Genomic DNA, 223,154 nt, shown 5'->3' on the forward strand with positions numbered 1-223,154 from the left:
CTGCCGCAGGAGAAGCCGCGCTACCTGATGGGCGTCGGCACGCCGGACGACATCGTCGAGGCGGTCAGGCGCGGCGTCGACATGTTCGACTGCGTGATGCCGACCCGAGCCGGCCGCCACGGCCAGATCTTCACCCGCTTCGGCCGGATGAACCTGAAGAACGCCAAGCATGCCGACGATGTCAGGCCGATCGATCCGCAATCCTCCTGCCCGGCGGCGAACACCTATTCGCGCGCCTATCTGCATCATCTGGTCAAGGCCGAGGAGATGCTCGGCAAGATGCTGCTGACCTGGGTCAACCTTGCCTATTATCAGGACCTGATGGCCGGCCTGCGCGCCGCCATCGCCGCCGGCCGCCTCGAGGATTTCATCGCTGAGACCAAGGAAGGCTGGGCTAGAGGCGAGCCGGCGTGATCGACCCCTGGCTCGGCCTGCTGCTGCTCAAGATGGCGGTCGCAGCCGCCATCGTCGTAAGCTGTTCGCTGCTGGCCGAGCGAAGCGGGCCGCTGCTCGCGGCGATGATCGCGACGCTGCCGATCTCCGCCGGGCCGGTCTATGTCTTTCTGGCGCTCGATCATGACGCCGCCTTCATCTCGGCGAGCGCGCTCGGCAGCATGAGCTCCAACCTCTCCAATGCGGGGCTGTCGCTGGTCTATGTGCTGTTGGCGCAGCGCTTCGGCACGGTGGCCTGCCTCGCCGCCGCGCTGCTGACCTTTTTCCTGATCGTTTCCGGTCTGCACACGCTGGCCTTGCCCTTCGCTGTTCTGCTGGTAGCGACGCCGGTCGTCTTCCTGATCCTGCACCGCATCGTCCGCCCCTACCTCGCGGCGCGTCCAGCGATCACGCCGCGGCGGCCCTGGTATGCGATCCCGTTGCGGGCCGCGGCGGTCGCAGCCCTGGCCGGAACGGTCACCACCGTCAGCGCGCGCGTCGGACCGGCCTGGTCGGGCGTGCTGGCGACCTTCCCGATCGTGCTGTCGAGCCTGATCGCGATCTTGCAGCCGCGTATCGGCGGGCCGGCCAGCGCCGCGGTCATCGCCAATGGCTTGCTCGGGCTGCTCGGCTTCGGCTTGGCGATCGCGCTGGTCCATGTGACGGCCGTGCCGCTCGGCTCCTGGCCGGCGCTGGGCCTCGGCCTGCTGGTCTGTATCGTCTGGAATCTGGGGCTGATGGCGCTAGCGCGTATTTCGTTCGGCCGGAATCGGCCGAACGAAAAGAATTCGCGCAAACTCTAGGTTGAGCATGTCCTGATCGCAAAAGTGGTTTCCACTTTTGCGGAACATGCTCAGCGCGCCGTCGCCGGGCGGCGCCATGAGGCGGCGAACAGCCCGGCGATGATCAGCGCGATGCCGCCGATCTGGAGCCCGCTCGGGATCTCGCCAAGCACGGGGATGGCGAGCAGCGTGCCGACCACCGGGATCATCGGCGGAAAGCGCCCGGCGACGGAAGGGCCGAGCACCGGTGTCGACCAGCTCCAGATCCACAGGCCGACGATCACGTTGAGCACGCCCTGATTGACTGCGTGCGCCAACAGCACCCACCAGGGCGCGACGTCGAAACCGCGGAAATAGAAAGCGAAGTAGATCGGCAGATAGGCCATCGACAGCACCGAAACCACGGCTGTGGCTTTGAGCGCATTGACCCGCCAGAGCTGGATCAGCAGCGGATAGCCGCCCCAGACCAGTCCGACGCCGAGGAAGCAGAGATCACCGAAGACGATGCTCGGATTGGAATACGTCGTGCCGGCGATGCCGAGGCAGGCGAGGCCGATCAGCACCGCCCCGACGCCGAGCACGAGCTGCCGCGTCATCAGCGCGCCGAACAGGACGACGCTGCCGACGATCCCGATCACCGTGACGGTGCCGGGTCCGATAACCGCGCCATGCGCCGCTGGTGCGTAGGTCAGCCCGGTCATGAGCAGGAAGCTCATCGGGAAGCCGCTCATCACCGCCAGGATCAGGCCGCGCTTCCAGCCGAGGCCGGCGCAATCGCGCAAGCCGCCCGCCATCATGAAGCTGGGCAGGAGCAGGAAGCCGGCGGTGATGAAGCGCAGCGCCAGCATGTCATGCGAGGAGAGGCCGTTCAGCACCGCATGACGGCTGACGACGAAGTTCGCCCCGAAGATCACCATGGCGAGCGCCATGCCGGCAAAGGCGAGTTGCCTGCGCCGGCGCAGCTTCTCGTCGGAAAGCGGAACGGCTTGATGCATGCTCCGGCTTAACGCGATGCCGGAGCTGCCGTTAGGGGCCAAACCGCATGGCGCTGCCTATTGCAGCGCAGCATGCTGCGTCAGGCCAGCGCCTTCAGCGCCGAGCGGCCGGCATAGATCGCCTGGGCGCCGAGCTCCTCTTCGATGCGCAGCAGCTGGTTGTACTTCGCAGTCCTGTCGGAGCGGGCGAGCGAGCCGGTCTTGATCTGCCCGCAATTGGTCGCGACGGCGAGGTCGGCGATGGTCGCGTCCTCGGTCTCGCCCGAGCGGTGCGACATCACCGCGGTGTAGCCGGCGCGCTGCGCCATCTCGACGGCGGCGAGCGTCTCGGTCAGCGTGCCGATCTGGTTGACCTTGACCAGGATCGAGTTGGCGGTCTTCGTCTTGATGCCCTGCGACAGGCGCGTGACATTGGTGACGAAGAGGTCGTCGCCGACCAGCTGGCACTTGTTGCCGACGAGATCGGTCAGCGCCTTCCAGCCCTCCCAGTCGTCCTCGGCCATGCCGTCCTCGATCGAGACGATCGGATAGCCGGCGACCAGCTTGGCGAGGTACTTGGCCTGCGCCTTCGGATCGCGGGTTTTACGTTCGCCTTCATAGACATAGGAGCCGTCCTTGAAGAACTCTGTCGCGGCGCAGTCGAGCGCCAGCGCGACATCCTCTCCGGGCTTGTAGCCGGCCTTCTCGATCGCCTGCATGACGAAATCGAGCGCAGCTTCGGCCGACTTGATGTTGGGTGCGAAGCCGCCTTCGTCGCCGACATTGGTGTTGTGCCCGGCGTCGTGCAGGGCCTTCTTCAGCGTGTGGAAGATTTCCGCGCCCATGCGCAGCCCTTCGGCGAAGGAGGGCGCGCCGATCGGCATCACCATGAATTCCTGGAAGTCGATCGGGTTGTCGGCATGGGCGCCGCCATTGACGATGTTCATCATCGGCACCGGCAGGACGCGGGCCGAGGTGCCGCCGACATAGCGATAGAGCGGCAGGCCCGAGGCTTCGGCGGCGGCCTTGGCGACGGCGAGCGAGACGCCGAGGATGGCGTTGGCGCCGAGCTTGCTCTTGTTCGGCGTGCCGTCGAGCTCGATCATCGCCTCGTCGATCGCGGCCTGGTCCTCGGCATCCATCGCGACCAGCGCCTCGGCGATCGCCACGTTGACGGCCTCGACCGCCTTCAACACGCTCTTGCCGAGATAGCGGCTCTTGTCGCCGTCGCGCAGCTCGACCGCCTCATGGGCACCGGTCGAGGCGCCAGACGGGACAGCAGCGCGGCCCATCGAGCCGTCTTCGAGCACGACATCGACCTCGACCGTCGGATTGCCGCGGGAATCGAGGATCTGGCGGCCGATGATGTCGATGATCGCGGTCATGGCAGGCTCCGGAGCTGAGGTGGGCAAGGGATGCCGCGCTTCTAGACAAGAGCGGCCGCGACGGGAAGGGGGCCGTTTTGACGGTCTGTAATTTATAAGTTACGATCCCTGCTGGCGCCACCTGACAGACCACTATGCTTCAGCTCAGGCAGACCGACACTTTTCGCAAATGGCAGCGGCGGCTGACGGACCAGAAGGCGAGGGCAGCGATCGCTGCCCGCCTCTTTCGCTTGGCCAATGGCCTGGCCGGGGACGTGGCGTCGGTGGGAGAAGGCGTCAGCGAGCTGCGAATTCACTACGGCCCCGGCTATCGCATCTACTTCAAACGTCGAGGCCACGAGATCGTCATTCTGCTATCTGGAGGCGACAAGTCGACACAGGAGCGGGATATCGCGCTGGCGAAGAGGCTCGCCGAGCAATGGAACGAATGAGATGACAGAGAAGCTCTACGACTACGATCCCGCCGATGCACTAAAGACGGACGAGGCCATCGAAATCTTCCTCAGCGATGCCTTCGAGACCGGCGATGCGCGCTATATCGCAAAGGCACTGGGCGTCGTCGCCCGGGCCAAGGGCATGACTAAAATCGCGCGGGAAACCGGTCTTGCCCGCGAACAGCTCTATAAATCGCTGAGCGAGCACGGTAATCCGACACTCGAAACCACCCTGGCGGTCATGAAGGCGATGGGCTTCGAGCTCACGGGCAAGCGCCACGCCGCCTGATCGCGATTATTTGGACGAAACGACATGACCCTCGACGCCTCGACCCTCCAGCTCGGCAAGGCGAGCGACCTGCCGCGCTCGCCGGAGGAAGCCCGCCTCGACCGCGTGCCGAACCCGCATGCCGGCACTGACTATCTTGCCCGCTTCACCTGTCCGGAATTCACTTCGATCTGCCCGGTCACCGGCCAGCCCGATTTCGGCATCCTGGTGATCGACTACCTGCCGGGCGACTGGCTGGTCGAATCGAAGTCGCTCAAGCTCTATCTCAGTGCCTTCCGCAACCACGGCGCCTTCCATGAGGACTGCACGGTCGGCATCGGCAAGACGCTGGTCGAGCTGCTCGAGCCGAAATGGTTCCGCATCGGCGGCTACTGGTATCCGCGCGGCGGCATCCCGATCGACGTGTTCTTCCAGACCGGCGAGGCCCCGAAGGGCCTGTGGCTGCCCGATCAGGGCGTCGCGCCTTATCGCGGGCGCTAAGCCTCAGCGCAAAAGCTCAGGTCCGGCTGCCCGCCAGCGGCAGGACGCGCGGCGTTGCAAAGCCGAGCAGGGTAATTCCGGCGGCGAAGACGAGGATCGCGCCGCTGGTGCCGAACAGGTGCAGAGCGGCGCCCATCAGCACCGGCCCGAGCGCATGGCCGCAGAACAGCGCGCAGGCAAAGAGCGCCACCGCCGAACCGCGGGCGGTCGGCGCAAGCTCGGTCGCCTGCNTCCACCAGGGCAGGAAGCTGAGCGAGAAAAGAGCGAAGGCCAGGCCCATCACAATGCCGCCCAAGGTCGTCATCCGCGTCGGGCCGAGCCGTTCGACCAGGATACGGGTCAGCACGCCATAGACGATGCCGCCGAGGCCGGTGCCGGCGATAACCAAGCCGGCCTGCGACGGACCGACGCCGGCGCGCTCCTGCAGGATGGCCGCGATATAGGGTGGCATGCCGAAGATCAGGCTACCCTCGACGATGACGAGCCCATAGAGCAGCTTCGAGCGCGGATTGGCGAAGACGGCGGCATAGTTCGCGAGCGCGCCGGCGAAGCTGAGCGGCGCGCGCCGTGCATCCGGCCGCGGCTTCAGCACCAGCACGACCAAAGCACCGGCGATCGCCGCGAGGCCGGCCGCCATCACGAAGACGTAGCGCCAACCCAGATGCTCGGCGATCAGCCCCGAGCAGGCGGCGCCGACCATCTGCCCGACGATCATCAACACCAGGAAGCGGCCGAGCATGACCTGTCGCTCGGCCATGGGTGCCCGGTCGCCGATCGCTGCCATCGCGACCGGGATGATGCCTCCGGCGGCGATACCGGCGACCATGCGCACGACCGTCAGCATTTCGAACGAGCCGGCGAAGGTCACGGCGAGCGATAGGAGCGCGAGCGCCCCGAGGCAGGTCGCGATCGTCCTGAGCTTGCCCAGCGAATCTGCGATCGGCCCAAGGAAGGGCTGGCCGATCGCATAGGCGAAGGAGAATGCAGTCGCGACGGTAGCGACCTGCGCGATGCTGCGCCCGAACTCGGCCGCCAGCGTCGGCACCAGCGGGTCAAGCAGGCGCATTGTGAAGGTCGAGGCGAAGCCGCACGCCCCGAGAACGAGGATAAGCGAATTCAGCGAACCTTGCGGTGGCGAGGCATCGGGCGAGGCGTCGGGCTTGTCAGACATACGCCAGCGTAGAATGCGCCTTGCGCTTGGCAAGCCGGTCGAACTCTTGCAGCTCTGCGATCAGCGCATGGAAGTCGCGCAGCGGCACCATGTTGGGCCCATCCGACGGGGCGTTGTCTGGGTCCGGATGGGTCTCGATGAAGACGCCGGCGACGCCGACCGCGACCGCGGCGCGCGCCAGCACCGGGACGAATTCACGCTGGCCGCCGGTCGAGGCGCCCTTGCCACCGGGCTGCTGCACCGAATGGGTGGCGTCGAAGATCACCGGGGCGCCGATCTCCGCCATGATCGGCAGGCTGCGCATGTCGGTGACCAGCGTGTTGTAGCCGAAGGAAGCGCCGCGCTCGGTCAGCATCACGTTCGGATTGCCGCTCTCGGTCACCTTGGCGGCGACGTTGACCATATCCCACGGCGCCAGGAACTGGCCCTTTTTGACGTTGACGACGCGGCCGGTCTTGGCCGCAGCGACGAGCAAATCGGTCTGCCGGCAGAGGAAGGCCGGGATCTGCAGCACGTCGACCACCTCAGCCACCGGCGCGCATTGGCCGGCCTCGTGCACGTCGGTCAGCACCGGCATGCCCGTGCGCTCGCGAATCTCGGCGAAGACGGGCAGGGCGGCCTCGATGCCCATGCCGCGCTGGCCTTTCACACTGGTGCGGTTGGCCTTGTCGAAAGAGGCCTTGAACACCAGCCCGATGCCGAGCTTCTCGGCGGTCTCCTTCAGCGCCAGGGCGATCTCGAGCGCGTGGTCCCGGCTTTCCATCTGGCAGGGGCCGGCGATCAAAGCGAGCGGCAGGCCGTTGCCGAAGCGGACGGGCTTGGCGAGGTCGGCGCCCACGGTGACGATGGCGTTGGCGGTCATGGCGGGCTCCTGGCTGAGGCGGTCGGTTTAGAAGCGGCCCGCGGCCCTGACAAGCCGACGCTGCGTCACGTCACCTCGAACCAGCTCCACAGGCCGCGGTCGAAGCGCTCCAGCACGGTCGAGGAGATCAGCCAGCGCCCGGGATTGTCGGCGATGAAGGCGATGTGCAGGCGCTTGCCCTCCGGGATCTGCACCGTGTCGAGGAAATAGGGCTCCCAGCCGTCGTCGAGCGGGTGCAGCAGGCGGAAGGCGTGGCCGTGGACATGCAGCGGCTGCAGGAAGGCGGTCTTGTTGGTGATGGCGATCACGACAGGCGCGCCGCGCTTGACGCTGAACAGCGGCTTGCCCTTCGGATCGCCCTGACCTCCGTTCACGGTCCAGGGCCTGGCGAGATCGAGCCCGGCGAGGTCGAGCTTGTTCTCCGCCGTGACCCTCGCGCCGCCCTCGATGATCATCTCGCTGCGCCTGGCGTCCTGAAGCCGCACAGCCGCCGGCAGCGCCGGATTGAGCGGCATGCCCACCACCGGCGGGCGCGCCGGTTTCGCCGCGCCGTCGCTGACGAAGCGCACCAGCGGTACGCCGGGGCCGATCAGCGCGGTGACGCTGGCAGCGGCGCCGACCGTTTCCGGCATGTCGAAGATCACGTCGTAGCGCGTGCCCGGCGCGAAGGGCAGTTGCGCCCGGACCGGCTCGAAGGTGTCGGTCGGCTGGCCGTCGACCGCCGCGACGAAGGCCTTCATCTCGTCGAAGCGCAGCCGCATGATCCGCGCATTGCAGGCATTGGCAAGCCGCAAGCGCACGCGAGCGCCCGGCGGCAGCTTGATCGGCAGCGGCGGCGGCTTGCCGTTGACGGTGAGCCAGCTGCCGAGCCGGCCGGCGGCGCCGCCGTCCTGCCCGTCCGCGCCGAAGGGCAGGAGCTTCTGGTCGTCGCCGAGCAGCCAGTCGCCGATCAGGGCGGGCAGGTCGAGGTCGACGGCGGGTGGCTCCTTCTCCTCGACGATCAGCATGCCGGAGAGCCCGCGCCCGGCGGGCTCCGACGAGCCGCCGATCAGCATCGGCCGGTAGAGGAAGGTGCCGGAATCAGGCGGCGTCAGCCGATATTCGAACTGCCCGCCCGGTGGCACCGGCTCCTGGCTGAAGCCGCCGACGCCGTCCATGGCGTGGTCGGCGCGCAGGCCATGCCAGTGCAGCGAGAGTGGCTTGTCGGTCCGGTTCTGCAGGGTGAGACGCAAAGTCTCGCCCTGCTTCACCTTGAGCACCGGGCCGGGCAATGCGCCGCCGAAAGCCCAGATCTCGGTCTCGGGAGCGGGCGCTGGCCGCAGGCGCAGCTTGGCGGGGGCGGCGACGAGATTCTGTACGGCGTTTGCCGGCACGGCGTGCGGGGCCGTCGATGCCTGCTGGGCCAGTGCGGACAGCGGCGTGAGCAGGGTCGCGGCCCCGGCCGCCTGCGCGATGACCAGACGGCGGCTGGGATGAGGGCGCGAGGCCGGCGGCGAAGCGTCTTTGCTCATGCTCGCGACATAGCCGGGCCGCGCTGTTCTGGCGAGTGCAAAGCCGCTTGGGAGCGGCGTTCGCAGAACTGTCGCATTTTTTTGCTGCATGACGCGCCCGAAATGGTATAGCGGCGCGGCCTACGGTGCTGCTGTCGCGACGACTTCGGTGCGGTGCACCGGGTTGGCGGGCGTGGCGGAACTGGTAGACGCACTGGTTTTAGGTACCAGCGGCGAAAGTCGTGGGGGTTCGAGTCCCTCCGCCCGCACCATGATTCGGATTTCGCGAGCGCGGCGGCGGTCACACGGCGTCGCGCTTTGGACATTGAAGTTAAAGAGCTGTTGGCGGATCAGAACGATGAACGTGACGGAAACCCTGTCCCAGGGCCTCAAGCGCGAATTTCAGGTGGTGCTGAACGCCACCGACCTCAAGTCGAGGCTCGATGGCGAGCTGCAGAACCTGCAGGGTAAGGCCAAGATCAACGGCTTCCGGCCCGGCAAGGTCCCTGTCGGCCATCTGCGCCGGCTCTATGGTCGCTCGGTCATGGCCGACGTCGTTCAGAACGCCGTCAACGAGGCGAACCAGAAGATCATCGCCGACAACGCGTTGAAGCTCGCCTTCGAGCCGCAGATCAAATTCCCCGAGAACAAGGACGAGATCGAGGCCGCGATGGAGGCCAAGGGCGATCTCGCCTTCACCGTCGCGCTCGAGGTGCTGCCGAAGATCGAGGTCGTCGACGTCTCGGACGTCGCGCTCGAGAAGCCGGTCACCGAGGTCCCTGAGGCTGATGTCGATGCCGCGCTGGAGCGCATGGCCTCGCAGAACCGCAGCTTCGAGTCGAAGAAGGACGGCGCCAAGGCCGCCAAGGGCGACCGCGTGCTGATCTCCTTCACCGGCACGCTCGAGGGCAAGCCCTTCGACGGCGGCACCGGTTCGGAAATCCCGCTCGAGCTCGGCGCCGGTCAGTTCATCCCGGGCTTCGAGGAGCAGCTCGAAGGCGTCAAGAAGGGCGAGCAGCGCACCGTCTCGGTGACCTTCCCCGAGAACTATACGGCGACCCATCTCGCCGGTAAGCCGGCCGAGTTCGCCGTCACCGTCGACGACGTCCAGGCTCCCGGTGAGCTCAAGATCGACGACGAGCTCGCCAAGGGCTTCGGCATGGAGTCGCTGGACGCGCTCAAGACCGCGATCCGCGAGCAGATCGGCCGCGAGTTCGGCGAGCAGTCGCGCCGCAAGGTCAAGAAGGCCCTGCTCGACGCGCTCGACGGCAAGTACAGCTTCGAATTGCCGCCGACCCTGGTCGAGCAGGAGTTCGCCGCGGTCTGGAGCCAGGTCGAGGCGGACATGAAGAACGCCAACAAGACCTTCGCCGACGAGGACACCACCGAGGACGAGGCTCGCGCCGAGTACCGCAGGATCGCCGAGCGCCGCGTGCGCCTCGGCCTGGTGCTGGCCGAGATCGGCGAGCAGGCCAAGGTCCAGATTTCGGATGACGAGGTGACGCAGGCCCTGATCGCGCGCGCCCGCCAGTTCCCGGGCCAGGAGAAGGAAGTCTGGGAGTTCTACCGCAAGAACCCGCAGGCCCTCGCCGAGATCCGCGCCCCGATCTTCGAGGAGAAGGTCGTCGACCATCTGCTCGGCCAGGTGAAGGTCTCCGACAAGTCGGTCTCGCGCGAGGCGCTCTTCGCCGACGACGAGGAAGAGGCGACCGCCGAAGCCAAGCCGAAGGCCGCCAAGGCGAAGAAGACCAAGAAGGCTGCGACTGAGGCGGCGGACGAGGCTTCGGCCTGATCCTTCCCGCAGAATTACAATGTTCGCGCCGCCTGCATCCTGCCGGCGGCGCTTCCCTTTTCAGCCGCCGCAGGCATGCTTATGTGGGGGCTTCGCCGCTATCGGCTGATTCCCGCCCGCTTTGATCTCAAGGACCGACGATGATGCGTGACCCGATCGAGACCTATAACAATCTCGTCCCGATGGTGGTCGAGCAGTCGAGCCGCGGCGAGCGCGCCTTCGACATCTATTCGCGCCTGCTGCGCGAGCGCATCATCTTCCTGACCGGTCCGGTCGAGGACTACTCGGCGTCGCTGATCGTGGCGCAGCTCCTGTTCCTCGAGGCCGAGAACCCGAAGAAGGAAATCTCCTTCTACATCAACTCGCCCGGCGGCGTGGTCACCTCGGGCCTGTCGATCTACGACACCATGCAGTTCATCCGCTGCCCGGTGACGACGCTCTGTGTCGGCCAGGCCGCCTCGATGGGCTCGCTGCTGCTGACCGCCGGTGCCAAGGACATGCGCTTTGCCCTGCCGAACGCCCGGATCATGGTCCACCAGCCTTCCGGGGGTTTCCAGGGCCAGGTCACCGACATCCTGATCCATGCCCGCGAGGTCGAGAGCCTGAAGCGGCGCCTGAACGAGATCTATGTCAGGCACACCGGCCGTTCCTACGAGGAGATCGAGCAGGCACTGGAGCGCGACAACTTCATGACCTCCGAGCAGGCGCGCGATTTCGGGCTGATCGACAAGGTCATCGACAAGCGTGCTGAGGAAGCGGCGGCCTGAGCTGCACCGCAAAGACACGCCTGTGGGTTGGCGAGTGGCTTTCGAAGGGCCATATTGCCTTGAGACTAGGCCCCGTGTTTGCATGGGGCCTCTGAAGGGCGCGGCAAGGCGCTCGAGCGGTCCGGTTTTGGGTCAGTTTCGTCGCCGCCTGCGCCAGAGCGACGCGTTAACCTAAAAATCGTGATCTGAGCGCCTATTATGACGGGGAGACGACATCAGCCCGCCGTTTTTCGGTGGCGGATTTCGTCCTCCGAGATGGAGAATCACGATGACTAAGGCCAGCAGCGGCGATTCCAAGAGCACGCTCTACTGCTCCTTCTGTGGCAAGAGCCAGCATGAGGTCCGCAAGCTCATCGCGGGCCCGACCGTGTTCATCTGCGATGAATGCGTCGAGCTCTGCATGGACATCATCCGCGAGGAATCGAAGTCCGCGCTGGTGAAGTCCAAGGACGGCGTGCCGACCCCGAAGGAGATCCGCAAGGTCCTCGACGACTACGTCATCGGCCAGGACCACGCCAAGAAGGTGCTCTCCGTCGCGGTTCATAACCACTACAAGCGCCTCTCGCACGCCTCGAAGCACAACGACGTCGAGCTGGCCAAGTCGAACATCCTGCTGATCGGGCCGACCGGTTCGGGCAAGACGCTGCTGGCGCAGACGCTGGCGCGCATTCTCGACGTGCCGTTCACCATGGCCGATGCGACCACGCTGACCGAGGCCGGCTATGTCGGCGAGGACGTCGAGAACATCATCCTCAAGCTGCTCCAGGCCTCCGACTACAATGTCGAGCGGGCTCAGCGCGGCATCGTCTACATCGACGAGATCGACAAGATCAGCCGCAAGTCCGACAACCCCTCGATCACCCGCGACGTCTCGGGCGAGGGCGTGCAGCAGGCGCTGCTCAAGATCATGGAAGGCACCGTCGCCTCCGTGCCGCCGCAGGGCGGGCGCAAGCATCCGCAGCAGGAGTTCCTGCAGGTCGACACCACCAACATCCTGTTCATCTGCGGCGGCGCCTTCGCCGGGCTGGACAAGATCATCTCGAGCCGCGGCAAGGGCACCTCGATCGGTTTCGGCGCCAACGTGAAGGGGCCGGACGACCGGCGTACCGGCGCGATCTTCCGCGAGGTCGAGCCCGAGGATCTGCTCAAGTTCGGCCTGATCCCGGAGTTCGTCGGCCGCTTGCCGGTGCTGGCGACGCTGGAGGACCTCGACGAAGCCGCGCTCAAGACCATCCTCACCGAGCCGAAGAACGCCCTGGTCAAGCAGTATCAGCGCCTGTTCGAGATGGAGGACACCGCGCTGACCTTCACTGAAGAGGCGGTCAGCCTGATCGCCCGCAAGGCGATCGAGCGCAAGACCGGCGCGCGCGGCCTGCGTTCGATCATGGAGGGCATCCTGCTCGAGACCATGTACGAATTGCCGGGGCTGGAAGGCGTCGAGCAGGTCGTGATCGGCCCCGAGGCGGTCGAGACCAAGTCACGTCCGCTGTTCATCTATGCGGATCGCGAAGAAGAGGCCAAGTCGGCCTCGGCCTGAGCGAAGCTGGATTCTGGTTCAGTTCGGAACGCGCGCCTCTTGGCGCGCGTTTTGCGTTGTGAGCCTGGGTGGATACGTCTGCCCGGACACTGTTCTCGCCCTGCCGGGTCCCTCACGGGCTCGTGTGCCGGCAGCGGCGGAAGCTGTGGTGGACTTCGCGTCGCCGTCGCTTGAAAGCCGGCGTCGAAACATCCACCTTAGGATCACCTGCGAGACTCGCGTGCCTGTCGAGGGCGCGGTTCGCGGGGGCGCCTGGCGCGAATGGTCGCGCCGCGCGGTACGTCCGCTCGATTGCCTTTCCAGGGGTCGGCCGGGCGAAAACTTGAAGGACTAGACATGACTGGCTCGACGCCCCGCGCTCCGCTTGTCCCCGGCACGACCGATACCTATCCGGTCCTGCCGCTGCGCGACATCGTCGTTTTCCCGCACATGATCGTGCCGCTTTTCGTCGGTCGCGAGAAGTCCATTCGCGCGCTTGAGGAAGTCGTCAAGAACGATGGTCTGATCCTGCTCGCCACGCAGAAGAACGCCGGCGACGATGATCCGGAAACCGCCGACATCTATGAAATCGGCACGCTCGCCCGCGTGCTGCAGCTGCTCAAGCTGCCCGACTCGACCGTGAAGGTGCTCGTCGAGGGCATCGGCCGGGCCAAGGCGACGACCTATACCGCCACCGACAACTTCTATGAGGCGCAGGCTGAGGCCCTCGCCGAGGAGACCGGCAAGAAGGTCGAGGTCGAGGCGCTCGCCCGCTCGGTCGTCAGCGAGTTCGAGAATTATGTGAAGCTCAACAAGAAGATCTCGCCCGAGATCGTCGCGGCGGTCTCCCAGATCGACGAGCCGGCCAAGCTCGCCGATACGGTTGCGTCGCATCTTGCGGTCAAGATCGCCGACCGGCAGGCCGTGCTCGAGGTGATGAACGTCGCCCACCGGCTCGAGAAGGTGCTCTCCCTGATGGAGAGCGAGATGTCGGTGCTGCAGGTCGAGAAGCGCATCCGCTCGCGCGTCAAGCGCCAGATGGAGAAGACCCAGCGCGAGTACTATCTCAACGAGCAGATGAAGGCGATCCAGAAGGAGCTGGGCGACGGCGAGGAAGGCCGTGATGAGCTGGCCGAGCTGGAAGAGCGCATCGCCAAGACCAAGCTGACCAAGGAAGCGCGCGACAAGGCGATCGCCGAGGTCAAGAAACTGCGCCAGATGTCGCCGATGTCGGCCGAAGCCACCGTCGTGCGCAACTATCTCGACTGGCTGCTCGGCATCCCGTGGCAGAAGCGCTCGAAGATGAAGAAGGACCTTGCTGCCGCGCAGAAGGTGCTCGACGACGATCATTTCGGCCTCGACAAGGTCAAGGACCGGATCGTCGAGTACCTTGCCGTGCAGCAGCGCGCCAACCGGCTCGCCGGTCCGATCCTGTGCCTCGTCGGCCCTCCGGGCGTCGGNGGCGGCGTGCGTGACGAGGCCGAGATCCGCGGCCATCGCCGCACCTATATCGGCTCGATGCCCGGCAAGATCATCCAGTCGATGAAGAAGGCCAAGACCTCGAACCCGCTCATCCTGCTCGATGAGATCGACAAGATGGGTCAGGACTTCCGCGGCGACCCGTCGGCGGCCCTGCTCGAGGTGCTCGATCCCGAGCAGAACTCGACCTTCAACGACCATTACCTCGAGGTCGACTATGACCTGTCGAACGTGATGTTCGTGACCACGGCGAACACGCTGAACATCCCGCCGGCCCTCCTGGATCGGATGGAGGTGATCCGCATCGCCGGCTACACCGAGGACGAGAAGGCCGAGATCGCGCGTCGTCACCTGATCCCGGGGACGATCAAGAAGCACGGCCTGCAGTCCAAGGAATGGTCGATTGACGACGAGGCCTTGATGACGCTGGTCCGCCGCTATACCCGCGAGGCCGGCGTGCGTAACCTCGAGCGCGAACTCGCGAACACCGTCCGCAAGGCGGTGAAGGATATCGTGCTGACCAAGAAGAAGAAGGTCGCGGTCACGACTGCGGTTCTGGAAGAGTATCTCGGTCCGCCGCGCTATCGCTATGGCGAGGCTGAGACCGAGGACCAGGTGGGCGTCGTTACCGGCCTGGCCTGGACCGAGGTCGGCGGCGAGATGCTGACGATCGAAGGCGTGATGATGCCCGGCAAGGGCAAGATGACCGTCACCGGCAATCTGCGCGACGTGATGAAGGAATCGATCTCGGCGGCGGCCTCCTATGTCCGCTCCCGCGCCATCGATTTCGGCATCGAGCCGCCGCTGTTCGACCGGCGCGACATCCACGTCCATCTTCCCGAGGGGGCGACCCCGAAGGACGGCCCGTCGGCCGGCGTCGGCATGGCGACGGCTATCGTCTCGGTCCTGACCGGCATTCCGGTCCGTCGTGATGTCGCCATGACCGGCGAGATCACGTTGCGGGGCAGGGTGTTGCCGATCGGGGGCCTCAAGGAGAAGCTCTTGGCCGCCCTGCGCGGCGGCATCAAGAAGGTGCTGATCCCCGAGGACAACGCCAAGGATCTGGTCGATCTGCCGAAGTCCGTGAAGAACGGGCTCGAGATCGTCCCGGTCTCGCGGATGGAACAGGTGCTGCAGCATGCGCTGGTGCGCCAGCCCGTCCCGATCGTCTGGGAGGAGGACCTGAAGGCGGCAACGCCCAAGGCCACCGAGGATGATGCCGCCGCAGGCGTCATCGCCCACTGAGCCCAGCGCTCGCGCATAGAGAGAGGCCGCCGGTACTGCCGGCGGCCTTTTCTTGTTGGCCGGGCCCTTGAGCCGCACCCTGCGTCATAGCCTAGCGCTGAATCAGGAGGTGCCGACCAGCATGCCAAGCAAGGGTGAGATCTGGCTCGAAGCCAATGAGTGCGCCGCCCGGATCGGGCTGTCGAAGCGGGCACTGCGGCTCTACGAGGAGCACGGCCTGATCCGGCCGCGGCGAACCGAGAAGGGCTGGCGCCTCTACGGTGCCGACGAGATCGCCCGTCTGCACGAGATCCTGGCGCTGAAGCGGCTGGGCCTGAGCCTGCAACGAATCACCGCGCTGCTGCAGGGCAGGGCGACCGATCTCGCCGGGATACTCGCCATCCAGCACGACCTGCTCGCCGAACAGCGCGAGCGGGCCGAGCAGGGCCTTGCTCTCGTCCGCGCTGCTCGAGCCAAGCTCGCGACCGGCACCTCCCTCACGACAGATGAACTGATCAAGCTCGCGAAGGAGGCCAACATGACTGAGAACACCACCGACACCGTCGCCTGGCGGCGCTACGAGCAGGCGCGGCCGCGCACGCAGACCAAGATCGATCCACGCCGCTTCGAGCGGTGCACCGGCTTCTACCGGCATCCCGCCGGCCTCGTCATGACCGTCAGCCTCGAAGGCGATCGCTTCTTCCTTCAGCTTACGGGGCAGCCCAAGGTCGAGCTCTTCGCCGAGAGCGACAGCATTTTCTTCCTGAGGGTCGTGCCGGCGCAGCTCACCTTCACGCCCGGCGATGACGGTAGGGTCGATGTGCTGATCCTGCATCAGGGCGGGCACGACAGTGTCGCGCCCCGGATCGACGAGGCGGAGGCGAAGCGCCTGGGCAATGAGCTCGGAGAACGCGTCCGCAATCGGACCCCGGATCCGCGCAGCGAGGCGACATTGCGCGAGCTGCTCGAACAGCAGCAGCGCGGCAGCATGCCATTCGAGCTGTTGAGCGACGAACTGGCCGAGCTGGTGCGTGAGCAGCAGCCGATCGTCAGCGCGGAGCTCGAATCGAAGGGCGGGCTGCAATCGCTCGGCTTCCGCCGTGTCGGCGAAGACGGCGTCGACATCTACGAGGCGCAGTTCGCCGAAGGCTCCCTGCAATGCGGCATCGGCTTCGGGCAGGACGGCAGGGTCCACACGCTCTGGATGCTGCCGGCCTGAGCTGACCGAAGGGGAAGGCTGGTGGGCGGTGACGGGCTCGAACCGCCGACATCTTCGGTGTAAACGAAGCGCTCTACCGACTGAGCTAACCGCCCTTGTCCGCCGTTTAAGGCCATGGGGCCGGCTTCGCAAGCCACAGCACGCGGCGTGCGAAGCTTTTGCCCGGCGGCGAGCGCCCAGCGAGGAACGGCTCATGGCCTGAAAGACCCCAGCCCGCCACGCCGGAGCAGGCACGAAAGACGGCGGCCGAGATTCGCCGTCCCCAGGCGAGAGCAATGAGGGATCATCCTTGCATCGCCTCAGTCGGGAAACCGGGAAACCACCAGTTTCAGACCTCTTCCCCCGGACTTTGGAGACGATCGATATTTTGACGGCTTCGGTGCTTGACAGTCAGGGCCCGGGGCCATAATCCCAACCCCGCCGGGGACATGTTCCTCCGCCGCCCGCGCGGGCGTAGCTCAGTTGGTTAGAGTGCCGGCCTGTCACGCCGGAGGTCGCGGGTTCGAGCCCCGTCGCCCGCGCCATTTTCCGATAGATATTTCAATCTGTTACAAGCCTTTCCTCGTTCGAGGCCGATGCCGTTTGGCGTCTGACCGGCTCCTTCGTTATTACGAGCCGCTTGCGCTCGCGGCGCAAGCCCTTCGTCTCTGACGCGAACCGCGCCGACCTGGAAACCAGGCTTGTTTTCGGATGGGGCCCGCCGGTGCCATGCCTGTTCAAGGCAGGCTCTTCCCGTCAGCGCGAGTGGCGCGCGAGCCAGTCCGCGGCCAGGTCGCGGTCCTGCTCCCCGAGCGCGTGTCCGGCCCGGATGACATGCGTCTCGACGTCTGCGCCGGCTCGGCGCAGCGCGGTTTTGAGGGGCGCGGCCAGATCGCGATAGGGGTCCTCGGCGCCGGTGAGCATCAGCACCGAGGTGCCGGGCAGCGCCGCGGCCGGCGGCTCCTCCAGCACCGCCGCGGGGCGCAGGAGCACCGCCCGCTGCGCCAGCCCGGGATGGAGCAGCATGGCCGCCGCGAGCAGGTTGGCGCCGTTCGAATAGCCGAGGAAGACGAGACGCTCCGGCGCGAGGCCGTAAGCTGTCCGCGCCTCTTCCGTGAAGGCGGCGAGAGCCCCGGCCTCGAAGCGGATGTCGTCCTGATCGAAGGACAGTTCGGAATGGCGCCGGAACCAGCGCGCGGTTCCGTCCTCGGTGCTGCGGCCACGCAGGCCGAGCAGGATGGCATGGGGTGCGATCCGGTGCGCGAGCGGCATCAGGTCGGCTTCGTTGCCGCCGCTGCCATGGAGCAGCACGATCGCGCTGCCGTCGGTGTCTGCGGGCTGATGGAAACGATGGATGAAGGGCAGCTCGCGATAGATGACCCGCTCCTCACCGGGCAGGGCGAACTGCGGCAGCACGACCCGGATGGCGTCGCTTTCATCTTGCGCAGCTGGTGGAACGAAGAGCCTGTCGCCGAGGGTTTCGATCGGCTCGTCGACGGTGAAGCCGGGGCCGTCGGTCGCGAATTCAATCAGCGTGCCGCCTGGCTCGCGCACATAGAGCGAGGTGAAATACTGGCGGTCGTGCAGGGTGGTCGGGCTGGAGTTCAGCTTCGAGAGATCGCGCTCGACGTCTGAAAGCTGGGCCGTGTCCGAGACACGGACCGCGACATGGTCCGCGGTGCCGGTGCCGGGGATGCCCGGCCAGAAGCCGCCGGCATCGCGGACATCGAGACTGTCGCCGGTCTCGGAGCGCAGGCGCTCTGTGCTGCCTTCGCGGCCCTGGCGGGCAAATCCCGCATAGGTGGTGAGGAAATGCACGGTTTCCTCGTTCGTCGCGGAGAGCAGCGTCACGCCGCGCAGGCGGTGGATGCGGTGCTCCGGTGGAATGCCGGCGGATGTCCAGCCTTCGCCGTACAGCGTGCTGCCGACCAGCTTCACCACGAAGCCGTCCGGATCGCGCAGGCGCAAGACGGTTTCGCCGAACTCCTGCAGCGGCCCTTCGACCGCCACCCCGAAGCGCAGGGCGCGCTCGAGCCAGAAGCCGATCGCGGCCGGTGCAACGGCAAAGGCGATCTCGCTGACCTGGCCATGGCCGGCGCGCCCGGGCGAGCCGTCCTCCCAGACCAGGAACGTGACGAGCGAGCCGGGCGAGCCGCGCTCGTCGCCATAGAAGAGATGGAGCTGGCGGGCGTCCTCGTAGCCGCCGGTGCGCTTCACCAGGCGCAGGCCGAGGAAGCCGAGATAGAAATCGACATTGGCCTGCACCTTCCGGGTGATCAGGGTGACGTGGTGAACACCGCTCGTCATGACAGATTTCCCTCCGCCAGAACCTGGCCATCCCTTGTCGAGGCCTGCCGCAGGTCGAGCATGGGGCAGGGCATGCTCCGACCTGCTGCGAGCCGGCATCAGGTAGCCTTCGGGACGTCCGAAAGAAAGTCCAGCAGCGCCGGCGGGTCTTCAGAAGGCCGTTCTCAGCCGAGTCTGGCCACGGCGCGCAAATCCTCGGCCGTGGTCGAAGGCAGTCCGAAGAACTCCAGATAGGCCGGGATCTGCTCGAACAGCATGTCGGTGCCGACCTGCACGTCGCAGCCGCGCTGCCGGGCGGCGGCCAGGAAGGGCGTGATGGCCTGCGCCATCACCACCTCGCCGACGAAGGCGGTGGCCGGCAGGCGTTCGACGTCGAGCGGCAGGGGATCGTTCGGCTTCATTCCGAGCGGCGTCGCATTGATCACGATGTCGAAGCCGGCCGGGTCGTTCGAGCCGGTCGAAACCCTGAGCGCGGCATGGTAGTGCGCCAGCCGCTGCCCAAGCGCCTCGGCCGCCCCGTCATTCATGTCGAACAAGGCAAGCTCGGCGACGCCGGCCTTGGCGAGCGATGCTGCGATGGCCGAGCCAACGCCTCCGGCACCGACGACGAGCGCCCGCGCGCCTTTGAGCTTGCGGCCCTTGCGCAGCACGCCGCGCACGAAGCCTTCGCCGTCGAACATGTCGCCGGTCAGCCGGCCGTCGGCCTCGCGGCGGACCGCGTTGCAGGCGCCGGAGATCGCCGCCGTCGGCGTCAGCTCGTCGACGAGCCCGGTCGTCACCACCTTGTGCGGCATTGTGATGAGCGCGCCATGCGCATTCGAAAGCCGGAAGAACAGCTTGAGGAAATCGGGATAGTCCTCGCTGCGGCTGCCCATCGGCACGACCACCGCATCGATGCCCTCGCGTTCGAAATAGGGATTGTAGATCAGGGGCGCCTTGAAGCTCTCGGTCGGGTAGCCGAGATGGCCGATGAGTTTGGTCTTTCCGCTGATCATGCGACGCAGCTCCTGTTCGAGGTCAGGCTCGATATCCCCGGAAAGGCCTTGGACGAGCGGTACGGAAATCCGCCGCGCCGCCCTCCTTACGCCTTCAGCGGAATGCCGAGGATGTCCCGCGCCTGCTGCCAGGTCGCGACCGGGCGGCCGTATTGCCGGCAGAGCTCTGCAGCCCGCTCGACCAGGGCCGCGTTCGAGGGCGCGAGCCGCTCGCGATCCAGGCGCACATTGTCCTCGAGCCCGGTGCGGGCGTGGCCGCCGGCGGCGATCGCCCATTCGTTCAGGACGATCTGGTTCGAGCCGATGCCGGCGGCGCACCAGGGCGCGTTCACGCCGAACAGGCGCTTCACGGTATGGATGTAATAGTCGAACACGTCGCGATCGACCGGCATCGCGTTCTTCACGCCCATCACGAACTGGACGTAAGGACGGTCGACGATCTGCCCCCGTTTCCACATCTCGTGCGCCTTGAGGATGTGGGAGAGGTCGAAGGCCTCGATCTCCGGCTTGACGCCATGGGTCGCCATCTCGGCGGCGAGCCAGTCGACCAGATCCGGCGCGTTCTCGTAGACGCGGGTCGGGAAGTTGTTCGAGCCGACGGCGAGCGAAGCCATGTCGGGGCGCAGTGACAGCATGGCGCCGCGCGCCTGGCCGGCGCCCGAGCGGCCGCCGGTCGAGAGCTGGACGATCAGCCCGGGGCAGTGCTTTTCGAGCCCCTCCTTCAGGCGGCCATAGCGCTCGGGGTCCGAGGTCGGCTTGCCCTCGTCGTCGCGCACATGGCAGTGCGCGATGCTGGCGCCGGCCTCGAAGGCCTCCTGGGTGCTCTCGATCTGCTCGGCGACTGTGATCGGAACCGCCGGGTTGCTGGCCTTGGTCGGAAGCGAGCCGGTGATGGCGACACAGATGATGCAGGGCTGCGACATGGCTCAGACGTCCAGGAAGACGGTTTCGCCTTCGCCCTGAAGGCGGATGTCGAAACGGTAGGTTCCAGTGGCGGTGCGGCGGGCGATCAGCGTCCGGCGGCGGTCCTCCTGCTCGATCAGGTTCAGCACCGGGTCCGCGCCATTGTCCTCGTCCTCGAAATACATGCGGGTGTTGAGGCCGATATTGATGCCGCGGGAGACGAGCCACAGGTTGATGTGCGGCGCCATCATGCGCTTGTTCCGCCCCGGCACGGGACCGGGCTTGATCGTCTCGAAGCTCCACAGACCGGTATCGAAATCGGTGATGATGCGGCCCCAGCCGCGAAAGCCCGGCGCGACCTCGGCATGACGCGAATCTTCCGGATGCGGATAGATGCCGTTGGCATCGGCCTGCCAGGCCTCGATAAGGATGTCCTTCACCGGCGCGCCGGTGCCGTCATAGACGAGGCCCTCGATCCGGATTCGCTCACCCGGAACGCCCTGGGCAGCGATCTCCCAGCCCAGTTCGCGGCGATAGATGTCGAAGCCGGCAGCACCCGGCGCGAGGCCGATATGGACATAGGGGCCGGCGGTCTGGGAGGCGGTTTCCTTGAGATAGGGCAAGGGCTGGACCATGGTCAGTTCCCCTCCAGGCGGTTCTCGAACAGGGTCGAGCGGCGGCCGCGCAGCACGATGTCGAACTTGTAGGCGAGACAATCCAGCGGCACGGCGGCGTTCGTGTCCAGCGGCGCGATGAGCTGCTCGATGGCGCGCTGGTCCGGGATCGTTTCGATGATCGGACATTTCGCGATCAGCGGGTCGCCCTCGAAATACATCTGCGTGATCAGGCGCTGGACAAAGGCGGTGCCAAAGACCGAGACATGGATATGGGCCGGGCGCCAGCTGTTCACCCAGTTGCGCCAGGGATAGGCGCCGGGCTTGATCGTGCGGAAGAAGTAGTAGCCGTTCTCGTCCGTCAGCGTCCGCCCGCAGCCGCCGAAGTTCGGATCGATCGGCGCGAGGTAGCTGTCCTTCCTGTGGCGGTAGCGCCCGCCGGCATTGGCCTGCCAGATCTCGACCAGCGTGTTCGGTACGGCACGGCCGTTTTCGTCGAGGACGCGGCCATGGACGATGATGCGCTCGCCGATCGGATCGCCGGCCTTGGCGTAGTTCTTGATCAGATCGTTGTCGATCGGGTCGATGTCGCTGTGGCCGAAGGTCGGGCCGGTGATCTCCGACATCGAGCCTTGCAGCGAGAGCATGGCGAGCCGCGGGCTGCGCCCGACCGAGGTCTTGTAGTTCGGCGTCAGTGCAGGCGGCTGCAGGAGGCGGTCCCGCTGGTAGAACTCGGCTGGCTTCATGGCTTTTCCTCCCTCAGGCCTCTTGCTCTTGGGCCATGGCCGCGAAGATTTCCTTCGCGATCTTGATCGCATGGTTTGCGCGCGGGACGCCGGCATAGATCGCGACGTGCAGGAGAGCTTCCATCACGTCGTCCTCGCTCGCGCCGGTGTTGCGCGTGGCGCGCAGATGCAAAGCGAGCTCTTCGTAATTGCCGAGCCCGGCCAGCAGCGCGATCGTCATCATCGAGCGCTCGCGCAGCGGCAGCGTCTTGCGCGCCCAGATATGGCCCCAGGCGGCATCGGTGATCAGCGCCTGGAAAGGTGCGTCGAATGCGGATTTGTTGGCCTCGGCGCGGCCGACATGGGCCTCGCCGAGGACGCGGCGGCGGATGGACATGCCTTTCTCGGCAAGTTCAGTCATGGGCGTGGGCCCTCAGGAAGGGGGACAGGATGGCGGCATAGGCCGCAGGGTCCTCGACGCAGGGCAGGTGCCCTGTGCCGGGAATGACGTGGAAGGCCGCACCGGGGATCAGATCGGCCGTCGCCTTGACCAGCTCCGCCGGAGAGGCGCCGTCGGCATCGCCCGCGATCGCCAGGACCGGCAGGCGCAATGCCGCGGTCTCGGCCGTCCGGTCGGCCTGCGACAGCGCCTTGCAGGCGGCGATGTAGCCATCGGCCGGGGTGCGGACCAGCATGTTGCGCCAGATGGGCAGATCCGGCCCCGCACGGAAGGCGGGGGCGAACCAGCGTTCCATGATGCCGTCGGCGATGTGCTCCAGCCCCTGGCGGGCAACCGCGTCGATGCGCGCCTGCCAGCTTTCGGCCGTGCCGAGCCTCGCCGCCGTGTTCGAGAGCACCAAAGCGCGAACGAGATCGGGGCGCAGGCTTGCCACGGCCTGGGCGATCAGCCCGCCGATCGAGAGGCCGACGAAGACGACGGGCTTGCCCGCAACCGCCTCGATCAATGCGATGGCGTCGGCTGCCTGGCCGGCGATGTCGCTGCCGTCGCCCAGCGACGAGAGGCCATGGCCCTGCTTGTCGTAGCGGATATAGCGCAGATCCCCGGGCAGCAGCGGCAGAACTGCATCCCAAAGCCGCAAATCCGTGCCGAGCGAGTTGGCGAAGACCACGGCGGGGGCACCGACCGGGCCGTCCGCGCGATAGTGGAGGGGGCCATAGGGGCGGGTCAGGGCTTGCACGATCTCTCCTCCTGCCCATAACCTATCAGCGCAAAATTACGGCGAATAATGCAAAGATTGCTCGGAGTCATAATCAGGTGATTATGCATGCTGCGATCAAGCTGCGTCATATCCGGGCGTTCCTGGACATTGCCGCGGAAGGAAGCCTTTCAGCGGTCGCCAGACGCCATGGCATCACCCAGCCGGCCCTGAGCCGCACGCTCGCCGAGCTCGAGGAGTTGCTGGCGGTTCAATTGTTCCGGCGCGAGAAGCGACGCCTGGTGCTGACCGAGCACGGCGCTTTGTTTCGCCGCCATGCGAGCGTCGGCCTGCAGGCGCTCGAAGCCGGCGCGGCGGCGCTGCATCCGGGGGCGGCGGGCAGCACGATCCGGGTCGGGGTTCTGCCGACGGCGGCGACGCGGCTGTTTCCGCGCGTGGCGCTCCGCTTCCGCGAGATCGCGCCGGAGACCGTGCTGGCGATCGAGACCGGCCCGCATTCCTTTCTGATCGGCTTGCTGCGCGATGGCGCGATCGACCTGATGATCGGGCGCATGCCGGCCGCGAGCGAGATGGCCGGCCTGATCTTCGAGCATCTCTATGAGGAGGAGATCGCCCTCGTCGCCCGTCACGATCACCCGCTGCGCGACGAGCGCGCCGCGCAACTCCTGCCGCAGGTTCCGGTGGTCATGCCGCCCGGCACGGCGATCATCCGCCGGGCGGTCGACGAGTATCTGATGACGCTCAATCTCGCCGGGTTGCTGCCAGCCTTCGAGACGGTCGCCCTGCCGGTCGGGCGCGGCCTCCTGCTGGGCTCGGACGCGGTCTGGTTCATCTCGCGCGGCGTCGTGGCCGACGAACTGGACCGCGGCGAGTTCCGCGAGATTCCGACGGGGGTGCGCTTCCTGTCGGGAGCGGTCGGGCTGACCCGGCGCCAGGCGGGGCCATCCGTCCCGGGTCTGGAGCTGCTGGCCAGGTTGACCAGGGAGAGCATCGAGCGGCACGGCGAGGGCAGGTCCTCTTAGCTCCTGAAACTGCACGGTCTGCGGCGGGCCAAAGCGCGCCCCAGTCCAGTCATCGTCAGCGCGTCGGAAGAAGGCGCCTATCCGGCTCGCGGCCGGTCGTGCCAGCTCGCAGCACTGTGTCCGCGAGCGAATGGATTCTATCGCGCGCATCCATCACTTCATAAGTGCAGGGTTATGATCTCGCGCATGCTTTGCATTATTCGGCGCAGTTCTGTGCTGGTAAGTTATGGACATAAGGAGAGAGCAAGCGAGGCCTATCGTCCATCGCGGAGACATCGGCAGCGGGATTAAAGACTCGACGAAGATTCCGATGCCGTTTCGCTCCGCTCGTTCTTCGTCGACGCGCGCTGATACTCCACCGGCTGCTTGTGCCGCCCCGGTCGCGGGGCGAGCGACGGCATGAAGCGAAGGCAGATTTCGATCCGATCCCGACCACGCTGAGCGCGCGGCGGTGGTCTCCGGCATTGCGCGCACTCATCCTGCCGAAAATCTAAAAAAACAGATCATCCATCTAGGGAGAAGATAATGACGATTGCGCTCGAAGGTGAGCCCAAGGGCGGGCATCAGTCGAAGAAGGCGGCTGCCAGCGGCTGGATTGGCTCTGCCCTGGAATATTACGATTTCTTTATTTATGCGACGGCCGCGTCCCTGATCTTTCCGCAGATCTTCTTTCCGTCCAGCAACCCCACGGTCGCGATCGTCGCTTCGCTCGCAACCTATGGCGTCGGCTACGTCGCGCGTCCCATTGGCGCCTTTGTGCTGGGACACTGGGGCGACACGCATGGGCGCAAGAACGTGCTCATCCTCTGCATGTTCCTGATGGGCTTCTCGACGATCGCGGTCGGCCTGCTGCCGACCTATGAGCAGGTCGGCATCCTGGCTCCGATCCTGCTCGTCATCATGCGCCTGATCCAGGGCTTCGCCGTTGCCGGCGAGATCTCGGGTGCGAGCTCGATGATCCTCGAACATGCTCCCTTCGGTCGCCGCGGCTTCTTCGCCAGCTTCACGCTGCAGGGCGTGCAGGCGGGCCAGATCCTGGCCGCCGCGGTATTCCTGCCGCTGGCTCACTTCATGCCTGAAGCTGCCTTCAACAGCTGGGGCTGGCGCATTCCCTTCCTGCTGAGCTTCATCGTCATCATCGCCGGCTGGATCATCCGCCGCGAGGTCGACGAGACCCCGGCCTTCCGGGAAGAGGGAAGCCAGAACGCCAAGCCGCGCTCGCCGGTCGTCGAGGCGATCCAGACGACCTGGCCCGACATGATCCGCGTCGTCCTGATGGCGCTGATGAACGTGATCCCGGTCGTCGCCACCATCTTCGGCGCCGCCTATGCCGTGCAGGCCGCCTATGGCATCGGCTTCCACAAGGATGTCTATCTGTGGATCCCGGTGCTGGGGAACATCGTCGCCTGCATCGTCATCCCCTATGTCGGCAACCTCTCCGACAGGATCGGCCGCCGCCTGCCGATCATCGTCGGCGCCCTCGGCTCGGGCGTGCTCGCCTTCGGCTATCTCTACGCGATCTCGATCCACAGCGTGCCGCTGGCGATCCTGATGTCGGTGCTGATGTGGGGCGTCGTCTACCAGGGCTACAACGCGATCTTCCCGAGCTTCTATCCGGAACTGTTCCCGACCCGGACCCGCGTCTCCTCGATGGCGATTTCGCAGAACATCGGCACCGCCTTCACTGCACTGCTGCCCGCTTTGTTCGCGATCGTCGCGCCTCCTGGTTCGCAGAACGTGCCGCTGATCGTCGGTGCGATCGCCTTCGCCATCACCGGCATCGCGGCTGCCGCTGCCTGGTCGGCGCGCGAAACCTACCGCGTGCAGATGAAGGACCTCGGCAATCCCGATGCCGTGCCGGTCGACAAGGCAACCTATGACCGCCTGCGGGACGAGGCCATCTCCGCCTCGCGTGGCTGAGATCCCGACGATCGAGCTGAGAAGCCCCGGCGCGAGCCGGGGCTTCGTGCTACCCCGGCGTCCTGTCGCTGCGGACATAGCGCCACAGCACCTCGGCGACCTCGATCCGACGCCGCGCTTTCGCTTCGGGCGAGGACATGTCCCAGCGGAATTGCGCCTCGAACGTATGCCGGTTTGCCACCGAGAATATCGACAGGGCGTTCAGCGTGACATGGAGTTCATGGGCATCGACCTCCGGCCTGATCGCGCCGAGGCTCTTGCCCTTGGCCAGCACGCGCTCGACCTGGCCGATGATCGGCCGGGTCATCTGCTTGAGCTTCTCGCTGCTGCCGATGTGCCGGCCGCGATGGATGTTCTCGATCGCGACGAGCCGGACGAATTCCGGATTGGCCTGATGGAAATCGAAGGTGAATTCGGCGAGCCGGCGGATCGCCGCCTCCGGTTCGAGGGTCTCGAGATGCAGGCTCTCCTCCGCCTGGCGCATCCTGCCATAGGCCATCTCCAGCACGGCGACGAAGAGCTCTTCCTTCGAGTTGAAGTAGTAGAAGATCAGCCGCTTGGTGATCCCGGCCCGCGCGGCGATCGCGTCGGCATTGGCGCCGAGCAGCCCATTCTCGGCGAATTCCTCGAAGGCGATCTGCAGGATCTCGGCCTTCGTCTTCTCGCGATCCCGGCGGCGAACCTTGGTTGGTTCCGCGCTCGCCGGCGTCTGCGCACTGGCTGCTTTCATCCCGCGATCCCGGTCGTCCGTTCCGATATGGGCCTTGTCTGCTTAGACGATTTTGTGCTGCTTGACAGTAATTATCCATGAGGTTAATTGAGACATAATTATCCTGCAAGTTAATTGCAGGCGAGCCTATGGCGGTTACAGGGAGCCGTGAGAACATGACGACCATCGCAATCGGTGTGATCGGCGCAGGTCTGATCGGACGCAAGCACCTGGCCAAGATCGCCGCGCATCCCGATTTCGACCTCGCCGGGATCGCCGACGTCAATGCCGAGCAGGTCGCGGCCCAGAACCCCGACGCACGCGTCTTCGCCGACTATCGGACGATGCTCGACGAGACCCGGCCGGACGCCGTCATCATCGCCTCGCCCAATCAGCTGCATGCCGAGAACGGCATCGAATGCGCGCGTCGCGGTATCCACATCCTGATCGAGAAGCCGGTCACCGATATGCTGGATTCGGCGAACGCGCTGATCGGCGCGGTCAAGGCGGCCGGCATCCATTCGCTGGTCGGCCATCACCGCCGCCATCATCGTCAGGTCGCGACCCTGCGCTCGCTGCTGAGCGAGCGCCGGATCGGTGATCTCGTCGGCGTGTCCGCCATCTGGGCGGTGCACAAGCCGGCTTCCTATTACAACGCGGCGCCCTGGCGGACGCAGGCCGGTGGCGGCCCCGTCCTGATCAACCTGATCCATGAGGTCGATTTCCTGCGCTTCTCGGTCGGCGAGATCGTCTCGGTCGGCGCCGTCCTCTCCAACCGCCGGCGTGGTTTCGCCGTCGAGGACACGGCCGGCGTGCTGATCGAGTTCGAGAGCGGGGCGATCGGGACCTTCTTCGTCAGCGACAGTGCCGTCTCGCCCTGGACCACCGAGCAGGGCGTCGGCGAATCCCCGGAGTTCCCGTTCAGCGGCGAGAGCAGCTACCGCTTCATGGGCAGCCGTGGCGCGCTCGAATTCCCGAACCTGGTCGAGTGGGCGCAGGCCGGCGAGCCGAGCTGGAACCTGCCGATCAAGGCGCAGCGGATCCATGCGCCGACGCTCGACCCCTACATCGCCCAGCTCGACCATTTCCGCGACGTGATCCGCGGTACGGCGGCGTCGCTGCAGCCGGTCGAGGACGGGGCGCGCACGCTGATCGCGACGCTCGCCGTGGCCGAGGCTGCCGCGACCGGCCGGCGGGTCGACCTGCGCGATCGCTACACGACCCTGCTCTCGCCTGGCGCAGCGTAGCGAAGGACGCCGTGAGCGGACGGGGCTCCCGCCGTCAGCGCGACGTTCCGCCCGCGATTGGGAAGACGCTAGGTCGCAGCCGCTTGAATGGCAGGGTCTCGATCCGGCTGGTGCAGGGGCCGGGCGTCGCCACGGTGAAGCTGCCCTTGGCGATGTTGTCATAGGCGCGCCGATGCGCCACCGCCGCCTTGACGCCGATCGCCTTCAGCGTCTCCGGTTCGATGCCTTGTGAGCGCAACTGCCCGAGATCGAAGGGCGGCGTCTTGCGACTGCTCAGCAGAATGGTGACGCCGCCGGCCTGCACCACTACGCTCGGCCCCATGCTGAAGCGCGAGCCCTGCGATGCCGCCAGATGGCTGTTGAGGTCTTCGAGCGCGAACGCGCCATCGCTGGCGCTGACGAAGGCAGCCTCGATCTCGACCGGTCCTTCGGCGATCGCGCTGCCCTTGCCGCCGATCGAGAGACTGCGCACCTCGCCAGGCTGCGCTCCGGACATCGCCGCGACGGCTGCCGGATCGGCGATGGCGACCGCGCAGTTCTCGACGCCATGGCGCAGGAAGGCGCGCAGCACCGAAGTGCTGTCGCCGGGCGCACCACCGCCGATATTGTCGGCCGGCTCGACGACGATATACGGCCCGCCGGGCGAGCGCAGGATCTCGGTGACGGCCTGGTCGATGTCCCATTCCGCCGGCAGGCCGAGCTCGCGCAATTCCGTCGCAATCAGCACCAAGCGGTCGAGCGCTTCCCGGGCGGCAGCTTCCGGTCCGGTGAAGGCCAGCGCGAAGGCGACGCCGGCTTCCGGTACATCCGAGAACGAGTAGCCGCCGATGACGTTCGCGACCCAGATCGCCGGATTCTCCTGCTCGATCCGGCGCGCCAGCGCTTCGAGGTCCTGCATCGGCCGGTCGGCCGTACCGGTGCCGGTTGGCGGCCACATCACAGGCGCGTTGCAGGAGAGCATGCGCGGCAGCTCGCCCTCTTTCAGGGCACGCGCGAGCAGCCGGGCTGAGCGCACCGCCGATTCGCGCGCGTCGGTGTGCGGGTTCTCACGATAGGCAACCAGGGCGTTGGCATGCTCAGCCATGGCCGCGGTGAAGTTGGCGTGCAGGTCGAAGACGCCGAAGACCGGCAGTCTCTCGCAGCCCGGCACGGAGCGGATATGGGCGAGCAGCGCGCCTTCCGGGTCGGGGCTTTCGGTCGTGACCATGGCGCCGTGCAGCGCCAGCCAGATGCCGTCGAGACCGCCCGAGGCGAGCGCGGCCGCCAGCCCGACAGCGAAGTCCCGCAGGAAGCCCTGGAAGATGGCGTGATCGACGGTGCCGGCGGGCAGAGCCGTATAGTCGACCGTCGGCACGACCTCCCAGCCTTCCGCCGCCGCGACCTCGAGGAAGCCGTCCACGGTCGAGCCGTCGCCACGCCGCCGCAGCAGCTCCTCGCCCTGGCGGATGGTGAAATCGGCGAGCCCGGTGATCTCGTCGACGAAGCTGTGCGTCTCGTGGAAGAGCGCCCCGAGCAGGATGCGGCGGCGTTGCGACATGGTCTCGGCAGCTCCTGCGGACGAAGCAGGAGCATCTCGGCGGCTCGCCTGTTCCGAATCAAGCCTGCATTGTTCCACTCCAGGGAACGTAGGTCCTTTGACAGCGCAAGCCCGCTGCCGGTTTCATGGCCGCGCCGACGGCCGAAGGGGCGGGCGTCGGCGCTGCTCTGGAATGGATCCGCATGCGCGTCTTCACTGCGTCGCTGGCGACGGAAACCAACACGTTCGCGCCGCTCTATGTCGATCGCAGTGCCTTCGAGAGCGCCTTCTATTGCCCACCCGGCGCGCACCCGGATACGCCGACATTGTGCTCGGCCCCGATCGTCGCGGCGCGCCGCCGCGCTGCGAGCGAGGGCTACGATCTGGTCGAGGGCACGGCGACCTGGGCCGAGCCGGCCGGGCTGGTCTCTCGCGAGGGCTATGAGAGCCTGCGCGACGAGATTTTGGGCCAGCTCCGGGCGGCGCTGCCGGTCGACATCGTGCTGCTCGGACTGCACGGCGCCATGGTGGCGCAGGGTTACGATGATTGCGAAGGCGACCTGATCGCGCAGGCACGGGCGCTCGCCGGGCCCGATTGCGTCATCGGTGTCGAGCTCGACATGCACTGCCATCTTAGCGCCGGGATGATCGAGGGCGCCGACATCATCGTCGCCTTCAAGGAATTCCCCCATACCGACTTCCTGGCGCGGGCCGAGGATCTGCTGGAGCTCTGCCTCAGGACGGCGCGCGGGCAGGTGCAGCCGGTGAGCGCCGTCTTCGACTGCCGCGGGCTCGCCGCCTTCATGACCAGCCGCGAGCCCGGCCGCAGCTTCGTCGACCGGATCAAGGCGATGGAAGGCCGGGACGGCATCCTCAGCATCTCGGTCGCGCATGGCTTCCAGGCAGCCGATGTCGCCGATGTCGGCAGCAAGGTGCTGGTCATCGCCGATGGCGACCGTGACAAGGCCGCGGCGCTGGCGACGCGGCTCGGGCTGGAGATCCTCGGCTGGGGGCAGGGCGCTTCGCCCAGGCATTACAAGCCGGAGGAGGGCATCGCGGCTGCGATCGAGCAGGCCGAGCCGGGCAAGCCCGTCGTTCTCGCCGATCGCTGGGACAATCCGGGCGGCGGCGTCGCCGGCGATTCTTCCGTCATGGTCGAGGCGTTGCTGCGCCACCCCGAGATTCCGGCGGCGATCGGGGCGCTCTGGGATCCCGTCGCAGTGAGCCTTTGCCGCGCCGCCGGCATCGGGGCCGAAATCCCGCTGCGCTTCGCCGGCAAGGCGGCGCCGTCCTCCGGCCGGCCGATCGACGCGATGGTGGAGGTGGTCGGAACGACCGCCGATCTGCTGATCCCGTTCGAGCAGAGCTGGGTCTCGCTCGGACCGGCGGTTGCGATCAGGATCGGCCTTCTCCACATCGTCCTGGCCTCGACCCGCGCCCAGACCTTCAGCCCGCCGGTCTTCACCGATCTCGGCATCGATCTTTCGGCGAAGACGCTGGTCGTGGTCAAATCCTCGAACCATTTCCACGCCGCCTTCGCGCCGATCGCCGCCAGCGTGCTCTATCTCGACAGCGGCGGGCCCTATCCGCCCGACGCCAGCAAGATCCCCTATACCAAGGTCAAACGCCCCTTTTCCCCGCTGGATCCGAATCCATGGCTGTAGCTCAATCCGCCGCTGCGCTGCCGCGCCTGTCGCTCGCCGGGGTCGAGGACCAGATTCTCGACGGGACGATCAAGGGCGTCCCGTCCGCGGCCTCCCTGCGGCTCGGCGAGATCGGCCGGCAGGGCTGGAACGTCCTTGCCGGCGACATGCCGATGCCGCTCGCCGTCATTCGCGAGAGCGTGCTCAAGGCGAACAGCGCCTGGATGGCCGCCTTCACCGCCGCCAACGGCCTGCTGATCGCCCCGCACGGCAAGACGACGATGGCACCGCAGCTCTTCGACCTGCAGATCGCCGATGGCGCCTGGGCGATCACGGTCGCGACCATGCAGCAGCTCACCGTCTGCCAGCGTTACGGGGTCAAGCGCGTCATCCTCGCCAACCAGCCGGTGGGCAAACAGGAGATCGCCGCCTGCTTCGAGGCCCTGCGGGAGCCGGGCTTCGAGCTCTACTGCCTCGCGGACAGCCTCGCCGGCGTCGAACTGCTGGCGGAGGCTGCCGGAGGGCATCGCAACGCCAATCCGCTGCGTATCCTCGTCGAGATCGGCTTCATGGGCGGGCGTACCGGCGCGCGCAGCCGCGAGGAGGCAATGGCGGTGGCGCGCGCCGTCGCTGCCTCGCCGGGCTTGCGGCTCTCCGGGTTCGAGTGCTTCGAGGGCTTGCTGAGTGAGGCCAAGGCGGCTGATCGGTTGCTCGATGAAGTGGTCGCGACGGCTGCGGCGGCTGAAGCCGAAGGGCTGCTCGGCCACGAACCGATGGTGCTGAGCGCCGGTGGAACCTCGCTCTTCGACCGCGCCGGCGAGCGCTTCAACGCCGCGTCCTTCGCGCGGCCCATCCTCAAGCTGCTGCGTTCCGGCTGCTATCTCACCCATGACTCGACGACCTACACGGCCTCGTTTCGCCGGATCACGATGGAGACGAGCCTCGCCTTGCCGCCGGGCGGCTTGGAGCCGGCGCTGGAAGTCTGGGCCTATGTCCAGTCGCGGCCCGAGCGCGGGCGCAGCCTGCTCACCGTCGGCAAGCGCGACATCAGCTATGATTCCGGCTTTCCGGTGCCGTTGCGCTGGTATCGGCCGGGCGGCGCGATGGCGCGGCCGGAACCTATGCCTGCCGGACACACAGTGCTCGCGCTCAACGACCAGCACTGCCATCTCGGCACGCCGCTGAAGAGCCCGCTGGAGGTCGGCGACATGGTCGCCTTCGGTATCGGCCACCCCTGCACCACCTTCGACAAATGGGGGCTGCTGATGCTGGTCGACGACGCCTATCAGGTGACGGGGGCAATCCGGACCTTCTTCTGATCTGTTGTTTCTTGTCGTGAAACTCGCGATCCTTGACGCGAAATAACGGCGGCAACTACGCTTTCGGTCAGGTTGCGAACCTACCGTCTCGGCGAACGAGCCTTGCCACGGCGAGACTTGAGAGGTTGCGGGCCGCCGCATGCGATCGGTGGTCCAGCGGCGGTAGCCGATGTCCGGGAGGTCGATGTGCGTCTTGCCCTGATCCACATTGTCCAGGAGACCAACGACTTCAATCCGGTGCTGACGACGCTCGCCGACTTCCAGGCCTTCGGCCTTTATGAAGGCGAGGACATCGCCCGGCATTTCAGCGATATCGGCCAGATCGGTGGCCACTATGCCGCGATCAGGGAGTCGGGGCTCGAAGTCGAGACCGTCCCGATCATCCGCGCCTGGGCGGTGGCGGGCGGCCGGATTTCGCGCGAGGCCTTCGCTTTCTTCCAGGAGAAGATCCGCATCGGCCTCGAGGCGATCGGCCCGATCGACGGGCTCGTCCTGCATCTGCATGGCGCCTGCGCCGCCGAGGGCGTCGACGATGTCGAGGGCGAGCAGGCCGAGCTCTGCCGGCAGATCCTCGGTCCAGACATCCCGATCCTGCTCGGGCTCGATCACCACGCCAATGTCACCCACAAGATCATGGCCAATTGCACGGCCATCGTCGGGCACCGCACCCAGCCGCATGACGTCTTCGATACCGGCAAGGTCGGCACGCAAGTGCTGCTGCGGATTCTGACCGGCAAGCTCAAACCGGTCATGGCCTGGCGCAAGATCCCGCTGCTCTCGCATCAGGAGCAGTTCCTGACCTCGAAGGGCCCGATGAAAATCTGGTTCGACCAAGCGAGGGCGTTGGAGGCAGATCCGCGCGTGCTTCAGGCCTCGAACTATCCGATGCAGCCCTGGCTCGATGTCGCCGAGGGCGGCTGGTCGACCATCGTCGTCACCGATGGCGATCAGACCTTGGCCGAAAAACTTGCTGACGAGCTCGCCGATCTCGCCTGGTTAATGCGCGACGATTTCCAGGTTCGCGAAGCGGTCTCGGTCGACGACGCCGTACGAGCGGGCGATGCCGCCGAGCGTGGCATGATCGTGCTGAGCGATACCGGCGATACCGTCTTCGGCGGCGCGGCCGGCGACAGCAACCTGATCCTCGAGTCGATCCTGCGGCAGGGTACAAGGAGCCGCACCCTGATCCCCCTGATCTCGCCGCAGGCGGTCGCGACATTGGTCGCAGCGGGCGAGGGCGCCGAGGTGACCTTGCCGCTCGGCGGCGATGCGGCGACCGCATTCTTCAAGCCGCTCACGGTGACCGGGCGGGTCAGGCGGATCGGTGGCGGCCCGGTCCGACTGGATTACAATCACCAGCCCGAAGTCGACATGGGCCGGGTGGTGGTCTTCGATGTCGGGCCGGTGACCCTGCTGATCAGCGAACTCCGCGGCGTCGCCGGCAATGTGCCGGGTGTCTACGAGGCCTTCGGCATCGATCTTTCCGACTACAAGATGGCGGTGCTCAAGACGGCCTCGAACTTCCAGTATTTCGCCCCGATCACCTCGCAGGTGATCCGCGCCGACACGCGCGGACCGGGGCAGTCCGATGTCTTCACCCTGCCGTGGCAGCGCATTCCACGGCCTGTCTACCCACTGGAAACGATAAGCGACTGGCGGGCGCATTCGTCCCAGCCGGGAGCGGGAACGGGCTGATTGTCGACCTGAACAACAAGAGGGGAGAGCGATGACAAAGCTGTCGCGACGTCAATTCTGCATCACCGGTCTCACCCTGGCGGGAGCAGCGCCGCTGCTCGCGGCCGGCCCTGCCTTCGCCCAGCAGCTCAAGGGCGGCACGCTGCGTGTCGCGGTTCTCAGCGAGCTCGCCAATTTCGATCCCCAGCAGCTCTCGACGGTCAATTTCCACGTCATCAAGAACCTCTATGACAGCCTGATCGAGTACACGCCGGAGGGAAAGCCGCAGCCGAGCCTCGCGACCGAGTGGAAAATCTCGCCTGACAAGACCTCGGTCAGCCTGACGCTGCGCGATGGCGTCACCTTCCACAACGGCGCGCCCTTCAAGTCGGATTCCGTGCTGGCGACGCTGCAGAAGGGCGCCGACCCCAAGCGCGGCAAAAACGTCTTCTCGACCATGTCGATCGTCAAGGACTGGTCGGCGCCGGACGAGCGCACGGTGGTGATCAACTTCAAGGCGCCGGCGCCCGAGCGCCAGATCCTCGATCTCCTGCAGTTCCTCATCCCGATCGAGGCCAAGGGCATCGACACGGTCGAGACCGTGCCGGCCGGCACCGGGCCCTACACGCTGGTCAGCCGCGCCGTCGGCCAGGGGCTGACGCTCAAGGCCAATCCGAAATACTGGCGCGAGAAGCAGCCGATCGCGCAGGACCTCGTCTTCACCGTGTTCAGCGAGGACGCGGCCGCCACTGCCGCGCTGGAATCGGGCGCGGTCGACATCGTCTACAACGGCTCCTCGCGCAGCGCCGTGCGGCTGAAGGGCGCCGGCTATCAGGTCTTCGCCGGACCGGGCCCGCTGGTGCAGGTCTTCCGCATCAACTCGACGCGCGGCCCTTTCCGCAACAAATCGTTCCGGCAGGCCTTCAACCATCTGATGGATCGCGCCAGCATCCTGCGTGTCGGCTATGCCGGCATGGGCAAGGTCGTGGCGCTGCCCTGGGCGCCGGCGAGCCCGGCCTTCGACGACAACTACACCAACACTTACGCCTATGACCTTGAAAAGGCGAAGAAGCTGATCACCGCCTCCGGCCTGTCCGCCGACGAGATGAAGGGCTGGAAGCTGCTGGTCAACGGCAGCGACGAGGCCTCCGTATCGATCAGCCAGATCGTGCAGGGCTCGCTGCAGAAGATCGGCGTGCCGATCGACCTCGACATGCGCCAGGGCGCCGAATACGTCACCGCACTGCTCGGCGGCGACTTCGCCGCGACCTTCGGCGCGGTCGGCAATGTCCAGAAATTCCCGTCGCGGGTCACGACCAACTCGATCTACCGCACCTCCGGCAATCCGATCTTGAAGGACCCGCACCCGCATCCGGATTATGTCGCGGCGATCGCCAAGGTCGACGCCGCTGCCGGCGGCGAGGCGGAGGTCAAGGCGGCCTATGACAACCTCAACCGCGTCATGGTCGAGGAGGCCTTCGGCATTCCGACCAATTCCTACGATGTCGGCCTGATCGTCGCCTCTGAGAAAATCAGCGGCATCACGCTCGACATCGACAACCTCTTCATCGCCCGCACCATCGGGTTCAAGTGAGGCGGTGGAACGGGGCCAGCCCGGTGCCTGACGTATTGCGGTTCGGCGCTGGCCCATGAAGGAGGCGTTGGCATCCCTGCGCCACCTGCTGCGCCGGTTGCTCGCCCGGCGTGGCACTGCTCTGAGCTTGATCTTCCTTGCTCTGGTCGCGTTGACCGCGACCTTCGCCGGCCTGCTGCCGCTCGATCCACTGGCGCAAAGCATTGCGGATTCGCTGAAGCCGCCCTCGGCCGAGAGCTGGTTCGGCACCGACGAACTCGGCCGCGACATCCTGGCCCGCGTCGTCTACGGCGCGCGCACCTCCCTGGTCACGGCCTTCGGCGCCGTCCTGATCGCGGCGCTGATCGGCGTGCCGGTCGGGCTCGTCGCCGGCTTCTACGGTGATTGGCGCGACTCGCTGCTGATGCGCTGCATCGACGTGCTGCTTGCCCTGCCGAACATCCTCTTCGCCATGGCGCTGATCGCGGTGCTGGGCCGCAGCCAGGGCGCGGCGCTGATCGCCGTCGGCATCGCCGGCATTCCGGGTTTCGCCCGGATCGCGAGGGCGCAGGTGATGGCGCTGCGCCAGCTCGATTTCGTCATGGCGGTGCGCAGCTTCGGCGGCGGGCCCGGCTACATCATGCTGCGGACCCTCCTGCCGAACATCCTCAGCCCGCTCGTGGTCCAGGCGATCGTGCTGGCCTCGATCGCGATCCTGCTCGAGGCGGCGCTCGCCTTCCTCGGCGTCGGCGTGCCGCCGCCGACCCCGAGCTGGGGCGAGATGTTGCGGACCGGCAAATCCTATCTCTACGAGGCGCCGAGCTATGCCGTGCTGCCCGGCCTTGTGCTGACGCTGACGATCCTTTCCTTCGATACGATCGGGCGGGCTCTGACCGCGATCCTCGACCGCGACGAGACCGAGGCCTCCGGCGTGGCGATCGGAGGCCGGCGATGACGGCCTATGTCCTGCGCCGCCTCGCCCAGATGCTGCCCGTGCTGCTGATCGCCTCCTTCGCGATCTTCGCGATGATCTATGCCGTGCCGGGCGGGCCGGTCGCGGTCATCGCCGGCGAGAACGCCACGCCCGAGGAAATCGCCGAGGTGACCCGGCGCTTCGGCTTCGACCGGCCGATGGTGGTGCAATATGCCGACTGGCTCGGCCGGGCGGTCACCGGCGATTTTGGCCTGTCGCTGCACAGCCGCCAGCCGGTGCTGCAGTTGATCGGCGAGCGGCTGCCGGCAACGCTGCAGCTCGCGCTCTCGGCGATCATCGTGGCGCTCGTCATCGGCATCCCGGTCGCGATCGCCAGCGCGGTCAGGCCGAATTCCTGGCTCGATCGCGTGCTCAGCGGCTGGAGCGCGTTGGCCCTCGGCGTGCCGACCTTCTGGCTCGGCATCCTGCTGATCCTGCTCTTTGCCGTCGAACTGCGCTGGCTGCCCTCGGCCTCGCGCTATGTGCCGCTCTGGGAAGCGCCGCTCGATGCCCTGCGCAGCCTCGTCCTGCCGGCGCTGACGCTCGGCGTCTACGTTTCGGGCGTGCTCGGGCGCTTCCTGCGGGCGTCGCTGATCGGCGAAGCGCGAGCCGACTATGTCCGCACCGCCCGCGCCAAGGGCGTGCCGGAGAGGCGCGTCGTCGGCCTGCACATCATGCGTAACGCGCTTTTGCCCTTCGTCACCATCGTCGGGCTGATGATGGCGCACTTCATCGGCGGCGCCGTGGTGACCGAGGCGGTCTTCACCTATCCGGGCCTCGGGCGCCTCTTGATCCAGGCGATCACCACCCGCGACTACCCGCTGATCCAGGGCTGCATCCTGGTGATCCTGATCGCCTACATGCTGATCAACCTCGCGGTCGACATGCTCTACGCCTGGATCGACCCGCGGATCGAATACCGATGAGCCGGCCGTCAGCCCGCTGCTGCCGGCTGCGAGCCGAGCCGGGCCGAGATGCCGGCCGCGATCTCGCGCAGCCGCGCGCCGGCCTTGGCCGCCAGCGAATGCGGCATCCGCATCAGCGGCGCCGAGATCGAGAGCGCCGCGACCGGATAGCCGTTCTCGTCGAGGATCGGCGCGCCGATGCACATCGCGCCGTCCTCGTTCTCGCCCATCTCGGTGGCGTAGCCGGTCCGTGCCACCTGGCGCAGCTGGCGCTCGATCTCCTCGCGTTCGAGCAGCGTGCGGCCGGTGCGCTCGGTCAGCGGCAGGTCGAGCTGCCGCTGTCGTTCGGCCTCGGGCAGGAAGGCGAGGATCGCCTTGCCGAGCGCGGTCGAGTGCATCGGGTGGCTGTCGCCGATACGTGCCTGCATCCTGAGCGAGCGATTGGCCTCGATCAGGTCGATATAGACGATCGTGCCGTTGCCCTTCACGGCGAGGTTCACCGTCTCGTTGAACTCATGCATCAGCTCGGTCATCGCCGGCCGGGCGAGCGTGCGGATCTTGCTGACGCTGGCATCGGCGCGGGCGATCGCACGCATTTGCGGGCCGAGCGTGTAGCGATCCGTCGCCCGGTTGTGGTCGAGGAATTTGGCGGCCGTCAGCGTCTGCAGATAGCGGAAGGTCGTCGTCTTCGGAATCCGCAATTCCTTGCTGACGGCAGTGAGCGCGATCTCGTGGCCGTGGCGCGCGACCAGTTCCAGCACCTTCAGCGCCTTCATCACCGGCTGCACGACATAAGGGTTCTCGGTCGTCTTCGGCATGGCCGCTCCGGTCGTCCCCTGAACGATGAGCCGGCATAGCCAGCGCCATCGAATTCCGCAACACGAAACCCGTGTTCCTTTACGCGGATGGAGCGCTTTGGTCTGCTCGTGCGGATTGCAGCGGAGGCGGCGGACGTGGCAGCGAACGGCACCGAGCAGGCGGGAACACTGCGCTTCGAGGAATCGGCCCGGCAGATCGCCAAGAATGCGCGCTTCATCGCGGGTGGGGTGAACAGCAATTTCCGGCTCGGCATGGCGCCGGGACCGCTCGTCTTCGAGCGTGGCGAGGGCGCCTATCTCATCGACGTCGATGGCAACCGGATCATCGACTATTACTGCGGCATGGGCGCGACCGTGCTCGGCCACACCCCTGCGCCAGTGCTGGAGGCGGTCAGGACACAGGCGGAAAAAGGCATTCTCTTCGCCGGCCAGGCGCCGATCGAATACGAGGCGGCGAAGCTGATCTGCGAGCGCGTGCCCTCAGCCGAGCGGCTGCGCTTCGGCTCATCGGGTTCGGAGGTGGCGCAGGCGGCGATACGGCTCGCCCGCGCCGCCACCGGTCGGCGGACCATCGTGAAGTTCGAGGGGCACTATCACGGCTGGTTCGACAACATCCTCTGGTCCACCGCGCCGGGGCTGAATGCGGCCGGGCCGGAGGATGTGCCGACCCCGGTGATCGGCAGCAAGGGCCAGGACCCAGACGCGGGCGAGGGGCTCTCCATTCTCGGCTGGAACGATCTCGCCGCGCTGGAAGCGCGCCTCGCCAGGGGCGACGTCGCAGCGGTGCTGATGGAGCCGGCGATGTGCAACCAGGGCGCCATCGCCCCGGCGCCGGGCTATCTCGAAGGCGCGCTCGCCGCCTGCCGCCGGCATGGCGCGCTGCTGATCTTCGACGAGGTCATCACCGGCTTTCGCCTCGCTCGCGGCGGCGCGCAGGAGCGCTTCGGCGTCACGCCCGATCTCACTCTCATGGCCAAGGCGATCGCCAACGGCTTTCCGGTCGCGGCGATCGCCGGCCGGGCCGATCTCGTCGACCAGTTCGCCGACGGCGTGCTGCATGGCGGCACCTTCAACGCCCAGCCGATCGCGATGGCGGCGATGGTCGCGACGCAGAAGCTCCTGACGCCAGAGCATTACGAGCGCAGTTCCGCCCATGGCCAGCGCCTGCAGGACGGCATCCGCACGATCCTGGCTGAGGCGGGAATCAAGGCACAGGTCGCCGGCTTCCCACTGATGTTCCATGTCGCCTTCGGGCTCGACGCGCCGGCGCGGACCTATCGGGATGTCGCGCGTTCGGACAAGGTCGCCTACAGCCGCTTCGCCCATGCGCTGCTCAGGCGCGGCGTGCGTGTGCTGGAACGGGGCGCCTGGTTCGTCTCCTCGGAGCATGACGCGGCGGTCGTCGATGCCACGCTCGAGGCGGTTCGGGGAGCCGTCGCGGAGATCTGAGCCAGGCAGATAGATGCCCTGTGCCTGATCACCAGGGCCGGCGTGGGCCGGTGTCGATGTGGATCAGCCCGTTCCAGTAGAGCTTGTGGCCGCCGACCTCCGGCAGGGCACGGGCCCACTCCAGCACGGTGCGCGGCCTGACGCCGGGCACGCGGAAATCCATCGCCTCGCAGCGCTTGTGATAGGAGCCGCGCCGCGCCCGCCAGGGTGGCCGCCAGGTCGAGGTCACTTTCACCGCCCCGTACTTGTCCGAGATCTTGCCGAGGATGCTCTTGAGTAGCGGCGGCAGGCAGGCGATCGAGGTCCCAGGGTCGGTCGAGATGCCCGGCCTGTCGGGCTTCTCGTCGGGGTCGAAGGCGGGTTCCTCGGCGGTCTGCCCCGGCGTGCGCTGCGGCCATTCCGGCCCCTCGTCGTCATCGGGCTGGGCGAGGGTGGGCGCCGGGCCTGAGGCGACGCTGGCTTCGATTGGTGCAGCGGGGACGACGATGATCGGCGGCGCACCCGGCTTGATCTGCAGGTCGAGATCGAATGGGCGCTCCGGCGGCAGCGGCGCGAGCATCATCTGCGCTGCGGCCGCGCCGCCAAGCACCATCCCGGTGGCACAGGCACCGGCCAGTACGACTCGCCGCATTGCGCTCATGCAGCGCGGGACGCCGATGGCGGGACGACGGCCAGGGGCGCGCGATCACGATGCGTTGTTGGCCTCGGCATTCCCGCAGCGGTGCTCCTGACGCATCGGCAGTGCTTGCCGACGAATCGTGCCGGCGCCGAAGACTGACGTTACGTCCCGGTTTGCCATGCTTCGATGCGCCGCGACAACCGCCTTGCGCCGGGAGCGGCCGATCACGAAAATTGGAGCCGAAACGGCCGGGAATCGTGCCGCTTCCGCGGGCGGCACGAACATATGCGGCAAAGACATGGCGACAGCCGCGTTGTGCGGCGCGGCGAACCCTTGCGTGATTCTAAAGCAGGGTCTAATCGACTGGCGAGATTGAGGGCGCCGCCTCGGCGCCGGGTTGAAGCGGGGTGACAGATGCAAGCTCTTCCTGTGCAGTCCCTGCTGTCGGACTACCTGCCTTTGGTGATCTTCATCGGCCTGGCGCTGGTGATCGGCCTGGCGCTGCTGGTCGCCCCCTTCGCCGTCGCCTATTCCAAGCCGGACGCCGAGAAGCTCTCGGCCTATGAATGCGGCTTCAACGCCTTCGACGACGCGCGCATGAAGTTCGACGTGCGCTTCTACCTCGTCGCCATCCTCTTCATCATCTTCGACCTCGAAGTCGCCTTCCTCTTCCCCTGGGCGGTCGCCTTCGGCGGGCTCGGCTGGCTCGGATTCTGGTCGATGATGGTCTTCCTCGGCGTGCTGACGGTCGGCTTCGTCTACGAGTGGCGCAAGGGCGCGCTCGAGTGGGACTGATCGCTTTGTCGCTGAGACCTGATACGCTCCCGTCCATGTTCTTACATTCGACGAAACTCAAAGGTTCGAACTGATGGCCATGACAGCGATCGATCGTGGTGATCCGCTGGTCGCGTCCGCGCCGCGGGGCCTGCTCGGCCCGGACGGCAAGCCCATCGGCGCCCGCGATCCCTACTTCGTCGAGATCAACAATGAGCTCGCCGACAAGGGCTTCCTCGTCACGGCGAGCGATGACCTGATCAACTGGGCCCGCACCGGCTCGCTGATGTGGATGACCTTCGGCCTCGCCTGCTGCGCGGTCGAGATGATGCAGCTCTCCATGCCGCGTTACGATGTCGAGCGCTTTGGTTTCGCGCCGCGCGCCAGCCCACGCCAGTCGGACGTGATGATCGTCGCCGGCACGCTGACCAACAAGATGGCTCCGGCCCTGCGCAAGGTCTACGACCAGATGCCGGAGCCGCGCTACGTCATCTCGATGGGCTCCTGCGCCAATGGCGGCGGCTACTACCACTACAGCTATTCGGTGGTGCGCGGCTGCGACCGCATCGTGCCGATCGACGTCTATGTGCCGGGCTGCCCGCCGACCGCGGAAGCGCTGCTCTACGGCGTGCTGCTGCTGCAGAAGAAGATCCGGCGGACCGGGACGATCGAGCGCTGAAGCGCTCGTGGACCGGTGGCTTGCGAAGGTGATGCGATGAGCGAAGCGCTCGTGACATTGGGCGAAGAGATCAAGGCGGCGCTGCCCGGCGCGGTGACCGATATCGTCGTCGCCTATGACGAGCTGACCGTGCTCGCCGAGGCGGCCGATATCGTGCGGGTCCTGAAGATTCTCTACGACGATCCGCGCTTCCGCTTCGTCAATTTCACCGACATCGCCGGCGCCGACTATCCGCAGCGCGAGAAGCGCTTCGAGGTCGTCTATCACCTGCTCTCGCCGCGCCATAACCGGCGTGTGCGCGTCAAGATCCAGACCGACGAGGCGACCCCGGTTCCGTCCGTGATCGAGGTCTTTCCGGCGGCCAACTGGTACGAGCGCGAGGCCTACGATTTCTACGGCATCCTGTTCTCGAACCATCCGGACCTGCGCCGCATCCTCACTGATTACGGCTTCGAGGGTTATCCCCTGCGCAAGGACTTCCCGCTGACCGGATTCGTCGAGGTCCGCTACGACGACGAGCAGAAGCGCGTCGTCTACGAGCCGGTGAAGCTGAACCAGGAGTTCCGCAACTTCGACTTCCTCTCGCCCTGGGAAGGGACGGAATACGTCCTGCCGGGCGACGAGAAGGCCAAGGCGGGCTGAGCGGATGGGCGAAGGCCACAAACTCTCCGGCGGCTGTCTCTGCGGCTCGGTTCGCTTCACGGCGACCATGGCCAAGCCGGAGATGGACGTCTGCCATTGCGACATGTGTCGCAAATGGAGCGGCGGCGTGCTGATGACCGTGCCCTGCACCGACGTCGCGGTCGCCGACGAGACGAATCTTGCCGTCTATCCCTCGTCCGAATGGGGCGAGCGCGTCTTTTGCCGGAACTGCGGCACCAGCCTGTTCTGGCGTCAGCGCTCGGGCGAGGGCCATGTCGCGGTGGCGTTCCCGAGCCTCGACGATCCTTCCGATCTCGTCTTCGCCGAAGAGATCTTCATCGATGAGAAGCCTGACCTTTACGCCTTCGCGGGCGAGCGCCGGCGCAAGACCGGTGAGCAGGTGATCGCCGAATTCCATGCCGCCCAGGAAGGCCGGACATGACCGAACACAACATCCGCAATTTCTCGATCAATTTCGGGCCGCAGCATCCGGCGGCGCACGGCGTTCTGCGCCTGGTGCTGGAGCTCGACGGCGAGATCGTCGAGCGTGTCGACCCGCATATCGGCCTCTTACATCGCGGCACCGAGAAGCTGATCGAGCACAAGACCTATCTCCAGGCCGTGCCCTATTTCGATCGGCTCGACTATGTCGCGCCGATGAACCAGGAGCACGCCTTCGCGCTTGGCGTCGAGAAGCTGATGGGCGTCACCGTGCCGCGCCGCGGCCAGCTCATCCGCGTGCTCTATTCCGAGATCGGCCGCATCCTCTCGCATATCCTCAACGTCACCACGCAGGCGATGGACGTCGGCGCGCTCACCCCGCCGCTCTGGGGCTTCGAGGAGCGCGAGAAGCTGATGATCTTCTACGAACGGGCCTGCGGCGCGCGCATGCACGCGGCCTATGTCCGGCCGGGCGGCGTCCACCAGGACCTGCCGACCTCGCTGATCCACGACATCGCTGAATGGTGCGACCCGTTCCTCAAGGTCTGCGACGACCTCGAGACCTTGCTCACCGACAACCGGATCTTCAAGCAGCGCAATGTCGACATCGGCGTGGTCGATCTCGAGACCTGCTGGAAATGGGGCTTCTCGGGCGTGATGGTGCGTGGCTCCGGCGCGCCCTGGGACCTGCGCAAGTCGCAGCCCTACGAGTGCTACGAGGAGATGGAGTTCGACATCCCCGTCGGCAAGAACGGCGACTGCTACGACCGCTACTGCATCCGCATGGAAGAGATGCGCCAGTCGGTGCACATCATGAAGCAGTGCTGCGAGAAATTGCTCTCGGCCGATGGCGGCGGGCCGATCTCCTCGCTCGACGGCAAGATGGTGCCGCCCAAGCGCGGCGAGATGAAGCGCTCGATGGAAGCGCTGATCCACCACTTCAAGCTCTACACCGAGGGCTACAAGGTACCCGAGGGCGAGGTTTATGCAGCGGTCGAGGCGCCCAAGGGCGAGTTCGGCGTCTATCTCGTCTCCGACGGCACCAACAAGCCCTATCGCTGCAAGATCAAGGCGCCGGGCTTCGCCCATCTCCAGGCCATGGATTTCATGTGCCGCAAGCACATGCTCGCCGACGTCTCGGCGATCCTCGGCTCCCTCGATATCGTCTTTGGTGAGGTGGACCGCTGATGTCCGTCCGTCGTCTCGCGCCTGATCACGTTCAGCCGACCTCCTTCGCCTTCAACGCGGCGAACGAGAACTGGGCCGATCAGCAGATCGCCAAATACCCCGAAGGCCGGCAGGCCTCGGCCGTGATCCCGCTGCTCTGGAAAGCGCAGGAGCAGCATGATGGCTGGCTGCCGCGCGCCGCGATCGAAGCGGTCGCCCGCAAGCTCGGCATGGCGCCGATGCGGGTGCTGGAGGTCGCGACCTTCTACACCATGTTCGCCCTGCAGCCGGTGGGCGAGCACTTCATACAGCTCTGCGGCACGACGCCTTGCGCGCTGCGCGGCGCCGAGGCGCTGAAGAAGGTCTGCGAGGACGTCATCGGCCCGCAATCGACCGTCACGGCCGACGGCAAGCTCTCCTGGCTCGAAGTCGAATGCCTCGGGGCCTGCTGCAACGCCCCGATGGCGCAGATCAATTTCGACTATTACGAGGACTTGACGCCGGACAATTTCCGCAAGCTGCTCGGCGATCTGCGCGAGGGCCGTCCGACCAAGCCCGGCCCGCAGGTCGACCGCTCCTGCTCGGAGCCGCTCGGCGGCGGCGACACGCTGAAGGATCCGGCCCTGTTCGACGGCTCGGTGATCGGCGCCGGCGACTGGCAGAAGCGCATCACCAGGCAGCGCGAAGACGCGATCAAGATCGCCAGCGAAAAGGCTGCGGCCGAGGCCATGGCCAAGGCGGAAGCCGAGGCTGCTGCTACGATGGCCAAGACCGGGCCGACCGACGTCAAGACCGCGCCGGCCCCCGAGGCCGCTGCGCCCGCCCGCCCGAAGCCGTCCGAGCCGAACCAGCCGGCCAGCGCCGCGCAGGACACGCCTTCTGCGACGAGCAAGGCGATCAAGGACAATCCCGCCGAGGGCACAGCTGAGAAGGCGCCGGCAGCCAAGGCTGCGCCGGTCGCCGAGCCGGCTCCCGCCGTTGCCGAGTCCAAGCCGCAGCTGCTGACCGCGGCACGCGGCGGCAAGGGCGACGATCTCGAGCTGATCTGGGGCGTCGGTCCCAGGCTCGGCAAGATGCTGAACGAGATGGGCGTCTGGCACTTCGACCAGGTCGCCGCCTGGACCCCGGCGGAGCTCGCCTGGGTCGATGCAAGGCTGACCGGCTTCAAGGGCAGGGCGGTCCGTGACGACTGGATCTCGCAGGCGAAGAAGCTCGCTACCGGCTGGCGGCCGGAGAGCAAGCTCGGCGACAAGCCGGCGAACTGAGGCGACAACGATGCTGGCTGATCGCGACCGCATTTTCACCAATCTCTACGGACTGCATGACCTGTCGCTGAAGGGCGCCATGCAGCGTGGTGCCTGGGACGGCACCAAGTTCCTGCTCGAGCAGGGCCGCGACTGGATCATCGACGAGATGAAGAAGTCGGGCCTGCGCGGGCGCGGCGGCGCTGGCTTCCCGACCGGCCTGAAATGGTCGTTCATGCCCAAGCAGAGCGACGGGCGCCCGCACTACCTCGTCGTCAATGCCGACGAGTCGGAGCCGGGCACCTGCAAGGATCGCGAGATCATGCGCAACGACCCGCATACGCTGGTCGAGGGCTGCCTGATCGCCTCCTTCGCCATGGGCGCGCACGCGGCCTATATCTACATCCGCGGCGAATATGTCCGCGAGCGCGAGGCGCTGCAGCGCGCTGTCGACGAGGCCTATGAGGCAAACCTCATCGGCAAGAACAACAAGCACGGCTATCCCTTTGATCTCTATGTGCATCACGGCGCCGGCGCCTATATCTGCGGCGAAGAGACGGCGCTGCTCGAGAGCCTCGAGGGCAAGAAGGGCATGCCGCGGCTGAAGCCGCCTTTCCCGGCCAATGTCGGCCTTTATGGCTGCCCGACCACCGTCAACAACGTCGAGTCGATCGCGGTCGCGCCGACCATCCTGCGTCGTGGCGCCAGCTGGTTCTCCTCGATCGGCACGCCGAACAACGTCGGCACCAAGCTGTTCTGCATCTCCGGCCATGTGAACAAGCCCTGCAACGTCGAAGAGGCTATGGGCCTGACCTTCCGCGAGCTGATCGACCGCCATTGCGGCGGTATCCGCGGCGGCTGGGACAACCTCAAGGCGGTCATCCCCGGCGGCTCCTCGGTGCGCATGGTGCCGGCCGAGCAGATCATCGACACGCCGATGGATTTCGACTCGCTTTCGAAGCTGAAGTCGGGCCTCGGCACGGCGGCGGTGATCGTGATGGACAAGTCGACCGACATCATCCGCGCCATCGCCCGCATCAGCTATTTCTACAAGCATGAGAGCTGCGGCCAGTGCACGCCCTGCCGCGAGGGCACCGGCTGGATGTGGCGCGTCGTCAACCGCATGGCGGAAGGCCGCGCCCAGAAGCGCGAGATCGACATGCTGCTCGACGTCTCCAAGCAGATCGAGGGCCACACCATCTGCGCGCTCGGCGACGCTGCCGCCTGGCCGATCCAGGGTCTGATCAACCATTTCCGTCACGAAATCGAGCAGCGCATCGACGACTATGCCGCCAACCCGCATGGCGAGCCGGTCAGGCTCATGGCGGCGGAGTGAGACCATGACCAAGCTTCTGATCGACGGCATCGAGGTCGATGTCCCGCCGGAGTACACCGTGCTCCAGGCCTGCGAGGCGGCAGGCGCAGAGGTGCCGCGCTTCTGCTTCCACGAGCGGCTCTCGATCGCCGGCAATTGCCGCATGTGCCTGGTCGAGGTGAAGGGTGGCCCGCCGAAGCCCCAGGCCTCCTGCGCCATCGGCGTGCGCGACCTGCGTCCCGGCCCGAACGGTGAGCCGCCGGTCGTGCTGACCAGATCGCCCATGGTCAAGAAGGCGCGCGAAGGGGTGATGGAGTTCCTGCTCATCAACCACCCGCTCGACTGCCCGATCTGCGACCAGGGCGGCGAATGCGACCTGCAGGACCAGGCGATGGCCTACGGCGTCGACACCTCGCGCTATGCCGAGAACAAGCGCGCGGTCGAGGACAAGTATATCGGCCCGCTGGTCAAGACCTCGATGACGCGCTGCATCCAGTGCACGCGCTGCGTCCGCTTCACCACCGAGGTCGCCGGCGCCTCCGACCTCGGCGCGATCGGCCGCGGCGAGGACATGGAGATCACCACCTATCTCGAGCACGCGATGAGCTCGGAACTGCAGGGCAATGTCGTCGACCTCTGCCCGGTCGGCGCCCTGACCTCCAAGCCCTACCAGAACAAGGCCCGGCCCTGGGAGCTGACCAAGACCGAGTCCATCGACGTGATGGACGCGGTCGGCTCGGCGATCCGCGTCGACTCGCGCGGCCGTGAGGTGATGCGGGTTCTGCCGCGCATCAACGAGGCGGTGAACGAGGAGTGGATCTCCGACAAGACCCGCCACATCGCCGACGGGCTCAGGACCCAGCGTCTCGACCAGCCCTATATCCGTGAGAATGGCGCGCTGCGCCCGGCGAGCTGGAGCGAGGCGCTCACGCTGGTCGCGGGCAAGCTCAAGGCCGCCAAGCCCGAGCGCGTCGGCGCCATCGCCGGCGACCTCGCCGCGGTCGAGGAGATGTATGCCCTCAAGGCGCTGATCGCTGGTCTCGGTTCGAACAATCTCGACTGCCGCCAGGACGGGGCGAAGCTCGACCCGGCCTTCGGCCGCGCCAGCTACGTGCTCAACACCGGCATCGCCGGTATCGAGGATGCGACCTCGCTGCTGATCATCGGCTCGAACCCGCGCCGCGAGGCCCCGATCGTCAATGCCCGCATCCGCAAGCGCTGGCTGCGTGGCGACTTCAAGGTCTCGCTGATCGGCGAGAAGGTCGACCTGACCTACGCCTATGACTATCTCGGCGCCGGTCCCGAGACGCTGGCCGATCTGGTCAAGCGCGCCGGAGCTGCCGGCGAGCGGCCGATGGTCCTGGTCGGGCAGGGTGCTCTCATCCGCAAGGACGGCGCCGCCGTGCTCTCGCTCGCGGCCAAGGCTGCCGATCTCTTCGGCGCGGTCAAGGATGGCTGGAACGGCTTTGGCGTGCTGCACACCGCTGCCGCCCGCGTCGGCGGGCTCGATCTCGGCTTCGTTCCGGGTGAGGGCGGTCTCGATGTCTCCGGCATGATGGCGGCGGGCGCGCTCGATGTGCTCTTCCTGCTCGGCGCCGACGAGATCGAGGTGCCGGCCGGCGCCTTCGTGATCTACCAGGGCAGCCATGGCGACAAGGGCGCGCATCGCGCCGACGTGATCCTGCCGGGCGCCGCCTACACCGAGAAATCCGGCACCTACGTCAACACCGAGGGCCGAGTGCAGATGGCGGCTCGCGCCACCTTCCCACCTGGCGATGCCAAGGAGGACTGGGCGATCCTGCGGGCGCTCTCCGCCTCGCTCGGCAAGCCGCTGCCCTTCGACTCGCTGTCGGCGCTGCGCCGCGAGCTTTATGCCGCCCATCCTCATTTCGCTGCGGTCGACACGGTCGCCGAGAGCGATCGCTCCGGTCTGGCGAAGCTGGCCGGGCAGGGCGGCGCGACCGAGAAGGCGGGCTTCGCCCCGGCCGTCGCCGATTTCTACACCACGAACCCCATCGCCCGCGCTTCGGCGGTGATGGCGGAATGCTCGGCGCTGGCCTCGGGCCGCATGCGCCAGGCGGCGGAGTAAGCCTCGATGAACTGGGACCTCGTCCTCGATCTTGCGATCATCGCCGGCAAGAGCCTGCTGCTGCTGGTCTGCCTCCTGGTCTTCATCGCCTTCATCCTGCTCGCAGACCGCAAGATCTGGGCGGCGGTTCAGCTGCGGCGCGGCCCGAACGTGGTCGGCCCGTTCGGCCTGTTCCAGAGCTTCGCCGACCTGCTGAAGTTCGTCTTCAAGGAGCCGATCATCCCGTCGGGCTCCAACAAGGGCGTGTTCCTGCTGGCGCCGCTGATCTCTTGCCTGCTCTCGCTGGCGGCCTGGGCGGTGATCCCGGTGGCGGATGGCTGGGCGATCGCCGACATCAATGTCGGCATCCTCTACATCTTCGCGATCTCCTCGCTCGGCGTCTACGGCATCATCATGGGCGGCTGGGCTTCGAACTCGAAGTACCCGTTCCTCAGCGCGCTCCGCTCGGCGGCGCAGATGGTGTCCTACGAGGTCTCGATAGGCTTCGTGATCGTCACCGTGCTGCTCTGCGTCGGCTCGCTCAACCTGTCGGCGATCGTCGAGGCGCAGAACTCGAAGGCGGGCCTGTTCGGCTGGTACTGGCTGCCGCTCTTCCCGATGTTCATCGTTTTCTTCATCTCGGCGCTGGCCGAGACGAACCGGCCGCCCTTCGATCTGGCCGAGGCGGAATCGGAGCTCGTCGCGGGCTTCATGGTCGAGTACTCCTCGACCCCGTATCTGCTGTTCATGCTCGGCGAATACGTGGCGATCATGACCATGTGCTCGCTGACCACGATCCTGTTCCTCGGGGGGTGGCTGCCGCCGTTCCCGATCGCGCCTTTCACCTGGCTGCCGGGCGTGTTCTGGTTCGCGCTCAAGGTCTGCCTGGTCTTTTTCATGTTCGCGATGGTGAAGGCCTTCGTGCCGCGCTACCGCTATGACCAGCTGATGCGGCTGGGCTGGAAGGTCTTCCTGCCGCTGTCGCTGGCTTGCGTCGTGATCGTTGCGGCGGTGCTGCAGATCACCGGTTGGGGGCCCGCTCCCTGATGGCGGGGCAGGCCGGCCTGATCGGAGCCCTGATCGGCTTCGTCGTCGGCCTGATCGAGTATCGGCTCGTCACGGGCGTTGTGGTTGCGAGCTTACGCCGCACCGACAGCTCGCAGACGCAGGCCGAGAAGGATGATTACGAACGGCGCATCCGCCTGTTGAAGGCGGCGGTGCTGGTGGTTTCGGTGGGCGGTCTGCCCATCGTCGGGTACCTGGTCGGCCAGACGTTGTTTGGCTGAGGATAGAAGGACGAGAAGGATGTCACTCGCGCAAGCCGCCAAGGGACTGCTCCTCAAGGAGTTCGTCGGCGCGTTCGCCTTGTCGATGCGTTACTTCTTCAAGCCGAAGGCGACGCTGAACTACCCCTTCGAGAAGGGCGTGCTCTCGCCGCGCTTCCGGGGCGAGCATGCGCTGCGCCGCTATCCGAACGGCGAGGAGCGCTGCATCGCCTGCAAGCTCTGCGAGGCGATCTGCCCGGCGCAGGCGATCACGATCGAGGCCGGCCCGCGCCGCAACGACGGCACCCGCCGTACGACGCGCTACGACATCGACATGACCAAGTGCATCTATTGCGGCTTCTGCCAGGAGGCCTGCCCGGTCGACGCCATCGTCGAGGGCCCGAATTTCGAGTTCGCCACCGAGACGCGCGAGGAGCTGTTCTACGACAAGGACAAGCTGCTCGATAACGGCGCCCGCTGGGAACGCGAGATCGCGCGCAACATCGCGATGGATGCGCCGTATCGCTGAGGATGATGGCCCGTCGCGCGGTTGTCGCGTCCGGCGGGCCTGACTATAGACGCTCCAAACTGCGGCGGGTCGTTATCCGCCGTTTGACGAAACGAGGGCCGCCCGCAAGGGCGGAAAGGCTGGCGAAGATGAATGCCGCAGCGGCTTTCTTCTATCTCTTTTCAGGCGTCACCATCGCCTCGGCGCTGATGGTGATTTCGGCGCGCAACCCCGTGCATTCGGTGTTGTTCCTGATCCTCGCCTTCGTCAACGCGGCGGGCCTGTTCCTGCTGCTCGGGGCCGAGTTCCTGGCGATGCTGCTGGTCGTCGTCTATGTCGGCGCCGTCGCAGTGCTCTTCCTCTTCGTGGTGATGATGCTCGATGTCGACTTCGCCGAGCTGCGCCAGGGCTTCCTGCAATACCTGCCGATCGGCGGCCTGATCGGGCTGATCTTCGCGGTCGAATTGCTGCTGGTCGTCGGCGCCTGGGTGATCGATCCGCAGATCGCGCGCGCCCCGGTCGCGGCGATCCCCGCCGGCGTCACCAACACGGCCGCGCTCGGCCAGGTGCTCTATACGAAGTACATCTACTACTTCCAGGCCGCCGGCCTCGTCCTGCTGGTCGCGATGATCGGCGCGATCGTGCTGACGCTGCGCGACCGCAAGGGCATCAAGCGCCAGGATATCCCGACGCAGAACGCCCGGACCAAGGAAGCGGCGATGGATGTGAAGAAGGTGCCTTCGCGCGCCGGCGTTCCCGAGGAGATGGCGTGATGGTCGGGCTTGGTTCTTACCTCTCGGTCGCTGCGATCCTGTTCACGCTCGGCGTGCTCGGCATCTTCATCAACCGCAAGAACGTCATCGTCATCCTGATGTCGATCGAGCTGATCCTGCTCTCGGTCAACCTCAACTTCGTCGCCTTCTCGAGCTTCCTGAACGACATCGTCGGCCAGGTCTTCGCGATGCTGGTGCTGACCGTCGCCGCTGCCGAAGCGGCGATCGGGCTCGCCATTCTCGTCGTCTACTTCCGCAACCGCGGCACGATCGCGGTGGAAGACATCAACATGATGAAAGGCTGAGCGCGGAAACGCGCCCGTAACCTGCCATGTATCAAGCGATTGTCTTCCTCCCCCTGATCGGCTTCTTCATCGCCGGCATCTTCGGCCGGCTGATCGGCGCCCGCGCCTCGGAGATCGTCACCACCACGCTGCTGCTGGTTTCGGCAGTGCTGTCCTGGATCGCCCTCTTCCAGGTCGGCTTCGGTTCCGGCACCACCCGCGTCCAGGTCGCGACCTGGCTGGCCTCGGCCGATCTGCGTGTCGACTGGGCCTTCCGGATCGACACGCTGACCGCGGTCATGCTGGTCGTGGTCAACACCGTCTCGTCGCTCGTGCATGTCTATTCGATCGGGTACATGCACGAGGACCCGTCGCGGCCGCGCTTCTTCGCCTATCTGTCGCTGTTCACCTTCGCCATGCTGATGCTGGTGACGGCCGACAACCTCGTGCAGATGTTCTTCGGCTGGGAAGGCGTCGGCCTCGCCTCCTATCTCCTGATCGGCTTCTGGTACCAGAAGCCCTCGGCCAACGCCGCAGCGATCAAGGCCTTCGTCGTCAACCGCGTCGGCGATTTCGGCTTCCTGCTCGGCATCTTCCTGGTCTTCGTGCTGACCGGTTCGGTCGCATTCGACAGCATCTTCCCGCAGATCGTCGGGCTCACGGAGCGCAGCTTCCGTTTCCTCGGCTATGACTGGAACGCGCTGACGCTGACGGCTTTGCTGCTGTTCATGGGCGCCATGGGCAAGTCGGCGCAGTTCCTGCTGCACACCTGGCTGCCGGACGCGATGGAAGGGCCGACTCCTGTCTCGGCGCTGATCCATGCCGCGACCATGGTCACCGCCGGCGTCTTCATGGTGGCGCGCCTGTCGCCGATCTTCGAATACGCACCCGTAGCGCTGACCGTCGTCGTCGTCATCGGCGCCACCACCGCCTTCTTCGCCGCGACCGTCGGCCTGGTGCAGAACGACATCAAGCGCGTCATCGCCTATTCGACCTGCTCGCAGCTCGGCTACATGTTCGTGGCGATGGGTGTCGGCGCCTATTCGGCCGGCATCTTCCATTTGTTCACCCACGCCTTCTTCAAGGCGCTGCTCTTCCTGGGCGCCGGTTCGGTCATCCATGCGATGCACCACGAGCAGGACATGCGGAACATGGGCGGCCTGCGGAAGTACATCCCGTTCACCGCCGCGGCGATGACGATCGGCACGCTGGCGCTGACCGGCTTCCCGCTCTTCGCCGGCTACTTCTCCAAGGACGCGATCATCGAGAGCGCCTATGCCTCGGTGCCGCATGGCGGATTCGCCAGCTCCTATGCCTTCGTGCTGTTGGTCGTCGCCGCGCTGATGACCTCGTTCTACTCCTGGCGCCTCTATTTCATGACCTTCGAGGGCGCGCCGCGTTGGGGCGGTCACGGGCACGATGCGCACGGTCATGACGACCACGCGCATGGCCACGGGCATGACGATCATGCTCACGCCGCGCATGGTCATGACGATCACGGCCATGGTCACGACCACAAGCCGCATGAGAGCCCGCTCTCGATGCTGATCCCGCTAGCGGTGTTGTCGCTTGGCGCGATCGCGGCCGGCTACGCCTTCAAGGAGGCGTTCATCGGCCACGATTACGAGCATTTCTGGAAGGCGGCGCTGTTCACCGGCAAGGACAACCACATCCTGCACGCCATGCACGAAGTGCCGAAATGGGTGGTCTGGTCGCCTTTCGTCGCGATGCTGCTCGGCTTCCTGCTGGCGCTCTACATGTACGTTCTACGCCCGGACGTGCCCGGCAAGCTCGCCGCCGCCAACCCGGTGCTCTACAAGTTCCTGCTCAACAAGTGGTACTTCGACGAGATCTACGACTTCCTGTTCGTGCGTCCGGCGATGTGGCTCGGCCGCTTTCTCTGGAAGAAGGGCGACGGCGCCGTCATCGATGGCCTCGGCCCGGACGGGGTCTCGGCCCGCGTCGTCGACGTGACCAACCGGGTCGTGCGGCTGCAGACCGGCTATGTCTACCACTATGCCTTCGCCATGCTGATCGGCGTCGCCGGGCTGGTGACCTGGTACCTCATGGCCCGTGGGTGAGATGATGTTCGGCTTCGGTATTCTCACCGGTCTCCTGGTCCTGCCGCTGGTCGGCGCCGCCTTCATCCTGGCGCAGCGCGGCGACGAGGCTTCGGTCAATTCCAACGCCCGCTGGGCGGCGCTGATCGCGACCGTCGCGACCTTCATCCTGGCGCTGGTCGCCTGGGGTCGCTTCGACTCGGCCAATCCCGGCTTCCAGATGGTCGAGAGCCATGCCTGGGTCTCGGACATCATCAAGTTCAAGCTCGGCGTCGACGGCTTCTCCTTCCCCTTCGTGGTGCTGACCGCCTTCCTGATGCCGTTCTGCATCCTGGCGTCCTGGACCTCGGTCACGAAGCGGGTGCGCGAGTACATGGTCGCGTTCCTGATCCTCGAGACGCTGATGATCGGCGTCTTCGTCGCGCTCGACCTAGTGCTGTTCTACCTGCTGTTCGAAGCCGGCCTGATCCCGATGTTCCTGATCATCGGCATCTGGGGCGGCAAGCGCCGGGTCTACGCCTCGTACAAGTTCTTCCTCTACACGCTGCTCGGCTCGGTGCTGATGCTGCTCGCCATCATGGCGATGTACTGGAACGCCGGCACCACCGACATCCCGGCGCTGCTGACGCACAAGTTCCCGGTCCAGATGCAGCCCTGGCTCTGGCTCGCCTTCTTCGCCTCCTTCGCGGTGAAGATGCCGATGTGGCCGGTTCACACCTGGCTGCCCGATGCGCACGTCGAGGCGCCGACGGCGGGCTCGGTCATCCTGGCGGCGATCCTGCTGAAGATGGGTGGCTACGGCTTCATCCGCTTCTCGATCCCGATGTTCCCGGACGCCTCGGCGATGTTCGCGCCGCTGGTCTTCGCGCTCTCCGTCATCGCCATCGTCTACACCTCGCTGGTGGCGCTGATGCAGGAGGACATCAAGAAGCTGATCGCCTACTCCTCGGTGGCGCATATGGGCTTCGTCACCATGGGCCTGTTCACCTTGACGCCGCAGGGCATCCAGGGCGCGATGTTCCAGATGGTCAGCCACGGCCTGGTCTCGGGCGCGCTCTTCCTCTGCGTCGGCGTGATCTACGACCGCATGCACACCCGCGAGATCGCCGCCTATGGCGGCCTGGTCAACCGCATGCCGCTCTATGCGGTGGTGTTCATGATCTTCACCATGGCCAATGTCGGCCTGCCGGGCACGGCCGGATTCGTCGGCGAGTTCCTGACGCTGATGGGCGCCTTCAAGGCCAATCCCTGGGTGGCGTTCATCGCGACCTTCGGCGTGATCCTGTCGGCGGGCTATGCGCTCTGGCTCTATCGCCGCGTCGTCTTCGGCGAGCTGGTGAAGCCCGAGCTCAAGGACATCACCGACCTCAACGCCCGCGAGATCGCGATCTTCGTGCCGCTCGTCCTGCTGACCATCTGGTACGGCATCGCGCCCGGCACGATCCTCGACGCCTTCGCGGCGCCGACCGAAGCCCTCATCAAGAACTATCAGGCTGCCATCACCGCCGCGAAGACGGCGATGTTGGCTGTCCAGTAAGGCTGCTCCGATGAACACCTTGCCCGCTCTCGGTCCCGCGCTCCCGGAAATCATCCTGGCACTCGGCGCCATCGCCATGGTGCTCTACGGTGCCATCCAGGGCGAGCGCTCGACGCGCACGCTCGAGATCGCGGCGCTTGCGCTCTTTGCGCTGGCGCTGGTGCTCGTCCTGCGCGGCGAGGGCAAGGTCGTCACCTTCAACGGCGCCTTCATCGCCGACGGTTTCGCCCGCTTCATGAAAGTGCTGACGCTGATCGGCGCCGCCGCAGCGATCGTGCTCTCGGCCGATTTCCTGCGCCGCGACGGCGCCATGCGCTTCGAGTTTCCGATCCTCGTCGTCCTCGCCACCGTCGGCATGATGATGATGATCTCGGCCAACGACCTGATCGGGCTCTATGTCGGCCTGGAGCTGCAGTCGCTCGCGCTGTACGTCGTCGCGGCCTTCGATCGCGATAATCCGCGCTCGACCGAGGCCGGCTTGAAATATTTCGTCCTCGGCGCGCTCTCCTCGGGCATGCTGCTCTATGGCTCGTCCATGGTCTACGGCTTCACCGGCACGGTCGGCTATGCCGGCATCGCCGAAGCGGTGAAGGGCGGGCATCCCGGCATCGGCCTGATCATCGGCCTCGTCTTCGTCGCCGCCGGCGTCGCCTTCAAGATCTCGGCCGTGCCGTTCCACATGTGGACGCCGGACGTCTACGAGGGCGCGCCGACCCCGGTCGCGGCCTTCTTCGCCTCGGCGCCCAAGATGGCGGCGATGGCGATGACCGTGCGCATCTTCGTCGGCGCCTTCCCGGGCGCGCTGCACGACTGGCAGCAGATCATCATCTTCATGTCGATCGCCTCGATGGCGCTCGGCGCCTTTGCTGCGATCGGCCAGACCAACATCAAGCGACTGCTCGCCTATTCCTCGATCGCCAACATGGGCTACGCGCTGGTCGGTCTCGCCGCCGGCACGCCCGCTGGCGTCCAGGGCGTGATGACCTATATGGCGATCTACCTCGCCACCACGCTCGCGGCCTTCGCCTGCGTCTTGATGATGAACCGCAACGGCAAGCCGGTCGAGGAGATCGGCGAGCTCGCAGGCCTGTCCCGCACCAATGGCTGGATGGCGTTCGCGATGTCGATGATGATGTTCTCGCTCGCCGGCATCCCGCCGCTCGCCGGCTTCTGGGCGAAGTGGTACGTCTTCCTCGCCGCGATCGAGGCCAAGCTCTATGTGCTCGCCGTCGTCGGCGTCGTCACCAGCGTCGTCGGCGCCTATTACTATCTGCGCATCGTCAAGCTGATCTATTTCGACGACGCCAAGCCGGCCTTCGACAAGGGCGATGCCGGCGTGCGCGGCGTGCTGCTGATCTCGGCACTGTTCGTGCTGGTGCTGTCCTTCCTGCCGGCGCCGCTGTTCGACTCCGCTGCCGCGGCGGCAAAGTCGCTGTTCTGATGCTCCGCCGTCATTCTCGGGCGAAGCGAAGCGCGGACCCGAGAATCTCAGGACCAGTAGCTGGATTCAGAGATGCTCGGGTCAAGCCCGGGCATGACGACCTGGGATCGGCATGCTGAGCGAAACGGCGCGCACCGCCGGCTATCGCCTGATCGTCCGTGACGAGGTCGCCTCCACTATGGAGGAGGCGCGGCGGGCGCTCGGCGAGGGCGATCCGGGGCGGCTCTGGGTCGTCGCGAAAAGCCAGAATGCCGGTCGCGGCCGGCACGGCCGGCACTGGGGCTCGCCGCCCGGCAATCTCTACGCCAGCCTGCTCATGGTCGCGCCCTGCGAGCCGGCGCTCGCGCCGCAGCTCGGCTTCGTCGCCGGGCTTGCCCTCCACGATGCGGCTGCAGTTGTGACCGGGCTTTCCGCCCCGACGCTCGCCCTGAAATGGCCGAACGATTTGCTGATCGGCGGCGCCAAGGCGTCGGGCCTGCTGCTCGAAGGCGAGAACCGGGCAGGGCACTTCAACGTCATCTTCGGCTTCGGCGTCAACATCGCCTCGTCGCCGGAAGGGACGCCCTATCCGGCGACGCATCTTGCTGCGCATGCGGCTGACGCGACCGTCGAGCGTCTGCTGTTGGCCCTGTCGGACGCCTGGGATCGGCGCTTTTCGGCCTGGTCGCTGCCCGGCGGTTTCGGCCCGATCCGTGCCGCCTGGCTGGAGCGAGCCGCCTATCTCGGCGAGACCATCACCATGCGCCTACCGGAAGGGCCGGTCTCCGGCCGCTTCCTCGGCCTCGACGCCTCCGGGCGGCTCGACCTGGAGACGGAAGGCGGAAGGCGGCTGATCGATGCCGGCGACCTCTATTTCGGCTCGACGCCCATTTCGGGCGCACCGGCAGGTTGAGGCAACGCTTCCGCCTGCTCCTGCCGCTATGGAGGCGCGTTGGAGAGCATGCTAGGCCTGCCGCCGCCCGCTTCGCCCGCCTCAGCATAGAACGTCAGGATATCCAGTGACCCGTTCCAGTGACCAGCTCGTCTTCGTTCCGCTCGGCGGCCTCGGCGAGATCGGCATGAACGCCGCGCTCTACGGCTTCGGGCCGGAGAAGAAGCGCAAATGGATTCTGGTCGATTGCGGGCTTTCCTTCGCCGGGCCGGAGGCGCCGGGCGTCGATATCGTCCTGCCCGACCTCAACTACATCATCCAGGATCGGGCGAACCTGCTCGGCATCATCATCACCCACGCCCATGAAGACCACATCGGTGCGCTCGCCGCGCTCTGGCCGTCGCTGCGCGCGCCGGTCTGGTGTACGCGTTTCGCCGCCGGTCTTCTGGCGACGCGTCGCCTTTCCGAGCCCGGCGCACCCAAGGTCGAGATGAACATCGTCGCCCAGGGCGGGCGCTTCACCCTCGGCCCGTTCGACATCGAGTTCGTGCCGGTTGCGCACTCGATCCCGGAATCGAACGCGCTCGCGATCCGCACGCCGGCCGGCCTCGTCGTCCATACCGGCGACTGGAAGATCGACCCGACCCCGCGCGTCGGCCTGCCGACCGACGAAGTCCGCCTGCGCGAGCTCGGCGAGGAAGGCGTGCTGGCGCTGGTCTGCGACTCCACCAACGTCCTGCGCGACGGCATCAGCCCGAGCGAGGCGGATGTCGCCGCCAAGCTCAAGGAACTGGTCGCCTCCGCGCCGAACCGCGTCGCCGTCACCACCTTCGCTTCCAACGTCGCGCGCCTGCGGTCGGTCGCCGAAGCCGCGATGGCCAACCAGCGCGAGGTCGTCGTGGTCGGCCGCGCCATGGACCGCGTCATCGATGTCGCTCGCGAATGCGGCTTCCTCGACGGCATCCCGGCCTTCCGTGGGGTCGAGAACTATGGCTACCTGCCGCGCGACAAGGTCGTCGCGCTCGTCACCGGCAGCCAGGGCGAGCCGCGCGCCGCGCTCTCGCGCATCGCCGCCGACGATCATCCCGAGATCGCGCTTTCGCCGGGCGATCGGGTGATCTTCTCCTCGCGCACCATCCCCGGCAACGAGAAGGCGGTCGGCGCCATCCTCAACCGGCTGGCGCGCGACAATATCGAGATCATCACCGACCGCACCCATCTCGTGCACGTCTCAGGCCATCCCCGGCGCGAGGAGTTGGCGCGGCTCTATGGCTGGCTGAAGCCGAAGATCGCGATCCCCGCCCATGGCGAGGACCAGCACCTGACCGAACACGCTACCTTCGCCCGCAGCCTCGGCGTCAAGCATGTCCTGCGCGCCGGCAATGGCGATGTCGTCGCGATTACCGAGGACGGAGCCCGCAAAATCACCGAGGTCCAGCATGGCCGGCTCTACCAGGACGGCACGCTGCTCGTCGGAGCGCTTGACCGTACCATTCCCGAGCGCCGCAAGCTGTCCTTCGCCGGGGTGATCTCGATCGCGATTGCGCTCGACGAGAAGGGCGAGCTCGCCGGCGATCCCGAGGTTGCGCTGATCGGATTGCCGGTCACCGCCAAGGACGGCACGCCCTTCGACGATATCGTCGCCGACGCGGTCGAGGATCTGATCGAGGGCATGCCCAAGGGCAAGCGCCGCGATCCCGAGGCCGTGCGCAACGCGCTCGAACGCGGCGTGCGTTCCGCCGTCAACGAGGAGTGGGGCAAGAAGCCGCTGGTGAACGCGCTGGTGATCACGGTGTAGAATGACTTTGTACTGCATGGAATTACGCCGTCATTCCGGGCGACCGTAGGGAGACCCGGGATCCATTCCGGAACGGTTCAGGAATGGATCCCGGATCAGCGCCGCTGACGCGGCTTGTCCGGGATGACGGTTCGTTTCCGAGTCACGATGATGCGCCAGGAAAAAACTCAATGATCGGACGCCTCAACCACGTTGCCATCGCCGTGAAGGATCTCGCCGCCTCGACCGCGCTCTATCGCGACACGCTCGGCGCCCGCGTCTCGCAGCCGCTGCCGCAGCCTGATCACGGCGTCACCGTGGTCTTCGTCGAGCTGCCGAACACCAAGATCGAATTGCTTGAGCCGATGGGCGCGGATTCGCCGATCGCCAAGTTCCTCGAGCGCAACGTGGATGGCGGCATCCACCATATCTGCTACGAGGTCGATGACATCCTCGCTGCGCGCGACCGGTTGAAGGCGCAGGGCGCGCGCGTGTTGGGCTCGGGCGAGCCGCGCATCGGCGCCCATGGCAAGCCGGTGCTCTTCCTGCACCCCAAGGACTTCTGCGGTACGCTCGTCGAGCTGGAACAGGCCTGAGCCATGACGTCAGAAATCACGTTCTTCGGCGAACCGGAGGTTGGATCGCCGCGCCCCTTCAGCCTTGCGACGCGGGCGGCCGGCCTCGTCTTCGTCTCCGGCCAGTCGGCGCCGCATGACCCGGCGAACGGCATCGTCCGTGGTGAGACGCCGGCCGAGCAGGTGAGGCAGGCGCTGGCGTATATCGCCGCGATCCTGGCCGAGGCTGGCTCCAGCCTAGACCGTGTCGTGCAGATGACGATGCTGATCACCGACCCCAGCGACTACGCCGCCTGCAATGCCGAATATGTGAAGCATTTTCCGAACGGCCAGCCGGCTCGGCATACCGCACGCTTCGGCGTACCGACCGAGGCCAAGGTCGCGTTCGCTTGCATCGCCCTGGCCAGCGAGGGCCGCGCGTCATGACGATCGGCGGTGGGCTCGCGGTTTATTTCGTGATCTGGTGGACGGTGCTGTTCGTGACGCTGCCGTTCGGCGTGCGCAGCCAGGCGGAGAGCGGCGATGTCGAGAAGGGCACCGATCCCGGCGCACCAGTTATGCCGGGTCTCGCCAAGAAGGCGGTGGCAACGACGATCCTCGCCGGCATCGTTTTCTGCATCGTCTGGTATGTCTGGACCAATCTCGATATCTGAACAGTGTTCAGCGTAGAGCAACGTATAGTCCAAAAACAAAAAGCAAGGCTTTCGCCTTGCCTTTGGAAGTCTGTTTTTTACCGTAGTATCGGCGCGCCATTATCGATACGCACTCATATACCAGCGGCTGTTTGTTCCTCCCGAGACCTGGTCCGCGGCGCCCGGAAAACGGTCGGGCGTGCCCAGCGCCAAAGTGATTAGCGGATCGCAATAATGTTGTCACCTGTTTAGGCAGCGTTCGCCCGAACTTTTTGCAAAATTATTCCAGTTTGTTCTTGTGCGGTGCAACATTGTGCTCCGGCGGTGATTCCGCGCCTTGTTCCAGTCATAGGATGTCGCTACCTCGCTGGGGCAGACGCGCCGGGCCGTTCCGGCGGTCAGGAGAGGTTTCCGATGCTTCGCACCACGCTCGCCGCTTTGGCGTTGTCCGCTTCCGTCAGCCTGGCCCTGGCCCAGGCACCCGCGCCGGCCAATCTCGACCCGCAGAACACCCTGGCGCTCGACACCAAGGACGGCCGGGTCACCATCCGGCTGCGGCCGGACCTCGCGCCCAAGCATGTCGAGCAGATCAAGGCGCTGACCAAGCGCGGCTTCTATGACGGCATCGTCTTCCACCGCGTCATCGACGGCTTCATGGCCCAGACCGGCGACCCGAAGGGCGACGGCACCGGCGGCTCCGACCTGCCGAACGTCCCTGCGGAGTTCACCCCGACCCCCTTCAAGGTCGGCTCGGTCGGCATGGCGCGCTCGCAGAGCCCGAACTCGGCGAACTCGCAGTTCTTCATCTGCTTCGAGGGCTGCGGCTCACTGACCGGCCAATACACGCTGTTCGGCGAGGTCGTCTCCGGCATGGACGCCGTGCGCAAGATCAAGAAGGGCAGCAGCGCCAACAATGGCTCTGTCTCCGGCCCCGACAAGATCATCCGCCTGCGCCTGCTGGCTGACGCCAAGTAAGTCGATGCGCCGGTCGCGCCTGTCTGCGCTCGTTCTCGTGTTGCTGGCTTCGGCCAGCGGCACGGTTCTGGCGCAGGACACGCGCGATCTCGGCCTGCCACCGGCCTCGGGCTTCCAGAATCCCGTCCTGCCACCACCTTCGGGCTCGCAGAACCCGGTGCTGCCGCCGCAATCGGGGCAGCGCTATATGCCGGGCATCGGCGGCCCGTTCGGCGAGGGCGCGCGCCGCCCGGTCGTGCCGTCGCCGACGCCCGGCGTCGATCGCGGCGTCATCGGCACCGTCGACCCGGAGACGACCGGCCTCGGCGAAGAGACCGTCGACCGGCTCGACCAGGTCGGTCCGGCCCTGCGGCGCTGCTGGAAGCCGCCCGCGCTCGCGGTGGGAGACAGTGCGAGCGCCAGTGTCCGCTTCAGCCTGCGCCGCGACGGCAGCCTCTTCGGCCAGCCGCGCGTCACCTGGGAAATGCGGCGCGCGCCGCCCGGCCTGCGCGAGCGTTTCACCGACTCGCTGATGCGGGCCGTGCGCGATTGCACGCCGATGAGGTTGTCGCCGGGGCTCGGAGGGAGTATCGCAGGCCGCCCGATTACCATCCGCTTCTTCGGCCGTGTGCCGACCAACGAAAGATCAGTCTGATGTCGCTCGATCCTGAGAACACTCTCGTCATGGAGACCACCAAGGGCCGCGTGGTGATCAAGCTGCGTCCCGACCTCGCCCCCAATCATGTCGAGCGCATCAAGCTGCTCGCCCGCGAGGGCTTCTATGACGGCATTGTCTTCCACCGCGTCATCGACGGCTTCATGGCGCAGGTCGGCTGCCCGCACGGCACCGGCACCGGCGGCTCGAGCCATCCGGACCTCGCCCAGGAGTTCAACGCCGAGCCGCATGTCCGCGGCGTCCTGTCGATGGCGCGCTCCCAGAACCCGAACTCGGCCAACAGCCAGTTCTTCATCGTCTTCGACGACGCCCGCTTCCTCGACAAGCAGTACACCGCCTGGGGCCAGGTCGTGGAAGGCATGGAGAACGTCGACAAGATCAAGCGCGGCGAGCCGGTGCGCGATCCCGACTCCATCGTCTCGATGAAGGTGATGGCGGACGCCTGAGGCGTTCCTGCTCTTAGCAAACAAGGTCATCCCGGCCGGAGCGGCGAAGCCGCGTAGAGCCGGGATCCATGCCTGAACAGCTCCGATTACGCTCCGGCATGGATCCCGGGTCGACCTCCGGTCGCCCGGGATGACTTTTTTGGGATCGGCCCATGGACGTCGACCTCTTCGACTTCGATCTGCCTGAGGAACGCATCGCGCTGCGGCCCGTGAGCCCGCGCGATGCGGCAAGGTTGCTCGTCGTCCGCCCTGGTACGTCCGAGCCCCTTGAGGATCGCGGCATCCGCGATCTCGTTGAACTGCTCCAGCCCGGCGACGCGCTGGTTCTGAACGACACCCGCGTCATCCCCTCGCGGCTCTGGGGCCGGCGCTATCGCGGCGAGGCCTCGGCCCGCATCGAGATCATGCTGCACAAGCGCGCGGCGGATGATCGCTGGCGCGCCTTCGCCCGCCCGGCCAAGAAGCTCAATGTCGGCGAGACGATCGTCTTCGACAGCGACGGCGCCGGCAATGCCTGCGAGCTCTCCCGACTTCAGGCCGAGGTCGAGGACAAGGGGGAGGGCGGCGATATCGGCCTGCGCTTCTCGCTGACCGGTCCTTATCTCGACGAGGCGATCGCGCGGCTCGGCGAATTGCCGCTGCCGCCCTATATCGCCGGCAAGCGGGCGACCGACCAGGCCGACACCCGCGACTACCAGACGACCTATGCCCGCGAGGAAGGCGCCGTCGCCGCACCGACCGCCGGATTGCACTTCACGCCGGAGCTGTTCGAGGAGCTCAAGCAGCGCGGCGTCTCCAGCCATTTCGTCACGCTGCATGTCGGCGCCGGCACTTTCCTGCCGGTCAGGGCCGAGGACACCGACGAGCACCGCATGCATGCCGAATGGGGCACGGTCAGCGCCGCGACCGCCGATACGCTCAACGCCGTGCGCGCTGCCGGCGGCCGCATCGTCGCGGTCGGAACGACCTCGCTGCGCCTGCTCGAAAGCGCGACCGGCGAGGACAGCATCATCAAGCCGTTTTCGGGCGACACCGCGATCTTCATCACGCCGGGCTATCGCTTCCGCGCCGTCGACCTGCTGATGACCAATTTCCACCTGCCGCGCTCGACGCTGTTCATGCTGGTCTCGGCCTTCGCCGGCCTCGACCTGATGAAGCGTGCCTATGCCCACGCCATCGCCGGGGGCTATCGCTTCTATTCCTATGGCGATGGCAGTCTGCTGTTCCGGGCCAACGCTCGGGCTTGAGCGCTATTTGGCCGGCAGCGGCGGCACCCCCTTCTGCCACTCACCCCAGTCGCCGACGATGTGATCGACGACGCGCGAGCCGACCGCCTCGACATTGGCGACGGTCTCGGCGAAGCCCCCGGCCGTCTGGCCCGGCGCCGGGTCGAGATGCTGCTGCGTCGTCTCGTTCGGGTTGCCCTGGTCGAAATTGACCGCGCCACGCAGGCTCAGGATCCGGTCGGTGCCGAATTGCCGCTTGATCACCAGCGTGATCGCTGCCGCCTCCATCTCGGTGATGACGTAGTCGTCGGCGCCGTAGAGCTTGGCCATGTACTGCGCCTCCTTCGACAGGCCGGGCCCGTGGAAGAAGGTGTCGCCGGTCATGTGCGTGCCGGTCTGGACGGAGGGCGCGGCCCGTGCCCGCTCGTTCGGGTAGCGCTGGCGATATTGCTTCGCCGACTCCGAATCTTGCAGGTTGACGCCGGCACTGAGCCGCGTCGCCCAGCCGACCAGCGCCGGGTTGAGCTTGAAGACCCGATATTCCTCATAGCCCTTGCGCGGGATGAACACTGGCTCACCCGGCTTACCCTCTTCCGGTGCCCAGCGATGGCCGAGATCGTAGTCGACCAGCCAGGTACCCCAGGAGACGTCGCCGATCGTGCCGCGCGAGGGCGGCGTGCCGGCGACGCCGGTGATGACGAAATAGGCCTGCGAGAAATCATACTCCGGGTCGAGCAGGATCGCCTGCATCGAGGAGGAGGAATTAACTTTGCCCATGCCGAGGACAGCGCCGCAGACGCCGGCCTCGTTGCAATAGACCGGCTTCAGGGCGCCGCGGGCCTCGTGCGGCTGGCTCTTCTGCCAGTAGCGCTCATACCAATGCTGGAACTCGCCAGCCCGGTCACCGGTATTGGCGCCGATCTCGAACATCGAGGCGACGAAGACTTTGACCTTGGTCGGCGCTGCCTCCGCCGTGCCGAGTGTGGTGAGGCTGAGAAGGGCTGCTCCCAGCCCGCTGGCGATCCGGTTCATGGCGGTCTCCCTTGCAATGGCAGAAGCGTAAGCAAGGTGCCTGCCACGGACCGCGCGATCAAGCGTGGGCTTCGGGCGGCGCGCTCATCGGGATCGGCTTGATCACGTCGATCAGCACGCCGCTCGGATCGGAGGTGATGAAGTGGCGCTGGCCGAACCATTCGTCGCGCAGTTCCTGCAGGATCGGCAGGCCGGCCGCCTTGAGCCGGGCATATTCCGCATCGGCATCCTCGACCTCGAAATTCAGGATCAGCCCGCCGACACGCCCCCGGCCGGGGAGGGGGATGGTGTCGTGGCTGCCATCCAGCACCGCCAGCGTCACCCGCTCGTCCACGGTCGATTGCAGGTGGACGTACCAATCGGCTTCGAACAGGGCCTGGAAACCGAAATGCGCGCTATAGAAGGCGGCGGTTTCGGCGACTTTCTCGGTCATGATCACCGGGTAATAGCTGGTGACTTTCATTGGCTTGCCTGCTTTTCTTTATAAACATACAATCTGCATGTTTATGTGAATTAACATACAGGCTGCACGTATGCAAGAAATTGGACGCCGGTCCAACAAGGACCGCTCCGACACCACCCGCGCCGCATTGGTCGCTGCGGGGCGCAAGCTCTTCGTCGACCGCGGCTATGCCGAAACCGGCACGCCCGAGCTGGTGGCGCAAGCGGGCGTGACGCGTGGCGCGCTCTATCATCACTTCGCTGACAAGCGGGCCCTGTTCCGTGCGGTCGTCGAGGCGGAATCGGCGACGGTCGCGCATGAGATCGAGAGCGCGGCGCGTCCCGGTCTTTCGCCGCTGAAGGCCCTGGCGAAGGGCGGCGCGGCCTTCCTGGAGGCGATGCGGGTTCCGGGCCGGACCCAGCTTCTGCTGATCGATGCCGCGGCGGTGCTTGGCCGCGCGGAGCTCGACGCCATCGACGCTCGCCATGGCGGCCGGACCTTGCGTGAAGGACTCGCGGCGGCGATGCAAGCCGGCGCGCTGCCGGCGCTGCCGCTGGCGGAGACTGCGCAGCTCTTCGGCGCGGCCTACGACCGCGCCGCGCTCGCCATCGCGGCCGGCGCCGACCCCGGCGAGTGGCGCAAGCTCATCGATACGGTGCTCGCCGGATTGGCTGTGCCGGGTGTATCGCCGCCCTAGAGCCGCGCTGACGGCTCTGTGTGGCCGTTCCGGCTCGCATTCCGCCGGCAAAGGTGCTACCCGGCATGCGCAGTTTTCCAGCTTCGCGCGAATTCTGTTCGTTCGACCGATTCCGGTCGGCTGGACAGCGCGCGAAGATCAGTCTGAGGCGTCATGTCCGATATTTTCCGCGAGATCGACGAGGAGGTTCGCCGCGACAAGGCGACTGCCGTCTTTAAGAAGTACGGCAATGTTTTCATCGCCATTGCCGTGCTGGCTGTCGCCGGCGTCGGTGGCTGGCAGTTCTGGCAGCAGCAGGAGCGCAAGAAGGCCGAGGCCGTCGGCGCCAAGTTCGAGGCGGCGGTGCGTGCCTCGCGCGACAACGACGCCAGCGCCGCCGAGGCGACGTTGGCCGAGCTCTCCGCTAATGCGCCGGCGGGCTACCGCCTGCTGTCGCGCTTCCGCCTCGCGGCCGAGGTCGGCAAGCGCGATGCGGCCGCCGGTGCGACCGCCTTCGACGCCCTCGCCAACGATGCCTCGCTCGACCAGTATCATCGCGATCTCGCTCGCCTGCGCGCCGGTATGTTGCGCGTCGATCTCGTTCCGTACGCCGAGCTGCGCAAGGAGCTCGAGCCGCTGGCGACGCCGGCCGGGCTCTGGCGCCATTCGGCCCGCGAATTCCTCGGCATCGCCGCGTTGAAGGCCAATCTCTTCGAGGATGCCGGGCGCTGGTTCGATGCGGTCGTCGCCGATCCGCAATCGCCGCAGGTGCTGCGCCAGCGCATCGAACTCTATCTGACGCTGGTGCGTGGCGGCCCCGTCACCATCAAGAACTGACACCGACGCCGTCGACCCCGGCGGCATCGCTGAAGCAATAGGCGTCGGATTCACTCCGGGAGGTGGCGGGCCACTTTTCGGGGAGAGTCCGATGTTGCATTAAAGACGGATCATGAGCGCCATCATCGCCATCGTCGGCCGGCCCAATGTCGGCAAGTCGACCCTGTTCAACCGGCTCGTCGGCAAGAAGCTCGCGCTGGTCGACGACCAGCCGGGCGTCACCCGCGACCGTCGCGAGGGCGAGGCCAGCCTCGGCCATCTGCGCTTCACGGTGATCGATACTGCCGGTCTCGAGGAGGCTGACAAGGATTCGCTTGCGGGCCGCATGCGCGCGCAGACGCAGACCGCGATCGATCAGGCTGACGTCATCCTGTTCATGATCGACGCCAGGCTCGGCTTGACGCCGATGGACCAGCCTTTCGCCGACCTGGTGCGTCGCTCCGGCAAGCCCGTCATCCTCCTCGCCAACAAGGCCGAGGGGAACAAGGGCAAGGACGGCGTCATGGAGGCCTACTCGCTCGGCCTCGGTGATCCCGTGCCGTTCTCGGCCGAGCACGGCGAGGGTACCTCAGACCTGCTCGAAGCACTGATGCCTTATGTCGCCGACGAGCCGGAGGAGGACGACGAGGACGAAGCCTGGGCCGATGCTCCTGCCGCTGACACGGCCGACGAGGACGACGACCCCGGCCGTCCGGTGCGTGTCACCATCATCGGCCGCCCCAACGCCGGCAAGTCGACGCTGGTCAACAAGATGATCGGCGAGGAGCGCCTGCTGACCGGCCCCGAGGCCGGCATCACCCGCGACACCATCTCGGTCGAATGGGAATGGCGCGGCCGGCCGGTCAAGCTGTTCGACACCGCCGGGATGCGCAAGCGCGCCCGCATCGACGAGAAGCTGGAGAAGCTCGCCGTGGCGGATTCGCTGCGCGCCATCCGCTTCGCCGAGGTCGTGGTCGTGCTGCTCGACGCCACCATCCCCTTCGAGAAGCAGGACCTGACGCTGGCCGACCTGACCGAGCGTGAAGGCCGCGCGGTCGTCATCGGCCTCAACAAATGGGACCTCGTCGCCGACAAGCAAGGCCTGCTCGCCGAACTCAAGGAGAAGGCGCATCACCTGCTGGCGCAGATCCGCGGCGTCGAGATCGTGCCGCTCTCCGGCATTGCCGGCGAGGGCATCGACCGGCTGATGCAGGCGGTCTTCCGCGCCTATGAGGTCTGGAATCGCCGCGTCTCGACCGCGAAGATCAATCGCTGGCTCGAAGGCGTGCTCTCCGCCCATCCGCCGCCGGCTGTGGCTGGTCGCCGCATCAAGATCCGCTACATGACGCAGGCCAAGGCACGGCCGCCGACCTTCGCGCTGTTCGGCAACCAGCTCGATCACCTGCCGGTGTCCTATACGCGCTATCTGGTCAACAACCTGCGCGAGGCATTCGAACTGCCGGGCACGCCCGTGCGGCTTCACACCCGCGGCGGCGAGAACCCTTACGACAAGAGCAAGGGCTGATGCTGGAGACCGTCAGCGCGCTCTTCCTGCGCGCCGACGGGCGGGTGCTGCTGGGTCTGCGTGCCTCTTGGAAGCGCGCCTGGGCCGATCACTGGGATGCGATCGGCGGCCGGGTCGAGGCCGGCGAGGGACTCGACGAGGCGTTGCTGCGCGAATGCCGCGAGGAGGTCGGGCTGGCGCCGCTGACCTATCGCTTGATGCTTTCGGCTGAGGAGCGCTTCCCTGAGCGCAACGGCGCGGCGCTGCACCACATCTATGTCGTCTCGGGCTGGGAAGGCGGCGAGGCGGAAAACCTCTCCGACGAGCATGTCCGGATCGGCTGGTTCTCGCTCGACGAGATGGCCGCGCTGCCGAACCTGACCGTGCCCGACCTGATCGCGGTGGTGCGGGAGTATGCGGCGGCGTGATGAGGGGCGCGTCATGCTCGGGCTTGACCCGAGCATCTCATGACGGGAAGGCGCCTTTATCGGCCAGAAATTCTCTGCGCTTCGCTTCGGTTGAGAATGACGGCGACAGCTATTGCGGCTGCTACGGCCTCGGCATCCTGCTTTGCGGGTGGACGATGATCTCGCCGTCGCTCAACGCTGCGCGGGAGTATTGCTTGGAGACGTCAGCTCGCGCGCTTTGGTCTCGTCCGCGCGAGCCCCATCCTGATCGCCTGCTGCGCGTTTGGCTGCGGCGCGGAAGCTGTAATTCTCGTCGGAGTTCGGCGCCAGACGGATGGCTTCATCGAAATCGGCGATGGCCTTGGCAAAATTGCCCTGGTCGAGATGGGTCAGGCCGCGAACGGATCGGGCCTTTTCCAATGTGGGCGCGAGGGCGATGGCCCGATCGAGATCGGCAAGAGCCTTGTCGGGCTGTTTGAGCCAAGCTTGGATCGATGCGCGTGTGACAAAGAAATCCGCTTGTGACGGGTCGAGGCGGATGGCGGTGTCGAGGTCGCGCAAAGCCAGCTGGAGGTTCCGCATATACAGCAGATGGGCCTTCCCGCGCTTGGAGAATGCAATGGCCGCTGTCGGCCCAAGGGCGATGGCCCGGTCATAATCGGCGATCGCCTGAGCGTACGCGTCGCCTGTCCCCGGTGCCAGAATATCTCCGCGATCGAGGAGGACGGCAGCGAGCTCGCGGCCCGTGAGGCTCCCGCTGTTGATCAGCCTCGTGCAGGCTGCGAGAGCCCTGTCGTGACGTGCGATGATCTCTTGGGCACGGGCGATGATCTCCTGCGCATCCGCCGACGGCCCCGCAAGCGATAACGCGCTGCTCGAGCGACAGGTCTGGCGCAGTTCCTCTGTCAAAGCGGAATCGGGGCTAATGCGAGTGCTGTCCGCTACGGCTTGCCCGGCTGTCATCACAGCTATCGACAAACCGAAGGCAGCGAGGGCAGACAGCGGGGAGAGGGAGCGTTGACGCATTTTACCGCTGTGCTCACCTCTTCCAGCCAGTTTTCAGGGCGTCCTCACGCCGGCATCTGCGGCGTCAGAACCTTGCCCTGCGGGAAGTCGAAGATCTTGCCAGTCTCGATCCAGCTTGGCGCGGCGATCTCGACCAGATGCGGCGCCAGTTCCTCCGGCGTCTTCAGCGTCATCGGGTCCTCGCCCGGCATGGCCTGGGCGCGCATGCGGGTGCGCAAAGGGCCCGGATTGACCAGCATGACGCGCAGATTGGTGTTCCGGGTCTCGTCGGCATAGCTGCGCGCCATCGCCTCGAGCGCAGCCTTGGAGACCGCATATGGCCCCCAATAGGCGAGGCCCTTATGCGCGGCGCCGGAGGACAGGAAGATCGCGCGGCCGGATTCGGAGGCCTTGAGCGCCGGCTCGACCGATTTCAGCAGCCGCCAATTGGCGCTGACATTGATGTCGAAGACCTCGGACCATTCCTTGGCGCTGACATGGGTCAGCGGCGAAAGCGGGCCGAGGATGCCGGCATTGGCGAGCAGGATGTCGAGCCGGCCCCAGCGCTCCAGCAGGGCCGGGCCGAGCTTCTCGATCGCGGCGGCATCGGCGAGGTCTGCCGGCACCAGGGTCGCAGTGCCGCCGATCGCCCGGATCTCGTCGTCGAGCTCTTCGAGTGCACCAGTGGTGCGCGCCAGGGCGATCACATGCGCGCCGGCCTGCGCAAAGCTGAGCGCCGCGGCGCGGCCGATGCCGCGCGACGCGCCGGTGACGAGCGCGATGCGCCCTTCCAGAGGCTTGGTCATCGAAATCCCGTCGAAAGGCTCAGCCGGCGGCCAGAAGCGAGATCTGCTGCTTGGCGCTCTCGCCGATGACGTCGGTCAGCGAGGTCGGATAGTCGCCGGTGAAGCAATGGTCGGTGAACTGCGGCCGGCTCGGGTCGCGCTGCTCATGCCCCATCGCCTTGTAGAGGCCGTCGACCGAGATGAAAGCGAGCGAATCGGCGCCGACGAACTGGCGCATCTCCTCGAGCGTATGGGTCGCGGCGAGCAGCTTCTGCTGGTCGGGCGTGTCGATGCCGTAATAGTCAGGATGAGTGATCGGCGGCGACGAGATGCGGAAATGCACCTCGCGGGCGCCGGCTTCGCGCATCATCTTGACGATCTTCAGCGAGGTCGTGCCGCGCACGATCGAATCGTCGACCAGCACGATGCGCTTGCCTTCGACCACGCTGCGATTGGCAGAATGCTTCAGGCGCACGCCGAGCTCACGCACCTTCTGCGTCGGCTCGATGAAGGTGCGGCCGACATAGTGGTTGCGGATGATGCCGAGCTCGAACGGGATGCCGCTAGCCTGGGCGTAGCCGAGCGCCGCCGGCACGCCGGAATCCGGCACCGGCACGATGACGTCGGCATCGGCTGGTGCTTCGGCTGCGAGCTGCGCACCCATCGCCTTGCGGCGCTCATAGATGCTGCGGCCCTTCACGATCGAATCCGGCCGGGCGAAGTAGATGTATTCGAAGATGCAGGGCCGTTCCGCTACGGGCGGGAAGGGCTTGTGGCTCTCGATGCCCTGCTCGGAGATCACGACGACCTCGCCATTCTCGATCTCGCGGACGAACTTGGCGCCGATGATGTCGAGCGCGCAGGTCTCGGAGGTCAGGATCGGGCAGCCATTGAGGTCGCCGAGCACCAGCGGACGGATGCCGAGCGGATCGCGCGCGCCGACCAGCTTCTTGTTGGTGATGCCGACGAAGGCATAGGCGCCCTCGATTTGCCGCAGCGCGTCGATGAAGCGCTCGATAAACTTCGGCTTGCGGCTGCGCGCCACGAGATGGAGCAGGACCTCGGTGTCGGAGGTCGACTGGTAGATCGCCCCGTCGCGCACGAGATTGCGCCGCAGCGTCAGGCCGTTGGTCAGGTTGCCGTTATGCGCCACTGCGAAGCCACCGCCATGCAGCTCGGAAAAGAGCGGCTGGACGTTGCGCAGGATGGTCTCGCCGGTGGTCGAGTAGCGGACATGGCCGATCGCCTGCTTGCCCTTGAGCTTCTCGATCACGCTGGCGTCGGAGAAGACGTCGCCGACCAGGCCGAGCTGGCGCTCGGTATGGAAGCGCTTTCCGTCGAAGGAGACGATGCCGGTCGCCTCCTGGCCGCGATGCTGCAGGGCATGCAGGCCGAGCGCGGTCAGTGCCGCGGCGTCGTCATGGCCGAAGATGCCGAAGACGCCGCACTCCTCGCGCAAACGGTCGGCGTTCGGGTCGAACACGGCGTCGGCATCGTGGATCAGGCTCATCGCAGGCTCCATCGCGACTTCTATTCAATCAGGGCCGGCGTTGCGCCGGGGCGGGCGCCGCGCCGGTGGTGGCCGGAGCGGTCGTATCGATCACGCGCTGCAGCGCCTGCCGGTCGGTGGCGGGCGCCTGGGTGCGGCGCTGCGGGTCGGCCGGGGCGGTGCCGCCGGCCGGCGGGTTGGTGCCGGGCGTGCGCGGCTCCTCGGCCGGTGTGTCGGTCGACTCGGGTGTCTTCGGCTGCAGCAGCTTCTTCACGAACTCTGAATCGATATCCTGCGGCAGCATTGTGAGCAGGCTGCGGCCGGTTTCTTCCAGCAGCGGCTTCGAGCGCGAATCGCGCGCCCAGGCCGGCTGCATCTTCTCGGGCACCAGCGCGGTGAAGAAGAGATAGCCGACGACCGCGAGCAGCAGGCCGCGGCCGGCGCCGAAGACGAAGCCGAGGGTACGGTCGAGCGCGCCGATGCGCGAATCGAGCACGAAGTCCGAAATCCGCGCCGTGATCAGCGAGACGACGATCAGCGTGCCCAGGAACAGCGCCGCGATCACCACGACCAGCGCCACGGTCTTGTTCGGGATGTGCTGCTGCGCCAGCGGCAGCAGCTGAGGATGGAAGATCCAGGCGACGACGGCCGCGGCCGCCCAGGAGGCGATCGCCAGCACCTCGCGCGTCAAGCCGCGCACGGCTGCGAGCAAAGCCGAGATCAACACCACGCCGATGACGACGAGATCGAGAATGGTCACAGGCATGTCTGGGCCGCTTCGCTGCAAAATCGGGGCCGGCACGCGTCAAATGGGTGGGCCGGGCGGATTTTGCTATACCCGCTCGCGTGCCGCGCGTCACCCATGCAGTCGGCTCATTTTGCACTGCGAGAGCGGGATCCGATCAGCTTGTCCAACTTGATCGGCAAATCCGTCTCTCCCCGTTGAAATCGAGACCATTTTACCGGTCGGCTTGCGGAGTACGCTGGCTGGAGCGGGCTCGAGGAGCCGTCGCCGCGATTTCCGCGACGAGTTCGCCGACATGGCTGAGGCGCCGCAATCTCAGGCCGTTGCCGTCGCCGATATCGGCTCCGGCCGAGGGCAGAACCGCACTTTCAAAACCGAGCTTCGCGGCCTCGCGCAGCCGCGCAGCAGCGACCGAGACCGGCCGGATCGCGCCGGACAAGGCGATTTCGCCGAAATGGACCGCGCCCGAGGGCAGGATTGCCCCCGTCAGCGACGAGACGAGCGCGGCGGCCACGGCAAGGTCCGCCGCCGGCTCGCCGACGCGCAGGCCGCCGGCGACGTTGAGATAGACATCGTGTTGGCCGAGCTTCAGGCCGCCATGCGTCTCCAGCACCGCCAGCACCATGGCGAGGCGGCTGTTCTCCCAGCCGACCACGGCACGGCGCGGCGTGCCGAGCGCGCTCGGCGCCACCAGCGCCTGGATCTCGACCAGAACCGGCCGCGTGCCCTCGATGCTGGCGAGCACGGCCGCGCCCGGCGCATCCTGGTCGCGCCCGGCGAGGAACAGGGCAGAAGGGTTGCCCACTTCGGAGAGGCCCGCACCCGTCATCTCGAAGACGCCGATCTCGTCGGTCGCGCCGAAGCGGTTCTTCTGGCCACGCAGGATCCGGAAGGCGTGTGCGCCTTCGCCCTCGAAGGACAAAACCGCGTCGACCATGTGCTCGACGACGCGGGGCCCGGCGATCTGACCGTCCTTGGTGACGTGACCGACCAGGATCAGGCAGGCGCCCGAGGTCTTGGCATAGCGGATCAGCGCCTGAGCCGAGCCGCGCACCTGCGTCACCGTGCCGGGCGCGCTCTCGACCTCGGAGGACCACATCGTCTGAATCGAATCGATCACGACGAGGGCAGGGCATTCGCCCTGGCCGAGGGTCGCGATGATGTCCTCGATATTTGTTTCGGCGGCGAGGTCGACCGGCGCCTCGGCGAGGCCCATGCGCTGGGCGCGCAGACGGACCTGGCTGGTCGATTCCTCACCCGAGACATAGACGACGCGCCGGCCGGTCATCGCCATGGCGGCGCAGGCCTGCATCAGCAGGGTCGACTTGCCGATGCCGGGATCACCGCCGATCAGGAGGACAGAGCCCGGCACGAAGCCGCCACCGGTGACGCGGTCGAGCTCGCCGATCCCCGAGACGATGCGCGGCGCATCCTGCGTCTCGCCTTTCAGGCTTTCCAGCGCGAAGATGCGGCCACGGGCCCGTCCGCCCGAGGGCGGCCGGCCACCGCCGGGAACCGGCGCGGCCTGCGCTTCCTCGGAGAGCGACGACCAGGTGCCGCAAGAATCGCACTTGCCCTGCCAGCGATGATAAACCGCGCCGCAGGCCTGGCAGATGTAAGTCGGACCACGCTTGGCCATTTAGAGCCTAGAGCCCGACATAGCGCCGCGCATGGCGGCGGCCGAGGCTGGTCAGGATCTCGTAGCCGATCGTCTTGGCGCCGGCGCCAACAGTTTCCAGGTCTAGTTCGCCGCCGATCAGCGTCACCAGGGCGCCGCGTACTGCGGCATCAGCCGGTGCATCGGAAACGTCGACGATGATCAGGTCCATCGAAACCGTGCCGACAAAGGGGCAGCGAATCCCGCCGACCAGCGCCGAGCCGCCCTGCGAGCGATCGGTCCAGCTCGCATTGCGCGGATAGCCGTCGGCATAGCCCAGGCAGATGGTTGCGAGCTTGCGCCGGCCCTTCGCCGTCCAGGTGCCGTTATAGCCGACCTGCGTTCCGCCCTCGACCTCGCGCAGCTGGATGATCTGCGCCTCGAGCCCGACCACCGGCCGCATCGGGTTCGGCTTTCCGGGTGTCGGATTGCCGCCATAGAGCGCGTAGCCCGGTCGGGTGAGCTGGTAGGATGGGCAGCCCGGCAGGAAATGGCCCGAGGAATTCAGGAGGGAGGCCGGCACGCCGGGGAAGGCGGCGGCGATCTCGGCGAAGGCGGCGATCTGCCGGGCAGTGGCCGGATCATCGATCACCTCCGAGGCGGCGAAATGGCTCATCACCAGCCCGATGCCGGCAGCGGCGATCACCCCGCTCTTCTCGCGCGCCAGGTCGAGCCCTTCGCCCGGCCAGAGCCCGAGGCGGTTCATGGCCGTGTCGACATGCAGCGCCGCCGGCCGGACCTTGGCACCGCTCTGCCGGAAGCCGGCCCATTCGAGCAGCTCCTCATGCGAGCCCAGCACCGGCGAAAGGTCGTGCTCGGCATAAGCTCCGCCCGTCTCCGGTGCGAGGCCGTTGAGCACATAGACCGCCGCGTCGGGGGCAACCGCACGGGCCCGCACCGCTTCCGAGAGATGCGCGACGAAGAAGGTCTTGCAGCCGGCCTTGGCCAGCGCGGTGACCGCCGGCTCGATGCCGATGCCATAGGCATTGGCCTTGACCACGGCGGCGGCTTCCGTGCCGGCGCGCTGCTTCAGCATGCGCCAATTGGCGACGAGCGCGCCGAGGTCGATCGTCAGAATGGCGCCGTGGCCGGCATTCTGGGGCGTGTCGAAGGCGTTCATTCGAGGCGCTCCGGTAGGTGGCTCTGGTCAGCCCTGTCGGAGAATCGCGTCACGTCGGCGTCGAACTGCAGGGCGACGGTTCCGGTCGGGCCATGGCGCTGCTTGCCGATGATGAGCTCGGCGAGCCCGTGGGCCGCCTCCATCTCCATCACCCACTTGTTGTGGTCGTCGGTGCCCGGGCGGGGCTCCTTGCCCTTGAGATAATACTCTTCGCGATAGACGAACATCACGACGTCGGCGTCCTGCTCGATCGAGCCGGATTCACGCAGGTCCGAGAGCTGCGGGCGCTTGTCGTCGCGGCTCTCGACCTGACGCGAAAGCTGGGAGAGCGCGACGATCGGGACGTTGAGCTCCTTGGCCAGCGCCTTCAGGCTGGTGGTGATCTCGGTCAGTTCCTGAACGCGGTTCTGGCCGTTCTTGGCGGAGCCGGAGAGCAGCTGGAGGTAGTCGATGAACAGGATGTCGAGGCCCTTCTGGCGTTGCAGCCGGCGGGCGCGGGCGACGAGCTGGGCGATCGAGATGCCGCCGGTCTGGTCGATATAGAGCGGCAGCTTCTCGATCTGAGCGGCGACGTCGGTCAGCCGGGCGAAATCACCCTCGGTGATGCGACCCTGCCTGATCTTGTAGGAGGAGATGCCCGACTGCTCGGCGACGATACGGGTGGCGAGCTGGTCGGCCGACATTTCGAGCGAGAAGAAGCCGACGATGGCGCCGTCGACCGACTTTAGCGTACCGTCCTCCTGGCGTTCAGCGCGCCAGGCCTTGGCCATGTTGAAGGCGATGTTGGTGGCGAGCGAGGTCTTGCCCATGGCCGGGCGGCCGGCGAGCACGATCAGGTCGGAACGCTGCAGGCCGCCCATGCGCTGGTCGAGGTCGCGCAGGCCGGACGAGATGCCGGAGAGGCCGCCGGCGCGCTGGAAGGCGCTCGCCGCCATGTCGATGGCGAGCCGAAGCGCCCCGTCGAATTTCTGGAAGCCGCCCTCATAGCGGCCCTTCTCGGCGAGCGCGTAGAGCTTGCGTTCGGCATCCTCGATCTGCTCGCGCGGCGCCATCTCGACCGGCGCGTCATAGGCGACGTTGACCAGTTCCTCGCCGACGCCGATCAGCTGGCGGCGGATGGCGAGGTCGTAGATGGTCCGGCCATAGTCGCCGGCGTTGATCACGGTCGTCGCCTCGGCCGCGAGCCGCGCGAGATATTGCGGCGCAGTGATGCCGCCGAGATCGATCTCGCCGATGAAGGTCTTGAGCGTGATAGGCGTCGCGATCTTGCCCGCCCGGATCATGCTGGCCATCATCTCGAAGATGCGCCGGTGCAGCTCCTCGAAGAAGTGCTCGGGCTGCAGGAAGTCCGAGACGCGGTAGAACGCGTCATTGTTGACCAGGATGGCGCCCATCAGCGCCTGCTCCGCCTCGATGTTGTGAGGCTGGACGCGGAAGTTCGCCTCGTGACTGGTTTCGAGACGGGCGACGAGGGCGGTGGCGCTGGACATAGCCTTGGATAGGTCAATGCCGGTGAGTCATGAACCGGAACAAATTGAGAACACCCTGAATACCGCTAACTCTGCACGCTGTCCACAGAACATGAAAAAGGGCGCCGTGTTGCCACGGCGCCCATTGACTCTCGTAAGCCGCTGGAAGGGCTCAGCGGTCGTCGTCGTCGCCGGCTTCGGCCAGCGCAGCGCCGACCTCGAGGCCGAGATCGTCGAGGTCGAACTCCTCGCGAGCCGTGACGTTCTCGCCGGCAGCCTGCCGCTCGGCTTCCTGAGCCGAACGGGCGATGTTCACGGTCACGGTGACCGAGACTTCCGGGTGCAGCACGACCGGGAGGGTGTGCAGGCCGAGCGTCTTGATCGGGGTGTTGAGCGTGACCTGGTTGCGGTCGACCGAGAAGCCGGCGGCGCTCAGCGCCTCGGCGATGTCGCGGGTCGAGACCGAGCCGTAGAGCACGCCCGACTCACCCGACTGGCGCAGGATCACGACCGACTGCCCGTTGAGGCTCTCGGCAACCGAATCGGCCTCGCGCTTCAGCTCGAGGTTGCGGGTCTCAAGCTGGGCGCGCTGGGTCTCGAAGCGCTTCTTGTTGTCTTCGGTGGCGCGCAGGGCCTTGCCGCGGGCGAGCAGGAAATTGCGGGCATAGCCGTCGCGGACGCGGACGGTTTCGCCCATCTGGCCGAGCTTGGCGACGCGTTCGAGCAGGATCACTTCCATGGGTCTTCTCCTTCAGAGTTCGTGTTCGAGGTATTGGCAGGCGTTGAGTTCAGGCAGCAGGCGACGCCGGCGGCTTGCGCCGGCGAAGGTCGATCAGCGCGTCGGCGATGCCGAGCAGCGCAAGAAACGGGAAGACGGTGATCAGCATGATCACCAGCGCGAGGTAGACCGCGAACAGGGTCGGCGTCCGCCAGGCCTTCCCGCGGCTGAGTTCGTGAACGGCGGCGAGACCGGCAAGGCCGAAGGCAGCGATCAGCGCTCCGGCCAGGGCAGCGCCGGCAAGACCGACGAAGCCGCCGGCGAAGCTGAGCAGGATGCCGCCGACGAGCCCGGCCACCGCCTGCGCCGGCAGGCGCGTCGAGGGAATGAAGGGCCAGGGCCGCGGCAGCCGGCCGGAAAGCTGGACCGCCTTCGCCGCCAGCCAGAGATTGGCGACGATCATCGGCACGAAGGAGGCGCCGGCAGCGGCAGGGACCAGCGCTGCGAGCCGCGCCGCGAGCTCCCCGGCGTCGACACCGGACGGCAGCCGCACCACCGGGCCGATGCCCTCGCCGCCAGTGAGCACGAGCCGCAGGCCGTGCGTCATGACACGGTGGTAGGTCTCGAAATCGGTCGAGATGGCGAGCGCGCCGCCGACTGTCACCAGCGTCGCGACGGCGGCGATCCAGACCAGCAGGCGCCCGAGCGGGTACCATTCGCTATTGCCCTGGTCATCGCCGCGGGCCAGCAGGGCGAGGTAGGCGATCCACCAGGCCGGCAGGGCCGCGCCGATCGCGAAGGCGAGCCCGAGCGAGAGCTTGAGCACGACGGTGACGGCGAGCGTGCCGGCGGCGACCGCCACCAGCCCGGCGCGGTGGTTCCAGCCGAGGGCGGCAATGAAGACCGGGAGCGGCGCGACATAGGACAACAGCAGCGCCAGCGGCGATCCGGTGATCACCACTGTGAACAGAAGGGCTGAGACCAGCCCGGCGCCGATGCCGACGATGGGGAGCATATCCGTCCTGCTGTCCCGCTGCTCGAAAAGGGCAGGGTGAGAGGCTGATGCCTCAACATACCAGACGGGTTTTCACCGCCTGGCGACTCAGAAGCATCGGCCCGAAAAGTGGAAACCCGTTTTCGGGAAAGCCGACGCAGTAGGCTTATGTCAGATAGAAGACCCGGCGGCGCTGGGCGCCGCCGGAGAAATCCTCATCCGCTCAGCGGATGACGTAGGGCAGCAGGCCCAGGAAGCGGGCGCGCTTGATCGCCTGGGCGAGCTCACGCTGCTTCTTGGCCGAGACGGCCGTGATGCGCGACGGCACGATCTTGCCGCGCTCGGAGATGTAGCGCGAGAGCAGGCGCACATCCTTGTAGTCGATCTTCGGCGCGCCCTCGCCCGAGAACGGGCAGGACTTGCGGCGGCGGAAGAAGGGGCGGCGGGCGCCGGCGGATGCAGTCGACATGCTCAGGCCTCCCCAGCGGGGGTTTCGGTGGTCGCTTCGTCTTCACGACGCGGGCGCTCGCGGCGCGGGCCGCGGTCACGGTCGAAACGGTCGCCGCCACCCGGGCCGCGGTCGAAACGGTCACCGCGCTCGTCGCGGTCGCGCTTCTGCAGCATGACCGACTGACCTTCCTCGAGCGCCTCGACGCGGATCGTGATGAAGCGCAGCACGTCCTCGTTGATGCGCATCTGGCGCTCCATCTCGGCGATGGCCGCCGCGGGAGCGTTGATGTTCAGCAGCGAGTAGTGCGCCTTGCGGTTCTTCTTGATGCGATAGCCCAGCGACTTCACGCCCCAGTACTCGACCTTGGGGACGGAACCGCCATTCGCCTCGACGATGCCCTTGAACTGCTCGACAAGGGCCTCGACCTGCTGCGCGCTGACGTCTTGCCGCGCGAGCAGAACGTGCTCGTACAATGCCATGATTGGCCTTTCTTCGTTCACCGGTTTCGTTCGACGCGGAGCCCTCCGAGCCCTGGATAAAGGCCCGACAGGATTTCTTCGAAGGCGGAGACACGGGACGGCGGCTCTCCAGGGAGAGGCCTACAAAACGCTTCCTTGTGGGAATCGCTTCGCCGTCCGTTCAGCCTCCGGCCGAACAAACCGAGGCGGTCGTTACATCGGGATGATGCGCCTTGCAAGCCGAAATCGTCGGAAAACGCCGGCGCCAGTCGACTTTAGTCGCGTAAACGCCTTGACTTGGCCGGCTGCACGGTGCGAGTGCGCCAAACTTGTTAACCAAGCATCGTTTTTTGGGACCATTGCGGTATGGCGACGGCTTTCATCTTTCCAGGGCAGGGTTCGCAGGCCGTCGGCATGGGCAAGGCGCTCGCCGAAGCCTTTCCGGTGGCGCGCGCCGTCTTCGACGAAGTCGATGCCGCGCTTTCGCAGAAACTCTCCACCCTGATGTGGGAAGGCCCGGGCGAGGAACTGACCCTGACGGCCAATACCCAGCCGGCGCTGATGGCGACGAGCCTCGCTGCGATCCGTGTGCTCGAGGCCGAGGCCGGAGTCTCGCTCAAGGGTGACGCCGCCTTCGTCGCCGGCCATTCGCTCGGCGAATATTCGGCGCTGGCCGCGGCCGGCACCTTCTCGATCGGCGATGCTGCCCGGCTGCTGCGCATCCGTGGCGATGCGATGCAAAAGGCGGTGCCGGCCGGCGAGGGCGCCATGGCCGCACTGCTCGGCGTCGAGCTCGACCAGGCCCGCGCCATCGCAGCCGATGCCGCCCAGGGCCAGGTCTGCCAGGTGGCCAACGACAATGGCGGCGGCCAGGTCGTGCTCTCCGGCGCCAAGGCGGCGGTCGAGCGGGCGATCGCTCTCTCCAGTGAACGCGGCGTACGCCGCGCCATGCTCCTGCCGGTCTCCGCACCCTTCCATTGCGCCATGATGCAGCCCGCGGCCGAAGCCATGCAGGCGGCGCTCGCCGAGGTCTCGATGCAGGCGCCGATCGTTCCCGTGATGGCCAATGTCGGCGCCGCTCCGCTCAGCGATCCCGCCGCGATCCGCGCCTCGCTGGTGGCGCAGGTCACCGGCACCGTGCGCTGGCGCGAATGCGTCGAGGCGATGGCGGCGGCCGGCGTGACCCGGTTCTATGAGGTCGGCTCGGGCAAGGTGCTCGCCGGCCTGGTCAAGCGCATCGCGGCGGGAACGGCGGCAGTGTCGATCGGCTCGCCCGACGATATCGCGGCTTACAAGGCCCAGAAGGGCTGACCGGTAATAGAGCCGGCGATCAAGGGAGGCAGTATGCTCGATCTGACGGGAAAGAAGGCGCTGGTCACCGGCGCCACGGGCGGCCTCGGTGGCGCGATTGCGCGCCGGCTCCATGCCCAGGGCGCGACCGTTGCTCTGTCCGGCACCCGTGTCGAAGCCCTGGAGGTGCTGGCGAGGGAGTTGGGCGAGCGGGTGGAGATCACGCCCTGCGACCTGTCGAACCGCGATTCGGTCGAGGCGCTGGTGCCGGCGGCCGAAGCCAAGCTCGGCGGCCTCGACATCCTCGTCAACAATGCCGGCGTGACCCGCGACAACCTCTTCATGCGCCTCAAGGACGAGGACTGGGATCTCGTTCTCGCCGTCAACCTCACCGCGGCGTTCCGGCTCTCGCGGGCGGCGGTGAAGAGCATGATGCGCCGTCGCTATGGCCGTATCGTCTCGATCGGCTCCGTCGTCGGCACCAGCGGCAATCCGGGGCAGGGCAACTATGCCGCGTCCAAGGCCGGGCTGATCGGCATGTCGAAGTCGCTGGCCGCGGAGGTCGCGAGCCGCAACATCACCGTCAACGTCGTCGCGCCCGGCTTCATCGAGTCGCCGATGACCGATGTGCTGAACGAGAAGCAGCGCGAAGGCATTCTCGCCGACGTGCCGATGGGCCGGCTCGGGCAGGGATCGGACATCGCCGCTGCCGTCGCTTATCTCGCCAGCGAGGAGGCCGGTTACGTCACCGGGCAGACCCTGCACGTCAACGGCGGAATGGCAATGATCTGAACTGGTTAGTTCAGATTTTTGATACACCTAAAGGTTTGTGCGGCGCTCTCGCCAGCCCATTACGAGTGTGTTAATGACCCTGCCGGCCAAGCGCCGATCGGTGTTCAGGGGACTTGACGCCGGCCCGGTTGTTGCGTTTGTGCAGCCATGAACTCCCGGCATGGTCCGCCGCCAGGCGAAGGATACGGGCCGGGAAATCAGTTTCACCCACGCGTCGCTGTCAGCGGTGTGTTTTCGAGGTTTGAGGGAAAGACCCATGAGCGATGTCGCCGAGCGCGTGAAGAAGATCGTGATCGAGCACCTCGGCGTTGAGCCGGAGAAGGTTGTCGAGGGTGCCAATTTCATCGAGGACCTCGGCGCCGACAGCCTCGACACCGTCGAGCTGGTCATGGCTTTCGAGGAAGAGTTCGGCGTCGAGATCCCGGACGACGCGGCCGAGACGATCGTGACCGTCGGCGACGCGGTCAAGTTCCTGTCGAAGTCGGCCTGACGAGGCCTTGGCCCCGGCGAGTTTGAGCCGGATGATTTCAGTTGGAAACGCAAGGCGATTCCAACTGAAATCTGAATCCGTCTTTCATCGAAAGTTGGGGCAGGATTCATGCGAAAAACTGGTTTCCACTTTTTCGCATCCTGCTCCAGCGCGCCGGAGCTGAATTAAGGAAGACCGATGCGACGTGTCGTCGTCACCGGACTGGGCATGGTGACCCCACTCGGCTGCGGGGTCGAGCCGAGCTGGTCGCGCATTCTGGCTGGCGAAAGCGGCGCCGGCCCGATCACTACTTTCGACGTCTCCGACCTGCCGGCCCAGATCGCCTGCAACATCTCGCGCGGCGATGGCTCGAACGGCACCTTCAATCCCGATGATTGGATGGAGCCGAAGGAGCAGCGCAAGGTCGACGATTTCATCATCTTCGCCATGGCCGCGGCGACGCAGGCGCTGCGCGATTCCGGCTGGAAGCCCGAGAGCTATGAGGACCAGATCGCGACCGGTGTCGCCATCGGTTCCGGCATCGGCGGGCTCGGCGGCATCTACGAGGCCTCGCTGCTCCTCAAGGAACGCGGTCCGCGCCGGCTCTCGCCGTTCTTCATCCCCGGCCGCCTCAGCAATCTCGCCGCCGGCTATGTCTCGATCGAGCACGGGCTGAAGGGCCCGAACCACGCCGTCGTCACCGCCTGCTCGACCGGCGCCCACGCCATCGGCGACGCGGCCCGCATGGTCGCGCTCGGCGATGCCGAGGTCATGCTGGCGGGCGGCGCCGAATCGGCGATCAACCGCATCGGCATCGCCGGCTTCTGCGCCTGCCGCGCGCTCTCGACCGGGTTCAACGAGACGCCCGAAAAGGCCTCGCGCCCCTATGACAAGGATCGTGACGGTTTCGTCATGGGCGAGGGCGCCGGCGTCGTCGTGCTCGAGGAGCTCGATCACGCCAGGGCCCGCGGCGCACGCATCTATGCCGAGATCGTCGGCTACGGCATGTCGGGCGACGCCTACCACATCACCTCGCCTTCCGAGGATGGCGACGGCGCCTATCGCTGCATGCAGGCTGCGCTGAAGCGTGCCGGCCTGCGCGCCTCGGACGTCGACTACATCAACGCGCATGGCACCTCGACGCAGGTCGGCGACGAGATCGAGCTGCGCGCCGTCGAGCGCCTGCTCGCCAACGCCCCGGCTCGGCCGGCCATGTCCTCGACCAAGTCGGCGACCGGGCATCTGCTCGGTGCTGCCGGCGCGATCGAGGCGATCTTTTCGATCCTGGCGATCCGCGACCAGATCGTGCCGCCGACGATCAATCTCGACAATCCGTCGGTCGAGACCGAGCTCGATCTCGTGCCGCACAAGGCCAAGAAGCGGAAGGTCGACATCGCTCTGTCGAATTCGTTCGGCTTTGGCGGCACCAACGCCTCGCTCGTGATGCGCCGCTTCGCCGACTGAGGACAAGCGCGCTTTTGCCACAATTTTCGCTAGCCTGTCGCCGGCGTCGTGGCAGTATGCGGCCGGCATAGCCAATAGAGCCCGTTCCGACCAGCTTGCACTGCGAGCCGATCGGTAAAACGGTCTCTAAACTCAAAGTGAGAGACGGATCGACGCCGGCATCGCCGGGCGCGATGTCAGGGAATCGGGCGAAAACATCATGAGTCAGCCGCCTCGCGTCGCGCCGAGGAGCCCCAACGAAGCGCTGAAGCCAGTCGCGCCGCCGGCCCCGCCGCCGAAGGCGCGCAAGCGCCGGCGCTCGCCTTTCATCGCCCTGCTCAGCGGACTGTTCACGACGGCTCTCGTCCTGGCCGGCGCGCTGGGCGGCGGCATCGCCTATCTCGACAGCCGCAGCAAGGCACCGGGGCCGCTCGCCACCGATCGCGTCCTGATCATCCCGAAGGAGCACGGGGTGACGGAGATCGCCGACCTGCTGCAGCGCGAGGGACTGATCGAGCACCCCTGGGCATTCAAGGTCGCCGCCTATACCTCGGGCAAGGCGGCCAGCCTCAAGGCCGGCGAATACCTGTTCAAGGCGCGCGCCAGCCAGAAGGACATCCTCGACGTCATCGCCGAGGGCAAGGCGGTCGAGCATTCGATCACCATCCCCGAGGGGCTGACCAGCGAGCAGATCATGGCTCGCCTGCAGCAGAACGATATGCTCGCCGGCGATGTCATCCAGGTGCCGCGCGAGGGCGCGATCCTGCCTGATACCTACAAGTTCCAGCGCGGCTCGACGCGCCAGGCCATCGTCGACCGGATGACGCGCGACCAGCGCCGTATCCTCAACGAGGTCTGGGCCAAGCGTCCGGCCGATCTGCCGATCAAGACGCCGGCGGAGCTGGTGATCCTCGCTTCGATCGTCGAGAAGGAGACGGGCCGGGCCGATGAGCGGCCGCGCGTCGCCGGCGTCTTCATCAACCGGCTGAACCGCAAGATGAAGCTGCAATCCGATCCGACGATCGTCTACGGCCTCGTCGGCGGCAAGGGCACGCTCGGCCGCGGCATCACCCGCCCCGAAATCACCCAGGCGACGCCCTACAACACCTATGTGATCGAGGGCCTGCCGCCGGGGCCGATCGCCAATCCGGGCCGCGCGGCGCTGGAGGCGGTCGTCAACCATTCACGGACCAAGGATCTCTACTTCGTCGCGGATGGCAGCGGTGGTCACGCCTTTGCCGAGAGCCTGGAGCAGCACAACCGCAACGTCGTCCGCTGGCGCCAGGTCGAATCGGCTCGCCGCGAGGCTGGCCGTCCGTCGGCCGATGGCGGCGTCGACCGGGCCGAACCGCCGCCAGGGCCGGATCAGCGCACCGAAGCTCCACGCTCGGACAACCAGGCCGCGACCGCGCCTGACCAGGCCGAGCCGGAGTCCTTCCCGGTTCCCGGCAATCGCCGCGCGGCGGCTGGGCAGCCCGGAGCGGCGAGCGGTCCGGCAGGCACGCGGGCGCGTGCCTTCGACGCCTCGGAAGGCACGACGCGGGATCCGCTGCTGAACAAGACCTTCGATCTCAACAGCCCCAAGCAAGTGCCGCCGCTGAAGCCCTGACCGAGCTTTCCACATCTCGCGCTTGTCGTCGCTGCCGGGCCTGAATAGGGTCCGCCCGCATCGCGCATTCCGCTCGGCCGTTCTGGTCGAGATCGGAATTCGCGTCGGCATATGACTTGCGAGAAGGAAGACAGGGGCTGATGGCGATCGAGAGCATGACGGGGTTCGCGCGAGCGGCCGGCACGTCCGGGGCGCACGCCTTTGCCTGGGAGGTCCGCAGCGTCAATGGCCGGGGCCTTGATGTCCGCGTCCGCGTCCCGACCGGGCTCGACAGCTTCTCCGAGGCCGCGCGCAAGCAGTTCTCGGCCGCCTTCACCCGCGGCACCCTCCATGTCAGCCTCGCCATCACCAGCGAAGCGTCGGCTCCGCGCCCGCGCATCAATCAGGAGGCGCTCGCCGCCCTGATCGAGGCCGCGAGCCAGGTGAAGCTGCCGGCCGGAATCGCGCCGGCGACGCTCGACGGCCTGCTGGCGATCCGCGGCGTGGTCGAGGTCTCGGAGGAGAGCGGTGATGCCTTGTCCGAACTCGAGAAGCCGGTGCTCGCGGCGCTTGCCGATACGATCGCGGCGCTGAAGCACGCGCGGCTCGCCGAGGGGCGGGCGTTGGAGGCGATCATCACCGGCCATCTCGACACCATCGCCCGGCTGACCGCCGAGGCGGAGGCCCACCCGGGCCGCAGCGTCGAGGCGATCCGGACGCGCCTCGCGGGACAGATCGCCGCGCTGCTGGATACGAGCAACGCTTTGGAGCCGCAGCGACTGCATCAGGAGGCGGCGCTGCTGGCGGTGAAGGCTGATATCCGCGAGGAGATCGACCGGCTGCAGGCCCATGTCGCGGCGCTGCGCGAACTGCTCGCCCAGGGCGGCCCGATCGGCCGCAAGCTTGACTTCCTGGCTCAGGAATTCGGCCGCGAGGCCTCGACGCTGTGCGCCAAGGCGGGCGATCCCGGCCTGTCGCGCATCGGGCTGGATCTGCGCACGACCGTCGACCAACTGCGCGAGCAGGTTCAGAACGTGGAGTGATGGCGATGGCCGATCTCATTCGCCCGGCCCGCCGTGGCCTCATGCTGGTCCTGTCGTCGCCATCGGGCGCCGGCAAGTCGACGCTGACGCGGACGCTGTCTCAGAAGGAAACCAATCTCGACCTTTCGATCTCGGTGACAACGCGCGAGCGTCGCCCGTCCGAGATCGATGGCGTGCATTACCGCTTCATCGAGCGCCAGGACTTCGACCTGCTGCGCGAGCGCGACGATCTGCTTGAGTCGGCCGAGGTCCATGGCAATGGCTATGGCACTCCGCGCAGGCCTGTGGAGGACGCGCTGAAGGCGGGGCGCGATGTCCTGTTCGACATCGACTACCAGGGCACGCAGCAGATTCTGGAGAACGCGCGCGAGGATGTCGTCGCGATCTTCATCCTGCCGCCCTCGATGGCGGAGCTGCGCTCCCGCCTGGTCCGGCGGGCCGAGGATGCGCCGGAGGTGATCGCACGCCGGCTCGCCAATGCCCGCGACGAGATCGCGCGCTGGCACGTCTACGACTACGTGATCATCAACGACGATCTCGGCGCCGCCTACGAGTCGGTCCGCTCGATCCTGGCGGCCGAGCGGCTGAAGCGCAGCCGCGCCACCGGCATGCCGGCCTTCGTCGAGACCCTGCTGGGCGAGCAGGTCGGCTGAAGCCGGGGGGCTCAATTCGGCTGGATGCCGGCCTCGCGGATCACCTTGCCCCAACGTGCGATGTCGGCAGCGATGACCGCCGCGAGTTCGGCGGGCGTGCTGCCGATCGGGCGAGCACCCTGCGCTTCCAGCGCCGCGACCATGTCGGGCGCCCTCAGGACCTCGGCGACGGCTTGCTGCGTTTTCGTGACGATGGCGTCCGGGGTTCCTGCCGGCGCCATCAACGCATACCACGACACCGCCTCCAGCCCGGCTATCCCGGTCGCCTCGGTCAGCGTCGGCACCTGCGGCAACGCCTTGCTGCGCTCGGGGCTGGCGACGGCCAGCGCCCGCAGCTGGCCGCCGTCGATCAACGGCTTGGCCGTCGAGAGCTGGGCGACGATCATCGTGACGTCGCCGCGCAGCACGTCGGTCAATGCCGGCGCGACGCCGCGATAGGGGACATGCGTCATCTCGAATCCAGCCGAGCGCGCAAGCAGTTCGGCGGCGAGATGGGCCAGACTGCCCGCGCCGGGCGAGGCATAGGTCAGCGGCGTGGTCTTCGCCCGGCCGAGCGCGACGAGCTCGGCCATGCTCCGGATCGGCGAATTCGCCGCTACCACCAGCGCGTTCTCGACGCTGGCGAGTTGGCTGATCGGGGCGAAATCCCTGACCGGATCATAGGGCAGGTTGGGGAAGAGGGTCGGGTTGACCGCCGCATTGCCGATCGGCATCAGCGCCAGCGTGTAGCCATCGGCCTCGGCCTTGGCGACGGCCGCCATCGCCGTATTGCCCTGAGCGCCGACGCGGTTCTCGACCGTGACCGGCTGCCCCCAGCGCTGCTGCAGTTTCTCGGCGAAGATGCGCGCGAGCGCGTCGGGCGCACCGCCGGCCGCGAAGCCGACGATGATCCGGATCGGCCTGGCTGGATAGTCTGCCTGCGCGAGGGCTCCGCGAACGCCTGCGCCGGACATGACCAGTGTTGCGATGATTTGCCGGCGATCGAGGCCCATGGTGAACCCTTCCAGACTGCAGGCGGCCAGCGTAGCACGACGTATGCCGCTACAGATGTGCAGCCAGCGCGTTGGCGAGCCGTACGAAGCCGGTGACGGGAATCTCTTCCGCCCGGGCCGTTGGCGAAAGCCCGGCCGCTTCGATGATAGCTGTCGGGTCGGCGAGCACGGCCTTGAGGCTCTGGCGCAGCATCTTGCGGCGCTGGCCGAAGGCGGCGAGCGTGACCCGTTCGAGCAGCCGGCGATCGCATGGCTCCGGCTGCTGGCGCGGCACGAGCTGGACGATCGAGGAGGTGATCTTGGGCTGCGGCACGAAGGCGGTCTTCGGCACGTCGAACAGGATCTTGGTCTCGCAGCGCCAGTTGGCGAGCACGGCCAGCCGGCCATAGGCGGCGCGCTGCTCGGGCGTCGCGACGATGCGCTCGGCGACCTCGCGCTGGAACATCAGCGTCAGCGAAGCCCACCAGGATGGCCAGGGCTCGGCGCTGAGCCAGCCGACCAGGAGGGGGGTTCCGATATTATAGGGCAGGTTGGCGACGATCCGGGCCGGGCTGCCGCCGAGCAGGCCGGAGAGGTCGACGGCGAGTGCGTCGCCATCCACGATCTCGAGCCGTCCCGGATAATGGGCGGCGATCTCGGCCAGCGCCGGCATGCAGCGCCGGTCGCGCTCGATGGCGATGACGCGGCCGGCGCCGTTCGCCAGCAGGGCACGGGTGAGCCCGCCGGGCCCCGGGCCGATCTCGACCACGGTCTGGCCTTCAAGCGGCCCTGCGGCGCGGGCGATCCGGCCCGTCAGGTTGAGATCGAACAGGAAATTCTGGCCGAGCGCTTTCTGCGCCATCAGCCCATGCCGCTCCACCACCTCGCGTAGGGGCGGCAATCCGTCCTGGGCGGTTGCATTGCTCACGCCGGCTCTCCGCATTCGGCAGCCGCCATGCGGGCCGCGAGCCGCAATGCCGCGCACAGGCTGTCCGGCCGGGCGATGCCCTTGCCGGCGATGTCGAAGGCGGTGCCGTGATCCGGTGAGGTCCGGATGAAGGGCAGGCCGAGCGTGACGTTGACGCCGTCATCGAAGGCGATCGTCTTGATCGGGATCAGCGCCTGGTCGTGATACATGCCGAGCGCCACGTCGTAGCCGGCGCGCGCCCGCGCATGGAACAGTGTGTCGGCCGGGTAAGGGCCGCTCGCCTCGATGCCAAGCGCCCGCAACCGCTCGATCGCGGGTGCGACGACCGCCGCATCCTCCTTGCCGAGCGCCCCGCCTTCGCCGGCATGCGGATTGAGGCCGCACAGCGCCAGCCGCGGGCTTGCGATACCGAAGCGGCGCTGCAGGTCCGCGGCCGCGATCCGGCCGGTCTCGACGATCAGCTCCGTCGTCAGCTGCCCGGGCACCGCCTCCAGCGGGATATGGATGGTCACCGGAATGACGGAGAGCTCTTCCGACCAGATCATCATCACCGGCCGTGGCGTGGCCTTACGCCCGCGACCCGCCAGCTCGGCCAGAAACTCGGTATGGCCCGGGTGCTGGAAGCCGGCGGCGTAGAGCACGCCCTTGGCGATCGGGTTGGTGACGAGCGCGGCGGCTCGTCCTGTCTGGACGGCTTCGACGCCCCGCTCGATGGCTTCGATCACGCCGGCGGCGTTGGCAGGATCGGGGACACCGGCTCGGGCCGATGAGCGGTTGCCGAGTTCGATCACAGGCAGCGCGGTGGCGAAGCAGGATTCGGCTTCACCCCAACCGACGCTGCGCAGCGGAATAGGCAGCCCGAGACGTTCGGCCAGCCCGGAAAGGTGTCCGATATCGCCGAGATAGGCGAAGGGCGCGATGGCGCGCTTCTCGCGTTGACGCCAGGCGGCGAGCGCGAGTTCGGGCCCGATCCCGGCCGGGTCGCCTTGGGTCAAAGCCAGGAGGCGCGGCTTCAAGTCCGCCTCCTCTCAGTCGCCTTTGCCAGAGCCGGCAACGTCGTCAGTTGCTGGAGGCGACGCCGTCGCCGGAGCTGCTCGAGCCGAGATTCTGCGAGTAGCTGATCTCGCCGAGCGTGCGCAGTTCCAGGCGGAACATCACGGTCCGGGTGTCCTTCGTCGAACCAGCCTGCCTGTCGGCGTAGGATTGCGAGTACGATACGTCGAAGATCGTGCACTCGTCCTGATAGCGCAGGCCCACCGATGTCCCCGCGGTCTGGAACGGGCCGGTGTTCGGATAGAGTGGGACGGCGCCGCCGGCGGGATTGGCCGTGTAGAGCGCCAGCGCGTCGCGGTAGCGCTCACGATCGTATTTGTACTTGTCGAGATCGAACAGCACGCTGCCCCGCACGCTCCAGTACTGGGCGAAGGAGACCGACTGGGTGAGGCTCAGGCCCTCCCGGCGCCGGGGAATGCCCAGATCCGGCTGCGGTTCGTAACGGCTGTAGGCGACCGAGGTCGACAGGAACTTGTAATTGAAGGCAGCGGAGGCATCGACGCGCTGCGTCTCGAATGTCGTTTCGTTGAAGCGCCCTCCGGCCTGGAGCAGCAGGCCCTTGAACGGCTGGAGCTGCGCCTTGGCGACATAGTCGGAGCGGCGGGTGTCCAGGCCCGAATTGAGCCCGGCATTGACGAGGTCGCCAGTGGCGAAGGAGTTGCGGCCGCCCAGATGGTAGGACTGGCCGACCAGCAGGTTGGCATAGGAATCCGTGCCGAACGTGCCGCTGTAGCGCAGCCCGATATTGGCGCGGCTGCCGCCCTCGACCCGGTCGTATCCGGAGAATTTGTTCCATTCGAACAGATTGGTGTCGTCGAAGACGAGGCTCTGCGCGTCCTCGTTGGCAACGCGCAGGCTGCTTGTCTCGTTCGGGCGGGCAACAACCTGCGCGACCGGCTCGAGGATATGCGTGCCCCAGGATGTCGAGGCGATGAAGGGGAACCGGTACATGAGGCCGATCGCCGGCATCGCGCGGCCGAACATCTCGTCCGAGGCATCGGCGATCGTGATGACGTTGGCGTTGGCGTATTTGGTCGTGTTCGGGTTGATCGAGAACACATCGGCCCTGAGCGAGGCGTAGGGCGTCCAGACCTGGCCGATCGGATCGACGAAATTGCGGCGCCAGTCGACCTGGGCGGTGGCGCGTGCGATCGAGCCGGCGAGGCCCGTCACAAGGCACTGCCCTTTCTGATAGACCGCGCAGCCGTCGTACAGAGCGTTGGGCGTGGTCAGCAGGTAGCTCTTCTGGATCGGCAGTTCCTTGAAGGAAGCAGCCTCGCGCGTGAGATTGGTGATGTTGACGTTGAACGACAGCTCGCCGCCAATCATAGACGGCTTGTGGATGCGCTTGTTGTAGTCGACGACCGGCCCGACGATCGGCTGCTGCTTCTGCCAGTCGGAAGAGGTCAGGGGCTGGAAGTAATAGGCGCGCATATCGAACCACGCGTCCGCGCTCTGGCCGTTGAGCGCGACGGTCGACGTCGATTCCTGCAGGTAGGTCGAAGCGGTGAGACTCTCGCTGCGGATCCGGTAATTCTTGAAGAAGAAGCGATCGGTCGCGGCGGCGACGTCCCAGCTGAAGTTCCAGCGTGGGTTGATGTACAGCTTGCCGGAGCTCTCGACCGAGCCGCGGAATTCATCATCGCCGGCGCCGTATGGGCTCGCCAGAAAAGCCTTCTGGTCCTGCTGGAAGATGCCGGCGGCGCGGATGTTATACGAGCCGTTGACGAAGCGGTGCCGCCACTCGGCCTGGCCGAGCAGGCCCTGGCGCGAGAGGTAGGTCGGCGTCACCGTCACATCGTAGTTCGGCGCGAGATTGATGAAATAGGGCAGGCCGAGGCCGTAGCCGAGCGCCGAGGTGTTGATGAACTGCGGCGCCAGGAAACCGGTCTTGCGCTTAACGGTCGCGTCCGGTCCCGACATGAACGGGATGTAGGCGATCGGGACGCCGGCGAATTCCAGCCGCGCATCCTCGTAATAGATCATCTGCTCGGCTTTTTTGTGGATGATCCGGGCAGCGCGCACCTGCCAGAAAGGCGGGCGCTCGGGTTGATCCACGCACGGTTCGCAGGCGGTATAGATGCCCTTGTCGAAGACGAAGACCTCGCCGTCGGTACGCTCGGCGCGCGGTGCCGAGAATCGGGTCTTGTCGGTATTCACGACGCGCAGCGAATCGATGAAGCCGTCGCGGAAATCGTCGGTCAGGTTGAAGCGGTCGCCGGTGATCACCGTGCCGTTGGATTCGGTGATGCGGGCGTTGCCGGTCGCGACGACGCGCTTGCTCTGGCGGTTGTAAACGACGCGGTCGGCCTCGATCGTGCGGCCTTGATAGAGAATCTGGACATCGCCGACCGCGGAGACGGTGTTGTTGTCCTTGTCGTAGACGAGCTCGCGCGCATCGACGACCATGCGCTCCTGCGGCTTGGCAGCCGGAGCTTGGGCATAGGCAAGACTCGTCCAGCCGAGGACCGGGGCAAGCGTGGTCGCCAACGCGGTCGCAGCTGCAAGGCGCGTGATGCGTCTTACGCCGGAAGCCATGAACTCAATCCAAAATTAACCATAGCCACCGTATTCTCAGCCATCTTCCTGATGGAGGAGGGCGAGCGCGCCGAGGAGCGTGCCCACGACCGCGGGCAGCCAAGCGGCCACCGAGGCGTTGACGATCCCCGATGAGCCAAGCTCCTCAGATAACTGCGTCGCAACATAGAGCATGAACCCGGCCGCCACGCCACCTACCACCAATCTGGTCACACCACCAAACCGGAAAAATCTTAAGGAAACGGATGCCGCGACCAGGATCATGGCGATCAGCAGCAGCGGCCGCGCCTTGAGGGCTTCGTAGCGTAATTCATAGCGCGTCGTGTCGAGACCCGCCTTCTGGGTCCGATCGAGCACGGCGGGCATCGACCAGAACCCGACCGAGTCAGGCGGAGTGAAACTTTGTCGCACCTGGTCGGGCTCCAGCGTCGTCGCGACCAGGTATGTCGAGTAGCTCTGTGGCTCTTCCGTGGCCGTGGTGACGCGCGCCTCCGACAATTCCCAATAACCGCGATACAGCACCGCCTGTTTCGCCTCGATGCGCTCGCTGAAGCCGCCATCGGGCGAGAAGGTGAAGAAGGCCACCTGGGTAAGCCCCACGCCGTCCTGCAGCGCCGCCGCTGCCCGGATGATCGCCTGGCCGTCGACGCCGCGCTGGCGAAGCCAGATCTCCTTGCCGACGACCTGCCCGGTCCTGGCGAAGAGAGAGGCTTCTAGCGCGGTGGCACGCTGCTTCATCTCGGCAGCGATCGGATTGTAGACCCCGATCGAGATCAGGCCGACCATTCCGGCGACCAGGGCCGCAGGCTGCAGGAATTGCCAGGCGGAGATCCCGACCGAACGGGCGACGACCAGCTCGAGCTTTCGGCTCAGGTTGAGCAGCGCGAACATGCCGCCGAACAGCACGGCGAACGGGAATATCTGCTCGGCGACGGAGGGCGCGCGATAGAGCGCGAGCTGGATGATGCTCGGCGTCGTCGCGGTCGGCGAATCGCCGGCCCGCCGCATCAGTTCGACGAAGTCGAGCGTCGCGATCAGGAAGAAGAAGGTGCCGAACACGCTGAGGATCGCGCGTAGGAAGCGCTGCGTCAGATAGCGGCCGAAGGTCGTGAACAGCAGCATCAGGCCCGCCGGAATCGAGCTGTCAGCGCGACGAACGGCGCGATCAGCGGCTCCGTCAGCCTGTCGATCAGCACACGGGTGCGCGAGCCGAAACCGATCGCGAGGGCCGAGACCAGGATCGTTCCAAGCGGCAGGATGTAGAGCAGGGCAGCCGCGAGGGGCGAGCGCACGCTGGCGGTCCAGGCGGCATAGGCGCCGATCCTGATGGCGCCGACGAGGAAGATGGCGATCTGGATCGCGGCGGCGCGGCCCTGCCGGGTGGTGCGCGCCTCGCCGAGGATGGCGAAGGCGACCAGCATGAAGGCGATCGGATAAAGCGGCGCCGAGAGCCGGTTGTGCAGCTCGGCCCGGAAGCGGCCTTCCTGGATCTTGTAGTAGGGCTCGTTCGGGTTCTGGTTGAGCAGCGCCCAGGTGGTGCGTTCGCGTGGCTTGTAGATCACTTTGTCGCCATCACCGCTACCGCTGGCGGCGCCGTCGGAATCGCCGGTCAGTGCCGAGAGATTGAGCGCATAGCGTTCGAACGAGATGATCGAGCTCGAGTTCTGGTTGCGGCTCTCGCGCTGGATCGTGCCCTTCTCCAGCATCAGGAAGCTGTTGCCGTCAGCCTCGGCCGACTGGCCGCGTTCGGCGATATAAACGGCGGGTTGGTTGGGGTCGCGCCGGTCCTGCATGAAGATGCCGAGAAGGGCCTGCCCTTGCCGCTCGCGATAGTGGAAGGTGACACCGGAATCGAGCGAGACGAACTGGCCTTCCTTCACCACATTGGCGACGAAGTCAGCGCGGATCAGCGTGATAAGGTCGCGCAACGCCCGGAAACCGGCCGGCATCACCCCCAGCGACATCCAGCCGACGAGGATGGAGGTTATCAGCGTCAGCACGATGAAGGGGCGCGTCAGCCGGCGCGGGGGGACGCCCGCAGCGTTCATCACGATCAGCTCGGAATCGCTGTTGAGCCGGTTCAGCGTGTAGAGCGTCGCCATGAACAAGGCGACGGGCGCGATACCCGCAATCAGCGCCGGCAGCGAGAGCAGGGTCGCAGTGAAGAAGATCAGGACCGTCTGGCCCTTGCCGGTGATGAGGTCGACCTCGCGCAGCGCCTGCGTCACCCAGATCACGCTCGTCAGGCCGACGAGCAGAATCACCGCCGCACCGGCGGCGATCTTCAGGATATAGCGGTCGAGAAGTCCGAAACGCACGAGGGTGACGATCCTGGGGCCTGCTAGCCTTGAAGAAGGCGCTCCCCTTGGACGGCTCGCCTCGAACTCCCTATGGTATAGCTTCGATCATGGCGCAAACGGGAATCGTTTGTGGCCTTTGCGAGCCCCGATCCGGATCAGCTCTTCCCAGCCCTATCCCGCAAACCGTGAGCCTTCGATGTCGCAGCGCCTGAAGCTTGAGGTCAAAGCCCTGAACGCCATTGCCGGGGAGGATCTCGTCATCCTCGTCTCGGACAGGCTGGCGCCGCCGAAGGCTGCCGAGGAGTGGATCGGGTCCGGCGCCCATGCCCTGATCGCGCGCGCCGCCGCCGCCGACCGCTTCAAGGGCAAGGCGCTCTCCGGGCTCGCGCTGCTGGCGCCGGATGACGCAGGCTATGAGCGCCTGATCCTGGTCGGCATCGGGCCGGAATCCGAGCGCGGCAAGCTCGATTTCGCCGCGCTCGGCGGCGCCATCGCCGGCCGGCTCGGCCATGGTCGCAGTGCCGACATCGTCGCGGCGCTGCCCGAAGGCGAGCTCTCCGCCGCCGACATTGCCGAGATCGGACTCGGCCTGCGGCTGAGGAGCTATGTCTTCGACCGCTACAAGACCAAGAGCCGAGACAAGGACCAGGCCGAGCCGAAGACCGTGACGCTGCGCGTGGCCGATCCGGCCGCGGTCAAGAAGGCGCTGAAGGCACGCGAGGCGATCGCGGGCGGCGTCGAGCTCGCTCGCGATCTCGTGAACGAGCCGCCGAACGTGCTCTTCCCCGAAGAGTTCGCCGAACGCGCGGGCAAGCTCGAGAAGCTTGGCGTCGAAGTCGAGATTCTCGACGAGAAGGAGCTGAAGAAGATCGGCATGCGGGCGCTGCTTGGCGTCGGCCAGGGCTCGCACCGCGAGAGCCGCGTCGTGGTGATGCGCTGGAATGGCGGGGCCAAGGGCGAGAAGCCGGTCGCCTTCGTCGGCAAGGGCGTGACCTTCGACACCGGCGGCATCTCGATCAAGCCGGCCGGCGGCATGGAGGACATGAAGGGCGACATGGCCGGCGCGGCCTGCGTCACTGGGTTGATGCAGGCACTGGCTGGCCGCAAGGCCAAGGTCAACGCCATCGGCGTGATCGGCCTGGTCGAGAACATGCCAGACGGCAAGGCCCAGCGGCCCGGCGACATCGTCACCTCGCTCTCCGGCCAGACCATCGAGATCATCAACACCGACGCAGAGGGCCGGCTCGTCCTCGCCGACGTGCTCTGGTACACGCAGGAGCGCTTCAAGCCGGTCTTCATGGTCAATCTGGCGACCCTGACCGGCGCGATCCTGGTCGCGCTGGCGCAGGAGAACGCCGGGCTTTTCTCCAATAGCGACGAGCTGGCCGAGCGGCTGGCGACCGCCGGCAAGGCGACCGGCGAGACCGTCTGGCGCATGCCGCTTGGCGCAGCCTACGACAAGATGATCGATTCCAAGTTTGCCGACATGAAGAATTCGGCCGGCCGCCATGGCGGCTCGATCACGGCGGCGCAGTTCCTGCAGCGCCATGTCAACGACACGCCCTGGGCCCATCTCGACATCGCCGGTACCGGCATGGGTTCGCCGAACAGCGAGACCAACCGCTCCTGGGGCTCGGGCTGGGGCGTGCGCTTGCTCGACCGGCTGGTAGCGGACGACTACGAAAGCTAATTTCGTCCATCAGCCGAATCTCGCAAAGAATTGATCGAACTGGGTTATGGCCGAGGTCCTGTTCTACCATCTCCAGGCGCGCCCGCTCGAGCAGGTCATTCCGACCCTGCTCGAGCGGTCACTGGCTCGTGGCTGGAAGGTGGTGGTCGAGCTGTCGAGCCGCGAGCGCCTCGCCGCGCTCGACGACCGGCTCTGGACCTATGTGGATGAAGCCTTCCTGCCGCATGCGACGGCGGCTGAGCCGGATGCCGCTGCAAACCCGATCGTGCTCACCACAGCCCCCAACAACCCGAATGGCGCGCAAGTCCGCTTCTGCGTCGATGGTGTCCGTATTCCCGACGCATTGGATGCTTACGAGCGCGTCATCCTGATGTTCGATGGCGACGATCCCGATGCGCTCGCCTCGGCCCGTGAAGACTGGAAAAAGCTGCGGACGCTCGGCGTTGCCGCCACCTATTGGCAGCAGGACGAGACCGGCCGCTGGGAGAAGAAAGCGTGAAAGTTCCTGTTGCCCTGGGCTTTGCCTCGGTTTTGGCGGCTGCACTCGCCGGCTGCTCCGTCGACATGGGCGGATTCTCCTTCGTGTCCAACGAACGCGGCACCAGCACCAGCAGCGCCTCGGCCCGCGTCTCGACACAGGAGGCGATGCTGACGCCGGAAGGCGAATGCAGCGCCGATGTCTCGCTCGATCCATCGACGCGGCCGCTGCCGAAGGAGATCGCCGTCGGCATCACCGAATGCGAGCTCGTCAGGCTCAAGGGCAAGCGACCGACAGACGTCCTGATCGGCGACAATGGCAAGGGGCAGCGCGAGGTTCAGGTGCTCTATTCCGAGCCGGGCAATCGCGAGATCTATATGTTCACCGACAACCGCCTGGGCCGGATCGTCAAGCCGGGCCAGCCCGAGCAGCAGGGCTGATACCGAAGCCGGCCGGCCGAGGAACCCATCTCTGACGCGACCAAGGAGGCCGTTCGATCGCTGGGTTCATCTGCTGCCGAGCGAAACGGCCAAGGCGCAGAGGCGGGAGTATCGACATGCAGGTTCAGTGGCAGAGGCGGGCGGCGCTCGGCGGCCTGGGGCTCTTGGGCGCTGTGCTGATGGCGGCATCGCCCGCGGCGGCGCAGGTGGTCGATTTCCGCTCCTCCGACCGCGAGATGAATCGCGCGATCGCCGCGGCGCGCAAGACTCTGCCGGATTTCGTCGCGCTCTATCGCAGTGGCAAGGGCGAGCGGCATGCCGTGAAAGTCGCGATCCCGTATGATCGCGGGCGCGAGCACATCTGGATGAACCTGACGGCCGTCGAAGGCGACGTCTTCACCGGCCGGCTCGCCAACGATCCCGTCCATCTCGGCAGTTTGAACAAGGGCGACAGCTACCGCGTCGGCACGGCGATGATCAGCGACTGGAATTACATGTCGGGCGGGCAGATGCATGGCAGCTACACCACCCGCGTCGCGGTCAAGAAACTCACGCCGGGGCAGGTCAGGGAGCTCGGCCTCAATCTCGCGCCGCTGCCCTGAGTCTCAGGCGCTCTCCAGCTCCTCGCTCAGCATCAGCCACTCCTCTTCGGCCGCCGCCAGCGCCTCGGTCAATTCGCCGCGCTGGCGCGAGAGCTGCAGCGCCTTCTCCGGCTCGCGCGCGAAGGCACCGTTGGCAAGCGCGCCGTCGACCTTCTCGATCAGCCCGGTCAGCTTGGCGATGCGGGCCTCGGCGAGGTTGAGCTTCTGCCTGAGCGGGCCTTGTGCCTGGCGCTTGGCCGCCGCGCCCTTGCGTTCCTCGGCCTTGTTCGCGCTGTCCGCTTCCGCCTTGCCGCGCTGGGCCGGCTTGTCGCGGCCGAGTACGAAGTCGCGATAGGCGTCCATGTCGCCGTCGAAGCTCTTCACCGTGCCGTCCCCGACCAGCCAGAGCCGGTCGGCGCAGGCCTCGATCAGGAAGCGATCGTGGCTGACCAGGATGACGGCGCCGGGGTAGTCGTTGATCGCGTTGACCAGCGCGGTGCGGCTGTCGATGTCGAGATGGTTGGTCGGCTCGTCGAGGATCAGCAGATGCGGGCCGCCGAAGGTGGCGATGCCGAGCATCAGCCGTGCCTTCTCGCCGCCGGAGAGGTTCTTGACCGGCGTGTCGGCCTTGTTGGCAGGAAAGCCGACTTGCGCGGTGCGGGCCCGCACGCGCGCTTCCGGGGCATCCGGCATCAGCTCGCGGATATGGCCGACAGGCGTGTCCTCCATCCGCAATTCGTCGAGCTGGTGCTGGGCGAAATAGGCCGTCTCCAGCTTGGACGAACGCCGCATCTCGCCTGAGAGCGGCGCAAGGCGCCCGCCGATCAGCTTGCAGAAGGTCGACTTGCCGTTGCCATTGGCCCCGAGCAGGGCGATGCGGTCGTCCGGCGCCAGCGACAGGTTGAGCCGCGACAGCACCTTGCGCTCGCCATAGCCGGCGCTGGCGCTCTCCAGCACGATCATCGGCGGCGAGAGCGGCCGTTCCGGCGCGGGGAAATTGAACGGCTGCACGTCGCGATCCTGGACGACCGCGATCTCCTGCATCTTCTCCAGCCGCTTGACGCGCGACTGGGCCTGGCTGGCCTTCGACGCCTTCGCCTTGAAGCGGTCGACGAAGGATTGCAGGTGCTTGCGCTCGGCCTCCTGCTTCTCGCGCGCCTTGGCGAGATGGGCCTGCTTCTCGGCCCTGAGCTTCTCGAAAGCGCTGTAGCCGCCGCGATAGATGGTGAGCTTGCCCTGGTCGAGATGCAGGATGTGGTCGACGCAGGTGTCGAGCAATTCGCGGTCGTGGCTGACCACCAGCACCGTGTGTGGATAGCGCTCGAGATAGTCGTAGAGCCAGAGCGTGCCTTCGAGATCGAGATAGTTGGTCGGCTCGTCGAGCAGCAGGAGATCGGGCTCGGAGAACAGCACGGCGGCGAGGGCGACGCGCATGCGCCAGCCGCCGGAAAAGTCCGAGCAGGGGCGCTGCTGCGCCTCTTCGTCGAAGCCGAGCCCGTACAACACGGTCGCGGCCCGCGCCGGTGCGGAATGGGCGCCGATATCGGCGAGCCTTGTCTCGATCTCGGCGATCCGCATCGGATCGGTCGCGGTCTGGGATTCCTTCATCAGCGCCGCGCGCTCGCTATCGGCGGCCAGTACGACCTCGATCAGAGTTTCAGGTCCGCCGGGAGCTTCCTGCGCGACGCCGCCGATACGCATCCCCTTGGGCAGGGCGACATTGCCGCCCTCGGGCGAAAGATCGCCCGTGATGATGCGAAAGAGCGTCGTCTTGCCGGTACCGTTGCGGCCGACGAGGCCGACGCGCGACCCAGTGGGCAGGAAGGCGCTGGCCTTGTCGAGCAGGAGGCGTTCGCCGAGGCGATAGGTGATGTCATTGAGGGTCAGCATGGCGAGCGGGGTTTAGCGCGCTTTCGATCCGTCTGGAAACGGCTGAAGGCGAGAAATGACCGGGATCTGTGCGCGGCGTTTTTGCTGCCTTTGGGGCAGGGCCACGATTTCTCCATTTTTCTGCCACGGCGTGGTCAGGGGCTCAGGTCACCGATGGACTGGGTAACGCACTGATTCGCAAAGAGGATCCATGCAGTTCGACTCTCTGGTCCGGCGCCCGCGCCGGGTATCGCTCGCAGCCGTAGTCGTCGCGCTGCTCGCTCTGGTCCTCGGCAGCGCCGCCGCGCTCGCCGCCTTCGCGCCGTTGCCTGGCGCGATGTGAGGAGGTTGCGGCGCGTTCCGCGCTTCAAGCAACGTTAACCGCGCTCGTGTTGGCTGTTTCGACCCAGTCGACGTCGGGCGGAGACCTGATTCGTGTTCAGCCTCAGGATCAGGCTTCCGGTCGCCATGCTGGCTCTGGCCCTGCTGGCCGCCCTGGCGGTGGGCTCGGCCGCCTATCTTGCCGTATCGAGCTGGGCGCAGGGCGCGGTGCGCGAGCGCATGCATGCCCTCGCCGAAAGCCATGTCCGCGCCATTGAGCGGCGCTGGTCGCAACTCCGCGCCGAGCTCGCCGTCCAGGCCCGCAGCGCCTTCACTGTCTCTGCGCTCGACGAGATCGGCAAATGGATGGAGCTCGGCCAGCACGATTACCGGAGCATCCTCGGCCATTATCAGGGCGACGGCTCGTTGCCTCTGGCCGAACGCATCGCCCGCACTGGCCGCGAGCATCAGCACGGCTATTCCTGGCGGCATGTGCCGATCCACGAGACCTATTCGGCGGCGCTGAAGCAGTTTAATTACGCCGACATCTACCTGGTCTCGCGCAAGGGCAGGGTGGTCTACAGCGTCACCAAAGGCCCTGAGTTCGGCCGCTTGCTGAGCGACGAGGACCTGGCCGGCACCGGCCTGGCGAAATCCGTGGCGATGGCGCGGGGCAAGGCCGCCGGCGAGCAGGTGGTGCTCGACTTCGCCCCCTACGATCCAGCCGGCGGCGATCCGCGCGCTTTCCTGGCGGCGCCCTTCTACGATGCCGAAGCGGGCGGGGGCGATCAGGTCGGGACGATCGTCATCGCCGTCGATACGCGTCTGATCGACGACGTGCTCGCCTTCAACCCGGTCGGCTCCAGCGCCGAGCGGATCTTCGTCATCGGCTCCGACGGGTTCATGCGCTCGAACCCCGCGGCGCGGCGCAATGGCGCTTCGCCGCGCGAGACGCTCGACCGCAATCGGCTGACCATGCAGCCGGAGAAGACGCTCATCCGCATGACCAGCCATGACGGCCAGCCGCTCGTGGCGAGCGGCGAAGAGGTGGTGATCGGCGATTGGCGCTGGCTGCTCTGGCTGACCGCCCCGCAGGAGAGTGCCTTCGCGGTCGTCGGCAAGATCCGTAGCGCGGTCGTCTCTGCCGGGCTGCTGGTTCTGCTGCCGCTGTTCGGTATTGCGATCCTGCTCGGCTGGTCGGTGGCGCGTCCGATCGCGCGGCTTTCGGACAGGCTCGCCGGCGTCGCCGCGGGCCGGACGGAGGAGGAGATTCCCGGAGCCCGGCGGCGCGACGAGATCGGCGGTATCGCCAAGTCGATCGAGCTGATCCGCGAAACCCTGCGCGGGGAAGCGCAGCGCCGCGAGGCCGAGCAGGAGACGCGCCGGGCCGAGGCCGAGCAGCATCGCCGCGCTCTGCTAGGTGAACTGGCGAGTGAATTGGAGGATTCGGTGCGGGCCGTGTCGGCCTCGGTTTCCGTCTCGGCGGAAACCCTGGGCACGACGGCGCACCAGCTCGCCGAGAGTGCGCGCGAGGCCGAGGCAGGCGCCGCCGACACCGATAGCTCGACAGGCAACGCGATCCGCAGCGTCCGGTCGATCGAGCGCGCGGCGCAGGATCTGCTCGGCGCCGTCGACGCTCTGGCCACCGAGGTGCGTTCCTCGGACGCAACCGCAGGCCAGGCGCGCGCGCATGCGGATTCGGTGAGCCGAATCGTCGACGGCCTGTCCAATGGCGCTGCACGCGTCTCGGAAGTGGTCGGGCTGATCTCGGCGATCGCCGGTCAGACCAATCTGCTTGCGCTCAATGCCACCATCGAGGCTGCTCGCGCCGGCGAGGCGGGCAAAGGCTTTGCGGTCGTCGCCAGCGAGGTGAAGTCGCTCGCGACCCAGACCGCCAACGCGACGCAGGACATCGCCCGCCAGATCGAAGCGATGAACCAGGCGACCACAGCGACCGTCGAAGGTATCGTCGGCATCCGCGCCTTTGTGCAGGACCTGAACGAAGCGACGCAGCGGACTAGCCAGACCATGCAGCGCCAGCACGCCGCGACCCATGCCATCGCCGCCGAGGTCCTCGCCGCGACGCAGGAGATCGTCCTGATCGGGCAGGCCACCAGCCAGGTCGCGCTCGCCTCGCGCAACACCGCCGGAGCCTCCGAGGCGGTGCTGAAGGCGGCAAGCGAGCTGACTGCGCTGACCCAGGCGCTGACGGCGCGGGTCGATCACGTCATCGACGAGTTGCGCGTTGCCTGACGCCTTGTCGCGGGCGCCTGCGTTGGCTAACGCTTTGGCATGAGCCACACAGCTTTCTATGCCGGGTCGTTCGACCCTGTCACCAACGGCCATCTCGATATGATCGTCGCCGCTTGCCGGCTGGTCGACAGATTGGTCCTCGCCATCGGCGTCCATCCTGGCAAGGCGCCGATCTTTTCCGCCGAGGAGCGGGCTGAATTGCTGCGCGCCATCGCCGGCCCGGTGGCGGCGCAGTTCAAGACCGAGCTCGAGGTGACGACCTTTGCCGATTTGACGATCGACGCGGCCAAGCGTGCCGGCGCCACCATCCTGGTGCGCGGCCTGCGCGACGGCACCGATCTCGACCTTGAAATGCAGCTCGCCGGCATGAACCACACCATGGCGCCCGGCCTGCAGACCGTGCTGCTGCCCTCGACGCCACAGGCCCGGCACATCACCGCGACTTTGGTGCGCCAGATCGCCGCGATGGGCGGCGACGTCTCCTCCTTCGTTCCGCCCATCGTCAGCGACAGGCTCAAGGTCAAGTTCGCCAAGCGCTGACGCCTGCGCAAACGCCGTCGATGTGCATTTGCCTGATGGCGACATGCATTAGCGTTTGCAATTTGCAAACGCCGATGGTGTCTCTGGACTAATCTGAATCGGTGCGTGGTCCTGGCGCATCGTCCTCCAACGAGTGTTCCGATGCGCCTGTCCCGCTATTTCCTGCCGATCCTGCGCGATACGCCCAAGGAGGCGGAGATCGTCTCGCACCGGCTGATGTTGCGCGCCGGCATGATCCGCCAGCAGTCCGCCGGCATCTATTCCTGGCTGCCGCTCGGCCTGCGGGTCCTCAACAAGATCAGTGCAGTGGTGCGCGAGGAGCAGAACCGCGCGGGCGCCGTCGAGATCCTGATGCCGACGATCCAGTCGGCCGATCTCTGGCGCGAGAGCGGGCGCTATGACGCCTATGGCAAGGAGATGCTGCGCATCAAGGACCGGCATGACCGGGACATGCTCTACGGGCCGACGAATGAGGAGATGGTCACCGAGATCGTCCGCTCCTACGTCAAGTCGTATAAGGACCTGCCGCTCAACCTCTACCACATCCAGTGGAAGTTCCGGGACGAGGTCCGCCCGCGCTTCGGCGTGATGCGCGGCCGCGAGTTCCTGATGAAGGACGCCTATTCCTTCGATCTCGACAAGGAATCGGCGCGCCACGCCTACAACCGCATGTTCACCGCCTATCTGCGAACCTTCACCCGGCTCGGCCTCAAGGCGATCCCGATGCGCGCCGATACCGGCCCGATCGGTGGCGATCTTTCGCATGAGTTCATCGTGCTCGCCTCCACCGGCGAGAGCGAGGTCTTCTGCCACAGTGACTACCTGACCTTCGACACGCCGGCCGCGGACACCGATTTCGATAGCGTTTCCGGCCTGCAGGGCATCTTTGACAAGTGGACGAGCCTCTATGCCGCCACCGAGGAGATGCACGAGAAGGCTGCCTTCGACGCCATCCCCGCCGACAAGCAGGTTTCGGCGCGCGGCATCGAGGTCGGCCACATCTTCTATTTCGGCACCAAGTATTCCGAGCCGATGGGCGCGACCGTTGCCGGCCCTGACGGGCAACTGGTGCCGCTGCATGGTGGCTCCTACGGCATCGGTCCGAGCCGCCTCGTCGCCGCGCTGATCGAGGCCGGCCATGACGAGGGCGGGATCGTCTGGCCCGACGAGATCGCGCCTTTCGACATCGCCGTGCTCAACCTCAAGGTCGGCGATGCCGCGACCGACGGCGCCTGCGAGCAGCTCTACAAGGGGCTCGCCGCCAAGGGCTACGACATGGTCTATGACGACCGCGACGAGCGCCCGGGCGGCAAGTTCGCGACCGCCGACCTGATCGGCATCCCCTGGCAGATCATCGTCGGCCCGAAGGGGCTGGCCGAGGGCAAGGTCGAGCTCAAGCGCCGCGCTGGCGGCGAGCGCGAACTGGTCTCGCTCGAGGCGGCGCTGGCGCGCTTCCACGGCAAGAGCGCGGAGACGAACGCGTGAGCGGAGGAGGGCGGTCATGAGCGCCGTCGCCGAAGCTCCGGCCGCCGCGAGCGTGCCGACCGGCACGAAGGCCTTCGCCGGCTTCGAATGGCTGCTCGCCGGCCGCTATCTGCGCACGCGCCGGCGCGAGGGCTTCGTCTCGGTCATCGCCGGCTTCTCCTTCCTCGGCATCCTGCTCGGCGTCGCGACGCTGATCATCGTGATGTCGGTGATGAACGGCTTCCGCAAGGAGCTGCTGGAGAAGATCGTTGGCGTCAACGGCCATATCTTCGCGACCCCGATCGACCGGCCGCTCGACGATTACGAGCAGGTCGCGGCGAGGCTGCGCCAGGTCCAGGGCATCAAGCTGGCGATCCCGCTGGTCGAGGGGCAGGCGCTCGCCTCCTCGCAGGTCGGCAATGGCGGCGTGCTGGTGCGCGGCATCTCGGAAGAGGACATCAAGTCGATCCCCTTCATCGCCAATAATGTCCGGCAGGGCACGCTAGACGGTTTCGCCACCGCCAATGGCGTCGCGATCGGCCGGCGGCTCGCCGGCTCGCTCGGCCTGCAGGTCGGCGACACCATCACCATCGTCACCCCGCGCGGCGCCTCGACGCCCTTCGGCACGGCGCCGCGGATCAAGGCCTATCCGGTCACGGCGATCTTCGAGATCGGGATGTCGGAGTTCGACGCCTCGTTCGTCTTCATGCCGCTCGGCGAGGCCCAGGCCTATTTCAATCGCGACGGCGACGTGAACGTCATCGAGATCTTCATCAACGATCCCGACCAGACGCAGGCCGTGCGCGACCGGATCGAGCAGGACGCGCCGCGCCCGCTCGTGCTGTCCGACTGGCGCCAGCGCAACCGCACCTTCTTCAATGCGCTCGAGGTCGAGCGCAACGTGATGTTCATCATCCTGACCCTGATCGTGCTGGTCGCGACGCTGAACATCGTCTCCGGCCTGATCATGCTGGTGAAGGACAAGACCGAGGACATCGCGATCATGCGCACCATGGGCGCCTCGCGCGGCACGGTGCTGCGGGTGTTCCTGATCACGGGTGCGGCCATCGGCGTGTTCGGCACCTTCGCTGGCTTCGTCCTCGGCGTCGTCTTCGCCAAGAACATCCAGACCATCAACAAAGGGCTGAGCAGCCTACTGGGCGTCAACCCCTGGGATCCGACCGTGCGCTTCCTCAGTGACATCCCCTCGGTGATCGACTGGCGCGAAGTCGCGGCCGTGGTGGTGATGACGCTCGTCCTGTCGCTGCTGGCTACGCTCTATCCGGCCTGGAAGGCGGCGCGGCTCGACCCCGTCAAAGCCTTGCGGATGGGTTGAGGGCGCAATTCATGGCAACCGAGACCCCGGCGCTCTTCCTCTCGCAGATCGAGCGCTACTATCCGCAATCCGACGGCCCCCTCGAGGTGCTGCGCAAGGCCGATTTCGCGATCTGGCCGGGCGAGCTCGTGGCGCTGGTCGCGCCGAGCGGCACCGGCAAGTCGACCCTGCTGCATGTCGCCGGCCTGCTGGAAAGTCCCGATAGCGGCGAGGTCTTCATCGGCGGCGTGCCGACCTCGCGGCTCGACGACAAGGGCTTGACCCGGTTGCGGCGCACCGAGATCGGCTTCGTCTACCAGTTCCACCATCTCCTGCCGGAATTCACCGCGCTGGAGAATGTCGTGCTGCCGCAGCGCATTCGCGGCCTCGGCAAGGCCGAGGCGGAATCGCGCGCGACCGAGCTTTTGAGCTTCCTCGGTCTCGCTGAGCGGCTGGATCACCTGCCGGGCGAACTCTCAGGCGGCGAACAGCAGCGCGTTGCCATCGGACGCGCCGTCGCCAACGCGCCGCGCGTCCTGCTGGCCGACGAGCCGACCGGCAATCTCGACCCGCACACCGCGTTGCACGTCTTCAATACGCTGGTGGCGCTGGCGCGTGCCTCGGGCCTGGCAGCGCTGATCGCGACACATAATCTCGACCTCGCCGCCCGCATGGACCGGCAGGTCACGATCCGCGATGGGATGATCGTGCCGCTGGGCTGAGCGGTTATCCGGGGAAACACGCCGTCATTCCGGGACTTAGCGAGGCGAAGGGCCTGGAACCCAGAACCGATGTCGGTCGTGATGATGGCGCCCCTGCCGATACATTTCTCTCGTCAATGGTATCGGTTCTGGGTTCCAGGCTCGCGCCTGCGGCGCGCCCCGGAATGACGGCGCGGTTTCAGCGCCCGCCGCGGTCGTAGCACTCGGCGAAATAGAGCATGAAGGCGTCGACCAGCCCGTCCTCGTAAGGGGCGGTCTTCGCCTCCCAGCGTGCGACATAGGCGTCCCAGAGCTTGCCCTTGCGCGACGAGAGCAGGCCGTCGAGCCCCCGTCCAGCGTCAAGGCCTTCGGCGACCGCTTGCGGATCGAGATCCTCGACCAGCAAGCGCAGCGCGTGCTGCATCGCCGAATAGGTCTTGATCTGGTGGACCTTGAGGTCCCTGAAGCTCTCCTCGAACGCCTTCTGGGCGTTGAGATAGCCGCTGGTCGGCCGGCCGAAGATCAGCTTCAGCGCGTCCTCGATCGTCGGCGAGAATTTCAGCGGGTTGTTGTCCTGCGCCTGGATCATCGTCTGGTTGGAGCTACGCGCGATACGCTTGCTCTCGGCGCGCGCCGCCAGCAGCGCCTTCAGCTCGATGGCGATCAGGCGCATCAGCGCGCCGGTCTGCTCGGCGAAGGCGCCGGGATCCTGCCAGGACAATTCCTCGACCGGCAGCCCCGCGCCGCGCGCGAAGCGGGACATGAACTCGGCGTGCGAGATCGACGGGCCGCCGGACGGAGCACCCATCGGCGGAGGCGGGGGTGGGGCAGCCGCAGGTCGCGGTGGCGGCTCGTAGGGGGCATCGAAGCTTGGGCGTGAGGGCGGCTCGGCTGAGGCTTCATCCCAAGGGTTGCCGGCAGACGCCGCCGAGGGGGGCCGGCGCGGCGTCGGGATAGGCGCGATAGGCTCAGGCTCGGGCGCCGGCGGTGTCTGGTAGGGCGCCCAGGCCAGATCATCCTGACGCGGCGCAGGCGCCTGCGGGGGCGGCGGCGGCGCTGGATAGGCCTGCGCCGGGTCCGACGGCGTCGGAATGTCGGCGGCCCAATCGATGAAGGGCGCGTGCACCGGCTGGTATTTCTGCGGCGGGATCAGGTCGCGGCGGGCGATCGGCGGCGCTTCGTCGCCGTTCGACTCCCACATCGATTCGCCGGGCGGCGGCGGCATCGGCGGCCGCTCGGCCAGGCCGGGTGATCCGCGCTCGGCTTCGTCGATCGCGACCGCGATGATGTACTGGCCGATCTCGAGCCGGTCGCCATGCTGCAGCCGGTAGGGCGATTGCACCCGGTAGGCGCCGCCATTGACGAAGGTGCCGTTGGTCGAGATGTCGCGCAGCCAATAGGCGTTGTCGCTGAAGCGAACCTCGCAATGGCGCCCGGAGACAGCGCGGCTGGGATCGGGCAGGCACCAGTCGAGATGCTGGTCGCGGCCGATGTCGAGCCCGCGCCCGCCGCTCAGCGTCACGCTGAGCGGGCCGCCATCCGGCAGCGAGGCCTGATTCTCGATCGTCAGCGTCAGCGCCATGTCGGGCCGCCCGCTTCATCGACGCCGAGCACCGGCCGCCGCATCGGCGCCGGGGCCATGCTACGCTCTCGTTCTGCCGCTATCGTCATCGATCAGACGAATGCACGCTTCGACGCAATTTCGCAATGCGACATCACGCTCGCGCTCCGGGACCCGGCCGAGCGCCACCAGCACGGCGGCGCTCGTGATCTTGGCGGTGAGGTCGGGCGGGCAGGGCACCGGGTGGCTCGCCAGCATGCTGCCGCCCGAATAGCCCGCCGCCCGGGCGATCCAGGTGCCCGGCTCCTCGCTGTCGCCAGCCTCGGCTGCGGCGAGCGCGGCCCAGCGCAGGGCGTCGCTGGGATCGCGTACCCAGGCCTCGGCCGCTTGCAGGCCGGGATCGGGGGCAGCGCTCGGCGGGCGCATCCGCTGCACGGTCTGTATCGCCCACCAGACTGCCTCGCGGCGCGGCAGGATGAAGGCGCAGAAGCCGATCGCCTCCTTCGGCTGGGGGCCTTTGGTCAGGCGCGCCAGAAAGCTCAGGGTCGGCTCGGTCGTCGGCGGCGTGCCGACGAACTCCCCGAGAACGGGAAAGGCATCGAAAACCTCGCGGGCCGTGCTGAAGCGGAGCCGGGTCATGTTGTGCTCGGTCGATCCTGCTCAGTTGATCTTGACGATGCCGCCGGTGATGGTGGTGGTGGCGCTGCCTTTGACTTCGGTCATGACGCCGTCGACCGTGATCTTGGTCGATTTGATGGTGATGCTCATCGGCGTCATCGTGATCTCGCTGCCGCCGCAGACCAGCTTGATCTCCATCGCAGCCTCGACACGGAGCTTGCCTTCCTTGACGTGCAGCTTGTCGCTGCCGCTCAGGATCTGGGTCGTGCGGGCGAAGTCGGTCGGGCCGCCCTCGAACTTCTTGCCGACGTCGCGGGTTTCGAGGTTGAAGACCTCGGTCTTGTGATCCCGCTCGGCCTGCATGGAGAAGACCTCCTTGCCGGCGAGGTCCTCGAACTTGATCTCGTTGAACTTGCCCGATCTGCCGCCGCCATCGGTCGATTCCGACTTCAGGCCCGACTGGGTCTTGTTGGCCGGCAGGTCATAGGGCGGCATGTGCTGGTCATTGACCACCGCGCCAGTGATGATCGGCCGGTCCGGATCTCCTCCGATATAGGAGACGACGACCTCCTGGCCAATGCGCGGGATGACCTGGCCACCCCAGTTCTTGCCGGACCAGGGCTGTGCGACGCGGACGCGGCAGGAGGTCGTATCCTTCTCCCGGTCCCAATGGAAGCGCAGCCAGACGCGGCCGTATTTGTCGACATCGATGTCGCCTTCCTCGCCCTTGTTCTTCTCGCCGACCACCTTGGCGGTGTCGGGGCCGATATGGAGCGGGGCGGGTGTCACCAGCGGCGCGCGGAAGCGCTTGGCGGCCTTCTGCAGCTCGTAGGAGCCGTGATAGATCGCTTGGTCGGTGCGTTTCGAGGAGCGATAGCTCTGCACGCCATAGCTGTGCGTTGCCCGCACCACGAGGAACTCCGCATCCTCCGAGTCGACCGGATGATCGGTCAGCGTCATCAGGGTGCCGGGGTTGAGGCTGGGAGCCTCGCCGACGGCGAGCCGCCGCTCGTCCTGCGCCTGTTCGGCCTGGACCTGGATGCGGGCGAGCTTCTCGCCCTTGCCGCGATCGAGATAAGCGCCCGGATAGTCGAAAGCCTCGTATGATTTGGTGCGCGGGAAGCCGTCCTCGGCGCGCGCCGTCAGATCGGAGGTGGATTTCTCGAAATCATAGTCCTTGATCTCGATCTTGCCGGTCCGCAGCCGCCGCTGCGCCGTCCATTGCGTCAGATGCTCGATACGGCGCCGCTGGGAACCGTCCGTCGGCATGAAGGGATAGGCGCTGCCGGCGCCGGCGAAGGTCGGTTCGGCGGCGGGGGTGACCTTGTCATGCGAGCCGTGGGCATCCGACAGGACCAGCTTGTGGTCGCCCTCGGTATGCTTGAAATAGTAGTAGATGCCGTACTTCTCCATCAGGCGAAGGACGAAATCGAGGTCGCTCTCGCGATACTGCACGCAGTAGTCGATCTCCGGAGGCACCTCGCTGACACGGTCCTCGAAGCTCGCCTTGTCTTCCTTCCCGAAGATCGTCTTGATGATGTCGAGCGCGGTCTGGTTCTTGAAGATGCGGCAATCCGAGCGCTGCGAGAGCAGCCAGAGCCAGGGACGCAGCACGAACCGGTAATGGTCGAGATCCTTGTCCCGGCCAAGCCATTGCGCCTCGACCAGGATGCCGTTGAAGATCCGGTCCTCACCGCTCTTCAGCGTCATCTTGATGTAGCATTTCTCGCCGATCAGGTTTTGAAGATCATCCCCCCGAGATGTGCTCACAGTCTCGATCTGATAAACGAATAATTCGCTGAGAGCTTCTCGTGCCTCAAACTTGAGAAGCGAAAAGACATCTTGTCCTGCCGGTGTCGTAAAGGAGGCAAGTCTTTTCGATTGTCCAAGGGCGGCGGGCATTAACCAAACCTCGTGGCTTGCGGCAAGAGACGACTATTGACGCAGCAAACGCTGCGAGGCATACTTCGCGCTGTCAGTCTTCAACCGCCTCAGCGAACCTAAACGGGAGGAAGACCGTGCGCAAGCAGGCCCTTGTCATGGTTAGTGCCGCTCTTGCCGCAGGCTTCTGCGCCTTGCCGTTTTACGCGCAGGCCCAAGCCTACAAGGCAGACGACATCGTCAAGCACTTCGGAGCCACGAAGCCGAATCTCGGCGTCTCGCGTGGTCTGTGCGTCGGCACCGAGGCCGAATGCAACAAGGCCGGTCACGTCGTGAAGCCGCCGACCGCCTTCGATCTCGTCGTCAAGTTCAAATACAATTCCGATCAGCTCGAGCCCGAGGCGAAGGCGAATCTCGACGAGTTCGCCAAGGCGCTGAAGGACCCGCAGCTCTCGACCAGCAACTTCCTGGTCGAGGGGCATACCGATGCGAGTGGCACGGCCGACTACAATATCAGTCTGTCGGATCGCCGGGCCAAGGCCGTGGTGCGCTATCTCAGCGATCGCGGGGTCGACACCGCCAAGCTGGTGGCGCGTGGCCTCGGCCAGAGCAAGCCGCTCGTCGCCGACAAGTTCTCCGCCGATAATCGCCGGGTCGAGACACGGCTGCAGGTGGAGTGACGGGCAGGCGGCCGGCCCGAGAGTCTCGATCGATCGTGAGGGGGCATGGCCGCGCTCAATTTCGCTGATCTGGCGAAGCCGGTTTCGGCTGATGATCCTTGCGGCCCCGATCCGGACGCCGATCCCGACGTCATGAATGTCATGGCGCGCCTCGAGGTGGTGCTGCCGACATCCTATTTCCGCCGCGACGACGAGGGTCGGCAGATTCCGTTCGATCGCAGCGCGATCGATTTTCCCGTGGCCTTCGGTGATCTCGGCAAAGTCCTGAAGCAGAGCCGCGATCTGCGCGGCTTCGTCCTGGCGGGCAAGCTCTGCCTGCTCAACCGCGACATCGCCGGTTTCGCCGCGAGCCTCGGGCTGATCACCAGCTATCTCGGCGACTATTGGGAGGAGGTCCATCCCAAGGCCGAGGACGGCGACTTCATCATGCGCGAGGTCGCGCTGCAGGGGCTCGACGAGAACGCCACCATCGCCCTGCCGCTGCAGCATGCGCCGATTTTCACGAGCAAGCGGCTGGGGCCGGTGATGTTCCGCAGCCAGCTCGTCGCGACCGGCGAACTGCGTCCCGGCGAGGACGAGCAGCATCCGGATGCCGGCGGGATCGTCGCGGCGCTGAAGGAGGCGGAGCTCTCCGACCTGACCGCGATGCTCGGCCATGTCAGCGCGATCCGTGATGGGCTCACCCGCTTGCGTGCGATCTGGGCCGAGCGGACCGGCGCCGACCAGGCCGTGACCTTCCAGCGCCTCCCGACACTGATCGGGCAGATCATCGCCTTTCTCGAGGCTGCGATCGAACGGCGCGCGCCGGCTCAGCAGGGCGGCGCCGCCATCGATACGCCCGCCGCTGGCGGCGGCACTGTCATGGTCGCCCAGGTCGCGATCCCGGCCGGTGCCTGCGCTTCCGTCGCGGAGGCACAAGCCGCTCTTGCCGGCTGCCTCGCTTATTTCCGCCGGGTCGAACCGTCGAGCCCGGCCGTGCTGCTGATCGGGCAGGCGCAGCGCCTGATCGGCAAGTCGCTGATCGAGGTCATCCAGATCATGTTCCCCGAGCACGTCGACAAGGCGATGCTCGAGATCGGTGACGACACCAAATACCAGCTCCCGCTGGAGCGCCTCGGCGGCGACGGCTACCGCAGCAGCGACGGCAGCGGCGATGATGACGGCTATTCGTCCGATGGCGACGAGGAGAGCTCGTCCTACGACGAGGAGTCGACCGCCGAGGACGGCACGGCTGACGAAACAGACGACGCCGAGCCGGAAGGCGCGGACGACGGGGCTGAGGCCGAGCAGCAGTCACAGGTCGAGCCCGAAGCGAACGCATCTGCAGCCACCGCGCCCGTGCTGGCGATCGCCGTCGCGAGCCGGGCCGAGGCGATCGCCCGGATGAAGTCGATCGCGGCCTTCTATCGTCACGCCGAGCCGTCCAACCCGGTTCCCCTTTTGATGGAAAAGGCCTGCGCGCTGGCGCAGCAAGATTTTCTCTCGCTGCTGAGCGATATCCTCCCTGAAGTCGGCATAAGGCAGAGTAGCGACGAATAGGTCGCGACGGTCCGTTGAAGGAGCGCCGCGCCTCATTCGTTCGGTGGATGCGGCGACGTCATCCGCCTGCAAACCTGAGCTGGCTGGATCTCACCTGGCCGATGCGAGCAGTTCGACGAGAACTGTCAAGCGATCGGCAAGTGTGTATGGTATAGCGAGCTGGATCGTAAGCGTGGCATCACGCTCTCCTTGCGTGATGCCTCTAGAGGAAGGGGCGCCGTCATGGCCGGAGATTCGGGGCAGAAATTCATTCGCCGTAACAGGCCGCCGCGGGTCCATATTACCTACGAGGACCCCTACAACGCCGACCAGAAGGTCGAGTTGCCCTTTGTGATGGGTGTCCTCGCCGACCTCTCGGGCAATGCCTCAGCGGTCGACAAGCCCGATGTCGGTGAACGCAAGTTCCTTGACGTCGACATGGACAATTTCGATCAGCGCATGGCCGCGATCGAGCCGGGCGCGGCCTTCACCGTGCCGAACAAGCTCGGTGGCGACGGGAGTGACAAGCTCTCGGTCTCGCTCAAGTTCAAGAAGTATGACGACTTCAATCCGGCTGCGATCGCCCGCCAGATTCCGGCAACGGCCAAGCTGCTGGAGGCGCGCGAACAGCTCGCCAACCTGCTCCGCTACATGGACGGCAAGGTCGCGGCCAGCGATCAGCTCAAGGCTCTGCTTGCTGATCCAAATCTGATGGCGGCGCTGAAGGACAAGCTCGGCGAAAAGCCGGCTGGTGACGACAAGCAGGACGGCAACGGGTAAGCGAGGCGGCCATGGCGGAAGCACAGATCCAACAACCCGGCGCAGCGGCTGCTGAAACCCGCGACGTCGATGATTTCTCCTCGCTTCTGAAGCAGAGCTTCAAGCCCAAGACCGAACGGGCGGCGAGCGAGGTCGAGAATGCAGTCGCGACCCTGGTCAACCAGGCGCTCGCCGACTCGACGCTGATCAAGGGCGACGTGCTCGACACGATCGAGGAGATGATCGCCCGGCTCGACGCCAAGCTCAGCGAGCAGATGAACGAGGTGCTGCATGCACCGGAGTTCCAGAAGCTCGAGAGCGCCTGGCGCGGGCTCAACTACCTCGTCTTCAACTCCGAGACCGACTCGCAGTTGAAGATCAAGGTGATGAACATCGGCAAGACCGAGCTCTACCGCAACCTCAAGACCTATCCCGGCGCACGCTGGGACCAGAGCCCGCTCTTCAAGCAGATCTACGAGCAGGAGTTCGGACAACTCGGCGGCCAGCCTTTCGGCGCCCTGGTCGGCGACTATCATTTCAGCCATGTCCCGACGGACGTGCAGCTGCTGCGCGATCTCTCCAAGGTCGCCGCCGCCGCCCACGCGCCGCTCTTCACCGGCGCCGACCCGAACCTGATGGGCATGGACTCCTGGACGGAGCTCTCCAACCCGCGCGATCTCGGCAAGGTCTTCGACACGCCGGACTACGCAGCCTGGAAGGGCCTGCGCGACGCGGCCGACTCCCGCTATGTCGGCCTCTGCCTGCCGCGGGTGCTCGCGCGGGTTCCTTACGGAGCCAAGTCGGAGCCGGTCGAGGAGTTCGCCTTCGAGGAGGACACCGACGGTCACAAGGGCGAGAAATACGCCTGGATGAACGCCGCTTATGCGATGGCGGTGAACATCAACCGGGCCTTCAAGGAATATGGCTGGTGCACCCGCATCCGCGGTGTCCAGTCGGGCGGCGAGGTGCTCAACCTGCCGACCCACACCTTCCCAACGGACGACGGTGGCGTCGACTTGAAGTGCCCGACCGAGATCGCGATCAGCGATCGTCGCGAGGCGGAGCTGGCCAAGTCCGGCCTGATCCCGCTGATCCATCGCAAGAACACGGACAAGGCGGCGTTCATCGGCGCGCAGTCGCTCTACAAGCCCAAGGCCTTCTTCGGGCCCGACGGCGTCGCGGCGACGGCCTCCGACAACCTGTCCTCGCGTCTGCCCTACATGTTCGCGGTATCGCGCTTCGCGCATTACCTGAAGTGCATGGTCCGCGACAAGGTCGGCTCCTACAAGGAGCGCGAACCCCTGCGTCGCTGGCTGCAGGAGTGGATCACCGACTATGTCGACGGCGATCCGCTGAACTCCAGTGAGGAGACGAAGGCGCGCAAGCCCCTGTCCGATGCGCGCATCGACGTCTTCGAGGACGAGGAGAACCCTGGCTATTATTCGGCCAAGTTCTATCTCCGGCCCCATTTCCAGCTCGAGGGCATGGATATCGGCCTGAGCCTCGTCTCGCGCCTGCCGGCGCCCAAGACCTGAGACCCGGGCGCGCTCCAAGGCGCGCAGGACACCCAGGATGACAGTTGGCCCTGCGCTGATCGCGCAGGGAGAGTGGCGACGCATGGGGGGAGCTCTCCAGGCGACGCGAGTTCTATGCCTAAATCACCTCACCCAGCCAACTTTTGGAGAGCACCATGGCTAGCGACTTCCTGCTTGAGATCGATGGTATCAAGGGCGAAAGCCAGGATTCCAAGCACAAGGACACGATCGAGATCGAATCCTTCTCCTGGGGCGTCAGCAACTCCGGCACGCACGCAGCCGGACACGGCGGCGGCGCCGGCAAGGCGAGCTTCCAGGACCTGCACTGCACCGCCAACGTCAGCAAGGCATCGGCGACCCTGATGCTGAAATGCGCCAATGGCGAGCACATTAAGAAGGCCGTGCTCTTCGTCCGCAAGCAGGGCAAGCAGCAGCAGGAATTCTACACGGTCACGATGGAGGACCTGCTGGTGTCGAGCTACCAGTCCGGCGACTCGACCGGCGGCAACCCGGTTCCGACCGACCAGTTCTCGCTGAACTTCGCCAAGATCAAGTACGAGTACAAGCCGCAGAACACCGACGGCTCGCTCGGCTCGGCCATTACCGGCACTTACGATCTCAAGAAGAACAAAGAGTAGTATCCCCTGGATGCCGGCCTCGTCTCGGCGGGGCCGGCTCCCTTCCAGTTGCGATCGGACTCCTCGCGATTGCGGCAGCGATCGCCGGGAGTCCGCCGTTTTGAGCGGCTCTGTTCGGGAAGATGCATATGCTCGATCCCAAGGCGAAGAACCGGTTGCGTCCGCCGCTGATGTTCGCGTTCCGCGAAGCGCATCGCGCCAAGGACGCCAAGGTCCATCTCGACCTGCGCGATGCAGGCGGCGAGCGGGTCGTCGCCGGACGCCGGGCGGCGCCGCGGACCGCGATCACCGAGAGCAAGCTGCGGCAGGAGATCGCGATCGACCTCGAGACGCTGGTCAACACGATCAACTTCGGCTCCTCCACCGATCTGTCGAAGCTCGAGCATGTTCGCCGCTCCGTGCTCAACCTCGGCTTCCCGGACATCCAGAACAAGTCGATCGACGAGCATCGTGTCGGTGCGATCAAGACCGAGCTCGCCCAGGTTCTGCTCGCTTACGAGCCGCGGCTGCTGAAGCAGTCGATCGTGGTCGAGCGCGACGAGGGGCTGGACAAGGCCGAGCTGAAGATCCGCTTTGTCGTGCGTGCCGACCTGAACTGCGAGCCGCTCAACATCCCCGTGCAATTCGTCGCCGATGTCGAGCTCGATACCGGCAAGATCGCGATCAAGAACCGATAGCGCCACATGAACCAGGAATTCCTCGACTTCTACAATCGCGAACTCCGGCTCTTCACCGAGCATACGAAGGAGTTCGCCGAGGAGTATCCCGGCATCGCCGAACGGCTCGGCGGGCTGGTCGGCGAGCGCATGGACCCGATGGTCGGCGGCCTGCTCGAGGGTGCGGCTTTCCTCGCCGCGCGGGTCCAGCTCAAGCTCAAGCACGAGTTCCCGGAATTCACCAACAACCTGCTCGAGCAGCTCATCCCGAACTACCTGGCGCCGACGCCGTCGGCGCTGCTCGCCGGGATCGCGCCCACCTATGGCGATCCAGCCTTGCGCGAGGGCGTCGAGGTGCCGCGCGGCTCCTATCTCGATGCCACTTACGTCGAGCGTGACCGGCGCGTCGCCTGCCGCTACCGGATGGGCTCGCCCGTGACGCTCTGGCCGTTCGACGTCGCGTCTGCCGAGTACATCGCCGCGCCCGGCCGGCTGCAGGCGCTCGGGCTCCCGGCCGACGGGCGGGTGCTGTCGGGACTGCGCCTCTCGCTGACCCATCGCATTGCCAGCGACCCGGCGGAGGAGCCGTCGCCGGAGCAGGCGAGCAAGCTGCCGACCAGCTGGTTTGCCGGCTGCAAGACCCGTGAGCTCACGGTGCATCTGCTTGGCACGGAGGCCGATGCGATCGCGCTCTACGAGCAGATCTTCGGTGACTGTCTCGGCATCTACTTCCGCTATCTCGATGAATTCGGCGATCCGGTGGTCCTGTCGGGGTCCGGATGCGCGCTGGAGCAGATCGGCTTCGGCGAGGACGAGGCGTTGCTGCCGGCCGATACCCGGATCTTCCGCGGCTTCGACCTGTTGCGGGAGCAGTTCTGGTTCCCGCGCAAATTCCTCGGCTTCAAGCTGGCCGGGCTGGACAAGGTGATGTCCCGGCTCAATGCCAAGACGGTCGACGTGATCTTCGTCTTCGACGAGGTCAATGCGCGCCTGCCGGCGGCGGTGCAGCGCGAGATGTTCGCGCTCTATGCCGCTCCGGCGGTGAACCTGTTCGAGAAGACCACCGATCGCATCCCGGTGCGCCGTAACGAGCACGAATATCATGTCGTGCCCGACCGCAGCCGTATGCTCGACTATGAGCCGCACTCGATCCTCGATGTCTACGCGCACTATACCGGCGGCCGCGACAAGCAGCCGGTCCATCCGCTCTATTCCTCGCCCGAGGGCGCCTCGCCGACGCATGGCCTGCTCTATACGCAGCGGCGATTGCCGCGCCGGCGCTCGGTTGCCGAACGGCGCGAGGGGCAGGCCTCCGACTATACCGGCACCGAGATGTTCATCTCGCTCTATGAGCCGGCGACGGTTTCCGATGCCGCGTCCGTGGCTGAGCTGAGCGTTCGCGCCCTCTGCTCCAATCGCCATCTCACCGAGCATTTGCCGACCGGCACAGGCGGGGCCGATTTCCGCCTGATCGACAATGTCGTGCTCGATGTGACCTGCCTCGCCGGGCCGACGCCGCCGCGCGAGCCGATCGTCTCGCAGCTCAGGCTCCGCTCCGAGACGGCGAGCACCGGCGTCGTGACCTGGCGGCTGATCAACATGCTCAGCCTCAACCATCTCGGCCTGGTCCAGCGCGGAGCCGGCGAGAACGCCGAGGCGCTACGCGAGATGCTTTCGCTCTTCGCCGACCTCGCCGACAGTGCCACGGAACGGCGCATCCGGGGGATCAAGAGCGTCGACAGCCGCCCGGTGATCCGGCGTTTCCCGCAGCGCGCCGGAACGGGAGCCGCCCGCGGGCTCGAGATCACCGTCCTGCTCGACGAGAAGGCGTTCGAGGGCAGCGGCGTCTTCCTGCTGGGGGCGATCCTCGACCGCTTCTTCGCCGAATATGCCGCGATGAACCATTTCACCCAGACGGTGATCCGCACAGTCGAACGCGGCGAAGTCATGCGCTTTCCGCCGCGCGCCGGCACGAGGCGCATCCTGTGAACAAGAGCGCGCCATCCCTGCCGCCGCCGGCTGTGCTCGACGAGCTTCGGGTCGAGCCGCCCTTCGTCGAAGGGCTGCGGGCCGAGCCCTGGCGGCACGACTTCTACGCGGTGCTGCGCCGGATCGAACGCAGCTTTCCCGAGCGCGAGCGCATCGGCGATGGCGCCGCCAGGCGCGATGAATACATCGCGCTCGGCGAGCAGCCCTATATGGATTTCCCGGCCTCGACTTTCGCCGAGGCCGATCGCGACCTGCAGGGGCGGTTGCGGCTCTTCGTCAAGTTTCTTGGGCTGCTCGGGCCGCAGGGTGCGCTGCCGCTGGCGACCACCGAGGAGAGCTATCACTGGCACCTCGTCCGCGACGACGCCTTCCCGCGCTTCCTCGACATCTTCAACAACCGCTTCCTGCAGCTGTTCTACCGGGCCTGGGCGGATTCGCGGCCAGTGGCGCAGCACGACCGGCCCGACAAGGACCGCTTCATCGCCTATGTCGGCAGCATGGTCGGCCTGGGTTCGCAGCCCTATCAGAACCGCGACAGCGTCCCCGACCCGGAAAAGCTGGCCCATGCCGGGCTCGCCGGCGCGCAGGCCAAGTCGGCTTCGCGCCTGCGCAGCCTGCTCGCCGGGCTCTTCGACATCGAGGTCGAGGTCGAGCAGTTCGTCGGCATGCGGCTGGTCTTCGATCCGGAAGACCGGACCAAGCTCGGCCGTGGCCAATGCGCTCTCGGCAGCAATGTCCTGCTCGGCGCCAGCGTCTACAGCGTCGAGGACAAGTTCCGGGTCAAGCTCGTGGCGCGCGATCTCGAGCAGTTCAACCGCTTCCTGCCGAATGGCGATCGTTGCGAACCACTGGCGGATGCGGTGTTCTTCTATCTCGGCGAGCAGTTCGAATGGGATGTCGAGCTCGCTTTGCCGGTCGGCAAGGTCAGGCCAATGCAGCTCGGCCGCTTCGGCGCGCTCGGCTGGTCGAGCTGGGTCTCGCCGAACTGGAACGTGCCGGACGGCAGTCTGCGCCGCGACGCCCGTTTCCACCCCGCCGAACGCATGCGGCTGAAGCGCAGCCAGCAACAACAGACGAAACGATAGGGGGCAGTCATGGCCGATATCAGTCTCGAAGCCGTCACCGGCAAACTCAACCGCGTCGGCTATGAAGCCTTCATCCAGGCGCTGCGCCAAGCCAAGGGGGCGGGCAACCGCAATGTCGAGCTGGCGCACTGGCTCGCCCAGATCCTGCAGCGGCGCTCGACCGATATCGGGCTGACTGCCCAGCATTACGGCCTCGACATGGCCCGGCTCGCGACCGATATCGGCGGCGTCATCGAGGGCTTCCGCAAGAACGAAACCGAGATGCCCGGCGTCGCCAACAACGTCGTCGATGTGCTCGATCGCGGCTGGCACTACGCCACGCTGTTCTTCGGCGAGACCCAGATCAGGACTGGCCATGTCCTGGTCGCAGCGCTGAAATCGCTCGAGCTCAAGCGGGCGCTGACGGCGATCTCCAAGGAGTTCGGCAAGATCCCGGTCGAGGAAGTCGCCGCCGGCCATGCCAAGATCTGGAAGGACTCGGAGGAAGAGAACCTGCGGCCGATGGACGGCTCGGGTCTCCGTGCTGCCGGCACGCCCGGGGCCGAACAGGCCGAAGGCGCCAAGGGCACCACCGCGCTCGACCGCTTCTCGCAGGATCTGACCGAGAAGGCCCGATCCGGCACGATGGATCCGATCCTCGGCCGCGACGACGAGATCCGCCAGGTCATCGACGTGCTGATGCGTCGCCGCCAGAACAATCCGATCCTCACCGGTGAGGCCGGCGTCGGCAAGACCGCCATCGCCGAGGGCTTCGCCCAGCGCATCGTCGCCGGCGACGTGCCGCCGCCGCTGCGCGGGGTCAAGGTCTGCGCGCTCGATATCGGCCTGATGCAGGCCGGCGCCTCGATGAAGGGCGAGTTCGAGCAGCGCCTGCGTTCGGTGATCGACGAGGTCCAGTCCTCGCCGACGCCGGTGATCCTGTTCATCGACGAGGCGCATACCCTGATCGGCGCCGGTGGCCCTGCCGGCACGGGCGACGCCGCCAATCTGCTCAAGCCGGCGCTGGCCCGCGGCACGCTGCGCACTGTCGCGGCGACGACCTGGTCGGAGTACCGCCAGTATTTCGAGAAGGACCCGGCGCTGACCCGGCGCTTCCAGCCGGTGCAGGTCGACGAGCCGGACGTCCTGCGCTGCTGCACCATGCTGCGGGGGCTGATCGGGCCGATGGAGAAGCACCACAAGGTCCGCATCTCGGACGCGGCCATCGTCGCTGCCGTCCAGCTTTCCTCGCGTTACATCCCGGCCCGGCAATTGCCGGACAAGGCGGTGAGCCTGCTCGACACCGCCTGCGCCCGCGTCGCGATCAGCCAGACCGCGACGCCGGCCGCGATCGAGGATGCCCGGGTCGCGATCTCGGCGCTGGAGAAGGAGAAGCTGGCCCTGATCGCCGACAAGGATCTCGGCGACGCCACCGATGAACGCCTCGGCAAGATCGAGGAGGAGAACGCCGAGCTCACGACGAAGCTCGCGGCACTGGAAGCCGACTGGGCGTCCGAGCTCGCTCTCGTCGAGGAGATCACGCTGCTGCGCGGCAAGCTTGGCGAGAAGCCGGCTGGAGAAGCGCCCGCGGCCGATGGTGAAACACCTGCCGAGGCCGCTCCGGCCGAAGCGCCGGTCGATCCGGAAGCGACGCGCGCCAGCCTCAAGGACAAGTTCACCACGCTCGGTGCGATCGATCCGGCCAACCGGATGATCTACGCCCATGTCGACGAGCAGTCGGTCGCCTCAGTGGTCTCGGATTGGACCGGCATCCCGGTCGGTCGCATGGTCAAGGACGAGATCGAGACCGTGCTCAACCTTGCCGCGACGCTGAACAAGCGCGTCGTCGGGCAGGGCCACGGCATCGGCATGATCGCCAAGCGCATCGAGACCAACCGTGCCAAGCTCGACAACCCGAACAAGCCGATCGGCGTCTTCATGCTTTGCGGCCCGTCCGGGGTCGGCAAGACCGAGACGGCGCTGGCGCTGGCGGAATCGCTCTATGGCGGCGAGCAGAACGTCATCACCATCAACATGAGCGAATTCCAGGAGGCGCACACCGTCTCGACTCTGAAGGGCGCACCTCCCGGCTATGTCGGCTATGGCGAGGGCGGCAGGCTGACCGAGGCCGTCAGGCGCAAGCCTTATTCGGTGGTCCTGCTCGACGAGGTCGAGAAGGCCCACCCGGACGTGCATGAGCTATTCTTCCAGGTCTTCGACAAGGGCCAGATGGAGGATGGCACCGGCCGGCGCATCGACTTCAAGAACACGCTGATCATCCTGACCTCGAATGTCGGCACCGACGAGATCATGCGGATGGCGGGCGACGAAAACAGCCGTCCCGATGTCGAGGAACTGGCGGTCGCGCTCAGACCGGCGCTGCTCAAGGTCTTCCCGCCGGCACTGATCGGCCGCCTGGTGACCATTCCGTATTACCCGCTCTCCGGCGAGATGCTCGGCGGCATCGTGCGCCTGCAGCTCGGGCGCATCGGCAAGCGCCTGCGCGACAACCACAACGCTGCCTTCGTCTATGACGATGCCGTGGTCGAGCATATCGTCGCCCAGTGCAACGACCCGGATTCGGGTGGCCGCATGATCGACAACATCATCACCAACTCGATGCTGCCGGCGCTGTCCCGCAGCATCCTCAACCTGCAATTGGAGAAGAAGCCGCTGGCCGAGGCGAAGGTCACGGTCGAGGATGGCGCCTTCCACTACGCCTGCAATTGAGGCGGGGCCGGCTGATCGGCACGTCCGTCATTGCGAGCGTAAGCGATGCAATCCAGGAGGGTTCGCTCGACGGCCTCTGGATTGCTTCGTCGCTTCGCTGCTCGCAATCGCGGAGGAGGCCGGCAGAGAGACAAGTATCGCTGGCAGGCGCTGTCTGAGGTATACTTGCGCGGCGGGATCGAAGCGGAAACAGACACGTGCAACCGGTTCGCCTGAAGCGACGGCCCGACGAGGCCGCCAGCACGACCTCCCTCCAGCCGGAGGGGGGAACGAAGCTGCGTCCACGCAGCGGTGGTGGGCGCTCCGGCGGCGGGCGTGGTGGGTTGTTGCCCTGGACGCTGGCGGTGCTGGCGATCGTCGGCGCTGCCGTCACCGGCTATCTGCTTTACGAGGAGAAGGGCCGTGTCGCCGCCCTGCAGCAGGAGCAGGCGATCCTGCAGAGCAGCTATGACGAGAAGCTCAAGGCACTGCAGCGCCGCCTCGTCAGCGCCATCGTCGCCTCCGGCAATTCGCCCGGCCTGCCCGCGCAGCCAGGGCAGCCCGCCGGAACCGGCAAGGCTGGCGATCAGCTCGCCGATCTGATCACCCGCCAGATCGAACTCGAGGCGCGCCAGGCCCTGCTCGGCGCACTCTCCGGCCAGGCAGTCGGGCCGATCCTGCCCCAGGGCGGCGCGCAGGCGCCGGGCGGCAACCAGTTCGCCGACGGCCAGAACGTGCTCGACCGCGTCAATCCGGCCGTGCTGGCACAGCAACGCCGCCAGGTCGCAGCGGCGGTCAAGGCGGGCGAGACCATGTCGCTCGACCAGCGCATCGGAATCCTCGGCCAATCACTCGACCGGGTGCAGAACGGCCAGAACCAGCAGCTCTCGGCGCTCGGCCGCCAGCTCGTCGGGCGCGTGCAGGAGGTGAGGGCGGCGCTGGCCGAAGTCGGGCTCGACCCCGCCAAGGTCAAGCTGCCGCCGGGCCGCCCCGGCATGGGCGGGCCGCTGATACCGATGACGGTGACGCTGAAGCCCGGCACCTTCGAGCACGCGCTGATGCAACTGGGCGAGGCGCGCTCCGTGTTCGGTCGCTGGCGCGATCTTGCGGCAATCGTGCCGTTCCAACGCCCGCTCGAAGGTGACGACAGCACGACCAGCAATTTCGGCCCGCGCTCCGATCCGTTCACCGGCGGCACGGCGATGCATGCCGGCATGGATTTCCGCGGCGAGACCGGCACGCCGGTCCGCGCCCCCGGAGCGGGAAAGGTGCTGCGTGCCGAGGTCGCCGGTGGTTACGGCAATCTGGTCGAGCTCGACCACGGCAATGGCATCACCACGCGCTATGGCCACCTCTCGGCCTTCGACGTCAAGGAAGGCCAGCTCGTTGCGGCCGGGCAGATCATCGGCCGTGTCGGCTCGACCGGTCGCTCGACCGGCCCGCATCTGCACTATGAAACGCGGCTCGCGGACGAGGCGCGCAACCCGCTGAAATTCATCCAGCTCGGCGACAAGCTCGCGGTCGGCCCGAGCGGCCTGCGTTGATCCGCAAGCCTAGCTGACGACCTGCCAGGCGCTTCCGGTATCGTAGAAGAAGCGCTCCTCGACGATGCGGTCGCCCTGCCAGCGCTGGAAGGCGAGCTCTTCGAGACGGCGCGTGACGCCCGCCTTGTCGGTCGCGTCGAAAATCCAGCGAACAACAACATGATCGCCGTCGACCAGCACGGCTACCGGCGGGTGCGTGTGCATCTTTTCCAGCCGCGCCAGGGCGCGCGCCTCATGCGCCATCAGCACCTCGCGGCCACGACGTGGCTCATTGGCGTTCTCCTGCATGGTCGCATCGTCGGTGTAGAAGTCGCGGATGGCGCCGACATGGTCGCCGCCGACCACTGCGGCGACGAAGGCATCAGCTCTGGCGCGCTCAGGCATAGTCATCTCCATCTCGTCGGGTCGAGATGGAGAAGCGTAGCTGCATCCGCAACGGCGCGTGTCAGCATCAGGCCCGACGCTTGGGCGCACCGGGTTTGGTCGGGCTTTGAGGCGCGATCGGATCGCTCGCCGGAAAGGTGTCCTTCAGCGCCTTGTCGAGCTGCTTGTCGCCCTTGCTGCCGGCCTTCTTCTCATCCTCGCGCTGCTTGCGCTGCTCCTTGCGCAAGCTCTCGACCGCCTGGTTCGCGGAATTCGCCATGATAGTCCCCTGTTGCATCGCAGGGCCCAGCCTGCATGTCCCGCTCAACGCAGGCGGCAGAGCGAAAGTTCCTACGGCAAAGGGCCTAATGCTCGGCTCTCAGTGGTGCGAGACAGGCGGCACGGGAAGGATCTTCTCCATCTTCTTCGAAATAAGAAATTTCACGCTACCTGATGTAAATTGATTGGATGGCATTCAGGTTATATGTGGATTGTTCGATTTACAGAACACCCCACTGACCGACGATAACGGCAGGTGGCGGCGGGCGAGGGCGGCATCGAGCTGTCCGCGTCGGTCTCGCCTGCCTAGAGCAAGCACATGTTCCAGTTGCAGGACCAGGCCGAAAACCTCAATGCTGCGTTCGGAAAGTCGGATGCAGCGGCACGTCTCTCAGGGATGGTGCGTCAGGTCGTTGGCCGTCTCGTCTTCACCACCAGCTTCGGCCTCGAGGATCAGGTCGTCACCCATCTGATCGCGACGCAAGATTTGCCGATCGAGATCGTGACGCTCGATACCGGCAGGCTCTTCGGGGAAGTCCATGCGCTCTGGGCGGAAACCGAGGCGCGCTACGGCATCACGATCACGCCGTTCTATCCCCGGCACGATGCCGTCGAGGCCTTCGTGCTCGGCCACGGCATCAACGGCTTCTATAATTCGATCGAGGCCCGCAAAGCCTGCTGCAATGTCCGCAAGGTCGAGCCGCTCGGCCGGGCACTCGCAGGCGCAGCCGCCTGGATCACCGGCCTGCGCGCTGATCAGTCAGCCGCCCGTGGCGGCGTCGCTCTTGCCGAGGTCGATCGGGAGCGCGGCCTGATCAAGTTCAATCCTCTGCTCGACTGGTCGCGCGACGAGGCTCTGGCCTTCGCCCGCAAGCACGATGTCCCGCTCAACCCGTTGCACGAGCGGGGTTTCCTCTCGATCGGCTGCCAGCCCTGCACCCGCGCCATCCAGCCGGGCGAGCCGGAGCGGGCCGGGCGCTGGTGGTGGGAAGAGGAGGCCGCCAAGGAATGCGGCCTGCATGTCGGCCCGGACGGCCGACTGGTGCGGTCCAAGCCGGCCGCGGAGGTTTTGGCGTGATCCAGCTCAGTCATCTGCAGAAGCTCGAAGCAGAAGCGATCTTCATCATCCGCGAGGTCGTCGCGACCTGCGAGAAACCGGTGTTGCTCTATTCGATCGGCAAGGACTCGGCGGTGCTTCTGCACCTCGTCATGAAGGCCTTCTATCCCGGCAAGCCGCCATTCCCGCTGCTCCATGTCGATACGACCTGGAAGTTCAGGGACATGATCGCCTTCCGCGACCAGACCGCCAGCCGGCTTGGGCTCGACCTGATCGTGCACATCAACCAGGAGGGCGTGCGCGCCGGCGTCAACCCGTTCGCCTCCGGCTCGCGCCTGCACACCGACGTGATGAAGACGCAAGGGCTGAAGCAGGCACTCGACAAATATGGCTTCGACGCGGCCTTCGGCGGTGCCCGCCGCGACGAGGAGAAGAGCCGGGCCAAGGAGCGGGTGTTCTCGCTGCGCTCGGCCCAGCATCGCTGGGACCCGAAGAACCAACGGCCGGAGCCCTGGCGGCTGTTCAACACGCGCAAGGCGCCGGGCGAGAGCTTTCGTGTCTTCCCGCTCTCCAATTGGACCGAGAAGGACGTCTGGGACTACATCGCGCTCGAGAACATCCCGGTCGTGCCGCTCTATTTTGCCGCTCCGCGCCCGGTCGTGCGTCGCAACGGCGCCTGGATCATGCGGGACGACGAGCGCATGGATCTCCTGCCGGACGAGATCGTCGAAACTCGCATGGTCCGCTTCCGCACGCTCGGCTGCTACCCGCTGACCGGGGCGGTCGAGAGCGAGGCGGCGAACCTCACCGACATCATCGCCGAGATGAGAGCGTCACGCTCCTCCGAACGCGAGGGCCGCGTCATCGACCATGACGGCTACGGCTCGATGGAACAGAAGAAGCAGGAAGGCTATTTCTGATGGCGGCGCTCGCGAAGTTGAAGGGCCAGCCCGCTCCGGCCGGCCAGCCGCATCCCGCCAACGACCAGGGCCAGAATACCGAGGGCAGCGCTCGCGCTTTGCTGCGCTTCATCACCTGCGGCTCGGTCGACGACGGCAAGTCGACGCTGATCGGCCGTATCCTCTACGAGGCCGGCGCGGTCTTCGATGATCAACTCACGGCGCTCGACAGCGATTCCCGCAAATTCGGCACGCAGGGTGCGGCACCCGACTTCGCTTTGCTGGTCGACGGTTTGTCGGCCGAACGCGAGCAGGGCATCACCATCGATGTCGCCTATCGCTATTTCTCGACCGATCAGCGCAGCTTCATCGTCGCCGACACGCCCGGCCATGAGCAGTACACCCGCAACATGGCGACCGGCGCCTCGACCGCCGACCTCGCCATCATCCTGATCGATGCCCGAAAAGGTCTTCTGCCACAGACGCGCCGGCATTCCTTCATCGTCTCGCTGGTCGGCGTCCGCCATGTCGTCGTCGCCGTCAACAAGATGGATCTGGTCGGCTATGACGAGGCGGTCTTCAAGCAAATCGAGCAGGACTATCGCAAGGCGGTCGCGGGCCTCGGCTTCGCCAGCATCGACTTCGTCCCGGTCTCGGCCCGCGACGGCGAGAACGTCACCAGCCTCTCCGGGCTGATGCCCTGGTATCGTGGCCCGGCACTGTTGCCACTGCTCGAATCCGTCGTCGTCGTCGCGGAGGCGCAGGTCGAGGCCGGCTTCGCGCTCCCGGTGCAGTGGGTCAATCGGCCCGATCTCGACTTCCGCGGCTTTGCCGGCACGGTCGCGCGCGGACGCCTGCGCGTCGGCGATGCCGTCGCGGCACTGCCGTCGGGCCGCCGCAGCACGATCGCGCGCATCCTCGCGCCTTCAGGCGAAGTCTCGCAGGCGAGCGCGGGGCAATCGGTGACGGTGACACTCGCGGACGAGATCGACATCTCGCGCGGCGACGTCATCGCCTCGCTGGCACATGCCCCCGTGGTGAAGCAGGAATTGCAGGCGCGCCTGCTCTGGACCGGCGAGGCGGCGCTGCGCGAAGGCGGCGAGTTCATCCTCAAGCTCGCCACGGCGAGCGCCAACGCCCAGATCGTCCGGCTGCATCACAGCGTCGATATCGAGAGCTATGCCGAGGCGCCGGCCGAGAGCCTGGCGATGAACGGCATCGGGCTGGCGACACTGACGCTCGACCGCGCGCTTGCCGTGCTCGACTATACCGGCAGCCGCGAACTTGGCGGCTTCATCCTGATCGACAGGCTGAGCAACCAGACGGTCGCCTTCGGCTTTGTCGAGACGCGCCCGAACAAGCCTAACGGTCGTTCGACAATGCAGGTCGGTATGGCCCGGGCGGTGGCGCTGCGGCTCGTCGGCTGGCGTGGGGCACAGGAGCGGCGCGTCTGGTTCGAGGCGGCGAGCTGGCGTCTCGCAAGCGGATTGCTCGTCTTTGCTGCCGTGGCGCTGCCGACGGGTCAGTGGAGTCTCGCGGCTGCGCTGGGGCTCGGTGATCTCGTGCTACGGCCGCTGCTGAAGCGCCTGCATGCGAGAGTGTGGGCGAAGCGGACGCCGCCTGCACTCTATGACGGGGCGGGCATCTGACATTGGAAGAGTGCCGGACGGCCTTCTGCCGGCCCGGCGTTGCGCAAGCGGTGACTTAAGCCGCCTGGGAATAGGTCGCGCCAGCGGGAGTTCGTGCTCCGAGCTGGTAGGTCTGGCCATAGGCTTCGGACGCGCCGCTGATGTCCGACGGCGGTGGTGGCGGAGGCGGCCGGTGCGAGGCGCGCTCTTCCATCTGCTTCTTGAAATCGGCCATCTCTTCCTTGGAGATCTTGCCATCCTTGTCCGCATCCATCGCGGCGAAGAGACGGTTGAGCAGGCCGTTCGAGCTGTCGCCATCAGGTGCGACCACCTTCAGGAATTCGTCCTTGGCGACGCTCCCGTCGGAATTGGCGTCGAGCTTGGCGAAGTAGTTCTTTTCGTCGCCGTCCTTGGCGTCGGCCTTCTTCGCCGTCATGGCGCTGGCCGTATCCGACTGGAGCATCAGCAGGAGGGCCTGCATCTGCTGGTCGGCCTTCTCGAACTTCGCCTTGAAGGCGTCCGATTCCGCCTTGCTGACCGAACCATCCTGGTCGGCGTCCATCGCCTTGAACAGTTTCTCGGTCTTCTTGCTGTCGGCGCCTTTCGGCGCGCCGGCGGCGAATTCAGCGAGGTTGAGCACGTCGTCGTTGCCGTCGAGCTTGTCGAAGCTCGGTGGTTTTCCCGGCGGTGGCGGGCGCAAGCCCCCAACGCCGCTGATGCTTGTCATGCGATACTCCTGTTTACGCGCCGCCCGGGTATGGGCGGCGCGGTCGAGTATCGTGGATAATTATTGGTAAATTCCTAGCGGTCCGGAAACCTTACTGAGCCGAAGGTTCAGCCCGCCAGCACCGCCGTCGCCTCGATCTCGACCATCGCCTCGGGCTCGACCAAGGCCGCGACGGCAACCACCGCCATGGCCGGAAAATGCCGGCCGAAATTGGCGCGATAGGCGGGGCCAAGCTCGGCCAGGCCAGTGCGATAGGCCTCGATGTCGGTGACATACCAGGTCAACCGCACGATATCCTCGACATGACCGCCGCCGGCCTCGACCACCGCCTTGATGTTGGCGAGCGTCTGGCCGACCTGTGCGATGAAGCCCTTGGCGAAGACGCCCTGGGCGTCCCAGCCGACGAGCCCGCCGGTCATCAGCACCCTGCCTTCGGCGACCATGCCGTTGGCATAGCCGCGCGGCAGCGGCCAACCCTCGGGCAGGACGGCGCGGGCGCGGCGCGAGGCGGTATCGGAGGGCAGCGGGCCGCTGGTCATGGCGTGGTCTTTCTCGAACATTGGTCAGGACGCCGAGGCTTCCTGACGCGCGAGCTCGCGCAGGGCGAAGCGTTGCAGCTTCCCGGTAGAGGTCTTCGGCAGGGTTGTCACGAAGGCGATGGCGCGCGGGTATTTGTAGGGCGCGATCGTCGCCTTGACGTGGTCTTGCAGCGCTTTGGCGAGAGCGGCATCGCCGCTGAAACCCTCGCGCAGCAGCACATAGGCCTTCACGATCTGGCCGCGCTCGGGGCAGGGGGCGCCGACGACGCCGCATTCGGCCACCGCCTCATGCGTCAGCAGGCAGGCCTCGACCTCCGGGCCGGCGATATTGTAGCCGGCCGAAATGATCATGTCGTCGGAGCGGGCCTGATACCAGAAATAGCCGTCGCTATCGCGCAGATAGGTGTCGCCGGTGACGTTCCAGCCATCGAGGATGTATTTGGCCTGGCGCGGATCGGCGAGATAGCGGCAGCCTGTGGGCCCACGTACCGCAAGGCGGCCGGGCGTGCCGTCAGGCACCTCCTTGCCGTCCTCGTCGATGATCTTGGCCTCGTAGCCGGGCACCGGCAGGCCGGTCGCTCCGGACCGGATTGTCTCGTGCGGCGCGCCGATGAAGATGTGCAGCATCTCGGTCGCGCCGATGCCGTCCATCAGCGACAGCCCGGTCGCTTCCTGCCAGGCGTCGAAGGTCGCCTTCGGCAGCGCCTCGCCGGCGGAAACACAGATGCGCAGCGAGGAGAGGTCGCGCTCGCCAAGCTTGCCCAGCATGGCGCGATAGGCGGTCGGCGCGGTGAAGCAGACAGTGGCACGATAGCGCTCGATCGCCTCGGCGAGGTCGGGCGGCGCGACCTTGGCCGGCAGGATGCAGGCGGCGCCGATCCGCAAGGGGAAGAGCACGATGCCGCCGAGCCCGAAGGTGAAGGCGAGCGGCGGCGAGCCGATGAAGCGGTCGTCCGGCAAGGCCTTCAGCACGCGTGCGCCATAGGCATCGCAGATCGCCAGCAGGTCGCGCTGGAAATGCATCGTGCCCTTGGGCTCGCCTGTGGTGCCCGAGGTGAAGGCGATCAGGCAGACATCGTCTTGCGCCGTGTCAGCCGGCTCGAAGACTTCGTAGCCGGCTTGTCTCATCAAGGCTTCGAGGGCACCGTCCCCCCATGTGACGATGGTCGAGAGTTCCGGTGCAAGCTGTTGCGCAGCCTTGAGTTCGCCGACCAGCGTCGCGTCGCAGAGCGCCAGCGCGATCTTCGCCTTGCGGATCGGATAGGCGATCTCGCCGGCACGCAGCATCGGCATGGTCGCGACCACGATACCGCCGGCCTTCAGCACAGCGAAATAGGTCGCGACCATCATCGGCGTGTTGGCGGCCCGCAGCAGCACGCGGTTGCCGGGCACCATGCCGAGGTCGCGTGTGAGCACATTGGCGATACGATTCACCGTCTCGGCGAGCGCCTGATAGCTCCAGGTCTCGCTCGGCCCGATCACCGCAGCGCGCTCGCCACGACCCTCGGCGACATGCCGGTCGACGAACTCGGTGACGACGTTGAGCCGCTCCGGATAGCTCAGCCCGGCGGCGGCGAGGTCGAGCCGCGGCCAGCTTTCGCGCGGCGGCAGGTTGTCCCGCGCGAAGCCATCCACATGTCCCGACCGCATGAACCCTGCGGTATCCATCTCGTTCCCCTGGCTTTGTCCTGTCTTGACCACAGCCCTCATCCTGAGGAGCGGACCGAAGGTTCGCGTCTCGAAGGATGCTCCATCTGGTTCCGGAGCCTCCTGGAGCATCCTTCGAGACGCAGCTTTCAGCTGCTCCTCAGGATGAGGGCCGGAGCTAAGTCTTGCCGTTGTTCAGTCCCTCGATATTTTTCAGCAGGTCGCGGGCTATCACGACCTTCTGCACCTCGCTGGCGCCCTCGTAGATCCTGAGCGCCCTGATCTCGCGGTAGAGCTCCTCGACCTTGACCCCGCGGGTGACGCCGAGTCCGCCATGGATCTGCACGGCGCGGTCGATCACCTTCTGGGCGTTCTCGGTCGCGACCAGCTTGGCCAGCGCCGCCTCGCGGGTGACGCGGGGCGCGCCCTGATCCTTGGTCCAGGCGGCGCGGTAGACGAGGAGGGCGGCGGCATCGACCTCGGCCGCACTGTCGGCGATCGCCGCCTGCGAGAGCTGGAGATCGCCGAGCGTGCCGCCGAAGAGCTTGCGGCCCTTGGCATGCGACACGGTCTCGTGCAGCGCGCGGCGGGCGAAGCCGAGCGCGGCGGCGCCAACGGTCGAACGGAAGATATCGAGCGTCGCCATCGCCACCTTGAAGCCGTCGCCCGGCCCGCCGATGCGGTTTTCCACCGGGATGCGGCAATTGTCGAAGCGCAGCGTCGCCAGCGGATGCGGCGCGATTACGTCGATGCGTTCGATGATGGAAAGGCCGGGGGTATCGGCCTCGACCAGATAGGCGGAGAGGCCACGCGCGCCCGGCGCCTCGCCGGAACGGGCGAACACGACGTAATGGTCGGCAATGCCGCCATTGGAAATCCAGGTCTTCTCGCCATCGATCCGGACATGCGTATTGCCGTCCGGCGTCGCGGTCGTCGCCAGCGCCGCGACGTCCGAGCCGGCCTCCTTCTCGGAGAGGGCGAAGGCCGCGATCCTTGCGCCGCGCGCCACCGCCGGCAGGATGCGCGCCTTCATCTCAGGCGAGCCGGCCACCGTGATCGAACCGGTTCCCAGTCCCTGCATGGCGAAGGCGAAATCGGCGAGCCCGTCGCGGGCCGCCAGGATCTCGCGGGCGAGGCAGAGCGTGCGCACGTCGAGCGCGGCATGCAGCCCGCCATACTCGGCCGGTACGGCGGCCTTGAGGAATCCGGCTTCACCCAGCGCCTTCACCCGGGCGCGGCAGGCCTCGTCGACATCGTCATGCGGCAGGCCGGGCAGGGTGGCGTCGGCCCAGGCGGAGAGCCGCTGCGCGAAATCGCGGTGACGCGCCTCGAAGAAGGGCCAGTCGAGCGTGTCGCCAAGAATGCCGACGCCAAGGGATACCATCTCAGTTGCCCTCGAAGACCGGTTTCCGCTTCTCGGCGAAGGCGTGATAGGCGCGGGAAAAGTCCTCGGTCTGCATGCACAGCGCCTGCGCCACCGCCTCCGCCTCGATCGCGGACTCGACCGACATCGCCCATTCCATTTCGAGCATGCGCTTGGTCATGGCATTGGCGAAGGTCGGGCCGTCGGCCAGCTCGACGGCGAGTGCCTGCGCCTCGGCGAGCACATTCTCGCGGGCGATCAGCCGGTTGAGGAAGCCCCAGCGCTCGGCTTCCTCGCCCTTGAGCACCCGGCCGGTATAGAGCAGCTCGGCGGCGCGGCCCTGGCCGATGATCCGCGGCAGCATCGCGCAGGCGCCCATGTCGCAGCCGGCGAGCCCGACGCGGTTGAACAGGAAGGCGATCTTGGTCTCGGCCGTGCCGAACCTGAGATCCGAGGCCATGGCGACGATCGCACCGGCGCCGGCGCAGATGCCGTCGATCGCGGCGATGACCGGCTGCGGGCAGGCACGCACGGTCTTGACCAGCTCGCCGGTCATCCGGGTGAACCTGAGCAGGTCCTTGGTGTCCATCGCGACCAGCGGCCCGATGATCTCGAAGACGTCGCCGCCCGAGGAGAAATTGCCGCCGGCGCCGGTCACCACGATCGCCTTGACGTCCTCTTCCTTCTGCGCCGCCAGGAAGAAGTCGGTCAGCTCGCGATAGCTTTCGAAGGTCAGCGGGTTTTTCTTCTCCGGCCGGTTCAGCGTCACGGTCGCGACCTTGCCGACGACCGAGAGCTGAAAATGCTGCGGCTTGAAGCCGGAGAGTGGCAGGGTGACGGGATTGGCGCTGGTCATTTGGTGTCTCCCGCCGCGGTCGGCGTGCCGTTCTGGCGGTTTCTGATGGCCTGGTGCAGCGAAGCCTTGACCCCGCCGAGCAGCCGGAAGAGCTGGCCGATCTCGGCCGGCCCGAGGCCGGCAAAGAGCTCGGCGATCCAGTCCTCATGGCGCTCGGCCATTGCCTTGAAGGCGCGCCGCCCCTGTGCGGTCAGCGTCAGCACCTGGACGCGCCGGTCCTGCGCCGCCGGGCGCTTGTCGACCAGCCCGTCGGCGAGCAGGCCGGCGACCACGGCAGTGACGTTGCCGTTCGAGACCATCAGACGCTGCGAGACCTCGCCGACGGTCATCCCGGTGGTCGACTTCTCGAGCTGTGCCATCAGGTCGAAGCGCGGCAGCGTCGTCTTGAATTCCTCGCGCAGGCGGGTGCGGATTTCGCTCTCGATCAGCGTCGAGCAGGTCAGCATCCGCAGCCAGAGCCGGAGCTCGTCCTTGTGGTCGCCGGGGCGTTCGCTCGCCTTGGTCTCGCGGTCGAGCGGGGGCGCGCTGGACGGGATTTCCATGGTCAGAACTCCCCGCCATTGATCAGGACGGATTGGCCGGTGATGCCGCGGCTCTGGGCGTCGCAGAGATTGAGGACGGCGGCCGCGACTTCCTCCGGCGTGATCAGCCGGTGCTGCGGATTGTCCTTGGTCAGCTCCGCCAGCGCCTCTTCGCGGCTCTTACCGGTCTTGGCCGCGATCGTGGTCAGGCTGCCGGCGACCATGTCGGTATCGGTATAGCCGGGGCAGACGGCATTGACGGTGACGCCGCTGCGCGCGGTCTCCAGCGCCAGCGAGCGCACGAGGCCGACCACCGCATGCTTGGCCGCGACATAGGCCGAAACGTAAGCATAGCCGCGATGCCCCGCCGTCGAGGCGATTGCGATCAGCCGGCCGGAGCCGCGCTGGGTCATGGCGGGCAGCGCGGGCCGGAAGCAGTTCACCGCACCGATAAGGTTGATCTCGACCATGCGCCGGAACAGCTCGGCATCGCTGCGCTGAAAGCTGGTGCTCTCGGCCGCGCCGGCATTGGCAACGACGATGTCGAAAGGCTGTCCCGCCGCGAGCCCGGCCATCACCTCGCGCACCGCCGCCTCGTCGGTGACATCGACGGAGTGGGCGGCATCCGCAGCACCATCGAGCACAGCCTGTTGCAGGATGTCGTCATTGCGGCCGATGATCGAGACGCGGGCGCCGGCCTGGCGCAGAGCGAAAGCGATGGCGCGGCCGATGCCGCGTCCGCCGCCGCTCACCAGGGCATGCTGTCCCGCCAGAGCCGATGCCATGCCGTTCACTCCCTCTTGGGGTCAATATATTTTAGGTCTGAAACATTTTGCAAGAGGGACGGCGAGAGATGAGGAATGAATATGAAAAATGCCTATTTAACAGCACTTTATATGGCATTCGAGTTGAGGTCAGATGTAATCTCAGGCGCGGCGGGTGCGGCTTTCAGATCGAGGCTTGAGCCAAAATTATTTTAGGTTTAAAATGATTTTATCAGCCAAGGAGAGCGTCATGCGCATTGCGGTGGTGGGCGGCGGGCCGGCAGGTCTCTATTACGCGCTGCTGATGAAGCGGGACTGGCCTGAGCTCGACGTCACCGTCTTCGAGCGCAACCGCCCCGACGACACCTTCGGCTTCGGCGTCGTCTTCTCCGACCAGACGCTCGACCTGTTCAAGGCGGCCGACCTTCCGAGCTACGAGGCGATCGTCCGCAGCTTCGCCTATTGGGACGATATCGAGATTCACTTCAAAGGTACGGTGCGCCGCGTGCCCGGCAACGGCTTCTGCGGCTGCTCGCGCCGGACGCTGCTGATGCTGCTGCAGGAGCGGGCGCGCCAGGTCGGCGTCAAGCTCGTCTTCTCGCAGGAGATCGAGGACGTCGCGGTGCTGAAGCGCGACTACGACCTCGTCGTCGCCGCCGACGGCATCAACAGCCGCATTCGCGAGGGCGATCGCGAGCGCTTCGCGCCCGAGGTCGACCTCAGGCCGAACCGCTTCGTATGGATGGGCTCGACCCGGCCCTTCGACGCCTTCACCTTCTTCTTCAAGCAGACGCAGCACGGCGTCTTCATCGCCCATTGCTACCAGTACGAGCCGGGGCAATCGACCTGGGTGCTGGAAACGGACCCTGAGACCTTCGCCCGCGCCGGGCTGGAAGGCATGGACGAGGCCGGCACGGCCGCCTTGCTCGAGCAGGTCTTCGCCGAGGAATTGCAGGGCCACCGGCTGATCGCCAACCGCTCGCTCTGGCGGCAATTCCCGATGATCCGTTGCAGCAACTGGGTGGTCGACAATGTCGTGCTGCTCGGCGACGCCAAGGCGACGGCGCATTTCTCGATCGGCTCCGGCACCAAGCTCGCCATGGAGGATTCGATCGCGCTGCACCGCGCCTTCCAGCGTGCCGGGCTCGACGTCAAGGCGGCGCTCGCCGCCTTCGAGACCGGTCGGCGCGAGGAAGTCGAGAAGACCCAGCATGCCGCCGACGTCTCGCTGGTCTGGTTCGAACAGCTCAATCGCTTCTGGGATTTCGAGCCGCTGCGCTTCGCCTTCGGCCTGATGACCCGCTCCAAGGCGATCACCTACGACAATCTCGCTCTGCGCGCGCCCGAGTTCGTCGCAGCGATCGACAAGGTGGTCGCCGACGATCTCGGCGCCGACCAGGCCACGCGTCGCGACGGCACGCCGGTGCCGCCAGCGTTCCAGCCTTTCCGTCTCCGTGAGATGAAGGTGGCGAACCGCTTCGTCGTCTCGCCGATGTGCCAGTATTCGGCGCAAGAGGGGCTGCCGGGCGACTGGCACCTGATGCACTATGGTGCGCGCGCCGTCGGCGGGGCAGGGCTCGTCTTCACCGAGATGACCTGCGTCTCGGCCGATGCCCGCATCACCCCTGGCTGCACGGGCCTCTACACCGACGCGCAGGAAGCGGCCTGGAGGCGCATCGTCGACTTCGTCCACGGCAATTCGGCTGCGAAGCTCTGCCTGCAGCTCGGCCATGCCGGGCGCAAGGGTGCGAGCAAGCTGATGTGGGACGGGATGGACCGCCCGCTCGCGGAAGGTGCCTGGCCGATCGTCTCGGCCTCGCCCTTGCCGTACTATCCCGAGAGTCAGGTTCCGCGTGAGCTGACACGCGCCGATATGGACCGGATCACGGCCGATTTCGTCGCGGCGGCCGAGCGTGGCCTGCGCATTGGCTTCGACATGCTCGAGCTGCACTGCGCCCATGGCTATCTGCTGGCGAGCTTCCTCTCGCCGCTGACCAACCAGCGCACGGACGCCTATGGCGGCGCGCTCGAAAATCGCCTGCGCTATCCGCTCGAAGTCTTTGCCGCACTTCGCGAAATCTGGCCAGCCGACAAGCCGATGTCGGTACGCATTTCGGCGACCGACTGGCAGGATGGAGGCATCAGCCCGGACGAGTCGGTCGCGATCTCGGAAGCGTTTGCCGAAGCTGGCTGCGACCTCGTCGACGTCTCGACCGGGCAGACCACGCCGCGGGCCCGGCCGCTCTATGGCCGCATGTTCCAGACCCCGTTCTCCGACCGCATCCGTAACGAGGCCGGCATCGCAACCATGTGCGTCGGCGCCATCACTACGGCCGACCAGGCCAACACGATCGTCGCCGCCGGCCGCGCCGATCTCGTCGCGCTCGGCCGTCCACATCTGGCCGACCCGTCCTTCGTGCTCAGGGCAGCAGCCTGGTATGGCGCGGATGTCGCGCAGCCGGTGCAGTACCAGCCCGGCAAGGACCAGCTGATGCGCAACACGCCGCGCGAGCGGGAGGAACTGGAGACCCTCAAGCTCAAGGCCAAGCCGAGCCGGCATGGCAGCGCGCCGGCTGATGCGATGACCATTCCGGCGGCGCGGGCGGCAGAGTAGCCGGAACTTCCTCATGCAGTGGCGGGTTGATCGAGGAATTCCTCGATCAACCGGAGATTCGCCATGACTGCCAGGACGACGATGCTTGCCCTGCTGACGACGGTCGCACTGACCACCGCCGCCATGGCGCAGACACCTCAAACCACGAAACAGCCCGACAATTCCGGCGTCGGCCCAACCACAACGCATCCGAGCCAGGTCGACAAGGGCCAGAACATGATCCTGCCTTCGGCCGGACAGGCCGGTCAATCGGCAGCGCCGACCATGGTCTACGACTGCAAGAACAAGCCGCAGGATTGCACCACGCCGCCGGCTCCGGGCGACAAGAGCAGCATGCCGAAGCAATCGGAGACGCCGGCGACGCCAGCTCCCTAGAAGTGAGAGAGCGAGCGGTATTGCAAAATTGCAATTCATGATTGGATCGGCGTTGTCTTTATGGCATCGTCGCAACGACTATCTTCCTGGGCAACCGATCCTGCAGCGTCTTTCGATAAGACGCACAACCAAGGGGCCCAGATCATGCAACTCACCGGCGTCCACCACGTCACCGCCATCACCGCCCAGGCAGCCCAGAACCGGCGCTTCTATGTCGAGACGCTCGGCCTGCGCCTGGTCAAGAAGACGGTGAACCAGGACGACACCTCCGCCTATCACCTGTTCTATGCCGACGGCGCCGGCTCGCCCGGGACCGACCTGACCTTCTTCGACTGGCCGACGTCTCCCGCTCGGCGCGGGACAAACTCGATCACTCGCACCTCCCTCAGGGTCGCCAGCGAAGCTTCGCTCGACTTCTGGCGCGAGCGGCTGACGGCGGCGGGTGTCAAGGTCTCCGATACGCGCCTGCTCAACGGCCGCGCCATCATTGATTTCGAGGATCCGGAAGGCCAGCGCCTGACGCTTATCGTCGATGGCGGCGAAATCCCCTTCGTCGCCTGGGAGAAGAGCCCGGTTCCGGCCGAGCACCAGATCCGCGGCCTTGGGCCCGTGACGATCTCGGTGCCGCAGATCGAGCGGACCGAGCTCGTCCTGACCAAGCTGCTCGGGCTGGAGCGCATCGCGGACTATCGCGACGCGGCCCACGCCACCGGCGACATCCATGTCTTCCGGATCGGCGAGGGCGGCCCGGCAGCCGAGCTCAACGTCGCGGTCGAGCCCGGTCTGGCTCCGGCCCGCGAAGGCGCTGGCGGCGTCCACCATCTGGCGCTGCGTACGCCGAGCTTCGGCGAATACGACGCCTGGGCCGAGCGGCTGCGTGAATCCGGCTACCCGAACAGCGGGCCGGTCGATCGCTTCTATTTCCGCTCGCTCTATCTGCGCGAGCCGAACGGGGTGCTGATCGAGATCGCCAGCGACGGACCGGGTTTCGCCGCCGACGAGCCCTTCGAGACGATGGGCGAGGGGCTCGCGCTGCCGCCCTTCCTCGAGCCGAAGCGCGCAGCGATCGAGGCGGGCCTGAAGCCTCTGGCCTGACGAAGTCCGCCCCCTCAAAAAGCGCTGCGGCCACCTCGGCCGCGGCGCGAACGGCTTTTCCGTAAAACTGTTTCGATTCATCGGGAATTAACCAGGTTCGCGCTCAATGCGAGGACGAGGTTGGGGCTTCCCGAGACTGACGAACAGGCCGGTACGGTCTGCCTGGCGCGCGATCGAGGGCGCTGGCGAGACGAGTAGGGCGCTGCGCCTCAGCGGGATGCCTGCATGGTGTCCCGAGGCGTTGCGTATGCGTAGCTCGAACAAGTTCGCCGGCTATTCCTATAGTCTGAAGCGCCGGCGCGGCAGCCCCTTCATCCGCCTTGGCGTCCTCGTGGCCGTCGCCGGTAGCGCGATGGCAGGCGTGTCGGTCTGGTCGAACAGGCAGGCCGAGCATGCGGCGCCTTCGCCGATGCAGAGGCAGGCACAGGCGCATCCGGCCTCTGCCCACAGCCCGACCCCGCTGCTCCGTCCCGGCTATGTCGTCGGCTATGTCGCACAATCGCTCGCCGAGAGCGCGCCGTTGTCGGGGCGCTTCCAGTCGGCGACGTCGGCCCCGCAAGTGGCCATGATCGATCCTGAAACCACCGGCTCGATCGCGCCGTCCGAGCCGGTCGCTCCGAGCGTGGCGACGACTACGATCGCTATCCAGCCGGCGACCGAGCCGCCGCGCATCGCCCTGACCGCGCCCCGTCCCGTCCCGCGCCCGTCCGACCTGAAGCTGCCGACGCCGCCCGAGCCGCGCGTCGCGACACGCGCGACCTCGCGCCAGGGCAAGGACGTGGCCACCAAGGCCGAGGCCACCGCTGACAACCGCTCCTTCTTCGAGAAGCTCTTCGGCGTGAATGCCAATGCGCCGCAGGCCACCGGCGAGCGTCTCGCCTATGCCGCGCCGCAGGACGACATCACCCAGCGCGGCGGCCGCGGCAGTGGCCTCACCGTTGCCCCGGCCCCCATGCCGGCGCCGATGGCCTCGACGACACCGGCCGCCAGCGGCAAAACCGCGGTCTACGACATCAGCGCGCGCGTGGTTCATCTGCCCAATGGCGAGCGGCTGGAGGCCAATTCCGGCTTCGGCGAGATGATGAACGACCTCCGCTTCGTCCATGTCCGGATGAAGGGTCCGACGCCGCCGCATGTCTATAATCTCACCGAGCGCGAGGCGCTGTTCCACGGCGTCCGCGCCATCCGCATGCACCCGGTCGGCGGCGCCGGCAAGATCTTCGGCCGCACCGGCCTGCTGTTGCACACCTACCTGCTTGGCCCGCGCGGCGATTCCAATGGCTGTGTCTCGGTCAAGGACTATGACCGTTTCCTGCAGGCATTCCTGCGCGGCGAGATCAAGCAGCTCGTGGTCGTGGCCGGGCGGAGCTGAGCGCTCGGCAAGCCTTGCGCCATAGGCGCCCGGCGGGTCTGATCTGCGGATGATGGCTCATCTTGCGACGCGCCTGCTCGCACTCACGGCATTGGTGCTCCCACTGGCGGTGGCCGGCCCGGCCGCCGCCGAAGTGCGTCTCGGCAACAATGTCCGCATTGGCGGGCATGATGCCTCGAACCAGCGCTTCGACCGCAGGAACCGCGGCGTCTATCACATCCATGAAGGCCGGCCGCGCAATCCGGGCTGCAGCTGGCGCTCGGATGGAAGGGGCGGGCGGGTCAAGACCTGCCACCTTCAGCGTATCAGGCGGCACTGACAGGAGGGGCCGCGTGAAGCTCGCTTCAGCCGCTAGTCGGCACGGCGGTTTGACCTGGAGCAGGGGTCTACTCACCCGTCATGGCGCTCGCAACGACGGGTGAGCCCCTGGCCTGTGCGCCGCGGGCTCGGGGCTTCGGCCTCTCTCAGAACTCTTCCCAGCCTGCGTCACCGCCACGGGCGTTCGCGACCTTGCGGGAGGGCGCCGGGGCAGAGACAGGCGCAGCGCGCTCACGGCGCGGCGTTGGCTGCTGAGCAAAGGCGGCTTCCGCCAGCGTCCGCAGCCGTTCCGGCTCGGATACGGCCGACTGCTGCGACCCGGCGACAGCGCTCTTGCCGGTCCGGAAGCCGGAGACCAGGGTGTTGAGCTCGCCGATCTTGCTCGACAGCGCGCTGGCGGAGGCGGCGCTCTGCTCGGCCAACGCGGCGTTCGCCTGGGTCATCTCGTCCATATGGGCGACGGTCTGGCTCATCTCCTCGATGCCGTTGGCCTGCTCGCTCGAGGCCGCGGCCACCTCGGAGACGGTCGCCTGGACGTTCTGCGAGGCCGCGACGATTCGGGTCAGCGCATCGCCAGTCTGACGCACCAGCTTCACGCCGGCCTCGACCTCGATGTTCGAGGACGAGATCAGCCCGGAGATGTCCTTGGCCGCCTCGCCCGAACGCTGCGCCAGGGTGCGCACCTCGGAGGCGACGACGGCGAAGCCCTTGCCGGCATCGCCGGCGCGGGCGGCCTCGACCGCCGCATTCAGCGCCAGCAAATTGGTCTGGAAGGCGATGTCGTCGATCACGCGGGTGATGGCGGAAATCTTCTTCGAAGCCTGCTCGATGCGCTCCATCGCCGAGACCGCGTCGGTGACGATGTTGCCACCGGCCTGCGCGACCTGCATGGCTTCGCCGGCCTGGCGCACGGCCTGCTGGGCGGCCTGGGCGGCAGCCTTCACCGAGGCGGCGAGTTCCTCGGTGGTCGCGGCGCTCTCCTCCAGCGAGGAAGCCTGCTCCTCCGTCCGCTTGGAGAGGTCGTCCGCACCCATGTTGATCTCGCGCGCCGACAGGCCGACTTCGGCTGACATGGTCTGGATCGTGCTGACCGTCGAGGACAGGCGCGCCATCGTCTCGTTGATCGCATCCTTCAGCTCGGCGAAGCGGCCGCGATAGGCCGTCGGCACCTGGTTGGTCAGGTCGCCGGCTGCCAGCGCCTGCAGCACCGCGACGAACTCGGTCGTGGCGCTGTCGACGACTGCGTTGATCTCGTTGATCCCGGCGACCAGCTTCTGCATCTGCTCGTCGCCATGGTCGATCTGGAGCCGCGCCGAGAAGTCGCCGGCGGCAGCGGCGGCGACGACCTCGCCGACATCCGACACCACCGAGGCCATCGCCTCGGCCGAGCGAATCCGCGCCGCCGAGGCCGCGCGCTCCTGCTCCTGTAGCAGTGCTACCTGCTCGGTGCTCTGGCGCAGGACGGAAACCGCCCGCGCCATCTCGCCGATCTCGTCGCGGCGCTTGGTATGCGGCACCTCGATCTGGGTCTCGCCTGCGGTCAGGCGGCTCATCGTCCCGCCGAGATCGACCAGCGGACGGATGATCGAGCGCCGTGAGAAGACCAGCGCGCCGAAGATGGCTGCGCCCAGCACCAGCACGAGCGCGACCGGCAGCCAGATCCGGACCTGCCCCAAAAAGGCGCTGGCGTCTGCATCGAGCTCGCTGGCACGCGTTTCGTTGAAGCTGCTGAGGGAGGTGAGCTCTTGCTGAAGCGCCGCGCGGTTCTTCTTGCTGGCGTCGCTGTTGCCCCAGGCTTCGGCGGCCCGCGCCGAGATCTCCCGGACGAGGCGCGTCGTTTCGGTCCGGATGACGATGAACTCGGCGATGAGCCCGTTGATCTTCTCCATGCGCTCGCTCTCGCCGGAAGGGACGATCTCGGCGAGGTCCTTCCGGCGTTGCTCGACATTGAACAGGCCGGCTTCGACCGTTGTCGCAGCGATCCCCGCGTAATGCGGGTTGCGGGCGGTGAAGACCAGGTAGGAATCGGCGACCACCAGGTTGACCGCGACATTGAGCCGTTCGGCGGCGAGGGCGATTTGGCTCTGTTGCGACGAACGGCCGTTCATCGTGTCGAGGCGGGTCATCGCCAGCAATGCGCAGCCGAGTGCAACCAAGGCGCCGGCCGCGACAATCGCGATCAGCCCCAGAATCTGGGTCCTGATGGATTTCATAATGTCCCCTCGCAGGCCGCTATTTTAATTGCGACGCCGCAAGGTAACCTAGGGTCTTGAATCCGGAGTTAACCTGGCCTCAGCTCTTGGCGGCGGCCTTCTTGGGCTTGGCGCTCTTTGCCTTCGCAGGGGCTTTCTTGGCCGCAGCCGGCTTCTTGGCAGGTGCTTTCGTCTTGCCCTTCGCGCCGCCGCCGGCCGCAGCCTTGGCGTTGACCAGCTCGATCGCCTGCTCGGCGGTGATGCTCTCCTGCGCCATGGTCTTCGGCAGGGTGGCGTAGACCTTGCCCCAGGCGACATAGGGCCCGTATTTGCCGGCCCTGACCTCCATCTTGCCACCTTGCGGATGCTCGCCGAGCTCGCGTCCCGGCGTCGCTGCGGCATTGCCGAAGCGGCGGCCACCTGCGCCGCTCTCCTTGGCGACGATCAGGTCGATCGCCCGGTTCGCGCCGATCTCGAGGATGTCGTCTTCCTTGTCGATATTGGCGTAGGTCTTGCCGTGCTGGACGTAAGGACCGTAGCGGCCGATGCCGGCGAGGATCGGCTCGCCGCTGGTCGGATGCTTGGCGACCTCGCGCGGCAGCGAGAGCAAAGCGAGTGCCTTCTCCAGCGTCAACGAACCGACGGTCTCGCCCTTGGGCAGGCTCGAACGCTTTGGCTTCTCGCCCTCGCCGAGCTGGATATAGGGGCCGAAGCGGCCGTCGCGCGCGGTGACTTCGAGATCCGTGACCGGGTCCTTGCCGAGTATCCGCACGCCGTTCTGTGTCTGGCCGCCCTCGGCCGAGGCCTCGCCATCGGCGGCCGAGGCGCTGAGCGGGCGGGTGAAGCGGCATTCGGGATAGTTCGAGCAGCCGACGAAGGCGCCGAACTTGCCGAGCTTGAGCGAGAGCGTGCCGGTGCCGCAGACCTGGCAGGAGCGCGGATCGCCGCCATCGGCGCGCGCCGGGAAGACGTGCTGACCCAGAATACCGTTCAGCGCCTCGAGCACGTCGCCGACGCGCAGCTCCTTGGTTTCGCCGATCGACTTGGTGAATTCATCCCAGAATTCGCGCAGAAGCACTTTCCAGTCGACGTCGCCACTGGAGACCAGGTCGAGCTTCTCTTCCAGGCTGGCGGTGAAGTCGAACTCGACATAGCGCTTGAAGAAGGATTCCAGGAACGCCGTGACCAGCATGCCCTTGTCCTCGGGCACGAGCCGCTTCTTCTCGATCCGGACATACTCGCGGTCGCGCAGTGTCGCCAGCGTCGCGGCATAGGTCGAGGGCCGGCCGATCCCGAGCTCTTCCATGCGCTTGACCAGGCTCGCTTCCGAGAAGCGCGGCGGCGGCTCGGTGAAGTGCTGGTCGGCAGCGATGGCGCGCTTCTCCAGCGGATCGCCCGCCTTCATCGCCGGCAGCTTCTTTGAATCCTCGTCTTCCTCGTCGTCGCGGCTTTCCTGATAGAGCTTCAGGAAGCCGTCGAAGAGCACGACCTGGCCGGTCGCACGCAGTTCGAGAGCGCGGGCGCCGACCTGGGCGGCGATATCGACCGTTGTGCGCTCCATCGAGGCCGATTCCATCTGGCTGGCGATGGTGCGCTTCCAGATCAGTTCGTAGAGCTTGGCCTGCTCCGGTTCGAGATGGCGCGCGACCATGGCCGGAAGCCTGCCCATATCGGTCGGGCGGATGGCCTCGTGGGCCTCCTGCGCGTTCTTGGCCTTGACCGTGTACTTGCGCGGAGCGTCCGGCACGTAATTGTCGCCGAACTCCTTGCCGATGACCTGCCGGGCCGCCGTGATCGCCGAGCCGTCCATGTCGACGCCGTCGGTTCGCATATAGGTGATCAGGCCGACGGTCTCACCGCCGGTATCGACGCCCTCATAGAGGCGCTGCGCCACCTGCATGGTGCGGGCCGGCGCCATGCCGAGCTTGCGCGAGGCCTCCTGCTGCAGGGTGGAGGTCTGGAAAGGCGGCTGGGGGTGGCGCCTGACCGGCTTGGCTTCGACTTCGGCGACCGAGAACCTCGCGGTCTCCAGCGCGGCCTTGAAGGCCGCGGCCTCATCGCCTGTGCCGATGTCGAGCCGCGTGATCTTCTTGCCGTCGGCGCCGGAGAGGCGGGCGTCGAAGGTCGCGCCGCTGCCGGTCGCGAGCGTCGCGATCAGCGACCAGTATTCGCGCGCCCGGAAGGCCTCGATCTCGCGCTCGCGGTCACTGACCAGGCGCAGCGCGACCGATTGCACGCGGCCGGCCGAGCGGGCGCCGGGAAGCTTGCGCCAGAGCACCGGCGAGAGCGTGAAGCCGACGAGATAGTCGAGTGCGCGCCGGGCTAGGTAGGCGTCGACCAGCGCCTGGTCGATCGGGCGCGGATTGGCCAGCGCCTTCTGCACGGCGTCCTTGGTCACGGCGTTGAAGGTGACGCGCTCGACCGGGATGCCTTTGAGCACGCGCTTCTGGTTCAGTGCCTCCAGCACATGCCACGAAATCGCCTCGCCCTCGCGATCCGGGTCGGTGGCGAGAATGACCTTCTCGGCGTTCTTTGCCGCCCGCGCGATCTCGGCGACCTGCTTGGCGCCGCGCCCTTCCGTCTCCCAGAGCATGGCGAAGTCGTTATCGGGATCGACCGAGCCGTCCTTCGCGGGGAGATCGCGAATGTGCCCGAACGAGGCGATCACCTCGTAGTCGGGCCCGAGATACTTATTGATCGTCTTGGCCTTGGCCGGCGACTCGACGACGAGGAGCTTCATGACGCTTCAAATCTCATAAACAAGAGGCGAGGCCCGGACACGTATCTTTCCGGCCTCGCCGAACTTGGCGCGGGGCGCGTTGATAGCGGTTCGGGATTGCGCGCGAAAGTGGTTCACGCGGCCGATCCTGTCAAACCCGATTCTGCTTTTCGGAGCAGGGCGGTCAGGCTAGGTCAGCAGCCGTCGCTGTTTCCTGCGCCGATTTTGGAGAGCTGAGCATGTCGTCGCAAAACCGGACAACCCGGCTGACCTCTCTCGACATTCGCGGCCGCAAGGGTGGCGAGCCGCTCGTTTCCCTGACTGCCTATACGGCGCCGATGGCGCGGATCGTCGACGAAGTCGCCGACGTCGTGCTGGTCGGCGACTCGCTCGGCATGGTCGTCTACGGGCTCGACAGCACGGTTCCGGTGACGCTGGAGATGATGAGCCTGCACGGTCAGGCGGTGACGCGCGCCACGGCGCGCGCGCTTGTCGTGATCGACATGCCCTTCGGCAGCTATGAAGAGAGCCGCGAGCAGGCCTTCCGCAACGCCGCCCGGCTCCTCAAGGAGACTGGCGCAGGAGCGGTGAAGCTCGAGGGTGGCGTCCGCATGGCAGAGACGGTGCGCTTCCTGGTCGAACGCGGCGTGCCGGTGATGGGCCATGTCGGCCTGACGCCGCAGGCGGTCAACACACTCGGCGGCTACAAGGCCCAGGGGCGCAGCAGGGCGCAGTGGCCGGCGCTCATCGCCGATGCCGAGGCGATTGCCGATGCCGGCGCATTCTCTCTCGTGGTCGAGGCGGTCGCCGAGCCGTTGGCGGCCGAGATCACCGGCCGGATCGCGATCCCGACCATCGGCATCGGCGCCTCCGCCGCCTGCGACGGGCAGGTGCTGGTGCTCGACGACATGCTGGGCCTCACCGGCCGGGTGCCAAAATTCGTCAAGGCCTATGGCGATCTCGCCGGACAGGTGCGCGAGGCGGTGCAGACCTATGCCGCCGAGGTGCGCGGCCGCCAGTTTCCGGGCGAGCAGCACGTCTATGCCTTGAAAGCGGAGTGACCCACAGGGAACACGCGCGCTGCCTTGCGCTGGCCACGACTCGCCCCTAAACAGCGGTCTTCAAATGACATCGTCCGCACCGCTCTATCCGCACCGGCACCTCCTCGGGATCGAGGGGCTGTCTCATTTGGATATCGAGGCGCTGCTTGAGCGCGCCGAGACCTATGTCGCGCTCTCACGCCAGATCGAGAAGAAGACGGCGACGCTGCGCGGCCGGACGCAGATCAACCTGTTCTTCGAGCCCTCGACGCGCACGCAGGCCTCGTTCGAGCTCGCGGGCAAGCGCCTCGGCGCCGACGTGATGAACATGTCGGTCGGCTCCTCCTCGGTGAAGAAGGGCGAGACGCTGATCGACACCGCCGCGACGCTGAACGCGATGCGGCCCGACATCCTGGTAGTCCGCCATCACGCGGCCGGCGCCGTCAACCTGCTTGCCCGCAAGGTCGATTGTTCCGTGGTCAATGCCGGCGACGGCGCCCATGAGCACCCGACGCAGGCGCTGCTCGACGCGCTGACGATCCGCCGCAACAAGGGCCGCATCGCCGGGCTGACCGTCGCGATCTGCGGCGACATCCTGCATTCGCGCGTCGCCCGCTCGAACATCATCCTGCTGAGTGCGCTCGGCGCCAAGGTACGCCTGATCGCACCCTCAACCCTGCTGCCGACCGGTGTCGAACGGATGGGCGTCGAGGTCTTCCGCGACATGAAGAAGGGGCTGGAGGGCGTCGACATCGTGATGATGCTGCGCCTGCAGCTCGAACGCATGAACGGCGCCTTCGTGCCATCCTCGAAGGAGTATTTCCGCTATTTCGGGCTCGATCGCGAGAAGCTCTCGCTGGCCGCGCCGGATGCGCTCGTGATGCATCCCGGCCCGATGAACCGCGGCGTCGAGATCTCGTCGGAGGTGGCCGACGGCGCCCAGTCGCTGATTCGCGAGCAGGTCGAGATGGGCGTTGCCGTGCGCATGGCGGTGCTCGACGCGCTCGCGCAGCACCTGCCCAATGGCTGAGCGCGATGGAGGCCTTCCTCGCCTGGCTGCTGCGTCAGATGCACCGGGCTCGGATAGTCTTCGTCGGCCTCTACCTCCTGGTCATGGCCGGTTTCGTCTATGCCGAACCGCGCTCCGCCTGGACCTGGCTGATCGTGCTGCTCGGCGCGCTGCTGTGCGTCGGCATCTGGGGGCTGGTCGGGTTCTGGCATTACGTCTTCACGCAGCGCCGCGAGCGCGAGAACGGGATCGAGCGTAGCGATGGCTGACAGCAGCGGGCAGAGTGGCGACGTTGCGATCCTCGGCGCGCAGCTGGTCGATCCAGCTTCCGGCCGCGAGGGCGTCGGCAGCGTCTTGATCCGCGACGGTGCGATCGCCGATGTCCATTGGGGTGGCGATCGCCCGGAGCTGCCAACCGGCATCGCCGTGGAAGAGGCCCGGGGACTCGTGCTCGCGCCCGGTCTGGTCGATCTCCGCGCCTTCCTCGGCGAGCCCGGCGCCGAATTCCGCGAGACGCTCGGGACGGGCTCGCAGGCGGCCGCGGCCGGCGGCGTCACCACGGTGATCTGCCGCCCCGACACCGATCCGCCGATCGACGATCCCTCCGTCATCGATTTCATCAAGCGCCGCGCCCGCGACAAAGCGATCGTCAACGTCCTGCCGGCGGCGGCGCTGACCAAGCGGCTGGCAGGGAAGGAGATCACCGAGTTCGGCCTGCTGCTCGAAGCTGGCGCGGTCGCCTTCAGCGACGGCGCCAACGGCGTGCGCAACCCGCAGCTCATGCGCCGCGCCATGATCTATGCCCGCGACTTCGACGCGCTGCTGATGAACCATGTCGAGGATCCGGATCTTCGCGGCGACGGCGTGATGAACGAGGGCGAGTTCGCCAGCCGCAAGGGCCTGCCGGGCATCCCGCACGAGGCTGAGACGGTGATGCTGGAGCGCGACCTGCGCCTCGCCCGTGCCACCGGCGCCCGCTACCACGCCGCCATGATCTCCTGCTCGGACTCGCTCGCCCTGATCCGCCGGGCCAAGGAAGACGGGCTCAACGTCACCTGCGGCGTCTCGATCAACAATCTCTGCCTGAACGAGAACGATGTCGGCGAGTACCGCACCTTCTGCAAGGTCTCGCCGCCGCTCCGGCACGAGGACGAGCGGCTGGCGATGATCGAGGCGGTGGCCGAAGGCCTGATCGACGTGATCGTCTCCGACCATGATCCGCAGGATGTCGAGACCAAGCGCCAGCCTTTCGCCGAGGCGGCCAATGGTGCGCTCGGCATCGAGACGCTGCTGCCGGCGGCGCTCAGGCTCTATCACAGCGAGCAGATCGGCCTGGCGTCGCTGTTCGCCGCCCTGTCGAGCCGGCCGGCTGAGTTGCTGGGCCTGGGCTGCGGACGACTCGTGGCAGGCGCACCGGCCGACCTCGCTTTGATCGACATCGACGCACCCTTCGTCGTCGACAAGCGCAAGCTCAAGTCGCGCGCCAAGAACTCGCCCTTCGACGAGGCGCGGCTGCAGGGGCTGGTGCAGGCGACCCTGGTCGGCGGCCGGGTGGTGTATCGCGGCGAAGCTGCGTAAGCTTGGGCCAAGACGGGCAGGGGAGATTACATGGCTGAGGCGTTCGCTTGGGCGTATCCGGGCCCGATGGGGCTCGCCGCGCTCGTCCTCGGCTATCTCTGCGGCTCGATCCCGTTCGGCATCATCCTGACACGACTTTCAGGCGGTCCGGACCTGCGCACGATCGGCTCCGGCAATATCGGCGCGACCAATGTCCTGCGCACCGGCAACAAGAAGCTCGCCGCGCTGACGCTCATTGGCGACATGCTGAAGGGCACCGCCGCGGTCCTGCTCGCCGGCTGGCTGCTCGGCGGCAAGAGCGCGGCGCTGGCCGCCGGTCTTGGTGCCTTCATCGGCCATCTCTTCCCGGTCTGGCTGCGCTTCAAGGGCGGCAAGGGTGTCGCCACCTTTCTCGGCATCCTGATCGGGCTGAAATGGTCGATCGCGCTGATCTTCGCTGCCGTCTGGCTCAGCATCGCCTACCTGACCAAGTACTCGTCGCTCTCGGCCCTGATCGCCAGCCTGCTGACGCCGCTGCTGCTCTGGTTCTGGGTGCGCGATGCCCAGGCGGCCGGGCTGATGGCGATCCTCGCGCTGCTGCTCTGGTTCATGCACCGGGAGAACATTGCGAGGCTGTTCTCTGGCCGCGAAGGCAAGATCGGACAGAAAGGCTGAATGCCGATGGCCGGTTTCGCACTCGACGACCGGCAGCGACTAGACTGGCTCCGCCTGATCCGCAGCGAAAGCATCGGCCCCCGCACCTTCCGCACCCTGGTCAACCGTTTCGGCGGCGCGGCTGGCGCGCTCGAAGCCTTGCCGGAACTCGGCCGGCAGGCGGGGCGTACGCTGAGGCTGTGCCCGCTCGCCGAAGCCGAGCGGGAATTCGAGGCACTGCGCCGGCGTAGCGCCCATCTGATCGCGCTCGGCGAAGCCGCCTATCCCGTGCCGCTGCAGGCGATCGATTCGGCCCCGCCGTTGATCGCGATCGAGGGCGACCCGGCGGTGCTGAACCGCCCCTGCGTCGCGCTGGTCGGCTCGCGCAATGCCTCCGCCGCCGGGCTGAAGTTCACCGCGACGCTGGCGCGCGAGCTGGGCGAGGCCGGCTTCGTCGTCGTCTCTGGCCTGGCCCGCGGCATCGATACGGCAGCTCATCAGGCGAGCCTGGAGAGCGGCACGATCGCCGTGCTGGCCGGCGGGCTCGACGAGGTCTATCCGCCCCAGAACATCCCCTTGCTGGAGCGCATCCGCGGGCGTGGTGCGGCGCTGAGCGAGATGCCGCTCGGCTGGACGCCGCGTGGACGTGACTTCCCGCGGCGCAACCGCCTGGTCTCTGGCCTGGCGCTCGGGACGGTGGTGGTCGAAGCGGCACGCAAATCCGGCTCGCTGATCACCGCGCGCTTCGCCAACGAGCAGGGCCGGCAGGTCTTCGCCGTGCCGGGCTCGCCGCTCGATCCGCGTGCCGAGGGCGGCAATCATCTGATTCGCGAAGGCGCGACCCTCTGTGCCGAGACGGCGCATGTCGTCGATGCGCTGACCCCGATGCTCCGACAGGGCGACCTGTTCGGCTCCGCACCCATTCTGGCGCGCGAGGAGGTCGGAGCGGAGCGCCAGAAGGAAGCGCTCTGGGAGGAGCTCGATCTGCCGGACATCCTGCCGGCGCCCAAGCTCGAGCTCGAACGCGAGTCTCAGCTGCAGGACGGTCTCGTCGAGGAGGCGCCCCGTCGCCGCTTGCTCGAGCTGATCGGGGCGACGCCGGTGGCAATGGACGATCTCGTTCGCGCCAGCGGCCGGCCCGTACGCGAAGTCAGCCAGATCCTGCTCGAACTGGAGCTTGAAGGCGTGGTGCAGCGCCACGCCGGCGGCGCGCTTTCACGACTGGCATGAGCCCGGCAACTGCGAGGGCTCAGTCCGCCGCATCGCCCCAACGGCCTCGCTCGCGCTCGGCTTCCGCGGCCGCAAGGTCGAGGAGGGTGACCAGCAGGTCGAGATCGGCGGCGCGGGCCTGGCTGCCGAGGTCGGCGAGCAGCGTCCCCGCCTTGAAGGCGACATCGCGCTGCAGATCGCGTTGACGCGCTCTCTGAGCGACGAGGAGTTGCAGCGCCAGGGCTTCGGACTCGCCGCGGGCCTGCAAGCCGCGAGGTGCCGCAAAGTCAATGGAAGTGAAAGGCATAGTCGTCGGAGACGCCGGCATGGGGCACTCCCGTAAGGTTGCGTATTAGTGTCTATACAACCTATGATTTAATAATCTGCAAAAGACGGAGCGCTCAGGTCGAGATGTCCGGCTTGGATGCTTCGCCGAGCTGCAATTGGCAGGTTCGGCGATTGATCGCAGCCTCCAGCCGCGTCATGTCGACAAAATAGGCGAGGCTGCTGAGCTGTGCCGCCCGGGCCATTGCGCCGAGCTCGATGCTGATCTCTTCGATATAATATGCAACTTCTAATTGCATTCGCGCGAGCGCGTCCATGCTGTGGGGGCCGGGCGAGGCCAGCGAGCTGCGGCCGGGGCGCCCAACTTGGGGCAAGTGATTGTCATCCGGATAGATTTTATCTTCCTTGCCTCGCCGTGACACTGCTTTTCGCATCTCGTCTGTCCTCGCGGTCGCATCAGCCTGAGGAAACGAACCGGTGTTTGATGAACGCTATTCTTGCTACCGACCTTCGCAGAATGCAATCACTGCGTGTATAAAATTTCTTGTGATGGAACGTTTTGCCGGCCCGCGCGTTTTTCACCAGTCGCAATTCGGCCGCGATTGGTTCAGGCCCGGTTCAACCGGGACGCGCTAGATCGGGCACCAAGGCGGACATCCGCCGACAGGAGAATGTCATGTCAGATTTCGGAAAGAGCCGCTTCCTCGTGACGCTCGCCGTCGCCGGCAGCATTCTGGCAGCAGGCCTGACGCCGGTCATGGCGGGTGAGACCCGCCCGGTCGGCTTCGACAAGAGCCGCCTCGACGCGGCGCAGGCCGATTATTCGCAGTATTATCGCCGTGGCTGGCGCGGCGGTAACCGCGGTGCGGCGATCGCGGCCGGCGTCGGTCTCGGCGTCCTCGGCGCTGCGGCGATCGCTGCCAGCCGGCCACGCTATGCCGAACCCGTTTACGGCTACGGTGGTGGCTATGGCTACGGTGGCGGTGGCGGCTATGGCTACGAACCGAGCTATGTCTATGAGGAGCCGGTCTATGTCGCGCCGCGTCGCTACTATGCTCCGCGCCATTACGGCTACTATCCCGACAATATCCGGGACCCGGCCGGCGGCAGCTATCGCTGAGGCTTGATCCAGGCAAACAGCCTTAATCAGTTCTGAACGCCTGGCGCCTAGGCTTCAAGGGTCGCTTCCGTCGCATGGCGGGGCGGCCCTTTTCGCGGCGCGCCGGACCAAGCGGCTCCGATCCCGGAGTCATTGCCTTGTCGACCTTGGAGACTGACGATGAAACCCTCGCTCAAGACGCTGCTGTCCGGCTGTGGCGCGGTCGCCCTGGCGATGTTCTGCTCCGGCGCGGCAATGGCCCAATACTACAATGACGGCTACGATCGCCGTTATGACCGCCGGAACGAGCGCCCTGGCTATGACCGAGGTCACGACCGCGGCTACAATCAGGGCCGGCGCGACGATCGAGGCTATGGGCGCGATGATCGAGGCTACGGGCGCGACGACCGCCGCTATGGCCGGGACGGCGGCGGCTACCGGCGTGGGCCCGACCCCGGCAATCCGCTGGCCGGGATGAGCATCGAAGACCAGAAGCGGGCGATCAAGAACCAGCGCGACGCGCAGAAGAAGGCGATCAAGCGCGGTTATCTTCTTCAGTAGCCCAATCGTCTTCCGGCCCGCTCGCATCCGATTCGAGGCGGGCGAGCCGGTCGAGAGCACCCTGCAGGATGTAGGCTGCCGCCATCTTGTCGACGACCGCGGCTCGCCGGGCGCGCGAGGCGTCGGCATCAAGCAATGTGCGGGTGACTGCGAGCGTCGACATCCGCTCGTCCCAGAACACGATCGGCAACGATGTCAGCGGCGCGAGGTTGCGCACGAAGGCCCGGGTCGATTGCACCCGCGGCCCTTCCGTTCCGTCCATGTTGAGTGGCAGGCCGATCACCAATCCGGCGATCGCATGCCGCTCTGCCACCTTCAGCAGCGCCATCGCATCCAGCTTGAACTTGACGCGCTTGATCGTCTCCAACGGCGACGCGATCCGGCGCTCGACATCGGAGAGGGCGAGCCCGATCGTCTTGGTGCCGAGATCGAGCCCGAGCAGGCGGGCGTGCTCGGGCAAGGCAAGGAACTGGTCCAGGGCGACGAGGTTGTTGGCCATCTGTGGCGGGTAGCACGGGACGCCCGCCTAGGCGAGCGGCCCGCTTGAGCATTTTCGAGCGAAGTGGATACCAGTTCGCGTGAAGAAAATGCGATAGAACAGAAGCTTAGAGCTTCCCGCACTTCGAAGAATGCGGAAAAGCTCTAACTCAGTTGGCGTTCTGCGGCGTCAGGCCTGCCGCCTTCAGCGCCGCGCCCCATTTTGCGACCTCGGCGGCGAAGCGCTTGGCGTGGGCTTCGCGGGTCCATTCGGCCGGCGGGAAGGCGCTGGTGCCGACAGCCTTGAAGCGTTCAAGCACGGCCGGCTCCTTCAGTGCCGCCTGCAGCGCGCCGTTGAGCTTGTCGAGCGCCGCGGCCGGCGTGCCCTTCGGCGCGTACAGCCCGTGCCAGATCGTCATGTCGATCTCGGTGCCGGCTTCGCGCGTAGTCGGAACGTTCGGCAGCACGCCGAGACGCTCCGGCGAGGTCACGGCATAGGCGCGGATCTTGTCGCCCTGGATCTGCGGCACTGCCGTGGTCGACTGGTCGCAGAGCACGTCGACCTGGCCGCCGACGAGGTCGTTCATTGCCGGGCCGGTGCCGCGATAGGCGACCTGGGCGAGCTTGACGCCCAGCGCCTGCGAGATCAGCACGGCGCACAGATGCGCGTTCGAGCCGACACCGGCATGGGCGACGGTAAGCTTCTCGGCCTGTTGCTTGGCGTAGGGGAAGAAGGCCTTGCCATCGACCGGGGGCAGAGCAAGCTTGCCGGCGATCACCATCGGCCCGGTGTTGACGAGGCCGACCGGTGCGAAGGCGGTCTGCGTGTCGTAGCCGAGGTTGGCGTAGAGCGCCGGCGCGGCGGCGAGCGCGAGATGATGGATCAGCAGCGTGTGCCCGTCAGCTTCGGCCGCGACGAGGCGTTTGGCGCCGGCCGTCCCGCCTGCGCCGGCGATGTTCTCGACGATGATCTGCTGGCCGAGCGTCCGGCCCATATGCTCGCCGAGCAGGCGCGCGATCACGTCGCTGGGCCCGCCGGCGGCGAACGGCACGATCAGCGTGATCGGCTTGTTCGGAAAGCCTTGGGCCAAGGCAGGCGTGCCTAACCCCAGCAGGAACAGTCCTGCCAGGGCGCCGCGGCGCGTCGTAAGGAATCTGCGGAAATTGGCGATCATTCGTTTCCTCCGGTGTGGCGGCCGCTCTGCGTCGGCTTGGTCGAAATCTCGGGCCGTGTGGTCCTCGAGCTTGGGTCGCTCTGCTTCGAGCGAAACTTTATAAATATGGGGCAACAAATTGATGTTGCGTCGATTATAAATCAACCGATGCTCAAGCGCGCCTGTGGAACGGGGCGGTTCAGCGAAGGTCAGACAGGTAGTGAACCTCCTGGGTCAGGCACAGGCTGAGCCTGTGCTCCACCGGCGTGCCGTCGAGCGACAGGGCGATGCGGTCGATCTGCAGGGCCGGCTCGCCGGTGGGGACGCCGAGTGCCGCGGCATCGTCTGCGCAGAGCGCCACCGCCTTCAGCCGCTCGCGCGCATTGGCGATGGTGATGCCGTAGTGCCCCGCATAGAGGCTGTAGAGATTGTTCGGGATCGGCCCGTTCTCCAGCCCCGGGAAGAGCTGCTGCGGCAGGCTGAGTGTCTCGACGATCAGCGGCGCGCCATCGAAGGCGCGCTGCCGGCGGATGCGGATGACGGCGGCACCCTCGGCCAGGTCCAGCGCCGCGCGTTCCGCCTCGCTGGCCGGACCGGTCGTCACTGAGAGGACGACGCTGTCGGGAAAGCGCGGTTCGCCGCGATCGGGCGCCAGCTTGAAGAACTGGAACAGGATGCGGCGCTCGTCATGCTCGGCGACGAAGGTGCCGCGGCCTTGGCGCCGCACCACGAGGTTCTCGGCAGCGAGCTCGTCGAGCGCCTTGCGCACCGTGCCTTGGCTGACGCCGATCTCGGCGGCGAGCTGGCCCTCGCTCGGCAGCACTGCCCCGGGCGCCCAGACGCCATCGACCAGCCGGCGCACGAAGATCGCCTTCACCTGCCGATAGAGCGGCCGGAAGCCCAGCGCCTCCGGCTTATCGGGCTCTCGCGGCTGTCCTGCGATTTCGAGCTTGTGCACACTCATATGTCTTATATAAGACTTGGGCGCAGCCACGTCGAGCCCGATTTCGCAGATGGGTCGGCGTGCAGGTCACGAAATCGGTCAGGGGAGTTCGCCATGAGCAAGCCGCATCTGCTGGTGCACGAGAAGAAGGACACGGTCGGCGTCGTCGTCGTCGAAGGCCTGAAGGCCGGGACCGACATGCTCTGTGTCGTGACGCACGACAATTCCGACTTCCGTCTGGCCGCCAAGATGGACATCCCGATCGGACACAAGGTCGCGCTCAAGGATATCAAGAAGGGCGACACGCTCTGGAAATACGGCCAGGACATCGGCGTGGCCAAGGCCGACGTGAAGCAGGGCGAACATCTCCACGTCCACAACGCCAAGACCAAGCGTTGGTGAACGTCAGGCGCTGGTGAGCGCCGGCAGTCGTCCATCCCGATCTCCGGGCTCCCGCCAGGTCGAGCCCGCAACCGTCCAGGAAACGCCAATGTCCTCCATCGTCGCCAATTTCGACCTCGTCAAAGGCAAGCTCGCCCGGGTGAAGGGTCGCAAGATCGAGGCGCCCGAGTTCAAGACGCCCTTCGTCAAGCGCCCGACCGGCCGCAGCCTCGATTCCTTCATGGGCTGGCGCCGTGAGAATGATCGCGTCGGTGTGCGCAACCATGTGCTGCTGCTGCCGCTCGACGATCTTTCCAACGCCGCCTGCGAGGCCGTCGCCAACAACATCAAGGGCACGCTCGCGATTCCGCACGCCTATGGCCGCCTGCAGTTCGGCGAGGATCTCGAGATCCATTTCCGCACGCTGATCGGCACCGGCTCGAACCCGAACGTCGCCGCCGTCATCGTCATCGGCATCGAGGATGGCTGGACCAAGCGCGTCGTCGACGGCATCGCCAAGACCGGTAAGCCGGTGGTCGGCTTCGGCATCGAGGGCCATGGCGACATCGCCACCATCGCCAAGGCCTCCTATGTCGCCAAGGAGTTCGTGCAGTGGGCGACCGAATTGCAGCGCGTGAAGTGCGGCATCGAGGAGCTCTGGGTCTCCACCAAGTGCGGTGAGTCGGACACGACCACCGGCCTGTCCTCCTGCCCGACCGTCGGCAACATGTACGACAAGTGGATCCCGCGCGGCGTCTACGGCGTCTTCGGCGAGACCTCGGAGATCACCGGCGCCGAGCATCTCTGCAAGGCGCGCGCGGCCACCCCGGAAGTGGGCGAGCGCTGGTACAAGATGTGGAAGGCCTATCAGGACGACGTCATCGAGGCCCACAAGACCGACGACCTTTCCGATTCGCAGCCGACCAAGGGCAACATCGCCGGCGGCCTGACCACGATCGAGGAAAAGGCGCTCGGCAACCTCGAGAAGATCGGCCGCGAGTGCAAGTTCATCGACATCCTGGAGCCGGCGCAGGCGCCGGAGAAGGGGCCTGGCCTCTACTACATGGACACCTCCTCGGCGGCGGCCGAGTGCGTGACATTGATGGCGGCGGGCGGCTATGTCGTGCACACCTTCCCGACCGGGCAGGGCAACGTCATCGGCAATCCGATCGTCCCGGTCATCAAGATCACCGGCAACCCGAAGACGATGCGCACCATGCCCGAGCACATCGATGTCGACGTATCCGGCATCCTGCGTCGCGATCTCACCATCCCGCAGGCCGGTGATGCCCTGATCGAGAACATCGTGCGCACGGCGAATGGCCGCCTCACGGCTGCCGAGGCGCTCGGCCATCGTGAGTTCTCGATGACCAAGCTATACCGCAGCGCCTGAGCAACAGCTCTCCGGGCGCGACGAGGCAAAAGTGTCGGACAGGATCGTTTCCAGGATCGCTTCATTGCATGCGCCGGGGCGGGACGTGTTGCCCGCCTATGTCCGTGCCTTGGAGGCGGGCTGGTCCCCGAACACGATGCGCAACGTCGCGCCCGAGCAGCTCGCGGCGATCGCGGCCGATCCGGACGCCTTCCTGTCCGGCCTGACCGGGCGCGGCGGCAAGATCCGCCTGCACGATGGCAGCGAGGTCGCGCGCCTGCCGGACATCATCCGCTGGATCATCGCGACCGATCGGCCGGAGCGCCCCTTCGTCGGCAGCATCAACCTGCGCTGGCAGGAGGACGATGCCGGCAGGCCGGTCACGGAGCTGCCGTCGCATGTGCTCGGCCATGTCGGCTACACCATCCTGCCGAACCATGCCGGAAACGGCTATGCCAGCGCGGCCCTTGCGGCTGTGCTTGCCGAGGCCCGCACCATCGGCCTGCCCTTCGTCAAGATCACCTGCGACGCCGATAATGCGGCCTCGCGGCGGATCATCGAGAAGAATGGCGGGCGTTTCATCGAGAATTTCGTCGCTCCGTTCTACGGACCCGGGGAACGACTGATGTACCGGATCGATTTGCAATCATGACCGAAGCAGCCGTCCCGCGCCTGGCGAAAGGCCTTGGTCCGCTCCTGCCGGGCATCGCGCTCTCGGCGGCGGTGGCGGTCGCCTCCGTGCTGGCCGAGCCCGTCCTGAAGCAGCTCGCCGGTGGACGCGTCGGCATCCCGGCGGTGGTCATCGCGCTGGTGATCGGCATGGCGCTGCATCCGGTCGCGAGTACGCATCGCTTCCTCCCGGGCATGACGTTCTGCGTCAAGAAGCTGCTGCGCTGGGCGATCGCGCTGCTCGGCCTGCGCGTTGCGCTCGGCGATATCATCGCACTCGGCCTGGGCACGGCCCTGCTTGTCGTCATCTCCATGGTGGCGACCGTGGTCTGCGGCTTCGCGCTGGCACGGTTGCTCGGCCGCGAGCCCGGCGTCGGTGCTCTCGCCGGCGTCGCCACGGCGGTCTGTGGCGCCTCGGCTGCCCTCGCCACATCCACCGTCGTGCCCGATTATCGCGACAAGGCCGCCGACACCGCCTTCACCGTGATCGCGATGAACGTGCTCGCGACGATCGCGATGCTGGCCTATCCGCTGCTCTGCGTCTGGCTCGGCCTCTCGCAGCAGCAGACCGGCGTGATGCTGGGGGCGACCATCCATGATGTCGCGCAGGTCGTCGGCGCCGGCCAGGCGGTCTCGGACGAGGCGGCGAACGCGGCGGTGATCGTCAAGCTGTTCCGGGTCTTCCTGCTGCTGCCCGCCGTGCTGATCGTCGGCTGGTGGCTGACCCGCCATGGCGAGACCCATGGCGATGCCAAGGTGCCGGTTCCGGTCTTCGCCTTCGTCTTCCTGGTCATGTGCGTGGTCAACAGCGTGCTGAGCACGCAGGCCGGGCTCGCCGGCATCTACCTGCCGATCCGCGACATCCTGCTCGAGGTCTCGCGCTGGGGCCTGCTGATCGCGATCGCCGCGCTCGGCCTGGGAACCTCGATCGCAGCGATGGCCCGGCTCGGCTGGCGCCATCTCGCCGTGGTTACCGGCACCAGCCTCGTCATCCTCGTCGTCGCCACAGGCGGGATCATCCTGCTCGGCTGATCGAAACTCACAGCGGAAAGTGCCATGACCGACATCGTCATCACCGAATTCATGGACGAGGCGGCGGTCGCGGCGCTGAAGGCGCGCTACAGCGTGCATCACGATCCCGATCTTTTCGGCAAGCCCGACGAGCTCGCGCGTCTTATGGTCGATATCCCGGCGCTGATCGTGCGCAACCAGACGCAGGTTCGCGGCGCGCTGCTGGCGGGCGCGAAGAACCTCAAGGTCGTCGGCCGGCTCGGCGTCGGGCTCGACAATATCGACATGGAGGCCTGCTCGGCGCGCGGCATCCAGGTCTTCCCGGCGACGGGCGCCAACAGCCTGTCCGTGGTCGAGTATGTGATCGGCACGGCGATGACGCTGCTGCGCGGCGCATATTTCGCCAATGCCGCCATGCTGGCCGGCGAATTCCCGAAGACCAAGTTGATCGGCCGCGAGATCGCCGGCAAGCGCATGGGCCTGGTCGGCTTTGGCGCGATCGCGCGCGACGTGGCCCGCCATGCGAAGGCGCTCGGCATGACCGTCGCAGCGTATGATCCCTACGTTTCAGCGGACGCACCGGTCTGGCAGGGCGTCGAGAAGCTCGAGCTCGACGCGCTGCTTGCGACCTCCGACGTGATCTCGATCCATCTCCCGCTGACGCCGGAGACGCGCGGTGTGATCGGCGAGGCTGCCTTCGCCAGGATGAAGCCCGACGCCATCCTGATCAATGCTGCTCGTGGCGGCATCATGGACGAGGCGGCGCTGGTCGCGGCGCTGAAGGGCGGGCGCCTCGGCGGCGCGGCGCTCGACGTGTTCGAGCAGGAGCCGCTCAAGGCCGACGGCGCAAAACTCTTCGCCGGCACGCCCAATTTGATCCTGACGCCGCATATCGCCGGCAACACGGTCGAATCGAACGGGCGGGTCTCCGGCCTCGTCGCCGAGCGGGTCATCGCGGCTCTGGAGGGCAGAGCATGACACGGCTGTCGCTGGAAGCGGCCGAGCAGAAGGTCGCGGACCTCTTCATCGAGGCCGGCGCCTCGCCTGCCAATGCCGCTTCGGTCGCGCTGGCGCTGGTCATGGCCGAGGCGGACGGGTTGAAGGGCCACGGCCTCTCGCGCGTGCCGACTTACATTTCCATGCTGCGCTCCGGCAAGATCGACGGCGAGGCCGTGCCGATCGCGCGCCAGCCCAAGCCCGGCGTGCTGGCGATCGACGCCGCCCATGGCTTCGCCTATCCGGCGATCGACCTTGCGGTGATCGAACTGCCCGAGATCGCCCGGAAGCAAGGCATCGCCGCCGCGCCGATCCGCCGCTCCAACCATTGCGGCGCCGCCGGCCTGCATGTCGAGCGGCTGGCCGAGCAGGGGCTCGTCGCGCTGCTCTTCGCCAACACACCCGGCGCGATGGCGCCCTGGGGTGGAGCCAAACCGGTCTTCGGCACCAACCCGATCGCGTTTGCAGCACCGTTACCGGGCCGCGAGCCGCTGGTGATCGACATGGCGCTGTCCAAGGTGGCGCGCGGACCGATCGTCGCCGCCAGGCAGAAGGGCGAAGCAATTCCGGAGGGCTGGGCGCTCGACGCCGCCGGCAAGCCGACCACCGACCCGGCGGCGGCGATCGCCGGCACCATGGTCCCGCTCGGCGACGCCAAGGGCGCGACGCTCGCGATGATGGTCGAGATCCTCGCCGCCGCGCTGGTCGGCACCCATTTCGCCTTCCAGGCGTCATCCTTCCTCGACGACAAGGGCGGCCCGCCCGACACCGGCCAGCTCATCCTCGCCATCGACCCGGCGGGCATGGGCGGCAACTGGTTCGCCGAGCGCATGCGGATGCTGACCCATGCGATCGAGGAGCAGCCGGGAACAAGGCTGCCCGGCATGCGGCGCTATGCTCTGCGGGCCAAGGCGCGGGCAGAAGGGATCGAGGTCGCTCTCTGAGCCGCGCCGTCATGCTCGGGCTTGACCCGAGCATCTCAGGCAGGATGAGGCGCCAACAAGCGCCATCTCGTCATGAGATTCTCGGGTCTGCGCTGCGCCGGAGAATGACGGCGAAGATTACACGAAATCGAATCGATCAACATCGACAAGCCCTTTGTCGGTGATCTTCAGATGCGGGATCACCGGCAGCGTCAGGAAAGCGACCTGCAGGAAGGGCTCTGCCAGCACGACGCCGAGCGCCTTCGCCGCCGCACGCAAGCCTTCCAAACCGTGCCGCACCGTCTCGAACGGCTGGTCGCTCATCAGCCCCGCGACGGGCAGTGCGAGCTCCGCCGTGACCTTGCCGCCATCGGCCACGGCGAAGCCGCCGCCGGTCTCGATCAGCCGGTTTGCCGCCGCCGCCATCGAAGCCTCGTCGACGCCGACGACGCAGAGATTATGGCTGTCATGCCCGACCGAGGAGGCGATGGCGCCATGCCTCATGCCGAAGCCATGGACGAAGCCGCTGGCGATGCCGCCATTGCGGCCATGACGCTCGATCACCGTGACCTTGACGGCATCCTGCTCGAGATCGGGCAGGGCGACGCCATCACGCGACGGCAATCGCATGGACAGCCGCTCGGTGATGATCCGGCCGGGCACGACGCCGATCACCGGCGTCTCGCCGTTGCGAGCCTTCACCGTGAAATCCTCCGGCGCGAGCTTGCGGCTGCGGACGCTGTGCAAGCCGACCGCTGAAACCGCCTTCCGATCGGCGAACAGACCGTCCTCGACCAGCCTGCCGCCGGCGAAGACCTGTTTGACACGGCAGGCGGCGAGATCGTCGACCAGCACGATGTCGGCGCGCTTGCCGGGACCGATGAAGCCGCGATCGAACAGGCCGAAATTGCGCGCCGCCGAGAGGCTGGCTACGCGATAGGTCGCGAGGATGTCGGCCCCGTGTGCGATCGCGGTGCGGATCATGTAGTCGAGATGGCCTTCCTCGGCGATGTCGAGTGGGTTGCGGTCGTCGGTGCAGAAGGCGAGGAAGGGCGAGGCATCGCGGGTGATCAGCGGGATCAGCGCGTGCAGATCCTTCGAGACCGAGCCTTCGCGGATCAGGATCGCCATGCCCTTGGCGAGCTTTTCGCGGGCCTCCTCGGCCGTCGTGGTCTCATGGTCGGTTCGAATGCCGGCAGAGAGATAGCCATTGAGGTCGAGACCGCGGACCAGCGGCGCATGGCCATCGATATGCCGGTGTGAAAATGCTTCCAGCTTGGCGAGGCAGCCGGGGTCGCGATGAAGCACGCCAGGGAAGTTCATGAACTCGGCGAGGCCGATCACCTTGGGGTGGTCCATGAACGGGGTGAGATCGGCGGCCTCGAGCGCCGCGCCGGCCGTCTCCAGATGCGTCGCCGGCACGCAGCTCGAGAGCTGGACGCGCAGATCCATGCGCATCTCTTCGGCGCAGGCGAGGAAATAGCGGATGCCCTCGGCGCCGAGCACATTGGAGATCTCGTGCGGGTCGCAGATCGCGGTGGTGACGCCGTGCGGCAGCACGCAGCGCTCGAATTCGAGCGGGGTGACCAGCGAGGATTCGACGTGCAGATGCGTGTCGATGAAGCCGGGCACGGCGATCAGTCCTGGGGCATCGAACGTCGTCTTTCCCTCATAACGGCCATGGGTGCCGACGATGGTGTCGCCGCAGAGCGCGATATCGGTTTCGACGAGGTCGCCCGAGACGAGGTCGAACAGCTTTGCGCCGCGGATGACGAGATCGGCCGGCTCATCGCCGCGTCCTTGCGCGATCCGGCGGGCGAGGGTGGCTGCATCGGTCATGGAAAACCTTTCGATCCAAAAGCGGTGGTCGTCCCGGGCGACCGAAGGGAGACCCGGGACCCATGCCGGAACCTCGATCCAGGGAAGCTCGATTTTGTCGGCGGAGAAGCTAGTCTCGCCATGGTCAGGCATGGGTCCCGGGTCTGCGCTTCGCTCCGCCCGGGACGACTCGGATATTGGGTACGACTATGTGGCTCTACATTCTGGCGAGCCAGAAGAATGGCACATTGTATGTCGGCGTCACGAAATCCCTATCGAAACGCATTGAAGAGCACCGCGACGGTCGAGGTTCCGAGTTCGCCCGGCGTTATGGCGTGCGGCTCGTCTACGCTGAACCCTTCGCCGACCCCGTCGAGGCGATCGCCCACGAGAAGCGCATGAAACATTGGCGTCGCTCCTGGAAAATCGCCTTGATCGAACGCGCCAATCCCGACTGGAACGACCTGTATTCAACCGTGCATCTCGATTGAACCGGCCAGCCCGGCTATACCCTGCCGGCACAGCCTTTTCGCGGAGACCATCATGCAGCTCACCTGGTTCGGCCATTCGGCGTTTCGGCTCGACCTGCCCGGCGCCTCGGTCCTGATCGATCCGTTCTTCACCGGCAATCCGGCTTTCGAGGGCGATGTCGCTGCGGCCAGCAAGGGCGTCAGCCATATCGTCGTCACCCACGGCCACGGCGACCATGTCGGCGACACGCTCGCCATTGCCGCGGCGAACGACGCCACCGTGATAACCAATTACGATCTGTGCATGCACCTCGCCTCGAAGGGGCTGAAGAAATTCCAGCCGATGAATACCGGCGGCACCGTCGACCTCGGCGCCTTTTCGGTGACGCTGGTCCGGGCCGACCATTCGGCCGGCATGGGCGAGGCGGGCGTGAGCGTCCCGGTCGGCAGCGCCAATGGCGCGATCATCAAGGCTGCGGGCGAGAAGACGCTCTGGCACATGGGCGACACCGACATCTTCTCCGACATGGCGCTGCTCGCCGAGCTGCATGGCGTCGAGATCTGCATCTGCCCGATCGGCGACCGCTTCACCATGGGCGCCAAGACGGCAGCGCTGGCAATGACCCGCTTCGTCAAGCCGAAGGTCGCGATCCCCTGCCATTACGGCTCCTTCCCGATCATCGCCCAGGACGCGGCGGTGTTCGTCGAGGGATTGAGGGGCAGCGGCATCGAGGCGCTGGTGCCGGAGAAGGGCAGGGCTGCGGCGGTCTGACACCACCGTCATTGCGAGGGGCGCACAACCAGCGGGCCGCAAGTAAGTGCTTACTTACTGGCGGCCCGCGCGCTATAGCGCAGGCAACCCATATCCGGCTTGTTCAGCCGATCCCAACAGGAGCCCGCCCATGTCGGTCGACGCCGCCACCGTCAAACGCGTCGCGCATCTCTCGCGCATCGCCGTCGATGATGCGGACGTGCCGAAGCTGCAAGGCGAGCTCAACGCCATCCTCGGCTTCGTCGAGCTGCTCAACGAGGTCGATGTAACAGGCGTCGAGCCAATGACCTCGGTCACGCCGATGGTGATGAAGAAGCGCCAGGACATCGTGACCGACGGCGAGATCGCCGACGAGATCGTCGCCAATGCGCCGGCCTCCGAGGACGACTACTTCATGGTGCCGAAGGTGATCGAGTGAGCGCCTGAGGCGCTCCGCTCACCATCATCGCCCGACCGCATACGTTTTACGGATATTCGCCGTGACCGATCTTACCCGCCTGACCCTGACCGACGCCCGCGACGGGCTGAAGGCCAAGCAGTTCTCTGCCACCGAGCTCGCCAAGGCGCATATCGCCGCCGTCGAGCAGGCGCGGGCGCTCAATGCCTATGTGCTGGAGACGCCCGAGCACGCGCTGAAGCAGGCCGCCGCCTCCGACGAGAAGCTCGCCAAGGGCGAAGCTGGTCCGCTCGAGGGCCTGCCGCTCGGTATCAAGGATCTGTTCGCGACCAAGGGCGTGCGCACTACCGCCTGTTCGAAGATCCTCGGTAATTTCGTGCCGGCCTATGAATCGACAGTGTCGAGCCAGCTCTGGCGCGATGGAGCCGTCATGCTCGGCAAGCTCAACAACGACGAGTTCGCCATGGGCTCGTCGAACGAGAGCTCGGCCTTCGGGCCGGTGGTCAATCCCTGGCGGCGCAAAGGCTCCAACGTAGGGCTGGGCTCGAATGTCGGGGCCGGCGCTGCCGGCGCGATAGAGGGCAATCATCTGGTGCCCGGCGGCTCCTCCGGCGGCTCGGCTGCGGCGGTTGCCGCGCATCTCTGCCTCGCTGCGACTGCGACCGATACGGGCGGCTCGATCCGCCAGCCTGCCGCCTTCACCGGCGCGGTCGGCATCAAGCCGACCTATGGCCGCTGCTCGCGCTGGGGCATCGTCGCTTTTGCCTCCTCGCTCGACCAGGCCGGGCCGATCGGCAAGACCGTGCGTGACTGCGCCGTGATGCTGCGCTCCATGGCCGGGCATGATCCGAAGGACACCACCTCGGTCGATCGCGCTGTGCCGGACTACGAGGCCTCCGTCGGCCGCTCGGTCAAGGGCATGAAGATCGGCATCCCCCGGGAGTATCGCCTGGAGGGCCTGAACGCCGAGATCGATGCGCTCTGGCAGCAGGGCATCGACTGGCTGAAGGCGGCCGGCGCCGAGATCGTCGAGATCTCGCTGCCGCACGCCAAATACGCGCTGCCGGCCTATTACATCGTCGCGCCCGCCGAAGCCTCGTCCAACCTCGCCCGCTATGACGGCGTCCGCTATGGCCTGCGCGAGCAAGGCCGCGACATCGTCGAGATGTACGAGAAGACCCGCGCCGCCGGCTTCGGCGCAGAGGTCAGGCGCCGCATCATGATCGGCACCTATGTGCTGTCCTCGGGCTATTACGACGCCTACTACCTGCGCGCCCAGAAGGTGCGCACGCTGATCAAGCGCGATTTTGAAGCTGTCTACGACCAGGGTATCGACGCGGTTCTGACACCGGCGACGCCATCCGCCGCCTTCGGCATCGGCGAGAAGGGCTCGGCCGACCCGGTCGAGATGTATCTCAACGACGTCTTCACGGTGACCGTGAACATGGCCGGCCTGCCGGGGATTGCCGTGCCGGCCGGTCTCGACAGCCAGGGCCTGCCGCTCGGCCTGCAGCTGATCGGCCGGCCCTTCGACGAGGAGACGCTGTTCTCGCTCGGCCAGGTGATCGAAGAGGCCGCCGGCCACTTCCCGGTAACGGAGCGTTGGTGGGCCTGAGCCCGCCGCCGCTTGATCGGTCGCATTCCGAATCCTGATTTCTCTCGCGCGATTACGGGTGGCAGTCTCCGCGCCTGATCAGGCTGCCGGAGACCGCCATGCCGTCCTATCCGTTCGAGACCGTCGACGTCTTCACCGGCACCCGCTTCGGCGGCAACCAGCTCGCCGTCTTCACCGATGCGCGCGGCCTCTCCGATGCCGAGATGCAGGCGCTGGCGGCGGAGATGAACTATAGCGAGACCACCTTCGTGCTGCCGCCGAGTGATCCGGCCAACACGGCGCGCGTCCGCATCTTCCATCGCACTGCCGAGATGCCCTTCGCCGGCCATCCCAATGTCGGCACCGCCTGCGTGCTCGCCGGCCATGGCCGCGACCGCGATGGCATCCTGCTGTTCGAGGAGCTGGCCGGCCTCGTCGAGGTCCGGATCGCGCGCGATGCCGCCGGGCTGGTGACAGGTGCGACCATTGCCGCTCCGCAGGCGCTCTCGCTCGGCATCCAGCTGCCGGCTGACGCGATCGCCGCCTGCGCCGGGCTCAGCCCCAAGGATGTCCTCACCGGGCGCCATCAGCCGCAGCAGGCCTCGGTCGGGGTCAAGTTCGTCCTGGCCGAGGTCACGCCGGAGGCGCTGACGCGCGCGCTGCCGGATATCGCCGCCTATCGTCGACTCGAACAGACCAATCCGGCCCTTGAGGGGCGCTTGTCGATCTTCTTCTACGCCTGGGATGGCAACAGCGTCCGCGCCCGCATGTTCGCGCCGCTTGCCGGCACCTGGGAGGATCCCGCGACCGGCAGCGCCAGCGCGACGCTGGCGGCTCTGACTTTGTCGCTCTCCGACAAGGACCGCCTTGCCTTCGAGATCGCGCAGGGCATCGAGATGGGCCGACCGAGCCTGCTGCACGTCGCAGCGCGGCGCGTCGACGGCGAGATCCGCGCCACCGTCGGCGGCGGCTGCGTGCCGGTGCTGCGTGGCGAAGCGACTGTGTGAGAGACGCGCTCTTCAACAAAGTGAGCGTCGTCCCGGGCGACCGCAGGGAGACCCGGGACCCATTCCGGAACCTCAATCGTCAAGGCTCCGGAATGGATCCCGGATCTTCGCTTCGCTCCGTCCGGGATGACTCGCGCTTTTGGACCGAGGGGATTAGGCCGAGAACCCCAGCTCCACACGCACCTTGCGCGTCAGCCCCGCCGCGACCAGTCGGTGGCTCTCGCGCAGATAATCGCGGAAGGCGTCGTCCGGCAGGCCCTCGTCGGAGAAGCGCTGGATCCATTTCATCCCGCGCGAAGCGAGATAGGGAGCCGGGCGGCAGCCAGGTGCGTCGCGCAGCATCTCATAGGCCATCGGCGAGCATTTGAACGAGACGAAGAGCGTGCCGTCGGCATCGTCGCGGCCAAGCGCGAACACCTTGCCGCCGACCTTCCAGACATCGGCGCCGCCCCATTGCACGACATGGCTGGTCGCGGGCAAAGCGGCACAGAAGGCGTTGTATTCGGCGAGAGTCATGATGTCCTGCCGTCGCGGAGCGCTGGGTCGGATCACCTCATATCCCAAACGGCGGCCAGTTGGTGTCTGGAGCAACGGATCGATCCACCGTCCGTGCAGGATTCGCCCTACCGCTGCCAGAAGCGCTTGGCGATCTCCGTCTCGACCTGCTGTCTCGTCAGGCCGATATCGTTGAGCAGATGGGGATTCTCCCGCACCATTTGCGTGAGCTTCCAGCGCGCGCGTATGCGCTCGTGCCAGGTCGCAAGGATGCATCGCAGGAGCGAGGCGGGAGTATCGTTCATGGCAACCTCCCCATGGCTCGTGGGCACGCGGCCCACGGCGTGAAGGAGGTTTCGTTCTGCGGGATGCCAGCCGCGGCGTCCTTAAAGGCACCCGAATAGTTCCAAAAACCTCGAAACGGGCTATGGATTCGCCCTATGCCGGGATCGCGCTTCGCCTTTGGCCCATTCGTGCTCGATTCAAGCGCGGGAACGCTCCTTGAGAACGATGTCCCTGTCACTGCGAGTTATCGCGGCCTGAAGCTCCTGGCGGCGCTCGTCGGCCGGCCCGGCGACATCCTGGGCAAGGCCGAGCTGTTGGACGCCGCATGGCCTGGAATGGCCGTCGAGGAGGGCAACCTCACCGTCCAGATCGCGCAGATCCGGAAGCTGCTCGGTGCGCCCGCCGACGGCGGCGAATGGATCGCCACGGTCCCGCGCGTCGGCTATCGCTTTGCCGGGACGGTCGAGCAACTCGGCAATGCCAGGCGAAAGCCCTTGCCGCTTCCGAGCAAGCCATCGATCGCCGTGCTGCCCTTCGTCAACCTCAGCAACGATCCCGAGCAGGAATCCTTCGCGGGTGGGCTGACGGAAGATCTGATCACCGACCTGTCGAGGACTTCGGAGCTGTTCGTCATCGCCCGCAATTCGGCCTTCGCCTACAAGGGCAAGACGAGGGATGTGCGTGAAATCGCCGAGGAACTCGGCGTGCGTTATCTGCTGGAGGGCAGCATCAGGCATGCCGCCGGGCGCGTCCGCATCAATGCACAGCTGGTCGATGCGCTGACTGGCAATCATCTCTGGGCAGATCGTTTCGATCGCGAGCTGGGCGACATCTTCGCCGTCCAGGACGAGGTCACGGCGAGGATCGCCGAGGCCTTGCTCGGCCGGCTGCGCCTCCCGCCGCCGAGGCGACGGCCGAAAAGCCTCGAAGCCTACGATCTCTGCGTGCGGGCGCGCCGGCTGATGGACGACACGCCGCAGGCTGCGCAGGAAGCGCATCTGCTGCTGACACGCGCGGTGTCGCTCGATCCGGACTACGCCGAGGCCTATCGCTGGCTAGCCCTGAATCACTGGATGGGCTGGGTGCATTCCGGTGGCCCGACCGAGGCCTCCCGTGGCACCGCTCTGGAGCTGACTCGCAAGGCCGTCGCGCTCGATCCCAACGACGCCGGCTGCCGCTGGACCCTGGCCTATCTGCTCGCCTATGAGCACGACTTCGCCGAGGCAGATGTGGAATTCGCCAGGGCGATCGCGCTCGATCCGAACGAGGCCGATGCCTGGGCGGCGCTCTCCGACATCACGGTGCTGGCCGGGCAGGTCGGGGAGGGACTCGCGCACATCCGCAAGGCCTTCCGGCTGAATCCGTTTCCGCCGAGCTGGTACTATCTGTCGCTCGGCCAGGCACTCTATGCCGCCGGTGAGTATCAGGCTGCTGTCGAGGCGTTGCGCCGGGACGAGACCCATCGGACGAGTTCGCGCCGATTTCTGGCAGCGAGCCTGGCTCAGCTCGGCCGGCTCGACGATGCGCGCGCGGAGGCCGAACTCTTCCTGGTCGGGAATCCGGATTTCAGCATCCACCACTGGGCGACGATGGAGCCGTTCCGTGATGCTGCCATGCGCGAGCGCTTCGTCGACGGCTTCCGCCAAGCCGGCCTGCCGGAGTGATGCGGTCCGGCGCTGGCCATTCGGGCTGAGGCGTTGCCAGACTGGTTCCCGGGAACCAGTTGGGCCAGACGCTGTTGGTGAAAGCGAAAACCTGAAGGCGAGACGGCGATGAAACTCTCCGGCGGCTGCAATTGCGGACAGGTCCGCTACGAACTCGACGGCGAGCCCATCCGCGTCGGCATTTGCCATTGCGAGACCTGCCGCAAGAGCTCTGGTTCGGCCTTCTCCTATTTCGGAATCTGGCCCAAGGCAGCCGCAACCCTGTCGGGCGAGCTCGGGTGCTGGCAGGGCCGGGCGGGAGGCGAGCGCTTCTGTCCAACCTGCGGCTCGCCGCTGTTCTGCTGGGCAGATGGGTCCGACGAGATCGAGATCAGGCTCGGCACGCTGGACAGCCGGCCCAGCGCACTCACACCGGCCTATGAGCTCTGGACGATCCGGCGCGAGCCATGGCTGGCGCACCAGAAGGGCGCCGAGCAGCATATTCGGGATCGCGAGAGGCCGAACATCTAACGGTCGTTAGAAGTTCTCTGCATCGACACCATGGGCCTTGGCGGCCGCGACGATCTGGGACCAGGTCTCGTCGTCGAGCGGGATGCCGTCACGCTCGCGCTCGATCCGCGTCTTGCGCTCCTTGTCGCCGGGCGCCAGCACGGGCTGTGACGCATCCTGCGGCGCGGCGGCGCGCACGAAGGTCAGATAGCTTTCGATCCGTTGCTGGCGCAGGCTCGCATCCGGCTCGAGCCGCGCCGGGTCGATCAGCACGCCGAACAGCGAATTGATGATCCAGGTCTTGTGTGGCTTCTGGTCGATGCGGGCCGCGCCCATCAGTCCGGCGGAAAGCAGTTCGGCAATCAGCGAGAGGCCAGCGCCCTTGTGATCGCCGAACGGCAGCAGCGCGCCGAGCGGCAGGCCCTCCTGCAGGAAGACATGCCGGGGCTCGACGGTCGGACGGCCCTCGCCATCGATGATGTAGCCCTCCGGCACATCGACGCCCTTGTTGAGCGCGACGCGGGCCTTGCCATGCGCCATGCGGCTGGTGGCGAAATCGAGAATCAGCGGTTCGCCGCCCGGCACCGGCAGGCCGATCGAGATCGGGTTGGTGCCGAAGCGCGCCTCCTTGGCGGCGAAGGGCGCGACGATCGGCGGCCGGCCGGCGACATTGACCCAGAAGATCGAGATCAGCCCGGCAGCCGCCGCGACCTCGGAATAATGGCCGATTCGGCCGATATGATGGGAATCGAGCAGGTTGAGCACGGCGACGCCGCCGGTCTGCGCGATCGCTATGGCGCGGTCGACCGCGTTGCGGGCGGTCGGCTGGCCGAGTGCGACGTTGCCGTCGGCGATCACGAAGGGGCCCGCCTCGCTACGAATGCTGAGCTTGGCCTGCGGCTTCAGGTGGCCGTCGGCAAGCGAGTTGAAATAGAGCGGCAGCATGCCGATGCCATGGCTGTCATGGCCGCTGAGATTGGCGAGCACCAGATGTTCGGCTGTCTCCTTCGCCTCCGCCTCGCTCCAGCCGGCAGCGGTGATCATGGCGCGGGCGAGGGCGCGGAGCGCTTCCGGGCGGTGCAGGCGATACGAGGTCATGGCTCTCTATCGGGTGAGGAAATGGTCAGGGCAGAGTGCACGGGCCTGCGTTCCATGCAATGGACGCAGGCAAATGGCGCCGTCCCGGCCGGCGCATCTCGACGTTGCGCTCACCAATCCTTATGTTGCTGTCAGCAATCCTGTTTTCACCGGACCTTGAATCCGGTCGAGGAGGGACGAGGATGTTTTCGATACCCGGCCTGAAGGTGGTCTCGCTGACCGACGCCGCCGCGACCCGCATTCGCGAGATCATGGCGCAGTCGGCGCGCGACAACCCCGATTCGCCCGCGCTCGGCCTGCGCGTCGGCGTCAAGAAGGGCGGCTGCGCCGGCATGGAGTACACCTTCGAGGTCGCGCATGTGGCCGGGAAGGGCGACGAGGTCGTGACCGAGAAGGATGCGACCGTGATCGTCGACGCCAAGGCGGTGCTGTTCCTGCTCGGCACCGAGCTCGACTTCAAGACGGACCGGTTCTCCTCGACCTTCGTCTTCAACAATCCGAACCAGGTCTCGGCCTGCGGCTGCGGCGAATCGGTCGAGATCAAGCCGCGCTCGGAAACCGCGCTGGCGGCTCAGTAGCCCCGCTCATGGACGCCGCTGCCGTTGCGGAGCTGTTCGCGCCGGTGGTTTCGGTTCGGACCCGCCGCTTGTTCGGCGGGCTTGGCGTCTATGCGGAGGAGGCGATGTTCGCGCTCGCCTTCGATGGCGAGATTTTCCTGAAGACGACGGATATGACCCGGCCGGAATTCGCCGCGGCCGGTAGCGAGCCCTTCCGCTACATGGCGCGGAGCCGTGAGCGCGAGATCGGCTATTGGCGCCTGCCGGCGGCGGCCTTCGACGACGAGGATGTGCTGCGCCGCTTCACCGGACTCGCGCTGGTGGCGGCGCGCGAAGCTGCGCTCAGGAAAAGCGTCAATCCGCTCAGGCGACCTTCGCCGCGTCCAGGATCGCGTCCTCGGTGATGGTGCGGTTACGGCCGTCGCGCTTGGCCTGCAGCAGCGCGTTGTCGGCGCGCTCGACGATCGAGCTCGCCGTGTCGCCGCGCCGATAGACGGAGACGCCGAGCGAGATGGTGATGCGCCCGAGGCTCTCATTGGTCGAGCGCTTCACCAGTTCGCGTGTCAGCAGCGCCTGGCGCACGGTTTCGGCGCCGAACTTGCCGGCGACCACGTCCGCCTCGGGCAGGATGATGGCGAATTCCTCACCGCCGAAGCGGGTGATGATCGCCTTGTCCTTGAACTTGTCCCTCATCGTCTTGGCGACGAGGCGCAAAACCTGATCGCCGGTGAGATGGCCGTGCATGTCGTTGAAGTGCTTGAAGAAGTCGATATCCGCCATCACCAGCGCGAACGGCTCGCGCCGCAGCGTCGCCTGATCGATCGCCTTCTGCAGCATCTCCTCGAAATGGCGGCGATTGGCGAGGCCTGTGAGCGGGTCGGTCAGCGCCTCGGCCCGCGTCGACTCCAGCGCCTCGCGCAGATTGCGGATCTCGTGGGCGCTCTCGCGCAGTTGCGTCTCGAGCTGCGTCTTGCGCGCGACCTCCTCGCGGGTCGACAGCACCAGCGCCTCGACCCATTCGCGCAGCTTGTGCCGGTCGGCCGAGGGGGGAACCTCCTCCGACATCGCGCAGAGTCGGCCGTGATACTGCTCGCTCGAGCTCAGCGCCCGGTCGACCAGCGCCATCATGCTGTCGATCTCGCCAAGCACCTGCAGGCTGGTGCGCTCCGCCTGGCGCGAAATGCGATCGGTGCTGACGAACTTGTCGTAGAGCGTGTCGATGTCGGCGGCGCCGACTTCGCCATTGCTGGCGGCGATCACGGCGCTCATCGCCATGCTCAGCGCCGGCATTTCACCGCTGAGATGCGCGTACCAGACCTCGAAAGCACGGGGGTAACCGGGGGAATAATGCTGTCGCATCGCGGCGACGACCTGTTCCGCGAGGTCGTGCGTCTGCGGCAAGCCCGGTTGGCTGGTGGTCATGACATCCTGTCCCCCGCTGGGCGCGAAATTCTTCCGCGCCCGCTACGCGCCTGACCCTAGGGCAGACGGAGTTAAAGCAAGGTTGCCAGGAAACGCGATTCAGCCGGCGCGGACAGGGCGCAGCAGGAAGGCCGGGACGTGGTCGCCGAGGCCCTTGACCTGCGGTCCGTCGTCGAGGTCGTCACGGCGCGGCGCGCGTGGCCTCTCGCTGCCGCGACGCCGCGCGACATCGTCGGCGACAGGCTCCCGGCGGGGCGGACGCTCGCGCGGCAGCGCGGCCTCGCGGGCTGGAGCAGTCTCACGGGCAGCAGGCGCCGGCTCGGCCTTCGGCTCGCCACGCGGCGGCCTGCCATCGCGCCCGCCNCGGTCCTCGCCACGGCGGCCGCGGCGCTCCTCACGCGGCTCGCCGGGAGGAAGCGCGTCGACCCCGGGGCCCTCGAAGGCGATGCTGGTCCCGGTCAGCTTCTCGATCGCTGCGACGAGTTTCTCGTCATGGCGGGTGACGATGGTGAAAGATGCGCCCTCACGGCCGGCCCGCCCGGTGCGGCCAATGCGGTGGACATAGTCCTCGGCATGAGTCGGGACGTCAAAATTGAAGACGTGGCTGACGGCCGGGATATCGAGGCCGCGGGCGGCGACATCACTCGCCACCAGGATCGGGAATTCGCCGGTGCGGAAGGATTCGAGCGCCGCCATGCGGGCGTACTGGTCCATGTCGCCGTGTAGCGCGACCGCCGGGAAGCCATGGCTCTGCAGGGACTTATGCAGCGTTGCTACATCGCGCTTGCGATTGCAGAAGACGATGGCGTTCTGCAGGTCCTTGGCGTCGCGGATGAGCTTGCGCAGCGTGTCGCGCTTCTCGAAGTCCTGACTGTTGGAGGCGATCAGGCGCTGGGTGATGGTGGTCGCCGCAGTCGCCGGACGGGAAGCCTCGATACGGATCGGGTTGTGCAGGAACTGCTCGCTGATCCGGGTGATCTCGGGCGGCATCGTCGCGGTAAAGAACAAGGTCTGCCGCGTGAAGGGAACAAGTTTGCAAACCCGCTCGATGTCCGGAATGAAACCCATGTCGAGCATGCGGTCGGCCTCGTCGATGACGAGCAGCTCGACGCCTGTGAGCAGCAGCTTGCCGCGCTCGACATGATCGAGCAGGCGACCGGGCGTCGCGATCAGCACGTCGACGCCGCGCGTGATCTTGGCGTCCTGATCGCCGAAGGAGACGCCGCCGATCAGCAACGCGACCGAGAGTTTCTGGTTGACGCCGTAGCGGGTGAAGTTCTCCTCGACCTGGGCCGCGAGCTCGCGGGTGGGTTCGAGGATCAGCGTGCGCGGCATCCGGGCGCGGGCGCGGCCGTTTTCCAGGATGGTCAGCATCGGCAGGGTAAAGGCAGCGGTCTTGCCGGTGCCGGTCTGCGCGATCCCGAGCACGTCCCTGCGGGCGAGCACATGGGGGATGGCCTGGGCCTGGATGGGGGTGGGCGTCGTGTAGCCGGCGGTGGTGACCGCGGTCAGTACCTTGTCGCTCAGGCCGAGTTCGGCAAAAGACATCGATGGGTGCGCTTCTCAAAGGTCGGGGACACGTAGCGGGATGACCGATCGACCGCAACGCTGGCGCGACTTTGCTGGGTTGCGCGCCTTCGGACGCCCGTGCAATGCAGAAAAAACAGGGCAAAGTCAACATTCTGGAGCCGGTTCCGATCCGCTTGCATCGCGAGCGGATCAATAGAGCGGTCTTTGAACTGAAAATGGCAGACGGATTCACCGATGAGGGCGTTTCAACCCGATCGGTTCCGGCTCGAGCGAGGTTGCTGAAGAATGCTTGCGACGCAGACTAGGAATCCCGAGCCGCTCGTCCTGATCCCGGGATTGAGTTGCACGCCCGCACTCTATGCTCCGCAATGGCCAGCCCTGGCGCCGGGGCGGCAGATTCTGGTTGCCGAGACCACCGCCGACGACACGATCGCCGCCATGGTCGAGCGGTTGCTGGCGGCGGCGCCTGAGCGCTTCGCACTGTGCGGGCTGTCTATGGGCGGCTATATCGCCTTCGAGGTGATGCGGCGCGCGCCGGAGCGGGTGACGCGGCTCGCTGTGCTCGACACCACCGCCAAGCCACCGACGCCCGAGACCAATGCGCCGCGCGAGCAGATGATTGCGTTGGCGCAGAAGGGCGCCTTCGACAATGTCGTGACCCTGCTCTGGCAGAAGCTGGTCGCGCCCGACCGATTGGCCGACGAGGCGCTCCGGCTGGAGGTCAGGGCGATGGCGGAAGCAGTGGGGCCCAACGGGTTCATCCGCCAGCAGCGCGCGATCATGGGCCGCTGCGATGCGCGGCCGGTCCTCGCGGCCATTTCCGTTCCGACGCTGGTCGTGGTCGGCGCGGAGGATGCGATCACGCCGCCCGATGAGGCGCGCGAGATCGCCGCCCGGATCGGCGCGCAAGCACGCTATCTGGAGGTGCCGGGCTGCGGCCACCTCTCGACCTTGGAGGCGCCGGACATCGTCACGCCGGCCCTGCTCGACTGGCTGGGCTGAGCCTCAGCGCGGAACCACGCAGGGATCGAGCTTGGTCTCGTTGGCGCGCTTGACGATCGAGCCGGTGACCAGCGGATCGATGACCTGCCCCTTGGCCGCAGCCTGGGCGACCTGACGCATCGCGTCGCGATCGAGCTGCGCCGTCTGACTCGAGATGAAATTGGCGGCGATGACGGAGAGGAATGCGATCGCCGCACCGGCTTTGGCGACATCGGCGACCATGGTACCGCGCTGGCTGCGCAGGAAGGCGATGACGAGGCGCATCGCGAACTCCGGACAAGATGAAAGGCGTCAGACGCCGACAAGCGCAGCATGCGACGGCGGCTGTAAAAACTTGGTTAGCGGAGTGTCTCCGCTTTAGATCGCCATCGCTTGCTGCGCTTGGATGACTTACGCTACGACAGCCGACAGTCGTCACTTGTGAAAGAGGCGTCGCATGCTGAAGCTCGGTGCCCGTGGTGAGCCGGTCCGGCTCATGCAAAGCCAGCTCAACCTACTGCCGACGCGGCTCGTCAAGCTCGTCGCCGACGGCATCTTCGGCACGCGGACTCACGGCCGGGTGCTGGAGTTCCAGGGCAACAACCAGCTCGAAAAGGACGGCGTCGTCGGCCCTCTGACCCTCGACCTGATCGCCAATCTGCTCAAGAATCTCAACAATATCCTGCCGGTGCCGCCACCAATGCCGGTTCCCAAGAAGCCATCGGCTGTCCGACTGGTCACCGATCAGCTCTATCCGAGCTTTCCCTCCGCCAACAACCTGATCACTCAGGTCATCCCGCCGATCGCCGTGATCCAGACTGCGACCTATAGGCAGGGGGCAGGTGGCCCGCCGCTGGACTTCCAGATCATGCCGGCGACGACGGGACGGCTCGCAATCTTCGCCGCCCGCAACAAGGACGGGATCGAGCGCGCCGTAATCCTGCTGCTGCCGGCTCAGGTCAAGCCGGATCGCCTGCTGATCTGCATCAGCCATGGCTTCGGCGGGCAGGGGGCGAAGACGCGGGCTAGGCTCGCGGCGCTGAACTGGACGAATCCACTGTCGAAGCCCTTGATCGACTACGTGCTGCTCAACCACGTCGTCAATCGCTGGGGCGCCCAGACGCTCGCGGCGCAGAAGCGCAATCTCGGTTACATGCAGATCGTCCGCTCCGGCGCCGCGGGCGGAGAGCTCGGTCCGTTCGCCAGAGATGCGACCTTCCTGCGTCAGGTGCTGACCGAGATGAGCGATCTCACCAATGGCGCCTTCTCGTTCAACACTTTGGAGACGATGACCTTCTCTAGCGGGATCAGCGACCACAACCTGTTCGTCTCGCAAGCGGAGAAACAGTTCGACATCGCGGCCAGTTACGCCATCGACCCTGTGCCGCAGACACGGCCTGCGAACTCCAAGGGCAAGAGGCGGTTGTTCCGCAGCGGCGTGACCTCGCAGGGGCCGCCGCTGCCCGGCTCCGATTTCCTGCCGGTCGGGCGCTGGAGCAATGAATGGGCGAATTTTCGCCTGAAGACAGACGGCGAATACGACTACATGCACAACTGGACGATGCCGTTCTACGGCCTCTATCTCGGCATCCAGACCTCGTAGCGGCCGAGATCCGAAACTTCAATCGCGCCCCTCCAGCCGGCTGCGATGCTCGCGGAACAGCTTGCGCAGCGCGTCGAGCGTGGCGAGCACCGCCACCCGCTGGCGGGTACTTTCATGCGAGACCAGGAAGATTTCGTCGGCGGTCGCGTCGGGCGGCTCCTCCAGCCGGATCAGCGCCGCATCGGCATCGGCCAGGAAGCAGGGCGCCATCGAGACCGCGCCGGAGGAGCGGATGCTCTCGTAACGCGCGGCGGAATCGCCGACGCGGGCGGCGATCGGCCGGCCTGCCGCCCAGGCGAGGATGTGCTGCTCGATCCTGGACGAGACGTCCCGGCTGACCGAGATCACCGGCGCGGTCGCCGGATCGACATCGCGGCGGACATAGAAGGCCTGCGCCAGCTTGCCGACTTTCTGGCCGAAATAGCCGGTGTCTCCTGGCGGCTTGCGCATGCGGATCGCGATCTCGGCTTCGCCGCGCGCCAGATCGAGGCGTTCGCGGGTGCTGATGATGACGATCTCGATCCCGCCCGCGGCGGCCGAGAGCCGGGCGGCGTGCTGGGTCAGGAACAGGCTGATCGAAGTCGTCGCGGTGATGCGCACCGGGGCGTCGTCGCGGATGCGAGCGGCGTTCGCCCGCGTCTCGAACCGCGCCACGGCCTCGGCGGCGGCAGCCGCGTCGGCGGCAAGCGAAAGCCCGATCCCGGTCGGGATCAGGCGGTTGGCGCCGCGCTTGAACAGCGCCAGGCCGAGCCGCGCCTCGAAGGCCTTCAGCCGCCGCGCGACGGTGGTCTCACTCAGCCCGAGCGCAGCCGCCGCCAGAGAAAGCCCGCCACTCGCGGCGACGGCGTGGAAGATTTCAAGATCGGACCAGAGCGAGGTTTGGGCCGAGGCCTGGGCATCGCGTCGAGATGGAGAGGCAGGAGGCTCGCCCATGCGCTCAACGGCCAGAGATAGGTCTGGGAAGTGTCGCGCTGCGCGAAGTCATGATCGGTATCGTGTGGATCGGTCGGCATGCGCGCAGAATGGCCGCATGCCGATCGCGAGACAGCCCGGCGGGCTTGCGGGGGAGCCCGGCGCGCAAGCCGCCATGGCGGGTTTCACAGGTCGATCAGCTCGCCGGCGAAGGCGGCTCGTTCCTGGATGAAGAGAAAGCGTGCCTCGGGCTTGTTGCCCATCAGGCGCTCGACCGTGTCGGAGGTCTCTTCCTTCGCCTCGTGGTCGACCATGACCTTGAGCAAGGAACGCTTGCTCGGGTCCATCGTGGTCTCCTTGAGCTCGGCCGGCATCATCTCGCCCAGGCCCTTGAAGCGGCCGATCTCGGGCTTCTTGCCCTTGAAGACGGTCTCGATCAGTTCGTCCTTGTGGGCATCGTTGCGGGCATAGACGGACTTGGTGCCAAGACGCAGCCGATAGAGCGGTGGCACGGACAGATAGAGATGACCCTTCTCGATCAAACGCGGCATCTGGCGCCAGAAGAAGGTGACCAGGAGCGAGGCGATATGGGCGCCGTCAACGTCCGCGTCAGTCATCACGATGACCTTCTCGTAACGCAGATCGTCCTCTCGGAACTGAGTGCCGATGCCGCAGCCCAGCGCCAGGATCAGGTCGGCGAGCTGCTGGTTGGCGTTGAGCTTTTCGCGCGTCGCATTGGCAACGTTGAGGATCTTGCCGCGCAGGGGCAGAATCGCCTGGTTGGCGCGATTGCGCGCCTGCTTGGCCGAGCCGCCGGCGGAATCGCCCTCGACGATGAAAAGCTCGGAGCCCGCCGCGCCGGCATTGCTGCAATCGGCGAGCTTGCCGGGCAATCTCAACTTGCGTGTCGCGGTTTTGCGCGAGACTTCCTTTTCGAGGCGCCGGCGCTGGCGCTCCTCGGCCCGGTCGACCGACCAGTCGAGCAGCCTCAGCGCCTGCTGCGGCGAGGCGGCGAGCCAATGGTCGAAGGCGTCGCGCATCGCGTTCTCGACGATGCGGGCGGCTTCCAGCGTCGCCAGCTTGTCCTTGGTCTGGCCCTGGAATTCCGGCTCGCGGATGAAGACCGAGAGCATGGCGGCGCAGGTCGCCATCACGTCGTCGGCGGTGACCTGCGCCATGCGCTTGGACTGGCCGATGCGCTCGGCATGGTCGCGCAGGCCGCGCAGCAGGGCGATGCGCAGGCCCTGCTCATGCGTGCCGCCTTCCGGCGTCGGAATGGTGTTGCAATAGGAGGAGGAGAAGCCGTCCTCGCCAGTGGCGAGCCAGGCGACCGCCCATTCGAGCGCACCATGGCCGCCTACCTTGGTGATCTTCCCCGAGAAGATCGGCTCGGCGACGAGGTCCTTGCCCTCGATCTCGCGGGCGAGATAGTCGCGCAGGCCGCCCGGGAACTTGAACACCGCCTCGGCCGCGACGTCGCCCTCGGGCTGCAACCGCGACGGCGCGCAGCGCCAGCGGATCTCGACGCCGCCGAAGAGATAGGCCTTCGAGCGCGCCATGCGGAACAGCCGCGCCGGGACGAAATGCGCGCCTTCGCCAAAGATCTGCGCGTCAGGATGGAAGCGCACGCGGGTGCCGCGCCGGTTGGGCGCCCGACCGACCGTCTCCAGCGGCCCTTGCGGGAGGCCGCGCGAGAAGGTCTGGCGATAGAGCATCTGACCGCGCGCGACCTCGACCTCGACGAGGTCGGAGAGGGCATTGACCACCGAGACGCCGACGCCGTGCAGGCCGCCCGAGGTCTCGTAGACCTTGGAGTCGAACTTTCCGCCGGCATGCAGGATCGTCATGATCACTTCGAGCGCCGACTTGTCCGGAAATTTCGGATGCGGGTCGATCGGCATGCCGCGGCCATTGTCGGTGACGGCGAGCGAGCCGTCGGCGAAGAGCTCGACATCGATGAAGCTGGCATGGCCCGCCACCGCCTCGTCCATGGCGTTGTCGATCACCTCGGCGAAGAGGTGGTGCAAGGCCCGCTCGTCGGTGCCGCCGATATACATGCCGGGCCGGCGCCGGACCGGCTCCAGTCCCTCGAGCACTTCGATGGTGGACGCGTCGTAGTCGGCCTCCGAGGGCGTGCCGCTGCGCGGTGCCGGGGCAGGGCGCGCGGCAGGCTTCGGCGCAGGGGCGGGCGCGCGCGATTCCTCGCGCATGCCCTTGCCGCCGTCATCGCCAAAGAGATCGTCCGCCATCGTCACCGTACTCGCTGATTCGCTTGGTCTGCAGGATATCGTATCGGCCCGCCCGCCGCTTGCCGGAGCCCCTATAACCCGCCCTTCATCCGCAATAAACCGATCGGATTGCCGCCGGAAGTCAGGATGAGCAAGGCCGTCGCCGAACCGTCATCCAAGGATGGCACAGCCAGCCCTGGAAGCGCTGCCGCCGCTCGCCGGTTCAGCAGCCGTTAACGGCCGCGGTTCCATCATCGTCATGCGAATCGGGACTGGTTCCGGGCACGCTTTCGGCTAAGCTGGCATTTGGGGAGAAGGTCACGTGGCGTCGCGTTCGGCAGTACCCAAGATCCGCATCGCCGGCCTCGAGCGGGCCGCACGTTTCGCTGGCGAGTCATTCGCCTATGAAGAGCTGTCCGGCTTCGAGACGCGACAGGGCGCCGAGGCCGCGCAATTGCGCCGGCTCTGGTGGGCCGCCGCCATCGTCGCCCTGATCGGCCTGGCGATCGTCGCGCTGCGCTGAGCGCTCACTTGGGAATTCATTGAGCCCTCATCCTGAGGAGCCATTTCGTCAGGAATGGCGTCTCGAAGGATGCTTCGGGAGGCTCCCGTGACATCTGGACCATCCTTCGAGACGCCGCTGCGCGGCTCCTCAGGATGAGGGCTCAAGGGAGCCGACTGCGTAACCTGCGCTTCACGCGGGCGCTTTCAAGGCATCGTAGAACTTGAGATGGGCGAGGGCGGCCTCGTCCCATAGCTTGGCGAGGTCGACGCCGATCGCCTCGGCCTTGCGGGCCTGGGCCGCGAGCACGGCCTCGGCGAAGTCCTCGGGCGCAGCGTCGACCCGGCAGAGCACTGTCGCCGGATTGTTGATCTTCGCCTTCAGCGCCGGAGCGAGCGCGAACTCGTCCTGCCTCTCGGCTTCCGTCGAGACCAGCGGGGTCGCAAGCTGGCTGACCGCCTGGAAGCTGCCGCGCCGCGTGCTGATGCCGTCGGTGAAGGGCAGCAGGAAGACGTCGGCGGCCGAGAGCGTCGCCATCAGTTCGCCCTCGTCGTCGATCCGGCCGCGGAAATCGAGCCAGTCGGAGACGCCGAGCTCGCGCGCCAGTGCGAGGAACGCCTCACGATCCCCAGGCTTGTCCCAGAGGAAATCGCCGCAGACCAGCAGGCGCGCCTTGACGCCGCGCCGGTGCAGCGCCTGCGTCGTCCGCAGCAGGACATCCGGACGCTTGCTGGCATAGAGCACGCCGAAATAGCCGATCACGACATCGGCTTCGCTTGCGCCGCTGCCACGTAGCTTCGTCCGCTCCGCCGCGACCCGCTCGGGGTCGATGCGCGCCGGCATGATGTTGGGGCCGATCGGGATGACCGGGGCTGCGCGCTTCTTCGCCGCGCCGACCAGCGGCGTCGTCTGAAAACTCTCGCGCTGCTGCGGCGAGACGAAGACGAAGCCGTCGCAGGCCAGGATGTCAGGCACCATCGAGAGATAGCGCAGGCGGTTGAGCGAAGCCCATTCGTGCAGGGTGATGGCGATGCGGCCCTTGCGCGTCATCAGCCGCGCCGCCAGCAGCGCCGAACCCGGCACGATGCTGTTGCCCCAGCCCTCGATCGGCAGCTGGAGATGCACGATGCGGTCGCGGCGCAGCTCCTGCGCGATCGCGCCGATGAAGGCGGCCGGCCGCTCCGGCTCGATCGTCCGGATCGCGACCAGGCCCGGGCGCAGCGCATTGACGGCGTCGGCAAGCCGATAGGCATAGTCCATCACCGCACAGGTGACGGGCCTTGCCGAGCCGAAGATGACGACGGATGGGGCGGAAGAGGGGGAGTGCATGCGCCTGCGGCCGTGCGGGGGATGAGACGTTGCCTATCGCACAGCTTTCCTAAGCTTGCGTTGAGTCAGGTAGCTGGCTCCAGCGGGCCGAAACTCGCGATCAGATTGCAACGCCGGTCCGGGACGCCGTGGACCTGTTCCGCCCAACAGGAGTAGCCGAGAATCAGCCGCTTCATTTCCTGAAGCGGGCGGCTGCCATCGTCACCGGTTTCGCGCAGGCATGACAATGTATCGTAGCCGGCGGCGCCCAGCTCGGCCCAGGCCTTCTCGCCGTCCGGCTTGTGGTTGCTTTCGAAGGTGAGGATCGGGCGATGGCGTGCGAAGGTTTCGCGCAGCCCGGCGAAGACGTCGGCCTCGAAACCCTCGACGTCGCATTTCACGAAGCCGATCCGCTTCGTAGCATTCGCGATCTCCGGCTCGTGCTGCGCCAGATACCGGTCGCCATGGCGTACCGGCAGCACGATGTCACCCTTGCCCGAGGCGAAGCTGCCGCTGCCATCGTTGCCAGCCTGGAGCAGCGAGAAACGGAGCTCGGCGTCCTCCCGCCCCAGCCCAACCTCGTGCAGGCGGACATTGGCCGTTCCGGACAGCAGGAGGTTGGTCTTGAACAGCGATGCGATCGGTGGATTGGGCTCGAAGGCGATCACCTCCGCGAACGACCCTGCCAGTGATAGAGAATGATTTCCTATATTGCCGCCAATGTCGAGGAAGGTCGTGCCCTGCAGATTGCGGGCGCGAAAAATTGTCCTGAGCAGCTCGATCTCGCGGCGCTCGTAGATGCCGTTCCCGATGATAGAGACGCCGAGATAGTCGGTGGGGATGACAGCCAGCCGGGGAGCCGGAGGCAGGTGCTTCCTGCTCCCCGGGACGATCGCTTTGGCCATAAGGTCGTAGGCGCGGCGGATCGCGTAAGTCGCGCGCGTCTCGTTGATCCTCAGCATGGCCGGCTCGTTCGTTGAGATCACAGCGCGCAGCCTTAGCAGCGATCTTCTACGGAACATTTAACCTGCGGTTGCGGTCGCTCGCAGATCGGAAAGCGACCCATAAGGAGTGGCCAGGCGCTTGGAACTTGACAGGAAAGGAATTTTATCCCATATATGTTCTTGTTATGTTCTTAATGATTCATTGAGGAAAAGCGCATGCCTTCATATGCTCTGTTCGACGATACCGTCGTGGCGCGCACCGCTGCCGCCAGCACGGGCTGGACGGCGTTCACCAATCTGCAAACCGTCTTCGACTATGCGCGCAGCCAGAACCGGCCGCTGTTTTTCCAGCCCGGCGTCTATGATTCTCCTACAACCACGGTTCTTTCTAGCAATGGCGGCGGCAAGCCGCTGTTCGCGCGGGCGATGCCCGGATCAGTGGTATTGCGTTTCAACGGCACCAATACGTTCCTGCGGATCGAAGGCCAGAATCAGGTCCATTTCGATGGCATCACCTTCGATGGGCAGAACCGAGCATTGTCCGACTACGTGGGTGGTCGCCCTGCGTTCATCGCCATCGCCGGCAATGCCCAGGACATTTCGTTCGAGAACTGTCAGATCCTGAACTCGCCGGGCATCGGCGCCTATGTCGCGAGTTCGTCCGGTGCCATCTTCCGCGCTTGCTATTTCGGCAACCACTCGGTGGGCATCTGGAGCGAGAACGCGCAGATCAAGGCGCTGAACAACACACTCGCCGGCATGCAGAACAATGGCATCGCCATCTGGCGCGACACCATCACCGGCGACAGCTCCACGATCACGGGCAATTTCATCAACGGCGTCGACACGGTCGCCGGCGGAACCGGCCAGAATGGCAATGGCGTCAGCGTCTTCCGGGCGATCGGCGTCTCGATCACGGACAACAAGATCTTCAACACGAAGTTCTCGGCGATCCGCTGCAATGGCGGCGGGCTGCACAATGTCAGCAACAACAACATCTACAACACGCGGGAGGCGGCGATCTTCATCGAGGCGCCGGGCGTTGGAATCGACCTGACCGGCTGCATTGTCTCGAACAACAGCCTGGACACGGTCGGCAGCGGCATCCTCGTCGCAAACTCCGGTCAGTTCAGTGACGGCATCTCGCGCAGCGTGGTGGTTGAAGGCAACCGCATCTCGAATGTCACCGACAACCCGATCCCGGACGCAGGTTACTATCCGCCCTCGACCATCGGCAACGCGATCGTGGTGGAGCAGGACTGCGTCGTCTCAGGCAATCTCGTCGAAGGCGCGGCACGCGTCGGCATCATGGCTGGAATCAACACCGCGGCGCGGGACCTAATCGTCACCGGGAATCTGGTCCGCAATGTCGCGATCGGCATCGGCGTGTCGAACGAGGCGGTTACCAATTCGGGTCGGTCGGTCGTGGTCTCGGGCAATATCCTGCGTAGCGCCAGCCTCGGCGGCATCGTGCCGGCGGTCTTCACCGGGACGACGATGAACCGGGTCGGCACTGCCGAGTATGGCAACGACCTCGCCACGGCCGTTGGCAGCGTCACCTTCGGGCACAACCGCTATCTCTGAGCCGGTCTGATCCGCCCGTAGCGCGGTGTGAAAAAAACCGGGGCGTCGCCGCCCCGGTTCGAAGGTGGACTGCGGACCGCCGCAGTCGGGAGGAATCCTGTCCGAGCCAGAGGCTCAGTAGGAATAGTACATCGCGAACTCGACCGGGTGCGGCGTCATCTCGTAGCGCATCACATCCTGCATCTTGAGCTCGATATAGCTCTCGATGAAGTCGTCGTTGAAGACGCCGCCGGCCTTCAGGTAGGCGTTGTCCTTCTTGAGCGCGTCGAGCGCCTCGCGCAGCGAGCCGCAGACGGTCGGGATCTTCTTCAGCTCGCGCGGCGGCAGGTCGTAGAGATCCTTGTCCATCGCCGGGCCGGGATCGATCTTGTTGATGATGCCGTCGAGGCCGGCCATCGTCAGCGCGGCGAAGGCGAGATAGGGGTTCGCCATCGGATCGGGGAAGCGGACCTCGACGCGCTTGGCCTTGGGCGAGGTCGTCCACGGAATACGGCAGGAAGCCGAGCGGTTGCGCGCCGAATAGGCGAGCAGCACCGGGGCCTCATAGCCCGGGACGAGGCGCTTGTAGGAGTTTGTCGACGGGTTGGTGAAGGCGTTCAGCGACTTGGCGTGCTTGATGATGCCGCCGATGTACCAGAGGCATTCCTGCGAGAGGTCGGCATACTTGTTGCCGGCCATGATCGGCTTGCCGTTCTTCCAGATCGACTGGTGGACGTGCATGCCGGAGCCGTTGTCGCCGAAGACGGGCTTGGGCATGAAGGTAGCGGTCTTGCCGTAGCTCTGCGCGACGTTGTGGATGCAGTACTTGTAGACCTGCATCTGGTCGGCCATGTGCGTCAGCGTGTCGAACTTCAGGCCGAGCTCATGCTGGGCCGAGGCGACCTCGTGATGGTGCTTCTCGACCTTGGCGCCCATGGCTGCCATGGCCGCCAGCATTTCGCCGCGCATGTCCTGCGCCGAATCCTGCGGCGGGACCGGGAAGTAGCCGCCCTTGGTGGCGATGCGGTGGCCGAGATTGCCGCCCTCGTACTCGGTCATGCCGTTGATCGGCAGCTCGACATTGTCGAGCTTGAAGCCGGTGTTGTACGGGTCGGCAGCGATCTTGACGTCGTCGAAGACGAAGAATTCGGCCTCGGGGCCGACATAGACGGTGTCGCCGATGCCGGTCGACTTGAGGTATGCCTCGGCCTTCTTGGCCATGCCGCGCGGATCACGACCATAGGGCTCGCCGGTCGCCGGCTCGAGCACGTCGCAGGTGATGACCATGGTCGAGGCCGAGAAGAACGGGTCGATGCAGGCCGTCGTCGGGTCCGGCATCAGCAGCATGTCGGACTCGTTGATCGCCTTCCAGCCGGCGATCGACGAGCCGTCGAACATCGTGCCCTCGGCGAAGATTTCTTCGTCGATCATGCTGATGTCGAAAGTGACGTGCTGCCACTTGCCGCGCGGGTCGGTGAAGCGGAAGTCGACGTATTTGACGTCATTGTCCTTGATCGCCTTCAGGACTTCTTTGGCGTTCTTCATCTCACGACTTCCTTTGTCGACTGCTAGGGTCTCACGACAGACGTTGCCGGCGGGTCCGTCGGCGCACGCATTCCTTGTGGGTCGGGGAAATTCCTCAGATCGCGTCCGCGCCGGACTCGCCGGTGCGGATGCGGATCGCCCCCTCCACGCTCGATACAAAAATCTTGCCATCGCCGATGCGGCCGGTCTGGGCGGCCTTCTTGATCGCCTCGATCGCGCGCTCGACCATATCGTCGGCCAGCACGATCTCGATCTTCACCTTCGGCAGGAAGTCGACCACGTATTCGGCGCCGCGATAGAGCTCGGTATGACCCTTCTGGCGGCCGAAACCCTTCGCCTCGAGCACCGTGATGCCCTGGAGGCCGACTTCTTGCAGCGCCTCCTTCACCTCGTCGAGCTTGAAGGGCTTGATGATCGCTTCGATCTTCTTCATGCGCCGACCGACCTCCTTGGCGTGAGCTGGCGCCACTGTACGCAGCCTTCCTCCGTTCTGACCATGGTGGCCAGCCCGGATCAACCTCGGCGCGTCCAGCAAAACCTCGCCTGATCTGCTCATAGCATCGGCGCAGGCGGGCCGCCATGACGCCCCCCGGGGCAAACCGCCTGTTGAAGAGGCGAAAAACCGTCCAAAAATTATGCAGATGCCTATATCAGATGCAATTGCGGATATGACCCTGGTTCCTTGCTCGAGCGCCCGGGCTGTCGGACTATGATCATCCCATGACTGCCGCGCCTCCTGCCGCCCTTGCCTTGCTCAGCGTCGCCGAGATGGCGGCGGCGGATGCGATGACGATCGCCGCCGGCACGCCGGGCATCGTGCTGATGGAAAAGGCGGGCAGGGCGGTTGCCGATGCGGTGACGCGGCGCGTCCGCCCCGGCCAGCGCGTCCTCGCGCTCTGCGGCCCCGGCAACAATGGCGGCGACGGCTTCGTCGCGGCCCGTCTCCTGGCGGAGCGCGGCTGCCGCGTGACGCTGGCGCTCGCCGGCGAGCGGGTGGCCCTGAGGGGAGACGCCGCTCTGGCGGCGGAAAGCTGGACCGGGGCAATCGACGCGATCGGCGGCATCGACCCGGCCCGGCATGACATCGTGATCGATGCGCTGTTCGGCGCCGGCCTCGGCCGACCGATCTCCGGCGAGGTCGCGACCTTGGTCGAGCGCGTCAACGCCGCGAGACGAGCTGTGATCGCGGTCGACGTGCCGAGCGGTGTCCACGGCGATACCGGGCTCACCGAAGGCCCGGCCATCCGCGCCGACGAGACCGTGACCTTCTTCCGATTGAAGCCCGGCCATCTGCTCCATCCCGGCCGGGCGCTCTGCGGAGTCGTCACCCTGGCGGATATCGGCATCCGGCCCGAGATCGTCTTCGCGCCGGACAAGATCGTGCCGTCAGCGTTCCGCAACAGTCCGGCCCTCTGGCGCACTCGGCTGCCGGATCATGCCGCCGGCGTTCACAAATACACTCGCGGCGCGGTCGCTGTCGCGGCGGGCGGGCTGTCGGGTGTCGGGGCGCCGCGGCTCGGCGCTCGCGCGGCACTGCGCATCGGCGCGGGCCTGGCGACGATCATCTGTCGGCCGGAGGCGCTGGCGGCCCATGCGGGACGCGGCCCCGATGCATTGATGCAGGCGGCGGCTGCCGACGCCCCAGCCTTCGAGACGGCGCTGTCGGCGCGCAAGCTCGACGCGCTGCTGATCGGGCCGGCGCTCGGCCTCGATGCGGAGGCGCGCTCCTGGGTGGCGGTCGCCTTGCACAGCGCTGCGCCTTGCGTCTTAGACGCCGATGCGCTCAGCCATATCGGCGCGCAGCGGCCAGGTTTCACGGATCTGCTGCGCCAGCGCACCGGCCCCGCGGTGCTGACGCCGCATGAGGGCGAGTTCAAGCGCCTCTTCGCCGAGGCGGCGGGCTTCGAACCCGGGCGCGGCAAGCTCGAGCGGGCGCGGCAAGCGGCCCGGCAGACCGGGGCGGTCGTCGTCCTCAAAGGCCCGGACACGGTCATCGCAGCCCCCGATGGGCGCGCTGCGATCAATGACACCGGCTCGCCCGCGATGGCGACGGCCGGCTCCGGCGATGTGCTCGGCGGCATCGTCGCCGGCCTGCTGGCGCAGAAGATGCCCGCATTCGAGGCGGCCTGCGCCGCAGTCTGGTTCCATGGGCGCGCCGGCGAGGAGATCGGTATGGGCCTCATCGCCGATGATCTGCCCGAAGCGCTGCCGCGATTGCTGGCCGACCTCGACGATTGATCCGGCAAGCCATGAAAAAGGCCCGCCCCGCGAGGGGCGAGCCTGCAACAAGCCAATCGGCGTTAGATCAGCGGGCCGCGTAGGTCACGGCCGGAGCGGATGTGAGCTGCTCCTTGGTCATGGTGATCTTGCCGTGGTCCGGATACATCTCCGGGCCCTTCTTGGCCGCAGGCGGCGCATTCATCGCGGTGCTCCCACCGGCACTGCTGCCACCTGCGCCCATTCCGCCGGCGGGCGCCGGGGCCGGAGTCACCATCGGCTCCTCGCTCCACTGCACCTGCTCGAACGGGATCGCGACATCCTTCGTGCCGATGCCGAGGAAGCCGCCGACGCCGACGGTCACCAGCTCGATCTTGCCGGCCTTGTCGAACACCACCTCGGTGACGTCGCCGACCTTCTTGTTGTCGGGACCATAGATGTCGACGCCCATCAGCTTCGAAGCCCGCCATTTGCCCTGGCCGGCCAGATTGTTCTCCGGAGCCTTGGCGGTTTCGGCCGCAGGAGCCGGGGTCGCCGGCGCGCTGGTCGACGGCGCGGTCGGCTGCGGGCTCGGCGGCTGGTTCGAGGGCGCGCTGGTCTGTGCAACGGCAGCGGCGGCAAGCATGACGCCGCCGATAGCCGTCAGTGCAACGTGACGCTTGTACATCGGTATCCTCCTGTCGTCTCCGCATCTGCGGAATGACCAAACAACGCGGAAGCGGCGTTTTGGTTCGCCTTTGGGCAGCCATGCGCCAGATATTTGACAAAAGGCCGTGAAAATGGGCGGCTTAGCGCTTCGGTAAGACCCTGCGGCGTTTGCTGAGAACGGATGATCGCAGCCCGGAGCCTGGCAGGATGAGCAGGAGCCTCGTAGTTGTCGGCCTCACCGGCCTCGGTCTGATCGCGGCGACGGCGCCCGCCGCGGCCTTCTGGCCGCGCTCGCAATGGCGCGTCTGCTCGGAAGGGACGACGGCAGCCGAATATCAGCGCTGGCGTTGCTGGGAGCTCGATGGCTATGCCGGAGAGATCGCGCCGGCCTTCAACTATCGACCGGGCCTCGACAGGCGCGGCCCGGCAGGTCCACGAAGTGGACGGGGCGTCAGCCGGCTCGGCTGAACCTGGCCGGTCCAGTGAGCCTGCGCGGCGAAAACCGCCATGGCCGGCCGATTTCGCCGCTCTGCAGGCCATTTGTTCACAGTTCGACATTCAACGTGATTTCGCATTCGCGCCGCCTCGGACTATTGCGATGCGCATCGATATCAACGGATGAGGCACGTTCATGTGCGGGATCGTGGGCATTCTCGGCAAGCAGGCCGTCGCCGGCCAGGTCGTCGAGGCGCTGCGGCGGCTCGAATATCGCGGCTATGACTCGGCCGGCGTCGCGACGCTCGAAGGCGGCCGGCTCAGCCGTCGCCGCGCCGAGGGCAAGCTCAAGAATCTCGAAGTGCGCCTGTCGAATGAGCCGCTCGAGGGGCTGATCGGCATCGGCCACACCCGCTGGGCGACGCATGGCAAGCCGACCGAGACCAATGCCCATCCGCACGCCACCGAGAAGCTGGCGGTCGTCCATAACGGCATCATCGAGAATTTCCGCGAGCTCAAGGCCGAACTCGAGGCCGACGGCCATGTCTTTGCCAGCGAGACCGACACCGAGGTCATCGCCCATCTGGTTACCCGCGAACTCGACCGCGGCAAGGACCCTGTCGCAGCGGTCGGAGCGTCGCTGCCGCATCTGCGCGGCGCCTTTGCGCTCGCCTTCCTGTTCGAAGGGCAAGAGGATTTGCTGATCGGCGCTCGCAAGGGCTCGCCGCTCGCGGTCGGCATCGGCGACGGCGAGATGTATCTCGGCTCGGACGCGTTGGCACTCGCCCCTTTCACCAACCTGATCGCCTATCTCGACGAGGGCGACTGGGTCGTGCTGAACCGCAAGGGCGCGACCTTCTATGATGCTGATGGCCAGCAGGTCGATCGCCGCGCCCAGCGCGTCGCCGCCGGCGCCTTCCTGGTCGAGAAGGGCAATTACCACCACTTCATGGCCAAGGAGATCCACGAGCAGCCGGAAGTGGTCGGCCACACGCTGACACATTATGTCGACATGGCGAATGGCGTGGCGCGGCTGCCTTTCGAGACGCCGTTCGACTGGAAGAACCTGTCGCGCCTCTCTATTTCGGCCTGCGGCACCGCCTATTATGCCGGCCTCACCGCCAAATACTGGTTCGAGAAGCTGGCGCGCCTGCCGGTCGAGATCGATGTCGCCTCGGAGTTCCGCTATCGCGAGGCACCGCTACCGGCCAATGGGCTCGCGCTCTTCGTCTCGCAATCGGGCGAGACAGCCGACACGCTCGCCTGCCTGCGCTATGCCCGCCAGGAAGGCCAGCACATCATGTCGGTGGTCAACGTCCCGACCTCGACCATCGCTCGCGAGAGCGATGTCGTCGCCCCGACGCTGGCCGGTCCCGAGATCGGTGTCGCCTCGACCAAGGCCTTCACCTGCCAATTGACAGCGCTCGCCGGCCTCGCCATCGCGGCGGCTCGCGCCCGCGGCACGCTCTCGGCCGAGCAGGAAGCGGCTTACGTTCAGGAGCTGATCGCGCTGCCAGGTCTGATGGCCCAGGCGCTGACGCTGGAGCCGGAGATCGAGAAGCTTGCCCGCAAGCTCTCCAAAGCGCGCGATGTGCTCTATCTCGGCCGTGGCACCAGCTTCCCGCTGGCGCTTGAAGGCGCGCTGAAGCTGAAGGAAATCAGCTATATCCACGCCGAAGGTTATCCGGCTGGTGAGCTCAAGCACGGTCCGATCGCGCTGATCGACGAGGACATGCCGGTCATCGTCATCGCGCCGCACGATGCGCTCTTCGAGAAGACCGCCTCGAACATGCAGGAAGTCGCGGCGCGTGGTGGGCGGATCATCCTGATCACCGACGCCAAGGGCGCCGCCGAATGCGGCATCGTGCCGGAGGCGACGATTATCATGCCGGAGATGGACCCGCTGTTCGCGCCCATCGTCTATTCGGTGCCGATCCAGATGATCGCCTATCAGACCGCGGTTTTCATGGGCAAGGATGTCGACCAGCCGCGCAATCTGGCGAAATCCGTCACCGTCGAGTGACCCCGTCGTCCTCCGGCTCCGGCCGGCTCGCGACATAGGTGCCGGCCGCGATCAGGCCGGCGCCGCTCAGCCAGAGCGCGATCGGCGGCGCATCGCTTGCCGCCAGGATGACGAAGCTCAACAGCATCGAGCCGCAGGCGACGTATTTCGTCCTGCGGGCGATCGCGCCCGTCTGCCGCCAGCGCACGACTTGCGGGCCGAGCCAGGGATGATTGACCAGCCAGCTCTCGAAACGCGGCGAGGAACGCGAGAAGCACCAGGCGGCCGCGATCAGGAAGATCGTGCCGGGCATCAACGGCAGAATCAGCCCGATGATGCCGAGCACCGTGCAGAGCCAGCCGGCGGCAAGGTAGAGCGGCCGATGCCAGCGGCGGCGCTGTCTGGAAGGTTCGGACACGATGCTCATCGACGAATCGGGGGCTAGCCAGCGCCGCGCGCTCGGCTATCGTCTGATAGTGCGGCGCAATGTAGCGAGGCCGCAAGACCGGCCGGAGTCCTGGATCGTCGATGAATGCCCGCACGCCCGATCCGCGCCTCGTCGTCCAGACGGATCTGCTGCGGCCGACCTTCGGCACCAGGCTCAGGCGCTATTTCCTGACCGGGCTGGTGCTGGCGGCGCCGCTCGCCATCACCGCCTCGGTGACCTGGTGGTTCATCAACCTGGTCGACGGGATGGTGAGGCCGCTGGTGCCGGCCCAGTTCTGGCCCGAAAACTATTTGCCGTTCCCGCTGCCCGGCTTCGGCTTGATCATCGCGCTGATCGGCCTGACATTGATCGGCTTCTTCGCTGCGAACCTGGTCGGCCGCTCGCTGATCGGCGCCGGCGAGGCGCTCCTCAACCGGATGCCGGTGGTGCGCGGGCTCTACAAGGGCGTGAAGCAGATCTTCGAGACGATCTTCTCCCAATCCGGCACCTCGTTCCGCAAGGTCGGCATGGTGCAGTTCCCGCAGCCCGGCATGTGGTCGATCGTCTTCATCGCGCAGGAGGCCGCACCCGAAATCGCCGGCAGGCTGCCCGATAGCGAGGAGCAGATCGGCGTCTTCCTGCCCTGTACGCCGAACCCGACCACCGGCTTCTTCTTCTATCTGCCGCGGCGCGAGGTGGTGGAGCTTACGATCTCGGTCGAGGACGGTGCCAAGCTGATCATGTCCGCCGGGCTGATCCAGCCCGGCCAACCAATATCCGACGGGGCGAAATAATTCAGTCCTTGAGCGGCACCCAGATCTCGACGATGCCGTTGCCGGTCGCGCCGTCGAAGCGCTGGTCCATCAATTCGAGCGTCACGCCCATCGCCGGCTCGCGGCCCGATTTCGGCAGCCAGTCGCGCCAGATCGCCTCGTAGGTCTGCTTAATGCCGGTGATGTGGCCGCTGTGCTCGAAGACGGCGCAGAGCTGCTCGGGCACGCTCAGGCGCGCGAACTCGTCCGGCAGATCGCTGAAGGACGAAACCTCGGCACCCGCGATGTAGTCGAAGGCGCCGACATCGTCGCAATTATAGCTCGCGCCATAGGCGACGTAACCCTTCTGGCCGGGGATATGGCCGAAATGCGGGACGATCCTCTGCCAGAGCAGCGGGATGCCTTGCGTGTTGTCGACCGAGAAATGGCCGCTGAAACCGGCGATCAGCATGGGCTTGCCGGTGACGAGACGCGGCTCGGCGAGGGGGATTCGGGTTGCGGCGTGCATGGACAGAGGCTCCACGAGAGCAAGGGACGAAAGATCGCGCCTGGCGCGCAGCTCCTCCGGCGTGATGCCGAACTGCTCGCGGAAGGCACGGGTGAAGGCCTCGTGAGAGCCATAGCCCCAGTCGAGCGCGACCCGGAGGATGTCGGGTGCGCCATCGGCGAGCTGACGCGCCGCTTCCGAGAGCCGGCGCTCGCGCACATAGCGCATCACCGAGCGGCCGGTCGCCACGCCGAAGGCGCGGCTGAGATGGAAGCGCGAGACGCCGCTGACCTCCGCGATCTCGTCGAGCGAGAGCTCGGAGGCGAAGCGGCTTTCGATGCACCAGAGGGCTTTCTTGATCGGGTCCATGGCTCACTCACGAAACGCCGGCACCATGGCCGAGGCGAGGCGGGTCCGCTTGATCGGGATTGCTGCCGCTTACGATCGCGAAGCCTTGACGACATCGAGAAAGGCCCGCAGCGCCGGCGGCACGGCGCGATGGCCGGGATAATAGACCGCGACTCGTTCGGAAGCGGGCGTCCAGGCTGCCAGAACCCGGCGAAGACGTCCCTCGGCCAGCGCAGCTTCGGCGGCCGGGCTGGCGACATAGGCGATGCCTAGCCCCTTGATCGCAGCGTCCACCATCAGTTCCTCGTCGTCGAGGATGATCGGGCCGGCGGTGTCGACCGTCAGCGCCTGTCCGGCTCGCTCGAACTCCCAGCGATAGAGTTTGCCGTTGGGCACGCGGTGGCCGATGCAGCGATGGCGCTTCAGCTCGTCGGGCGTGGCCGGCTCGCCGAAGCGTTCGAGATAGGCCGGCGATGCGACGCAGACGAAGCTGACGGCGCCGGCGAAGGGCACGGCGATCATGTCCTTCGGGATCGAGCCGACGAGACGCACGCCGGCATCGAATCCGGCCGAGACGATGTCGATCAGCTTCCCTTCGACGACGAGGTCGACGACCACATCGGGAAAGCGCTCAGACAGCGCCGGTAGAACGTCACGAACGAGAATGGCGGCCGCCAACCGCGGCGCGTTGATCCGGACGGTCCCAACCACATTGCCACGGAACGCGGCGACGCTGTCGAGGGCCTCGTCCAGCGTCGCGAGCGCCGGCTGAAGACGGCCGAGCAGCTCGAAGCCGGCCTCCGTCGGCGAAACGCTGCGCGTCGTGCGGTTGAGCAGACGAACGCCCATGCGCTCCTCCAGGGCACGCATCGCATGGCTCAGGGTGGAAGGCGCCGTGCCGAGCTCATCCGCCGCGCGCCGGAAACTGCGGCGGGTCGCGACGGTGACGAAGGCGGTGAGGTCGTTGAGCGATGGGCGAGCCATTGCTGGCCAATCTGCATCAGCCTGTACGAATTTCAACGGCTAATCCGAACAGTGATCGCCCTCCATCTCCTGTCGGCATGAACGCAGCCCCGCGGCTTCGGCCCGCTAGCGTTTCGAAAACCGAGAAAGGAAACGAGATGCCTAAACGCGATGCGATTTTCCCTGCCGACCGGCACGCACTGTACGATCTCCATCAGTACTCGGCTGCCATCCGGCACGGCGACCTGCTCTTCATCTCAGGCCAGGTCGGCAGCCGCGCGGATGGCTCGCCCGAGCCGGTGTTCGAGGATCAGGTCCGGCGGGCCTTCGCCAATCTGCGCGCCGTGCTGGCGGCGGCAGGCGCGAGCTTCGACGACGTGATCGACGTCATCTCCTTCCACACCGATCCGCAGGCGCAGTTCGACACGGTAATGGCAATCCGAGCCGAGGAAATCGGCGATCCGCCCTATCCGACCTGGACCGCTGTCGGCGTGACATGGCTCGCCGGATTCGACTTCGAGCTCAAGGTGACCGCCCGAATCCCGTCCACATCGGCTCAAAACACACCTGGGACGCGGGGCTGAGTATCGCCTCAGCCGGCCCGCAGCAGGCGGATCGCGACGTCGCGCTCGAACAGATAGAGCAGCGTCCGGATCGCCTGCCCGCGCGGCGTCTCCAGATGCGGATCGCGCTCGATCAGCAGGCGGGCATCGTCGCGCGCTGTCGCCAGGAGATCGCCGTCTATCTCCGGCCGGGCGATGCGCCAGTCTGGAGAGCCGGACTGCTTGGTGCCAAGCACCTCGCCTTCGCCACGCAGGCGCAGATCCTCCTCGGCGATGCGGAAGCCATCCTCGCTCTCGCGCATCATGGCGAGGCGCGCTTCCGCCACTTGCCCGAGCGGGCCCTTGTAGAGCAGGAGGCAGGTCGAGGCGGCGCTGCCGCGCCCGATCCGCCCGCGCAATTGGTGGAGCTGGGCGAGCCCGAAGCGCTCGGCGTGCTCGATCACCATCACCGAGGCGTTGGGCACATCGACGCCGACTTCGATCACCGTGGTCGAGACCAGCACGCGCGTCTGTCCGCCGGAGAAGGCCGCCATCGCCGCGTCCTTGTCGCGTCCCGGCATCTGGCCGTGCAGCAGGCCGACCTTGTCGCCGAACTCCTCCTGCAAGGCCTCGAAGCGCTGCTGCGCGGCGGCAACGTCGAGCGTGTCGGATTCCTGCACCAGCGGGCAGACCCAGTAGACCTGCGCGCCGCTCTCCAGCGCCCGCCCGACCGCGCCGACAACCTCGTCATAGCGCTCGAGCGAAATCGCCCGCGTGGTGATCGGCTTCCGGCCAGCCGGCTTCTCGGCGAGGATCGAGATGTCCATGTCGCCGAACCAGGTCAGCGACAGCGTGCGCGGAATCGGCGTCGCGGTCATCACCAGGATATCGACCGCCTCGCCCTTGGCGCCGAGCAACAGGCGCTGATGCACGCCGAAACGGTGCTGCTCGTCGACGACGGCGAGCGCTAGGTCATGGAAGGCGACGCCTTCCTGGAACAGCGCATGGGTGCCGACCGCGATATCGATCTCACCATTCGCCAGGCCTTCCAGCACCTGCCGCCGGCCGGCGCCCTTCTCGCGACCGGTGAGCAGCGCAAGCTTGAGGCCGGCCTTGTCGGCGAGCGGCGCCAGGCGCTCGGCATGCTGCCGGGCGAGGATCTCGGTCGGCGCCATCAGAACCGATTGCCGTTTGGCCTCGGCGGCGGCCGCCATCGCCAGCAGCGCGACCACGGTCTTGCCCGAGCCGACATCGCCCTGGAGCAGGCGCAGCATGCGCTCGGGCTTTTCCATGTCGTCATGGATGTCGGCGATCGCCTGGCGCTGGCCGTCGGTCAGCTTGAAGGGCAGGGCGGTCTCGATGGCGTGACGCAGGGCGCCATCGCCCGCCGTGGCGCGGCCGGCCGCCTTCTTCTGCTGGCGGCGCACGAGCGCGAGCGCGATCTGGCTCGCCAGCAGTTCGTCATAGGCGATGCGCCGGCGTGCGACCGTTTCCCCCGTTGCAGCCTTGAGGTCGACAGGGTGGTGCAGGGCGTCGATCGCATTGCGGAAAGGCACGAAGTCGTTGCGGGCCACGAAAGCCTCATCCTGCCATTCCGGCAGCTCCGGGCAGCGCTCGGCTGCGCCGGCGGCGATGCGCGCCATGACGCGCCCGCCGATTCCCTCCGTGAGCCCATAGACCGGCTCGACCGAGGGCATGGTCGCGGCGATCTTGGGATCGAATATGCGATCGGGATGCACCATCTGGCGCATGCCGTCCCAGAGCTCGAGCTTGCCGGAGATGATGCGATAGGCACCGATCGGCAGGCTCTGCAGGAGATGGCGGACATCGGCATGGAAGAAGACCAATGTCACGTCGCCGGTCTCGTCCTCGACGATGATGCGATAGGGCGCCTTGGCCTTGGTCGGCGGGGCAGGGCGATGCTCGGTCACCCTTGCCGAGAAGGTGGCGATCTCGCCGATCGGCGCCTCGATGATGCTCTCGCTCGGCCGGCGGTCGATCGCGCCGGTCGGCAGATGGAAGATGAGGTCGATGACGCGGGCCGCGTGCGTTTCGTCGCCCAGCAGCTTGTCGAGCGCCTTGGCGAGCTTGGGGCCGACGCCTGAGAGCGTCGTGGCCGGGGCGAAGAGCGGATCAAGGAGGGAAGGGCGCAAAAGCGGCTCACGGCATGTCAGGAGTGCGAGGCCTCGCGGCGTTTCAGCCGCTGACTTCGCGAGGGTCGCTCGCTATATAGCTCGCCAGAGCAGGATGCGGAAAAAGTGGGAACCGGTTTTTCGCAATAATCCTGCTCCGCTTTCAAGGCAGGCTCCGCGACGGGGCCGGCCCGTTTCGCATTGGACCGCGCGAGGGAAACGATGAGTGGCTCGACCCGTAGCAGCGAAGGTCTCGACCCGCGCCGGCGCAAGATCCTGTTCCGTGCCTGGCATCGCGGCATGCGCGAGACCGATCTGATCATGGGCCGCTTCGCCGATGCGCAGATCGGTGCGCTCAGCGAGGCCGAGCTCGACGAGTTCGAGCGGCTAATCGAGGTGCTGGATCGCGACCTGCTGAGCTGGATCACCGGCGAGGCTGATGTGCCGGAGAACTACGATAGCGACGTGTTCCGGCGGCTGAAGGCCTTTCACCAGCACGACAAGCCGATCCACGTCTGAGCTTCCGTCATGGTCGGATTTGACCGACCATCTCGGAAACCAGAGCCCGCTGGTCCTGAGATTCTCGGGACCAGCCCGAGAATGACGCCTGAGAAAATTACCCGATGAGCATTCCGCCTCCCGCCCAGATCGCCAAGCCACAGCTCGAGCGCATCCTCGATGCGCTGAATCGTGGCGACAAGCCGACGCTCGCCGGCGTGCCCGATGGCTTCGACGCCGTCGTGCTCGCCGATCTAACGCGCGCCCGCGCCAAGAAGTCGGAAGGGCCGGCGCTGATCGTCTTCATCGCCCGCGACGGCCAGCGCCTGCAGGTGCTGGAGAACGCGCTCCAGTTCGTCGCGCCCGATCTCGAGGTGATGAGCTTCCCGGCCTGGGACTGCCAGCCCTATGACCGCGTCTCGCCGGCACCCTCGATCGTGGCGCACCGGATGACGACGCTGTCGCGGCTGGCCAGGACCAAATCGGGCGACAAGCCGCGCCTGCTGCTGACCACCGTCAATGCCGCGCTCCAGCGCGTGCCGGCCTTCGGCAAGGTCGCCTCCGAGAGCTTCTCGGCAGCGCCGGGCAACATGGTCGACACCGAGGAGCTGGCGCGCTGGCTCGACATCAACGGCTATATGCGCACCTCGACCGTACGCGAGACCGGCGAATTCGCCGTGCGCGGCGGCATCGTCGACCTCTACCCGCCGGGGATGCCGGCGCCGATCCGGCTCGACTTCTTCGGCGATACGCTGGAATCGATCCGGACCTTCGATCCGGAAACGCAGCGCACCACCGGGCAATTGCGCGGGCTCGACCTCGTGCCGATGTCCGAAGCGCAGATGACGAGCGACTCGATCCGTCGCTTCCGCCAGTCCTATATTTCGACCTTCGGCACGCCCGGCCGCGACGACACGCTCTACGAGGCGGTGAGCGAGGGCAGGCGCCCTGCGGGCCTCGAGCACTGGCTGCCGCTGCTGGCGGAAAAGCTCGACACCCTCTTCACCTATCTGCCCGATGTGCCGATCGTGCTCGACCATCAGGCCGAGGACGCGGTCGGCGAACGCATCAGCCTGATCAAGGACTATTACGACGCCCGCAAGAGCGCGCTCGACCAGCCCTCGCCGGGCTCGATGCCTTACAAGCCGCTGCTGCCTGAGGCGCTTTATCTCTCGCCGGGCGACTGGCGCGGCATCGTCGGCGAAGCTGGCGTGGCCTCGCTGACGCCGTTCCAGCTGCCGGAGAGCGACGGCAAGCTCGTCGTCGATCTCTCCGGCAAGCAGGGCCGCAGCTTCGCCGCTGAGCGCGCGGACAATGCCGGCAGCGTCTTCGACGCGGCCGTTGCGCATGTGAAGGCGCTGGAAGCTGAAGGCCGGCGCGTCATCCTTGCCGCCTGGTCGGAAGGCTCGCGCGAGCGCCTCGCCCATGTGCTGGCCGATCACGGCCTCAAGACCGTGCAGATGACCGGCTCGCTGCGGGCCGCCTTTGACCTCAAGCCCGGCACCACCGCGCTTGCGGTCTGGGGTTTCGAAACCGGTTTCGAGGCCGGCAAGCTCGCGGTCATCGGCGAGCAGGACATTCTCGGCGACCGCCTGGTGCGGCCGCGCCGCAAGACGCGCCGGCCGCAGGATTTCATCAACGAGCTGTCCGCGCTGACGCCCGGCGACATCGTCGTCCATGTCGACCATGGCATCGGCCGCTTCGTCGGCCTGCAGACGATCACGGCGGCCGGCGCGCCGCATGACTGCCTCGAAATCCATTATGCCGGCGACGCCAAGCTGTTCTTGCCGGCCGAGAACATCGAGCTGCTCTCGCGCTATGGCTCGGAGGACACCGAGGTCGTGCTCGACCGGCTCGGTGGCGGTGGCTGGCAGGCGCGCAAGGCCAAGCTGAAGCAGCGCATCCGCGAAATGGCGGGCAAGCTGATCCAGATCGCCGCGGCCCGCGCGCTGAAAGAAGCCCCGCGCCTGATCCCGCAAGACGGGCTCTATGACGAGTTCTGCGCCCGCTTCCCCTATGAGGAGACAGAGGACCAGCAGAACACCATCGACGCCGTGCTCGACGACCTCGCTGCCGGCCGCCCGATGGACCGGCTGGTCTGCGGTGATGTCGGCTTCGGCAAGACCGAGGTGGCGTTGCGTGCCGCCTTCACCACTGCGCTCGCCGGTAAGCAGGTCGCCGTCGTGGTGCCGACGACGCTGCTCGCGCGCCAGCACTATCGCAATTTCGTCGAGCGCTTCGCCGGGCTGCCGGTCAATGTCGGGCAGGCCTCGCGCTTCGTGTCGGCGCCCGATCTCAAGGCGGTGAAGCAGGGCATTTCCGACGGCACCATGGACATCACCGTCGGCACCCATGCCCTCCTCGGCAAGGGCATCGACTTCAAGGATCTCGGCCTCGTCATCGTCGACGAGGAGCAGCATTTCGGCGTCGCCCACAAGGAGCGGCTGAAGGAGATGCGGGCCGAGGTGCACATGCTGACACTGACCGCGACGCCGATCCCGCGCACGCTCCAGCTCGCCATGACCGGGGTGCGCGAGCTCTCGATCATCGCGACGCCGCCGGTCGACCGCCTCGCGGTGCGTACCTTCGTCACACCGTTCGATCCGCTGATCGTGCGCGAGGCGCTGCTGCGCGAGCGCTACCGGGGAGGGCGCTCGTTCTATGTCGTGCCGCGCATCGAGGACATCGCCGAGGTCAAGGACTTCCTCGACAAGCAGGTGCCGGAGGCCAAGGTCGGCATCGCCCATGGCCAGATGGCGGCGGGCACGCTGGAGGACGTGATGACGGCCTTCTACGAGGGCCAGTACGACATCCTGCTCTCGACCACGATCGTCGAATCCGGGCTCGACATCCCGACCGCCAACACGCTGATCGTGCACCGTGCCGACATGTTCGGCCTCGCCCAGCTCTATCAGCTGCGCGGCCGCGTCGGCCGCTCGAAGGTCCGCGCCTATGCGCTCTTCACCGTGCCGGCCAACCGCAAGCTGACCGACCAAGCCGACAAGCGCCTGAAGGTGCTGCAATCGCTCGACACGCTCGGCGCCGGCTTCCAGCTCGCCAGCCACGATCTCGACATCAGAGGCGCCGGCAACCTGCTAGGCGACGAGCAGTCCGGTCATATCAAGGAGGTCGGCTACGAGCTCTACCAGCAGATGCTGGAGGAGGCGGTGGCGGCGCTCAAGGCTGGCGTCGAGTTCGAGAGCGACGCGCAGTGGTCCCCGTCGATCCAGATCGGCGCGCCGGTGATGATCCCCGAGCACTATGTCGGCGACCTGACGCTGCGGCTGACGCTCTACAAGCGCCTCTCGACCATGGACGACGACGGCGATCTGCAATCGTTCGGCGCCGAGCTGGTCGACCGCTTCGGGCCGCTGCCGGAGGAGGTCAAGCAGCTCCTGGAGATCGTCGCGATCAAGGCTTTGTGCAAGCGCGCCAATGTCGAGAAGGTCGAGGCCGGGCCGAAGGGCATCATCGTCGCCTTCCGCGACAATGAGTTCGCCAACCCGGAAGGCCTCGTCTCCTATGTCGCGAAGATCGGCACGCTGGCCAAAGTTCGCCCCGACATGCGCGTCGTCTTCATCGACGACTTCGAAACGGCAGAGCAGCGGCTGACGGGCACGCGCCGGCTGCTGACCGATCTCGCGCGCATCGCCGAGCGGAAGAAAGCGGCGTAGGGACCTCCCCGTCATTCTCGGGCAACGCGTAGCGGCGACCCGAGAATCTCATGACGAGAACGCGCCGACTAGCGCCTCCTCCGGCCCGAGATGCTCGGGTCAGGCCCGAGCATCTCGGCGCCCTTCGGCATGCTCAGCCCGGATTGCGCCGCCTGATCTCGACGCGCTCCGGTTCGTGCGTGATCACGTCGACGATAGCGAGATCCGGCCTGTCGAGGCGCGGCAGCCCGTCATCCTCGCCGACGCGGCGGGTGACGACCAGGCTGATCAGCGCCTTGTGGCCACCGAGTCGCGAGCGCGCCAGGGCCGGCTCCAGCGCCGCGGGAATGACGAGATGGACCGCCCGCCCACCTTCCAGGCAGGCGCGCAGGTCGTCGAGCACGAACAGGCCGAGCGGCAGCAGCTCGACGCCGGTGAGCAGCGCGATGCCCGGGCCGGTCGCGAGCGCCGCAAGATCGCCGCCGACCAGCGTGGTGATGATGCGCGACGAGGCGAGCGGCTTCAGCACGCGCGAGATTTCGAGCGCCTTGGCCAGGACCTCCTTCTCGCTGACCGGGAAGGGGCCCGCGAGGCTGTGACCGTCGACGACGCGGATCGGCGCACGGATCGTGGCCGGCGGTAGCGCCGAGGGCGTGGCGCCATGGCCGAGCAGCGGTTCGAGCGCGGCGACACCATCCGGCACATGCGGGCCGAAGCCGCCGATGAAGCGCATGCCGAAGGAGCGCGCTGCGACGTCGCGCAGCAGGTGCAGCGGCTGCAGCCCGCCGATCCGCGGCACGCCGAGCGCCATCACCGCGCCGGAGCGCTCGATCAGTTGCAGCAGCTCCGCCTCCTTGGCATGCGCCGGCAGCACCATCGGCGACAGGCCGGCGCGCAGGCAGGCGAGGATCGAGACCAGCGCCTCGGGGCCGAGCGGCGCCAGGATCGCGACGCAGGCGCCGGGCTGCGGCTTGGCCAGCAGAAGCAAATTGGCGAGCCGGTCGACCCGGCCGTCGAGCTCGGCGAAGCCGAAGGCGCCCGGGGAGAAATCGCTCCAGTCGCGCCGGCCCGGCGGATCGCGGAAGGCAGGCTCATAGCCGCGGCGTGCGGCCAGCGCCTTCAGCAGGCTGTCGAAATCGAGCCCTTCGACCAGCGCGCCGATGGAGATTTCGTCGGAGCCCATGCGCATCGGCCGGCCTAGTTCGCGGGCGCTGGCGGGGAAGGCAACCGCGCCAGCGTCTCGGTGGAGAAGAAGAATTTCGGGCGTCGCTCGGGCAGGGTGATCTCGCGGGCGCGCGCCAGCCAGGTCTCGGGCAGATAATAGAGCGGCACCACGTAGAAGCCGGAGAGCAGCAGCCGGTCGAGCGTGCGCACAGTCGCGACGAAATCCTCGCGCGAGCGCGCCGCCAGCAGCGCCTGCAGCGTCATGTCGATCGCCGGCGAGCGCACGCCGGCATAGTTGAGCGCGCCCTTGCGCTCGGCATTGACCGAGCCCCAGCGGCCGATCTGCTCGTTGCCGGGCGAGGCCGAGGCCGGCCAGGTCCACTGGATCATGTCGAAGTCGAAGGTCGAGAGCCGGCGCCAATACTGGACGTCGTCGATCAGCCGGACCGAGACGGCGATGCCGAGCCGCGCGAGCGAAGTCGCATAGTTCAGCGCCAGCCGCTCCTGCGGCCGGTTGGTGACGGTGATCTCGAAGCCGAAGACCTCGTCTTGGCCGTTCTTCTGGTCGTCCTTGCGCAACTGCCCGTCGCGCAGTCGGTAGCCTGCAGCCTCCAGCAGGTCGAGGGCGCGGCGGGCCTGGTCGCGGTCGCGGCCGGAGCCGTCGGAGGCGGTCGGCGCCCAGGTTCCGGCAAGGATGTCGTCGCGCACGGCGCCCGGGAACGCCGCAAGCATCGCCTTCTCGCGCTGATCGGCCGGGACGCCGAGCGCCGAGAGCTCGCTGTCGGCGAAGAAGCTGCCGGCGCGGCGATAGACGCTATGGAACAGGTTGCGGTTGGCCCATTCGAAATCGAACAGCATCGCCAGCGCCTCGCGGACGCGGATGTCGGCGAATTGCGGGCGGCGGGTGTTGAAGACCAGCCCGGTCATGCCCTTGGGCGTCTGGAAGCGCAGCGTGTCGCGCAGGATCCGGCCGTCGCGCACCGCCGGGACGTCGTAGCCGGTCATCCAGCGCGTCGGATCGCTCTCGAGGCGGAAGTCGTAGAGTCCGGCCTTGAAAGCTTCGAACAAGGCGTTGGAATCGCGATAGAAATCGTACCGGATCTCGTCGGCGTTGAAGAGTCCGCGGGTGAGGGGATGATCCTCCGCCCAGAAATCCTTGCGGCGCTTCAAGCGCAGCATCTCGCCGGGCTTGACCTCCTCGACCAGGTAGGGCCCGGAGCCGAGCGCCGGCTTGAAGCTGGTGTCGCCGAATTTTTCGGCGTCGGTGGCGTGCCTGGCGAAGATCGGCATGGCGCCGATCACCAGCGGCAACTCGCGGTTGGAGCCGTCGCCGAGCTCGAACACGACGCGGTCGGGCGAGGGCGCCTCGACCTTGGTCACTCGCCCCAGGCTGGAGCGGTGAAACGGCTTGCCTTTGGTCTTCAGCATCTCGAACGTGAAGATCACGTCCTCTGCCGTCACCGGCTTGCCGTCAGAGAAGCGGGCGCGCGGGTCGATCTGGAAGGCGAGGCGGGTCCGCTCCGGGTTGAGCTCGACCTTGCTTGCCAGCAGCCCATAGGCGGTGAACGGCTCGTCGGCGGAGCGGAAGAGCAGGCTCTGCTGGACATAGCGCGGCACCGCGTCAGGGGCGACGCCGAGCACGACCAGCGGGTTGAGGCTGTCGAAGGTGCCCTGCTGGCCGAAGATGATTCGTCCGCCCTTGGATGCCTTCGGATCGGCATAGGGGAGGTGGTCGAAGCCCTTGGGCAGCTCCGGCTCGCCATGCATGGCGATGGCGTTGTCGTTCTCGGCCGCAGTCGCGCCTGTGCCGCCCGCGAGGCCGAAAGCCGCGAGACTCGCGAAGACGAACCCGAAAACCCATGCCAGGCGCGCCGGGGCGCGGTTGCGTCGATGCATGCTCAAACCTGATTCCCTACCGCAGGATAACATGCGATCAAACTTGTCGCGTGGCGCTCTTCGGGCTGGAAACCTGCGACGGAACTCGCTAAACGCAGGCCGGGCGTCATTCAAACGCCTCAATCGCGCTTGATGTGCTCACGCCGCCACCGGCTCGGGCACCTTGTCGGTTGAGCTTTGGGTGATGCACGCTGCCGATCATGGCAGCCGAACCAGTTTCCATGGTCAAGGAATTGCAGATGTCAGCTTCGACCCGCCTGTCCAAGAGCCAGGGCGCCACCGCGAAGAGCACGGTCCGCAGCCTCGCGCTCGTGCTGGGCGCCGCCGTCGCTCTCGCCCCCTTCTCCGCGCTCGCCCAGCAGGCGCAGCCGCAGCGCCCTGCGAGCCGTCCGGCCCAGCCGGCGCAGCCCGCTCCCGCTCCGGCACAGCCCCCGGCCGGCCAGGCCGCGCAGACCGGCCCGACCGTCGTCCAGGTCAAGCCCGAGCCGTCGCAGACGAGCTGGACCAAGGTCTGCGGCAAGGACCAGGCCGCCAACAAGGAAATCTGCTACACCACGCGCGATTTCGTCTCGGATCAGGGCCAGCCGGTGCTCGCCGTCGCGGTCTATGATGTGAAGGGCGACCCCAGCAAGATCGTGCGCTTCCTGATGCCGCTCGGCCTGCTGCTGCAGCCGGGCATCCGCTTCGGCGTCGACACGGCCCAGCCGACCCCGGGCCGCTACGCGATCTGCTTCCCGAACGGCTGCTTCGCCGAGGCGCAGGTCAAGGACGACTTCATCAACTCGATGAAGAAGGGCAACACCCTCAACATCAGCGTGCAGAACCAGGGCGCGCGCGAGGTCACCTTCGCCATCCCGATGGCTGACTTCGCCAAGGCGTTCGACGGCGCGCCGATCGACCCGAAGGTGCTGGAAGAGCAGCAGAAGGCGCTGCAGGACGAGCTCGCCAAGCGTCAGGAGGAGCTGCGCAAGCGCCTCGGCGGCGCCGATGCCACGCCTGGCGCAGCCCCGGCTCCCGGTACGCCGGCAGTTCCCGGCGCCGCTCCGGCTCCGGGCGCGACGCCTGCCCCGGCTCCGAAGCCCTGATCAGCCGATCAGGCGAAAAACATAGCGACGCCGGGCCTCGTGCCCGGCGTTTTCGTTTGTTCAAGATGCGGTGCGCTCGGCGCGCTTGACCTGCTGCCAGAGCGCCTCGAGCTCGTCGAGCGAGGCTTGCCTCGGCTCGCGCCCTTCCTGCTCCAGTGCCGCCTCGATACCGGCAAAGCGGCGCGCGAACTTGGCGTTGGCCGCCGTCAGGCAGGCCTCCGGATCGGCATCGACATGGCGGGCAAGGTTGGCGATCACGAAGAGCAGGTCGCCGATCTCCTCCCTGATCGCGGCCTTGTCTCCGGCGGCGAGCGCCTCGTCGACCTCCGCGGTCTCCTCGCGGATCTTGTCCATCACCAGACGGGCGTCGTTCCAGTCGAACCCCACCGTCGAAGCCTTGGCCTGGAGCTTCCAGGCCCGCGTCAGCGAGGGCAGGGTGGTCGGCACGCCGGCGAGTACGCCCTTGGCCTCGGGCGGCTCCGGCAATCCGGCCTGCGCCCTTGCGTGCGCCTTGTCGGCCTTCTCCTGCGCCTTGATCTGCCCCCACAGTGCCTTGACCTCGGCGGGCGACAGGTCGCGGGCGTCGCCGAAGACATGCGGATGCCGGCGGATCAGCTTGGTGGTGATCGCCTCGACCACATCCGGGAAGGCGAAGGAACCCTGCTCCTGCGCAATGCGGGCGTGGAAAACCACCTGGAGCAGGAGGTCGCCGAGCTCGTCCTTGAGGTCGGTGAGATCGCCGCGTGCGATTGCGTCGGCGACCTCATAGGCTTCCTCGATCGTGTAGGGTGCGATCGAGGCGAAGTCCTGCTCGAGATCCCAGGGGCAACCGGAACCGCGCGTGCGCAGGGCGGCCATGATCTCGATCAGGCGCTCAATGTCACGCGAAGGCTTCATCGCTGCAATTCTCTTCGGGTTGAGCTAGCCTCCTCCCATGATTCAAGTGACCCCGTCCATTGCGATCGACGAAAGCGAGATCGAGGAGAGCTTCGTGCGCGCCTCCGGTCCGGGCGGGCAGAATGTCAACAAGGTATCGAGTGCGGTCGAGCTCAGATTCGATGTCCGCCGCTCGGCGTCGCTGCCGAACGACGTTGCGATCCGGCTGATGAAGCTCGCCGGCAGCCGGCTGACGCAGGAGGGCGTCATCGTCATCTCGGCGCAGGAGCATCGCAGCCAGAGCCGCAACCGCGAAGAGGCGCTGGCGCGGCTGATCGAGCTGATCCGGAAGGCTGAGGTGCGGCCGAAGGTGCGGCGGGTGACCAAGCCGACCAAGGCCTCGAAGGAGCGGCGCCTGGCCTCGAAGGAGCGGCGCTCCTCGGTCAAATCGGGCCGAGGCAAGCCGAGTTTCGACTAGCGTGGCGTGGAAGCGGGAAGGCGAGTCAGGGCGAGCGGAGCGGCGGGCGCCCAGACGGATCGATGCGGCCTATCTGATGCGTGCGGCCCTCTACTATCTCGAACGCTATTCGGTGCCTGAGGCGCAATTGCGCCGCGTCCTGCAGCGCAAGGTCGACCGAAGCTGCCGGCATCATGATCTCGATCCGCGGGAGTTCTCGGCGGCGGTGGACGAGATCGTCGGTGCTTGCGTCGCCTCCGGCCTGGTCGACGATCGCCGGTTCGCAGAGGCGAGGGCGCAGAGCCTGCGTCGCAAGGGGCGCTCGGCGCGGGCCGTCGCGACAGGGCTTGCCGCCAAGGGCGTGGGGCGTGAGCTCATCGCCGAGATAGTTGTCCCGGATGAGGATGCCGAGCTGGCGGCGGCGCGCCTCGCTGCCCGGCGCAAGCGCCTGGGACCATGGAGCCGTGGCGACCGGGCGGCGCAACGCCAGAAAGACATCGCAACGCTGGCGCGCGCCGGTTTCAGCCTGACGATCGCCCGCACCGTGATCGACGGTGCGGGCGAGGGCGCGTGACCGCCCGCTTTCTCAGTCTGGCTTGACGTTGGCTTCGGCCACGACCTTGCCCCAGCGTGCCACCTCCGCCTTGACGAAATCGCCGAAGGCCGGCCCGTAGAGGTTCGGAATCTCGGAGCCGTTTCTCTTCCAGGCCTCCGTCACTGTTGGCGTGGCCAATGCCTTCTGCAGCTCGGCCGTCATCTTGGCGACGATCTCGGGCGGCGTGTTCTTCGGCGCCCACATCGCATACCAGGTCGAGACCTCGTAGCCCGGCACGCCCGCTTCGGCGGCAGTCGGTACGTCGGGGAAGGCGCTGGCGCGCTTGGGCGCAGCGACGGCGAGCGCCCGCAGCGTGCCGCCCGAGATCTGCGCGGCGGAGGAGCCGAGGCCGTCGAAGGCGAGATCGACCTGGCCGGCGACCAGATCCTGCATCAGCGGGCCGGCGCCGCGATAGGGCACATGGGTCAGGTTGATCTTCGTGGTGAGCTTGAACAGTTCGCCGGCGAGGTGATGTGTGGTGCCGTTGCCGGCCGAGCCGTAATTCAGCTTGTCCGGGTTCTTCTTGGCGTAGTCGATCAGCTCGGCCAGCGTCTTGGCCTGGACCTTTCCGGGATGGACGACCACGACTTGCGGCGGCTGCGCGATCACCCCGATCGGGATGAAGTCGGTCTGGATGTTGTAGTCGAGCTTGGGATAGAGCGCCGGCGCGATGGCGTGGTGCGCGGCGCCGATGAAGAAGGTGTAGCCGTCGGGGGCGGCCTTGGAGGCGGCCGAAGCGCCGACCGTGCCGCCGGCACCACCGCGATTGTCGATCAGGATGCGCTGGCCTAACTGCTGTTCGAGTTGGGCAGCGAGCGGGCGGGCGAAGGCGTCGGTGCCGCCGCCGGCCGGGAACGGCACGATGAAGCTGACCGGCCGTTGCGGCCAGGCTTGGGCATAGGCCGGCGCAGCCGGGACGATCTGCGCCAGCGCGGCGAGCGCCAGGGCGCCGAACCATCCGGTTTTCGACATAAGATGACCTCCCTTGAGAAAACGTGCCGGCTCTTGGCGGCCGGTCGGCGAGCATCGGCGGCGATCGCCGAGCGATCCTCGGATTAGGGCATCGACATCCGGAAATGGCAAGCGAGCGCCATGGCGCGGCGGCAGCTCGCAACGCGCGGCAGAACCCCATCTTTTTGGTTTGCCGCTCGGCGCGTGAGTGGTGCGGCCAGCCGAGCTGGCGGAAGGGGTGGGATTCGAACCCACGGTGGGCTTGCACCCACGGCGGTTTTCAAGACCGCTGCCTTAAACCACTCGGCCACCCTTCCGGTGTCCCGTCATTGCCGCTCCCCGTCGACTTTTGCAAGCCGCATGCGGGGAGGGCGCGCGACGGTCTTTGTTCACGTCTGGAGAATAAACGTATTTTCAAGGGTTTGCGTTGAGAGTACGGGCGTGCCGGGAGGCTGTGCCGACAGGCGGACTCAGCCGTTGCAGGCTTGTCACGCTCCACCGAAAAATGCGCCGAGACGGTGGCGGAATTGACAGTTGCCCCATTTCCGACACCTTTATGCCCGCCCAAGGGCAGCGCTGGGTTTCTGTTGACGGTATCGCGCCCGCGCTTCCGCCGCTTAACGATCCCTTAATGGAATTGGTCGAACACTGCGCCTTTGCCACGGTGGTGGCTTGGGCGGCGCAGCGTTTTCGGCGCGACGAACGGGACTGCGGCATGATGCGAGGCACGAGCGCACCGGCGGTGATCACCCCTGTGGCCGATTCCGGCGACGCCCCTCGCGCTTCATCATCCCTTGGCACGGCAACCCGGCTCGGCTGCGTCATGCTCGCCGGCCTGTTCCTGGCGAACTGCGCCAATGACCAGGTCGCCCGCCGCGGCAAGTCGAAAGAGATCGGCGCTTTCCCATCCTCGAAATACGGTCCTGCCAGCGCACGCGTGGTGGAAGATGGACAACCCGTGCCGAAAGGCGGCGGCCGCGAACTGATCGGCCGCAGCTACACTGTCGCCGGCAAGCGCTACACGCCTTATGAAAAGCCGGTCGGTTTCACCGCGGTCGGCACGGCCTCCTGGTATGGCGAAGCCTTCCATGGCCGGCGCACCGCCAATGGCGAAGTCTATGACCGGATGAGCGTCAGCGCCGCGCATCCGACGATGCCGCTGCCGGCCTATGCCCGCGTCACCAACGTCACCAACAGCCGCTCGATCATCGTGCGCGTCAACGATCGCGGCCCGTTCCATGGCGGCCGCGTCATGGACGTCTCGCAGAAGACGGCCGATGCGCTCGCCTTCCGCCATCTCGGCACGGCGCGCGTCAAGATCGAGTATCTCGGCCAGGCCTCGCTCGCCGGCTCGGACGACCAGATGCTGCTCGCCTCGCTGCGCACCGACGGCTCGCCGGCCTCGATCCCGGGGCAGAGCAGCCGCACCATGATCGCGAGCGCAGCACAAGGGGTCGATCTTGGTCGCTCCGCCGGTCCTGATCTCGACGACGAACCCGTGCGCGCGGCTCCTGCACCTGTGCGCGCTGAACCCGCTCCGGTCCAGGCCCAGCCCGTCGTGCAGGCCTATGCCCCCGAGCAGCCGCGCACGATCGCCGTGCAGAGCCCGATCGTCGCCAGCGTCGCGTCGACATCGTCTGCGGATGGCGTGCCGGTCCGTGGCATCCGCCTGCCGCCGTCCCGGCCCTTCGATCTCGGCTCCGTCGCCAATACCGGCAAGCCGCTCCCGGTACTGCGCCCGAATGTCGTGACGGCGCCGAAGCCGGTGCCACGCACGGCCACCCTGGTCACCACTCCCGAGAAGACCTCGGGCGCCCGCCTCGCCAGGAGCCACCCGCTCTCGGCCGGGCTCAAGCTGCAGTCGCAGCAGCCGCTGGCCCGGAATTGATTCCGTCCGGGCTTGACCGCCCGGACCGGCGCATCATCTGATCTCGATATGACGCAAGGTCGATCAGGGATGGCGCGCGCCTCTATTCCGATTTGGAGCAGGGCTTTCGCGGTCTGCGCCGCCCTACTGGTGCTGGCGCCAGGGTTCGCCCGCGCGCAGGCGTTCCAGTCGGCTGCGCCCTATGCCCTCCTGCTCGATTCCGGCAGCGGCGCCGTGCTCTACGAGAAGGCGGCCGACGAACTCATGGTGCCGGCCAGCCTGGCCAAGCTCGCGACCGCACTGGTCGCCTTCCAGGAGATCGCTGCCGGCAAGATGACGCTGGAGACCGAGATCTCGATCTCGGAGAACGCCTGGCGCAAGGGCGGCGGCATCTCCGGCGGTTCGACCATGTTCGCCATCGTCCACAGCCGGGTGAAGCTCGGCGACATCCTGCAGGGGCTGATCGTGCAGTCCGGCAACGATGCGGCGATCGCGCTCGCCGAGGCGGTCGCCGGCGACGAGGCCAGCTTCGCCAGGGTGATGACCGAGCGCGTCCATGCGCTCGGCCTGACCAAGTCGCAGTTCCGCAACGCGACCGGCATGGCCGACCCGCAGCAGAAGGTGACGGCGCGCGAGCTTGCCCTGCTGGCCGACCACATCATCAAGACCTATCCGGAGCTCTACAGGATCTTCGGCCAGCGCGACTTCACCTGGAACAAGATCAAGCAGAGCAACCGCAACCCGCTGCTCGCCATGGACATCGGTGCCGACGGCCTCAAGACCGGCAATATCGACGAGACCGGCTATGGCCTCGCCGGCTCGGCCGTGCAGAAGGGCCAGCGGCTGATCGTCGTCGTCAACGGGCTGAAGAACGCCCGCGATCGCGCCAGCGAGGCCCGCAAGCTGCTCGAATGGGGCTTTCGCTCCTTCGAGCAGAAGCAGGTCTTCGCCGAGGGCGAGACGGTCGGCGAGGCCAGCGTCTTCGGCGGCGAGAAGGGCCGGATCACGCTCCGGGCGAAGGGGCCGGTGAACCTGCTGGTGCCGCGCGGCAGCAGCGAGCGCCTCGCTGCCCGCATCGTCTATCGCGGCCCGTTGCAGGCCCCGGTGGCGGAGGGCGCGGAGATCGGCCGCCTGCTGGTCACGCGCGGCGAGATCAAGACGCTCGACATCCCGCTCTACGCGGCGGAGAGCGTTGCGGTCGGCACCTTGCAGCAGCGCGCGCTCGACGCGCTGATGGAGGCCGCGACCGGCTGGGTCCGCAAGGCCCTGAAGCGGAGCTGAGCGTGGCCAGAGCGAAGGCGCGGCCCGCTGCTGGGCATTTCATCACGCTCGAAGGTGGGGAGGGGGCCGGCAAGTCGACCCTGGCCAAGGCGCTTGCGGCCCGTCTGGCGGCGCATGGCCTCGCAGTCGAGCTGACCCGCGAGCCCGGCGGCTCGCCCAGGGCGGAGCGCATCCGCGAGGCCCTGCTCGCCGGCAAGATCAAACCTTATGGCGCCTTCGCCGAGGCCCTGATGTTCCAGGCCGCGCGCATCGATCATGTCGACAGCCGGATCAGGCCGGCGCTCAAACGCGGCGCCTGGGTGATTTGCGACCGCTTCATCGATTCGACCCGAGTCTACCAGGGCACGCTCGGCGAGATCGCCGGGGACAAGCTCGCGGCCTTGGAGGCCGCCGCGATCGCCGGTTTGATGCCGGAGCTCACCTTCATCCTCGACCTCGCGCCCGAAACCGGCCTGGCGCGGGCAGCCCGTCGTCGCCAACCGGGCGAGGTCACAGACCGTTTCGAGAGCGAAACGATCAACTTCCACCGCCGCTTGCGCCAGGGCTTTCTCGACATCGCCGCCGCCGAGCCGCAGCGCTGCGTCGTCCTCGATGCCAGCCTGACGCCCGAGATGCTGGCGGAAACGGCCTGGGAAGCGCTTTCCAGCCGGCTGCCCTTGCCGCAGATTGCGCCGGCATGATCGAATCGAGCAACGAACCCGACCGCCTGCCGAACGCGCCGCATCCGCGCGAGACGCTGGCGCTCATCGGCCACCATCGCCAGGAGGAAGCCCTCTTGGCGGCGCTGCGCTCCGGCCGCATGCACCATGCCTGGCTGCTCGGCGGCCCCGATGGCATCGGCAAGGCGAGCTTCGCCTATCGCGCTGCCCGATTCATGCTCGCCGAGGGCGATCCGCTGCGCCGCGCCGAGGCCGCCCGTGACCTCGCGATGCCGGAAGCCGACGGCGCCACCCGAAAGATCGCGGCCCAGTCGCATCCGGACCTGCATCTGCTGCGCCGCATCGCCAAGCCGGACGGCAAGAGCTTCACCAGCAACATTCCTGTCGATCTGGTGCGCCGGATCATCGACCGCTTCGGCTCCAGCGCGGGCGAGGGCGGCTGGCGCGTGGCAATCGTCGATTCGGCCGAGGATCTCGACCGTCCCGGCGCCAACGCCCTGCTGAAGCTGCTCGAGGAGCCGCCGCCGCGCTGCCTCTTCCTGATCGTCGCCCATGCGCCGGGCCGTGTGCTGCCGACGATCCGCTCGCGCTGCCGCCTGCTGTCGTTCGAGCCGCTGGGTGAAAACGACGTCGCGCAGGCCGGCGCGATCGCGCTGGAGCGCATGCGCCTGCCTTATGATGCTTCCGCGCTCGGGCGTGCCGCGGCCTTGTCCGAGGGCTCGGTCAAGCGGGCGCTGACCTATGTCGACCCGGAGACGCTGGCGCTGGTTGAAGCGGTGAGGGCGCGGCTCGACGCATTGCCCGCGGTCGACCTGACCGCGCTGCTGGCGCTCGGCGAGGATGTCGCGGGCAAAGCGGGCGAGGCCGATTTCGCCGTCATGATCGAGACCGTGCAGGGCTGGCTCGGCGCCCATCTCCATGCGCATGCCGCCGCCGGCCCGGCCCGGCTTGCGCCCCTTGCGGAGGTGTGGGAGAGACTTGCACGCGCCGCGAACGAGGTCGAAACCTATAATCTCGATCGCCGCCCCCTCGTCATGTCGCTGTTTCACGATCTGTCGGAGGCGGTTTCCCGTTCGCGCGCGGCCTGAAACCCGTTTGAGACGACCGGACAGACCATGGCCTCGGCCCCGAAGTTCTATCTGACGACCGCGATCCACTACACCAACGGCCCGCCGCATATCGGCCACGCCTATGAGATGGTGGCTGCCGACGCGATCGCCCGCTTCAAGCGCCTCGACGGCTATGACGTCTTCGCCATGACCGGCACCGACGAGCACGGCCAGAAGGTGCAACGCACCGCCGCGCAGAGCGGGCTCTCGCCGAAGGACTTCGTCGATGGCCTCGCTACCCGCTTCCACGAGATGGAACAGCGGCTCGGCTGTTCCTTCGACCGCTTCATCCGCACCACCGACGCCGACCACCTGCCCTCCACGCAGGAACTCTGGCGCCGGATGGAGGCCAATGGCGACATCTATCTTGCGAAGTATTCCGGCTGGTACTCGGTCCGGGACGAGGCTTTCTATGGCGAGGAGGAAACGACCCTCCAGCCTGACGGCACGCGCCTGGGCGGGCAGGGCACGCCGGTCGAATGGGTCGAGGAGGAGAGCTATTTCTTCCGCCTGAAGTCCTACCAGGACAAGCTGCTCGCGCTCTATCGCGACGTGCCGGACTTCGTCTCGCCCGAGACGCGGAAGAACGAGGTCGTCAGTTTCGTGAAGAGCGGACTCGAGGATCTCTCGATCAGCCGCACCACCTTCGACTGGGGCCTACCGGTTCCGGGCGATCCGAAGCATGTGATGTATGTCTGGGTCGACGCGCTCAACAACTACGTCACCGGCTGCGGCTTTCCGAATGAGAGTGATCCGCGCTGGCATTACTGGCCGGCCGATGTCCACATCATCGGCAAGGACATCGTGCGCTTCCACACGGTCTACTGGCCGGCCTTCCTGATGTCGGCGGGGCTGCCGCTGCCGAAGCGCGTCTTCGGCCACGGATTCTTGCTCTCCAAGGGCGAGAAGATGTCGAAATCGCTCGGCAATGTCGTCGACCCGTTCGGGCTCGCGGACATCTACGGCGTCGACCAGCTGCGCTATTTCTTCCTGCGCGAGGTCTCCTTCGGCCAGGACGGCAGTTACAGCCACGAGGCGATCATCGGGCGCATCAACGCCGATCTCGCCAACGACCTCGGCAATCTGGCGCAGCGCTCGCTGTCGATGATAGCCAAGAACTGCGAGGGCAGGGTGCCGCCGGCCGGCGCGCTGACGGAAAGCGATCGTGCCATGCTGGCGCAGGCCGACGGGCTGCTGACGAAGACGCGCGCCGCCATGCAGGATTTCGCTCTGCACGTCATGCTGGCGGACATTTGGGCCGTGGTCGCCGAGACCAACCGCTATTTCGCCAATAACGAGCCGTGGAAGCTCTCCAAGAGCGATCCGGCCAAGCGCGATACGGTGCTCTACGTCACGATCGAGACGATCCGCCAGATCGCGATCCTCACCCAGCCGGTGATGCCGGAGGCCATGGCCAAGTTGCTCGACCTGCTGGCGGTGCCTGCCGAGGCGCGCGACTTCGCTGCGCTTGGCGAGGCCGGGCGCCTCGTTTCCGGTACCGTGCTGCCGGCGCCGAGTGCGGTCTTCCCGCGCTATGTCGAACCGGAAGACGGGCAGGCGGCCTGATGCTGATCGATACGCATTGCCATCTCGACTTCCCGGATTTCGCCGAGGACATCGGAGCTTATGTCGGCCGCGCCGAAGCGGCCGGCGTCGGCCGGATGGTGACGATCTCGACCCGCGTCGCGCGCTTTGCGACCTATGTGGCGCTGGCCGAGCGTTTCCCTTCCGTCTGGTGCACCGTTGGCACGCATCCGCACGGCGCCCATGACGAACTCGACGTCACGGTCGAGCAACTGGTCGAGCTGGCGCGCCATCCGCGCTGCGTCGCCATCGGCGAGGCCGGGCTCGACTATCACTACGACAAGAGCCCGCGCGAGGCGCAGGAGCAAGGCCTGCGCACCCACATCGCCGCGGCGCGCCAGACCCAGCTGCCGCTGGTGATCCACTCGCGCGAGGCCGACGAGGACATGGCGTCGATCCTGCGGGAGGAAATGGGGAAGGGCGCCTTCCCCGCCATCCTGCACTGCTTTACGGCCGGCGAAATGCTGGCCCGCACCGGCGTCGAGCTCGGGCTCTACGTCTCCTTCTCCGGCATCCTGACCTTCAAGACCTCCGAAGCGCTGCGCGCGATCGCCCGCAACATCCCGCTGGAGCACCTGCTGGTCGAGACCGATGCGCCCTATCTCGCCCCGACGCCCTATCGGGGCAAGCGCAACGAACCGTCCTATGTCGTTGAGACCGCGAAGGTTCTCGCCGACGTCAAGGGTCTGTCCTTCGACGAGATCGCCCGGATCACGACGGAGAACGCCAGGCGCTGCTACTGGAAGATGGACCATGCAGCGCCCGTGGCGCAGGTAGCCTGAGGGCTGACGCGTCGCATGAACCTGACCGTCACCATCCTCGGCTGCGGCTCATCCGGCGGTGTGCCGCGGCCAGGCTCCGGCTGGGGCGCCTGCGATCCGGCCAATCCGAAGAACCGGCGCCGGCGCTGCTCGATCCTGGTCGAGCGCCGCGGCCCAGGCGGCACGACGAGCGTGCTGATCGACACCACGCCCGACCTGCGCGAACAGCTGTTGTCCGCGAACGTGACCCGGCTCGACGCCACGTTGTTCAGCCATGACCATGCCGACCATACTCACGGCATCGACGATCTGCGCGCGCTCGTCCTGCATATGCGCAAGCGCATCTCGGTCCATGCCGACACGGTGACGGGCGAAACGCTGCGCCAGCGCTTCGGATATCTGTTCGAGACACCGCCCGGCAGCCTCTATCCGCCGATCCTCGATCTTGCGCCGCTCGCCGCCGGTGAACCGCTCACCATCGACGGCCCGGGCGGCGCGATCGAGACGCTGCCGTTCCGGCTCGAGCACGGCCCGAATTATGACGCGCTCGGTTTCCGCTTCGGCGGCTTCGGCTATGCACCGGACGTCAGCGCCATTCCGCCGGAGTCCCTACCAGCGATGAGTGGGCTCGACATGCTGGTCCTCGACTGCCTGCGCGAGGCGCCGCATCCGAGCCACTTCAATCTGGAGCAGTCGCTGGAGGCGATCGCGCAGCTCAAGCCACCCCGCGCGATCCTGACCAATCTTCATGTCGATCTCGATTATGCCAGCCTGTCCAAGCGCTTGCCGGACAACATTGAACCGGCGTTCGACGGCATGCAGCTGACGATCGAAGGATAGCCTGTCCGACGAACACAGGTTTGCCGGACAGACTCATATCCCGGCATCATTTTAAGTTCCATAATATGTCTTATGCGAATCAAACTGGTTGCCGTTCCCGGCTCCCCTCCGTCCCTTGCAACGGCTCGCTGCTCAGCTTGCGACCGACAGAGTGCGGCACTCATCGGTTCGCGCCGCCTCTCGATTTTGCACTCGCAAAATGAAAGCCCCGCCTTCGCAGGCGGGGCTTGGCCGATCAGCAGGCTCGGCATTCGAACGGCAGTATCTGCGCCTGGCCCTGCTGGATGACGATCCGTTCGGCTGCGCCGTTGGGTTTGACCCGGATCACGCCGTCATCGTCGCATTCGTCGAGGAAATAGGCCGGAAGCCCGGCGCGCAGCGCCTTCTCGATCGATCGCCGACGGAATTGCTTCAGATTCTCTTGGTCCATGGTGAGCTCCGTTGAGCCGGTGGCGCCCTTTGACTTGGATTTGGGGTGATGCGCGCGATCTTCAAGCCTGCGGCAATCGTCGCCTCTGATCGGGCTGGCGCGAGTACGACCTCTGCCCGACAATCATCGTCGGCCGAACATCAGGCCGATCTCACGATGGAGGGCATCCCGATGCTGGACTGGACCACTTATCGCTCCGAGCTGAAGGGCCGTGTCGGCGATTTCGGCAAGGCTGCTCCCGAAGCGCTTCGCGGCTATGCCGCGCTGGCCGGTGGGGCGGCGAAGACCACGCATCTCGACACCCGCACGCGCGAGCTGATCTCGCTCGCCGTCGCCGTCACCACGCGCTGCGACGGCTGCATCACCATCCATGTCGATGCGGCGATCAAGGCCGGCGTCAGCCGCGAGGAGATCGCGGAAGCGCTCGGGGTGGCGATCGCGATGAACGCTGGCGCGGCACTGGTCTATTCAGCACGGACGCTCGATTGCTTCGAGCAGATGACGGCCCCCGCCCCGGCTGCCGCGGAATAGGATCGGCCCCTCCGAACGAGCCGCAGCCTGCCTCCGACGAGCTCATGCGAGCGCCACATTGCGGTGACAGATTTCGCGGGAGGCGCGGAACGCCGTTCGGCGTTCCGTCGTTTCCTCGTTGACTGCAACGGAACCAGGAGGACGAGATGAGCCATCTTGGCAAGGCCGAGCGCGAGATCCGCAAGATCGCCTATTCGCTCTGGATGGAAGAAGGACAGCCGGAAGGCCGCGACCACGAGCACTGGGAGGCCGCGAAGGCGATCTGGACCTTCCGCAACCGCAGCGAGGAGGTCGTCGACCACGGCGCGGAGGACGAGCTCAAGGGCGAGCGTGCCCGCCGCCGCGAGCAGGAGTGGCTGTCCTGACGACTATTTGCGGGGCTGCTCGCCGCAGCCCTGCCATTCCCGATCGGCATGATCGTAACCGCAGACAAGCGGCAGCCCGGCTCCCACATTGTGGTTGAAGCGGCGCTCATCGCTATCGGCGCCAGTGGGGGGCAGCCATGACGCAGCATGTGGAAGCCGGACGGGCCGAAGTGGTCGAACGGCCCGAAGCCGGGCGTTTCGAGCTCGATTTCCCCGGCGGACAGGCCTTTGCCGTCTATCGCAGCGACGGCAACCAGATCGTCGTGGCCCATACCGAGGTACCGCCGGCCTTCAACGGGCGCGGACTCGGTTCGCAACTGGCCGAGGGCATCTTCAAAATCGCGCGCGCCAGCGGGCGCCGCGTCGTGCCGCGCTGCTCCTTCGTCGCCGCCTGGGCCAGCCGTCATCCCGACTATGGCGACGTACTGGCCTGAACGCCCTCGCCTGTCCGATCGCGGGCGGAGCTTGCCTCGCGCCCACCGATCGCGTTTGAAGGCTCCGTCACAGAACGGGGCCTGCCATGCCGGACGATCTCGCCATCACCGATTTTCCGCTGCGGGCGCAGGACAAGCTCCGCTATGGCGACACCGACCGTCAGGGCCATATCAACAACGCGGTGTTCTCGACTTTCCTGGAAACCGGGCGCGTCGAGCTGCTCTATGATCGCACCCGCCAGCTGGTCGAGCCGGGAACGGCCTTCGTCATCGCCCGGCTGGAGATGGATTTCCGGGCAGAGCTGCTCTGGCCCGGCGAAGTCGAGATCGGCACGCGTATCGCCTCGATCGGTCGCAGTTCGGTCCGGCTCGAGCAGGCGATCTTCCAGGGCGAGCGCTGCGTCGCCAGCGGCATCACCGTGATGGTCCAGATGGACGAGGCGACGCGCAAGGCGCGGCCTTTCTCCGAGGCGGTCCGGCAGCAACTGGCACGGCTCGCAGCCTGAGGCTAACCGCCCTCCTCCGGCCAGCCGACCAGCTCGGTCGGGGTCCAGCGCGCCTTCCTGCGTTCGCGCCGCCCTTCCAGCGCCTCGCCACTGAAATCCCGCGGCTCGGCCAGCCCCGTGAAACGGGCGCGCTCGTCGAGCGCATCGATGTTGATCGTGGTCCAGGCTTTGTCGCCCTCGCGCATCAGCATGGCGACATAGACGCCGCAGCGGCGGCAGAGCACGACCTCCGAGGCCGAAAGCCCGAATCGGTAGCGCTGGAGCTCGGCCGGATCGTGCACGACGAGGCGGGCGCTCGCGCGCGGATCAGAGACTGTCCGGGCATTGTGCTTACGGCAGAAGGAGCACTGGCAGGCGCCGACGACCTCCTCCTCGGGCGGGCGCGGCAGTGCCAATTCGAGGCCGATCGTGCCGCAATGACAGGCGCCGCTCAAGCGATACGTCACGCCGGTTTCTCCTCTTCCCGCATTGTCACATCACGGCAATTGTGGGCATGCGACGATCTCATCAACACAAGTCATTTGATACCGCGCCGAATCGGGGGAACGGAATCAACCCCGCCGCGTTCGAAGCAAAAATGCGGGAGGAGATCATGAATAGCCTTGTTGCGGCCTCGGCGCTGTTCCTGGCCGGCGGCCTAGCAATCGTGACCACGGGGGCAGCGCCCCTGCATGGTGTTCTCAACGACTTTTTCTGGGCCGGTCTCGCCCTCTCCGCCTTCATCACCACGGCCGGGCTCGAAGCGGCGAACTGATCGGCAAGGGCGGCCTCCCGGCGCTTTTGTGCGCCGGGCTAGCCCGATTATCGTCGGGTGCGAGCGAGGCGGTGCATTGCGCTGCGTTCTCGGTATGGTTGTGGCGGACTCTGGCGAGGGCCGCCGACATGGCAAGTGAAGCGCATGTGCTTTTCGATGCTGCCTTGCCGGCTATAAAGGACATCAACGCCAAGCTGAGGTCGCTCGGTTTTCCCGTCAGGATTCAATACGGAAACGGCCCTCTAGCCGCCCATGGCGGCTTCCTCCCTGCGACGCTGCGACGCCAGCAATCTGGCTGCGAGTTCGATGTCCGCAGCGGCCCCGATGCCGTCGGCGATCTCGAACCACCAGAAGCTGGCAAGCCGTTCTCGTGCTGCGTCAGCTTGCGTTGGGCGGGCGATGAGGACGAAGTCAGTGTCGGCCTCTGCCTCGCGGCGGCCCTGACCAAGCTGACGAAAGGCATCGTGCTCGAAGAGGCATCGGGCGAATGGCTGAGCGCCGGCAAGGCGGTCGACCATGCCAGGCAGCATCTCAAGGCGGTGTGGGTACGGGGTGGTCCGGCTGAACCCGGAACGCGTCCGGCGGACATCAAGTGTTATCTGAAAAGCCTCCTGGCCGAACGTGACGACCTCGTCCTCGTCGGCCGACACCTCCTGATCCGGCCTGTCCGCCACATTCTGCGCGGCGCATTGTTCGATCGCACAGGGGAACGGAAGCGCTTTCGGATCTGGCGTTACCTCAATCCGCTCTACGGGCACCCAGGTTCAGTCGGTTGCGACCAGTCTATCCATAGCCCGCTTTGGGACGTCACCGCCGCGCACTTCATGCCACTGCTACTGGATTCACTCCAGCACGACATATTCGCCGAGCTGGGAAGACTCACGACGCTCGAAGACCTAGCTCGCCGATTGGAGGGAGATCGAGAAAAGGCTTCTCCATGTGTCATCGCCTTGCTGTTGGCTGGGCGACCCCAAACAGCCAGTGCAATCATGGACAGTCTCGCGGCAAGGGATCCCATCTGGAAGCACTGGCTAGCCAAGGAACGGCAACTCCTCGATCGTGACATCAAGGCAGTTTGCGCCGAGTTCCACGAGCGCGAGGAACGGACGGTCCAGGAGCTCAAGATCGCATCGATCTGGGAGCCGTCTCCCTTTCCAATCGAGCTGTCGGAACGCGAGCGTGAAAGTGTGGCCGAGCCGCAATTTGACGCGGGACCATGGCCGGTGACGCCGGACGGCCTGTTGGCGCTGTTGCCCGAGCAGCGTGGCGAGCTCAAGTTCAGCAAGGATTTTATCTTTCGCCGCTCCCTCCCACTCCTGCTTGAACCCATGACGATCGAGGCCGGGCAGCGGACCTATGAGGCTCATGAGCGACTGATTGCGGCGCAGCGCCTGGATGACGGAAAGCTCCTGCTCAGCATCGTGGCTCCTCAGCGTGCACATCAGAGCTGGATCGACCTGGCTCCGCCGGACGCAGACCCGATCGGGTACCATTCGCGCCTGCTCCTTTATGGCTGCGAGCGCCTCGTCGAGATTTCACTCCATCGTCGATCGCTATCCGAGCAACCGCTTTCGATCAGTTCGATCGAAGTCCAGACCAGGGATCGGCGCGAGAACATCTGGCGCTGCAACTTCAGTCACGAACAAGCAGATGCGACTGTGTTTGACGCCCGAGGCACTTATGGAGACGGAGTGACGTCTAAGATGTCATCGGACCTTTTGGCGACACTGGTGCTCGACCATCCCGTCCCAGGCGCGCCGGGCGATATACTTTGCCGCACGCGACTGCTCCTCAACGGCATGGGATATGGCGAACTCGATCTCGATTTGCCCTTCGAGAGATCCTGATCTTTACGCCGCCCTTATGCCGCCGCCTGCCCTTCCCACTCGACCGCTTAGCAGGTGCGGCACCACATCTCCGGTCTGAACCCAGGCTGGAGATCCGTCATGGCCGACATCGTCTTTCTCGCGCTCGGAGCCGGGGCCTTCGCGCTCTTCGGCTGGTACGCAGCGCTGCTGCGCAAGGTCTGATGCCATGGGCCTGACCTTGCTCTACGCCGCCGCAGCCTTCGGGCTCGCGATCTACATGGTCGCCGCGCTGCTGCGCCCCGACCGCTTCTGAGACAACAAGAAAAAGGAGACCTCGCATGGACTGGCGGGGCTGGGCTGAGATCGTCTTCACGATCGCGCTGACGGTAGCCGTGGGCTGGCCGCTCGGCATCTACATGGCGCGCGTCTGGGCGGGCGAACGAACCCCGCTAGACCTGGTGCTGAAGCCGGTCGAGGCCGGATTCTACGCGGCGCTGGGCGTCGACCGGAACAAGGGGCAGAACTGGCTCGGTTATGCCGGAGCGGTGCTCGCCTTCAGCGCGGCCGGTTTCGTGCTGCTCTATGGCCTGCTGCGCCTGCAGGGCCAGCTGCCGCTGAACCCGCAGGGCTTCGACGGCCTGTCGCCACATCTCGCCTTCAACACGGCGGTCAGCTTCGTCACCAACACGAACTGGCAGTCCTATGGCGGCGAGACGACGATGAGCAGCCTCAGCCAGATGGCGGGCCTGACGGTGCAGAACTTCGTCTCGGCCGGTGCCGGCCTCGCCGTCGCTTCCGCCGTGGCGCGCGCCTTCGCCGCCGATCGCGGCGAGACGCTCGGCAATTTCTGGGTCGACCTGACCCGCTCCGTTCTCTACGTGCTGCTGCCGGTCTCGATCGTCACCGCGCTCGCGCTTGTCGCTGCCGGCGTGCCGCAGAGTTTGCTCGCCAACGTCACCGCCAAGACGCTGGAGGGCGTTGACCAGATCATCGCCCTCTTCCCGGTCGCGAGCCAGGAAGCGATCAAGCAATGGGGCACCAATGGCGGCGGCCTTTTCAACGTCAACTCGGCGCACCCGCTCGAGAATCCGACGCCGCTGACCAATCTGATCGAGGTCGTCTCACTGAACGCGCTCGCCTTCGGCACGGTCATCGCCTTCGGGCGTGTCGCCGGCGCCCGCAAGGAGGCACGCGCCCTGCTCGCCGCCATGGTGATCCTGGTCGGCCTCGGCGCTTCCGCGATCTACTCCTCCGAGACATTGACGCCGCAGCCCGCCATGATCGCGGCCGGCATCACCGACGCACCCGCCAACATGGAAGGCAAGGAGGTGCGCTTCGGCGCCGCCGCTTCTTCCGTCTGGGCGGCGCAGACCACCGGCGCTTCGAACGGCTCGGTCAACGCGATGCATGGCTCGTTCATGCCGCTCGGCGGCGGCGTCGCGATGTTCCTGATGCAGCTCGGCGAGATCCTGCCCGGCGGTGTCGGCTCCGGCCTCTACGGCATGGTGGTGATGGCGCTGCTCGCGGTCTTCGTCGCTGGCCTGATGGTCGGGCGCACGCCGGAATATCTCGGCAAGAAGGTCGAGAGCCGCGAGATCAAGTTCGCCATGCTGGCGGTGCTGATCCTGCCGCTCGCCATCCTCGGCTTCTCGGCCATTGCTGCGGTGCTGCCGGTCGCGCTCGAGGGCTTGCTCAACAAGGGGCCGCGCGGGCTCACCGAGATCCTCTACGCCTATTCGTCGGCGGCGGGGAACAACGGCTCGGCCTTCGCCGGCCTCACCGCCAACGCGCCCTGGTGGAACACCACGCTCGGCATCGCCATGCTGCTCGGCCGCTTCGCCTACATGATCCCGGTGATCGCCCTGGCCGGCGCCATTGCCGCCAAGCCGAAGCTGAAGCCGACCGCCGGAACGCTGCCCAGCGACTCACCGCTCTTCGTCGGCCTGCTCATCGGCATCATCCTGATCCTGGGTGGTCTGCAATTCTTCCCCGCGCTCGCACTTGGGCCAATCGTCGAGCACTTCCAGGTGCTTGCGGCCTCTCGCTGAGCCGACAAAGGAACTCGTTCGATGAGTGTCTCACTCGCTAAATCCAGCGCCTTCAACCAAGCCATCGTCCTGACGGCACTGAAAAGCGCCTTCGGCAAGCTCGACCCGCGCAAACTGACCGGGAACCCGGTCATCCTCGCGACCGAGGTGGTGGCTGCGCTCGCCACCGTCTCTGCCGTTGTCGCGATCGCCAATGGCCAGCCCGCGGCCTTCTCGATCCAGATCGCGGTCTGGCTCTGGCTCACCGTGGTCTTCGCCAACTTCGCCGAGGCCATCGCCGAAGGACGCGGCAAGGCGGCAGCGGATTCCCTGCGCGCCACCCGCGTCACCACCAAGGCCAAGCTGATCATCGACGCCTCGCGTAACGCGATGATCCCGACGCCGGCTCATGAACTCGCACCGGACGACATCGTCCTGGTCGAGGCCGGCGACGTCATCCCCGCCGACGGCGAGATCATCGAGGGTGTCGCCTCGGTTAACGAGGCCGCGATCACCGGCGAGTCCGCCCCTGTGATCCGCGAGAGCGGTGGCGATCGTTCCGCCGTTACCGGCGGCACGACCGTGGTCTCCGACTGGCTCAAGATCCGGGTCACCTCGCGGCCGGGCTCGTCCTTCCTCGACCGCATGATCGCGATGGTCGAGGGTGCCGACCGGCGCAAGACGCCGAACGAGCTGGCGCTCGCCGTGCTGCTCGCCGGCCTGACCCTGGTCTTCCTGATCGCGGTCGTCACCCTGACCGGGCTCGGCGCATTCTCCGGCGTGTCGCTCGATCCGATGGTGCTGGGTGCGCTCTTCAT

214 protein-coding genes, 4 tRNA genes and 5 pseudogenes (1 of these 223 only partly in view) are annotated in these 223,154 nt (G+C 66.6%); 140 read left to right on the plus strand and 83 right to left on the minus strand.

Annotated features, from left to right (window positions below; translation table 11 throughout):
* Together ASE66_RS33440 and ASE66_RS25895 are read left to right on the plus strand one after the other, a co-directional pair.
* Positions 1-414 (plus strand): annotated as a pseudogene (locus ASE66_RS33440) (tRNA-guanine transglycosylase); the annotation flags it as partial.
* A complete protein-coding gene (locus ASE66_RS25895) occupies positions 411-1,235 on the plus strand; it encodes a hypothetical protein (RefSeq protein WP_057192601.1) in 825 nt (274 codons plus the stop codon). The pseudogene ASE66_RS33440 and the gene ASE66_RS25895, both read left to right, overlap by 4 nt.
* 50 nt (positions 1,236-1,285) lie before the next feature.
* Here the strand turns inward: ASE66_RS25895 and ASE66_RS25900 are convergent, their stop codons facing one another.
* Together ASE66_RS25900 and eno are read right to left on the minus strand one after the other, a co-directional pair.
* Complete coding sequence (locus tag ASE66_RS25900; protein WP_057192602.1) at positions 1,286-2,209, minus strand: DMT family transporter; 924 nt, start codon at positions 2,207-2,209, stop codon at positions 1,286-1,288.
* 80 nt (positions 2,210-2,289) lie between these two features.
* The gene (gene eno / locus ASE66_RS25905) at positions 2,290-3,573 is read right to left on the minus strand and encodes a phosphopyruvate hydratase (RefSeq protein ID WP_057192603.1); all 1,284 of its coding nucleotides are present in this window, start codon (positions 3,571-3,573) and stop codon (positions 2,290-2,292) included.
* Positions 3,574-3,707: 134 nt separating this feature from the next.
* Between eno and ASE66_RS25910 the strand changes: the two genes are divergently transcribed.
* From ASE66_RS25910 to queF, 3 genes are read left to right on the plus strand one after another with little or no spacing between them, the layout of a single operon-like run.
* Positions 3,708-4,004, plus strand: a complete 297-nt coding sequence (locus ASE66_RS25910; RefSeq protein ID WP_057192604.1) for a type II toxin-antitoxin system RelE/ParE family toxin — start codon at positions 3,708-3,710, stop codon at positions 4,002-4,004.
* 1 nt (position 4,005) lies between these two features.
* Complete coding sequence (locus ASE66_RS25915) at positions 4,006-4,296, plus strand: addiction module antidote protein (RefSeq protein ID WP_057192605.1); 291 nt, start codon at positions 4,006-4,008, stop codon at positions 4,294-4,296.
* Positions 4,297-4,320: 24 nt separating this feature from the next.
* Complete coding sequence (queF, locus tag ASE66_RS25920; RefSeq protein WP_057192606.1) at positions 4,321-4,776, plus strand: preQ(1) synthase; 456 nt, start codon at positions 4,321-4,323, stop codon at positions 4,774-4,776.
* A gap of 231 nt (positions 4,777-5,007) precedes the next feature.
* On the opposite strand, the pseudogene ASE66_RS34045 reads toward queF, so the two are convergent.
* From ASE66_RS34045 to ASE66_RS25935, 3 genes and pseudogenes are all read right to left on the minus strand, one after another.
* Positions 5,008-5,947, minus strand: a pseudogene (locus ASE66_RS34045) (MFS transporter); the annotation flags it as partial.
* Positions 5,940-6,809, minus strand: coding sequence for a 3-deoxy-8-phosphooctulonate synthase (kdsA, locus tag ASE66_RS25930; RefSeq protein WP_057192608.1), 870 nt, complete (start codon positions 6,807-6,809; stop codon positions 5,940-5,942). The pseudogene ASE66_RS34045 and the gene kdsA, both read right to left, overlap by 8 nt.
* Before the next feature lie 65 nt (positions 6,810-6,874).
* Positions 6,875-8,320, minus strand: a complete 1,446-nt coding sequence (locus ASE66_RS25935) for a multicopper oxidase family protein (protein WP_057192609.1) — start codon at positions 8,318-8,320, stop codon at positions 6,875-6,877.
* A gap of 166 nt (positions 8,321-8,486) precedes the next feature.
* Here ASE66_RS25935 and ASE66_RS25940 point away from each other — a divergent pair.
* From ASE66_RS25940 to ASE66_RS25965, 7 genes and pseudogenes are all read left to right on the plus strand, one after another.
* Positions 8,487-8,571, plus strand: a tRNA-Leu gene (locus tag ASE66_RS25940).
* An 86-nt stretch (positions 8,572-8,657) separates the two neighbouring features.
* Positions 8,658-10,091, plus strand: coding sequence for a trigger factor (gene tig / locus ASE66_RS25945; RefSeq protein ID WP_057192610.1), 1,434 nt, complete (start codon positions 8,658-8,660; stop codon positions 10,089-10,091).
* A 143-nt stretch (positions 10,092-10,234) separates the two neighbouring features.
* Positions 10,235-10,858, plus strand: a complete 624-nt coding sequence (locus ASE66_RS25950; protein ID WP_057193397.1) for an ATP-dependent Clp protease proteolytic subunit — start codon at positions 10,235-10,237, stop codon at positions 10,856-10,858.
* Between the two features lie 268 nt (positions 10,859-11,126).
* A complete protein-coding gene (gene clpX / locus ASE66_RS25955; protein WP_057192611.1) occupies positions 11,127-12,395 on the plus strand; it encodes an ATP-dependent Clp protease ATP-binding subunit ClpX in 1,269 nt (422 codons plus the stop codon).
* A 336-nt stretch (positions 12,396-12,731) separates the two neighbouring features.
* On the plus strand, positions 12,732-13,834 hold a 1,103-nt coding region (locus tag ASE66_RS33445; protein WP_244495096.1), incomplete at its 3' end, for an LON peptidase substrate-binding domain-containing protein.
* 1 nt (position 13,835) lies between these two features.
* Positions 13,836-15,098: pseudogene (gene lon, locus ASE66_RS33450) on the plus strand (endopeptidase La); the annotation flags it as partial.
* 121 nt (positions 15,099-15,219) lie between these two features.
* Positions 15,220-16,296, plus strand: a complete 1,077-nt coding sequence (locus ASE66_RS25965; RefSeq protein ID WP_057192613.1) for a MerR family transcriptional regulator — start codon at positions 15,220-15,222, stop codon at positions 16,294-16,296.
* Between the two features lie 19 nt (positions 16,297-16,315).
* Here the strand turns inward: ASE66_RS25965 and ASE66_RS25970 are convergent.
* Positions 16,316-16,391, minus strand: a tRNA-Val gene (locus ASE66_RS25970).
* 352 nt (positions 16,392-16,743) lie between these two features.
* Here ASE66_RS25970 and ASE66_RS25975 point away from each other — a divergent pair.
* Positions 16,744-16,820 (plus strand) — tRNA-Asp (locus tag ASE66_RS25975).
* A gap of 211 nt (positions 16,821-17,031) precedes the next feature.
* On the opposite strand, the gene ASE66_RS25980 is transcribed toward ASE66_RS25975, so the two are convergent.
* The 7 genes from ASE66_RS25980 to pcaD all read right to left on the minus strand — a co-directional run bounded on the left by ASE66_RS25980 (position 17,032) and on the right by pcaD (position 23,018).
* Positions 17,032-18,582 (minus strand): VOC family protein, encoded by a 1,551-nt coding sequence (locus tag ASE66_RS25980; RefSeq protein ID WP_057192614.1) that lies wholly within the window; start codon positions 18,580-18,582, stop codon positions 17,032-17,034.
* Positions 18,583-18,746: 164 nt separating this feature from the next.
* Complete coding sequence (locus ASE66_RS25985) at positions 18,747-19,577, minus strand: shikimate dehydrogenase family protein (protein ID WP_057192615.1); 831 nt, start codon at positions 19,575-19,577, stop codon at positions 18,747-18,749.
* An 86-nt stretch (positions 19,578-19,663) separates the two neighbouring features.
* Positions 19,664-20,500 (minus strand): 3-keto-5-aminohexanoate cleavage protein, encoded by an 837-nt coding sequence (locus ASE66_RS25990; protein WP_057192616.1) that lies wholly within the window; start codon positions 20,498-20,500, stop codon positions 19,664-19,666.
* 3 nt (positions 20,501-20,503) lie between these two features.
* Entirely contained in the window at positions 20,504-21,115 is a 612-nt protein-coding gene (gene pcaG / locus ASE66_RS25995; RefSeq protein ID WP_057192617.1) for a protocatechuate 3,4-dioxygenase subunit alpha, read from the minus strand.
* Between the two features lie 2 nt (positions 21,116-21,117).
* Positions 21,118-21,840 (minus strand): protocatechuate 3,4-dioxygenase subunit beta, encoded by a 723-nt coding sequence (pcaH, locus tag ASE66_RS26000; protein WP_057192618.1) that lies wholly within the window; start codon positions 21,838-21,840, stop codon positions 21,118-21,120.
* A gap of 13 nt (positions 21,841-21,853) precedes the next feature.
* Positions 21,854-22,216, minus strand: coding sequence for a 4-carboxymuconolactone decarboxylase (pcaC, locus tag ASE66_RS26005; protein ID WP_244495063.1), 363 nt, complete (start codon positions 22,214-22,216; stop codon positions 21,854-21,856).
* 16 nt (positions 22,217-22,232) lie between these two features.
* Positions 22,233-23,018: a 3-oxoadipate enol-lactonase gene (pcaD, locus tag ASE66_RS26010; protein WP_057192620.1), complete on the minus strand. Its 786-nt coding sequence runs from the start codon at positions 23,016-23,018 to the stop codon at positions 22,233-22,235.
* An 83-nt stretch (positions 23,019-23,101) separates the two neighbouring features.
* Here pcaD and ASE66_RS26015 point away from each other — a divergent pair, with 83 nt between their 5' ends.
* Complete coding sequence (locus tag ASE66_RS26015; RefSeq protein WP_057192621.1) at positions 23,102-24,019, plus strand: LysR substrate-binding domain-containing protein; 918 nt, start codon at positions 23,102-23,104, stop codon at positions 24,017-24,019.
* A 525-nt stretch (positions 24,020-24,544) separates the two neighbouring features.
* Complete coding sequence (locus ASE66_RS26020; RefSeq protein WP_057192622.1) at positions 24,545-25,939, plus strand: MFS transporter; 1,395 nt, start codon at positions 24,545-24,547, stop codon at positions 25,937-25,939.
* Between the two features lie 49 nt (positions 25,940-25,988).
* On the opposite strand, the gene ASE66_RS26025 is transcribed toward ASE66_RS26020, so the two are convergent.
* On the minus strand, positions 25,989-26,669 hold the full coding sequence (locus ASE66_RS26025) for a TetR family transcriptional regulator (protein WP_057192623.1): 681 nt from the start codon (positions 26,667-26,669) through the stop codon (positions 25,989-25,991).
* A gap of 155 nt (positions 26,670-26,824) precedes the next feature.
* On the opposite strand from ASE66_RS26025, the gene ASE66_RS26030 reads away from it, so the two are divergent.
* On the plus strand, positions 26,825-27,895 hold the full coding sequence (locus ASE66_RS26030) for a Gfo/Idh/MocA family protein (protein ID WP_057192624.1): 1,071 nt from the start codon (positions 26,825-26,827) through the stop codon (positions 27,893-27,895).
* A 34-nt stretch (positions 27,896-27,929) separates the two neighbouring features.
* On the opposite strand, the gene ASE66_RS26035 is transcribed toward ASE66_RS26030, so the two are convergent.
* Complete coding sequence (locus ASE66_RS26035; RefSeq protein WP_057192625.1) at positions 27,930-29,432, minus strand: M81 family metallopeptidase; 1,503 nt, start codon at positions 29,430-29,432, stop codon at positions 27,930-27,932.
* A gap of 182 nt (positions 29,433-29,614) precedes the next feature.
* On the opposite strand from ASE66_RS26035, the gene ASE66_RS26040 reads away from it, so the two are divergent.
* The 6 genes from ASE66_RS26040 (at position 29,615) to ASE66_RS26065 (ending at position 37,519) form a co-directional block, all read left to right on the plus strand.
* On the plus strand, positions 29,615-31,075 hold the full coding sequence (locus tag ASE66_RS26040; RefSeq protein WP_057193400.1) for a M81 family metallopeptidase: 1,461 nt from the start codon (positions 29,615-29,617) through the stop codon (positions 31,073-31,075).
* Complete coding sequence (locus ASE66_RS26045; protein WP_057192626.1) at positions 31,066-32,373, plus strand: alanine racemase; 1,308 nt, start codon at positions 31,066-31,068, stop codon at positions 32,371-32,373. Before ASE66_RS26040 ends, ASE66_RS26045 begins: the two co-directional genes overlap by 10 nt.
* A 186-nt stretch (positions 32,374-32,559) precedes the next feature.
* Complete coding sequence (locus tag ASE66_RS26050) at positions 32,560-34,068, plus strand: M81 family metallopeptidase (RefSeq protein WP_057192627.1); 1,509 nt, start codon at positions 32,560-32,562, stop codon at positions 34,066-34,068.
* A gap of 31 nt (positions 34,069-34,099) precedes the next feature.
* Positions 34,100-35,641: an ABC transporter substrate-binding protein gene (locus ASE66_RS26055; protein ID WP_082613737.1), complete on the plus strand. Its 1,542-nt coding sequence runs from the start codon at positions 34,100-34,102 to the stop codon at positions 35,639-35,641.
* Positions 35,642-35,696: 55 nt separating this feature from the next.
* Complete coding sequence (locus ASE66_RS26060; RefSeq protein ID WP_057192628.1) at positions 35,697-36,575, plus strand: ABC transporter permease; 879 nt, start codon at positions 35,697-35,699, stop codon at positions 36,573-36,575.
* Positions 36,572-37,519 (plus strand): ABC transporter permease, encoded by a 948-nt coding sequence (locus ASE66_RS26065; protein ID WP_057192629.1) that lies wholly within the window; start codon positions 36,572-36,574, stop codon positions 37,517-37,519. The genes ASE66_RS26060 and ASE66_RS26065 overlap by 4 nt, the downstream gene beginning before the upstream one ends.
* Positions 37,520-37,527: 8 nt before the next feature.
* Here ASE66_RS26065 and ASE66_RS26070 read toward each other — a convergent pair whose 3' ends face one another.
* Positions 37,528-38,316, minus strand: coding sequence for an IclR family transcriptional regulator (locus ASE66_RS26070; protein WP_057192630.1), 789 nt, complete (start codon positions 38,314-38,316; stop codon positions 37,528-37,530).
* Positions 38,317-38,451: 135 nt separating this feature from the next.
* On the opposite strand from ASE66_RS26070, the gene ASE66_RS26075 reads away from it, so the two are divergent.
* On the plus strand, positions 38,452-39,765 hold the full coding sequence (locus tag ASE66_RS26075) for an aspartate aminotransferase family protein (RefSeq protein ID WP_244495065.1): 1,314 nt from the start codon (positions 38,452-38,454) through the stop codon (positions 39,763-39,765).
* Positions 39,766-39,793: 28 nt separating this feature from the next.
* Here the strand turns inward: ASE66_RS26075 and ASE66_RS26080 are convergent, their stop codons facing one another.
* Both ASE66_RS26080 and ASE66_RS32265 read right to left on the minus strand, forming a co-directional pair.
* Positions 39,794-40,405, minus strand: a complete 612-nt coding sequence (locus ASE66_RS26080; protein WP_082613739.1) for a YcbK family protein — start codon at positions 40,403-40,405, stop codon at positions 39,794-39,796.
* A 45-nt stretch (positions 40,406-40,450) separates the two neighbouring features.
* Entirely contained in the window at positions 40,451-40,684 is a 234-nt protein-coding gene (locus ASE66_RS32265) for a hypothetical protein (protein WP_156412332.1), read from the minus strand.
* Positions 40,685-40,813: 129 nt separating this feature from the next.
* On the opposite strand from ASE66_RS32265, the gene ASE66_RS26085 reads away from it, so the two are divergent.
* From ASE66_RS26085 to queA, 25 genes are all read left to right on the plus strand, one after another.
* Entirely contained in the window at positions 40,814-41,179 is a 366-nt protein-coding gene (locus ASE66_RS26085) for an NADH-quinone oxidoreductase subunit A (protein ID WP_156412377.1), read from the plus strand.
* Positions 41,180-41,258: 79 nt separating this feature from the next.
* The gene (locus tag ASE66_RS26090; RefSeq protein ID WP_156412378.1) at positions 41,259-41,837 is read left to right on the plus strand and encodes a NuoB/complex I 20 kDa subunit family protein; all 579 of its coding nucleotides are present in this window, start codon (positions 41,259-41,261) and stop codon (positions 41,835-41,837) included.
* A 36-nt stretch (positions 41,838-41,873) separates the two neighbouring features.
* Positions 41,874-42,479, plus strand: a complete 606-nt coding sequence (locus ASE66_RS26095) for an NADH-quinone oxidoreductase subunit C (protein ID WP_057192634.1) — start codon at positions 41,874-41,876, stop codon at positions 42,477-42,479.
* A 4-nt stretch (positions 42,480-42,483) separates the two neighbouring features.
* Positions 42,484-42,921, plus strand: coding sequence for a GFA family protein (locus ASE66_RS26100; protein WP_057192635.1), 438 nt, complete (start codon positions 42,484-42,486; stop codon positions 42,919-42,921).
* The gene (locus ASE66_RS26105; RefSeq protein ID WP_057192636.1) at positions 42,918-44,108 is read left to right on the plus strand and encodes an NADH-quinone oxidoreductase subunit D; all 1,191 of its coding nucleotides are present in this window, start codon (positions 42,918-42,920) and stop codon (positions 44,106-44,108) included. Before ASE66_RS26100 ends, ASE66_RS26105 begins: the two co-directional genes overlap by 4 nt.
* Positions 44,108-45,352, plus strand: coding sequence for an NADH-quinone oxidoreductase subunit NuoE (gene nuoE, locus ASE66_RS26110; RefSeq protein ID WP_057192637.1), 1,245 nt, complete (start codon positions 44,108-44,110; stop codon positions 45,350-45,352). Before ASE66_RS26105 ends, nuoE begins: the two co-directional genes overlap by 1 nt.
* Before the next feature lie 10 nt (positions 45,353-45,362).
* Positions 45,363-46,667: an NADH-quinone oxidoreductase subunit NuoF gene (gene nuoF, locus ASE66_RS26115; protein ID WP_057192638.1), complete on the plus strand. Its 1,305-nt coding sequence runs from the start codon at positions 45,363-45,365 to the stop codon at positions 46,665-46,667.
* Positions 46,668-46,671: 4 nt separating this feature from the next.
* Positions 46,672-48,735 carry an NADH-quinone oxidoreductase subunit NuoG gene (nuoG, locus tag ASE66_RS26120; protein ID WP_057192639.1) on the plus strand — a complete coding sequence of 688 codons (2,064 nt, stop codon included), beginning with the start codon at positions 46,672-46,674 and terminating at the stop codon, positions 48,733-48,735.
* Positions 48,736-48,741: 6 nt separating this feature from the next.
* The gene (nuoH, locus tag ASE66_RS26125) at positions 48,742-49,761 is read left to right on the plus strand and encodes an NADH-quinone oxidoreductase subunit NuoH (protein ID WP_057192640.1); all 1,020 of its coding nucleotides are present in this window, start codon (positions 48,742-48,744) and stop codon (positions 49,759-49,761) included.
* The gene (locus ASE66_RS26130) at positions 49,761-50,000 is read left to right on the plus strand and encodes a hypothetical protein (protein WP_057192641.1); all 240 of its coding nucleotides are present in this window, start codon (positions 49,761-49,763) and stop codon (positions 49,998-50,000) included. The genes nuoH and ASE66_RS26130 overlap by 1 nt, the downstream gene beginning before the upstream one ends.
* 19 nt (positions 50,001-50,019) lie before the next feature.
* Positions 50,020-50,508: an NADH-quinone oxidoreductase subunit NuoI gene (nuoI, locus tag ASE66_RS26135; protein ID WP_057192642.1), complete on the plus strand. Its 489-nt coding sequence runs from the start codon at positions 50,020-50,022 to the stop codon at positions 50,506-50,508.
* 128 nt (positions 50,509-50,636) lie between these two features.
* Positions 50,637-51,260, plus strand: coding sequence for an NADH-quinone oxidoreductase subunit J (locus ASE66_RS26140; protein WP_057192643.1), 624 nt, complete (start codon positions 50,637-50,639; stop codon positions 51,258-51,260).
* A complete protein-coding gene (nuoK, locus tag ASE66_RS26145; RefSeq protein ID WP_156412333.1) occupies positions 51,257-51,565 on the plus strand; it encodes an NADH-quinone oxidoreductase subunit NuoK in 309 nt (102 codons plus the stop codon). The genes ASE66_RS26140 and nuoK overlap by 4 nt, the downstream gene beginning before the upstream one ends.
* Positions 51,566-51,591: 26 nt before the next feature.
* Positions 51,592-53,625 carry an NADH-quinone oxidoreductase subunit L gene (gene nuoL / locus ASE66_RS26150; RefSeq protein ID WP_057192645.1) on the plus strand — a complete coding sequence of 678 codons (2,034 nt, stop codon included), beginning with the start codon at positions 51,592-51,594 and terminating at the stop codon, positions 53,623-53,625.
* 4 nt (positions 53,626-53,629) lie between these two features.
* Positions 53,630-55,141, plus strand: a complete 1,512-nt coding sequence (locus ASE66_RS26155) for an NADH-quinone oxidoreductase subunit M (protein WP_057192646.1) — start codon at positions 53,630-53,632, stop codon at positions 55,139-55,141.
* A 10-nt stretch (positions 55,142-55,151) separates the two neighbouring features.
* Positions 55,152-56,582, plus strand: coding sequence for an NADH-quinone oxidoreductase subunit NuoN (gene nuoN / locus ASE66_RS26160; RefSeq protein WP_057192647.1), 1,431 nt, complete (start codon positions 55,152-55,154; stop codon positions 56,580-56,582).
* Between the two features lie 112 nt (positions 56,583-56,694).
* Complete coding sequence (locus tag ASE66_RS26165) at positions 56,695-57,474, plus strand: biotin--[acetyl-CoA-carboxylase] ligase (RefSeq protein ID WP_057192648.1); 780 nt, start codon at positions 56,695-56,697, stop codon at positions 57,472-57,474.
* Between the two features lie 106 nt (positions 57,475-57,580).
* The gene (locus ASE66_RS26170; protein WP_057192649.1) at positions 57,581-59,251 is read left to right on the plus strand and encodes a ribonuclease J; all 1,671 of its coding nucleotides are present in this window, start codon (positions 57,581-57,583) and stop codon (positions 59,249-59,251) included.
* Between the two features lie 170 nt (positions 59,252-59,421).
* Complete coding sequence (mce, locus tag ASE66_RS26175) at positions 59,422-59,826, plus strand: methylmalonyl-CoA epimerase (protein WP_057192650.1); 405 nt, start codon at positions 59,422-59,424, stop codon at positions 59,824-59,826.
* A 3-nt stretch (positions 59,827-59,829) separates the two neighbouring features.
* Positions 59,830-60,231, plus strand: a complete 402-nt coding sequence (locus ASE66_RS26180; RefSeq protein ID WP_057192651.1) for a RidA family protein — start codon at positions 59,830-59,832, stop codon at positions 60,229-60,231.
* The gene (locus tag ASE66_RS26185) at positions 60,228-60,458 is read left to right on the plus strand and encodes a DUF1467 family protein (RefSeq protein WP_057192652.1); all 231 of its coding nucleotides are present in this window, start codon (positions 60,228-60,230) and stop codon (positions 60,456-60,458) included. Before ASE66_RS26180 ends, ASE66_RS26185 begins: the two co-directional genes overlap by 4 nt.
* A gap of 393 nt (positions 60,459-60,851) precedes the next feature.
* Positions 60,852-61,412, plus strand: coding sequence for a peptidylprolyl isomerase (locus ASE66_RS26190; protein ID WP_057192653.1), 561 nt, complete (start codon positions 60,852-60,854; stop codon positions 61,410-61,412).
* 4 nt (positions 61,413-61,416) lie between these two features.
* On the plus strand, positions 61,417-62,046 hold the full coding sequence (locus tag ASE66_RS26195) for a hypothetical protein (protein ID WP_057192654.1): 630 nt from the start codon (positions 61,417-61,419) through the stop codon (positions 62,044-62,046).
* Positions 62,046-62,513, plus strand: coding sequence for a peptidylprolyl isomerase (locus ASE66_RS26200; protein WP_057192655.1), 468 nt, complete (start codon positions 62,046-62,048; stop codon positions 62,511-62,513). Before ASE66_RS26195 ends, ASE66_RS26200 begins: the two co-directional genes overlap by 1 nt.
* 152 nt (positions 62,514-62,665) lie before the next feature.
* The gene (gene queA, locus ASE66_RS26205; protein ID WP_057192656.1) at positions 62,666-63,760 is read left to right on the plus strand and encodes a tRNA preQ1(34) S-adenosylmethionine ribosyltransferase-isomerase QueA; all 1,095 of its coding nucleotides are present in this window, start codon (positions 62,666-62,668) and stop codon (positions 63,758-63,760) included.
* 3 nt (positions 63,761-63,763) lie between these two features.
* Here the strand turns inward: queA and ASE66_RS26210 are convergent, their stop codons facing one another.
* Complete coding sequence (locus ASE66_RS26210; protein ID WP_057192657.1) at positions 63,764-64,771, minus strand: purine-nucleoside phosphorylase; 1,008 nt, start codon at positions 64,769-64,771, stop codon at positions 63,764-63,766.
* 58 nt (positions 64,772-64,829) lie between these two features.
* Complete coding sequence (locus ASE66_RS26215; RefSeq protein ID WP_057192658.1) at positions 64,830-65,234, minus strand: VOC family protein; 405 nt, start codon at positions 65,232-65,234, stop codon at positions 64,830-64,832.
* 70 nt (positions 65,235-65,304) lie between these two features.
* On the opposite strand from ASE66_RS26215, the gene ASE66_RS26220 reads away from it, so the two are divergent.
* The 4 genes from ASE66_RS26220 (at position 65,305) to ASE66_RS26235 (ending at position 68,637) form a co-directional block, all read left to right on the plus strand.
* On the plus strand, positions 65,305-65,910 hold the full coding sequence (locus ASE66_RS26220; protein ID WP_057192659.1) for a TetR/AcrR family transcriptional regulator: 606 nt from the start codon (positions 65,305-65,307) through the stop codon (positions 65,908-65,910).
* A 153-nt stretch (positions 65,911-66,063) separates the two neighbouring features.
* A complete protein-coding gene (locus ASE66_RS26225; RefSeq protein ID WP_156412334.1) occupies positions 66,064-66,726 on the plus strand; it encodes a tetratricopeptide repeat protein in 663 nt (220 codons plus the stop codon).
* A gap of 112 nt (positions 66,727-66,838) precedes the next feature.
* Positions 66,839-68,230: a ribosome biogenesis GTPase Der gene (gene der, locus ASE66_RS26230; RefSeq protein ID WP_057192660.1), complete on the plus strand. Its 1,392-nt coding sequence runs from the start codon at positions 66,839-66,841 to the stop codon at positions 68,228-68,230.
* Positions 68,230-68,637 carry an NUDIX hydrolase gene (locus ASE66_RS26235; RefSeq protein ID WP_057192661.1) on the plus strand — a complete coding sequence of 136 codons (408 nt, stop codon included), beginning with the start codon at positions 68,230-68,232 and terminating at the stop codon, positions 68,635-68,637. The genes der and ASE66_RS26235 overlap by 1 nt, the downstream gene beginning before the upstream one ends.
* Before the next feature lie 171 nt (positions 68,638-68,808).
* On the opposite strand, the gene ASE66_RS26240 is transcribed toward ASE66_RS26235, so the two are convergent.
* From ASE66_RS26240 to rpsF, 11 genes are all read right to left on the minus strand, one after another.
* Positions 68,809-69,525 (minus strand): tetratricopeptide repeat protein, encoded by a 717-nt coding sequence (locus ASE66_RS26240; protein ID WP_162262536.1) that lies wholly within the window; start codon positions 69,523-69,525, stop codon positions 68,809-68,811.
* 161 nt (positions 69,526-69,686) lie between these two features.
* On the minus strand, positions 69,687-70,427 hold the full coding sequence (locus ASE66_RS26245; protein WP_057192663.1) for an SDR family NAD(P)-dependent oxidoreductase: 741 nt from the start codon (positions 70,425-70,427) through the stop codon (positions 69,687-69,689).
* A gap of 19 nt (positions 70,428-70,446) precedes the next feature.
* Positions 70,447-71,916 carry an amidophosphoribosyltransferase gene (gene purF, locus ASE66_RS26250; RefSeq protein WP_244495066.1) on the minus strand — a complete coding sequence of 490 codons (1,470 nt, stop codon included), beginning with the start codon at positions 71,914-71,916 and terminating at the stop codon, positions 70,447-70,449.
* A gap of 28 nt (positions 71,917-71,944) precedes the next feature.
* The gene (locus ASE66_RS26255; protein WP_082613740.1) at positions 71,945-72,661 is read right to left on the minus strand and encodes a CvpA family protein; all 717 of its coding nucleotides are present in this window, start codon (positions 72,659-72,661) and stop codon (positions 71,945-71,947) included.
* Positions 72,662-72,854: 193 nt separating this feature from the next.
* On the minus strand, positions 72,855-74,279 hold the full coding sequence (radA, locus tag ASE66_RS26260; protein ID WP_057192665.1) for a DNA repair protein RadA: 1,425 nt from the start codon (positions 74,277-74,279) through the stop codon (positions 72,855-72,857).
* A 7-nt stretch (positions 74,280-74,286) separates the two neighbouring features.
* On the minus strand, positions 74,287-75,417 hold the full coding sequence (alr, locus tag ASE66_RS26265; RefSeq protein WP_057192666.1) for an alanine racemase: 1,131 nt from the start codon (positions 75,415-75,417) through the stop codon (positions 74,287-74,289).
* On the minus strand, positions 75,414-76,907 hold the full coding sequence (locus ASE66_RS26270; protein ID WP_057192667.1) for a replicative DNA helicase: 1,494 nt from the start codon (positions 76,905-76,907) through the stop codon (positions 75,414-75,416). The genes alr and ASE66_RS26270 overlap by 4 nt, the downstream gene beginning before the upstream one ends.
* A 151-nt stretch (positions 76,908-77,058) precedes the next feature.
* Complete coding sequence (rplI, locus tag ASE66_RS26275) at positions 77,059-77,625, minus strand: 50S ribosomal protein L9 (protein WP_057192668.1); 567 nt, start codon at positions 77,623-77,625, stop codon at positions 77,059-77,061.
* 49 nt (positions 77,626-77,674) lie between these two features.
* The gene (locus ASE66_RS26280) at positions 77,675-78,619 is read right to left on the minus strand and encodes a DUF2232 domain-containing protein (protein ID WP_057192669.1); all 945 of its coding nucleotides are present in this window, start codon (positions 78,617-78,619) and stop codon (positions 77,675-77,677) included.
* 202 nt (positions 78,620-78,821) lie between these two features.
* On the minus strand, positions 78,822-79,067 hold the full coding sequence (gene rpsR / locus ASE66_RS26285; protein WP_038367644.1) for a 30S ribosomal protein S18: 246 nt from the start codon (positions 79,065-79,067) through the stop codon (positions 78,822-78,824).
* A gap of 2 nt (positions 79,068-79,069) precedes the next feature.
* A complete protein-coding gene (gene rpsF / locus ASE66_RS26290; protein ID WP_057192670.1) occupies positions 79,070-79,528 on the minus strand; it encodes a 30S ribosomal protein S6 in 459 nt (152 codons plus the stop codon).
* Between the two features lie 345 nt (positions 79,529-79,873).
* Between rpsF and fabD the strand changes: the two genes are divergently transcribed.
* The 7 genes from fabD (at position 79,874) to gmk (ending at position 86,785) form a co-directional block, all read left to right on the plus strand.
* Positions 79,874-80,818 carry an ACP S-malonyltransferase gene (gene fabD, locus ASE66_RS26295; RefSeq protein WP_057192671.1) on the plus strand — a complete coding sequence of 315 codons (945 nt, stop codon included), beginning with the start codon at positions 79,874-79,876 and terminating at the stop codon, positions 80,816-80,818.
* Positions 80,819-80,851: 33 nt separating this feature from the next.
* On the plus strand, positions 80,852-81,589 hold the full coding sequence (fabG, locus tag ASE66_RS26300; protein ID WP_057192672.1) for a 3-oxoacyl-[acyl-carrier-protein] reductase: 738 nt from the start codon (positions 80,852-80,854) through the stop codon (positions 81,587-81,589).
* 256 nt (positions 81,590-81,845) lie between these two features.
* A complete protein-coding gene (locus ASE66_RS26305; protein WP_043236751.1) occupies positions 81,846-82,079 on the plus strand; it encodes an acyl carrier protein in 234 nt (77 codons plus the stop codon).
* A 177-nt stretch (positions 82,080-82,256) separates the two neighbouring features.
* The gene (fabF, locus tag ASE66_RS26310; RefSeq protein ID WP_057192673.1) at positions 82,257-83,522 is read left to right on the plus strand and encodes a beta-ketoacyl-ACP synthase II; all 1,266 of its coding nucleotides are present in this window, start codon (positions 82,257-82,259) and stop codon (positions 83,520-83,522) included.
* Positions 83,523-83,721: 199 nt separating this feature from the next.
* On the plus strand, positions 83,722-85,110 hold the full coding sequence (gene mltG, locus ASE66_RS26315; protein WP_057192674.1) for an endolytic transglycosylase MltG: 1,389 nt from the start codon (positions 83,722-83,724) through the stop codon (positions 85,108-85,110).
* Between the two features lie 140 nt (positions 85,111-85,250).
* Positions 85,251-86,132 (plus strand): YicC/YloC family endoribonuclease, encoded by an 882-nt coding sequence (locus tag ASE66_RS26320; protein ID WP_057192675.1) that lies wholly within the window; start codon positions 85,251-85,253, stop codon positions 86,130-86,132.
* Positions 86,132-86,785, plus strand: coding sequence for a guanylate kinase (gene gmk, locus ASE66_RS26325; protein ID WP_057192676.1), 654 nt, complete (start codon positions 86,132-86,134; stop codon positions 86,783-86,785). Before ASE66_RS26320 ends, gmk begins: the two co-directional genes overlap by 1 nt.
* Positions 86,786-86,796: 11 nt before the next feature.
* Here gmk and ASE66_RS26330 read toward each other — a convergent pair whose 3' ends face one another.
* The 6 genes from ASE66_RS26330 to lptF are packed head-to-tail and all read right to left on the minus strand — an operon-like array spanning position 86,797 to position 94,593.
* On the minus strand, positions 86,797-87,777 hold the full coding sequence (locus ASE66_RS26330; RefSeq protein ID WP_057192677.1) for a Bug family tripartite tricarboxylate transporter substrate binding protein: 981 nt from the start codon (positions 87,775-87,777) through the stop codon (positions 86,797-86,799).
* Between the two features lie 49 nt (positions 87,778-87,826).
* Positions 87,827-88,699, minus strand: a complete 873-nt coding sequence (rsmA, locus tag ASE66_RS26335; RefSeq protein ID WP_057192678.1) for a 16S rRNA (adenine(1518)-N(6)/adenine(1519)-N(6))-dimethyltransferase RsmA — start codon at positions 88,697-88,699, stop codon at positions 87,827-87,829.
* Complete coding sequence (gene pdxA / locus ASE66_RS26340) at positions 88,681-89,700, minus strand: 4-hydroxythreonine-4-phosphate dehydrogenase PdxA (protein ID WP_057192679.1); 1,020 nt, start codon at positions 89,698-89,700, stop codon at positions 88,681-88,683. The genes rsmA and pdxA overlap by 19 nt, the downstream gene beginning before the upstream one ends.
* Positions 89,701-89,743: 43 nt before the next feature.
* Complete coding sequence (locus tag ASE66_RS26345; RefSeq protein ID WP_082613741.1) at positions 89,744-92,275, minus strand: LPS-assembly protein LptD; 2,532 nt, start codon at positions 92,273-92,275, stop codon at positions 89,744-89,746.
* 36 nt (positions 92,276-92,311) lie between these two features.
* Positions 92,312-93,397 carry an LPS export ABC transporter permease LptG gene (lptG, locus tag ASE66_RS26350; protein WP_057192680.1) on the minus strand — a complete coding sequence of 362 codons (1,086 nt, stop codon included), beginning with the start codon at positions 93,395-93,397 and terminating at the stop codon, positions 92,312-92,314.
* Positions 93,397-94,593 (minus strand): LPS export ABC transporter permease LptF, encoded by a 1,197-nt coding sequence (gene lptF / locus ASE66_RS26355; protein WP_057192681.1) that lies wholly within the window; start codon positions 94,591-94,593, stop codon positions 93,397-93,399. The genes lptG and lptF overlap by 1 nt, the downstream gene beginning before the upstream one ends.
* 178 nt (positions 94,594-94,771) lie before the next feature.
* On the opposite strand from lptF, the gene ASE66_RS26360 reads away from it, so the two are divergent.
* The 4 genes from ASE66_RS26360 (at position 94,772) to ASE66_RS26375 (ending at position 97,785) form a co-directional block, all read left to right on the plus strand.
* The gene (locus ASE66_RS26360; protein ID WP_057192682.1) at positions 94,772-96,265 is read left to right on the plus strand and encodes a leucyl aminopeptidase; all 1,494 of its coding nucleotides are present in this window, start codon (positions 94,772-94,774) and stop codon (positions 96,263-96,265) included.
* Positions 96,266-96,311: 46 nt separating this feature from the next.
* The gene (locus ASE66_RS26365) at positions 96,312-96,764 is read left to right on the plus strand and encodes a DNA polymerase III subunit chi (protein WP_057192683.1); all 453 of its coding nucleotides are present in this window, start codon (positions 96,312-96,314) and stop codon (positions 96,762-96,764) included.
* A complete protein-coding gene (locus tag ASE66_RS31630) occupies positions 96,761-97,183 on the plus strand; it encodes a hypothetical protein (protein ID WP_082613742.1) in 423 nt (140 codons plus the stop codon). Before ASE66_RS26365 ends, ASE66_RS31630 begins: the two co-directional genes overlap by 4 nt.
* A 116-nt stretch (positions 97,184-97,299) precedes the next feature.
* The gene (locus tag ASE66_RS26375) at positions 97,300-97,785 is read left to right on the plus strand and encodes a DUF2314 domain-containing protein (protein ID WP_057192684.1); all 486 of its coding nucleotides are present in this window, start codon (positions 97,300-97,302) and stop codon (positions 97,783-97,785) included.
* A 3-nt stretch (positions 97,786-97,788) separates the two neighbouring features.
* Here the strand turns inward: ASE66_RS26375 and ASE66_RS26380 are convergent, their stop codons facing one another.
* A complete protein-coding gene (locus tag ASE66_RS26380; RefSeq protein WP_057192685.1) occupies positions 97,789-99,654 on the minus strand; it encodes an ABC-F family ATP-binding cassette domain-containing protein in 1,866 nt (621 codons plus the stop codon).
* A 190-nt stretch (positions 99,655-99,844) separates the two neighbouring features.
* On the opposite strand from ASE66_RS26380, the gene ASE66_RS33755 reads away from it, so the two are divergent.
* From ASE66_RS33755 to ASE66_RS26405, 6 genes are all read left to right on the plus strand, one after another.
* On the plus strand, positions 99,845-99,976 hold the full coding sequence (locus ASE66_RS33755) for a hypothetical protein (protein WP_274532973.1): 132 nt from the start codon (positions 99,845-99,847) through the stop codon (positions 99,974-99,976).
* Between the two features lie 92 nt (positions 99,977-100,068).
* Positions 100,069-102,207, plus strand: a complete 2,139-nt coding sequence (locus ASE66_RS26385; protein WP_057192686.1) for a methyl-accepting chemotaxis protein — start codon at positions 100,069-100,071, stop codon at positions 102,205-102,207.
* 39 nt (positions 102,208-102,246) lie between these two features.
* Entirely contained in the window at positions 102,247-102,747 is a 501-nt protein-coding gene (gene coaD, locus ASE66_RS26390; protein WP_057192687.1) for a pantetheine-phosphate adenylyltransferase, read from the plus strand.
* A gap of 141 nt (positions 102,748-102,888) precedes the next feature.
* Positions 102,889-104,232 carry a proline--tRNA ligase gene (gene proS / locus ASE66_RS26395; protein ID WP_057192688.1) on the plus strand — a complete coding sequence of 448 codons (1,344 nt, stop codon included), beginning with the start codon at positions 102,889-102,891 and terminating at the stop codon, positions 104,230-104,232.
* 16 nt (positions 104,233-104,248) lie between these two features.
* Positions 104,249-105,547 carry a lipoprotein-releasing ABC transporter permease subunit gene (locus ASE66_RS26400; protein WP_057192689.1) on the plus strand — a complete coding sequence of 433 codons (1,299 nt, stop codon included), beginning with the start codon at positions 104,249-104,251 and terminating at the stop codon, positions 105,545-105,547.
* A gap of 11 nt (positions 105,548-105,558) precedes the next feature.
* A complete protein-coding gene (locus tag ASE66_RS26405; protein WP_057192690.1) occupies positions 105,559-106,248 on the plus strand; it encodes an ABC transporter ATP-binding protein in 690 nt (229 codons plus the stop codon).
* Between the two features lie 178 nt (positions 106,249-106,426).
* Here the strand turns inward: ASE66_RS26405 and tagH are convergent, their stop codons facing one another.
* Genes tagH through ASE66_RS26420 form a run of 3 tightly spaced genes read right to left on the minus strand, consistent with a single transcriptional unit; the run spans position 106,427 to position 110,308 of the window.
* Positions 106,427-107,809 carry a type VI secretion system-associated FHA domain protein TagH gene (gene tagH, locus ASE66_RS31635; protein WP_082613743.1) on the minus strand — a complete coding sequence of 461 codons (1,383 nt, stop codon included), beginning with the start codon at positions 107,807-107,809 and terminating at the stop codon, positions 106,427-106,429.
* Between the two features lie 60 nt (positions 107,810-107,869).
* Positions 107,870-108,427 carry a DUF6931 family protein gene (locus ASE66_RS26415; RefSeq protein WP_057192691.1) on the minus strand — a complete coding sequence of 186 codons (558 nt, stop codon included), beginning with the start codon at positions 108,425-108,427 and terminating at the stop codon, positions 107,870-107,872.
* A gap of 21 nt (positions 108,428-108,448) precedes the next feature.
* Positions 108,449-110,308 carry a type VI secretion system Vgr family protein gene (locus tag ASE66_RS26420; protein ID WP_082613744.1) on the minus strand — a complete coding sequence of 620 codons (1,860 nt, stop codon included), beginning with the start codon at positions 110,306-110,308 and terminating at the stop codon, positions 108,449-108,451.
* Between the two features lie 116 nt (positions 110,309-110,424).
* Between ASE66_RS26420 and ASE66_RS26425 the strand changes: the two genes are divergently transcribed.
* From ASE66_RS26425 to ASE66_RS33760, 10 genes are all read left to right on the plus strand, one after another.
* On the plus strand, positions 110,425-110,967 hold the full coding sequence (locus ASE66_RS26425) for an OmpA family protein (RefSeq protein ID WP_244495068.1): 543 nt from the start codon (positions 110,425-110,427) through the stop codon (positions 110,965-110,967).
* Between the two features lie 45 nt (positions 110,968-111,012).
* A complete protein-coding gene (locus ASE66_RS26430; RefSeq protein ID WP_057192694.1) occupies positions 111,013-112,506 on the plus strand; it encodes an ImpA family type VI secretion system protein in 1,494 nt (497 codons plus the stop codon).
* 222 nt (positions 112,507-112,728) lie between these two features.
* The gene (tssB, locus tag ASE66_RS26435) at positions 112,729-113,265 is read left to right on the plus strand and encodes a type VI secretion system contractile sheath small subunit (RefSeq protein WP_057192695.1); all 537 of its coding nucleotides are present in this window, start codon (positions 112,729-112,731) and stop codon (positions 113,263-113,265) included.
* Between the two features lie 11 nt (positions 113,266-113,276).
* The gene (tssC, locus tag ASE66_RS26440; protein WP_057192696.1) at positions 113,277-114,779 is read left to right on the plus strand and encodes a type VI secretion system contractile sheath large subunit; all 1,503 of its coding nucleotides are present in this window, start codon (positions 113,277-113,279) and stop codon (positions 114,777-114,779) included.
* 155 nt (positions 114,780-114,934) lie between these two features.
* A complete protein-coding gene (locus tag ASE66_RS26445; RefSeq protein ID WP_057192697.1) occupies positions 114,935-115,417 on the plus strand; it encodes an Hcp family type VI secretion system effector in 483 nt (160 codons plus the stop codon).
* A gap of 128 nt (positions 115,418-115,545) precedes the next feature.
* Complete coding sequence (locus ASE66_RS26450; protein WP_244495069.1) at positions 115,546-116,094, plus strand: type VI secretion system baseplate subunit TssE; 549 nt, start codon at positions 115,546-115,548, stop codon at positions 116,092-116,094.
* A gap of 6 nt (positions 116,095-116,100) precedes the next feature.
* Entirely contained in the window at positions 116,101-118,062 is a 1,962-nt protein-coding gene (gene tssF / locus ASE66_RS26455; protein ID WP_057192698.1) for a type VI secretion system baseplate subunit TssF, read from the plus strand.
* The gene (gene tssG / locus ASE66_RS26460; RefSeq protein ID WP_320409790.1) at positions 118,059-119,147 is read left to right on the plus strand and encodes a type VI secretion system baseplate subunit TssG; all 1,089 of its coding nucleotides are present in this window, start codon (positions 118,059-118,061) and stop codon (positions 119,145-119,147) included. The genes tssF and tssG overlap by 4 nt, the downstream gene beginning before the upstream one ends.
* Positions 119,148-119,156: 9 nt before the next feature.
* Complete coding sequence (gene tssH, locus ASE66_RS26465) at positions 119,157-121,856, plus strand: type VI secretion system ATPase TssH (protein WP_057192699.1); 2,700 nt, start codon at positions 119,157-119,159, stop codon at positions 121,854-121,856.
* A gap of 197 nt (positions 121,857-122,053) precedes the next feature.
* Positions 122,054-123,379 carry a M23 family metallopeptidase gene (locus ASE66_RS33760; RefSeq protein WP_156412335.1) on the plus strand — a complete coding sequence of 442 codons (1,326 nt, stop codon included), beginning with the start codon at positions 122,054-122,056 and terminating at the stop codon, positions 123,377-123,379.
* A 9-nt stretch (positions 123,380-123,388) separates the two neighbouring features.
* On the opposite strand, the gene ASE66_RS26475 is transcribed toward ASE66_RS33760, so the two are convergent.
* Together ASE66_RS26475 and ASE66_RS26480 are read right to left on the minus strand one after the other, a co-directional pair.
* Positions 123,389-123,769, minus strand: a complete 381-nt coding sequence (locus ASE66_RS26475; RefSeq protein ID WP_244495070.1) for a nuclear transport factor 2 family protein — start codon at positions 123,767-123,769, stop codon at positions 123,389-123,391.
* Positions 123,770-123,830: 61 nt separating this feature from the next.
* Positions 123,831-124,022 carry a hypothetical protein gene (locus tag ASE66_RS26480; protein WP_057192702.1) on the minus strand — a complete coding sequence of 64 codons (192 nt, stop codon included), beginning with the start codon at positions 124,020-124,022 and terminating at the stop codon, positions 123,831-123,833.
* A 318-nt stretch (positions 124,023-124,340) separates the two neighbouring features.
* Here ASE66_RS26480 and ASE66_RS26485 point away from each other — a divergent pair, with 318 nt between their 5' ends.
* The 3 genes from ASE66_RS26485 to cysN are packed head-to-tail and all read left to right on the plus strand — an operon-like array spanning position 124,341 to position 127,626.
* Positions 124,341-125,099 (plus strand): phosphoadenylyl-sulfate reductase, encoded by a 759-nt coding sequence (locus ASE66_RS26485; RefSeq protein ID WP_082613745.1) that lies wholly within the window; start codon positions 124,341-124,343, stop codon positions 125,097-125,099.
* Positions 125,030-125,998 carry a sulfate adenylyltransferase subunit CysD gene (gene cysD / locus ASE66_RS26490; protein ID WP_082613746.1) on the plus strand — a complete coding sequence of 323 codons (969 nt, stop codon included), beginning with the start codon at positions 125,030-125,032 and terminating at the stop codon, positions 125,996-125,998. The genes ASE66_RS26485 and cysD overlap by 70 nt, the downstream gene beginning before the upstream one ends.
* Positions 125,998-127,626: a sulfate adenylyltransferase subunit CysN gene (gene cysN, locus ASE66_RS26495; protein WP_057192704.1), complete on the plus strand. Its 1,629-nt coding sequence runs from the start codon at positions 125,998-126,000 to the stop codon at positions 127,624-127,626. Before cysD ends, cysN begins: the two co-directional genes overlap by 1 nt.
* Positions 127,627-127,681: 55 nt before the next feature.
* Here cysN and ASE66_RS26500 read toward each other — a convergent pair whose 3' ends face one another.
* The 7 genes from ASE66_RS26500 to ASE66_RS26530 form a co-directional block, all read right to left on the minus strand.
* Positions 127,682-128,332 (minus strand): EF-hand domain-containing protein, encoded by a 651-nt coding sequence (locus tag ASE66_RS26500; protein ID WP_057192705.1) that lies wholly within the window; start codon positions 128,330-128,332, stop codon positions 127,682-127,684.
* A gap of 107 nt (positions 128,333-128,439) precedes the next feature.
* The gene (locus ASE66_RS26505; RefSeq protein ID WP_156412336.1) at positions 128,440-128,892 is read right to left on the minus strand and encodes a RidA family protein; all 453 of its coding nucleotides are present in this window, start codon (positions 128,890-128,892) and stop codon (positions 128,440-128,442) included.
* A gap of 3 nt (positions 128,893-128,895) precedes the next feature.
* Entirely contained in the window at positions 128,896-130,521 is a 1,626-nt protein-coding gene (locus tag ASE66_RS26510) for a benzoate-CoA ligase family protein (RefSeq protein ID WP_244495071.1), read from the minus strand.
* 175 nt (positions 130,522-130,696) lie between these two features.
* A complete protein-coding gene (locus tag ASE66_RS26515) occupies positions 130,697-131,902 on the minus strand; it encodes an acyl-CoA dehydrogenase family protein (RefSeq protein ID WP_057192707.1) in 1,206 nt (401 codons plus the stop codon).
* A 1-nt stretch (position 131,903) separates the two neighbouring features.
* Positions 131,904-132,737: an enoyl-CoA hydratase family protein gene (locus ASE66_RS26520; RefSeq protein WP_057192708.1), complete on the minus strand. Its 834-nt coding sequence runs from the start codon at positions 132,735-132,737 to the stop codon at positions 131,904-131,906.
* Entirely contained in the window at positions 132,734-133,279 is a 546-nt protein-coding gene (locus ASE66_RS26525) for a MarR family winged helix-turn-helix transcriptional regulator (protein ID WP_057192709.1), read from the minus strand. The genes ASE66_RS26520 and ASE66_RS26525 overlap by 4 nt, the downstream gene beginning before the upstream one ends.
* A 2-nt stretch (positions 133,280-133,281) precedes the next feature.
* A complete protein-coding gene (locus ASE66_RS26530) occupies positions 133,282-134,043 on the minus strand; it encodes an SDR family NAD(P)-dependent oxidoreductase (protein WP_057192710.1) in 762 nt (253 codons plus the stop codon).
* 229 nt (positions 134,044-134,272) lie between these two features.
* Between ASE66_RS26530 and ASE66_RS26535 the strand changes: the two genes are divergently transcribed.
* The 5 genes from ASE66_RS26535 (at position 134,273) to ASE66_RS26555 (ending at position 139,797) form a co-directional block, all read left to right on the plus strand.
* Positions 134,273-136,636, plus strand: a complete 2,364-nt coding sequence (locus ASE66_RS26535; protein ID WP_057192711.1) for a bifunctional salicylyl-CoA 5-hydroxylase/oxidoreductase — start codon at positions 134,273-134,275, stop codon at positions 136,634-136,636.
* A gap of 63 nt (positions 136,637-136,699) precedes the next feature.
* Positions 136,700-137,011, plus strand: a complete 312-nt coding sequence (locus ASE66_RS26540; RefSeq protein ID WP_057192712.1) for a hypothetical protein — start codon at positions 136,700-136,702, stop codon at positions 137,009-137,011.
* 144 nt (positions 137,012-137,155) lie between these two features.
* Positions 137,156-138,106, plus strand: coding sequence for a ring-cleaving dioxygenase (locus tag ASE66_RS26545; RefSeq protein WP_057192713.1), 951 nt, complete (start codon positions 137,156-137,158; stop codon positions 138,104-138,106).
* A gap of 247 nt (positions 138,107-138,353) precedes the next feature.
* Positions 138,354-139,478: a tlde1 domain-containing protein gene (locus ASE66_RS26550; RefSeq protein ID WP_057192714.1), complete on the plus strand. Its 1,125-nt coding sequence runs from the start codon at positions 138,354-138,356 to the stop codon at positions 139,476-139,478.
* A 49-nt stretch (positions 139,479-139,527) separates the two neighbouring features.
* Positions 139,528-139,797 carry a hypothetical protein gene (locus ASE66_RS26555; RefSeq protein WP_057192715.1) on the plus strand — a complete coding sequence of 90 codons (270 nt, stop codon included), beginning with the start codon at positions 139,528-139,530 and terminating at the stop codon, positions 139,795-139,797.
* 145 nt (positions 139,798-139,942) lie between these two features.
* On the opposite strand, the gene ASE66_RS26560 is transcribed toward ASE66_RS26555, so the two are convergent.
* Positions 139,943-142,009, minus strand: a complete 2,067-nt coding sequence (locus ASE66_RS26560; RefSeq protein ID WP_057192716.1) for a methyl-accepting chemotaxis protein — start codon at positions 142,007-142,009, stop codon at positions 139,943-139,945.
* 79 nt (positions 142,010-142,088) lie between these two features.
* Positions 142,089-144,728, minus strand: coding sequence for a type I DNA topoisomerase (gene topA / locus ASE66_RS26565; RefSeq protein ID WP_057192717.1), 2,640 nt, complete (start codon positions 144,726-144,728; stop codon positions 142,089-142,091).
* 218 nt (positions 144,729-144,946) lie between these two features.
* On the opposite strand from topA, the gene panB reads away from it, so the two are divergent.
* The 6 genes from panB to dprA all read left to right on the plus strand — a co-directional run bounded on the left by panB (position 144,947) and on the right by dprA (position 150,197).
* The gene (panB, locus tag ASE66_RS26570; protein WP_057192718.1) at positions 144,947-145,768 is read left to right on the plus strand and encodes a 3-methyl-2-oxobutanoate hydroxymethyltransferase; all 822 of its coding nucleotides are present in this window, start codon (positions 144,947-144,949) and stop codon (positions 145,766-145,768) included.
* 64 nt (positions 145,769-145,832) lie between these two features.
* Positions 145,833-146,777 carry an aspartate carbamoyltransferase catalytic subunit gene (locus ASE66_RS26575; RefSeq protein ID WP_057192719.1) on the plus strand — a complete coding sequence of 315 codons (945 nt, stop codon included), beginning with the start codon at positions 145,833-145,835 and terminating at the stop codon, positions 146,775-146,777.
* A gap of 5 nt (positions 146,778-146,782) precedes the next feature.
* On the plus strand, positions 146,783-147,025 hold the full coding sequence (locus ASE66_RS26580; protein WP_057192720.1) for a hypothetical protein: 243 nt from the start codon (positions 146,783-146,785) through the stop codon (positions 147,023-147,025).
* On the plus strand, positions 147,018-148,334 hold the full coding sequence (gene pyrC / locus ASE66_RS26585) for a dihydroorotase (protein WP_057192721.1): 1,317 nt from the start codon (positions 147,018-147,020) through the stop codon (positions 148,332-148,334). Before ASE66_RS26580 ends, pyrC begins: the two co-directional genes overlap by 8 nt.
* A 30-nt stretch (positions 148,335-148,364) precedes the next feature.
* Positions 148,365-148,988, plus strand: coding sequence for a glycerol-3-phosphate 1-O-acyltransferase PlsY (gene plsY, locus ASE66_RS26590; protein ID WP_082613748.1), 624 nt, complete (start codon positions 148,365-148,367; stop codon positions 148,986-148,988).
* Positions 148,989-150,197: a DNA-processing protein DprA gene (gene dprA / locus ASE66_RS26595; RefSeq protein ID WP_082613749.1), complete on the plus strand. Its 1,209-nt coding sequence runs from the start codon at positions 148,989-148,991 to the stop codon at positions 150,195-150,197. It begins immediately after the preceding gene.
* Between the two features lie 19 nt (positions 150,198-150,216).
* Here dprA and ASE66_RS26600 read toward each other — a convergent pair whose 3' ends face one another.
* On the minus strand, positions 150,217-150,444 hold the full coding sequence (locus ASE66_RS26600) for a hypothetical protein (RefSeq protein ID WP_156412337.1): 228 nt from the start codon (positions 150,442-150,444) through the stop codon (positions 150,217-150,219).
* Between the two features lie 133 nt (positions 150,445-150,577).
* Complete coding sequence (locus ASE66_RS32270) at positions 150,578-150,895, minus strand: hypothetical protein (RefSeq protein WP_156412338.1); 318 nt, start codon at positions 150,893-150,895, stop codon at positions 150,578-150,580.
* Between the two features lie 242 nt (positions 150,896-151,137).
* Between ASE66_RS32270 and ASE66_RS26610 the strand changes: the two genes are divergently transcribed.
* Together ASE66_RS26610 and ASE66_RS26615 are read left to right on the plus strand one after the other, a co-directional pair.
* A complete protein-coding gene (locus ASE66_RS26610; RefSeq protein WP_057192724.1) occupies positions 151,138-151,581 on the plus strand; it encodes a hypothetical protein in 444 nt (147 codons plus the stop codon).
* Between the two features lie 159 nt (positions 151,582-151,740).
* Positions 151,741-152,121, plus strand: coding sequence for a hypothetical protein (locus tag ASE66_RS26615; protein WP_057192725.1), 381 nt, complete (start codon positions 151,741-151,743; stop codon positions 152,119-152,121).
* Here ASE66_RS26615 and ruvX read toward each other — a convergent pair.
* The 3 genes from ruvX to ASE66_RS26630 form a co-directional block, all read right to left on the minus strand.
* On the minus strand, positions 152,096-152,620 hold the full coding sequence (gene ruvX, locus ASE66_RS26620) for a Holliday junction resolvase RuvX (protein ID WP_057192726.1): 525 nt from the start codon (positions 152,618-152,620) through the stop codon (positions 152,096-152,098). The two genes, ASE66_RS26615 and ruvX, sit on opposite strands and share 26 nt — an antisense overlap.
* Positions 152,621-152,768: 148 nt before the next feature.
* Positions 152,769-153,773, minus strand: a complete 1,005-nt coding sequence (locus ASE66_RS26625) for a tripartite tricarboxylate transporter substrate-binding protein (RefSeq protein ID WP_082613750.1) — start codon at positions 153,771-153,773, stop codon at positions 152,769-152,771.
* Between the two features lie 178 nt (positions 153,774-153,951).
* On the minus strand, positions 153,952-154,710 hold the full coding sequence (locus tag ASE66_RS26630; RefSeq protein ID WP_244495072.1) for a GntR family transcriptional regulator: 759 nt from the start codon (positions 154,708-154,710) through the stop codon (positions 153,952-153,954).
* A gap of 99 nt (positions 154,711-154,809) precedes the next feature.
* Here ASE66_RS26630 and ASE66_RS26635 point away from each other — a divergent pair, with 99 nt between their 5' ends.
* From ASE66_RS26635 to ASE66_RS26660, 6 genes are all read left to right on the plus strand, one after another.
* Positions 154,810-155,097, plus strand: a complete 288-nt coding sequence (locus ASE66_RS26635) for a UxaA family hydrolase (RefSeq protein WP_057192728.1) — start codon at positions 154,810-154,812, stop codon at positions 155,095-155,097.
* A gap of 220 nt (positions 155,098-155,317) precedes the next feature.
* Positions 155,318-156,469 carry a UxaA family hydrolase gene (locus tag ASE66_RS26640; RefSeq protein WP_057193423.1) on the plus strand — a complete coding sequence of 384 codons (1,152 nt, stop codon included), beginning with the start codon at positions 155,318-155,320 and terminating at the stop codon, positions 156,467-156,469.
* 31 nt (positions 156,470-156,500) lie between these two features.
* Entirely contained in the window at positions 156,501-157,100 is a 600-nt protein-coding gene (locus tag ASE66_RS26645) for a GNAT family N-acetyltransferase (RefSeq protein WP_244495073.1), read from the plus strand.
* Positions 157,097-158,149, plus strand: a complete 1,053-nt coding sequence (locus ASE66_RS26650) for a YeiH family protein (RefSeq protein WP_057192730.1) — start codon at positions 157,097-157,099, stop codon at positions 158,147-158,149. The genes ASE66_RS26645 and ASE66_RS26650 overlap by 4 nt, the downstream gene beginning before the upstream one ends.
* 24 nt (positions 158,150-158,173) lie before the next feature.
* On the plus strand, positions 158,174-159,106 hold the full coding sequence (locus tag ASE66_RS26655) for a hydroxyacid dehydrogenase (protein WP_057192731.1): 933 nt from the start codon (positions 158,174-158,176) through the stop codon (positions 159,104-159,106).
* Positions 159,103-160,068 carry an Ldh family oxidoreductase gene (locus ASE66_RS26660; RefSeq protein ID WP_057192732.1) on the plus strand — a complete coding sequence of 322 codons (966 nt, stop codon included), beginning with the start codon at positions 159,103-159,105 and terminating at the stop codon, positions 160,066-160,068. Before ASE66_RS26655 ends, ASE66_RS26660 begins: the two co-directional genes overlap by 4 nt.
* A gap of 117 nt (positions 160,069-160,185) precedes the next feature.
* Here ASE66_RS26660 and ade read toward each other — a convergent pair whose 3' ends face one another.
* Complete coding sequence (gene ade, locus ASE66_RS26665) at positions 160,186-161,886, minus strand: adenine deaminase (RefSeq protein ID WP_057193424.1); 1,701 nt, start codon at positions 161,884-161,886, stop codon at positions 160,186-160,188.
* A 188-nt stretch (positions 161,887-162,074) separates the two neighbouring features.
* Between ade and ASE66_RS26670 the strand changes: the two genes are divergently transcribed.
* From ASE66_RS26670 to ASE66_RS26690, 5 genes are all read left to right on the plus strand, one after another.
* On the plus strand, positions 162,075-162,356 hold the full coding sequence (locus ASE66_RS26670; RefSeq protein ID WP_057192733.1) for a GIY-YIG nuclease family protein: 282 nt from the start codon (positions 162,075-162,077) through the stop codon (positions 162,354-162,356).
* Between the two features lie 52 nt (positions 162,357-162,408).
* Complete coding sequence (locus ASE66_RS26675; protein WP_057192734.1) at positions 162,409-163,107, plus strand: metal-dependent hydrolase; 699 nt, start codon at positions 162,409-162,411, stop codon at positions 163,105-163,107.
* Between the two features lie 130 nt (positions 163,108-163,237).
* On the plus strand, positions 163,238-163,525 hold the full coding sequence (gatC, locus tag ASE66_RS26680; RefSeq protein ID WP_057192735.1) for an Asp-tRNA(Asn)/Glu-tRNA(Gln) amidotransferase subunit GatC: 288 nt from the start codon (positions 163,238-163,240) through the stop codon (positions 163,523-163,525).
* Positions 163,526-163,586: 61 nt separating this feature from the next.
* Positions 163,587-165,119, plus strand: coding sequence for an amidase (locus ASE66_RS26685; protein WP_057192736.1), 1,533 nt, complete (start codon positions 163,587-163,589; stop codon positions 165,117-165,119).
* A 98-nt stretch (positions 165,120-165,217) separates the two neighbouring features.
* Positions 165,218-166,105, plus strand: coding sequence for a PhzF family phenazine biosynthesis protein (locus tag ASE66_RS26690; protein ID WP_057192737.1), 888 nt, complete (start codon positions 165,218-165,220; stop codon positions 166,103-166,105).
* A 153-nt stretch (positions 166,106-166,258) separates the two neighbouring features.
* Here the strand turns inward: ASE66_RS26690 and ASE66_RS26695 are convergent, their stop codons facing one another.
* Both ASE66_RS26695 and ASE66_RS32275 read right to left on the minus strand, forming a co-directional pair.
* A complete protein-coding gene (locus ASE66_RS26695) occupies positions 166,259-166,621 on the minus strand; it encodes an MmcQ/YjbR family DNA-binding protein (protein WP_057192738.1) in 363 nt (120 codons plus the stop codon).
* A gap of 107 nt (positions 166,622-166,728) precedes the next feature.
* Entirely contained in the window at positions 166,729-166,905 is a 177-nt protein-coding gene (locus tag ASE66_RS32275) for a DUF1127 domain-containing protein (protein ID WP_156412339.1), read from the minus strand.
* 135 nt (positions 166,906-167,040) lie between these two features.
* Between ASE66_RS32275 and ASE66_RS26700 the strand changes: the two genes are divergently transcribed.
* Together ASE66_RS26700 and ASE66_RS26705 are read left to right on the plus strand one after the other, a co-directional pair.
* Positions 167,041-168,549 carry a winged helix-turn-helix domain-containing tetratricopeptide repeat protein gene (locus ASE66_RS26700; RefSeq protein WP_057192739.1) on the plus strand — a complete coding sequence of 503 codons (1,509 nt, stop codon included), beginning with the start codon at positions 167,041-167,043 and terminating at the stop codon, positions 168,547-168,549.
* A gap of 108 nt (positions 168,550-168,657) precedes the next feature.
* The gene (locus ASE66_RS26705) at positions 168,658-169,059 is read left to right on the plus strand and encodes a GFA family protein (protein WP_057192740.1); all 402 of its coding nucleotides are present in this window, start codon (positions 168,658-168,660) and stop codon (positions 169,057-169,059) included.
* 6 nt (positions 169,060-169,065) lie between these two features.
* Here the strand turns inward: ASE66_RS26705 and ASE66_RS26710 are convergent, their stop codons facing one another.
* Complete coding sequence (locus ASE66_RS26710; RefSeq protein WP_057192741.1) at positions 169,066-170,136, minus strand: malate/lactate/ureidoglycolate dehydrogenase; 1,071 nt, start codon at positions 170,134-170,136, stop codon at positions 169,066-169,068.
* Between the two features lie 182 nt (positions 170,137-170,318).
* On the opposite strand from ASE66_RS26710, the gene ASE66_RS26715 reads away from it, so the two are divergent.
* Complete coding sequence (locus ASE66_RS26715) at positions 170,319-170,714, plus strand: HesB/IscA family protein (RefSeq protein WP_057192742.1); 396 nt, start codon at positions 170,319-170,321, stop codon at positions 170,712-170,714.
* 8 nt (positions 170,715-170,722) lie between these two features.
* On the plus strand, positions 170,723-171,097 hold the full coding sequence (locus ASE66_RS26720) for a TfoX/Sxy family protein (RefSeq protein WP_057192743.1): 375 nt from the start codon (positions 170,723-170,725) through the stop codon (positions 171,095-171,097).
* Here ASE66_RS26720 and ASE66_RS26725 read toward each other — a convergent pair.
* The 3 genes and pseudogenes from ASE66_RS26725 to ASE66_RS26730 all read right to left on the minus strand — a co-directional run.
* Positions 171,057-172,115: a GGDEF domain-containing protein gene (locus ASE66_RS26725; protein ID WP_057192744.1), complete on the minus strand. Its 1,059-nt coding sequence runs from the start codon at positions 172,113-172,115 to the stop codon at positions 171,057-171,059. The genes ASE66_RS26720 and ASE66_RS26725 overlap by 41 nt on opposite strands.
* 99 nt (positions 172,116-172,214) lie before the next feature.
* Positions 172,215-172,478 (minus strand): annotated as a pseudogene (locus tag ASE66_RS33460) (DEAD/DEAH box helicase); the annotation flags it as partial.
* A gap of 1 nt (position 172,479) precedes the next feature.
* Positions 172,480-173,663, minus strand: a pseudogene (locus ASE66_RS26730) (DEAD/DEAH box helicase); the annotation flags it as partial.
* A gap of 267 nt (positions 173,664-173,930) precedes the next feature.
* Here ASE66_RS26730 and ASE66_RS26735 point away from each other — a divergent pair.
* Positions 173,931-174,647, plus strand: coding sequence for an alpha/beta fold hydrolase (locus ASE66_RS26735; RefSeq protein ID WP_057192746.1), 717 nt, complete (start codon positions 173,931-173,933; stop codon positions 174,645-174,647).
* Positions 174,648-174,650: 3 nt separating this feature from the next.
* On the opposite strand, the gene ASE66_RS26740 is transcribed toward ASE66_RS26735, so the two are convergent.
* Positions 174,651-174,911 (minus strand): hypothetical protein, encoded by a 261-nt coding sequence (locus ASE66_RS26740; RefSeq protein WP_057192747.1) that lies wholly within the window; start codon positions 174,909-174,911, stop codon positions 174,651-174,653.
* A gap of 172 nt (positions 174,912-175,083) precedes the next feature.
* Between ASE66_RS26740 and ASE66_RS26745 the strand changes: the two genes are divergently transcribed.
* On the plus strand, positions 175,084-176,229 hold the full coding sequence (locus ASE66_RS26745; RefSeq protein ID WP_057192748.1) for a peptidoglycan-binding domain-containing protein: 1,146 nt from the start codon (positions 175,084-175,086) through the stop codon (positions 176,227-176,229).
* Positions 176,230-176,247: 18 nt separating this feature from the next.
* Here ASE66_RS26745 and ASE66_RS26750 read toward each other — a convergent pair whose 3' ends face one another.
* Positions 176,248-177,162, minus strand: coding sequence for a LysR family transcriptional regulator (locus ASE66_RS26750; protein WP_057192749.1), 915 nt, complete (start codon positions 177,160-177,162; stop codon positions 176,248-176,250).
* 164 nt (positions 177,163-177,326) lie between these two features.
* Positions 177,327-179,390 (minus strand): DNA topoisomerase IV subunit B, encoded by a 2,064-nt coding sequence (parE, locus tag ASE66_RS26755; protein WP_057192750.1) that lies wholly within the window; start codon positions 179,388-179,390, stop codon positions 177,327-177,329.
* A gap of 301 nt (positions 179,391-179,691) precedes the next feature.
* Between parE and ASE66_RS26760 the strand changes: the two genes are divergently transcribed.
* Entirely contained in the window at positions 179,692-179,892 is a 201-nt protein-coding gene (locus ASE66_RS26760; RefSeq protein WP_057192751.1) for a hypothetical protein, read from the plus strand.
* A gap of 171 nt (positions 179,893-180,063) precedes the next feature.
* On the opposite strand, the gene ASE66_RS26765 is transcribed toward ASE66_RS26760, so the two are convergent.
* A complete protein-coding gene (locus ASE66_RS26765; protein ID WP_156412340.1) occupies positions 180,064-181,200 on the minus strand; it encodes a glycosyltransferase in 1,137 nt (378 codons plus the stop codon).
* A gap of 65 nt (positions 181,201-181,265) precedes the next feature.
* Complete coding sequence (locus ASE66_RS26770) at positions 181,266-182,141, minus strand: FkbM family methyltransferase (protein WP_057192753.1); 876 nt, start codon at positions 182,139-182,141, stop codon at positions 181,266-181,268.
* A 198-nt stretch (positions 182,142-182,339) separates the two neighbouring features.
* On the opposite strand from ASE66_RS26770, the gene ASE66_RS26775 reads away from it, so the two are divergent.
* Positions 182,340-183,707, plus strand: coding sequence for a TIGR03808 family TAT-translocated repetitive protein (locus ASE66_RS26775; protein WP_057192754.1), 1,368 nt, complete (start codon positions 182,340-182,342; stop codon positions 183,705-183,707).
* Positions 183,708-183,821: 114 nt separating this feature from the next.
* On the opposite strand, the gene glnA is transcribed toward ASE66_RS26775, so the two are convergent.
* Positions 183,822-185,231 (minus strand): type I glutamate--ammonia ligase, encoded by a 1,410-nt coding sequence (gene glnA, locus ASE66_RS26780; protein ID WP_057192755.1) that lies wholly within the window; start codon positions 185,229-185,231, stop codon positions 183,822-183,824.
* Between the two features lie 94 nt (positions 185,232-185,325).
* Positions 185,326-185,664, minus strand: coding sequence for a P-II family nitrogen regulator (locus ASE66_RS26785; RefSeq protein WP_057192756.1), 339 nt, complete (start codon positions 185,662-185,664; stop codon positions 185,326-185,328).
* 287 nt (positions 185,665-185,951) lie between these two features.
* Here ASE66_RS26785 and ASE66_RS26790 point away from each other — a divergent pair, with 287 nt between their 5' ends.
* A complete protein-coding gene (locus ASE66_RS26790; protein ID WP_057192757.1) occupies positions 185,952-187,469 on the plus strand; it encodes a bifunctional ADP-dependent NAD(P)H-hydrate dehydratase/NAD(P)H-hydrate epimerase in 1,518 nt (505 codons plus the stop codon).
* Positions 187,470-187,536: 67 nt separating this feature from the next.
* On the opposite strand, the gene ASE66_RS26795 is transcribed toward ASE66_RS26790, so the two are convergent.
* Entirely contained in the window at positions 187,537-188,115 is a 579-nt protein-coding gene (locus ASE66_RS26795) for a PRC-barrel domain-containing protein (protein WP_057192758.1), read from the minus strand.
* A 188-nt stretch (positions 188,116-188,303) separates the two neighbouring features.
* On the opposite strand from ASE66_RS26795, the gene ASE66_RS26800 reads away from it, so the two are divergent.
* Together ASE66_RS26800 and glmS are read left to right on the plus strand one after the other, a co-directional pair.
* A complete protein-coding gene (locus ASE66_RS26800) occupies positions 188,304-188,564 on the plus strand; it encodes a hypothetical protein (RefSeq protein WP_057192759.1) in 261 nt (86 codons plus the stop codon).
* 163 nt (positions 188,565-188,727) lie between these two features.
* A complete protein-coding gene (gene glmS, locus ASE66_RS26805; protein WP_057192760.1) occupies positions 188,728-190,554 on the plus strand; it encodes a glutamine--fructose-6-phosphate transaminase (isomerizing) in 1,827 nt (608 codons plus the stop codon).
* On the opposite strand, the gene ASE66_RS26810 is transcribed toward glmS, so the two are convergent.
* Complete coding sequence (locus tag ASE66_RS26810; RefSeq protein ID WP_057192761.1) at positions 190,541-190,960, minus strand: YbaN family protein; 420 nt, start codon at positions 190,958-190,960, stop codon at positions 190,541-190,543. The two genes, glmS and ASE66_RS26810, sit on opposite strands and share 14 nt — an antisense overlap.
* A 101-nt stretch (positions 190,961-191,061) precedes the next feature.
* Between ASE66_RS26810 and ASE66_RS26815 the strand changes: the two genes are divergently transcribed.
* Positions 191,062-191,754, plus strand: coding sequence for a DUF502 domain-containing protein (locus ASE66_RS26815; protein WP_057192762.1), 693 nt, complete (start codon positions 191,062-191,064; stop codon positions 191,752-191,754).
* A 1-nt stretch (position 191,755) separates the two neighbouring features.
* On the opposite strand, the gene ASE66_RS26820 is transcribed toward ASE66_RS26815, so the two are convergent.
* Together ASE66_RS26820 and ASE66_RS26825 are read right to left on the minus strand one after the other, a co-directional pair.
* Complete coding sequence (locus ASE66_RS26820; protein WP_057192763.1) at positions 191,756-192,589, minus strand: AraC family transcriptional regulator; 834 nt, start codon at positions 192,587-192,589, stop codon at positions 191,756-191,758.
* 69 nt (positions 192,590-192,658) lie between these two features.
* Positions 192,659-193,552: a LysR family transcriptional regulator gene (locus ASE66_RS26825; protein ID WP_057192764.1), complete on the minus strand. Its 894-nt coding sequence runs from the start codon at positions 193,550-193,552 to the stop codon at positions 192,659-192,661.
* A 137-nt stretch (positions 193,553-193,689) separates the two neighbouring features.
* Between ASE66_RS26825 and ASE66_RS26830 the strand changes: the two genes are divergently transcribed.
* Positions 193,690-194,115, plus strand: coding sequence for a RidA family protein (locus tag ASE66_RS26830; RefSeq protein WP_057192765.1), 426 nt, complete (start codon positions 193,690-193,692; stop codon positions 194,113-194,115).
* An 8-nt stretch (positions 194,116-194,123) separates the two neighbouring features.
* Here ASE66_RS26830 and recG read toward each other — a convergent pair whose 3' ends face one another.
* Complete coding sequence (gene recG, locus ASE66_RS26835) at positions 194,124-196,226, minus strand: ATP-dependent DNA helicase RecG (protein ID WP_057192766.1); 2,103 nt, start codon at positions 196,224-196,226, stop codon at positions 194,124-194,126.
* Between the two features lie 201 nt (positions 196,227-196,427).
* Here recG and ASE66_RS26840 point away from each other — a divergent pair, with 201 nt between their 5' ends.
* Entirely contained in the window at positions 196,428-196,724 is a 297-nt protein-coding gene (locus ASE66_RS26840) for a succinate dehydrogenase assembly factor 2 (RefSeq protein WP_057192767.1), read from the plus strand.
* A gap of 104 nt (positions 196,725-196,828) precedes the next feature.
* Positions 196,829-200,377 (plus strand): transcription-repair coupling factor, encoded by a 3,549-nt coding sequence (gene mfd / locus ASE66_RS26845; RefSeq protein ID WP_057192768.1) that lies wholly within the window; start codon positions 196,829-196,831, stop codon positions 200,375-200,377.
* A 133-nt stretch (positions 200,378-200,510) separates the two neighbouring features.
* Here the strand turns inward: mfd and ASE66_RS26850 are convergent, their stop codons facing one another.
* The gene (locus tag ASE66_RS26850; RefSeq protein ID WP_162262537.1) at positions 200,511-201,539 is read right to left on the minus strand and encodes an AMP-binding protein; all 1,029 of its coding nucleotides are present in this window, start codon (positions 201,537-201,539) and stop codon (positions 200,511-200,513) included.
* 14 nt (positions 201,540-201,553) lie between these two features.
* Positions 201,554-203,416 carry an extracellular solute-binding protein gene (locus tag ASE66_RS26855; RefSeq protein WP_057192770.1) on the minus strand — a complete coding sequence of 621 codons (1,863 nt, stop codon included), beginning with the start codon at positions 203,414-203,416 and terminating at the stop codon, positions 201,554-201,556.
* A gap of 239 nt (positions 203,417-203,655) precedes the next feature.
* Here ASE66_RS26855 and ASE66_RS26860 point away from each other — a divergent pair, with 239 nt between their 5' ends.
* A complete protein-coding gene (locus ASE66_RS26860) occupies positions 203,656-204,501 on the plus strand; it encodes an invasion associated locus B family protein (protein WP_057193427.1) in 846 nt (281 codons plus the stop codon).
* Positions 204,502-204,561: 60 nt separating this feature from the next.
* Here the strand turns inward: ASE66_RS26860 and mazG are convergent, their stop codons facing one another.
* Positions 204,562-205,398 carry a nucleoside triphosphate pyrophosphohydrolase gene (gene mazG / locus ASE66_RS26865; protein WP_057192771.1) on the minus strand — a complete coding sequence of 279 codons (837 nt, stop codon included), beginning with the start codon at positions 205,396-205,398 and terminating at the stop codon, positions 204,562-204,564.
* Positions 205,399-205,435: 37 nt separating this feature from the next.
* On the opposite strand from mazG, the gene arfB reads away from it, so the two are divergent.
* Entirely contained in the window at positions 205,436-205,855 is a 420-nt protein-coding gene (arfB, locus tag ASE66_RS26870) for an alternative ribosome rescue aminoacyl-tRNA hydrolase ArfB (RefSeq protein ID WP_057192772.1), read from the plus strand.
* A gap of 76 nt (positions 205,856-205,931) precedes the next feature.
* Positions 205,932-206,408 carry a regulatory protein RecX gene (locus ASE66_RS26875; protein ID WP_082613753.1) on the plus strand — a complete coding sequence of 159 codons (477 nt, stop codon included), beginning with the start codon at positions 205,932-205,934 and terminating at the stop codon, positions 206,406-206,408.
* A gap of 12 nt (positions 206,409-206,420) precedes the next feature.
* On the opposite strand, the gene ASE66_RS26880 is transcribed toward ASE66_RS26875, so the two are convergent.
* Positions 206,421-207,401 carry a Bug family tripartite tricarboxylate transporter substrate binding protein gene (locus ASE66_RS26880; protein ID WP_057192774.1) on the minus strand — a complete coding sequence of 327 codons (981 nt, stop codon included), beginning with the start codon at positions 207,399-207,401 and terminating at the stop codon, positions 206,421-206,423.
* 206 nt (positions 207,402-207,607) lie between these two features.
* Positions 207,608-207,697: transfer RNA gene (locus tag ASE66_RS26885), tRNA-Ser, on the minus strand.
* Positions 207,698-208,011: 314 nt separating this feature from the next.
* Here ASE66_RS26885 and ASE66_RS33765 point away from each other — a divergent pair.
* The 7 genes from ASE66_RS33765 (at position 208,012) to ASE66_RS26920 (ending at position 215,481) form a co-directional block, all read left to right on the plus strand.
* Positions 208,012-209,268 (plus strand): septal ring lytic transglycosylase RlpA family protein, encoded by a 1,257-nt coding sequence (locus ASE66_RS33765; RefSeq protein WP_274532974.1) that lies wholly within the window; start codon positions 208,012-208,014, stop codon positions 209,266-209,268.
* A gap of 69 nt (positions 209,269-209,337) precedes the next feature.
* The gene (locus ASE66_RS26895; protein ID WP_244495074.1) at positions 209,338-210,528 is read left to right on the plus strand and encodes a D-alanyl-D-alanine carboxypeptidase family protein; all 1,191 of its coding nucleotides are present in this window, start codon (positions 209,338-209,340) and stop codon (positions 210,526-210,528) included.
* A 2-nt stretch (positions 210,529-210,530) separates the two neighbouring features.
* Positions 210,531-211,208: a dTMP kinase gene (gene tmk / locus ASE66_RS32280; RefSeq protein ID WP_057192777.1), complete on the plus strand. Its 678-nt coding sequence runs from the start codon at positions 210,531-210,533 to the stop codon at positions 211,206-211,208.
* Entirely contained in the window at positions 211,205-212,275 is a 1,071-nt protein-coding gene (locus tag ASE66_RS26905) for a DNA polymerase III subunit delta' (RefSeq protein WP_057192778.1), read from the plus strand. The genes tmk and ASE66_RS26905 overlap by 4 nt, the downstream gene beginning before the upstream one ends.
* A 27-nt stretch (positions 212,276-212,302) precedes the next feature.
* Positions 212,303-213,862: a methionine--tRNA ligase gene (metG, locus tag ASE66_RS26910; protein WP_057192779.1), complete on the plus strand. Its 1,560-nt coding sequence runs from the start codon at positions 212,303-212,305 to the stop codon at positions 213,860-213,862.
* Entirely contained in the window at positions 213,862-214,662 is an 801-nt protein-coding gene (locus ASE66_RS26915; protein WP_057192780.1) for a TatD family hydrolase, read from the plus strand. Before metG ends, ASE66_RS26915 begins: the two co-directional genes overlap by 1 nt.
* 15 nt (positions 214,663-214,677) lie before the next feature.
* On the plus strand, positions 214,678-215,481 hold the full coding sequence (locus ASE66_RS26920; protein ID WP_057192781.1) for an MBL fold metallo-hydrolase: 804 nt from the start codon (positions 214,678-214,680) through the stop codon (positions 215,479-215,481).
* Positions 215,482-215,716: 235 nt separating this feature from the next.
* Here ASE66_RS26920 and ASE66_RS26925 read toward each other — a convergent pair whose 3' ends face one another.
* On the minus strand, positions 215,717-215,911 hold the full coding sequence (locus ASE66_RS26925) for a hypothetical protein (protein WP_057192782.1): 195 nt from the start codon (positions 215,909-215,911) through the stop codon (positions 215,717-215,719).
* 171 nt (positions 215,912-216,082) lie between these two features.
* On the opposite strand from ASE66_RS26925, the gene ASE66_RS26930 reads away from it, so the two are divergent.
* The 4 genes from ASE66_RS26930 to ASE66_RS26945 all read left to right on the plus strand — a co-directional run bounded on the left by ASE66_RS26930 (position 216,083) and on the right by ASE66_RS26945 (position 217,747).
* Positions 216,083-216,442 (plus strand): carboxymuconolactone decarboxylase family protein, encoded by a 360-nt coding sequence (locus ASE66_RS26930; RefSeq protein WP_057193428.1) that lies wholly within the window; start codon positions 216,083-216,085, stop codon positions 216,440-216,442.
* A gap of 146 nt (positions 216,443-216,588) precedes the next feature.
* Positions 216,589-216,807 carry a DUF2934 domain-containing protein gene (locus ASE66_RS26935; RefSeq protein ID WP_057192783.1) on the plus strand — a complete coding sequence of 73 codons (219 nt, stop codon included), beginning with the start codon at positions 216,589-216,591 and terminating at the stop codon, positions 216,805-216,807.
* A 137-nt stretch (positions 216,808-216,944) separates the two neighbouring features.
* Positions 216,945-217,241 (plus strand): GNAT family N-acetyltransferase, encoded by a 297-nt coding sequence (locus tag ASE66_RS26940; RefSeq protein WP_057192784.1) that lies wholly within the window; start codon positions 216,945-216,947, stop codon positions 217,239-217,241.
* Positions 217,242-217,327: 86 nt separating this feature from the next.
* On the plus strand, positions 217,328-217,747 hold the full coding sequence (locus ASE66_RS26945; RefSeq protein WP_057192785.1) for an acyl-CoA thioesterase: 420 nt from the start codon (positions 217,328-217,330) through the stop codon (positions 217,745-217,747).
* A 2-nt stretch (positions 217,748-217,749) separates the two neighbouring features.
* Here the strand turns inward: ASE66_RS26945 and ASE66_RS26950 are convergent, their stop codons facing one another.
* The gene (locus ASE66_RS26950) at positions 217,750-218,193 is read right to left on the minus strand and encodes a GFA family protein (protein WP_057192786.1); all 444 of its coding nucleotides are present in this window, start codon (positions 218,191-218,193) and stop codon (positions 217,750-217,752) included.
* A gap of 146 nt (positions 218,194-218,339) precedes the next feature.
* On the opposite strand from ASE66_RS26950, the gene ASE66_RS32285 reads away from it, so the two are divergent.
* The 5 genes from ASE66_RS32285 to kdpB form a co-directional block, all read left to right on the plus strand.
* Positions 218,340-218,501 (plus strand): hypothetical protein, encoded by a 162-nt coding sequence (locus ASE66_RS32285; protein WP_156412341.1) that lies wholly within the window; start codon positions 218,340-218,342, stop codon positions 218,499-218,501.
* A 128-nt stretch (positions 218,502-218,629) separates the two neighbouring features.
* Entirely contained in the window at positions 218,630-220,348 is a 1,719-nt protein-coding gene (locus tag ASE66_RS26960; protein WP_156412342.1) for a hypothetical protein, read from the plus strand.
* Positions 220,349-220,535: 187 nt separating this feature from the next.
* Positions 220,536-220,622 carry a K(+)-transporting ATPase subunit F gene (kdpF, locus tag ASE66_RS34050; RefSeq protein ID WP_082613755.1) on the plus strand — a complete coding sequence of 29 codons (87 nt, stop codon included), beginning with the start codon at positions 220,536-220,538 and terminating at the stop codon, positions 220,620-220,622.
* A gap of 25 nt (positions 220,623-220,647) precedes the next feature.
* The gene (gene kdpA, locus ASE66_RS26965) at positions 220,648-222,357 is read left to right on the plus strand and encodes a potassium-transporting ATPase subunit KdpA (protein ID WP_057192789.1); all 1,710 of its coding nucleotides are present in this window, start codon (positions 220,648-220,650) and stop codon (positions 222,355-222,357) included.
* A 21-nt stretch (positions 222,358-222,378) separates the two neighbouring features.
* Positions 222,379-223,154, plus strand: the beginning of a protein-coding gene (kdpB, locus tag ASE66_RS26970; protein ID WP_057192790.1) for a potassium-transporting ATPase subunit KdpB. It continues 1,261 nt past the right edge of the window; only the first 776 of its 2,037 coding nucleotides appear in the window; it begins with the start codon at positions 222,379-222,381; its stop codon lies off the right edge, out of view.

Origin of the sequence: Allobosea sp. Root483D1, from assembly GCF_001429505.1 — a bacterium.
Classification (GTDB): Bacteria; Pseudomonadota; Alphaproteobacteria; order Rhizobiales; family Beijerinckiaceae; genus Allobosea.

What these genes read in the sequence shown, in the direction of transcription:
- ASE66_RS26710 (WP_057192741.1), bottom strand. Translation starts at nt 170,136, where the DNA reads ATGACCTCGTATCGCCTGCACCGCCCGGAAGCGCTCCGCGCCCTCGCC.
- ASE66_RS26270 (WP_057192667.1), bottom strand. Translation starts at nt 76,907, where the DNA reads ATGTCCAGCGCCACCGCCCTCGTCGCCCGTCTCGAAACCAGTCACGAG.
- ASE66_RS32285 (WP_156412341.1), top strand. Translation starts at nt 218,340, where the DNA reads ATGAATAGCCTTGTTGCGGCCTCGGCGCTGTTCCTGGCCGGCGGCCTA.
- ASE66_RS26100 (WP_057192635.1), top strand. Translation starts at nt 42,484, where the DNA reads ATGGGCGAAGGCCACAAACTCTCCGGCGGCTGTCTCTGCGGCTCGGTT.
- ASE66_RS32270 (WP_156412338.1), bottom strand. Translation starts at nt 150,895, where the DNA reads ATGCGAAAAGCAGTGTCACGGCGAGGCAAGGAAGATAAAATCTATCCG.
- ASE66_RS32275 (WP_156412339.1), bottom strand. Translation starts at nt 166,905, where the DNA reads ATGAACGATACTCCCGCCTCGCTCCTGCGATGCATCCTTGCGACCTGG.
- nuoF (WP_057192638.1), top strand. Translation starts at nt 45,363, where the DNA reads ATGCTGGCTGATCGCGACCGCATTTTCACCAATCTCTACGGACTGCAT.
- ASE66_RS26785 (WP_057192756.1), bottom strand. Translation starts at nt 185,664, where the DNA reads ATGAAGAAGATCGAAGCGATCATCAAGCCCTTCAAGCTCGACGAGGTG.
- ASE66_RS26535 (WP_057192711.1), top strand. Translation starts at nt 134,273, where the DNA reads ATGCGCATTGCGGTGGTGGGCGGCGGGCCGGCAGGTCTCTATTACGCG.
- ASE66_RS33755 (WP_274532973.1), top strand. Translation starts at nt 99,845, where the DNA reads ATGCAGTTCGACTCTCTGGTCCGGCGCCCGCGCCGGGTATCGCTCGCA.
- ASE66_RS26165 (WP_057192648.1), top strand. Translation starts at nt 56,695, where the DNA reads ATGCTGAGCGAAACGGCGCGCACCGCCGGCTATCGCCTGATCGTCCGT.
- ASE66_RS26220 (WP_057192659.1), top strand. Translation starts at nt 65,305, where the DNA reads ATGCAAGAAATTGGACGCCGGTCCAACAAGGACCGCTCCGACACCACC.
- plsY (WP_082613748.1), top strand. Translation starts at nt 148,365, where the DNA reads ATGGCTGAGGCGTTCGCTTGGGCGTATCCGGGCCCGATGGGGCTCGCC.
- ASE66_RS26790 (WP_057192757.1), top strand. Translation starts at nt 185,952, where the DNA reads ATGACTGCCGCGCCTCCTGCCGCCCTTGCCTTGCTCAGCGTCGCCGAG.
- ASE66_RS26635 (WP_057192728.1), top strand. Translation starts at nt 154,810, where the DNA reads ATGAGCAAGCCGCATCTGCTGGTGCACGAGAAGAAGGACACGGTCGGC.
- ASE66_RS26450 (WP_244495069.1), top strand. Translation starts at nt 115,546, where the DNA reads ATGCTCGATCCCAAGGCGAAGAACCGGTTGCGTCCGCCGCTGATGTTC.
- ASE66_RS26200 (WP_057192655.1), top strand. Translation starts at nt 62,046, where the DNA reads ATGTCGCTCGATCCTGAGAACACTCTCGTCATGGAGACCACCAAGGGC.
- ASE66_RS26525 (WP_057192709.1), bottom strand. Translation starts at nt 133,279, where the DNA reads ATGGAAATCCCGTCCAGCGCGCCCCCGCTCGACCGCGAGACCAAGGCG.
- ASE66_RS26475 (WP_244495070.1), bottom strand. Translation starts at nt 123,769, where the DNA reads ATGACTATGCCTGAGCGCGCCAGAGCTGATGCCTTCGTCGCCGCAGTG.
- glmS (WP_057192760.1), top strand. Translation starts at nt 188,728, where the DNA reads ATGTGCGGGATCGTGGGCATTCTCGGCAAGCAGGCCGTCGCCGGCCAG.
- kdsA (WP_057192608.1), bottom strand. Translation starts at nt 6,809, where the DNA reads ATGACCGCCAACGCCATCGTCACCGTGGGCGCCGACCTCGCCAAGCCC.
- mce (WP_057192650.1), top strand. Translation starts at nt 59,422, where the DNA reads ATGATCGGACGCCTCAACCACGTTGCCATCGCCGTGAAGGATCTCGCC.
- rplI (WP_057192668.1), bottom strand. Translation starts at nt 77,625, where the DNA reads ATGGAAGTGATCCTGCTCGAACGCGTCGCCAAGCTCGGCCAGATGGGC.
- ASE66_RS26280 (WP_057192669.1), bottom strand. Translation starts at nt 78,619, where the DNA reads ATGCTCCCCATCGTCGGCATCGGCGCCGGGCTGGTCTCAGCCCTTCTG.
- ASE66_RS26940 (WP_057192784.1), top strand. Translation starts at nt 216,945, where the DNA reads ATGACGCAGCATGTGGAAGCCGGACGGGCCGAAGTGGTCGAACGGCCC.
- ASE66_RS26745 (WP_057192748.1), top strand. Translation starts at nt 175,084, where the DNA reads ATGCTGAAGCTCGGTGCCCGTGGTGAGCCGGTCCGGCTCATGCAAAGC.
- ASE66_RS26405 (WP_057192690.1), top strand. Translation starts at nt 105,559, where the DNA reads ATGGCAACCGAGACCCCGGCGCTCTTCCTCTCGCAGATCGAGCGCTAC.
- ASE66_RS26420 (WP_082613744.1), bottom strand. Translation starts at nt 110,308, where the DNA reads ATGCCCGCCGCCCTTGGACAATCGAAAAGACTTGCCTCCTTTACGACA.
- gatC (WP_057192735.1), top strand. Translation starts at nt 163,238, where the DNA reads ATGTCGGTCGACGCCGCCACCGTCAAACGCGTCGCGCATCTCTCGCGC.
- ASE66_RS26255 (WP_082613740.1), bottom strand. Translation starts at nt 72,661, where the DNA reads ATGCCTGTGACCATTCTCGATCTCGTCGTCATCGGCGTGGTGTTGATC.
- ASE66_RS26735 (WP_057192746.1), top strand. Translation starts at nt 173,931, where the DNA reads ATGCTTGCGACGCAGACTAGGAATCCCGAGCCGCTCGTCCTGATCCCG.
- ASE66_RS26225 (WP_156412334.1), top strand. Translation starts at nt 66,064, where the DNA reads ATGTCCGATATTTTCCGCGAGATCGACGAGGAGGTTCGCCGCGACAAG.
- ASE66_RS26505 (WP_156412336.1), bottom strand. Translation starts at nt 128,892, where the DNA reads ATGTTCGAGAAAGACCACGCCATGACCAGCGGCCCGCTGCCCTCCGAT.
- rpsR (WP_038367644.1), bottom strand. Translation starts at nt 79,067, where the DNA reads ATGTCGACTGCATCCGCCGGCGCCCGCCGCCCCTTCTTCCGCCGCCGC.
- nuoN (WP_057192647.1), top strand. Translation starts at nt 55,152, where the DNA reads ATGAACACCTTGCCCGCTCTCGGTCCCGCGCTCCCGGAAATCATCCTG.
- ASE66_RS26530 (WP_057192710.1), bottom strand. Translation starts at nt 134,043, where the DNA reads ATGGCATCGGCTCTGGCGGGACAGCATGCCCTGGTGAGCGGCGGCGGA.
- ASE66_RS26020 (WP_057192622.1), top strand. Translation starts at nt 24,545, where the DNA reads ATGACGATTGCGCTCGAAGGTGAGCCCAAGGGCGGGCATCAGTCGAAG.
- ASE66_RS26945 (WP_057192785.1), top strand. Translation starts at nt 217,328, where the DNA reads ATGCCGGACGATCTCGCCATCACCGATTTTCCGCTGCGGGCGCAGGAC.
- ASE66_RS26095 (WP_057192634.1), top strand. Translation starts at nt 41,874, where the DNA reads ATGAGCGAAGCGCTCGTGACATTGGGCGAAGAGATCAAGGCGGCGCTG.
- ASE66_RS26750 (WP_057192749.1), bottom strand. Translation starts at nt 177,162, where the DNA reads ATGGGCGAGCCTCCTGCCTCTCCATCTCGACGCGATGCCCAGGCCTCG.
- purF (WP_244495066.1), bottom strand. Translation starts at nt 71,916, where the DNA reads ATGAGCCTGATCCACGATGCCGACGCCGTGTTCGACCCGAACGCCGAC.
- mfd (WP_057192768.1), top strand. Translation starts at nt 196,829, where the DNA reads ATGAGCATTCCGCCTCCCGCCCAGATCGCCAAGCCACAGCTCGAGCGC.
- fabF (WP_057192673.1), top strand. Translation starts at nt 82,257, where the DNA reads ATGCGACGTGTCGTCGTCACCGGACTGGGCATGGTGACCCCACTCGGC.
- ASE66_RS26830 (WP_057192765.1), top strand. Translation starts at nt 193,690, where the DNA reads ATGCCTAAACGCGATGCGATTTTCCCTGCCGACCGGCACGCACTGTAC.
- ASE66_RS26765 (WP_156412340.1), bottom strand. Translation starts at nt 181,200, where the DNA reads ATGCACTCCCCCTCTTCCGCCCCATCCGTCGTCATCTTCGGCTCGGCA.
- ASE66_RS26445 (WP_057192697.1), top strand. Translation starts at nt 114,935, where the DNA reads ATGGCTAGCGACTTCCTGCTTGAGATCGATGGTATCAAGGGCGAAAGC.
- ASE66_RS26860 (WP_057193427.1), top strand. Translation starts at nt 203,656, where the DNA reads ATGTCAGCTTCGACCCGCCTGTCCAAGAGCCAGGGCGCCACCGCGAAG.
- ASE66_RS25985 (WP_057192615.1), bottom strand. Translation starts at nt 19,577, where the DNA reads ATGATCAGCGGAAAGACCAAACTCATCGGCCATCTCGGCTACCCGACC.
- clpX (WP_057192611.1), top strand. Translation starts at nt 11,127, where the DNA reads ATGACTAAGGCCAGCAGCGGCGATTCCAAGAGCACGCTCTACTGCTCC.
- ASE66_RS26650 (WP_057192730.1), top strand. Translation starts at nt 157,097, where the DNA reads ATGACCGAAGCAGCCGTCCCGCGCCTGGCGAAAGGCCTTGGTCCGCTC.
- ASE66_RS26815 (WP_057192762.1), top strand. Translation starts at nt 191,062, where the DNA reads ATGAATGCCCGCACGCCCGATCCGCGCCTCGTCGTCCAGACGGATCTG.
- ASE66_RS33765 (WP_274532974.1), top strand. Translation starts at nt 208,012, where the DNA reads ATGGAATTGGTCGAACACTGCGCCTTTGCCACGGTGGTGGCTTGGGCG.
- ASE66_RS26670 (WP_057192733.1), top strand. Translation starts at nt 162,075, where the DNA reads ATGTGGCTCTACATTCTGGCGAGCCAGAAGAATGGCACATTGTATGTC.
- ASE66_RS26080 (WP_082613739.1), bottom strand. Translation starts at nt 40,405, where the DNA reads ATGAGCGCAATGCGGCGAGTCGTACTGGCCGGTGCCTGTGCCACCGGG.
- ASE66_RS26415 (WP_057192691.1), bottom strand. Translation starts at nt 108,427, where the DNA reads ATGACCCGGCTCCGCTTCAGCACGGCCCGCGAGGTTTTCGATGCCTTT.
- ASE66_RS26615 (WP_057192725.1), top strand. Translation starts at nt 151,741, where the DNA reads ATGAAACCCTCGCTCAAGACGCTGCTGTCCGGCTGTGGCGCGGTCGCC.
- ASE66_RS26235 (WP_057192661.1), top strand. Translation starts at nt 68,230, where the DNA reads ATGCTGGAGACCGTCAGCGCGCTCTTCCTGCGCGCCGACGGGCGGGTG.
- ASE66_RS25935 (WP_057192609.1), bottom strand. Translation starts at nt 8,320, where the DNA reads ATGAGCAAAGACGCTTCGCCGCCGGCCTCGCGCCCTCATCCCAGCCGC.
- ASE66_RS26500 (WP_057192705.1), bottom strand. Translation starts at nt 128,332, where the DNA reads ATGACAAGCATCAGCGGCGTTGGGGGCTTGCGCCCGCCACCGCCGGGA.
- ASE66_RS26850 (WP_162262537.1), bottom strand. Translation starts at nt 201,539, where the DNA reads ATGGGCTCCGACGAAATCTCCATCGGCGCGCTGGTCGAAGGGCTCGAT.
- ASE66_RS32265 (WP_156412332.1), bottom strand. Translation starts at nt 40,684, where the DNA reads ATGTCTTTGCCGCATATGTTCGTGCCGCCCGCGGAAGCGGCACGATTC.
- ASE66_RS26345 (WP_082613741.1), bottom strand. Translation starts at nt 92,275, where the DNA reads ATGGCTTCCGGCGTAAGACGCATCACGCGCCTTGCAGCTGCGACCGCG.
- der (WP_057192660.1), top strand. Translation starts at nt 66,839, where the DNA reads ATGAGCGCCATCATCGCCATCGTCGGCCGGCCCAATGTCGGCAAGTCG.
- rpsF (WP_057192670.1), bottom strand. Translation starts at nt 79,528, where the DNA reads ATGGCATTGTACGAGCACGTTCTGCTCGCGCGGCAAGACGTCAGCGCG.
- ASE66_RS26920 (WP_057192781.1), top strand. Translation starts at nt 214,678, where the DNA reads ATGAACCTGACCGTCACCATCCTCGGCTGCGGCTCATCCGGCGGTGTG.
- tssH (WP_057192699.1), top strand. Translation starts at nt 119,157, where the DNA reads ATGGCCGATATCAGTCTCGAAGCCGTCACCGGCAAACTCAACCGCGTC.
- ASE66_RS26305 (WP_043236751.1), top strand. Translation starts at nt 81,846, where the DNA reads ATGAGCGATGTCGCCGAGCGCGTGAAGAAGATCGTGATCGAGCACCTC.
- ASE66_RS26795 (WP_057192758.1), bottom strand. Translation starts at nt 188,115, where the DNA reads ATGTACAAGCGTCACGTTGCACTGACGGCTATCGGCGGCGTCATGCTT.
- ASE66_RS26560 (WP_057192716.1), bottom strand. Translation starts at nt 142,009, where the DNA reads ATGAAATCCATCAGGACCCAGATTCTGGGGCTGATCGCGATTGTCGCG.
- tssB (WP_057192695.1), top strand. Translation starts at nt 112,729, where the DNA reads ATGGCCGGAGATTCGGGGCAGAAATTCATTCGCCGTAACAGGCCGCCG.
- nuoG (WP_057192639.1), top strand. Translation starts at nt 46,672, where the DNA reads ATGACCAAGCTTCTGATCGACGGCATCGAGGTCGATGTCCCGCCGGAG.
- gmk (WP_057192676.1), top strand. Translation starts at nt 86,132, where the DNA reads ATGGCGATGGCCGATCTCATTCGCCCGGCCCGCCGTGGCCTCATGCTG.
- nuoI (WP_057192642.1), top strand. Translation starts at nt 50,020, where the DNA reads ATGTCACTCGCGCAAGCCGCCAAGGGACTGCTCCTCAAGGAGTTCGTC.
- ASE66_RS26640 (WP_057193423.1), top strand. Translation starts at nt 155,318, where the DNA reads ATGGGCTGGCGCCGTGAGAATGATCGCGTCGGTGTGCGCAACCATGTG.
- ASE66_RS26555 (WP_057192715.1), top strand. Translation starts at nt 139,528, where the DNA reads ATGATGGCTCATCTTGCGACGCGCCTGCTCGCACTCACGGCATTGGTG.
- ASE66_RS26775 (WP_057192754.1), top strand. Translation starts at nt 182,340, where the DNA reads ATGCCTTCATATGCTCTGTTCGACGATACCGTCGTGGCGCGCACCGCT.
- mazG (WP_057192771.1), bottom strand. Translation starts at nt 205,398, where the DNA reads ATGAAGCCTTCGCGTGACATTGAGCGCCTGATCGAGATCATGGCCGCC.
- tagH (WP_082613743.1), bottom strand. Translation starts at nt 107,809, where the DNA reads ATGGCGCTGACGCTGACGATCGAGAATCAGGCCTCGCTGCCGGATGGC.
- ASE66_RS26770 (WP_057192753.1), bottom strand. Translation starts at nt 182,141, where the DNA reads ATGCTGAGGATCAACGAGACGCGCGCGACTTACGCGATCCGCCGCGCC.
- ASE66_RS26130 (WP_057192641.1), top strand. Translation starts at nt 49,761, where the DNA reads ATGGCGGGGCAGGCCGGCCTGATCGGAGCCCTGATCGGCTTCGTCGTC.
- ASE66_RS26210 (WP_057192657.1), bottom strand. Translation starts at nt 64,771, where the DNA reads ATGAACCGGATCGCCAGCGGGCTGGGAGCAGCCCTTCTCAGCCTCACC.
- ASE66_RS26140 (WP_057192643.1), top strand. Translation starts at nt 50,637, where the DNA reads ATGAATGCCGCAGCGGCTTTCTTCTATCTCTTTTCAGGCGTCACCATC.
- ASE66_RS26035 (WP_057192625.1), bottom strand. Translation starts at nt 29,432, where the DNA reads ATGTCGCAACGCCGCCGCATCCTGCTCGGGGCGCTCTTCCACGAGACG.
- pcaH (WP_057192618.1), bottom strand. Translation starts at nt 21,840, where the DNA reads ATGAAGCCAGCCGAGTTCTACCAGCGGGACCGCCTCCTGCAGCCGCCT.
- glnA (WP_057192755.1), bottom strand. Translation starts at nt 185,231, where the DNA reads ATGAAGAACGCCAAAGAAGTCCTGAAGGCGATCAAGGACAATGACGTC.
- ade (WP_057193424.1), bottom strand. Translation starts at nt 161,886, where the DNA reads ATGACCGATGCAGCCACCCTCGCCCGCCGGATCGCGCAAGGACGCGGC.
- ASE66_RS26725 (WP_057192744.1), bottom strand. Translation starts at nt 172,115, where the DNA reads ATGACCACCAGCCAACCGGGCTTGCCGCAGACGCACGACCTCGCGGAA.
- ASE66_RS26105 (WP_057192636.1), top strand. Translation starts at nt 42,918, where the DNA reads ATGACCGAACACAACATCCGCAATTTCTCGATCAATTTCGGGCCGCAG.
- fabG (WP_057192672.1), top strand. Translation starts at nt 80,852, where the DNA reads ATGCTCGATCTGACGGGAAAGAAGGCGCTGGTCACCGGCGCCACGGGC.
- ASE66_RS26905 (WP_057192778.1), top strand. Translation starts at nt 211,205, where the DNA reads ATGATCGAATCGAGCAACGAACCCGACCGCCTGCCGAACGCGCCGCAT.
- ASE66_RS26190 (WP_057192653.1), top strand. Translation starts at nt 60,852, where the DNA reads ATGCTTCGCACCACGCTCGCCGCTTTGGCGTTGTCCGCTTCCGTCAGC.
- ASE66_RS26015 (WP_057192621.1), top strand. Translation starts at nt 23,102, where the DNA reads ATGCATGCTGCGATCAAGCTGCGTCATATCCGGGCGTTCCTGGACATT.
- kdpA (WP_057192789.1), top strand. Translation starts at nt 220,648, where the DNA reads ATGGACTGGCGGGGCTGGGCTGAGATCGTCTTCACGATCGCGCTGACG.
- ASE66_RS26880 (WP_057192774.1), bottom strand. Translation starts at nt 207,401, where the DNA reads ATGTCGAAAACCGGATGGTTCGGCGCCCTGGCGCTCGCCGCGCTGGCG.
- ASE66_RS26800 (WP_057192759.1), top strand. Translation starts at nt 188,304, where the DNA reads ATGAGCAGGAGCCTCGTAGTTGTCGGCCTCACCGGCCTCGGTCTGATC.
- ASE66_RS26320 (WP_057192675.1), top strand. Translation starts at nt 85,251, where the DNA reads ATGGCGATCGAGAGCATGACGGGGTTCGCGCGAGCGGCCGGCACGTCC.
- ASE66_RS26045 (WP_057192626.1), top strand. Translation starts at nt 31,066, where the DNA reads ATGGCTGTAGCTCAATCCGCCGCTGCGCTGCCGCGCCTGTCGCTCGCC.
- ASE66_RS26070 (WP_057192630.1), bottom strand. Translation starts at nt 38,316, where the DNA reads ATGCCGAAGACGACCGAGAACCCTTATGTCGTGCAGCCGGTGATGAAG.
- eno (WP_057192603.1), bottom strand. Translation starts at nt 3,573, where the DNA reads ATGACCGCGATCATCGACATCATCGGCCGCCAGATCCTCGATTCCCGC.
- ASE66_RS26695 (WP_057192738.1), bottom strand. Translation starts at nt 166,621, where the DNA reads ATGACTCTCGCCGAATACAACGCCTTCTGTGCCGCTTTGCCCGCGACC.
- ASE66_RS26895 (WP_244495074.1), top strand. Translation starts at nt 209,338, where the DNA reads ATGGCGCGCGCCTCTATTCCGATTTGGAGCAGGGCTTTCGCGGTCTGC.
- ASE66_RS25990 (WP_057192616.1), bottom strand. Translation starts at nt 20,500, where the DNA reads ATGTCGCAGCCCTGCATCATCTGTGTCGCCATCACCGGCTCGCTTCCG.
- ASE66_RS26675 (WP_057192734.1), top strand. Translation starts at nt 162,409, where the DNA reads ATGCAGCTCACCTGGTTCGGCCATTCGGCGTTTCGGCTCGACCTGCCC.
- ASE66_RS26820 (WP_057192763.1), bottom strand. Translation starts at nt 192,589, where the DNA reads ATGGACCCGATCAAGAAAGCCCTCTGGTGCATCGAAAGCCGCTTCGCC.
- ASE66_RS26375 (WP_057192684.1), top strand. Translation starts at nt 97,300, where the DNA reads ATGCAGGTTCAGTGGCAGAGGCGGGCGGCGCTCGGCGGCCTGGGGCTC.
- ASE66_RS26810 (WP_057192761.1), bottom strand. Translation starts at nt 190,960, where the DNA reads ATGAGCATCGTGTCCGAACCTTCCAGACAGCGCCGCCGCTGGCATCGG.
- queF (WP_057192606.1), top strand. Translation starts at nt 4,321, where the DNA reads ATGACCCTCGACGCCTCGACCCTCCAGCTCGGCAAGGCGAGCGACCTG.
- ASE66_RS26065 (WP_057192629.1), top strand. Translation starts at nt 36,572, where the DNA reads ATGACGGCCTATGTCCTGCGCCGCCTCGCCCAGATGCTGCCCGTGCTG.
- ASE66_RS26510 (WP_244495071.1), bottom strand. Translation starts at nt 130,521, where the DNA reads ATGCGGTCGGGACATGTGGATGGCTTCGCGCGGGACAACCTGCCGCCG.
- ASE66_RS25980 (WP_057192614.1), bottom strand. Translation starts at nt 18,582, where the DNA reads ATGACGAGCGGTGTTCACCACGTCACCCTGATCACCCGGAAGGTGCAG.
- ASE66_RS26720 (WP_057192743.1), top strand. Translation starts at nt 170,723, where the DNA reads ATGGACGCCGCTGCCGTTGCGGAGCTGTTCGCGCCGGTGGTTTCGGTT.
- ASE66_RS26580 (WP_057192720.1), top strand. Translation starts at nt 146,783, where the DNA reads ATGGAGGCCTTCCTCGCCTGGCTGCTGCGTCAGATGCACCGGGCTCGG.
- ASE66_RS26025 (WP_057192623.1), bottom strand. Translation starts at nt 26,669, where the DNA reads ATGAAAGCAGCCAGTGCGCAGACGCCGGCGAGCGCGGAACCAACCAAG.
- ASE66_RS26400 (WP_057192689.1), top strand. Translation starts at nt 104,249, where the DNA reads ATGAGCGCCGTCGCCGAAGCTCCGGCCGCCGCGAGCGTGCCGACCGGC.
- ASE66_RS26740 (WP_057192747.1), bottom strand. Translation starts at nt 174,911, where the DNA reads ATGCGCCTCGTCATCGCCTTCCTGCGCAGCCAGCGCGGTACCATGGTC.
- ASE66_RS26660 (WP_057192732.1), top strand. Translation starts at nt 159,103, where the DNA reads ATGACACGGCTGTCGCTGGAAGCGGCCGAGCAGAAGGTCGCGGACCTC.
- ASE66_RS26180 (WP_057192651.1), top strand. Translation starts at nt 59,830, where the DNA reads ATGACGTCAGAAATCACGTTCTTCGGCGAACCGGAGGTTGGATCGCCG.
- ASE66_RS25915 (WP_057192605.1), top strand. Translation starts at nt 4,006, where the DNA reads ATGACAGAGAAGCTCTACGACTACGATCCCGCCGATGCACTAAAGACG.
- ASE66_RS26715 (WP_057192742.1), top strand. Translation starts at nt 170,319, where the DNA reads ATGTTTTCGATACCCGGCCTGAAGGTGGTCTCGCTGACCGACGCCGCC.
- ASE66_RS26540 (WP_057192712.1), top strand. Translation starts at nt 136,700, where the DNA reads ATGACTGCCAGGACGACGATGCTTGCCCTGCTGACGACGGTCGCACTG.
- radA (WP_057192665.1), bottom strand. Translation starts at nt 74,279, where the DNA reads ATGGCCAAGCGTGGTCCGACTTACATCTGCCAGGCCTGCGGCGCGGTT.
- ASE66_RS26360 (WP_057192682.1), top strand. Translation starts at nt 94,772, where the DNA reads ATGTCGCAGCGCCTGAAGCTTGAGGTCAAAGCCCTGAACGCCATTGCC.
- queA (WP_057192656.1), top strand. Translation starts at nt 62,666, where the DNA reads ATGGACGTCGACCTCTTCGACTTCGATCTGCCTGAGGAACGCATCGCG.
- pyrC (WP_057192721.1), top strand. Translation starts at nt 147,018, where the DNA reads ATGGCTGACAGCAGCGGGCAGAGTGGCGACGTTGCGATCCTCGGCGCG.
- nuoL (WP_057192645.1), top strand. Translation starts at nt 51,592, where the DNA reads ATGTATCAAGCGATTGTCTTCCTCCCCCTGATCGGCTTCTTCATCGCC.
- ASE66_RS26690 (WP_057192737.1), top strand. Translation starts at nt 165,218, where the DNA reads ATGCCGTCCTATCCGTTCGAGACCGTCGACGTCTTCACCGGCACCCGC.
- coaD (WP_057192687.1), top strand. Translation starts at nt 102,247, where the DNA reads ATGAGCCACACAGCTTTCTATGCCGGGTCGTTCGACCCTGTCACCAAC.
- tig (WP_057192610.1), top strand. Translation starts at nt 8,658, where the DNA reads ATGAACGTGACGGAAACCCTGTCCCAGGGCCTCAAGCGCGAATTTCAG.
- ASE66_RS26935 (WP_057192783.1), top strand. Translation starts at nt 216,589, where the DNA reads ATGAGCCATCTTGGCAAGGCCGAGCGCGAGATCCGCAAGATCGCCTAT.
- ASE66_RS26430 (WP_057192694.1), top strand. Translation starts at nt 111,013, where the DNA reads ATGGCCGCGCTCAATTTCGCTGATCTGGCGAAGCCGGTTTCGGCTGAT.
- ASE66_RS26825 (WP_057192764.1), bottom strand. Translation starts at nt 193,552, where the DNA reads ATGGCTCGCCCATCGCTCAACGACCTCACCGCCTTCGTCACCGTCGCG.
- cysN (WP_057192704.1), top strand. Translation starts at nt 125,998, where the DNA reads ATGGCGGCGCTCGCGAAGTTGAAGGGCCAGCCCGCTCCGGCCGGCCAG.
- ASE66_RS26090 (WP_156412378.1), top strand. Translation starts at nt 41,259, where the DNA reads ATGACAGCGATCGATCGTGGTGATCCGCTGGTCGCGTCCGCGCCGCGG.
- ASE66_RS26705 (WP_057192740.1), top strand. Translation starts at nt 168,658, where the DNA reads ATGAAACTCTCCGGCGGCTGCAATTGCGGACAGGTCCGCTACGAACTC.
- ASE66_RS26365 (WP_057192683.1), top strand. Translation starts at nt 96,312, where the DNA reads ATGGCCGAGGTCCTGTTCTACCATCTCCAGGCGCGCCCGCTCGAGCAG.
- ASE66_RS26610 (WP_057192724.1), top strand. Translation starts at nt 151,138, where the DNA reads ATGTCAGATTTCGGAAAGAGCCGCTTCCTCGTGACGCTCGCCGTCGCC.
- alr (WP_057192666.1), bottom strand. Translation starts at nt 75,417, where the DNA reads ATGAACGCCTTCGACACGCCCCAGAATGCCGGCCACGGCGCCATTCTG.
- ASE66_RS26625 (WP_082613750.1), bottom strand. Translation starts at nt 153,773, where the DNA reads ATGATCGCCAATTTCCGCAGATTCCTTACGACGCGCCGCGGCGCCCTG.
- rsmA (WP_057192678.1), bottom strand. Translation starts at nt 88,699, where the DNA reads ATGCGGAGAGCCGGCGTGAGCAATGCAACCGCCCAGGACGGATTGCCG.
- fabD (WP_057192671.1), top strand. Translation starts at nt 79,874, where the DNA reads ATGGCGACGGCTTTCATCTTTCCAGGGCAGGGTTCGCAGGCCGTCGGC.
- ASE66_RS26060 (WP_057192628.1), top strand. Translation starts at nt 35,697, where the DNA reads ATGAAGGAGGCGTTGGCATCCCTGCGCCACCTGCTGCGCCGGTTGCTC.
- ASE66_RS26030 (WP_057192624.1), top strand. Translation starts at nt 26,825, where the DNA reads ATGACGACCATCGCAATCGGTGTGATCGGCGCAGGTCTGATCGGACGC.
- ASE66_RS26930 (WP_057193428.1), top strand. Translation starts at nt 216,083, where the DNA reads ATGCTGGACTGGACCACTTATCGCTCCGAGCTGAAGGGCCGTGTCGGC.
- ASE66_RS26550 (WP_057192714.1), top strand. Translation starts at nt 138,354, where the DNA reads ATGCGTAGCTCGAACAAGTTCGCCGGCTATTCCTATAGTCTGAAGCGC.
- topA (WP_057192717.1), bottom strand. Translation starts at nt 144,728, where the DNA reads ATGAAGCTCCTCGTCGTCGAGTCGCCGGCCAAGGCCAAGACGATCAAT.
- proS (WP_057192688.1), top strand. Translation starts at nt 102,889, where the DNA reads ATGCGCCTGTCCCGCTATTTCCTGCCGATCCTGCGCGATACGCCCAAG.
- ASE66_RS26380 (WP_057192685.1), bottom strand. Translation starts at nt 99,654, where the DNA reads ATGCTGACCCTCAATGACATCACCTATCGCCTCGGCGAACGCCTCCTG.
- pcaG (WP_057192617.1), bottom strand. Translation starts at nt 21,115, where the DNA reads ATGGTCCAGCCCTTGCCCTATCTCAAGGAAACCGCCTCCCAGACCGCC.
- ASE66_RS26960 (WP_156412342.1), top strand. Translation starts at nt 218,630, where the DNA reads ATGGCAAGTGAAGCGCATGTGCTTTTCGATGCTGCCTTGCCGGCTATA.
- tssF (WP_057192698.1), top strand. Translation starts at nt 116,101, where the DNA reads ATGAACCAGGAATTCCTCGACTTCTACAATCGCGAACTCCGGCTCTTC.
- ASE66_RS26855 (WP_057192770.1), bottom strand. Translation starts at nt 203,416, where the DNA reads ATGCATCGACGCAACCGCGCCCCGGCGCGCCTGGCATGGGTTTTCGGG.
- ASE66_RS25965 (WP_057192613.1), top strand. Translation starts at nt 15,220, where the DNA reads ATGCCAAGCAAGGGTGAGATCTGGCTCGAAGCCAATGAGTGCGCCGCC.
- ASE66_RS26485 (WP_082613745.1), top strand. Translation starts at nt 124,341, where the DNA reads ATGTTCCAGTTGCAGGACCAGGCCGAAAACCTCAATGCTGCGTTCGGA.
- ASE66_RS25950 (WP_057193397.1), top strand. Translation starts at nt 10,235, where the DNA reads ATGCGTGACCCGATCGAGACCTATAACAATCTCGTCCCGATGGTGGTC.
- ASE66_RS26245 (WP_057192663.1), bottom strand. Translation starts at nt 70,427, where the DNA reads ATGACCAAGCCTCTGGAAGGGCGCATCGCGCTCGTCACCGGCGCGTCG.
- tssC (WP_057192696.1), top strand. Translation starts at nt 113,277, where the DNA reads ATGGCGGAAGCACAGATCCAACAACCCGGCGCAGCGGCTGCTGAAACC.
- cysD (WP_082613746.1), top strand. Translation starts at nt 125,030, where the DNA reads ATGCGGCCTGCATGTCGGCCCGGACGGCCGACTGGTGCGGTCCAAGCC.
- ASE66_RS26215 (WP_057192658.1), bottom strand. Translation starts at nt 65,234, where the DNA reads ATGAAAGTCACCAGCTATTACCCGGTGATCATGACCGAGAAAGTCGCC.
- ASE66_RS26155 (WP_057192646.1), top strand. Translation starts at nt 53,630, where the DNA reads ATGTTCGGCTTCGGTATTCTCACCGGTCTCCTGGTCCTGCCGCTGGTC.
- ASE66_RS26575 (WP_057192719.1), top strand. Translation starts at nt 145,833, where the DNA reads ATGACATCGTCCGCACCGCTCTATCCGCACCGGCACCTCCTCGGGATC.
- ASE66_RS26700 (WP_057192739.1), top strand. Translation starts at nt 167,041, where the DNA reads ATGCCGGGATCGCGCTTCGCCTTTGGCCCATTCGTGCTCGATTCAAGC.
- nuoE (WP_057192637.1), top strand. Translation starts at nt 44,108, where the DNA reads ATGTCCGTCCGTCGTCTCGCGCCTGATCACGTTCAGCCGACCTCCTTC.
- ASE66_RS26520 (WP_057192708.1), bottom strand. Translation starts at nt 132,737, where the DNA reads ATGACCAGCGCCAATCCCGTCACCCTGCCACTCTCCGGCTTCAAGCCG.
- mltG (WP_057192674.1), top strand. Translation starts at nt 83,722, where the DNA reads ATGAGTCAGCCGCCTCGCGTCGCGCCGAGGAGCCCCAACGAAGCGCTG.
- panB (WP_057192718.1), top strand. Translation starts at nt 144,947, where the DNA reads ATGTCGTCGCAAAACCGGACAACCCGGCTGACCTCTCTCGACATTCGC.
- nuoH (WP_057192640.1), top strand. Translation starts at nt 48,742, where the DNA reads ATGAACTGGGACCTCGTCCTCGATCTTGCGATCATCGCCGGCAAGAGC.
- ASE66_RS26055 (WP_082613737.1), top strand. Translation starts at nt 34,100, where the DNA reads ATGACAAAGCTGTCGCGACGTCAATTCTGCATCACCGGTCTCACCCTG.
- ASE66_RS26875 (WP_082613753.1), top strand. Translation starts at nt 205,932, where the DNA reads ATGCGTGCGGCCCTCTACTATCTCGAACGCTATTCGGTGCCTGAGGCG.
- ASE66_RS26545 (WP_057192713.1), top strand. Translation starts at nt 137,156, where the DNA reads ATGCAACTCACCGGCGTCCACCACGTCACCGCCATCACCGCCCAGGCA.
- dprA (WP_082613749.1), top strand. Translation starts at nt 148,989, where the DNA reads ATGCCGATGGCCGGTTTCGCACTCGACGACCGGCAGCGACTAGACTGG.
- ASE66_RS26330 (WP_057192677.1), bottom strand. Translation starts at nt 87,777, where the DNA reads ATGGGCCTCGATCGCCGGCAAATCATCGCAACACTGGTCATGTCCGGC.
- arfB (WP_057192772.1), top strand. Translation starts at nt 205,436, where the DNA reads ATGATTCAAGTGACCCCGTCCATTGCGATCGACGAAAGCGAGATCGAG.
- metG (WP_057192779.1), top strand. Translation starts at nt 212,303, where the DNA reads ATGGCCTCGGCCCCGAAGTTCTATCTGACGACCGCGATCCACTACACC.
- lptG (WP_057192680.1), bottom strand. Translation starts at nt 93,397, where the DNA reads ATGCTGCTGTTCACGACCTTCGGCCGCTATCTGACGCAGCGCTTCCTA.
- pcaC (WP_244495063.1), bottom strand. Translation starts at nt 22,216, where the DNA reads ATGTCCATCCGCCGCCGCGTCCTCGGCGAGGCCCATGTCGGCCGCGCC.
- ASE66_RS26480 (WP_057192702.1), bottom strand. Translation starts at nt 124,022, where the DNA reads ATGGCGAATTCCGCGAACCAGGCGGTCGAGAGCTTGCGCAAGGAGCAG.
- kdpF (WP_082613755.1), top strand. Translation starts at nt 220,536, where the DNA reads ATGGGCCTGACCTTGCTCTACGCCGCCGCAGCCTTCGGGCTCGCGATC.
- ASE66_RS26195 (WP_057192654.1), top strand. Translation starts at nt 61,417, where the DNA reads ATGCGCCGGTCGCGCCTGTCTGCGCTCGTTCTCGTGTTGCTGGCTTCG.
- ASE66_RS26040 (WP_057193400.1), top strand. Translation starts at nt 29,615, where the DNA reads ATGCGCGTCTTCACTGCGTCGCTGGCGACGGAAACCAACACGTTCGCG.
- ASE66_RS26840 (WP_057192767.1), top strand. Translation starts at nt 196,428, where the DNA reads ATGAGTGGCTCGACCCGTAGCAGCGAAGGTCTCGACCCGCGCCGGCGC.
- ASE66_RS26925 (WP_057192782.1), bottom strand. Translation starts at nt 215,911, where the DNA reads ATGGACCAAGAGAATCTGAAGCAATTCCGTCGGCGATCGATCGAGAAG.
- ASE66_RS26655 (WP_057192731.1), top strand. Translation starts at nt 158,174, where the DNA reads ATGACCGACATCGTCATCACCGAATTCATGGACGAGGCGGCGGTCGCG.
- parE (WP_057192750.1), bottom strand. Translation starts at nt 179,390, where the DNA reads ATGGCGGACGATCTCTTTGGCGATGACGGCGGCAAGGGCATGCGCGAG.
- ASE66_RS25910 (WP_057192604.1), top strand. Translation starts at nt 3,708, where the DNA reads ATGCTTCAGCTCAGGCAGACCGACACTTTTCGCAAATGGCAGCGGCGG.
- ASE66_RS25900 (WP_057192602.1), bottom strand. Translation starts at nt 2,209, where the DNA reads ATGCATCAAGCCGTTCCGCTTTCCGACGAGAAGCTGCGCCGGCGCAGG.
- ruvX (WP_057192726.1), bottom strand. Translation starts at nt 152,620, where the DNA reads ATGGCCAACAACCTCGTCGCCCTGGACCAGTTCCTTGCCTTGCCCGAG.
- ASE66_RS26515 (WP_057192707.1), bottom strand. Translation starts at nt 131,902, where the DNA reads ATGGTATCCCTTGGCGTCGGCATTCTTGGCGACACGCTCGACTGGCCC.
- ASE66_RS26915 (WP_057192780.1), top strand. Translation starts at nt 213,862, where the DNA reads ATGCTGATCGATACGCATTGCCATCTCGACTTCCCGGATTTCGCCGAG.
- ASE66_RS26185 (WP_057192652.1), top strand. Translation starts at nt 60,228, where the DNA reads ATGACGATCGGCGGTGGGCTCGCGGTTTATTTCGTGATCTGGTGGACG.